Origin of the sequence: Pantoea sp. LS15 (assembly GCF_012241585.1) — a bacterium.
Classification (GTDB): Bacteria; Pseudomonadota; Gammaproteobacteria; order Enterobacterales; family Enterobacteriaceae; genus Enterobacter.
Genome location: NZ_JAAVXA010000004.1, coordinates 56,497 through 279,551, shown reverse-complemented (window position 1 = coordinate 279,551; position 223,055 = coordinate 56,497). Strand labels below are relative to the sequence as shown.

The 223,055-nt window shown below is 53.6% G+C and carries 244 protein-coding genes, 2 tRNA genes, 3 pseudogenes and 2 riboswitches (2 of these 251 only partly in view); of the genes and pseudogenes, 161 read left to right on the top strand and 88 right to left on the bottom strand.

Annotation, left to right across the window (positions count from 1 at the left end):
* The 9 genes from HED65_RS09145 to glmS all read right to left on the bottom strand — a co-directional run.
* Positions 1-273, bottom strand: the 5' end (the start) of a protein-coding gene (locus HED65_RS09145) for a class I fumarate hydratase (RefSeq protein ID WP_114978327.1). 1,380 nt of this gene lie to the left of the window's left edge; 273 of the gene's 1,653 nt are visible here — the first part of the coding sequence; the start codon lies at positions 271-273; its stop codon lies beyond the left edge, outside the window.
* A gap of 82 nt (positions 274-355) precedes the next feature.
* Entirely contained in the window at positions 356-1,357 is a 1,002-nt protein-coding gene (gene glsA, locus HED65_RS09140; protein WP_114978326.1) for a glutaminase A, read from the bottom strand.
* A 54-nt stretch (positions 1,358-1,411) separates the two neighbouring features.
* Entirely contained in the window at positions 1,412-2,704 is a 1,293-nt protein-coding gene (locus HED65_RS09135) for a dicarboxylate/amino acid:cation symporter (RefSeq protein ID WP_114978325.1), read from the bottom strand.
* Positions 2,705-2,869: 165 nt separating this feature from the next.
* Positions 2,870-3,187, bottom strand: coding sequence for a DUF4387 domain-containing protein (locus HED65_RS09130; RefSeq protein ID WP_114978324.1), 318 nt, complete (start codon positions 3,185-3,187; stop codon positions 2,870-2,872).
* Entirely contained in the window at positions 3,184-4,554 is a 1,371-nt protein-coding gene (locus HED65_RS09125; protein WP_114978323.1) for an acyclic terpene utilization AtuA family protein, read from the bottom strand. Before HED65_RS09125 ends, HED65_RS09130 begins: the two co-directional genes overlap by 4 nt.
* A 3-nt stretch (positions 4,555-4,557) precedes the next feature.
* Positions 4,558-5,799 carry a methylaspartate ammonia-lyase gene (locus HED65_RS09120; RefSeq protein WP_024907735.1) on the bottom strand — a complete coding sequence of 414 codons (1,242 nt, stop codon included), beginning with the start codon at positions 5,797-5,799 and terminating at the stop codon, positions 4,558-4,560.
* Complete coding sequence (locus tag HED65_RS09115; protein ID WP_114978322.1) at positions 5,799-7,244, bottom strand: methylaspartate mutase subunit E; 1,446 nt, start codon at positions 7,242-7,244, stop codon at positions 5,799-5,801. Before HED65_RS09115 ends, HED65_RS09120 begins: the two co-directional genes overlap by 1 nt.
* Before the next feature lie 18 nt (positions 7,245-7,262).
* Positions 7,263-8,651, bottom strand: a complete 1,389-nt coding sequence (gene glmL, locus HED65_RS09110) for a methylaspartate mutase accessory protein GlmL (RefSeq protein ID WP_114978321.1) — start codon at positions 8,649-8,651, stop codon at positions 7,263-7,265.
* Entirely contained in the window at positions 8,651-9,100 is a 450-nt protein-coding gene (gene glmS, locus HED65_RS09105) for a methylaspartate mutase subunit S (RefSeq protein WP_028019184.1), read from the bottom strand. Before glmS ends, glmL begins: the two co-directional genes overlap by 1 nt.
* A 521-nt stretch (positions 9,101-9,621) precedes the next feature.
* Here glmS and cobA point away from each other — a divergent pair.
* The 3 genes from cobA to HED65_RS09090 are packed head-to-tail and all read left to right on the top strand — an operon-like array spanning position 9,622 to position 12,152.
* Complete coding sequence (gene cobA, locus HED65_RS09100; protein WP_114978320.1) at positions 9,622-10,392, top strand: uroporphyrinogen-III C-methyltransferase; 771 nt, start codon at positions 9,622-9,624, stop codon at positions 10,390-10,392.
* A gap of 38 nt (positions 10,393-10,430) precedes the next feature.
* A complete protein-coding gene (gene cobD / locus HED65_RS09095) occupies positions 10,431-11,501 on the top strand; it encodes a threonine-phosphate decarboxylase CobD (RefSeq protein ID WP_114978319.1) in 1,071 nt (356 codons plus the stop codon).
* A gap of 3 nt (positions 11,502-11,504) precedes the next feature.
* On the top strand, positions 11,505-12,152 hold the full coding sequence (locus tag HED65_RS09090) for a precorrin-2 dehydrogenase/sirohydrochlorin ferrochelatase family protein (RefSeq protein WP_114978318.1): 648 nt from the start codon (positions 11,505-11,507) through the stop codon (positions 12,150-12,152).
* Here HED65_RS09090 and HED65_RS09085 read toward each other — a convergent pair.
* The gene (locus HED65_RS09085; RefSeq protein ID WP_114978317.1) at positions 12,144-13,010 is read right to left on the bottom strand and encodes a GHMP family kinase ATP-binding protein; all 867 of its coding nucleotides are present in this window, start codon (positions 13,008-13,010) and stop codon (positions 12,144-12,146) included. The genes HED65_RS09090 and HED65_RS09085 overlap by 9 nt on opposite strands.
* Before the next feature lie 452 nt (positions 13,011-13,462).
* Positions 13,463-13,637, top strand: a riboswitch (cobalamin riboswitch).
* A gap of 100 nt (positions 13,638-13,737) precedes the next feature.
* Here HED65_RS09085 and HED65_RS09080 point away from each other — a divergent pair.
* From HED65_RS09080 to cobT, 21 genes are read left to right on the top strand one after another with little or no spacing between them, the layout of a single operon-like run.
* Positions 13,738-15,117 carry a cobyrinic acid a,c-diamide synthase CobB gene (locus HED65_RS09080; RefSeq protein WP_114978316.1) on the top strand — a complete coding sequence of 460 codons (1,380 nt, stop codon included), beginning with the start codon at positions 13,738-13,740 and terminating at the stop codon, positions 15,115-15,117.
* On the top strand, positions 15,114-16,073 hold the full coding sequence (gene cbiB / locus HED65_RS09075; protein ID WP_114978315.1) for an adenosylcobinamide-phosphate synthase CbiB: 960 nt from the start codon (positions 15,114-15,116) through the stop codon (positions 16,071-16,073). The genes HED65_RS09080 and cbiB overlap by 4 nt, the downstream gene beginning before the upstream one ends.
* Positions 16,074-16,085: 12 nt before the next feature.
* Positions 16,086-16,718 (top strand): cobalt-precorrin-8 methylmutase, encoded by a 633-nt coding sequence (locus tag HED65_RS09070; protein ID WP_114978314.1) that lies wholly within the window; start codon positions 16,086-16,088, stop codon positions 16,716-16,718.
* Positions 16,715-17,854: a cobalt-precorrin-5B (C(1))-methyltransferase CbiD gene (cbiD, locus tag HED65_RS09065; RefSeq protein WP_114978313.1), complete on the top strand. Its 1,140-nt coding sequence runs from the start codon at positions 16,715-16,717 to the stop codon at positions 17,852-17,854. The genes HED65_RS09070 and cbiD overlap by 4 nt, the downstream gene beginning before the upstream one ends.
* The gene (locus tag HED65_RS09060) at positions 17,848-18,453 is read left to right on the top strand and encodes a cobalt-precorrin-7 (C(5))-methyltransferase (RefSeq protein WP_114978312.1); all 606 of its coding nucleotides are present in this window, start codon (positions 17,848-17,850) and stop codon (positions 18,451-18,453) included. Before cbiD ends, HED65_RS09060 begins: the two co-directional genes overlap by 7 nt.
* Positions 18,443-19,012 carry a decarboxylating cobalt-precorrin-6B (C(15))-methyltransferase gene (locus HED65_RS09055; RefSeq protein ID WP_114978311.1) on the top strand — a complete coding sequence of 190 codons (570 nt, stop codon included), beginning with the start codon at positions 18,443-18,445 and terminating at the stop codon, positions 19,010-19,012. The genes HED65_RS09060 and HED65_RS09055 overlap by 11 nt, the downstream gene beginning before the upstream one ends.
* Positions 19,005-19,778 carry a cobalt-precorrin-4 methyltransferase gene (locus tag HED65_RS09050; protein ID WP_114978310.1) on the top strand — a complete coding sequence of 258 codons (774 nt, stop codon included), beginning with the start codon at positions 19,005-19,007 and terminating at the stop codon, positions 19,776-19,778. Before HED65_RS09055 ends, HED65_RS09050 begins: the two co-directional genes overlap by 8 nt.
* On the top strand, positions 19,759-20,814 hold the full coding sequence (gene cbiG / locus HED65_RS09045; protein ID WP_114978309.1) for a cobalt-precorrin 5A hydrolase: 1,056 nt from the start codon (positions 19,759-19,761) through the stop codon (positions 20,812-20,814). The genes HED65_RS09050 and cbiG overlap by 20 nt, the downstream gene beginning before the upstream one ends.
* A complete protein-coding gene (locus tag HED65_RS09040) occupies positions 20,814-21,539 on the top strand; it encodes a precorrin-3B C(17)-methyltransferase (protein ID WP_028019172.1) in 726 nt (241 codons plus the stop codon). The genes cbiG and HED65_RS09040 overlap by 1 nt, the downstream gene beginning before the upstream one ends.
* Positions 21,536-22,321 (top strand): cobalt-precorrin-6A reductase, encoded by a 786-nt coding sequence (locus HED65_RS09035; RefSeq protein ID WP_114978308.1) that lies wholly within the window; start codon positions 21,536-21,538, stop codon positions 22,319-22,321. The genes HED65_RS09040 and HED65_RS09035 overlap by 4 nt, the downstream gene beginning before the upstream one ends.
* A gap of 10 nt (positions 22,322-22,331) precedes the next feature.
* Positions 22,332-23,126: a sirohydrochlorin cobaltochelatase gene (gene cbiK / locus HED65_RS09030; protein ID WP_114978307.1), complete on the top strand. Its 795-nt coding sequence runs from the start codon at positions 22,332-22,334 to the stop codon at positions 23,124-23,126.
* Complete coding sequence (locus HED65_RS09025; RefSeq protein WP_028019169.1) at positions 23,123-23,836, top strand: cobalt-factor II C(20)-methyltransferase; 714 nt, start codon at positions 23,123-23,125, stop codon at positions 23,834-23,836. The genes cbiK and HED65_RS09025 overlap by 4 nt, the downstream gene beginning before the upstream one ends.
* On the top strand, positions 23,833-24,570 hold the full coding sequence (gene cbiM / locus HED65_RS09020) for a cobalt ECF transporter S component CbiM (RefSeq protein WP_114978306.1): 738 nt from the start codon (positions 23,833-23,835) through the stop codon (positions 24,568-24,570). Before HED65_RS09025 ends, cbiM begins: the two co-directional genes overlap by 4 nt.
* A gap of 1 nt (position 24,571) precedes the next feature.
* Positions 24,572-24,853 (top strand): energy-coupling factor ABC transporter substrate-binding protein, encoded by a 282-nt coding sequence (locus HED65_RS09015; protein ID WP_028019167.1) that lies wholly within the window; start codon positions 24,572-24,574, stop codon positions 24,851-24,853.
* Entirely contained in the window at positions 24,840-25,517 is a 678-nt protein-coding gene (locus tag HED65_RS09010) for an energy-coupling factor ABC transporter transmembrane protein (RefSeq protein ID WP_114978305.1), read from the top strand. Before HED65_RS09015 ends, HED65_RS09010 begins: the two co-directional genes overlap by 14 nt.
* A gap of 11 nt (positions 25,518-25,528) precedes the next feature.
* Complete coding sequence (locus tag HED65_RS09005; RefSeq protein WP_114978304.1) at positions 25,529-26,347, top strand: energy-coupling factor ABC transporter ATP-binding protein; 819 nt, start codon at positions 25,529-25,531, stop codon at positions 26,345-26,347.
* Positions 26,344-27,867, top strand: coding sequence for a cobyric acid synthase (locus HED65_RS09000; protein ID WP_114978303.1), 1,524 nt, complete (start codon positions 26,344-26,346; stop codon positions 27,865-27,867). Before HED65_RS09005 ends, HED65_RS09000 begins: the two co-directional genes overlap by 4 nt.
* Entirely contained in the window at positions 27,864-28,415 is a 552-nt protein-coding gene (cobU, locus tag HED65_RS08995; RefSeq protein ID WP_114978302.1) for a bifunctional adenosylcobinamide kinase/adenosylcobinamide-phosphate guanylyltransferase, read from the top strand. Before HED65_RS09000 ends, cobU begins: the two co-directional genes overlap by 4 nt.
* The gene (cobS, locus tag HED65_RS08990; RefSeq protein ID WP_114978301.1) at positions 28,406-29,164 is read left to right on the top strand and encodes an adenosylcobinamide-GDP ribazoletransferase; all 759 of its coding nucleotides are present in this window, start codon (positions 28,406-28,408) and stop codon (positions 29,162-29,164) included. Before cobU ends, cobS begins: the two co-directional genes overlap by 10 nt.
* A gap of 3 nt (positions 29,165-29,167) precedes the next feature.
* Positions 29,168-29,776 (top strand): alpha-ribazole phosphatase, encoded by a 609-nt coding sequence (gene cobC / locus HED65_RS08985; protein WP_114978300.1) that lies wholly within the window; start codon positions 29,168-29,170, stop codon positions 29,774-29,776.
* A 10-nt stretch (positions 29,777-29,786) separates the two neighbouring features.
* Complete coding sequence (gene cobT, locus HED65_RS08980; protein WP_114978299.1) at positions 29,787-30,842, top strand: nicotinate-nucleotide--dimethylbenzimidazole phosphoribosyltransferase; 1,056 nt, start codon at positions 29,787-29,789, stop codon at positions 30,840-30,842.
* A 48-nt stretch (positions 30,843-30,890) separates the two neighbouring features.
* On the opposite strand, the gene HED65_RS08975 is transcribed toward cobT, so the two are convergent.
* The 3 genes from HED65_RS08975 to hpxO are packed head-to-tail and all read right to left on the bottom strand — an operon-like array spanning position 30,891 to position 34,044.
* Positions 30,891-31,826, bottom strand: a complete 936-nt coding sequence (locus tag HED65_RS08975) for a PDR/VanB family oxidoreductase (protein ID WP_114978298.1) — start codon at positions 31,824-31,826, stop codon at positions 30,891-30,893.
* Between the two features lie 11 nt (positions 31,827-31,837).
* The gene (gene hpxD / locus HED65_RS08970; RefSeq protein ID WP_114978297.1) at positions 31,838-32,872 is read right to left on the bottom strand and encodes a molybdenum cofactor-independent xanthine hydroxylase subunit HpxD; all 1,035 of its coding nucleotides are present in this window, start codon (positions 32,870-32,872) and stop codon (positions 31,838-31,840) included.
* A 17-nt stretch (positions 32,873-32,889) separates the two neighbouring features.
* Positions 32,890-34,044 (bottom strand): FAD-dependent urate hydroxylase HpxO, encoded by a 1,155-nt coding sequence (hpxO, locus tag HED65_RS08965; protein WP_114978296.1) that lies wholly within the window; start codon positions 34,042-34,044, stop codon positions 32,890-32,892.
* Positions 34,045-34,213: 169 nt separating this feature from the next.
* On the opposite strand from hpxO, the gene uraD reads away from it, so the two are divergent.
* Positions 34,214-34,714: a 2-oxo-4-hydroxy-4-carboxy-5-ureidoimidazoline decarboxylase gene (gene uraD, locus HED65_RS08960; protein ID WP_114978295.1), complete on the top strand. Its 501-nt coding sequence runs from the start codon at positions 34,214-34,216 to the stop codon at positions 34,712-34,714.
* Positions 34,711-35,034, top strand: coding sequence for a hydroxyisourate hydrolase (gene uraH, locus HED65_RS08955; RefSeq protein ID WP_114978294.1), 324 nt, complete (start codon positions 34,711-34,713; stop codon positions 35,032-35,034). Before uraD ends, uraH begins: the two co-directional genes overlap by 4 nt.
* On the opposite strand, the gene guaD is transcribed toward uraH, so the two are convergent.
* Positions 35,014-36,330, bottom strand: coding sequence for a guanine deaminase (gene guaD / locus HED65_RS08950; protein WP_114978293.1), 1,317 nt, complete (start codon positions 36,328-36,330; stop codon positions 35,014-35,016). The two genes, uraH and guaD, sit on opposite strands and share 21 nt — an antisense overlap.
* A gap of 102 nt (positions 36,331-36,432) precedes the next feature.
* On the bottom strand, positions 36,433-37,929 hold the full coding sequence (locus tag HED65_RS08945; protein WP_114978292.1) for an NCS1 family nucleobase:cation symporter-1: 1,497 nt from the start codon (positions 37,927-37,929) through the stop codon (positions 36,433-36,435).
* A 144-nt stretch (positions 37,930-38,073) separates the two neighbouring features.
* On the opposite strand from HED65_RS08945, the gene HED65_RS08940 reads away from it, so the two are divergent.
* The 3 genes from HED65_RS08940 to puuE are packed head-to-tail and all read left to right on the top strand — an operon-like array spanning position 38,074 to position 40,480.
* A complete protein-coding gene (locus tag HED65_RS08940) occupies positions 38,074-38,790 on the top strand; it encodes a GntR family transcriptional regulator (RefSeq protein ID WP_049008408.1) in 717 nt (238 codons plus the stop codon).
* The gene (gene hpxA, locus HED65_RS08935) at positions 38,790-39,530 is read left to right on the top strand and encodes an allantoin racemase (protein ID WP_114978291.1); all 741 of its coding nucleotides are present in this window, start codon (positions 38,790-38,792) and stop codon (positions 39,528-39,530) included. Before HED65_RS08940 ends, hpxA begins: the two co-directional genes overlap by 1 nt.
* Positions 39,531-39,547: 17 nt before the next feature.
* Complete coding sequence (puuE, locus tag HED65_RS08930; protein ID WP_114978290.1) at positions 39,548-40,480, top strand: allantoinase PuuE; 933 nt, start codon at positions 39,548-39,550, stop codon at positions 40,478-40,480.
* 25 nt (positions 40,481-40,505) lie between these two features.
* Here the strand turns inward: puuE and hpxZ are convergent, their stop codons facing one another.
* The 4 genes from hpxZ to hpxW are packed head-to-tail and all read right to left on the bottom strand — an operon-like array spanning position 40,506 to position 44,089.
* Entirely contained in the window at positions 40,506-40,916 is a 411-nt protein-coding gene (gene hpxZ / locus HED65_RS08925; protein WP_114978289.1) for an oxalurate catabolism protein HpxZ, read from the bottom strand.
* A complete protein-coding gene (locus HED65_RS08920; RefSeq protein WP_114978288.1) occupies positions 40,913-42,310 on the bottom strand; it encodes an AtzE family amidohydrolase in 1,398 nt (465 codons plus the stop codon). The genes hpxZ and HED65_RS08920 overlap by 4 nt, the downstream gene beginning before the upstream one ends.
* A complete protein-coding gene (gene hpxX, locus HED65_RS08915; protein ID WP_114978287.1) occupies positions 42,307-42,495 on the bottom strand; it encodes an oxalurate catabolism protein HpxX in 189 nt (62 codons plus the stop codon). The genes HED65_RS08920 and hpxX overlap by 4 nt, the downstream gene beginning before the upstream one ends.
* A gap of 10 nt (positions 42,496-42,505) precedes the next feature.
* On the bottom strand, positions 42,506-44,089 hold the full coding sequence (hpxW, locus tag HED65_RS08910) for an oxamate amidohydrolase (RefSeq protein ID WP_114978286.1): 1,584 nt from the start codon (positions 44,087-44,089) through the stop codon (positions 42,506-42,508).
* Positions 44,090-44,231: 142 nt separating this feature from the next.
* Between hpxW and hpxU the strand changes: the two genes are divergently transcribed.
* From hpxU to hpxK, 7 genes are all read left to right on the top strand, one after another.
* Positions 44,232-45,071, top strand: a complete 840-nt coding sequence (gene hpxU, locus HED65_RS08905) for a MurR/RpiR family transcriptional regulator HpxU (protein WP_114978285.1) — start codon at positions 44,232-44,234, stop codon at positions 45,069-45,071.
* 191 nt (positions 45,072-45,262) lie between these two features.
* The gene (locus HED65_RS08900; RefSeq protein WP_028019137.1) at positions 45,263-46,045 is read left to right on the top strand and encodes a transporter substrate-binding domain-containing protein; all 783 of its coding nucleotides are present in this window, start codon (positions 45,263-45,265) and stop codon (positions 46,043-46,045) included.
* 4 nt (positions 46,046-46,049) lie between these two features.
* The gene (locus HED65_RS08895; RefSeq protein ID WP_114978378.1) at positions 46,050-46,715 is read left to right on the top strand and encodes an amino acid ABC transporter permease; all 666 of its coding nucleotides are present in this window, start codon (positions 46,050-46,052) and stop codon (positions 46,713-46,715) included.
* A complete protein-coding gene (locus HED65_RS08890; RefSeq protein ID WP_114978284.1) occupies positions 46,712-47,371 on the top strand; it encodes an amino acid ABC transporter permease in 660 nt (219 codons plus the stop codon). Before HED65_RS08895 ends, HED65_RS08890 begins: the two co-directional genes overlap by 4 nt.
* Entirely contained in the window at positions 47,352-48,089 is a 738-nt protein-coding gene (locus tag HED65_RS08885) for an amino acid ABC transporter ATP-binding protein (protein ID WP_010429436.1), read from the top strand. Before HED65_RS08890 ends, HED65_RS08885 begins: the two co-directional genes overlap by 20 nt.
* 14 nt (positions 48,090-48,103) lie before the next feature.
* Positions 48,104-49,345 (top strand): pyridoxal-phosphate-dependent aminotransferase family protein, encoded by a 1,242-nt coding sequence (locus HED65_RS08880; protein WP_114978283.1) that lies wholly within the window; start codon positions 48,104-48,106, stop codon positions 49,343-49,345.
* Positions 49,342-50,571: an allantoate amidohydrolase gene (gene hpxK, locus HED65_RS08875; protein WP_114978282.1), complete on the top strand. Its 1,230-nt coding sequence runs from the start codon at positions 49,342-49,344 to the stop codon at positions 50,569-50,571. The genes HED65_RS08880 and hpxK overlap by 4 nt, the downstream gene beginning before the upstream one ends.
* Before the next feature lie 83 nt (positions 50,572-50,654).
* On the opposite strand, the gene HED65_RS08870 is transcribed toward hpxK, so the two are convergent.
* Positions 50,655-51,656, bottom strand: coding sequence for a magnesium transporter (locus tag HED65_RS08870; protein WP_114978281.1), 1,002 nt, complete (start codon positions 51,654-51,656; stop codon positions 50,655-50,657).
* 60 nt (positions 51,657-51,716) lie between these two features.
* Positions 51,717-51,886: riboswitch (M-box (ykoK) riboswitch) on the bottom strand.
* A 159-nt stretch (positions 51,887-52,045) separates the two neighbouring features.
* On the opposite strand from HED65_RS08870, the gene HED65_RS08865 reads away from it, so the two are divergent.
* Positions 52,046-52,549, top strand: a complete 504-nt coding sequence (locus HED65_RS08865; protein WP_114978280.1) for a DedA family protein — start codon at positions 52,046-52,048, stop codon at positions 52,547-52,549.
* A 1-nt stretch (position 52,550) separates the two neighbouring features.
* Here HED65_RS08865 and HED65_RS08860 read toward each other — a convergent pair whose 3' ends face one another.
* Complete coding sequence (locus HED65_RS08860) at positions 52,551-53,300, bottom strand: SDR family oxidoreductase (RefSeq protein ID WP_114978279.1); 750 nt, start codon at positions 53,298-53,300, stop codon at positions 52,551-52,553.
* 100 nt (positions 53,301-53,400) lie between these two features.
* Here HED65_RS08860 and HED65_RS08855 point away from each other — a divergent pair, with 100 nt between their 5' ends.
* Positions 53,401-53,760: a winged helix-turn-helix transcriptional regulator gene (locus HED65_RS08855; protein WP_114978278.1), complete on the top strand. Its 360-nt coding sequence runs from the start codon at positions 53,401-53,403 to the stop codon at positions 53,758-53,760.
* A 1-nt stretch (position 53,761) separates the two neighbouring features.
* Here HED65_RS08855 and HED65_RS08850 read toward each other — a convergent pair whose 3' ends face one another.
* Together HED65_RS08850 and HED65_RS08845 are read right to left on the bottom strand one after the other, a co-directional pair.
* Positions 53,762-54,556: an SDR family NAD(P)-dependent oxidoreductase gene (locus HED65_RS08850; RefSeq protein WP_114978277.1), complete on the bottom strand. Its 795-nt coding sequence runs from the start codon at positions 54,554-54,556 to the stop codon at positions 53,762-53,764.
* A gap of 126 nt (positions 54,557-54,682) precedes the next feature.
* Entirely contained in the window at positions 54,683-55,126 is a 444-nt protein-coding gene (locus HED65_RS08845) for a winged helix-turn-helix transcriptional regulator (RefSeq protein WP_114978276.1), read from the bottom strand.
* 151 nt (positions 55,127-55,277) lie between these two features.
* On the opposite strand from HED65_RS08845, the gene agp reads away from it, so the two are divergent.
* Positions 55,278-56,519 carry a bifunctional glucose-1-phosphatase/inositol phosphatase gene (agp, locus tag HED65_RS08840; RefSeq protein ID WP_114978275.1) on the top strand — a complete coding sequence of 414 codons (1,242 nt, stop codon included), beginning with the start codon at positions 55,278-55,280 and terminating at the stop codon, positions 56,517-56,519.
* A gap of 33 nt (positions 56,520-56,552) precedes the next feature.
* On the opposite strand, the gene HED65_RS08835 is transcribed toward agp, so the two are convergent.
* Both HED65_RS08835 and wrbA read right to left on the bottom strand, forming a co-directional pair.
* On the bottom strand, positions 56,553-56,780 hold the full coding sequence (locus HED65_RS08835) for a YccJ family protein (RefSeq protein WP_028019124.1): 228 nt from the start codon (positions 56,778-56,780) through the stop codon (positions 56,553-56,555).
* 18 nt (positions 56,781-56,798) lie between these two features.
* On the bottom strand, positions 56,799-57,395 hold the full coding sequence (wrbA, locus tag HED65_RS08830) for an NAD(P)H:quinone oxidoreductase (protein WP_114978274.1): 597 nt from the start codon (positions 57,393-57,395) through the stop codon (positions 56,799-56,801).
* Between the two features lie 391 nt (positions 57,396-57,786).
* Between wrbA and HED65_RS08825 the strand changes: the two genes are divergently transcribed.
* From HED65_RS08825 to HED65_RS08810, 4 genes are all read left to right on the top strand, one after another.
* On the top strand, positions 57,787-57,957 hold the full coding sequence (locus tag HED65_RS08825) for a con-10 family general stress protein (protein WP_001273664.1): 171 nt from the start codon (positions 57,787-57,789) through the stop codon (positions 57,955-57,957).
* Positions 57,958-58,073: 116 nt separating this feature from the next.
* A complete protein-coding gene (locus tag HED65_RS08820) occupies positions 58,074-58,979 on the top strand; it encodes a DMT family transporter (RefSeq protein ID WP_114978273.1) in 906 nt (301 codons plus the stop codon).
* A gap of 72 nt (positions 58,980-59,051) precedes the next feature.
* Entirely contained in the window at positions 59,052-59,321 is a 270-nt protein-coding gene (locus HED65_RS08815) for a type II toxin-antitoxin system TacA family antitoxin (protein ID WP_028019121.1), read from the top strand.
* Between the two features lie 6 nt (positions 59,322-59,327).
* Positions 59,328-59,849 carry a GNAT family N-acetyltransferase gene (locus tag HED65_RS08810; RefSeq protein WP_114978272.1) on the top strand — a complete coding sequence of 174 codons (522 nt, stop codon included), beginning with the start codon at positions 59,328-59,330 and terminating at the stop codon, positions 59,847-59,849.
* A gap of 73 nt (positions 59,850-59,922) precedes the next feature.
* Here HED65_RS08810 and rutG read toward each other — a convergent pair whose 3' ends face one another.
* The 7 genes from rutG to rutA are packed head-to-tail and all read right to left on the bottom strand — an operon-like array spanning position 59,923 to position 65,363.
* Positions 59,923-61,251 carry a pyrimidine utilization transport protein G gene (rutG, locus tag HED65_RS08805; RefSeq protein WP_114978271.1) on the bottom strand — a complete coding sequence of 443 codons (1,329 nt, stop codon included), beginning with the start codon at positions 61,249-61,251 and terminating at the stop codon, positions 59,923-59,925.
* Positions 61,252-61,272: 21 nt separating this feature from the next.
* Positions 61,273-61,767, bottom strand: a complete 495-nt coding sequence (gene rutF / locus HED65_RS08800) for an NADH-dependent FMN reductase RutF (RefSeq protein WP_114978270.1) — start codon at positions 61,765-61,767, stop codon at positions 61,273-61,275.
* 9 nt (positions 61,768-61,776) lie between these two features.
* A complete protein-coding gene (locus HED65_RS08795; RefSeq protein WP_114978269.1) occupies positions 61,777-62,367 on the bottom strand; it encodes a malonic semialdehyde reductase in 591 nt (196 codons plus the stop codon).
* A 9-nt stretch (positions 62,368-62,376) separates the two neighbouring features.
* A complete protein-coding gene (gene rutD, locus HED65_RS08790; RefSeq protein ID WP_114978268.1) occupies positions 62,377-63,177 on the bottom strand; it encodes a pyrimidine utilization protein D in 801 nt (266 codons plus the stop codon).
* 7 nt (positions 63,178-63,184) lie between these two features.
* Positions 63,185-63,571 carry a pyrimidine utilization protein C gene (gene rutC, locus HED65_RS08785; protein WP_114978267.1) on the bottom strand — a complete coding sequence of 129 codons (387 nt, stop codon included), beginning with the start codon at positions 63,569-63,571 and terminating at the stop codon, positions 63,185-63,187.
* 11 nt (positions 63,572-63,582) lie between these two features.
* On the bottom strand, positions 63,583-64,272 hold the full coding sequence (gene rutB, locus HED65_RS08780) for a pyrimidine utilization protein B (protein ID WP_114978266.1): 690 nt from the start codon (positions 64,270-64,272) through the stop codon (positions 63,583-63,585).
* Positions 64,272-65,363 (bottom strand): pyrimidine utilization protein A, encoded by a 1,092-nt coding sequence (rutA, locus tag HED65_RS08775; protein WP_114978265.1) that lies wholly within the window; start codon positions 65,361-65,363, stop codon positions 64,272-64,274. Before rutA ends, rutB begins: the two co-directional genes overlap by 1 nt.
* 243 nt (positions 65,364-65,606) lie before the next feature.
* On the opposite strand from rutA, the gene rutR reads away from it, so the two are divergent.
* Entirely contained in the window at positions 65,607-66,245 is a 639-nt protein-coding gene (rutR, locus tag HED65_RS08770; RefSeq protein ID WP_114978264.1) for an HTH-type transcriptional regulator RutR, read from the top strand.
* Here the strand turns inward: rutR and HED65_RS08765 are convergent.
* Entirely contained in the window at positions 66,242-66,637 is a 396-nt protein-coding gene (locus HED65_RS08765) for a lysozyme inhibitor LprI family protein (protein WP_114978263.1), read from the bottom strand. The genes rutR and HED65_RS08765 overlap by 4 nt on opposite strands.
* A gap of 51 nt (positions 66,638-66,688) precedes the next feature.
* Complete coding sequence (putA, locus tag HED65_RS08760) at positions 66,689-70,651, bottom strand: trifunctional transcriptional regulator/proline dehydrogenase/L-glutamate gamma-semialdehyde dehydrogenase (protein ID WP_114978262.1); 3,963 nt, start codon at positions 70,649-70,651, stop codon at positions 66,689-66,691.
* A gap of 422 nt (positions 70,652-71,073) precedes the next feature.
* Between putA and putP the strand changes: the two genes are divergently transcribed.
* Both putP and HED65_RS08750 read left to right on the top strand, forming a co-directional pair.
* Complete coding sequence (putP, locus tag HED65_RS08755; protein ID WP_114978261.1) at positions 71,074-72,582, top strand: sodium/proline symporter PutP; 1,509 nt, start codon at positions 71,074-71,076, stop codon at positions 72,580-72,582.
* A 117-nt stretch (positions 72,583-72,699) separates the two neighbouring features.
* A complete protein-coding gene (locus HED65_RS08750; protein ID WP_114978260.1) occupies positions 72,700-73,119 on the top strand; it encodes a DUF3574 domain-containing protein in 420 nt (139 codons plus the stop codon).
* Between the two features lie 31 nt (positions 73,120-73,150).
* Here the strand turns inward: HED65_RS08750 and HED65_RS08745 are convergent, their stop codons facing one another.
* Positions 73,151-74,335, bottom strand: coding sequence for a NupC/NupG family nucleoside CNT transporter (locus tag HED65_RS08745; RefSeq protein WP_114978259.1), 1,185 nt, complete (start codon positions 74,333-74,335; stop codon positions 73,151-73,153).
* 251 nt (positions 74,336-74,586) lie between these two features.
* Between HED65_RS08745 and efeU the strand changes: the two genes are divergently transcribed.
* From efeU to HED65_RS08720, 5 genes are all read left to right on the top strand, one after another.
* The gene (efeU, locus tag HED65_RS08740) at positions 74,587-75,420 is read left to right on the top strand and encodes an iron uptake transporter permease EfeU (RefSeq protein ID WP_114978258.1); all 834 of its coding nucleotides are present in this window, start codon (positions 74,587-74,589) and stop codon (positions 75,418-75,420) included.
* A 42-nt stretch (positions 75,421-75,462) separates the two neighbouring features.
* A complete protein-coding gene (gene efeO, locus HED65_RS08735) occupies positions 75,463-76,590 on the top strand; it encodes an iron uptake system protein EfeO (protein ID WP_114978257.1) in 1,128 nt (375 codons plus the stop codon).
* 5 nt (positions 76,591-76,595) lie between these two features.
* Positions 76,596-77,879, top strand: coding sequence for an iron uptake transporter deferrochelatase/peroxidase subunit (efeB, locus tag HED65_RS08730; RefSeq protein ID WP_114978256.1), 1,284 nt, complete (start codon positions 76,596-76,598; stop codon positions 77,877-77,879).
* A 500-nt stretch (positions 77,880-78,379) separates the two neighbouring features.
* A complete protein-coding gene (gene phoH / locus HED65_RS08725) occupies positions 78,380-79,171 on the top strand; it encodes a phosphate starvation-inducible protein PhoH (RefSeq protein ID WP_014831397.1) in 792 nt (263 codons plus the stop codon).
* A 342-nt stretch (positions 79,172-79,513) separates the two neighbouring features.
* Positions 79,514-81,019: an alanine/glycine:cation symporter family protein gene (locus HED65_RS08720; protein ID WP_114978254.1), complete on the top strand. Its 1,506-nt coding sequence runs from the start codon at positions 79,514-79,516 to the stop codon at positions 81,017-81,019.
* A gap of 294 nt (positions 81,020-81,313) precedes the next feature.
* On the opposite strand, the gene HED65_RS08715 is transcribed toward HED65_RS08720, so the two are convergent.
* The 3 genes from HED65_RS08715 to HED65_RS08705 all read right to left on the bottom strand — a co-directional run bounded on the left by HED65_RS08715 (position 81,314) and on the right by HED65_RS08705 (position 83,097).
* Positions 81,314-81,401, bottom strand: a tRNA-Ser gene (locus tag HED65_RS08715).
* Between the two features lie 137 nt (positions 81,402-81,538).
* Positions 81,539-82,216 carry an isochorismatase family protein gene (locus HED65_RS08710; protein ID WP_114978253.1) on the bottom strand — a complete coding sequence of 226 codons (678 nt, stop codon included), beginning with the start codon at positions 82,214-82,216 and terminating at the stop codon, positions 81,539-81,541.
* Positions 82,217-82,236: 20 nt separating this feature from the next.
* Positions 82,237-83,097, bottom strand: a complete 861-nt coding sequence (locus HED65_RS08705) for a pirin family protein (protein ID WP_114978252.1) — start codon at positions 83,095-83,097, stop codon at positions 82,237-82,239.
* A 109-nt stretch (positions 83,098-83,206) separates the two neighbouring features.
* Here HED65_RS08705 and HED65_RS08700 point away from each other — a divergent pair, with 109 nt between their 5' ends.
* Positions 83,207-84,112, top strand: coding sequence for a LysR family transcriptional regulator (locus tag HED65_RS08700; protein WP_114978251.1), 906 nt, complete (start codon positions 83,207-83,209; stop codon positions 84,110-84,112).
* A gap of 225 nt (positions 84,113-84,337) precedes the next feature.
* On the opposite strand, the gene HED65_RS08695 is transcribed toward HED65_RS08700, so the two are convergent.
* Positions 84,338-84,425: transfer RNA gene (locus HED65_RS08695), tRNA-Ser, on the bottom strand.
* A gap of 232 nt (positions 84,426-84,657) precedes the next feature.
* Between HED65_RS08695 and ghrA the strand changes: the two genes are divergently transcribed.
* The 4 genes from ghrA to HED65_RS08675 all read left to right on the top strand — a co-directional run bounded on the left by ghrA (position 84,658) and on the right by HED65_RS08675 (position 87,572).
* Positions 84,658-85,596, top strand: a complete 939-nt coding sequence (gene ghrA / locus HED65_RS08690) for a glyoxylate/hydroxypyruvate reductase GhrA (RefSeq protein WP_114978249.1) — start codon at positions 84,658-84,660, stop codon at positions 85,594-85,596.
* Between the two features lie 84 nt (positions 85,597-85,680).
* Entirely contained in the window at positions 85,681-86,418 is a 738-nt protein-coding gene (locus HED65_RS08685; RefSeq protein WP_114978248.1) for a phosphatase, read from the top strand.
* 20 nt (positions 86,419-86,438) lie between these two features.
* A complete protein-coding gene (locus HED65_RS08680) occupies positions 86,439-86,993 on the top strand; it encodes a TorD/DmsD family molecular chaperone (protein ID WP_114978247.1) in 555 nt (184 codons plus the stop codon).
* Positions 86,994-87,089: 96 nt separating this feature from the next.
* A complete protein-coding gene (locus HED65_RS08675; protein ID WP_147279787.1) occupies positions 87,090-87,572 on the top strand; it encodes a DUF1097 domain-containing protein in 483 nt (160 codons plus the stop codon).
* A 43-nt stretch (positions 87,573-87,615) separates the two neighbouring features.
* Here the strand turns inward: HED65_RS08675 and csgG are convergent, their stop codons facing one another.
* From csgG to csgD, 4 genes are read right to left on the bottom strand one after another with little or no spacing between them, the layout of a single operon-like run.
* Positions 87,616-88,449 carry a curli production assembly/transport protein CsgG gene (csgG, locus tag HED65_RS08670; RefSeq protein WP_025755858.1) on the bottom strand — a complete coding sequence of 278 codons (834 nt, stop codon included), beginning with the start codon at positions 88,447-88,449 and terminating at the stop codon, positions 87,616-87,618.
* A gap of 26 nt (positions 88,450-88,475) precedes the next feature.
* Positions 88,476-88,889 (bottom strand): curli production assembly/transport protein CsgF, encoded by a 414-nt coding sequence (gene csgF, locus HED65_RS08665; protein ID WP_114978245.1) that lies wholly within the window; start codon positions 88,887-88,889, stop codon positions 88,476-88,478.
* Positions 88,890-88,912: 23 nt separating this feature from the next.
* Positions 88,913-89,302 carry a curli production assembly/transport protein CsgE gene (gene csgE, locus HED65_RS08660; RefSeq protein WP_114978244.1) on the bottom strand — a complete coding sequence of 130 codons (390 nt, stop codon included), beginning with the start codon at positions 89,300-89,302 and terminating at the stop codon, positions 88,913-88,915.
* Positions 89,303-89,306: 4 nt separating this feature from the next.
* On the bottom strand, positions 89,307-89,957 hold the full coding sequence (csgD, locus tag HED65_RS08655) for a biofilm master transcriptional regulator CsgD (RefSeq protein WP_114978243.1): 651 nt from the start codon (positions 89,955-89,957) through the stop codon (positions 89,307-89,309).
* A 761-nt stretch (positions 89,958-90,718) separates the two neighbouring features.
* Here csgD and csgB point away from each other — a divergent pair.
* From csgB to ymdB, 5 genes are all read left to right on the top strand, one after another.
* On the top strand, positions 90,719-91,174 hold the full coding sequence (gene csgB / locus HED65_RS08650; protein ID WP_114978377.1) for a curli minor subunit CsgB: 456 nt from the start codon (positions 90,719-90,721) through the stop codon (positions 91,172-91,174).
* A gap of 41 nt (positions 91,175-91,215) precedes the next feature.
* Positions 91,216-91,674: a curli major subunit CsgA gene (gene csgA, locus HED65_RS08645; RefSeq protein WP_114978242.1), complete on the top strand. Its 459-nt coding sequence runs from the start codon at positions 91,216-91,218 to the stop codon at positions 91,672-91,674.
* Positions 91,675-91,735: 61 nt separating this feature from the next.
* The gene (csgC, locus tag HED65_RS08640; RefSeq protein WP_114978241.1) at positions 91,736-92,068 is read left to right on the top strand and encodes a curli assembly chaperone CsgC; all 333 of its coding nucleotides are present in this window, start codon (positions 91,736-91,738) and stop codon (positions 92,066-92,068) included.
* A 160-nt stretch (positions 92,069-92,228) separates the two neighbouring features.
* Positions 92,229-92,549, top strand: a complete 321-nt coding sequence (locus HED65_RS08635; protein WP_114978240.1) for a YmdA family protein — start codon at positions 92,229-92,231, stop codon at positions 92,547-92,549.
* A 104-nt stretch (positions 92,550-92,653) separates the two neighbouring features.
* Positions 92,654-93,196: an O-acetyl-ADP-ribose deacetylase gene (gene ymdB / locus HED65_RS08630; RefSeq protein WP_114978239.1), complete on the top strand. Its 543-nt coding sequence runs from the start codon at positions 92,654-92,656 to the stop codon at positions 93,194-93,196.
* Positions 93,197-93,212: 16 nt separating this feature from the next.
* On the opposite strand, the gene mdoC is transcribed toward ymdB, so the two are convergent.
* On the bottom strand, positions 93,213-94,370 hold the full coding sequence (gene mdoC, locus HED65_RS08625) for a glucans biosynthesis protein MdoC (protein WP_114978238.1): 1,158 nt from the start codon (positions 94,368-94,370) through the stop codon (positions 93,213-93,215).
* Between the two features lie 254 nt (positions 94,371-94,624).
* Here mdoC and mdoG point away from each other — a divergent pair, with 254 nt between their 5' ends.
* The 3 genes from mdoG to HED65_RS08610 all read left to right on the top strand — a co-directional run bounded on the left by mdoG (position 94,625) and on the right by HED65_RS08610 (position 99,007).
* Complete coding sequence (gene mdoG / locus HED65_RS08620; RefSeq protein ID WP_114978237.1) at positions 94,625-96,178, top strand: glucans biosynthesis protein MdoG; 1,554 nt, start codon at positions 94,625-94,627, stop codon at positions 96,176-96,178.
* Positions 96,171-98,699 (top strand): glucans biosynthesis glucosyltransferase MdoH, encoded by a 2,529-nt coding sequence (gene mdoH / locus HED65_RS08615; protein ID WP_114978236.1) that lies wholly within the window; start codon positions 96,171-96,173, stop codon positions 98,697-98,699. The genes mdoG and mdoH overlap by 8 nt, the downstream gene beginning before the upstream one ends.
* Before the next feature lie 80 nt (positions 98,700-98,779).
* The gene (locus tag HED65_RS08610; RefSeq protein ID WP_008500835.1) at positions 98,780-99,007 is read left to right on the top strand and encodes a YceK/YidQ family lipoprotein; all 228 of its coding nucleotides are present in this window, start codon (positions 98,780-98,782) and stop codon (positions 99,005-99,007) included.
* Between the two features lie 6 nt (positions 99,008-99,013).
* On the opposite strand, the gene HED65_RS08605 is transcribed toward HED65_RS08610, so the two are convergent.
* From HED65_RS08605 to HED65_RS08595, 3 genes are all read right to left on the bottom strand, one after another.
* The gene (locus HED65_RS08605; RefSeq protein WP_114978235.1) at positions 99,014-99,388 is read right to left on the bottom strand and encodes a MysB family protein; all 375 of its coding nucleotides are present in this window, start codon (positions 99,386-99,388) and stop codon (positions 99,014-99,016) included.
* A 97-nt stretch (positions 99,389-99,485) separates the two neighbouring features.
* Positions 99,486-100,703 carry a multidrug efflux MFS transporter MdtG gene (gene mdtG / locus HED65_RS08600; protein ID WP_114978234.1) on the bottom strand — a complete coding sequence of 406 codons (1,218 nt, stop codon included), beginning with the start codon at positions 100,701-100,703 and terminating at the stop codon, positions 99,486-99,488.
* A gap of 140 nt (positions 100,704-100,843) precedes the next feature.
* Positions 100,844-101,770, bottom strand: coding sequence for a Kdo(2)-lipid IV(A) acyltransferase (locus tag HED65_RS08595; protein ID WP_114978233.1), 927 nt, complete (start codon positions 101,768-101,770; stop codon positions 100,844-100,846).
* 221 nt (positions 101,771-101,991) lie between these two features.
* On the opposite strand from HED65_RS08595, the gene trhO reads away from it, so the two are divergent.
* Entirely contained in the window at positions 101,992-103,041 is a 1,050-nt protein-coding gene (trhO, locus tag HED65_RS08590) for an oxygen-dependent tRNA uridine(34) hydroxylase TrhO (protein ID WP_049007907.1), read from the top strand.
* 41 nt (positions 103,042-103,082) lie between these two features.
* Here the strand turns inward: trhO and HED65_RS08585 are convergent, their stop codons facing one another.
* From HED65_RS08585 to mdtH, 9 genes are all read right to left on the bottom strand, one after another.
* Positions 103,083-103,658, bottom strand: coding sequence for a YceI family protein (locus HED65_RS08585; protein WP_114978232.1), 576 nt, complete (start codon positions 103,656-103,658; stop codon positions 103,083-103,085).
* A gap of 1 nt (position 103,659) precedes the next feature.
* Complete coding sequence (locus HED65_RS08580) at positions 103,660-104,226, bottom strand: cytochrome b (RefSeq protein ID WP_114978231.1); 567 nt, start codon at positions 104,224-104,226, stop codon at positions 103,660-103,662.
* Between the two features lie 208 nt (positions 104,227-104,434).
* The gene (locus tag HED65_RS08575) at positions 104,435-104,548 is read right to left on the bottom strand and encodes a DUF2770 family protein (protein ID WP_048339068.1); all 114 of its coding nucleotides are present in this window, start codon (positions 104,546-104,548) and stop codon (positions 104,435-104,437) included.
* A 60-nt stretch (positions 104,549-104,608) separates the two neighbouring features.
* Entirely contained in the window at positions 104,609-105,727 is a 1,119-nt protein-coding gene (gene solA, locus HED65_RS08570) for an N-methyl-L-tryptophan oxidase (RefSeq protein ID WP_114978230.1), read from the bottom strand.
* 116 nt (positions 105,728-105,843) lie between these two features.
* Complete coding sequence (gene bssS / locus HED65_RS08565) at positions 105,844-106,098, bottom strand: biofilm formation regulator BssS (RefSeq protein WP_008500827.1); 255 nt, start codon at positions 106,096-106,098, stop codon at positions 105,844-105,846.
* Between the two features lie 274 nt (positions 106,099-106,372).
* Positions 106,373-106,618: a DNA damage-inducible protein I gene (gene dinI / locus HED65_RS08560; RefSeq protein WP_114978229.1), complete on the bottom strand. Its 246-nt coding sequence runs from the start codon at positions 106,616-106,618 to the stop codon at positions 106,373-106,375.
* A 74-nt stretch (positions 106,619-106,692) separates the two neighbouring features.
* Positions 106,693-107,739, bottom strand: coding sequence for a dihydroorotase (gene pyrC / locus HED65_RS08555; protein WP_114978228.1), 1,047 nt, complete (start codon positions 107,737-107,739; stop codon positions 106,693-106,695).
* A gap of 126 nt (positions 107,740-107,865) precedes the next feature.
* Complete coding sequence (locus HED65_RS08550) at positions 107,866-108,426, bottom strand: lipoprotein (RefSeq protein WP_114978227.1); 561 nt, start codon at positions 108,424-108,426, stop codon at positions 107,866-107,868.
* Positions 108,427-108,551: 125 nt separating this feature from the next.
* On the bottom strand, positions 108,552-109,760 hold the full coding sequence (mdtH, locus tag HED65_RS08545) for a multidrug efflux MFS transporter MdtH (RefSeq protein ID WP_114978226.1): 1,209 nt from the start codon (positions 109,758-109,760) through the stop codon (positions 108,552-108,554).
* A gap of 236 nt (positions 109,761-109,996) precedes the next feature.
* On the opposite strand from mdtH, the gene rimJ reads away from it, so the two are divergent.
* The 4 genes from rimJ (at position 109,997) to murJ (ending at position 113,832) form a co-directional block, all read left to right on the top strand.
* Positions 109,997-110,581 (top strand): ribosomal protein S5-alanine N-acetyltransferase, encoded by a 585-nt coding sequence (gene rimJ / locus HED65_RS08540; protein ID WP_013097146.1) that lies wholly within the window; start codon positions 109,997-109,999, stop codon positions 110,579-110,581.
* A gap of 9 nt (positions 110,582-110,590) precedes the next feature.
* Positions 110,591-111,241: a YceH family protein gene (locus HED65_RS08535; RefSeq protein WP_114978225.1), complete on the top strand. Its 651-nt coding sequence runs from the start codon at positions 110,591-110,593 to the stop codon at positions 111,239-111,241.
* A gap of 2 nt (positions 111,242-111,243) precedes the next feature.
* On the top strand, positions 111,244-112,167 hold the full coding sequence (locus HED65_RS08530) for a Gfo/Idh/MocA family protein (RefSeq protein ID WP_114978224.1): 924 nt from the start codon (positions 111,244-111,246) through the stop codon (positions 112,165-112,167).
* A gap of 129 nt (positions 112,168-112,296) precedes the next feature.
* Positions 112,297-113,832 carry a murein biosynthesis integral membrane protein MurJ gene (gene murJ, locus HED65_RS08525; RefSeq protein WP_114978223.1) on the top strand — a complete coding sequence of 512 codons (1,536 nt, stop codon included), beginning with the start codon at positions 112,297-112,299 and terminating at the stop codon, positions 113,830-113,832.
* A 59-nt stretch (positions 113,833-113,891) separates the two neighbouring features.
* On the opposite strand, the gene flgN is transcribed toward murJ, so the two are convergent.
* The 3 genes from flgN to flgA form a co-directional block, all read right to left on the bottom strand.
* On the bottom strand, positions 113,892-114,317 hold the full coding sequence (gene flgN, locus HED65_RS08520) for a flagella biosynthesis chaperone FlgN (protein WP_028019068.1): 426 nt from the start codon (positions 114,315-114,317) through the stop codon (positions 113,892-113,894).
* Positions 114,318-114,321: 4 nt separating this feature from the next.
* On the bottom strand, positions 114,322-114,615 hold the full coding sequence (gene flgM, locus HED65_RS08515; RefSeq protein ID WP_114978222.1) for a flagellar biosynthesis anti-sigma factor FlgM: 294 nt from the start codon (positions 114,613-114,615) through the stop codon (positions 114,322-114,324).
* Positions 114,616-114,708: 93 nt separating this feature from the next.
* Entirely contained in the window at positions 114,709-115,368 is a 660-nt protein-coding gene (gene flgA / locus HED65_RS08510; protein ID WP_114978221.1) for a flagellar basal body P-ring formation chaperone FlgA, read from the bottom strand.
* A gap of 157 nt (positions 115,369-115,525) precedes the next feature.
* On the opposite strand from flgA, the gene flgB reads away from it, so the two are divergent.
* From flgB to flgL, 11 genes are all read left to right on the top strand, one after another.
* On the top strand, positions 115,526-115,942 hold the full coding sequence (gene flgB, locus HED65_RS08505; RefSeq protein WP_028019065.1) for a flagellar basal body rod protein FlgB: 417 nt from the start codon (positions 115,526-115,528) through the stop codon (positions 115,940-115,942).
* A 3-nt stretch (positions 115,943-115,945) separates the two neighbouring features.
* The gene (gene flgC, locus HED65_RS08500; RefSeq protein WP_013097138.1) at positions 115,946-116,350 is read left to right on the top strand and encodes a flagellar basal body rod protein FlgC; all 405 of its coding nucleotides are present in this window, start codon (positions 115,946-115,948) and stop codon (positions 116,348-116,350) included.
* 11 nt (positions 116,351-116,361) lie between these two features.
* Positions 116,362-117,072: a flagellar hook assembly protein FlgD gene (gene flgD, locus HED65_RS08495; RefSeq protein ID WP_028019063.1), complete on the top strand. Its 711-nt coding sequence runs from the start codon at positions 116,362-116,364 to the stop codon at positions 117,070-117,072.
* Positions 117,073-117,098: 26 nt separating this feature from the next.
* Positions 117,099-118,307 (top strand): flagellar hook protein FlgE, encoded by a 1,209-nt coding sequence (gene flgE / locus HED65_RS08490; protein WP_114978220.1) that lies wholly within the window; start codon positions 117,099-117,101, stop codon positions 118,305-118,307.
* A gap of 20 nt (positions 118,308-118,327) precedes the next feature.
* On the top strand, positions 118,328-119,083 hold the full coding sequence (locus HED65_RS08485) for a flagellar basal body rod protein FlgF (RefSeq protein ID WP_114978219.1): 756 nt from the start codon (positions 118,328-118,330) through the stop codon (positions 119,081-119,083).
* A gap of 11 nt (positions 119,084-119,094) precedes the next feature.
* Positions 119,095-119,877: a flagellar basal-body rod protein FlgG gene (gene flgG, locus HED65_RS08480; RefSeq protein ID WP_008500810.1), complete on the top strand. Its 783-nt coding sequence runs from the start codon at positions 119,095-119,097 to the stop codon at positions 119,875-119,877.
* 57 nt (positions 119,878-119,934) lie between these two features.
* Complete coding sequence (gene flgH, locus HED65_RS08475) at positions 119,935-120,633, top strand: flagellar basal body L-ring protein FlgH (RefSeq protein ID WP_008500809.1); 699 nt, start codon at positions 119,935-119,937, stop codon at positions 120,631-120,633.
* 12 nt (positions 120,634-120,645) lie between these two features.
* Complete coding sequence (locus HED65_RS08470; protein ID WP_029740346.1) at positions 120,646-121,743, top strand: flagellar basal body P-ring protein FlgI; 1,098 nt, start codon at positions 120,646-120,648, stop codon at positions 121,741-121,743.
* The gene (flgJ, locus tag HED65_RS08465; RefSeq protein WP_114978218.1) at positions 121,743-122,696 is read left to right on the top strand and encodes a flagellar assembly peptidoglycan hydrolase FlgJ; all 954 of its coding nucleotides are present in this window, start codon (positions 121,743-121,745) and stop codon (positions 122,694-122,696) included. Before HED65_RS08470 ends, flgJ begins: the two co-directional genes overlap by 1 nt.
* Before the next feature lie 75 nt (positions 122,697-122,771).
* On the top strand, positions 122,772-124,412 hold the full coding sequence (flgK, locus tag HED65_RS08460; protein ID WP_114978217.1) for a flagellar hook-associated protein FlgK: 1,641 nt from the start codon (positions 122,772-122,774) through the stop codon (positions 124,410-124,412).
* A gap of 14 nt (positions 124,413-124,426) precedes the next feature.
* Complete coding sequence (gene flgL, locus HED65_RS08455) at positions 124,427-125,380, top strand: flagellar hook-associated protein FlgL (RefSeq protein WP_114978216.1); 954 nt, start codon at positions 124,427-124,429, stop codon at positions 125,378-125,380.
* Positions 125,381-125,454: 74 nt separating this feature from the next.
* On the opposite strand, the gene HED65_RS08450 is transcribed toward flgL, so the two are convergent.
* Positions 125,455-126,669 carry an MFS transporter gene (locus HED65_RS08450; RefSeq protein ID WP_114978215.1) on the bottom strand — a complete coding sequence of 405 codons (1,215 nt, stop codon included), beginning with the start codon at positions 126,667-126,669 and terminating at the stop codon, positions 125,455-125,457.
* 109 nt (positions 126,670-126,778) lie between these two features.
* Between HED65_RS08450 and HED65_RS08445 the strand changes: the two genes are divergently transcribed.
* Positions 126,779-127,714: a LysR family transcriptional regulator gene (locus HED65_RS08445; protein ID WP_189338745.1), complete on the top strand. Its 936-nt coding sequence runs from the start codon at positions 126,779-126,781 to the stop codon at positions 127,712-127,714.
* Between the two features lie 40 nt (positions 127,715-127,754).
* On the opposite strand, the gene rne is transcribed toward HED65_RS08445, so the two are convergent.
* A complete protein-coding gene (gene rne / locus HED65_RS08440) occupies positions 127,755-130,871 on the bottom strand; it encodes a ribonuclease E (protein WP_114978213.1) in 3,117 nt (1,038 codons plus the stop codon).
* 571 nt (positions 130,872-131,442) lie between these two features.
* Between rne and rluC the strand changes: the two genes are divergently transcribed.
* Complete coding sequence (gene rluC, locus HED65_RS08435; protein WP_028019053.1) at positions 131,443-132,390, top strand: 23S rRNA pseudouridine(955/2504/2580) synthase RluC; 948 nt, start codon at positions 131,443-131,445, stop codon at positions 132,388-132,390.
* Between the two features lie 79 nt (positions 132,391-132,469).
* On the opposite strand, the gene HED65_RS08430 is transcribed toward rluC, so the two are convergent.
* Positions 132,470-133,054, bottom strand: coding sequence for a Maf family protein (locus HED65_RS08430; protein ID WP_114978212.1), 585 nt, complete (start codon positions 133,052-133,054; stop codon positions 132,470-132,472).
* A 140-nt stretch (positions 133,055-133,194) separates the two neighbouring features.
* Between HED65_RS08430 and yceD the strand changes: the two genes are divergently transcribed.
* The 22 genes from yceD (at position 133,195) to HED65_RS08320 (ending at position 151,862) form a co-directional block, all read left to right on the top strand.
* Positions 133,195-133,716, top strand: a complete 522-nt coding sequence (gene yceD / locus HED65_RS08425; protein WP_014883375.1) for a 23S rRNA accumulation protein YceD — start codon at positions 133,195-133,197, stop codon at positions 133,714-133,716.
* A 16-nt stretch (positions 133,717-133,732) separates the two neighbouring features.
* The gene (rpmF, locus tag HED65_RS08420; RefSeq protein ID WP_003857964.1) at positions 133,733-133,906 is read left to right on the top strand and encodes a 50S ribosomal protein L32; all 174 of its coding nucleotides are present in this window, start codon (positions 133,733-133,735) and stop codon (positions 133,904-133,906) included.
* 80 nt (positions 133,907-133,986) lie between these two features.
* A complete protein-coding gene (gene plsX / locus HED65_RS08415; RefSeq protein ID WP_108090219.1) occupies positions 133,987-135,021 on the top strand; it encodes a phosphate acyltransferase PlsX in 1,035 nt (344 codons plus the stop codon).
* 6 nt (positions 135,022-135,027) lie between these two features.
* Positions 135,028-135,981 carry a beta-ketoacyl-ACP synthase III gene (locus tag HED65_RS08410; RefSeq protein ID WP_028019050.1) on the top strand — a complete coding sequence of 318 codons (954 nt, stop codon included), beginning with the start codon at positions 135,028-135,030 and terminating at the stop codon, positions 135,979-135,981.
* 15 nt (positions 135,982-135,996) lie between these two features.
* The gene (gene fabD, locus HED65_RS08405; protein ID WP_114978211.1) at positions 135,997-136,926 is read left to right on the top strand and encodes an ACP S-malonyltransferase; all 930 of its coding nucleotides are present in this window, start codon (positions 135,997-135,999) and stop codon (positions 136,924-136,926) included.
* Positions 136,927-136,938: 12 nt separating this feature from the next.
* Positions 136,939-137,673, top strand: a complete 735-nt coding sequence (fabG, locus tag HED65_RS08400; RefSeq protein ID WP_028019048.1) for a 3-oxoacyl-ACP reductase FabG — start codon at positions 136,939-136,941, stop codon at positions 137,671-137,673.
* Between the two features lie 154 nt (positions 137,674-137,827).
* On the top strand, positions 137,828-138,064 hold the full coding sequence (gene acpP, locus HED65_RS08395) for an acyl carrier protein (RefSeq protein WP_003857954.1): 237 nt from the start codon (positions 137,828-137,830) through the stop codon (positions 138,062-138,064).
* 89 nt (positions 138,065-138,153) lie between these two features.
* A complete protein-coding gene (fabF, locus tag HED65_RS08390; protein WP_008500794.1) occupies positions 138,154-139,395 on the top strand; it encodes a beta-ketoacyl-ACP synthase II in 1,242 nt (413 codons plus the stop codon).
* Positions 139,396-139,514: 119 nt separating this feature from the next.
* Complete coding sequence (gene pabC / locus HED65_RS08385) at positions 139,515-140,330, top strand: aminodeoxychorismate lyase (protein WP_114978210.1); 816 nt, start codon at positions 139,515-139,517, stop codon at positions 140,328-140,330.
* A complete protein-coding gene (gene yceG / locus HED65_RS08380) occupies positions 140,327-141,349 on the top strand; it encodes a cell division protein YceG (RefSeq protein ID WP_114978209.1) in 1,023 nt (340 codons plus the stop codon). The genes pabC and yceG overlap by 4 nt, the downstream gene beginning before the upstream one ends.
* Positions 141,339-141,980, top strand: coding sequence for a dTMP kinase (gene tmk / locus HED65_RS08375; protein WP_114978208.1), 642 nt, complete (start codon positions 141,339-141,341; stop codon positions 141,978-141,980). The genes yceG and tmk overlap by 11 nt, the downstream gene beginning before the upstream one ends.
* Positions 141,977-142,981 carry a DNA polymerase III subunit delta' gene (holB, locus tag HED65_RS08370; protein WP_114978207.1) on the top strand — a complete coding sequence of 335 codons (1,005 nt, stop codon included), beginning with the start codon at positions 141,977-141,979 and terminating at the stop codon, positions 142,979-142,981. Before tmk ends, holB begins: the two co-directional genes overlap by 4 nt.
* Before the next feature lie 10 nt (positions 142,982-142,991).
* Positions 142,992-143,786 (top strand): metal-dependent hydrolase, encoded by a 795-nt coding sequence (locus tag HED65_RS08365; protein ID WP_114978206.1) that lies wholly within the window; start codon positions 142,992-142,994, stop codon positions 143,784-143,786.
* A 297-nt stretch (positions 143,787-144,083) separates the two neighbouring features.
* Positions 144,084-145,517 carry a PTS glucose transporter subunit IIBC gene (ptsG, locus tag HED65_RS08360; RefSeq protein WP_108090213.1) on the top strand — a complete coding sequence of 478 codons (1,434 nt, stop codon included), beginning with the start codon at positions 144,084-144,086 and terminating at the stop codon, positions 145,515-145,517.
* 256 nt (positions 145,518-145,773) lie between these two features.
* Positions 145,774-146,133: a purine nucleoside phosphoramidase gene (gene hinT / locus HED65_RS08355; protein ID WP_114978204.1), complete on the top strand. Its 360-nt coding sequence runs from the start codon at positions 145,774-145,776 to the stop codon at positions 146,131-146,133.
* A 1-nt stretch (position 146,134) separates the two neighbouring features.
* Complete coding sequence (locus tag HED65_RS08350) at positions 146,135-146,509, top strand: YcfL family putative periplasmic lipoprotein (protein WP_028019039.1); 375 nt, start codon at positions 146,135-146,137, stop codon at positions 146,507-146,509.
* Positions 146,510-146,519: 10 nt separating this feature from the next.
* A complete protein-coding gene (gene lpoB, locus HED65_RS08345) occupies positions 146,520-147,167 on the top strand; it encodes a penicillin-binding protein activator LpoB (protein ID WP_028019038.1) in 648 nt (215 codons plus the stop codon).
* Complete coding sequence (gene thiK, locus HED65_RS08340) at positions 147,148-147,972, top strand: thiamine kinase (protein ID WP_114978203.1); 825 nt, start codon at positions 147,148-147,150, stop codon at positions 147,970-147,972. The genes lpoB and thiK overlap by 20 nt, the downstream gene beginning before the upstream one ends.
* 11 nt (positions 147,973-147,983) lie before the next feature.
* Positions 147,984-149,009 carry a beta-N-acetylhexosaminidase gene (gene nagZ, locus HED65_RS08335; RefSeq protein WP_114978202.1) on the top strand — a complete coding sequence of 342 codons (1,026 nt, stop codon included), beginning with the start codon at positions 147,984-147,986 and terminating at the stop codon, positions 149,007-149,009.
* Positions 149,010-149,043: 34 nt separating this feature from the next.
* Positions 149,044-149,586, top strand: a complete 543-nt coding sequence (ycfP, locus tag HED65_RS08330) for an alpha/beta hydrolase YcfP (protein ID WP_028019035.1) — start codon at positions 149,044-149,046, stop codon at positions 149,584-149,586.
* A gap of 238 nt (positions 149,587-149,824) precedes the next feature.
* Positions 149,825-151,129, top strand: a complete 1,305-nt coding sequence (locus HED65_RS08325) for an NAD(P)/FAD-dependent oxidoreductase (RefSeq protein ID WP_028019034.1) — start codon at positions 149,825-149,827, stop codon at positions 151,127-151,129.
* 193 nt (positions 151,130-151,322) lie between these two features.
* The gene (locus HED65_RS08320; protein WP_008500779.1) at positions 151,323-151,862 is read left to right on the top strand and encodes a glycine zipper 2TM domain-containing protein; all 540 of its coding nucleotides are present in this window, start codon (positions 151,323-151,325) and stop codon (positions 151,860-151,862) included.
* 59 nt (positions 151,863-151,921) lie between these two features.
* On the opposite strand, the gene HED65_RS08315 is transcribed toward HED65_RS08320, so the two are convergent.
* The gene (locus tag HED65_RS08315; protein ID WP_028019033.1) at positions 151,922-152,557 is read right to left on the bottom strand and encodes a TetR/AcrR family transcriptional regulator; all 636 of its coding nucleotides are present in this window, start codon (positions 152,555-152,557) and stop codon (positions 151,922-151,924) included.
* 244 nt (positions 152,558-152,801) lie between these two features.
* On the opposite strand from HED65_RS08315, the gene bhsA reads away from it, so the two are divergent.
* On the top strand, positions 152,802-153,059 hold the full coding sequence (gene bhsA / locus HED65_RS08310) for a multiple stress resistance protein BhsA (RefSeq protein WP_114978200.1): 258 nt from the start codon (positions 152,802-152,804) through the stop codon (positions 153,057-153,059).
* 77 nt (positions 153,060-153,136) lie between these two features.
* Here the strand turns inward: bhsA and ldtC are convergent, their stop codons facing one another.
* The 3 genes from ldtC to HED65_RS08295 form a co-directional block, all read right to left on the bottom strand.
* The gene (ldtC, locus tag HED65_RS08305; RefSeq protein ID WP_114978199.1) at positions 153,137-154,102 is read right to left on the bottom strand and encodes a L,D-transpeptidase LdtC; all 966 of its coding nucleotides are present in this window, start codon (positions 154,100-154,102) and stop codon (positions 153,137-153,139) included.
* A gap of 138 nt (positions 154,103-154,240) precedes the next feature.
* Complete coding sequence (mfd, locus tag HED65_RS08300; RefSeq protein ID WP_114978198.1) at positions 154,241-157,687, bottom strand: transcription-repair coupling factor; 3,447 nt, start codon at positions 157,685-157,687, stop codon at positions 154,241-154,243.
* A gap of 147 nt (positions 157,688-157,834) precedes the next feature.
* Positions 157,835-158,908 (bottom strand): acyltransferase family protein, encoded by a 1,074-nt coding sequence (locus HED65_RS08295; RefSeq protein ID WP_114978197.1) that lies wholly within the window; start codon positions 158,906-158,908, stop codon positions 157,835-157,837.
* A gap of 256 nt (positions 158,909-159,164) precedes the next feature.
* Here HED65_RS08295 and lolC point away from each other — a divergent pair, with 256 nt between their 5' ends.
* From lolC to cobB, 5 genes are read left to right on the top strand one after another with little or no spacing between them, the layout of a single operon-like run.
* Positions 159,165-160,364: a lipoprotein-releasing ABC transporter permease subunit LolC gene (lolC, locus tag HED65_RS08290; protein WP_028019029.1), complete on the top strand. Its 1,200-nt coding sequence runs from the start codon at positions 159,165-159,167 to the stop codon at positions 160,362-160,364.
* Positions 160,357-161,058, top strand: coding sequence for a lipoprotein-releasing ABC transporter ATP-binding protein LolD (gene lolD, locus HED65_RS08285; RefSeq protein ID WP_028019028.1), 702 nt, complete (start codon positions 160,357-160,359; stop codon positions 161,056-161,058). The genes lolC and lolD overlap by 8 nt, the downstream gene beginning before the upstream one ends.
* Complete coding sequence (gene lolE, locus HED65_RS08280; RefSeq protein ID WP_114978196.1) at positions 161,058-162,302, top strand: lipoprotein-releasing ABC transporter permease subunit LolE; 1,245 nt, start codon at positions 161,058-161,060, stop codon at positions 162,300-162,302. The genes lolD and lolE overlap by 1 nt, the downstream gene beginning before the upstream one ends.
* Before the next feature lie 54 nt (positions 162,303-162,356).
* Positions 162,357-163,268 (top strand): N-acetylglucosamine kinase, encoded by a 912-nt coding sequence (gene nagK / locus HED65_RS08275; protein ID WP_114978195.1) that lies wholly within the window; start codon positions 162,357-162,359, stop codon positions 163,266-163,268.
* Between the two features lie 14 nt (positions 163,269-163,282).
* On the top strand, positions 163,283-164,104 hold the full coding sequence (cobB, locus tag HED65_RS08270; protein ID WP_114978194.1) for a Sir2 family NAD+-dependent deacetylase: 822 nt from the start codon (positions 163,283-163,285) through the stop codon (positions 164,102-164,104).
* Between the two features lie 34 nt (positions 164,105-164,138).
* Here the strand turns inward: cobB and HED65_RS08265 are convergent, their stop codons facing one another.
* Complete coding sequence (locus HED65_RS08265) at positions 164,139-166,070, bottom strand: methyl-accepting chemotaxis protein (protein ID WP_114978193.1); 1,932 nt, start codon at positions 166,068-166,070, stop codon at positions 164,139-164,141.
* Between the two features lie 237 nt (positions 166,071-166,307).
* On the opposite strand from HED65_RS08265, the gene HED65_RS08260 reads away from it, so the two are divergent.
* The gene (locus HED65_RS08260; RefSeq protein WP_114978192.1) at positions 166,308-167,537 is read left to right on the top strand and encodes an EAL and HDOD domain-containing protein; all 1,230 of its coding nucleotides are present in this window, start codon (positions 166,308-166,310) and stop codon (positions 167,535-167,537) included.
* A 47-nt stretch (positions 167,538-167,584) separates the two neighbouring features.
* Here the strand turns inward: HED65_RS08260 and potD are convergent, their stop codons facing one another.
* Genes potD through potA form a run of 4 tightly spaced genes read right to left on the bottom strand, consistent with a single transcriptional unit; the run spans position 167,585 to position 171,393 of the window.
* Positions 167,585-168,619 carry a spermidine/putrescine ABC transporter substrate-binding protein PotD gene (potD, locus tag HED65_RS08255; RefSeq protein ID WP_114978191.1) on the bottom strand — a complete coding sequence of 345 codons (1,035 nt, stop codon included), beginning with the start codon at positions 168,617-168,619 and terminating at the stop codon, positions 167,585-167,587.
* Positions 168,616-169,407: a spermidine/putrescine ABC transporter permease PotC gene (potC, locus tag HED65_RS08250; RefSeq protein WP_014169603.1), complete on the bottom strand. Its 792-nt coding sequence runs from the start codon at positions 169,405-169,407 to the stop codon at positions 168,616-168,618. Before potC ends, potD begins: the two co-directional genes overlap by 4 nt.
* Complete coding sequence (gene potB, locus HED65_RS08245) at positions 169,404-170,261, bottom strand: spermidine/putrescine ABC transporter permease PotB (RefSeq protein WP_114978190.1); 858 nt, start codon at positions 170,259-170,261, stop codon at positions 169,404-169,406. Before potB ends, potC begins: the two co-directional genes overlap by 4 nt.
* Entirely contained in the window at positions 170,245-171,393 is a 1,149-nt protein-coding gene (potA, locus tag HED65_RS08240; RefSeq protein ID WP_168112385.1) for a spermidine/putrescine ABC transporter ATP-binding protein PotA, read from the bottom strand. The genes potB and potA overlap by 17 nt, the downstream gene beginning before the upstream one ends.
* 237 nt (positions 171,394-171,630) lie before the next feature.
* Between potA and pepT the strand changes: the two genes are divergently transcribed.
* Positions 171,631-172,854: a peptidase T gene (pepT, locus tag HED65_RS08235; RefSeq protein ID WP_114978188.1), complete on the top strand. Its 1,224-nt coding sequence runs from the start codon at positions 171,631-171,633 to the stop codon at positions 172,852-172,854.
* Between the two features lie 45 nt (positions 172,855-172,899).
* Here the strand turns inward: pepT and HED65_RS08230 are convergent, their stop codons facing one another.
* The 10 genes from HED65_RS08230 to HED65_RS08185 form a co-directional block, all read right to left on the bottom strand.
* Positions 172,900-174,021, bottom strand: a complete 1,122-nt coding sequence (locus tag HED65_RS08230; protein WP_114978187.1) for a ribosomal protein uL16 3-hydroxylase — start codon at positions 174,019-174,021, stop codon at positions 172,900-172,902.
* A 91-nt stretch (positions 174,022-174,112) separates the two neighbouring features.
* Positions 174,113-175,576: a two-component system sensor histidine kinase PhoQ gene (phoQ, locus tag HED65_RS08225; RefSeq protein ID WP_114978186.1), complete on the bottom strand. Its 1,464-nt coding sequence runs from the start codon at positions 175,574-175,576 to the stop codon at positions 174,113-174,115.
* Entirely contained in the window at positions 175,577-176,248 is a 672-nt protein-coding gene (phoP, locus tag HED65_RS08220; protein ID WP_114978376.1) for a two-component system response regulator PhoP, read from the bottom strand. It abuts the gene before it with no gap.
* A 73-nt stretch (positions 176,249-176,321) separates the two neighbouring features.
* Positions 176,322-177,608 (bottom strand): site-specific integrase, encoded by a 1,287-nt coding sequence (locus HED65_RS08215; RefSeq protein WP_114978185.1) that lies wholly within the window; start codon positions 177,606-177,608, stop codon positions 176,322-176,324.
* Positions 177,608-177,823 (bottom strand): excisionase family protein, encoded by a 216-nt coding sequence (gene xisR, locus HED65_RS08210; RefSeq protein WP_010429804.1) that lies wholly within the window; start codon positions 177,821-177,823, stop codon positions 177,608-177,610. The genes HED65_RS08215 and xisR overlap by 1 nt, the downstream gene beginning before the upstream one ends.
* Before the next feature lie 61 nt (positions 177,824-177,884).
* Positions 177,885-178,190 (bottom strand): DUF4060 family protein, encoded by a 306-nt coding sequence (locus HED65_RS08205; RefSeq protein ID WP_209313352.1) that lies wholly within the window; start codon positions 178,188-178,190, stop codon positions 177,885-177,887.
* Entirely contained in the window at positions 178,111-180,003 is a 1,893-nt protein-coding gene (locus HED65_RS08200; RefSeq protein WP_114978183.1) for a RecE-related exodeoxyribonuclease, read from the bottom strand. Before HED65_RS08200 ends, HED65_RS08205 begins: the two co-directional genes overlap by 80 nt.
* A gap of 222 nt (positions 180,004-180,225) precedes the next feature.
* Positions 180,226-180,498 carry a hypothetical protein gene (locus tag HED65_RS08195; RefSeq protein WP_114978182.1) on the bottom strand — a complete coding sequence of 91 codons (273 nt, stop codon included), beginning with the start codon at positions 180,496-180,498 and terminating at the stop codon, positions 180,226-180,228.
* Between the two features lie 66 nt (positions 180,499-180,564).
* Positions 180,565-180,750, bottom strand: coding sequence for a hypothetical protein (locus HED65_RS08190; protein WP_147279786.1), 186 nt, complete (start codon positions 180,748-180,750; stop codon positions 180,565-180,567).
* A 726-nt stretch (positions 180,751-181,476) separates the two neighbouring features.
* Positions 181,477-181,917, bottom strand: coding sequence for a helix-turn-helix domain-containing protein (locus HED65_RS08185; RefSeq protein WP_114978181.1), 441 nt, complete (start codon positions 181,915-181,917; stop codon positions 181,477-181,479).
* A gap of 99 nt (positions 181,918-182,016) precedes the next feature.
* Here HED65_RS08185 and HED65_RS08180 point away from each other — a divergent pair, with 99 nt between their 5' ends.
* The 23 genes and pseudogenes from HED65_RS08180 to HED65_RS08070 all read left to right on the top strand — a co-directional run bounded on the left by HED65_RS08180 (position 182,017) and on the right by HED65_RS08070 (position 193,949).
* Positions 182,017-182,271 carry a helix-turn-helix domain-containing protein gene (locus HED65_RS08180; protein WP_102752834.1) on the top strand — a complete coding sequence of 85 codons (255 nt, stop codon included), beginning with the start codon at positions 182,017-182,019 and terminating at the stop codon, positions 182,269-182,271.
* Positions 182,271-182,720: a toxin YdaT family protein gene (locus HED65_RS08175; RefSeq protein ID WP_114978180.1), complete on the top strand. Its 450-nt coding sequence runs from the start codon at positions 182,271-182,273 to the stop codon at positions 182,718-182,720. Before HED65_RS08180 ends, HED65_RS08175 begins: the two co-directional genes overlap by 1 nt.
* A gap of 14 nt (positions 182,721-182,734) precedes the next feature.
* Positions 182,735-183,706 (top strand): phage replication protein O, encoded by a 972-nt coding sequence (locus HED65_RS22915; protein ID WP_168112382.1) that lies wholly within the window; start codon positions 182,735-182,737, stop codon positions 183,704-183,706.
* Positions 183,707-183,708: 2 nt separating this feature from the next.
* Entirely contained in the window at positions 183,709-184,449 is a 741-nt protein-coding gene (locus tag HED65_RS08165) for an ATP-binding protein (protein ID WP_102752837.1), read from the top strand.
* A gap of 17 nt (positions 184,450-184,466) precedes the next feature.
* Positions 184,467-185,141, top strand: coding sequence for a DUF1627 domain-containing protein (locus HED65_RS08160; RefSeq protein WP_114978179.1), 675 nt, complete (start codon positions 184,467-184,469; stop codon positions 185,139-185,141).
* A 200-nt stretch (positions 185,142-185,341) separates the two neighbouring features.
* Positions 185,342-185,602, top strand: a complete 261-nt coding sequence (locus HED65_RS08155; RefSeq protein WP_114978178.1) for a DUF977 family protein — start codon at positions 185,342-185,344, stop codon at positions 185,600-185,602.
* Entirely contained in the window at positions 185,599-185,907 is a 309-nt protein-coding gene (locus tag HED65_RS08150) for a hypothetical protein (RefSeq protein WP_114978177.1), read from the top strand. The genes HED65_RS08155 and HED65_RS08150 overlap by 4 nt, the downstream gene beginning before the upstream one ends.
* A 127-nt stretch (positions 185,908-186,034) precedes the next feature.
* Complete coding sequence (locus HED65_RS08145) at positions 186,035-186,373, top strand: hypothetical protein (RefSeq protein ID WP_114978176.1); 339 nt, start codon at positions 186,035-186,037, stop codon at positions 186,371-186,373.
* Positions 186,366-186,838, top strand: a pseudogene (locus tag HED65_RS08140) (class I SAM-dependent methyltransferase). Before HED65_RS08145 ends, HED65_RS08140 begins: the two are co-directional and overlap by 8 nt.
* A 297-nt stretch (positions 186,839-187,135) precedes the next feature.
* Positions 187,136-187,435 (top strand): annotated as a pseudogene (locus HED65_RS22650) (DUF550 domain-containing protein); the annotation flags it as partial.
* 289 nt (positions 187,436-187,724) lie between these two features.
* On the top strand, positions 187,725-188,084 hold the full coding sequence (locus tag HED65_RS08130; protein ID WP_032663365.1) for a helix-turn-helix domain-containing protein: 360 nt from the start codon (positions 187,725-187,727) through the stop codon (positions 188,082-188,084).
* 35 nt (positions 188,085-188,119) lie between these two features.
* On the top strand, positions 188,120-188,563 hold the full coding sequence (locus HED65_RS08125) for an ImmA/IrrE family metallo-endopeptidase (RefSeq protein WP_223256814.1): 444 nt from the start codon (positions 188,120-188,122) through the stop codon (positions 188,561-188,563).
* 504 nt (positions 188,564-189,067) lie between these two features.
* A complete protein-coding gene (locus HED65_RS08120; RefSeq protein ID WP_114978175.1) occupies positions 189,068-189,346 on the top strand; it encodes a hypothetical protein in 279 nt (92 codons plus the stop codon).
* A 173-nt stretch (positions 189,347-189,519) separates the two neighbouring features.
* Entirely contained in the window at positions 189,520-189,687 is a 168-nt protein-coding gene (locus HED65_RS08115; protein WP_164881290.1) for a hypothetical protein, read from the top strand.
* Positions 189,688-189,826: 139 nt separating this feature from the next.
* The gene (locus tag HED65_RS08110; protein ID WP_114978174.1) at positions 189,827-190,120 is read left to right on the top strand and encodes a Ref family recombination enhancement nuclease; all 294 of its coding nucleotides are present in this window, start codon (positions 189,827-189,829) and stop codon (positions 190,118-190,120) included.
* Complete coding sequence (locus HED65_RS08105; RefSeq protein WP_114978173.1) at positions 190,113-190,469, top strand: RusA family crossover junction endodeoxyribonuclease; 357 nt, start codon at positions 190,113-190,115, stop codon at positions 190,467-190,469. The genes HED65_RS08110 and HED65_RS08105 overlap by 8 nt, the downstream gene beginning before the upstream one ends.
* Entirely contained in the window at positions 190,466-191,068 is a 603-nt protein-coding gene (locus HED65_RS08100; RefSeq protein ID WP_114978172.1) for a hypothetical protein, read from the top strand. Before HED65_RS08105 ends, HED65_RS08100 begins: the two co-directional genes overlap by 4 nt.
* Positions 191,069-191,412: 344 nt before the next feature.
* Positions 191,413-191,808, top strand: a complete 396-nt coding sequence (locus HED65_RS08095; protein ID WP_022648767.1) for a phage holin family protein — start codon at positions 191,413-191,415, stop codon at positions 191,806-191,808.
* Entirely contained in the window at positions 191,795-192,100 is a 306-nt protein-coding gene (locus tag HED65_RS08090) for a phage holin family protein (RefSeq protein WP_114978171.1), read from the top strand. Before HED65_RS08095 ends, HED65_RS08090 begins: the two co-directional genes overlap by 14 nt.
* The gene (locus HED65_RS08085; RefSeq protein ID WP_114978170.1) at positions 192,078-192,620 is read left to right on the top strand and encodes a glycoside hydrolase family 108 protein; all 543 of its coding nucleotides are present in this window, start codon (positions 192,078-192,080) and stop codon (positions 192,618-192,620) included. Before HED65_RS08090 ends, HED65_RS08085 begins: the two co-directional genes overlap by 23 nt.
* A complete protein-coding gene (locus HED65_RS08080; protein WP_114978169.1) occupies positions 192,617-192,886 on the top strand; it encodes a hypothetical protein in 270 nt (89 codons plus the stop codon). Before HED65_RS08085 ends, HED65_RS08080 begins: the two co-directional genes overlap by 4 nt.
* A 224-nt stretch (positions 192,887-193,110) precedes the next feature.
* The gene (locus HED65_RS08075; RefSeq protein WP_114978167.1) at positions 193,111-193,629 is read left to right on the top strand and encodes a hypothetical protein; all 519 of its coding nucleotides are present in this window, start codon (positions 193,111-193,113) and stop codon (positions 193,627-193,629) included.
* Positions 193,630-193,751: 122 nt separating this feature from the next.
* Entirely contained in the window at positions 193,752-193,949 is a 198-nt protein-coding gene (locus HED65_RS08070; protein WP_114978166.1) for a hypothetical protein, read from the top strand.
* 105 nt (positions 193,950-194,054) lie between these two features.
* Here HED65_RS08070 and HED65_RS08065 read toward each other — a convergent pair whose 3' ends face one another.
* Positions 194,055-194,612, bottom strand: coding sequence for a hypothetical protein (locus tag HED65_RS08065; RefSeq protein ID WP_114978165.1), 558 nt, complete (start codon positions 194,610-194,612; stop codon positions 194,055-194,057).
* 174 nt (positions 194,613-194,786) lie between these two features.
* Between HED65_RS08065 and HED65_RS08060 the strand changes: the two genes are divergently transcribed.
* Positions 194,787-196,244: a glycosyltransferase family 2 protein gene (locus tag HED65_RS08060; protein ID WP_114978164.1), complete on the top strand. Its 1,458-nt coding sequence runs from the start codon at positions 194,787-194,789 to the stop codon at positions 196,242-196,244.
* Positions 196,245-196,256: 12 nt separating this feature from the next.
* Positions 196,257-196,481: a hypothetical protein gene (locus HED65_RS08055; RefSeq protein WP_114978163.1), complete on the top strand. Its 225-nt coding sequence runs from the start codon at positions 196,257-196,259 to the stop codon at positions 196,479-196,481.
* 4 nt (positions 196,482-196,485) lie between these two features.
* Here HED65_RS08055 and HED65_RS08050 read toward each other — a convergent pair whose 3' ends face one another.
* Positions 196,486-196,773, bottom strand: a complete 288-nt coding sequence (locus HED65_RS08050) for a hypothetical protein (RefSeq protein ID WP_114978162.1) — start codon at positions 196,771-196,773, stop codon at positions 196,486-196,488.
* Positions 196,774-196,939: 166 nt separating this feature from the next.
* On the opposite strand from HED65_RS08050, the gene HED65_RS08045 reads away from it, so the two are divergent.
* The 22 genes and pseudogenes from HED65_RS08045 (at position 196,940) to HED65_RS07940 (ending at position 216,668) form a co-directional block, all read left to right on the top strand.
* Positions 196,940-197,530, top strand: coding sequence for a glycosyltransferase family protein (locus HED65_RS08045; RefSeq protein WP_114978161.1), 591 nt, complete (start codon positions 196,940-196,942; stop codon positions 197,528-197,530).
* Positions 197,527-197,871, top strand: coding sequence for an HNH endonuclease signature motif containing protein (locus HED65_RS08040; RefSeq protein WP_047716573.1), 345 nt, complete (start codon positions 197,527-197,529; stop codon positions 197,869-197,871). The genes HED65_RS08045 and HED65_RS08040 overlap by 4 nt, the downstream gene beginning before the upstream one ends.
* A 126-nt stretch (positions 197,872-197,997) precedes the next feature.
* Positions 197,998-198,462, top strand: a complete 465-nt coding sequence (locus HED65_RS08035; RefSeq protein ID WP_047174718.1) for a phage terminase small subunit P27 family — start codon at positions 197,998-198,000, stop codon at positions 198,460-198,462.
* Positions 198,416-200,158 (top strand): terminase large subunit, encoded by a 1,743-nt coding sequence (locus tag HED65_RS08030; RefSeq protein ID WP_114978160.1) that lies wholly within the window; start codon positions 198,416-198,418, stop codon positions 200,156-200,158. Before HED65_RS08035 ends, HED65_RS08030 begins: the two co-directional genes overlap by 47 nt.
* Positions 200,158-201,462 carry a phage portal protein gene (locus tag HED65_RS08025; protein ID WP_114978159.1) on the top strand — a complete coding sequence of 435 codons (1,305 nt, stop codon included), beginning with the start codon at positions 200,158-200,160 and terminating at the stop codon, positions 201,460-201,462. The genes HED65_RS08030 and HED65_RS08025 overlap by 1 nt, the downstream gene beginning before the upstream one ends.
* Before the next feature lie 13 nt (positions 201,463-201,475).
* Positions 201,476-202,324, top strand: coding sequence for a head maturation protease, ClpP-related (locus tag HED65_RS08020; protein WP_114978158.1), 849 nt, complete (start codon positions 201,476-201,478; stop codon positions 202,322-202,324).
* Between the two features lie 9 nt (positions 202,325-202,333).
* Positions 202,334-203,545 (top strand): phage major capsid protein, encoded by a 1,212-nt coding sequence (locus HED65_RS08015; protein ID WP_114978157.1) that lies wholly within the window; start codon positions 202,334-202,336, stop codon positions 203,543-203,545.
* Between the two features lie 42 nt (positions 203,546-203,587).
* Positions 203,588-203,914 (top strand): head-tail connector protein, encoded by a 327-nt coding sequence (locus HED65_RS08010; protein ID WP_114978156.1) that lies wholly within the window; start codon positions 203,588-203,590, stop codon positions 203,912-203,914.
* Positions 203,915-203,922: 8 nt separating this feature from the next.
* Positions 203,923-204,261 carry a phage head closure protein gene (locus HED65_RS08005; protein ID WP_114978155.1) on the top strand — a complete coding sequence of 113 codons (339 nt, stop codon included), beginning with the start codon at positions 203,923-203,925 and terminating at the stop codon, positions 204,259-204,261.
* The gene (locus HED65_RS08000) at positions 204,258-204,707 is read left to right on the top strand and encodes an HK97-gp10 family putative phage morphogenesis protein (protein WP_114978154.1); all 450 of its coding nucleotides are present in this window, start codon (positions 204,258-204,260) and stop codon (positions 204,705-204,707) included. Before HED65_RS08005 ends, HED65_RS08000 begins: the two co-directional genes overlap by 4 nt.
* Positions 204,704-205,051, top strand: coding sequence for a tail completion protein gp17 (gene gp17 / locus HED65_RS07995; RefSeq protein ID WP_114978153.1), 348 nt, complete (start codon positions 204,704-204,706; stop codon positions 205,049-205,051). The genes HED65_RS08000 and gp17 overlap by 4 nt, the downstream gene beginning before the upstream one ends.
* Before the next feature lie 55 nt (positions 205,052-205,106).
* Positions 205,107-205,526, top strand: a pseudogene (locus HED65_RS07990) (phage tail protein); the annotation flags it as partial.
* Between the two features lie 34 nt (positions 205,527-205,560).
* Positions 205,561-205,929 carry a phage tail assembly chaperone gene (locus HED65_RS07985; protein WP_060569265.1) on the top strand — a complete coding sequence of 123 codons (369 nt, stop codon included), beginning with the start codon at positions 205,561-205,563 and terminating at the stop codon, positions 205,927-205,929.
* 11 nt (positions 205,930-205,940) lie between these two features.
* Entirely contained in the window at positions 205,941-206,231 is a 291-nt protein-coding gene (locus HED65_RS07980) for a phage tail assembly protein T (protein WP_114978151.1), read from the top strand.
* A 56-nt stretch (positions 206,232-206,287) separates the two neighbouring features.
* On the top strand, positions 206,288-206,623 hold the full coding sequence (locus HED65_RS07975; RefSeq protein WP_000404385.1) for a zinc ribbon domain-containing protein: 336 nt from the start codon (positions 206,288-206,290) through the stop codon (positions 206,621-206,623).
* A gap of 46 nt (positions 206,624-206,669) precedes the next feature.
* Positions 206,670-209,966, top strand: a complete 3,297-nt coding sequence (locus tag HED65_RS07970) for a phage tail tape measure protein (protein WP_114978150.1) — start codon at positions 206,670-206,672, stop codon at positions 209,964-209,966.
* A gap of 13 nt (positions 209,967-209,979) precedes the next feature.
* On the top strand, positions 209,980-210,573 hold the full coding sequence (locus HED65_RS07965) for a hypothetical protein (protein WP_114978149.1): 594 nt from the start codon (positions 209,980-209,982) through the stop codon (positions 210,571-210,573).
* A complete protein-coding gene (locus HED65_RS07960; RefSeq protein ID WP_114978148.1) occupies positions 210,573-211,157 on the top strand; it encodes a hypothetical protein in 585 nt (194 codons plus the stop codon). The genes HED65_RS07965 and HED65_RS07960 overlap by 1 nt, the downstream gene beginning before the upstream one ends.
* Before the next feature lie 6 nt (positions 211,158-211,163).
* Positions 211,164-211,562, top strand: a complete 399-nt coding sequence (locus tag HED65_RS07955) for a DUF6950 family protein (protein ID WP_114978147.1) — start codon at positions 211,164-211,166, stop codon at positions 211,560-211,562.
* Positions 211,562-214,366, top strand: a complete 2,805-nt coding sequence (locus HED65_RS07950; RefSeq protein WP_114978146.1) for a phage tail tip fiber protein — start codon at positions 211,562-211,564, stop codon at positions 214,364-214,366. Before HED65_RS07955 ends, HED65_RS07950 begins: the two co-directional genes overlap by 1 nt.
* Before the next feature lie 2 nt (positions 214,367-214,368).
* Positions 214,369-215,322 carry a DUF6453 family protein gene (locus HED65_RS07945; RefSeq protein WP_114978145.1) on the top strand — a complete coding sequence of 318 codons (954 nt, stop codon included), beginning with the start codon at positions 214,369-214,371 and terminating at the stop codon, positions 215,320-215,322.
* A gap of 47 nt (positions 215,323-215,369) precedes the next feature.
* Complete coding sequence (locus tag HED65_RS07940; RefSeq protein ID WP_114978144.1) at positions 215,370-216,668, top strand: phage tail fiber protein; 1,299 nt, start codon at positions 215,370-215,372, stop codon at positions 216,666-216,668.
* Between the two features lie 414 nt (positions 216,669-217,082).
* Here HED65_RS07940 and purB read toward each other — a convergent pair whose 3' ends face one another.
* Genes purB through rluE form a run of 5 tightly spaced genes read right to left on the bottom strand, consistent with a single transcriptional unit; the run spans position 217,083 to position 221,419 of the window.
* Positions 217,083-218,453 carry an adenylosuccinate lyase gene (gene purB, locus HED65_RS07935; protein WP_028019014.1) on the bottom strand — a complete coding sequence of 457 codons (1,371 nt, stop codon included), beginning with the start codon at positions 218,451-218,453 and terminating at the stop codon, positions 217,083-217,085.
* A 19-nt stretch (positions 218,454-218,472) separates the two neighbouring features.
* On the bottom strand, positions 218,473-219,102 hold the full coding sequence (hflD, locus tag HED65_RS07930) for a high frequency lysogenization protein HflD (RefSeq protein WP_114978143.1): 630 nt from the start codon (positions 219,100-219,102) through the stop codon (positions 218,473-218,475).
* 27 nt (positions 219,103-219,129) lie between these two features.
* Positions 219,130-220,242, bottom strand: coding sequence for a tRNA 2-thiouridine(34) synthase MnmA (gene mnmA, locus HED65_RS07925; RefSeq protein WP_114978142.1), 1,113 nt, complete (start codon positions 220,240-220,242; stop codon positions 219,130-219,132).
* A gap of 40 nt (positions 220,243-220,282) precedes the next feature.
* Positions 220,283-220,756 carry an NUDIX hydrolase gene (locus HED65_RS07920; protein WP_114978141.1) on the bottom strand — a complete coding sequence of 158 codons (474 nt, stop codon included), beginning with the start codon at positions 220,754-220,756 and terminating at the stop codon, positions 220,283-220,285.
* Positions 220,757-220,765: 9 nt separating this feature from the next.
* On the bottom strand, positions 220,766-221,419 hold the full coding sequence (gene rluE / locus HED65_RS07915) for a 23S rRNA pseudouridine(2457) synthase RluE (protein ID WP_114978140.1): 654 nt from the start codon (positions 221,417-221,419) through the stop codon (positions 220,766-220,768).
* A gap of 117 nt (positions 221,420-221,536) precedes the next feature.
* Here rluE and icd point away from each other — a divergent pair, with 117 nt between their 5' ends.
* Positions 221,537-222,787 carry an NADP-dependent isocitrate dehydrogenase gene (gene icd, locus HED65_RS07910; RefSeq protein ID WP_028019009.1) on the top strand — a complete coding sequence of 417 codons (1,251 nt, stop codon included), beginning with the start codon at positions 221,537-221,539 and terminating at the stop codon, positions 222,785-222,787.
* A gap of 76 nt (positions 222,788-222,863) precedes the next feature.
* Positions 222,864-223,055 carry the 5' portion of a DUF1304 domain-containing protein gene (locus HED65_RS07905; protein ID WP_114978139.1) on the top strand. The gene runs 156 nt beyond the window's last position, so only the first 192 of its 348 coding nucleotides appear in the window; its start codon is at positions 222,864-222,866; its stop codon lies beyond the right edge, outside the window.

Here is a 223,055-nt window from a genome sequence, read left to right as displayed (position 1 = left end):
GCGTAGCAGTTGAAGGGCGACATATTTATCGTTACTGCTGGCCTGCGGGTCGTGCAGAATGCTGGCTATCTGCGTTAAATGTCCGGCGCGCAGGAAGAATGAGGCTTCATAAAAGGCCTGCTGGGCCAACAGGGTCAATGCCTCAGGCGCCACCTTAATGACCTCCTCGCCCTCTAACTCCGTCACCGTAACGTGTTGCGTGCTGAGGAGTTCATATTCCGTCGTATCTTTACTCTGAACAAACAGTTCCTGCCAGACAAATGGTTTAGACATGTTACTTCTCACTTTGTGGTCGTTTTTGCCGGGCACTGGCACAGCTACCGTGCCCGGCTTACAAAATCACAGCCGGTTGGGATCAATGGGCTAAAAAGAGACTGGCCTGCGTCGCCTCAGCGACATACGCAATCGTCTGCTGGGCGCGGACGCTATTCCCGGCGGCATCCAGCGGTGGCGAATAGACCGCGATGGCGTATTGCCCGGGCACGATGGCAACCATGCCGCCGCCGACGCCGCTCTTCGCCGGGATCCCAACGGTGTACAGCCATTTGCCGCTGCCGTCGTACAGCCCGGCAATTGCCATTTCCGCCAGAACCTGCGGTACGTAGCGTTCATTCAGCAATTGCTTACCGTTGAAAGGCGATTTGCCTTTGTTCGCCAGCACCGCGCCCATTTTGGCGAGCTGCTCAACGGTGATATCTACGGAACACTGGCGGGTATAGATTTCTACAGCTTCCCGGGTATCGCCATAAAAGCTGTTGTAGGACGCCATCAGCATCGCCAGCGCCTGGTTATGCTGATTGGTCTCCATTTCTGATTTGAACACCGGTTCGTTGACGGTCAGCGAGGCATCGGCCCACGCATTCAGGTTATTGAGAATTTTGTTCCAGCGGTCGGTCTTATCTTTCGCCTCAATCAGGCTTACCGTGCTCATCGCTCCCGCATTTACCAGCGGGTTTTCCGGCGCACCTTTGGTCAGCTCAATCGCTAAGCCGGAGTTGAAGGGCAGACCGGTCGCACTGGCGCCGAGTTTATCCAGCACCTCCTGCGGACCACGTTGCTCCATCGCCAGCGCCAGGGTGAAAACTTTACTCAGCGACTCCATTGGGAACGCTTTTTTCACATCACCGACCTGGTAAATGTTGCCGTCGACCGTAGCGAGGGTGATGGCGAAATTGTTGGGGCTATAGGTCGCCAGGGCGGGGATGTAGTCGGCGACTTTCCCCTCATGATTACCTTTAAATTTTTGGTGAGCCTGCTCAAGCAGCTGCGCGTAGTCCGGCGTGGGTTGCGCCAGAGTCGCGGCGCTGAACAACAGGCTCACGGATAAGAGGCTGACGCCGAAAATATTTATCTTCATGGGGCTATCCTGTAAATCGGAAGACAAAAGGCCAACGACGGTTGGCCTTTGTAATCAATACATGGCGATTTCTGTGTCTGAAGTGGTACTTTCTTTGGCCGGAACCTTGCCGCGGCAACCGATGCCGAAGTGTTCGCCTTCCCAGCGCCCGACGATAGCGGCACCCATCGCGTTACTCATCACGTTGGTGGCGGAACGGCCCATGTCGAGGAACGGATCGACGCCCATCAGCAAAATCAGACCCGCTTCCGGAATGTTGAACTGGTTGAGCGTGGCGGCAATAACCACCATTGATGCACGTGGCACGCCCGCCATCCCTTTCGAGGTCAGCATCAGGATCAGCAGCATGGTGATCTGCTCGCCAATGCTCAGTTCGATGTTGCACGCCTGGGCGATAAACACGGTAGCAAACGAGCAGTAGGCCATTGAGCCGACCAGGTTAAAGGAGTAGCCGATGGGCAGGACAAAGCTGGCAATCCTGGAGGAGACGCCGAATTTTTCCAGTTTGTTCAGCGTGCCCGGGAAAGCCGCTTCTGAGCTTGAGGTCGTAAAGGCCAGCAGTGCAGGTTCGAAGATCGCTTTTGTCAGACGACTGATGCACGGACCGACAATCATCGTGGACAGGCCAATCAGAATCGCCCACAGCAGGCCGAGCGTCATGTAGAACTCGCCCATGAAAATACCTGCGCTGACCATCACACCCAGACCGCGTTCGGCAATCAGTCCGGAGATCGCGGCAAACACGGTCAACGGTGCAAACAGCATGACGTAGCCCGTCAGCTTCAGCATCACATGCACCAGAGAGTCGAGCACCTTAATGATGGGCTCGGCTTTCTCGCCAATGGCCGCCAGGCTGCAGCCGAGGAAAATCGAGAACACCACGATTTGCAGAATCTCATTGCGGGCCATAGCATCAACGATGCTGGTCGGTACCGCGTGAGAGATAAACACTTTCAGCGTGAACGGCTCGGACTGAACAGCCGCAACGGCCCCGGCGTCATGGGCGACAAAGTTAATACCTGCGCCAGGCTGGAAGATGTTGACGATAACCAGCCCCAGCGCGATCGACAGCAGCGAGGCACAAATAAAAAGGAAAAAGGTTTTGGAGAATATACGGCCGAGAGTTTTAGCATCACCCATTTTGGCGATGCCAACCACCAGGGTTGAAATGACCAGTGGGGCGATAATCATTTTCACCATGCGTAAGAATATGGTGGTGAAAATAGAAATATCTTGTGAATACGATTTTGCTGTATCTGCTGATGCCATATTATTAATGACCACCCCGGCTATCATGCCGAGTATCAAACCTAATATGATCATTTTCGTTAAGCTTATTTTTTTCATGTTTACTCCATCGGATAAAGGTTGGTTAATGTGTAGGGTCGCGTGCGTCTGAGCCATGACGAACCGCTCAGACGCACGTTTGTTGTGACCAACCGCATGAATTATCTGGAATACAGTGATACAGCAAATATCTATATCCCAATGGACGTTGTTGTATTTGTAGTGTTACAGCTCAAACTCAATACTTAATAACGGCGCATGCTGCTGGGCACCATAAACATCATTGTCACCGACGTTGCCGGAGATAATATCGCGAGGCATGACAATTTTGACCGCATTGGCCGGGTCGAACCAGATAATGCGATGTATAAAGTCAGGCTTAACGTTATATAAACGGGCAATAAGCTGTGGCGTTAATTGCTCCGAGGCTTTTACCCGTTGATAGTCTTCATGCGTTTTAAATAAAATATCCAGAACCAGCTCATACGGCCCCGCATTTTTAGAACGAATGACCTGCGCCAGTGAGCAAATACTGTGTTTCATAACTGAACTCCTTCTGGCGTGACCTGCTCGATGTGGAAATCAAACCGTAGCGCGTCACTCGCTTCAATCAGGTGATAGATTGAGAACTCATACACCGGGCCGCTCTGAATATCGGAAGGGGAGAACGGGAACGCGAGGTTGCCCGCAGTAGCGATCCGGTTTTCATAGCCGTAGTGCAGCAGGGTAGAGCGCACCAGCGAACAGACGCTGTTGGCGATATCCTGGGTGGGGGCCACCACGTCCAGCAAAATTCCCAGCTCGTGCCCGGCAGACTGCATCGGCTCATGGTTGCCCATCACGCCATTCTTTCCGTACAGGTGGAACGTCATGCGGATGCTGTCGTCATTCAGCGAGAGGTTGCGCTTCACGCTGACCTGCACCTCTTCGAGGATGTTATCGATCCCGGCAATCATGATCGGGTCGCGCGTACCAGCAATGGTCAGACAGCGGAAGCCGACCCGGCGGGCACCTTCCAGCTTCAGCGCATACGGCGTTTCTTCGTGACGGGAACCGCTGACGTACACTTCGCCCTCGTTGACCGCTTTGAAGCTGCACCCTTTCAGGTTCAGGACGCCGCCCGGTCCCGGCAGGAAGTACGGGTCGGATTTCTCATACAGGGTATGCGCTGCAGCCGATGTTTCGGTGAATTTACGCTTCGGATTAAACGTTTTCAGCGTAAAGCCGTTATCGTCAATGATGCCCATCGCGCAGTCGGAGCCAGATCCCGGCGTAGCAGCAATTGCTGCGCACTCAAGGATCTTACCGCAATGCAGCGCCAGACCTTCATCGAAGCCCTGCATGATAGGCAGTGCGGCAAAGCAGGCCGGATCGTATGCCCGTCCGCCCAGCACCACCTGCGCCCCGGCCGCAAGAGCCCGCTGGAAAGGCTCGATACCCATCTGTGCGACAATGTAGGTACTCTCCTCGATGGCCTCGTGGGTCAACTCCGGGACGAAATCCAGGGCAGTGATTTTCCCGTTATCCAGCGCCTGATGCACAGTGGCTTTATCGACATCCGACGGGATCAGCGCCATAGAGAATGAAAGCTTCTCTTCCTGAGCAATCTCGAGGATTATCTGCCGGCACCACTCCAGATGTGGCGCGGCGCCGGAGCCACCGGCGGTACCGATCACCACCGGAATATTGTGCTTAACGCCAGCCACGATCATATAGCGTAGATCGCGTTTTACCCCCGCCCGGTCGGTGAAAGGCTTACCTGCCCCCAGATAGTGGGGGCCAGGGTCGGAAGAGCCCGCGTCAACAGCAATAAGATCCGGCGACTCTTCCATAGCTTTACGAAAACTCTCTTCCGGGAAGCCATAGCCCAGGATTGCCGTTGGCGATAAGATCTTAAATGTACGTGCCATCTTTTAATCCTTAGTTTGCAACAGTGCGATGGTGCGGTTCATTTCGTTAAACACGATGTTAAGACCTTCATCGAAGCCCATGCCCGGTTTGATCAGCATGCGCATCGGGCGAGCGGCGAGGGCCACGTGCACGCAGGTGCGGGCGCTGATTTCCGTTTCGTTACAGGTACCGCCCTGATAGGCTTCCATGCCGTGCTTGTTGCAATACAGCACCGCATCAACGATGTTGTGAATACCGCCCAGGTCCGGGGTTTTTATCTGCACCATATGGCAGCTGCCAGCATCGGTGAAATCCACAATGTCCTGATAGGTGTTACACCACTCATCCGCAACGATTTTCACGCCGGAACCCAGGCGCATCAGTTCGTGGGTGATGGCGGTCAGCAGGCGGATTTGGTCCGGCTTATTACCCGCATCCACCGGCCCCTCAATGTACAGCGGCAGGCCCTGGGCCTCTTTTTCGAGGCTGGCGATATACGCGGCGCAACGAACCGGGTCCATATCGAAAATCAGGCCGATGGTGCCGTACACGTCGATGTGCAGCGTCGGGCGATAGCGCGGGCTGGTGCGCAGGCTTAAGATGCGGTCGGATAACCAGCGTACATACTCACGCAGTTTTTCCCCTTTCAGGCCCAGCTTCTCTTCCACGTTGTTAATAAGCGCATGCGGCAGTACATCAACACCTTTGAGGATCATCTTGTCGACGGCGATATAGCGGTCGTCACCGCTCTGACCAAATAATGGGATGGCTTCCGGGACGCACGGCAGTTGCCACTCGTCACAAACGACTTCCGTTTTCAGACGACCGGTCGCCAGGGCTGCCGCGTCGAGCAATGCCTGCGACAAGCCATACCGTACGGCGGTATGCAGCAGATGGCCATCTATACGCAGTTCGTCAAAGAAACGGGCATTCGTCAGGAATCGGTCAACGTCACGGCCTTCCAGCAGCGGTTTGATGTGATCATTAAGGAACGGAATGAAGTGTTCAGCCAGGAACAGCGGGTCACGGCCGCCTGCACCTGAATATTGCACCGCTGCACAATCGCCCACCGCCACTGCGCCGTTTTCCAGAATCAGCTGTACGGATACGCATTCACCCGCCTGACGAACAGACGTAAATCCAGGCGTTACCGGATTGCCGGTATAGATAAATCCGTCATGCCCGGCACCGTTTTTGATGGCCTGCTGATCGTCGAAATAGAATGAGGAGTAGCCTGCGGTGAAAAGGGCCTGTTTAATTTTCATTATGGTCTTCCTATTAATTTACTGTGGGATACCGCGTTGATGTCATCAACAACCATCTGGAATGAGGGCTTACGTCCTTCAAAACGCGCGCGCTCGGCGACGTAATCGTGATGCAGGGCGAGAATATCTTTCGGCAGCGGAACCGCGCCGGCTTCCAGGACGCGAATCGCCCCGGCGTTATCACGCACCGGCAGGATTTTGCCCGCGTTGCAGGAGGCGGGAGCAAAGGGTACGTCCAGCACGCCAGCTTCAAACGCCAGCACTGTTCCGCGCGCAACATCACCGTTGCCCAGCTCGAAGACTTTTTTCAGCACGGCGCGGACTTCGCTCTTAATGAGCTCGACTTCCTGCTCGACGGCGGCGCACGGTGGGAATTTCTGATCGCTGACCATATTGAGCATCTGACGTGAGGCCTTCAGACCCTGGGCGTTTGCGGCGGCGGTCGGAATACCGAACGCTTCGTGCGGGCTCTTGGTGATCACTTTGGTCGCTCCGGACATACCGGCAACCGCTGCACCCCAGGAGATAATGGCAAATGCTTTCGACTCATCTTCCGGGAAGCCGCCCATCCACTGGTGGAAGACGGTACTCAGCTCGTAATCGTCAAAGCCGTGGTTATGGAAATATTCGTGGGAGAGTTCGCGCAGAGCCTGAATGGCGGCGATATCCTGCGTCAGGCTACCGACCTGGCCGTAGCCGACGGTGATTGACTTCACGCCCTGTTCCAGCGCCAGCAGACCTTCGATAATTGCCACAGAGTGGGACACAAATGGCGGGATCAGGGTACCGGTCAGCGGGCCAAACGGTTCACGGTTGATACGGATGCCGTTCTCTTCGTACAGGCCCATCAGTCGGTCGCAGTACTGCCAGTCGCGGATGGATTTTTCCAGAGTGACGCGCTTAGCGTACGGGATGTTGTAGGAGATACCGCCGCCTTCGTAGCTGGTAAAGCCGCTGGCCATTGCGATCTCCGCCAGCAGGCGCGCATCCGGCGTGCCGTGACGTACCTGAATCGGTTTCTCCAGCGCTTCAGTCATGCGACGGCAGGCGGCGACGCCGTGGTTGACGACCGGTAAGCCGTTAAGTTTGGAGGTGCCCGCTTCGATGGATTTTTGGATCCCTATCGCTGCCTCTTCATAGCGATTCAGACGGGTGTAGGCATCAATGGTGCTGGGCAGCAAATCGCAATCTTCCTGCAGCGTTTTGAGCAGGGCGATATGTTCATCCATGAGCGCTACGCCAGCGCGCGGCTGGCTCAGGGTTTTACCTTCCTGGTCCGCCTTCAGTAAAGCGTGAGAAAAGCGTTTTTGCTCAGGAATGGTTTGCTGGTACTTCACGCCATCTTCGAAGTTCTCAACGTCCTTGCCGGTATGCCAGGTTTGTAAGACCTGTTGCCGCTCAGTCATGAATTCGTCATGGGTTAGCTTTTTATTTCGAAGTTCCATTCGTTGCTGCCTTAGGTTTTATAGGGTTAAACAATGAATACTGGTGCGAGCCGCCGCCTGCGGGTCCAGCCTGGCGACATTCGCCAGCAGAGGAAGCAGACCTTTTGCATCGCGGTAATAGTCAAACTGCCCGGGTAAAAGCACACGTCTGCTGCTGTCGTCCAGCTCGCGGTACTTCAGCCAGCGGTGAACATCAAACTGGCTGGCGCGGGAGAGCCATCCCCCGGAGCCCACCACTTTGCGCACGGTGGTCAGATCGCGCCCCACCTGCAAATCGACGTTACCTACGCAGGTACAGACCTGTTTTTTGGTGCCAGCATGGCGCTCACTGGCGTACCCAACGCACAGCCCGGCCAGCAGCGTGTCGAAATGTTTTTCTTCTTCGGTGACCGGCAGATAATCCGGGTGCGCGACCAGATGGCGCAGATAGCGATAAAACGCTTCCTTGCGCTGAGGCTGATGGGCGAACACCGCGTTCACCAGTTCCTGGGTACTTTCGCCGACCACCACCGCCGAGACGCGCATACCGAGGTCTCCCTCTACGGTGCGTTTAACAAATGGCTCAGGCACACCGTGCAGAACGGTATCCGGGGAGAGCATGTTGGCGCTGGCGGAATAGACGTCGGTGGTGGCACCGCCCATGTCGATCAGCATGAATTCTTTCCACGCGCTGTCGACGTCGCTGATCGCTTTCACCAGTTCGTAGACGGTCCACGGTGTTGGCATCGGCTCCTCGCCGGTTTCCCCGACGATAACGTCCAGTCCTTTCCCCTTCACAATGCGGGACAGAAAGACATCGCAGATGGCTTTGCGGGCGGCATACGGATTCGGGTGATCGAGGTCAGGCAAAACGTTGTCGACCGTAATCAGATCTTTGTGGCCAAGAATAGCCTGCACGTCGTCCTGAATATCGCGGTTTCCAGCGTAGATAATGGCGCAATCCAGCTTTGACGCTGCCAGCGCGCGAGCATTGGCAAGACCGTAGCTCTCTTCTCCGCCATCCGTACCGCCTGTGAACAGCAGAATGTCCGGTGGAGAATCCTCCAGCGCCCGAATATCGTGGCGGTTCAGTTTGTAGGAGTAGTACTGGGCGATTTTGGCACCTGCCGAATGAGCGGTGACTTTGGCCGATTCCAGGGTTATCGACGGCACCAGACCCATTGCGGCAACGGCGAGCCCACCTTTTGCCGACGAGGAGTATTTCAGCGTAACGTCCCCGCTGTTCAGCAAAGGTCGCGCATCGGCAACGTTTAGCACCTGATTCAGGCTGGTAAAGAACCCCTCCGCCAGGTGATGGGTCGTCGTCGGGGTCAGAACGTGGTTGACCAACGTTAGCGCATCACCCTCCGGTGTGAAGAGCGCTGCTTTGGTCCACGTCGAACCTATGTCGACTGAGACGATTTGCATCAGAAACCCTCTTCAAGACAAAGCTCTTCAACGCGCTGACGCTGCTGTATATCGTTCGCCATCAGCTGACAGACGTCTTCCAGGTCGTGGCTTGGGGCGAAAACGCGGTTGAAACCCATCTCTTTGAATTTGGCTTCGACATCGGCAAAATCGTGCTTACCCACGACCAGATTACCGCCAACAAAAAGCAGGATGTCGCCAATACCGCGTTCGATGCAGCGCTCACGCAGCCCCAGGCAGTCGATGTCGCCATGGCCGTAGATGGATGAAACGACAATAGCATCAGCCCCGGTTTCGATGGCCGCATCAATATATTCATCCTGGCTCACCATCACACCAAGATTGATGACGTGAAAATTATGAGAAGTAAAAACACGGTCCAGAACTTTATTGCCTACCGCATGGCAGTCAGCACCAATGACGCCAATAACAAGTGTTGATTTCTTCATGGGTAATCCTCTGTAGGGCTGATAGTAAAAATATTATGGGTATTAAAAATAGTTAATGGATATTCGGTCTGTTAATGGTGTTGGAGTGTCTTTTGAAGACGAAAAGGAAGCAATTGATCTATTTTCAAAAAATCCTTCCAAAAATGATGATGGTAATGGTGTGTCATATAAAATCATTGAAATTCAATCTGTTGAATGAGATTGGTTTTGGGTTTGATATTTATCTGTAAACGTTGATGACAAAAGCATTGTGATATTTGTGATCGAGCGCCTGTTTTATTGTTGAGAGTAGAAAATATATTTTTTTTTTTTGACTTTTATAAGTGGGGGCTATTGCCATGCAGACATTGGTGAGAGGGTGTTTACTGTTTTATTGATATTGGTCATAAACGCCATTCGTACAATTAAGGGAGAGTGATAAATACATCAAACTTTTGGCATGTAGAGGTGGGTATAATTCAGCGCTAATTTTAATTATCCGTTTTCTTGCATCTTTGAATATTTAATCTGAGGATATAACGATGAGTAAAGGGAAGGTTTGGCTTGTAGGGGCAGGGCCTGGTGATGCGTCTCTGATAACGGTAAAAGGTCTGCACTGTATCCGCCATGCGGAGGTGATTGTCCATGATCGCCTGGTTAACCCTGAGCTTCTGGCCCAGGCTCCGGCAAGCTGTCTGATTATTGATGTTGGTAAAACCCCAAGTCATCATCCGGTACCTCAGGAACAAATCAATGCCTTGCTGGTTAAGCATGCCGGGGAAGGGCGGCAGGTGGTGCGTCTGAAAGGCGGTGACCCCTACGTTTTTGGCCGCGGGGGTGAAGAGGCCGAGCAACTGGCGAAAGACGGCCTGGCGTTTGAAGTCGTGCCGGGGATCAGCTCCTCGATTGGCGGATTGGCCTATGCCGGGATACCGGTCACGCACCGTCATTACGCCTCCAGTTTTCATATTGTGACCGGTCATATGTGCCAGGGGAACGATCCGCAAAACTGGCATGCGCTGGCGAAAATCAACGGAACGCTGATCATTCTGATGGGAATGACCCGGCTGACGGAAATCTGCCAGCAGCTCATCGAGGGAGGCATGTCCGCTGAGACGCCGGTGGCGGTAGTGATGTATGCCAGCCAGTCTCGTCAGCAGATTGCCAAAGGTACGCTGACCGATATCCACCTCGAGGTTGAGCGTCAACAACTGCATGCTCCTGCGCTGATTGTCGTCGGTGAGGTGGTCAACCTGCAGGAGATACTGGCGTTTTCTGCATCGCATATCGCGCTGAATCAGGTTGTTGTCTGATGTTATCCTGACATTTTCAAAATGGCCGAGTGAAACGAATGAGTGAGCATGGTGGTAATGTCCTGGAAACGGGGCTGCAGTTGGGGATCGCTCCCGAGTTGTTGTTAGACTTTAGCGCGAACATCAATCCGTTAGGGCTACCCGAGCGCGTCAGGTCGCTCATTGTGTCCCATCTGGATATCATCACGCAGTACCCGGACGTTGAATACCGCCATCTTCATCAGGCGCTGGCCAGCGCCAGTCAGTGTGACTACGACCAGACAATTGCCGGGAATGGCGAAACGGAGTTGATCTATGGCCTGGTGCGAACGCTTGCCCCTCGCCGGGCGATGCTGCTGGTGCCAGGGTTTGCCGAATATCGCCGGGCATTACAGCAGCAGGGTTGCCAGATAATCGACTACGCGCTGAGTGAGCAGAACGGGTTCCAGGTGGATTTCTCCATACTGGACGCCGTTCGCGCGCACAGGCCCGATTGCCTGTTTATCGCAACGCCGAATAACCCTACCGGACTCATGCCTGATGCCGGTCTTCTCGATCAACTGGCCTCGCTGTGCGAAACGCTGGAGATTTCGCTGATTGTTGATGAAGCTTTTATTGATTTTCTGCCGCAGGGATCCATGCTGGCGCCGCGACTGGCTGAGTCACGTTATCTTTACCTGCTGCGTTCTCTGACCAAGTTTTTTGCTATTCCCGGACTGCGCCTTGGGTATCTGCTCAGCGGAAATACGCAGACTATTCGCCAGCTTAAACGCACCCGTGAGCCCTGGTCCGTGAATGCCTTTTCGGCACTTGTGGGGCAACATTTGTTGCTGGATGAGGACTATATTTCTCGCAGCCATGCCTTTATCGCCCGGGAGCGGGATTTCCTGTGGCAGGCGATGACGCGTTTTTCATCGCTGGTGGTCTGGGAGCCGCAGGCCAATTTTATTTTCTTCCGCTGCGTGCGTCAGGGGTTCGACCTGAAAGCGGCACTGCTTGGTCACCATATCCTTATTCGCCACTGCGAAAACTATCCAGGGCTCGATCGCGACTACTATCGGATTGCCGTGCGTACTGAAGCGGAGAACCGTCGGTTTATTGCCGCGCTAACTGACGTTTTACAAGGCTAGGCGATGGACTATTTCCCGATTTTTTGCAATCTGAAGGGTAAACGCTGCCTGATCGTAGGTGGTGGGCAGGTGGCGACGCATAAGGCAAAGGGGCTGCTGGCTGCCGGGGCTGAGTTGTGTCTGGTTGCGCCCTCCCTGACGCCGGAACTCGCCAGCCTGCACGCGTGCGGTGACATCGAGTGGGTCCCGGCGACGTTTGCGCCGCAGTATCTGCAATCATGCTGGCTGGTTATTGCCGCAACCAGCGATCCGCAGGTGAACCGTCAGGTCGCCAGGGCCGCCAGCGCGGAGCGTCTGTTTTGCAATGTCGCAGACGACCCTTCTGCTGCCACCTTTATCTCACCGGCCATTATTGACCATTCGCCGGTCATTATTGCACTTAGTTGCGGAGGCAACGCGCCGGTCTACAGTAAGATCCTCAAAGCACATGTCGCAGCCCATCTTCCTCCGGACATGCGAGAAAGCGTGCGGCTGGCGGGGGCGCTGCGTGAAAGGGTGAACGGCGCATGCGTTGACCGGGATCGCAAGCGCGCATTTTGGGCCGCATTCTTCCGGCATGTTCCGCTGCAACAGGCTTTAGCGCAGAATCACGAGCAAGAGGTTAAGCAGCAGGTCGAGTGGCTCATCCAGCACAAGTTGCTGTCAGAGTAGCGTCACGCCGCCTTTTACCATCCGCAGCAGGTGCTGTTCAGGCCAGTGACGGGTGAGCTGTTTTTTTGCTAACAGCCATTTCACATAATCGACATCGTCTTTATTTCTGTCCAGCATCAACCCCACGACGCTGCCGCTGTGCGCCACGTTCACCCCGTAGATGCCGCACTCCTCCACCAGTGAGAGCAGTGCGTCAAAATCCGGTTTAGGTAACAGTGTCTGGCTGGCGATGGCGCTGAGGGTTGCCGCTTCTCCCATCCGGTAAGGGTTTTGCGTCATACAGGATTCCTGTACTTTTTCCCATGCACGCTTCAGCGCTGGCGCACCGGCATGTAACCCAGCCTGACGTGGGATGCGGTGATAATCGGCCGTGCGCAGCGTTTGCGGACTTTCAAGAACAAGCAGATCGAGATTGGGCTGGGTGTCACATGAAATCTGCGTGGAAGCGTCGTTATGATCGAAAAGGGTCAACTGGTGAAACACGGTACTGTCGGTAGGTTCGAGTGAAACGCAAAGCGTTGCCAGTGTGCTTTCGTCAAGCTGATGCCCCAGATGGTGGGCGGTGGCGATGGCGGTGGCGGCGATATCTGCGGTGCTGCTGGCCATCCCTTTGGCAATCGGGATGGTCGAATGCACATCAATGCGGATATCCTGGCTCAACTGCGCCGGGTAGTGCCAGTGCTGCAATAACCGCTCGACCATCGCGCGCGACAGTGGGCGTTCATCCGCCAGGGCTGAGCCGTGGCTCACCTCAACCATGCTGTACCATTCGACAGGGCAGGAGACCAGTTTCTCACTGCCCAAAATCCAGCCCTGGATAAGCTCACCGCACGACGCGGGGCATTGCGCAACAGCCACGTTTCCACCTTTCTGGTCTGCAAATTCTGAAGCATAGTGTCATGAGGATATCCCTCGTACCTTGATATACCGCAAATTCTCCCCTGGATAACCTACATATTATTCTGCAATTCTGCTGAATACGTTACGCATCAATAAAGCCACACGAACTTACGTTGAATAGCAATATTATGTGCTAGCCAGGTTTTAATACCTTAATGAATTTTGATCACGATAAAATGAAAAAATATCAAGTGGTGCAATAACTTGTCGTAGCGCAATAAATATTGAGATTTTAAGCGTAATTATCTTTGCTTTTAATTTTTTGTGATAAAACGTTGAGTTATTGAGGAAGGTGTCAATTATTCTGGCGCCACGTTTTACACAGCATGTATTTCATTACGGTTAAGTATTTGCCTAAGGTGAAGTGAAACGCCGTAAATAGCATTGCTGTTTTATAACGCGCTATTTTCTCATTATGTAAGCCGACCGGTTTGCCACATTTGTGGTAGGGAAGGGGGTGATAATCCCCCGCAGCCCCCGCTGCTGTGATGCTGACGACCCCGTAATGACCACTGATCGTGAGATTGGGAAGGACGGGCGAGGAGGACGCTAAGCCAGAAGACCTGCCTGTCGGGAACGTTCAACAACTTCGGTGGGAAGTGGGTTGTACTGATACATCATACAGTCGAAAGACTGGGGTTACGTGTATCTATACCTCCCGACCACCCTGGACAGGATCAGGGCCATGGCGGCAAAGCAGTACGCGTTTGTTCTTGCAGGTACCGGAAGCGGTTGTGGTAAAACCACGGTGACGCTAGGCCTGTTGAGTCTGTTAAAACAGCGTGGGTTACGCGTCCAGCCATATAAAGTGGGCCCTGACTATCTTGATACCGGCTGGCATACCAAAGTCAGCGGTACGTCCTCCCGCAACCTCGACAGCTTCATGCTCCCTGAACCGATACTCAACGCGCTGTTCTGCGAGCATATGCAGCAGGCGGATATCGCAGTGATTGAAGGTGTGATGGGGCTGTATGACGGCTACGGCACGGATCCGAATTATTGCAGCACCGCCGCGATGGCAAAACAGTTGGGCTGCCCGGTGATACTGCTGGTGGATGGCAAGGCGGTCTCGACTTCAATTGCTGCCACGGTAATGGGCTTTCAGCGATTTGATCCCACCCTCAATATTGCCGGGGTGATTGTCAATCGCGTCAACAGCGAATCACATTATCAGTTGCTCAAAACGGCAATTGAACACTACTGCACGGTACCCGTCCTGGGTTATGTGCCGCGCGTTGAAGGCGTCGGTTTGCCCGAGCGCCATCTGGGACTGGTCACCGCCCGGGAGTCGGTCGCGGACCTGCAGACCTGGCAAAATTTTGCCGCCATTCTCGAACGTACGCTGGACATCGGACAACTTCTCTCGCTCAGCCAGATGGTGTCACTGCCGCAGGGCTCCTGGGCTGCGCTCCCTGATGGGGACGCCGGGCGCGGGTTGACGCTCGCGATGGCCGATGACGAGGCCTTCAACTTCTATTATGCGGATAACATCACGCTACTCGAACGTACCGGGGTCGACATTATCCGCTTCAGCCCGCTGCGCGACACCCATTTACCTGACTGCCAGATGGTCTGGCTCGGGGGCGGTTACCCGGAGCTGTACGCGGCACGGCTTGCGGAAAACACCACGATGCTTGCCAGCCTGCGGGAGGCGCATCGGCGAGGCGTGGCGATCTACGCCGAGTGTGGTGGGCTGATGTATCTCGGCAGCACGCTGGAAGATAGCGCGGGGATCACCCACCGGATGGCCAATGTTATCCCCGGCCGCAGCAGGATGGGTAAACGGCTGACCCGTTTTGGCTATTGTGAGGCGCAGGCGCGCCAGTCCACGCTGCTGGCCGATAGCGGAGAGGTGCTGCGTGGGCATGAATTTCACTATTCCGACTTCTCTCCCCAAACCCCCGCGGTACTGGCGTGTCGCAAAGTACGCGATGGCGTAACGATGCAGGAGTGGGCGGGCGGCTGGCAGGTTGGCAACACGTTCGCAAGCTATCTGCACCTCCACTTTGCCCAACGCCCCATGATGCTCAACCGCTGGCTGACGGCGGCGAGGGGGGCGCTATGACCCTGCTGGCGTGGTGCGTCGCGTGGTTGCTTGATGTCATCATCGGCGACCCGCAAAACTGGCCGCATCCGGTGCGCTGGATAGGCAACCTGATCAATGCGATGCAGCGGAGTATTCGCCGCTGCTGTCATAGCGACACGGCGCTACGCATTGGTGGCGGCGTCATGTGGCTGGTCGTGGTGGGGCTGACCTGGGGCATAGCCTGGGGCGTACTGGCGCTCGGACGGATGGTTCATCCCTGGCTGGGCTGGGCGATTGAGGTGTGGATGATGTTTACCGTGCTGGCCGGGCGCTGTCTGGCAAACGCTGCACGGGACGTTGAACGTCCTCTGCGAGCGGGCGACCTTGATGAAAGCCGCGAAAAACTCTCCTGGATAGTGGGACGCGATACGTCTCAACTTCAGCCGGAACAGATCAACCGGGCGGTGGTGGAGACTGTCGCGGAGAACACGGTCGATGGCGTTATCGCCCCACTGTTTTTCCTCATGCTGGGCGGTGCGCCTCTGGCGATGGCCTATAAGGCAGTGAATACCCTCGATTCAATGGTGGGCTACAAGCACGAAAAATACCGTGCGATCGGCATGGTCAGCGCCCGTATGGATGACCTGGCGAACTATATCCCCGCTCGTCTGAGCTGGTTTCTGTTGAGCATCGCGGCGTGGCTATGCCGTGACGATTTCTCCCGCGCGCTGCGCCTCGGCTGGCGCGACCGCTACAACCACAGCAGTCCCAACTGCGCGTGGGCAGAAGCGACGGTCGCTGGCGCGCTGGGCATCCGGCTTGGCGGACCCAACGACTATTTTGGTCAGCGCGTAGAAAAGCCGTGGATTGGCGAGGCGCTGCGCCCGATTGCGGTAGACGACATTTCCCGAACGATTCGACTGATGTGGGTTTCCTCCACCCTGGCGCTGGCGCTGTTTATCGCAGCACGCTGGTTGATGGTTGGCGTGGCCTGAGGACAAGAGACAATGCAATACATCCAGCAACCCCAGGCGATTGAAGCCAAAAGTTTCGACATCATTGGCGAGATCATTCGCGAAACGCGGCCGGAATACCGGTTTGCCAGCCCACTGCATGAGGCGATCATCAAGCGGGTGATCCATACCACCGCAGATTTTGACTGGCTGGATATTCTCTGGTTTTCAGATGATGCACTGGAACAGCTTTGCGCGGCGCTCCGTCGCCCGTCAGTTATCTATACCGATACCACGATGGCGCTCTCCGGGATCAACAAAACGCTGCTGGCGACATTCGGGGGTGAATGTCGCTGCTATATCAGCGACCCGCGGGTGGTGGCGCAGGCAAAAGCACAGGGAATAACCCGCTCGATGGCGGCGGTGGATATCGCAGTGACGGAAGAGAGCGAGAAGGTCTTCGTCTTTGGTAACGCGCCAACGGCGCTGTTTCGCCTGCTTGAGCATGATGTTGCTGTCAGCGGCGTGGTGGGTGTTCCGGTGGGTTTTGTGGGGGCGGCGGAATCGAAAGAGGCGCTGACGCACAGCAATTTGCCCGCGATTGCGGCTCTTGGGCGCAAAGGCGGCAGCAATGTGGCGGCGGCGATTGTGAACGCCATGCTCTATTACCTGCAGGGGGCGCGATGAGCGATTCAACCTTCGATGCCCCGGTATGGCATAACGGGAAGGCGTTACGTAAAGGCTACACCACCGGTTCCTGCGCAACCGCGGCAGCGAAAGTCGCCGCACTGATGGTGCTGCGCCAGCATCTTATTCATCAGATCTCCATTGTGACCCCCTCCGGTGTCACGCTATGTCTGAACGTGGAGTCGCCGCACATTGAAGGTCAGCAGGCGATTGCGGCCATCCGCAAAGACGGGGGTGATGATGTCGATGCCACGCACGGTATGCTGATTTTCGCCCGCGTGACGCTCAATGACAGTGGCGAGATTACGCTTTCGGGTGGCGAAGGCGTGGGGACCGTCACGCGCAAAGGAATAGGCCTGCCCATCGGCAGTGCGGCGATCAACCGCACGCCACGTCACACCATTGAATCCGCAGTGCGCGAGGCGATTGGCCCGACGCGCGGGGCTGACGTTGAAATCTTTGCGCCTGAAGGTGAAGCGCGGGCGCAGAAAACCTACAACTCACGCCTCGGGATCCTGGGCGGGATTTCGATTATCGGCACCACCGGCATTGTCACACCGATGTCAGAAGAGAGCTGGAAACGCTCGCTCTCTCTGGAGCTGGAGATTAAACGCGCGGCGGGGCTGGAGCGGGTCGTGCTGGTGCCGGGCAATCATGGGGAGCGATTTGTGCGCGAGCAGATGGGCATTGATGAAGATGTCGTGGTCACCATGAGCAACTTTGTCGGCTACATGGTCGAAGAGGCGGTGCGGCTGGGGTTTCGCCAGATAGTGCTGGTCGGCCATCCCGGCAAACTCATCAAAATTGCCGCCGGGATTTTTCACACCCACAGCCATATCGCCGACGCGCGCATGGAAACGCTGGTGGCACATCTGGCACTGCTCGGCGCACCGCTGGAGTTACTGACCCTCGTCAGCGATTGCGATACCACCGAGGCGGCGATGGAGCATATCGAAACCTGGGGTTTTCAGGCTATTTACAACCACCTCGCCAAACGTATCTGCCTGCGCGTGATGCAGATGTTGCGCTTTACCAAAACTCCGCCGACCTGTGACGCCATTATGTTTTCCTTTGATAACCAGGTGCTGGGTAGCAACCGCCCGGTCGAGGCGATCGCCCGGGAGCTGCAATGTTAACGGTTGTGGGAATGGGACCTGCGGGATTGCATCTGATGACGCCCGCTGCGCGCGAAGCCATTGAACATGCCGATGCGCTGGTCGGCGGAAAACGTCATCTGCTGCAGTTCCCGGCGTTTTGCGGCGAGACATTTGTCCTGGGCGCTAACATTCCGGAGCTGCTGACCTGGATTGAGGCGCGTCAGGCGAAAAAGGTGGTGATTGTCGCCTCCGGCGATCCGCTGTTTTACGGCATCGGATCGCGAATGGTGGCGCATTTCGGTATTGCGCGCGTGCACATTATTCCCGGCATTAGCGCGGTGCAGTACCTGTGTGCGCAGGCGGGCATTGATATGAATGAGATGTGGCTGACCAGTAGCCATGGTCGCAGCGTGAATGTTGATGAGCTGGCACGGCATCGCAAAGTGGCGATGGTCACCGATAACCAGTGCGGGCCGAAAGCGATTGCCGCGCAGCTGGTGGCACGTGGTAAGGGCCATCGCTGGATGGTCATTGGTGAAAACCTGGCGATGGAAAACGAACGGATCTACTGGCTGCCGGTCAGTGAGGTCAGTGCCGACTATGAAATGAATGCAGTGGTGATCCTCGATGAAAGATGAACTGTTTTTGCGCGGCGAAACGGTGCCGATGACCAAAGAGGCGGTACGCGCCCTGGCCATCTCGAAGCTTGCGCTGCATCGCGCCAGCCACCTGATTGATGTCGGCGCGGGGACCGGGAGTGTGTCGATAGAGGCGGCGCTGCAGTTTCCCTCGCTGCGAGTGACGGCCATTGAACGTAACCCTGCGGCTCTGCAACTGCTTGCGGAAAATCGCCAGCATTTTACCTGTCACAATATCGCTATTTTGCCGGGCGTTGCGCCATTACCGGTGGCAGATAAGGCCGATGCCGTATTTATGGGCGGCAGCGGTGGCCATCTGACATCGCTTATTGACTGGTCCATGCGCCAGTTACATCCGGGCGGACGTCTGGTCATGACGTTTATCCTGATGGAAAACCTCACAACCGCGCTGGCCCATCTGCAGCAGATCGGCGCGCAGGACATTGATTGCCTGCAAATGCAGGTCTCCGCACTGGCGCCGCTTGGCAGCGGCCACTATTTCAAACCGAACAATCCCGTTTTTGTTATCGCCTGTCAGAAGGAAGAACACCATGTCTGAGACGTTTGATTCCCGTTGCGTGTGGTTTGTCGGTGCTGGTCCCGGCGATCGAGAGCTCATTACGCTCAAGGGATACCGGTTGCTGCAGCAGGCGCAGGTGGTCATCTATGCCGGTTCGCTTATCAATACCGAACTGTTGGCATATTGCCCACAGGGGGCCGAATGCCACGACAGCGCGGAACTCCATTTAGAACAGATCATTGGCCTGATGGCGGCGGGCGTGAAGGCCGGAAAAACGGTGGTACGTTTACAGACCGGTGATGTCTCGCTCTACGGCTCCGTCCGGGAACAGGGTGAAGAGTTGACCAAACTCGGCATTGCCTGGCAGGTGGTACCTGGCGTCAGCGCCTTCCTCGGTGCTGCGGCGGAGCTTGGGGTGGAATACACCGTGCCTGAAGTCTCACAGAGCCTGATTATTACCCGCCTCGAAGGCCGTACGCCGGTGCCCGAGCGTGAACAGCTGGAGTCATTTGCCAGCCATCAGACCTCAATGGCGATTTATCTTTCGGTCCAGCGTATTCATCGGGTGGCGGAACGTCTGATTGAAGGCGGTTATCCAGACACCACGCCCGTTGCCGTCATTTATAAAGCGACCTGGCCGGAAAGCCACACCGTACGCGGCACGCTGGCAGATATCGCCGACAAAGTACGCGAGGCGGGGATCCGGAAAACGGCGCTCATTCTGGTCGGGAAGTTCCTGGGCGAGGAGTATCACTACTCAAAACTCTATGCCGCGGATTTTAGCCATGAATACCGTAAAGCCTGAGGCTATTGCGCTGTTTTGCCTGACCCCGGGCGGCGTGCGGCTGGCAAAGCGCCTGGCGGCAATGCTGCCGGTAACCTGTTTTACCAGCGAGCGTTTGCAGGAAGAGGGTTTTGTTCCCTTCGACGGCGGCTTTGCCCCGGCGGTTCGCGAGGCGTTCACGCACTACCCGTCGCTGATTTTTATCGGCGCAACCGGAATTGTGGTGCGCGTCCTGGCACCACTCATCCACGACAAACTGAGCGACCCGGCGGTGGTGGTCATCGATGAACGTGGGCAGCACGTGATTAGCCTGCTTTCCGGCCATGCTGGCGGGGCGAATGCACTGACCCGCTATCTGGCGGGAATACTGGGGGCTGACCCGGTGATTACCACCGCCACGGACGTCAACGAGATGGCCGCGCTGGATACCCTGGCCATCCAGATGAACGCCCGAATGAGCGATTTCCGAACGGCAGTAAAAATCGTCAACCAGATGCTGGTGAGCCACCAGCGGGTAGGGCTGTGGTGGGATGCGGAACTCGATGACGACGTCAGTCAGTGTGATCGGCGCGGGTTTATCACCGTGAGTGACCTGCAGCACCTCCCGGAACTGGATGCGCTGGTGTGTATTACGCTGCGGAACACGCTGCCGGAACTGCCATTGCCGCACTGGAAGCTGGTCCCTCAGCGGGTCGTGGCGGGTATCGGCTGTCGACGCGACACACCGTTTCCGCTGCTGGCAACCCTGCTGGCGCGTCAGTTCGAGGCGCAACGGCTCGACCCACTGGCCCTAAAAGCGATTGGCAGCGTCTCCCTTAAAAAAGACGAAGCGGGCCTGCTCCAGCTTGCCGCCTGCTGGGGTGTGCCGTTTGAAACCTTTACCGCTGACGCGCTGCGTGAGCACGAACATCGCTTTCCGGCCTCACCGTTTGTGCGCCAGACGGTAGGCGTGGGAAGCGTCTCGGGTCCGGCAGCGTGGCTGCTGAGCCATGGGCAACTACGAGGAGAAACCCTGCGCGAACAGGGCGTCACTATCACTTTGGGAGTTTCACACTGATGTTAACCGTAATTGGAATCGGCCCTGGCTCGCAGGCCATGATGACCATGGAAGCTGTAGACGCGCTGCAGGCGGCAGAAATCATCGTTGGCTACAAAACCTATACCCATCTGGTGAAGGCCTTCACCGGCGACAAACAGGTGATCAAAACCGGTATGTGCAAAGAGATTGAACGCTGTCAGGCGGCGATCGAGCTGGCGCAGGCCGGGCATAACGTCGCGCTTATCAGCAGCGGCGACGCCGGTATTTATGGGATGGCGGGGCTGGTGCTGGAGTTGGTCAGCAAACAGAAACTGGACGTTGAGGTTCGCCTTATCCCCGGAATGACAGCCAGTATTGCCGCCGCATCTCTGCTTGGCGCACCGCTGATGCACGATTTTTGCCACATCAGCTTAAGCGATCTGCTGACGCCGTGGCCGGTCATCGAAAAACGTATTGTCGCCGCGGGAGAGGCGGACTTTGTCATCTGTTTCTATAACCCGCGCAGCCGGGGTCGCGAGGGCCATCTGGCACGGGCGTTTGAGCTGCTGTCCGCCAGCAAAAGCCCGCAAACGCCGGTAGGGGTAGTGAAGTCTGCCGGGCGTAAAAAGCAGGAGAAGTGGTTAACCACGCTGGGCGACATGGACTTTGAACCGGTCGATATGACAAGCCTGGTGATCGTCGGAAATAAAGCCACCTTCGTTCAGGAGGGGCTGATGATCACACCCCGGGGTTATGTACTGTGAACTATGGCGGCGTGCTGGTCATGGGCGGCACCAGCGATGCCCGCGCGATCTGCCAGCAACTGGATGCGGCGGGCGTGGCCTACACCCTGTCGGTGGCGACGCCAACCGGGCAGCGGCTGGCGGGCGACATTAACGGTCGGGTGCGCTGTGGCCGCCTGGAGACGCAGCAGATGGTTGACTGGCTGGCGGAAAACAGAACCCGCTGGGTGATTGACGCTTCGCATCCCTACGCTGAGGTGGTCAGCCGCAACATCCTGACGGCCTGTGAAACGGTGGGGGTGTTGCTTAGCCGCTATCAACGCCCCGAACAACTCTGCGATCTGACGCATCCATTGCTTTACAGCGTGCCGGGAATTGAAGAGGCCTGCGACATCGCGCGGCGGTTTGGCGAACGCGTGCTGTTGACCACCGGCAGTAAAGATCTGGCGCGCTGGCGCGCAGGTCTGCCGGAGAAAACGCTATTGGCCCGGGTTTTGCCGGTGCCCGAGGTCATTGAGCAATGCGCCGGACTTGGCTTTGGCGTCACCGAGATCTTCGCTATGTGCGGGCCCTTCAGCGCTGAATTTAACGCGGCGTTTTATCGTCATTGCCGGGCTGATGTGATGATTACCAAAGCCTCCGGCGCAGAAGGTGGCTATCAGGAGAAGGTTCAACCCTGTCTGGATGCGGGCATCCCCTGCATCGTGATTACACGCCCGGCACCGCTGGTGACGGGAGAGGAATTACTGGAAAGTCAGGCCGCATTCGCCGGGCGTTTAGCGCGCTGGCTGGCCGCTGATTAAGGAGTTAGAGATGAAAAAGGCGCTTCTGGTGGTCAGCTTTGGTACCAGCTACCACGATACCTGCGAGAAGAACATTGTGGCGTGCGAGCGTGCGCTGGCGGAAAGCTGCCCTGACCGCGAGCTGTTTCGGGCTTTCACCTCCGGGATGATCATTCGCAAGCTCAAACAGCGTGATGGCATTGAAATCGATACGCCGCTGCAGGCGCTGAAAAAGCTTGCGGCTCAGGGATATCAGGATGTGGCGATTCAGTCTCTGCACATCATCAACGGCGATGAGTACGAGAAAATCGTCCGTGAAGTGCAGAGCCTGCGTCCGCTGTTTACCCGCCTGACGCTGGGGGTACCGCTACTGAGCAGCCACGACGATTACGCGCAGCTGATGCGCGCATTGCAACAGCAGATGCCGACGCTTGGGGCCACGGAAAAAGTGGTGTTTATGGGCCACGGTGCCAGCCATCACGCCTTTGCGGCCTATGCCTGCCTCGACCACATGATGATGGCCCAGAGCTTCCCGGCCCGCGTCGGCGCGGTGGAGAGCTATCCGGAAGTCGACATCCTGATTGAGAGTCTCGGCAAAGAAGGCGTCACCGCCGTGCATCTGATGCCGCTGATGCTGGTGGCCGGCGATCACGCCATCAACGATATGGCCTCTGACGACGAGGACTCCTGGAAGACGTTGTTTAACGCCGCCGGGATCACGGCGACGCCGTGGCTGAGCGGGCTGGGTGAAAACCCGGCGGTACGCGCAATGTTCGTCGCCCATTTACAGCAGGCGCTAAGTATGGCGCTGGAGGAGGCGGCATGAGCGGCAAACTGTACGCCCTGAGTACCGGACCGGGAGCGCCGGATCTTATCACCGTGCGTGCCTCACGGATCCTTGGTTCGCTGGATATTCTCTACGCCCCGGCGGGCCGCAAAGGCGGCGATAGCCTGGCGCTTTCTATCGTCCGGGCGTTTATCGGCGAACAGACCGAAATCCGCTGCTGCCACTTTCCCATGAGCGCCGACAGTGCTGAAAAGGAGGCGGTGTGGGATGAGGTGGCCGATGCGTTAGTGCGTGAGGTGAACGACGGGAAACAGGTTGGTTTTATCACCCTTGGCGATGCCATGCTGTTCAGCACGTGGGTGTTCTTACTTCAGCGCATTGGCAGCCCGGACTGGCTGGAGATTGTGCCCGGCGTGACGTCGTTTGCCGCGATTGCCGCGCGTTCAAAAATGCCGCTGGCGATGGAACAGCAGTCTCTGGCGGTGATTTCCTGTACCGCGCCGGAAGCGGAGATTGCGCACGCGCTGCAGCAACACGACAGCCTGGTGCTGATGAAGGTCTATGGCCGGTTTGCGCGCATCAAAGCGCTGCTGACGCAGGCCGGACTGCTGGACTGTGCACTGATGATGTCAGAGGCCACGCTCCCCGGCGAGCAGTGCTGGCGGCATCTGGATGAGGTTGCTGATGACCAACCGTTACCCTATTTCTCGACCATTCTGGTCAACAAACAGTGGGAGTATGCGCAATGAAACTCGAACAACAGCTTAAACAGCTGTCATTAAGTGGCCTGGCGGTGGCGCTATTGCTGATGGTGGTGCCGGAGCAGGCGTTCGCGATGCATATCATGGAAGGGTTTTTACCGCCGATGTGGGCGCTGGCGTGGTGGCTGCTCTTCTTACCGTGTCTATGGTACGGGCTGGTGCGCCTGCGTCGTATCGTGCAGGAGGATAATCACCAGAAAGTTCTGCTAGCGCTGTGCGGGGCGTTTATTTTCGTGCTGTCGGCGCTGAAGATCCCATCGGTAACCGGCAGTTGCTCGCATCCGACCGGTGTTGGGCTCGCCGTTATTCTGTTCGGGCCAGGTGTCGTCGCCATCCTCGGCGCCATCGTGCTGCTGTTTCAGGCGCTGCTACTGGCGCACGGCGGTTTAACCACGCTTGGCGCGAACGGCATGTCGATGGCGGTGATTGGACCGGTTGTCGGGTACATGGTGTGGAAGATGGCCTGCCGTGCCGGGCTTCGTCGTGATGTCGGGGTCTTTTTGTGCGCCATGCTGGCGGATCTGGTGACCTATTTTGTTACCTCGGTCCAGCTTGGTGCGGCGTTCCCGGACCCGGCAACGGGTGCCGCGGGCTCGATGGTGAAATTCATGGGCATTTTCTGCCTGACGCAAATCCCCATCGCCGTTGCGGAGGGCTTGTTAACCGTAATGATTTATGACCAGTTGACCAAACGTCGGCTGATTACCGCGCAAGGATACTGAGATGAAAAAGACACTGATGCTGTTGGCGATGGTGCTTGCCCTGATCGTAATGCCATTTTTTATCGATCACGGTGGCGAATTTGGGGGCTCGGATGGTGAAGCCGAAAATCAAATCCAGGTTGTGGCGCCTCATTACACACCATGGTTCACACCGCTCTATGAACCCGCCAGCGGCGAAATTGAAAGTCTGCTGTTTACGCTCCAGGGATCCATTGGCGCAGCGGTGATTTTCTATATTTTGGGCTACACCAAAGGCAGACAGCGCCGTGATGACCGGGCTTGACAGGCTGAGCTACCAGAGCCGTTGGGCTCACGTTGCCCCGGAACGCAAGTTTCTGCTCTGGCTGGTGCTGATGACTCTGGCGTTTGCGCTGCCGCCGCTGGGGCAGGGGATCGTACTGGCGCTGACGGCGGGATTGACCTGCTGGCTGCTGCGTATGACCTTCTGGCGCTGGTGTCGCTGGATGTCGCTGCCGTTTGGCTTTCTGCTGGTTGGGGTGCTGACGATCCTCTTTAGTGTCACCCGTGACCCGCATACGCTGGCGGTGAGCGTTCCGGTGGGGCACTACTGGCTGGGGATAACCGCTTCCGGGCTGACCGCCGCGAATGAAACCTTCTGGCGCAGCCTTACCGCGCTGGCGGCAACCTTCTGGCTGGTGCTGAACTTGCCGTTTCCGCAGCTGATTGTGCTGCTTAAGCGGGCGCGTGTGCCGCGCCTGCTTACCGAGCAGATTCTGCTGACCTGGCGCTTTATTTTTATTCTGCTGGACGAAGCGCTGGCGATTCATCGCGCGCAGACGCTGCGTTTTGGCTATCGTAGCCTGCCAAAAAGTTATCGCTCGCTGGCGATGCTGGTCGGTTTGCTGTTTACCCGGGTGCTGATTCGCTATCAGCAGATGGCGACCACGCTGGATATTAAACTCTACCAGGGTGATTTTCCCCTGTAAGGAATCGCACCATGCTTACCACCGCCGATCTCTGGTTTCGCTATCAGGAGACGTATGTACTCAAAGGGCTGACGCTGGATTTTTCGACACATGCCGTCACCGGGCTTGTGGGGGCCAATGGCTGCGGAAAGTCGACGTTATTTATGAACCTGAGCGGTCTGCTGAAGCCGCAACAGGGGGCGGTGCTGTGGCAGGGAAAGCCGCTGGACTACAGCAAGCGCGGACTGCTGGCGCTCCGTCAGCAGGTCGCAACGGTGTTTCAGGACCCCGATCAGCAGATCTTCTATACCGATATCGATAGCGACATCGCCTTCAGCCTGCGTAACCTCGGCGTAGCGGAACCGGAGATTGCGCGGCGCGTCGACGATGCGCTGACGCTGGTCGACGCGCAGCGTTTTCGCCAGCAGCCGATCCAGTGCCTGAGCCATGGGCAAAAGAAGCGGGTCGCCATTGCCGGGGCGCTGGTGCTGGGAGCGCGCTATCTTCTGCTGGACGAGCCCACGGCCGGGCTTGATCCTTCAGGACGCTCGCAGATGATCGAGATCATCAGACGTATCGTGGCGCAAGGGAACCACGTGGTGATCTCCAGTCATGATATTGACCTGATTTATGAAGTCAGCGATGCCGTTTACGTGCTGCGCCAGGGAGAAGTGCTGGCGCACGGCGCGCCGGGTGAGGTCTTTGCCCGCGATGAACTGATGGAACGGGCCGGATTAACGCAGCCCTGGCTCGTCAAACTGCACGCGCAGCTTGGCCTGCCGTTGTGTAAAACCGAAGATGAATTTTTCAGCCGTATGCGACAAAAAAACGTAATGAAGGAGGCCTCATGACGCAGGCAATTATGTTGCAGGGCACCGCTTCTGACGTCGGCAAAAGCGTCCTGGTGGCGGGGCTGTGCCGGATTTTTTATCAGGATGGCCTGCGTACCGCGCCGTTTAAATCGCAGAATATGGCGCTCAACTCCGGTATCACGCCGGAGGGAAAAGAGATGGGTCGCGCGCAGATCCTTCAGGCGCAGGCGGCGGGGATTACGCCGGACGTACGGATGAATCCGGTATTGTTAAAACCAACCAGCGACCGTAAAGCGCAGGTGGTGCTGATGGGACAGGTGGCAACCGATATGGACGCGGTCAGCTACCACGAGTACAAACCGCGCCTGCGGGAGCAGATCCGCGATGTCTATAACAGCCTGGCCGGGGAGTATGACGTGCTGGTGCTGGAGGGCGCGGGCAGCCCGGCGGAGATTAACCTGCGTGATCGCGATATCGTCAACATGGGCATGGCCGAAATGGCGCAGTGCCCGGTGATCCTCGTGGCGGATATTGACAGAGGCGGTGTATTTGCCGCCATCTACGGTACGCTGGCGCTTCTGCACGACCACGAGCGGGTGCGCGTGAAAGGGGTCATCATCAATAAATTTCGTGGCGATGTTGCGCTGCTTTACTCGGGTATTGAGCAGATAGAAAACCTGACCGGTGTGCCGGTACTGGGCGTAATGCCGTGGCTGGATGTCGATCTGGAAGACGAAGACGGTGTGGCGCTGCAAAAGGGAAAATACTTGCGAACCGCGCAGCGTGATATCGACATCGCCGTAGTGCAGGTACCGCATATCTCCAATTTCACCGATTTTAACGCCCTGGCGGCACAGCCCGATGTTCGCGTGCGCTATGTCCGTTATCCCCATGAGCTGGCGGGGGCGGATCTCGTGATTCTACCCGGCAGTAAAAATACGCTGGGGGATCTGGCCTGGCTGCGGGAAAGCGGTATGGCGCACGCTGTGCTGCAGTCCCACCAACAGAACGTACCCATCATGGGCATTTGTGGCGGCTACCAGATGCTTGGCGACACCATCATCGATGAGGTTGAGTCGGGGATGGGAACCCAGCCAGGGCTGGGTCTACTCCATACCGTGACCCGCTTCGCGCAACGAAAAACCACGACGCAGGTTTCGGCGCAGATGGCGTCGGCGCTCCCGGCGTGGCTGACGTTGGCATCGGGCATTAAGGTGCAGGGCTATGAAATTCATATGGGAGAGACCCGTCTGACATCCGACGATTATCCGGCACTGTTTCTGGAAAAAGAGGGCGAGCGCATAGCAGACGGTGCCATCAGTGCTGACGGGCAGGTAATAGGGACGTATCTCCATGGATTATTCGATAACGATGCCTTCACGCGCGCGATGGTGGATGGCTTACGCCAGCGCAAAGGACTGGCGCCATTAGACGTTGCGGTAGATTACGCCGCCTGGAAAGCGCAACAGTTTGATCTCCTTGCCAGCGCGATGAGAGAACATATTGATATTAAAAAGATTTATCAAATAATGCGGGAGCATCAGGAGGTGGGCGCATGATTTTAGTCACCGGAGGCGCGCGCAGCGGGAAAAGTGCGCACGTCGAACAACTGGCGGCGGCGCATTGCGAGCGCGTGCTGTATATCGCGACATCAGTGATTACCGATGAAGAGATGGCGCTGCGTGTTGACAAGCACCGCGCTCAGCGTCCTGCGCACTGGCGAACCTGGGAAGGGTATCGCGATCTGGGCGACGTGATTCGCCATCAGGTGCAGCCGGGTGAAGGTGTTGTCCTGGAATGCGTCACCACCCTGTTGTCGAACCTGCTCTATGATGCCAGCGGCGGTGCTTCGCCGGAGACTCTCGATTTTTCCGCGCTTGAGGCGGTGTTGCAACAGCAGGTGGATGACCTGATTGCGGCCTGCCAGCAGTCAGCGGTGCCAGTTTATATTGTGACCAATGAACTGGGCATGAGCATCACGCCAGAGAATCGGCTGGCGCGTCATTTTGTTGATATTGCCGGGCGTGCGAACCAAAAGCTGGCGCAGGCGGCGCAGGAAGTGTGGCTGGTTGTCTCGGGAATTGGAGTAAAGATTAAATGCCGTTAAAAATGTTGTGGGCGACGCTGGGATTTATTACCCGCATTCCGGTGCCGCAAAAATGGAGCGACGGTGTTGATTTCTCGCAATACGGCCGTGGCGTCCCCTGGTTCCCCGTGGTGGGGTTGATCGTTGGGGTCCTGGCCGCCTTAGGCTATCTGGCGGTGAGCCAGAGCGGCGGGGGGATTTATATCGGTGCCGTCGCCTGGGTACTGGCGCTGGTACTGCTGACCGGTGGGTTTCATCTGGACGGTCTGGCGGACACTTGTGATGGCGTGTTTTCTGCCCGCACCCGTGAACGGATGCTGGAGATTATGCGCGATAGTCGGTTGGGGACCTACGGTGGTCTGGCCATCGTATTCTGCATCCTTATCAAAGTCGCTACGGTGATCTCCCTGGCTCACCTTCCGGTTTATACCCTGTTTGCGCTGCTGGTGTGCGCGCCAATCGTTGGGCGAACGGGAATGGTATTGGCCATGTACCGGCAGCACTATGCGCGCGAAGGTGCAGGGATGGCAATCGCCTATCTCGGCCATATCAGCGGCAAAGAGACGATCATTACCCTCTGCACCGGCGTGATGCTCGTGGTGGTGATGGCGGGAATGCGCGGGCTTGTCGCCAGTGTCATCACCTGGATGGTCGTCAACGCGGTAAAGATCTTTTTAAGCCGCCGACTGAATGGGCTGACGGGGGATACCCTGGGCGCGATGGAGGAGATCGGCGAAATGGCCTTCCTTCTGGCGCTTCTGTGGGTTTGATGCATGCGTATTTTTCTGGTTCGGCACGGTCAAACAACCGCCAACATCAGCGGCGTGTTTTACGGGAGCACCGATCTGTCACTCTCACCGCAGGGTATTGCGCAAAGCCAGCGTGTTGCCGGGTACCTGTCCGGAGTCGCGTTCGGACAAACGCGCGTCAGCACGCTGCAACGTTCACAGCAAACGGCGCGGCTTATCGTGCCGACAGCCCATGATGTCCATGTGGATGCGCGTCTTAATGAGCTGGATTTTGGTGAATGGGAGATGCGGCACTTCAGCGACATCGAAAAAGAAAATCCCGCGTCGTGGCAGCGCTGGATGGATGACTGGCAAAACGCCACGCCGGACGGTGGCGAGGCGTTCCCGCATTTCGCCGCGCGCGTCAGGGCGGCGGCAGATGAGATGAGTCAACTGCAGCAGCGCGAAGACACGCTTATTGTGGCGCATCAGGGTGTGCTTAGCCTGCTGCTGGCAACCTGGTTAGGGATGCCCGTGGCGGCAATGTGGCATTTCCCGTTCAGTCACGATGCCTACACGGTTGTTGAAAATCGGGCCGGGTATTGGGTGTTACGCGTATTTAATGGCAGAAACGTTTGGCAAACTGAGGAGTGAGGGTGTGAGGATGGAGACAGTGAAGGACCTGGCAGCGGCCATCAGACCGCTTGATAAACAGAAGATTCAGGCGGCCTCGCGGCATGTTGATGGCTTAATAAAGCCGACAAACAGCCTCGGTCGGCTGGAGAGCCTGGCTATACAGCTTTCGGGAATGTGGGGAATCGACAGGCTCGATAATCTGCAAAAAGAGATTATCGTCATGTGCGCCGACCATGGCGTATTTGATGAAGGTGTGGCCGTGACGCCGAAAGTGGTGACCTGGCTTCAGGCCGTCAATATGCAAAAGGGGTTGACTGGCGTATGCGTGCTGGCCCGCAATAGTCAGACGTCAGTGCTGCCCGTTGACATCGGTATTGACGGCGAGCCTATCGACAATATGCTCAGTCTTAAACTCTCTCGTGGCTGCGGTAATATCGCACAGGGGCCGGCGATGAGCCGTCAGGATGCTGAACACCTGCTGCTGGCGAGCGCCAGCCTCGTTAAACAACGCGCTCAGGAGGGGATCTCCATCTTTGGCGTTGGCGAGCTTGGTATTGCCAACACGACACCGGCTTCGGCAATCATCAGCGTACTGACCGACAGCGATCCGCATGATGTGGTGGGGATTGGGGCTAATTTGCCGCAGGATCGGGTCCAACATAAGGAAACCATTGTCCGTCAGGCGATACGCATTAACCAGCCGGATGCGCGCGATGCGGTTGATGTTCTGGCCAAAGTCGGTGGCTATGACCTGGTGGGCATGACCGGAGTGATATTGGGCGCTGGCGCATGCGGGCTGCCCGTGGTGTTAGACGGTTTTCTCTCGTATGCCGCGGCCATCGCCGCCTGTCAGATTGCACCAGAAGTTAAGAACTACTGTATTCCCTCTCATTTTTCCGCCGAAAAAGGTGCCAGACGTGCGCTGGAGCATCTTGGGCTGGCGCCGTTTATCCATCTTGATATGCGTCTTGGTGAAGGGAGCGGTGCCGCGCTGGCAATGTCTATCGTCAGTGCGGCCTGTGCAATGTACTGCGAGATGGGGCAACTGGCGCAAAGCGGCATTGAGTTGCCCGTTCCGGCGTGACGGCGAATCAAAAACCCTGGGATAGTAGTATCGCAGGGTTTTTTCACTTTACAGCCCGATCACCAGCTCCCCGGAATGACTCCGCGAACAGCACAGTGCCACCTGCTGTTCCGTTGCGCTTTTTTCCGTCTCCGACTGCACGCTATCCCGGTGATCCACCACGCCGTCAATTACTGGCGTCAGGCACGCTCCGCAGATCCCCATCTCACAGGAAAGCGGGACCGCCACGCCATTTTCCTGCAGCACCTGGGCGATGGTCTTATCCGCAGGCACCGGCCAGCGTTCGCCGGTGGAGGCCAGTTTGACCGTAAAGATCTCGCCCGCTTCGCCGCTTGCGACAGGGGCAGCGGGATGAAACGCCTCGCTGTGAAGTTGGGCATCCTCCCATCCTTTCGCCGTCGCGACCTCCCGCACTTTTTCCATGAATCCTGCCGGACCGCAGATCCAGGCGTGAAGCCCCGACTCAGCCACCGGGAGATGCTCAGCCAGCGCTGAGCGCGGGCTGCTGGTATGAATGATGCACTCAGCAAACGGTGAGAGTTCGCGGGTAAACGCCGCGCTTTCCCGCTGTCGGACGTAATAGTGCAGCGTAAACGGTGTTCCGGCCGCCTTCAGTTGCAGAGCCATCGCATACAGCGGCGTAATGCCAATCCCTGCCGCCAGCAGCAAAACCCGTTCTGCCGGAAGAAGCGGAAACAGATTGCGCGGGGCAGAGATCAATAATTTCTGACCGGGACGCAGTGTATCGTGCACATAGCGGGACCCGCCGCGCGAGGCGGCTTCCCGTCCCACACAGATTAGATAGCTCGCGCTTTGGTGCGCTCCGGTCAGGGAATACTGACGGACCAATCCACAGGGCAGGTGTACGTCAATATGCGCCCCGGGCTGCCATGCCGGCAGCGCTTCGCCGTTTTCAGTCACCAGCCTGACGGCGAGGCTTTTGTCGCCCTCACGCCAAATCCCGTCAACAATCACGCTCAACATATCGGCCTCCGTCATACCAGGAAAAATTCGCCAAAGCCCATTTTTTTCAGTCCACGGCGGTAGGCAATTGAGCTTTTATCTGCGGGAATATGGGCTTCCAGCTTCAGGTCCAGCGGCAGGCTTTCCGGGCGCTGGGTTTCGACCATCAGACGATCCTCTTCAAAAATGCGCAGATTGAAGGCATGCACATCTTCCACCGGAATATGCAGGTCAAAATTACGCGCGATAGGGGCGAACATGCGGGTGACGCGTGATGACACGGGCGACGCGGCATTCATGATCACCAGTCTCGATTCGCCCGGAAAATGAATCGTCAGGGTGGCGGTAAATGGCAGATGCATTTCAAAATGGCGCAACCACTGGAACCCTTCCGGCGCCTGCACGTCCGAGCTGGCGGGATAGTTGCTGACTGAACTCCAGTAATCCGCCACGAAGCCGAACGGCGTCTCCTGCGGCTGATAGGTAGGTACGATTTGGTTATTCGGGTCAGCAAAGGTATCAGTGTGGATCCAGGCAAAGTGCGCCACATCCAGAAAACCCTCCACCTGGCGACCGGCGAAACCGTTCACCTCAAATGCCGGGCAGTTAATCTGTTGAAATCCGTCGTCATCCCAGTGCGGCATGCTGGGCAGCGGCACTGGATTGTCCGGGTCAAACGCCAGGCAGGTCCAGATCAACCCAAAGCGTTCCTCCACGGCGTAGTTAATCAGGTTCAGCTTCGCCGGAACGGGTTGGTCGGGGCTGGACGGAATGCGGTTACAGCGTCCATCTTCCCCAAAGCGTAAACCGTGGTAAGGGCAGATAATCCCGTGCTCATCATGAAAGCCCAGCGTCAGCGGCACGCCCCGGTGAGGACAAACATCCCGGGCGACCACAACCTGATCGTTAATCCTGTAAATCACCAGTTGTTCATCGAGCAGGGTCGCTTTGACCGGCGCCGGGCCGATGTCACAGGCACGGGCGACGGGGTGCCAGCATTTTGCCAGACGCAGCCAGTCCTCTGGCTCAAAGGTACAATGGGCGGGTGGAGTCGGTTCTCTTTTCATCGTTATCCCTCTTGTCTTCAGCCTAATGGTCCGCCCTGAATGGTGTCGCACAGACCCTTGATGATGCGCTCTCCGGTCTCCTCTTTGAGTTCCTGGTACCAGGCCTGTGTCAGCGTCATGTCTTTCCCGTGGGTGACGTCGCAGCGTTTGCGGGCTTTTAGTACCAGGTCACGAACCCGGTCGCAGCGCAGCGCTTCATACTGTCGCAGTGCCAGCATGATGTTATGGTTGTCACGCAGACAGTCCCCGAGCACCACCGCATCCTCCATGGCGGCGCAACCGCCCTGGCCGATATCCGGTGTGGTGCTGTGTCCGGCATCGCCGAGAAGTGCCACCTTGCCGCGCACCAGGCTGTCGAACGGTTCGATATCGTGAATTTCGATGCGGTTGGTGGTCTCGGGATCCAGCGCCGCGATGAGCTTCTGCACAGGCGGTGCCCAGCCGCGGAAGTAGCCGGTGAGATCGGCCCGCACTGTCGTGCGGTCTTCCGCCAGCCCGAGAGGAAGCGGAACATCAAAAAAGAAATAGAAGCGACCGCCTGAGACGGGCATCAACGACACGCGTTTGCCTTCCCCTACGAAGGTTGTCCACTGGTGAGCGGGAGCAATCTCTTCATCAATCTTCACCAGCCCGTTCCAGTTAACGTAGCCTGCGTAGCGGCGCTCGGGTGTATACCCCAGCACGTAGGGGCGCACCGCAGAGTGACTCCCGTCGGCGGCAATCAGGAAATCCCCGGTTGCGGTAGTGCCATCGGTGAAGGTCACTGTGACGCCAGCGTCATCTTCACTGACATGTTCGACGCGCTTGCCAAACTGTACCTTGTCGCGCCCCCAGAAGGTCAGCATCTCGCGTTGAAGTTCCGTACGCGAGACGGGGCAGGGGCGTCCACCGGTGCGCTCGACCAGCGGGGCAAGGCTAAAGCGGGTCAGGGTATCGCCGCGTCGGTAATCTTTGTAGGCCATGAAACGCATAGGGCCACCATAGGTTTCAACGATGTCACCCATACCCAGGTGCTGCATACATTTCACCCCATTAGGCCAGATGGAGATGGCCGCGCCGACGGGCTTGATCTCTTTTACGGCTTCATACACGGTACAGTCGATGCCCGCTTTTCTGAGCGCGACAGCGGCGCTCAGACCGCCGATACCCGCGCCAATGACGATTGCTCTCATGCTTCTCTCCTTTTGCAGGGTGTAAAGACATTCAGCAATTTGCGTACCAGGCTGCAGAGCGGCGAAAAGGGCATTGTGAGAGGTGACGTTGCACTGCTAAGGTGCGCTGGTGCGGTAAAAGTGGCGCGATTTGTGCAACAGCCAGAAGGATTGTGATAAAGGAGCCACTATGATCGCACTGCACGACTTTAATCATCTTCCTGACGCAGATGCGCTTGCGCTGTTACACCCCTGCGTAGCCATTCCTGGCTGGGCCGACGCGTTGGTTCGCGGGCGGCCTTACCCGAGCCGGGGGGCATTGTTCAACGCGGCCACGGCACAGGCGCAAACCTGGGATGAGACGGCGCTAGCGCAAGCCCTGAGCGCGCATCCGCGCATTGGAGAAAAACCTACAGGTTCACAGGTCGAGGCGGCGCTATCCCGTCAGGAGCAGGGAGCGGTAAATGACCGCGACGCAGCCCTTGCGCAGGCCTTGCGCGAAGGTAATGCCCGTTATGAAGCCCTTTTCGGACGCGTATTTCTGATCCGCGCTAAAGGCCGCAGCGGAGAGGAGATTTTACAGGCGCTGCATGTGCGGCTGGAGAACAGTGAGGCGCAGGAAGTGCAGGTCGCGCTGGAACAGTTGCGGGAAATTACGCTGCTACGACTGGAAGGAGTCATAAACGAATGAGCACCTTAAGTACGCATATTCTGGATATTTCGACGGGAAAACCGGCACAGGGGGTGACGGTTCATCTGCAACAGGAAGGAAAAACGCTGGCTACGGACGTGACCAACGCGCAGGGGCGCATTACGACGTTCGTTCCCTTTCTGCCCGCAGGCCGTTATCGGCTGGTGGCGGAGATCGGTGAATGGTTTCGCGAAACTGGCCGAGACACCCTCTATCCCTGCGCGCAAATTGATTTTGTAACGGGAGGAACGGCAGAGGAGCACTTCCATCTGCCGTTTGTGATTGCACCTGGTGGGTGGTCAACCTACAGGGGCAGTTGACCAGACCTGCTCGCCGTTGACCCAGGTCTCGCTGATATTGCGCTCGTCGCCCAGAGTCATCAGTACGAAAAGCTGCTCGTAGATATCTTTGCAGCGACGATTGCGCAGGTGTTGTAGCGGTGTCACGTCAGGGTCAATCACGATGAAATCGGCTTCTTTACCCGGTGTGAAGTTACCAATCTTGTCGTCCAGCCTGAGCGCGTGCGCGCCACCCAGCGTGGCGTGATAAAACGCTTCACTGGCGCGCAGGCGGTAGCTCTGTAATTGACCCACTTTATAGGCTTCCCCCAGGGTACGTAGCATGCTGAAGGTCGTGCCCGCGCCGACGTCAGTGCCGATGCCCATGCGCACCTTGTGCTGCCAGCAGGTGGGCAAACGAAACAGCCCGCTACCGAGAAACAGATTGGAGGTGGGGCAAAATGCGACAGCAGAGCCGGTATCATGCAGGCAGCGCCATTCGCTCTCATGCAGATGGATCCCGTGAGCGAACACGCTGCGCTCGCCGGTCAGACCGTAGTGGTGATACACATCCAGATAACGTTCGTGCTCTGGCCAGAGATCGCCCACCCAGGCCACTTCATTCGGGTTTTCGCTCAGATGGGTCTGCATCCAGGTATCCGGAAACTCCTCTCTGAGTAAACTCACCGCCGCGAGCAGCTCGGGTGAAGACGTCGGTGCAAAACGCGGGGTAATGGCATACCCCAACCGTCCCCGGTGGTGCCAGCGCTGGATCAGCTCGCGCGTCTGCCGGTAGCTCTGTTTCGCGTCTTCGCTGAGATAGTCCGGCGTGTGCCTGTCCATCATCACCTTACCGGCGATAAGGCGCATGTTGAGGCGCAGGGCTTCGGTAAACAGCGCCTCGACCGATTCGGGATGCAGCGTACAAAACACCAGCGCGGTAGTGGTGCCATGGCTTACCAGTTGGCTAATGAAAAATTCGGCAATCTCTTTTGCATACACCTCATCGGAAAACTGGCTCTCCACCGGGAACGTATAGGTGGTCAGCCACTCCAGTAGCTGCTCGCCAAACGCACCGATCATCTCGGTTTGCGGATAATGGACGTGGGTATCGACAAAACCGGGCATCAGCAGTTTGCCGCGCAGGTCGGTGTAGCCTTTGCGAGGATCAAGATACTGCTCGCCATCCTGCCATGCCATTTGCGCCTGAATTTTACCGTTCTGTATGAACAGCAGTCCGTCCTCAAGATAGCGTGCGTGTTGGGCGATAGCGTCTGCACTGTCGCAGACCTGGGCAATATCAAAAAATGCACCGCGGATCGCTGTCTGGTATTCCATGATGGTTCCTGCCTTTATGTTTGCGTAGCGGAGTCATGAGAATGAGCAAAAAGGGTGCCAGCTTGAGGAAGGCCGCAGGAAAACTGCGGCCAGAAGGAAGGGTTACTCTTTTTGCGTCGCCACGCGGGAGTTAAATTGCGGGGCAGCAGCTACTTCGCGCTCTTCTCGCGCCAGCCAGCGGTAGGTCACGCCGCCGAGGAAGACGCCGATGAACCAGCTAAAGTTCGCCACTTCGTGCAGGGCCGGGATGAAGCTTATCACCAGCCCTATGCCAACGGACGGAATCAGCGCAGCGATGGCTTTCGGGTTAAAGCCGTTGCGATACCAGTATTTGCCTTTTGGCGTGTCGTCGAACAGATCGTCCACAGAGACTTTCCCGCGCTTAATCAGGTAGAAGTCCGCAATCAGAATACCGAACAGCGGGCCGATAAACGCCCCGAGCACGTCCAGGGTGTAGTGGATAAGCTCCGGAGAGTTGAACAGGTTCCACGGGGTGAGCAGGATCGAGCCAACGGCGGCAATCATCCCTCCGGTGCGGAAGCTGATTTTCTGCGGCGAGCAGTTAGAGAAATCAAACGCCGGGGAGACAAAGTTCGCCACGATGTTGATCCCGATGGTGGCGGTGATCATCGTCAGCAGACCGATGGCCACGGCCAGATCGTTGCCCACGCGGCTGACGGTTTCGATTGGGTCGGTGATCATGCGGCCAAACAGTGACTGGGTACCGGAGACAATCACCACGGTAACGATGGAGAACAGCAGGAAGTTAAACGGCAGGCCCCAGCGGTTTCCACGGCGAATTTCACCCATGCTTTTACCGTAACGCGAGAAATCACCAAAGTTGAGTAACGGGCCGGAGAAGTAAGAGACCACCAGCGCGGTCGCTGTGATCATCTGCCAGGTCTGCTCACCCGCGCTCAGGGATTTGCTGGCAAGGGTAAAGGAGATCCCGTCGAACCCGGTATTGTATACAATCCAGCCTGCCAGCGCCAGCATCACCGCGTACACCGCCGGACCGGCGATATCAATAAAGCGCTTGATGGCGCTCATGCCGTGCCAGAAGACCATCGCCTGCAATACCCACATGATGGCAAAGCAGATCCAGCCCAGGTGCGACAACCCGAGGAACGCGCCGGTGGTGAGCGAAGAGAGCGATGGCCAGAACTTCAGCGCCACCAGCATCAGGGCGTTGGCAGCCAGATAGGTTTGAATGCCGTACCACGCGAAGGCGATAAGTCCGCGGATCACCGCCGGAATGTTCGCCCCGAAGACACCAAATGCCTGACGGCTGATCACCGCATAGGGCACACCCGCCATCTGGCTCGGTTTGGCCACCAGGTTGGCGCACAACTGTACAATGCAAATCCCCACCAGCAGGCAGAGCAACACCTGCCAGCTTGCCAGCCCGAGCGTAAAGAAGCTCGCGGCGACAACATAACCCCCCATGCTGTGAACGTCCGACATCCAGAAAGAAAAGATGTTGTACCAGCTCCAGTTCTGGTCACGCGTCGGTGCCAGATCCTCATTGCAAAGCCGTGGGCTGTAAACCGCACCGGAATCAGCGGCCGTACCTTGCTGCGTATTTTGTCTGTTTGGCATGAAACCTGCTCCTGTGAATGAAAACCCGTTAAGTGGGAGTGCAACGGGTGTTGCAGGATTCAGGCCAAAATAATAAATCTTGTATGCAATATTTTATTTTTATGTATACGATTCGATATCGGAAAGTAAAAAGTGGAGTGGGTAATGAACAACGTAAACAGTCTGCACGCCGCGCCAGACCTGCAAGACAAAGACGAATCCATCTTTCAGGCGTTGATGACTGCGATTGTCGAACATCAGTTGCTGCCGGGGAGTAAGTTGCCGGAAGAAGCGCTGGCCGAGGTCTTCGGCGTGAGCCGCACGGGCATCCGCAAGGTGCTGCAACGACTCGCGGCTGTGCAAATGGTCACGTTAACGCCCAAACGTGGTGCACATGTCGCCAGCCCGACTGTAGAAGAGGCGCAACACATCTTTCGCACACGTGCTCTGCTGGAGGTCGCCAACCTGCCGGATGTGCTGGCCCACTGCCAGCCGCCACATCTGGCAGCACTGGAAGCCATTATTCGTCAGGAACAGCAGGCGCACGAGGCGTACGACGGACCAGCGGCCATCCGCCATTCCGCCAATTTTCACATTCAGCTACAGGCCATCTCCGGCAACCAGGTGCTGACGGAGATGGTGACCAGCCTGAGCCAGCGCTCCTCGCTGGTGATTGCCACCTGGGGAGCACCGTGGCGTCAGGGTTGCCGCTGCAACGATCACGAACAGCTTGTGGAGTTGCTGCGTCAGAAAGCGCTCCAGCCGCTAAGCGATGCCCTGATGCACCATTTTGAACATATCGTCGCCAGCCTCTGTTTCGAGCGGGCGGGCGAGTGCCTGCCTGATTTTGCCCGGCTGTTTGCCGGCCACAAGGAGTCGTAATGTCTGTCTGTATACAAGTGATCAACCCCAATACCAGCCTCGCGATGACGGAAACCATCGGCGCGGCGGCCCGGGCGGTGGCTTCGCCGGGTACGGAGATCCTCGCGGTCTGTCCAACTGCTGGCGTGCCGTCGATAGAAGGCCATTTTGATGAAGCCATTGCCGCCGTTGGTGTTCTTGAGCAGATCAAAAAAGGCCGAGAGCAGGGCGTATCGGGCCACGTGATTGCTTGTTTTGGCGATCCGGGTTTACTGGCGGCGCGCGAGCTGGCGCAGGGGCCGGTTGTTGGCATTGCCGAAGCCGCCATGCATATGGCCACGCTGGTGGCGACACGCTTTTCTATTGTCACCACGCTACCGCGCACGCTGATCATCGCCCGTCACCTGCTGCACCAGTATGGCTTTCAGGATCATTGTGCAGCCCTGCACGCCATCGATCTCCCGGTGCTGGCGCTGGAAGACGGTAGCGGTCTGGCGCAGGAAAAAGTGCGCACGCGTTGTATACAGGCACTGAAAGAAGATGGCTGCGGGGCCATTGTGCTGGGTTGCGGAGGTATGGCGACACTGGCGCAGGAGTTGACGCGCGAGTTGCGTGTGCCTGTCATCGACGGCGTCAGCGCGGCGGTGAAAATGGTGGAGTCGCTGGTGGCTCTGGGGTTGTCGACCAGTAAGCATGGGGACCTGGCGTTCCCGGAGAAAAAAGCGTTAAGCGGACAGTTTCAGGCACTGAATCCATTTTGAAGATGAGGGGAGACGTAATGGCGCTTTTTGAACAGGATTACCCGCGGGATCTGCGTGGCTACGCAGGTAACCCGCCGCACGCGCAGTGGCCGAATCAGGCGCGCATCGCCGTGCAGTTTGTGCTCAATTATGAAGAAGGGGCGGAAAACCACGTTCTGCACGGGGATGCCGGTTCAGAGCAATTCCTGTCGGATATCATCGGTGCTGCCAGCTACCCCGACAAACATATGTCCATGGACTCCCTCTACGAATACGGCAGCCGCGCCGGGTTCTGGCGGATCCACAATGAATTTCAAAAGCGTGGTCTGCCGTTGACGGTTTTTGGCGTGGCGATGGCGCTGGCGCGTCACCCGGATATTGTTGAGGCGATCAAAGCGGCGGATTACGACGTGGTTAGCCACGGCTGGCGCTGGATCCATTATCAGAATATGGACATCAGCCAGGAGCGCGAGCATCTGCAGAAAGCGGTGCATGTACTGACCGATCTGTTTGGCAAGCCACCGACCGGCTGGTACACCGGGCGCGACAGCCCTAACACGCGGCAGCTGGTGGTGGAGCACGGTGGCTTTGACTACGACAGCGACTACTATGGCGATGACTTACCCTTCTGGACGGAAGTGGCGTGCAGCGACGGCACCCGTAAACCACACCTGATTGTGCCGTACACGCTGGATGCTAACGACATGCGCTTCGCGACCGCGCAGGGGTTTAATACGGCCGAACAGTTTTATACCTATCTGAAGGACAGCTTTGATGTGCTGTATGAAGAGGGGGAAAACGCACCGAAGATGATGTCCATCGGCATGCACTGCCGCCTGTTGGGGCGTCCGGGGCGTTTTCGCGCGTTGCAGCGCTTTCTTGATTATGTGCAGCAGCATGAGCGGGTGTGGGTCTGTACCCGCCAGCAGATTGCCGACCACTGGCGGGAAGTGCATCCGATTCAGAAGTAATATGTCGTGTTTAGCCGGGTGGCGGTTACGCCTTATCCGGCCAGCTATCCGATGACATCACACTCACCTGTGCCGCCACGATCCGCCATCCACAGGCAAACCGCACCCACGTCTGCTGCTGGCGTCCAATGCGTTCTGTGCCCTCGCGGGTAAACTCGGTGCTGCACACGGCGTAATCTTCACCGAAGGTGGTGATCACCGTGTGACGCAACGTCCGCTGCAACCCGGCGGACGGACGTGCCGCACGAAAGGCGCGGATTTCCTCAATGCCATACAGGTTTTCACCCGCACCCAGCCGTACCGTATTTTTGTCATGCCAGAACAGCTCATCCAGCACCGCGATATTGTTGCTCACCAGCGCGTCTTCATAGCGGTAAAACGCGGCTGTCACCTCTGTAACCACCCACGGGAGGTTAATGTCATCGTGATTCATCATGCTGCACTCTCCGCCGGACGGGCATCGGTTATTCCACTCTCTTCCAGCACGCGCGCGACGCGCAGGCAGGCCTGCTCGTTAAACGGCGCGGCAATCAACTGCAGGCCAATCGGCGCACCCTGGGCGGTGCGTAGCGGAACGGTGGTGACGGGTAAACCCAGAAACGAAATCGGCTGCGTCAGCATCCCCATGCTGGCGCGAACGGGTAGCTGCTGACCGTTGATTTCCATGAATTGCTCGCCAATCAGCGTGGCACTGCGTGGTGTTGCCGGAGCGATAAGCACATCAGCCTGGGCGAATAAGGTTTTGAAGGCCTGCCGGGCGTGCGCGCGAAAACGCTGGGCCTGGATGTACCAGGCGGAGGGGATCATCGCCCCGGCCAGCAGCCGTTCACGCGAGTGTGGCTCGAATCGTTCAGGCTCGTGGCGAAGCGTGGGCAGGTACTGATTTCCCCCTTCGGAAGCGCTGATGAGAAACGCCGCGGAACGCGCCAGTTCGGCGTCCGGGAATTGCAGTTCATCCTGCACGTCGAGCGCTTTTGCCACCCGTGCTACGGCGTTGCGGGCGTCCGCGTCGCACCAGGTGGTGAAATAGCCGCCAAGCACGGCGCAGTGCAGACCATCAAGCCCGCGACCGAGCAAGGGGCGCGTCTGTTCACGCGAGCTTTCTGCCTGAAAACCGTCGCTGGTATCCCGCCCTTGCAGCGCGTCGTATACCGACGCCAGATCGCTCACGCGGCGGGCAAAGGGGCCGATATGGTCCAGACTTGCCACAAAAGGATGGCTACCGGAGCGCGATAAGCGGCCAAAAGTGGGCTTCAGGCCATATATCCCGCACAGGGAAGCCGGAACGCGAATGGAGCCGTTGGTGTCGCTTCCGAGCGAAAAGTGTACCAGACCGGCGGAAACGGCGGCGGCAGATCCGCCGGACGATCCCCCCGCAATGCGCGCCAGATCGTGCGGGTTATGCGTCGCGCCGTAGTGGCTGTTTTCAGTGGTAAAGCCGTAGGCGTAGGCATCCATATTGACCATCCCGGTCAGCAACCCGCCAGCACTGCGCAACTGACGCACCGCAAAGCTGTCGGCGGTAGCGGCAGGGCGCTGGCTGAACAGTTCCGCCCCAGCAAGCGTGGTGTGCCCGGCAACGTCAAACAGGTTTTTCACCGCGTAGGGCACGCCTGCCAGCGGTGGCAACGGGCGTTTTTCCCGGCGCAGGGTGTCAATATTTTCGGCCTCGGCCAGCATGCGTTCTTCCGTTACGGCGGTCCAGGCGTTGATCTGCGGGTTAACGCGGGCAATCGCCTCCAGCGTCTGGCGGGCAATCTCGCTCGCACTCAGCTCGCCCGCGCTTAGGGCCTGCTGGATCGCGCTGATACTCATTTCGTGTAGCGTCATGCTTTATACACTCCTGCAATCTCCAGACGGTCGTCGAGCGGTAACGCCATGAGTGGGGCGGCCATGGCGGCAATGCGGCTGAACTGCAATTGCAGCTCGGCGCGACGGGTGTCGTCCAGCGTCACGCCGAGCACGGTTTCCATTTGCGCCAGATACGCATGCCAGTCGGGTTGTTGTGTCGTCATTGTTTTCTCCTCAGAATCCGGCGGCCGCGCCGTTGCTGCGCGGGTCAAATGCGCCTTCGAACAGGCCGTTCGGGTGGCGGACAATCGCGCCCGCGTGCCCCATGGCTTCACTGAAGTCAGGGAATATTTCCACCTCATGACCCAGCGCCCGGAGCTGAGAGACCGTCTCAGCAGTAAAGCGGCCTTCCAGTTTTAACGTGTCCGAGGTTTGTCCCCAGGTGCGTCCCAACAGCCAGCGCGGGCGGGAGATGCTCTCCTGTAGCGGAATGCCCTGAACGACGTAGCGGGTAAAGAGCGTGGCCTGGGTTTGTGGTTGCCCGTCTCCGCCCATCGAACCGTAGACCATCACACGCCCGTCGTTCAGCCGTGCCGCCGCCGGGTTTAGGGTATGGAAGGGCTGTTTGCCGGGGGCAAGCGCCAGAAGATGATCCGGGTCGAGGCTGAAAGAGGCGCCCCGGTTCTGCCAGACGATGCCGGTATCGGGCAGCACCACGCCGCTGCCGAACTCGTGATAAATACTCTGGATAAACGACACGGCAAGCCCGCTGTTATCCATCACGCCCATCCACACCGTATCGCCGGGGCCTTTTCCGGTTCCCCACGGCGCGGCGCGATTGTCGTCAATGTGTCCGGCAAGCGTCTGAAGAGTTGCGGGTTCCAACAAGCTCTGGATATCGGTTTTCAGATCGCGCGGGTCGGTGATGTGGGTATCGCGCAGACCAAAGGCCAGCTTGGTGGCTTCAACGATGCGATGAATCGTCCCGGCATCGTCGGCTTCCGCCATCTTCAGATGGTCGGTAATGCCCAGGATCGCCAGTGAAACCAGCCCCTGCGTCGGTGGGGCGAGGTTAAAGACTTCCCCCAGTTGATGCTGCAAGCGCAGCGGCGTGGTGCGCCGGGCGACATGTGCGTTTAAATCGGCCAGCGTAACGGGCAAACCCAGTTTCGCCATTCCCTGCGCCAGGCACTTTGCCAGCGGACCGCGATAAAAACTGTCCAGACCGTCTTCCACCAGGCGTTTGAGCGTTGAGGCCATCGCGGGCTGGTAAAAACGGCTTCCGACTCGTGGCGGTTTCCCCTCCACCAGCCAGGTTTCCGCGAATCCGGGGATCTCTTTCAGTTCCTCGTATTTACTGGCTGTGGCGCTGGCCTGCGAGGCGGTGACCGGCGTGCCATTCTGCGCGTAATCAATGGCGTCAGCGAGCAGGCGGGACAGCGGTAACGCCTTGCCGGTCATCTCGCGCGAGACCTTAAGTGCCTCGTCCCAGCCGCTGACCGTACCGGCGACGGTCAGCGCCGCCTGAGGTCCGCGATGGGGAATATGCGTCAGCCCGTCGTAGGCGGCGAGTGTTGCCAGCGAACCCGCCGCGCCACTGGCGTCAATGGCGATCGGATCACCTTCCGGCGGCACGATAAGCCAGAAGCCATCACCACCCAGCCCGTTCATATGTGGGTAAACCACGGCAACGGTGGCCGCCGCTGCGACCATCGCTTCTATCGCGCTGCCACCTTCGCGCAGTACTGCCAGCGCGCTCTGGCTGGCAAGATGGTGGGGCGCAACGGCCATGCCGTGCGTGGAGACATTACTTTGCATGAAGCGTCCTCGTAACTCTGAAAGTCACAAGGTGCTGCAAAAGCTGTTCCAGTTCTGAAAGAAAAGTTTCAGTAAACTGGCACGTATAATGAAAGGTAGAATGAAAGGCAAAATGTGATGAAACAAAAGTTACAGAGGCGCTATGGAACAACTGGATGAACGTCTGAAAGCACAATACCCGTCACTGTCGCCGCAGGAGCAGCGGGTGGCGGATTTTATTTTCGATCACTTTGACGATCTGATCAGCTACAACAGCGCCGAGCTGGCACAGCTTAGCGGGGTGTCGAAAGCCACGGTGAGCCGTCTGTTTAAGCGTCTGGGCTATGAAAAGTATAAAGAGATGCGTGATGAGCTGCGCACGCTGCGCCAGAGCGGGATGCCGCTTACCGATAACCGTGACGCGGTGCAGGGTAATACGCTGCTGGCACGTCACTATAAACAGGAGATGGCGAACCTGACCCAGTGGGTCAATGCCCTCGACGCGCAGCAGTTTGCCGAGGCCATGGCCTGCATGGTGAAGGCGCGGCGCATTATCATTATTGGTATGCGTAACGCCTATCCGGCAGCCTTGCATCTCCGCCAGCAGTTGTTGCAGGCGCGCGGACAGGTGCTGGTGCTGCCGCAGCCCGGGCAGAGCCTGAGCGAAGAGCTGGTAGATTTAACCGCTGACGACCTGGTTATCATGATGGCTTTTCGCCGTCGCCCGCGCATTATCCGCCCGCTGATGCAGCAGCTTCAGCAAAGCGGAATCCCGGTGCTGCTGATGTGTGAGCCACAGGCCCACAGCCTGTTTCCGCTGGCGAGCTGGCATCTTTGCGCCCCACTGGACAGCGTTTCGGCCTATGACAGCTATTCCTCGGTCAACAGTCTGATCAACCTGCTGGCGAATGCCTTTCTGCATGAGATTCTCGATAAAGGCCGTCCGCGCATTCACGAGATTGCCTCCCTCTACCAGCAACTGGACGAACTCGAACAACGATAATGGGGCATCAGGCTGGTGCTTTGCATCTAAATGGTGCATCTGGCGGGTCGGGAAAACACGCGTTTTTTCGACCCACCTGCGTTTTATAAGGCTTTACAAGAATATTTCCCGCTTCGCTTGATCTGGCACATTAGTTGCAAAATCACATTCAAAGAATCTTTTGTTTCATGTTAACGTTACGGGGAAGCACCATGAAAAAACTGTTGATTGCACTGACCGGGGCCGTATGTCTCTTCACACAACTGCCCGCAAAGGCGGACCAGCTTCAGGATATTGAGAAACGCGGCACCATCCGCATCGCCGTTCCGCAGGACTTCCCGCCGTTTGGCTCGGTGGGGACCGATCTACAGCCGCAGGGGTATGACATCGACATGGCGCGTTATCTGGCTAAACAGATGAAGCTCAAGCTGCAACTGGTACCCGTGACCAGCGCCAACCGTGTGCCGTACCTGCAAACCGATAAGGTGGATCTGGTCATTTCAAGCCTCGGTAAAAACCCGGAGCGCGAGAAGGTGATCGATTTTAGCCGCGCCTACGCACCGTTCTTCCTCGGCGTGTTTGGCCCGAAAGGGGCAGAGCTGAAAGATGCCGCCGCACTGAGCGGAAAAACCATCGGCGTGACGCGCGGGGCGGTGGAGGACATGGTGCTGACCAGCCTGGCACCGAAAGACGCTGACGTGAAACGCTATGAAGACAACAACACCACGCTGTCTGCCTACCTTTCCGGCCAGGTGCAGTATGTGGCCACTGGCAACCTGGTGGTGGCGGCCATTTCCCGCCAGAACGCGGCTAAAGCCCCGGTACCGAGCTTTATGCTGAAGGACTCGCCGTGCTTTATTGGGCTGAAAAAGAATGAACCGGCGTTGAAAGCAAAAGTGGATGCGCTGATTGAGCAAGGCATTAAAGACGGCACGCTGAACGGCCTGTCTGAGCAATGGCTGAAAGCTCCGCTGCCGGCAAACCTTGGCGCCTGAGCCGATGACAGAGCAACTTCATTTCTCCGAACTCTGGCCACACTGGCCGGAGTTGCTGGCGGGGTTGTGGGTCACCATTCAATTGACCGTTATGGCAACTTTGGGCGGCCTGGCAATCGGTATTTTTGGGGCGGCCATTCGCAGCGGGCGGGCGACGTGGTTCAGCCGGATCTGGGGTGGTTACGTAGAGATTATTCGTAACACGCCGTTTGTGGTGCAGCTGTTTTTTATCGTTTTCGGCCTGCCTAATCTGGGGCTGAAAATGACCGCCGGGGAAGCGGCGTTACTGGCGATGGTGGTGAATCTGGGGGCGTACAGCACCGAGATTATCCGGGCAGGCATTCAGGTTACCCCAAAAGGGCAATGGGAAGCCGGGCGCGTGCTGGGGTTAACGCGTTTGCAGACCTTTATCCGGGTGGTGTTACCACCCTCGCTGCAACGTATTTATCCGGCGCTGGTGAGCCAGTGCATTATCGTGATGCTTGGTTCATCGGTGGTGTCGCAGGTCTCGTATGAAGAGCTGACGTTTGCCGCCAACCTGATCCAGTCCCGAACCTTTCTGAGCTTTGAGGTTTACCTGGTGACAACCGGAATTTACTTAGTGCTGTCGATTACCCTGCGCCAGCTGATGATGGCGGCAGGACGGAAATGGCTGGGGGTGCAGGCATGACGACCACCTTTACCGACTGGGACATTATTCGCAACCTGCTGCTCGCCGGGCGCTGGACGGTGCTGCTGTCGCTGGTCGCCTTCGTTGGCGGGGCGGTGGTGACGCTGCCGCTCCTGCTGCTCCGCCTCACGGGGGGACGCACGGTGAAACGCATCATCCGCGGCTATATTGAGCTGTTTCAGGGCACGCCGCTGCTGATGCAGCTGTTCCTGGCCTTTTTCGGCGTGGCGCTGTTTGGCATTGATGTGTCGCCGTGGACCGCCGCCTCGCTGGCGCTGACGTTCTACACCAGTGCCTTTTTACTCGATATCTGGTTTGGCAGCATTCGTGCCCTGCCAAAAGGACAGTGGGAAGCATCGCGCTGTCTCGGGCTGACGTTTGGCCAGACGTTGTTTCGCGTGGTCGCCCCGCAGGCGCTACGCATCGGCATCGCCCCGACGGTCGGTTTTGCCGTGCAGGTGATCAAAGGCACTGCGCTGGCGTCGATTATCGGCTTTATCGAGCTGACCAAGGCCGGGACGATGCTGACTAACGTCACGTACCAGCCGTTTAAGGTCTTTGCGCTGGTGGCGCTGGGCTACTTTATTCTGTGTTATCCGCTGTCCCGCTACAGCCGCTATCTGGAGACGAAATTCAATGCCTCTCATCACCATTAATCAGGTGCAGAAGTACTACGGCGAAAACCACGTGCTCAAGGGGGTCGATCTGGATATCGACATGGGCCAGGTCATTTCGATTATCGGGCGCAGCGGGTCGGGGAAAAGTACGTTGCTGCGCTGTATCAACGGTCTGGAAGGTTATCAGGACGGCAGCATCAAACTCGGCGGCATGACCATTACCGACCGGGATTCCCAGGCGCGTGAAATCAGCCGCTCGGTCGGGATGGTATTCCAGAGCTTCAACCTGTTCCCGCACATGACCGCGCTGGAAAACGTGATGCTCGCTCCGCGTCGGGTGCTGAAGAAAAGCGCCGCCGAATGTCGGGAGCTGGCGCAGCGCATGCTGGAGAAAGTCGGGTTGGGTGACCGTCTGGATTACTACCCGTCGAGCCTCTCCGGGGGCCAACAGCAGCGCGTGGCGATTGCCCGCGCCCTGGCGATGTCGCCTAAAGTTTTACTCTGTGACGAGATCACTTCCGCGCTTGACCCGGAGCTGGTGGGCGAAGTGCTCAAAGTGCTGGAGCAACTGGCAGCCGAAGGGATGACGCTGATCCTTGTCACGCATGAAATGAATTTTGCCCGCGAAGTGGGCGACCGCGTGGTGTTTATGCATCAGGGAAAAGTGTGGGAGCAGGGAGACAGCAAAACGCTGTTTGCCAACCCGCAGACCACAGAACTGAAGCAATTTATCTCCTCCGTACGCGGCCTCAACTAATTAAGGACACCAATATGGACATCGCACATTTTCCGCAAATCAATCCGCCGCAGCGTCTGCTGATGGGGCCGGGGCCGATCAACGCCGACCCGCGCGTGCTGCGCGCCATGTCGAGCCAGCTGATCGGCCAGTACGATCCGGCCATGACTCACTATATGAATGAGGTGATGGCGCTCTACCGTGGGGTGTTCCGTACCGAAAACCGCTGGACGATGCTGGTGGATGGCACTTCCCGCGCGGGGATTGAAGCGATTCTGGTGTCGGCCATTCGTCCGGGAGACAAAGTGCTGGTGCCGGTGTTTGGTCGCTTTGGCCATCTGCTGTGCGAAATTGCCCGTCGCTGTCGCGCCGAAGTGCATACCATCGAGGTACCGTGGGGCGAGGTGTTCACCCCGGATCAGGTTGAAGATGCCATCAAACGCGTGCGCCCGCGCCTGCTGCTGACCGTGCAGGGCGATACCTCCACCACCATGCTGCAACCGCTCGCGGAGCTGGGTGCCATCTGCCGCCGTTACGACGTGCTGTTTTACACCGATGCCACCGCATCGCTTGGTGGTAACGCGCTGGAGAGTGACGCCTGGGGGCTGGACGCGGTCTCGGCCGGGATGCAGAAGTGCCTCGGCGGTCCGTCAGGGACATCGCCCATAACCCTTAGCACGCGGATGGAAGAGGCCATCCGCCGTCGTAAATGCGTGGAAGAGGGCATCCGTACGGATGCCCACCGCGACGGCGATGAGGAGATGATCTACTCCAACTACTTCGATCTCGGTATGGTCATGGACTACTGGGGGCCAGAGCGTCTCAACCACCACACCGAAGCGACCACCGCGCTGTTTGGCGCCCGCGAATGTGCGCGGCTGATCCTGCAGGAAGGGCTGGATAACGGCATTGCCCGCCATAAGTTGCACGGCGATGCGCTACTGAAAGGTATTCAGGCGATGGGGCTGGAAACCTTCGGTGACCTGAAGCACAAGATGAACAACGTGCTGGGTGTGGTGATCCCTCAGGGCGTGAATGGCGATCAGGTGCGCAAGCTGATGCTGGAGGATTTCGGGATTGAAATCGGCACGTCGTTTGGTCCGCTGCACGGCAAGGTATGGCGCATTGGCACCATGGGCTACAACGCGCGTAAAGACTGCGTGATGACGACCCTGAGCGCGCTGGAGTCGGTACTCAACTACCTGAAATTTACCACCACGCAGGGTGCGGCGATGCAGGCCGCGTGGGATCACTACCGCAGTGAGACGCCAGAATGAGCCCGGCGGCAGAACGGGTGATGGCGCGTGCCGACGCGCTGGCCGCCATCAGCGAAAACCCGGATGCGCTGACACGGGTGTATCTCTCCACGCAGCATTTACAGGCCAACCAGCTTGTCGGGCAGTGGATGAGTCAGGCGGGGATGACCGTCTGGCAGGACAGCGTGGGTAATATTTGCGGACGTTACGAAGGCGAGCGAGAGGGCGCCCGGGCGGTGTTGCTGGGTTCGCACCTGGACACGGTGCGCAATGCCGGGCGCTACGACGGCATGCTGGGTGTGCTCACCGCAATCGAAGTGGTGGACAGTCTGCATCAGCAGGGTATTCGCCTGGCACAGGCCATCGAGATTGTCGGCTTTGGTGATGAAGAAGGCACCCGCTTTGGCATCACGCTATTAGGTAGCCGTGGTCTGACGGGAACCTGGCCGCAGGGCTGGCTGGAGACGAGTGATGCCGGTGGCATCAGCGTGGCGCAGGCGATGGTGCAGGCAGGACTCGATCCTTCACGCGTGGCACTGGCGGCACGCCATCAGGACGATTTCAGCGCCTGTCTGGAACTGCATATCGAACAGGGACCGTGTCTTGAGCAGGAAAGTCTGGCGTTGGGGGTGGTGGAAGCCATCAACGGTGCTCGCCGCCTGAACTGTCGCTTTACCGGTGAGGCCGGGCATGCCGGGACCGTACCCATGAATCATCGCAAAGACGCACTGGCGGCGGCCGCTGAATGGATGGTGCAGATTGAAAACACCACTCTGCAACACGGCGGCAATCTGGTCGCGACGGTCGGTGAGCTACGCTGTTTGCCCGGTGCGGTCAACGTGATCCCCGGTGAGGTTGCGCTTTCGCTGGATATTCGTGGCCCGCAGGACGCTCCGCTTGACGCGCTACTTACTGAACTGCTGGCACAGGCACAGACGATAGCGGCCCGGCGCGGGATGCATTTTGCTGCCGAAGAGTTTTACCGCATCGCCGCCACGCCATGCGATACGCGTTTGCAACGTCTACTGGGGCAGGCCGTTGAGTCGGTACAAGAACGATCGTTATCCCTGCCCAGCGGTGCCGGGCATGACACCATCGCTCTGGCGGAGCGATGGCCAGTCGGGATGCTGTTCGTGCGTTGCAAGGGGGGCATCAGCCACCATCCGGCGGAGTCGGTGATGGCTGAAGATGTCGCGCTGGCGATTGAGGCGTTTGGGCTGGCGGTGAGAACGCTTGGCGCGAACTGAGTTTTGCCTGGTGCGCTGCGCTTACCCGTCCTGCCATTCCCGTAGGCCCGTGCAAGCGTAGCGCCGCCGGGCAAGGAACTACGTTACTCCAGCCCCAGCGTATATTGCGCGATCTTGAAGTAGATAATCAGCCCGGTACCGTCGATCAGCGTGGCGATAAACGGCGCGGAGACGACGGCCGGATCAATGCCACAGCGCTTAAGCACCATCGGAATGACGGATGAGACAATCGCACTCCACAGCGTAATGCAGACCAGGGTCAAACTGACGATGAGCGTGATTTCCATCCCTATTCCCATCATCCAGGCGCGGATGCACCCGGCAAGACCCAGCGTGGCGGCAATCATCAGCGAGGTGCTCATCTCTTTACGCAGCACGCGGCCAACATCACGCAGATGCACTTCCCCCAGTGCCATGGCGCGCACCAGTGTGGAGGTGATCTGCGTTCCGCTGTTACCACCGGTACCAATCAGCAGCGGGATAAAGAACGCCAGCGCGATGGCGGATTCCAGAGCGTCTTCGAAATGTTGAATCACTGAACTGGTGTAGGCTTCTGCGACAAACAACAGCAGCAACCAGACGGAGCGTTTCTTCCACAGACTGAAGGCGCTGGTTTCCAGATAGGGTTTTTCCAGCGGCAACGTGGCCCCCTGCAACTGGGCATCTTCCGTAACGTCATCTTCCAGCAGATGTGCAATTTCGCGCTCGGTGAGGCAGCCAACCAGCTTTCCATGGGTGACCACAGGCACGACATCCGCACCACCGTGTGCCAGCAGGCCTGCGACATCGGCGCGTTCATCCTCCGGTTTGACCTGCAGAAACTGCGAAATCATCAGCGCCCTCACCGGTTGTACCGTATCGGTGGTCTGCAGTAATTTGCGCACCGCAATCATGCCCGCCAGGCGACCATTATCTTCAATAAAAATATGTGACGGGATATCATCATCTTTTAATTTCTCGAAGAATTGCTCGCGTGCCAGCGCCACGCATAATGAAATATCGAGGACAATAAAATCGGTATTCATATATTGCGCGATGGCGCTGTCATTGAATGCCAGGTTTTGGTTGTGAATAGCGTAAGACATAGTGAATTCCCTTTGAATAATAAAATCTCTCAGGGGCGAGCAAGACAGGGCATGTCGAAGAGGAGATCCCCACGTCCTGGTTTCAGCACTGTACACCGTATCCCGCGAGGGAAGTTATACTGACAAAGCCTTGATTCGACAGTGCCTGTTTTACCCTGTGCCGGTTCTCTCGAACCCACCAGAGCGATAACGTGTATTTGTACAGGAGCCTCGCCATAACGAGATCGTTGTAAAACGAAAGAAATAATACGCTTATTTTATTTTGCCGCTCAGAATTTTAAATAATGTTTAAGAATGGTTTAGGAGAATCTTATTAATGGAATGTTGAAGGTTTATTTAAGGTTGTTCATTTTAAATGGAGAGTGAAAAGAAAAATGGAGGAGGGGAAAATGACGTGGCTCGACAATCTGCTGAATCATTTTGCGCTTTATCCGGCACACCTTTTTGCGGTGTTGTTTATCATGGCACTGAGTAAATCGACGGTGCTGATCTCTTCCGTACTGCCGCCTGCCTCGGTGATGCTATTGGCGGGCATTACCTTCAGCCAGGCTAGCATGCATCCTGCGCTGGCATGGCTGGCCGTGGTAATAGGTGCAACGACGGGTTCGATCCTGAATTACCATATCGGGCAGTTGATGGGGAACACGCGGTGGGTGGCACGCTTCACCGCAAAACATGCCGACAAATTTTTACGGGTGCAACATCAGCTACAGAAAAACGGCGTGCTGGTGCTGTTCACTGCACGTTTTCTGGCGGTGCTGCGCTATATCGTGCCGCTGGCAGCGGGTATGCTCAGGCTTAACGTGGCGAAGGTATACGTCGTCAGTCTGTTCTCTGCGGCCGTATGGGCGGCGCTGTACGTCGGCATTGTTACCGGCATCAGCGCCTTTTGAATTACAGGTTTCCTGTTCCGCCGTCGACCAGCAGTTCCGTACCTACCGTGTAGCTCGATTCGTCGGAGGCCAGATAGAGCGCGGCTTTCGCCAGCTCTTTCGGCGTCCCCATTCTTCCCAGCGGTACCAGGTTTGCAATATCCCCCTGTAAGGCTTTCTGCGCTTCGTCGCTTAACCCCAGCTTATTGAGCGCCGGGGTTTCTACCGGACCCGGGCTTAAACCGTTGACGCGAATACCGCGCGACAGCAGCTCTGCTGATAGCGTGCGGGCCAGCGACAGTAACCCCGCCTTGCTTGCCGCATAAACGCTGCTGGCGGGCAGACCGATACGCGCGCTCACGGACCCACAGAGGATTACTGAGGAAGGATTATTGAGCAGCGGTAACAGGGCCTGAATCAAAAAAAACGGCCCTTTCAGGTTGATGCGCATCAGACGATCCCAGGCATCTTCCTGCCACTCTTCCAGCAGACCGTGCGTCACGTCTCCGGCGTTGATAAAGACGGCATCCAGCCGCGGCCAGCGGGAGGCGAGCATCTCCGTCAGCGCTTTTTGTGCGGCGATATCTCCCGCATCAGAGGGGATCACCCAAGCTTTGTCGCCCAGAATGCGTTGCGCTTCGGCAAGGGTTTCGGGATGACGTCCGGTGACGGCCACGTATGCCCCTTCGGCGATAAACTCCTGCGCGGTGGCAAGACCTATGCCGCTGGTCCCGCCGGTAATCAGCGTATATTTACCTGCTAAACGACCCATGTTCTTCTCCTGAAATGACTCTGGAGAAAGCACTATAGAAACGTTAGTATCGAAAAGAAACCAGGTACCGTTTGGATACTAATGAGGCAAGAGGTGTGCGATGGCGGAATTACTCGATGTTCCCGGCGAAAAAAAATCTGACGTTTATCTGTGTCCGATGACCCAGTTTGTGAACCTGATTTCGGGTAAATGGGCGCTCCCGATCCTCTATCGCCTGATTGTGTTGAATACACCGGTTCGCTTTGGCGATCTGTTGCGCGCCGCCGCTCCCATTACGCAAAAAGAGCTAACGAAACAATTGCGTTTGTTCGAGCAGCGCGGGCTGGTGTCGCGCACGATTTACCCGGAGATCCCGCCGCGTGTGGAGTATCAGATAACTGAACTGGGGTTAACCCTACAGGGCGCGCTCTCGCCGCTGGCCGCCTGGATGCGTGAATACGGCGACCAGCTCAAACGATAGACTACTGTTTGACATAGCGCGGTGCCGGAATACCGGTGCGCGCGCTGTTAAACAGCTCAAGACGTGCGACTTCGTAGCGATCCCACAGGCTGACATCATGCATCGGTGGAATGGTGATCAGTTCGCCCTGATCCAGACCCGCCAGTGAGGCATCAACCATATCGTCGGTCGTCATCACTGAGCCTTCCGGCAGATCGTTAACCGTCACACCAGAATGACTCCAGATCTCTGTAGCCGTGGCGGCAGGTAAAACAGCCTGAATACGCACATTGCTGTCGGCAAACTCTTCCTGTAGCCCGCGTGTAAAGCTAAGCACCCACGCCTTGGTGGCACTGTACAGCGCGCTACCCGCCCGCACATGCAGGGACAATACCGAGGCGATATTGATCAGCGTACCGCGATTGTTCTGCGCCAGACGCGGCAGGATCGCATACGTCAAACGCATCAATGCCGTGGTGTTAAGGGTATTAATCGCCTGATGCTGCGCCACATCGCCCGCGAGGAAGGGCGCCATCTGCGCCGTGCCCGCGTTGTTAATCAGCGTGTCGATAGCGGTATTGCTGCGTAGTTCCTCTTCCACGGCGCGGATCCCGGTTTCCTCGGTCAGATCGGCGACCAGAATGTCGACTGATACGCCATAGCGCTTACGAAGATCCGCGGCCAGCGTTTGCAGACGCGCTTCACGTCGGGCAACCAGCACCAGGTTGGCACCGCGCGCAGCAAGACGATCGGCATAAACAGCACCAATTCCGGAAGAGGCACCCGTAATCAGGGCGGTAGTGAGTTGCGTAGTCATCGTGTGTTACCTCTGAGCAAAGTGGGTTATTTGGTTTCAATATGAAACTGAATCCACTCTCTGCCATTTGGTTTTATAATGCAACCATTTTACTGGCAATTTTTTGTTTTTGCCTGGCGAGGCGGGTCAGGAGGGGAGTTTGGGCACGATCTCTTCAGGTGTCAGTTCGCGGCCATCGTCGGCGATAAGTGCCAGTTTACGCAGAGGTTTACGCTGTTCGGTATCGACCAGCACGGTGCCGAATTCGTCTTCAGCAAACAAAAATTCATTGCCCCACTGCGACAGAGCAACCAGTACCGTCTGCAGGGCGCGCCCTTTATCGGTCAGGACATACTCCTGCCAGGCGCTGCCGTCGGATGCCGGCTGGAGTGTGAGGATACCTTCGTCGACCAGCAGTTTCAGACGCGTGGTCAGCATGTTTTTCGCAATACCGAGGCTTTTCTGGAACTCACCGAAGCGCGTGATACCCCGCAACGCATCGCGAACAATCAGCAATGACCACCAGTCGCCAATGATATCCAGCGAACGGGCTACAGGGCAGGTGCTCTCTTCAAGACGGGTACGTTTCACAGTCAATTCTCCGGCGGGGTATGGTTTTATTATAAAACTAATCTGTCTGCCGGGTAAGTCTGTTATTCATCAGTTTGAGAAATGCTTCCCGGAAAAGTGTCACGAATCTGTCACACTAAACGCGACATTTAAAACGAGTGAGGAATTAGGGATGAGAAAAGCACTACTCGCGCTGGCAATCGCCGGTTCCATTTCAGCGACATTTGGCGTGCAGGCGCAAGAGACGCCGGAAGGGTATCAGCTGGAGCAAGTTTTAATTATGAGTCGGCATAACCTGCGCGCGCCACTCGCCAATAACGGCAGCGTACTGGAACAATCGACGCCGAAGGAGTGGCCGGAATGGGAGGTGCCAGGCGGTCAGCTCACCACCAAAGGTGGCGTGCTTGAAGTCTACATGGGCCATTACATGCGGGAATGGCTGGCTGAGCAGGGGATGGTGAAGACGGGAGAATGTCCGCCAGCGGATAGCGTCTACGCCTATGCCAACAGCCTGCAACGTACCGTTGCCACCGCGCAGTTCTTCATCACGGGGGCGTTCCCTGGGTGCGATATCCCTGTGCATCACCAGGAAAAAATGGGCACCATGGATCCGACCTTTAATCCGGTGATTACCGATAACTCGCCGGAGTTCCGTGAAAAAGCGCTGAAGGCGATGGAAGCGGAACGGCAGAAGATGCAGCTCGGGGAAAGCTATAAGCTGCTGGAGCAGATGACCAATTACGCCGATTCGCCGTCCTGCAAAGAGAAGAAAATATGCTCGCTGGCAGACGCGAAAGATACCTTCAGCGCAGACTATGAAAAAGAGCCCGGCGTATCCGGACCGTTGAAAGTGGGTAACTCGCTGGTCGATGCGTTTACGTTGCAGTATTACGAAGGTTTCCCGGCCGATAAGGTGGCCTGGGGCGAAATTAAAACCGACCAGCAGTGGCGCGTGTTGTCGAAGCTGAAAAACGGTTATCAGGATTCGCTATTTACCTCTACCGAAGTGGCGCAAAACGTGGCGAAGCCTCTGGTGAAGTACATTGATAAAACGCTGGTCACCGAACAGGCAAAAGCGCCCAAAATCACCGTGCTGGTAGGGCATGATTCCAACATTGCTTCGCTGCTCACTGCGCTGGATTTCAAACCGTATCAGCTGCACGACCAGCAGGAACGTACCCCGATTGGCGGTAAGATTGTCTTCCAGCGCTGGCATGACAAAAATGCCAATCAGGAGCTGATGAAAATTGAGTATGTCTATCAGAGTTCGGAGCAACTGCGAAACGCCAGCGTGCTGTCGCTGCAATCCCCGGCGCAGCGCGTGACGCTGGAACTGAAGGGATGTCCGGTTGATGCCAACGGTTTCTGTCCGGTCGATAAATTCAATGCGGTAATCAACAACGCGGCGAAATAGAAGATACCCCCCGCACTGGCGGGGGGGATTGTTTCAGACGTTTTTACGTTCGATGGTTTGCTCGCCCCAGAAGAGCGCGTCTTTGTCCGTTTTTTCGAAGGCGCGCATTAGCACTTCATCGCTGCCTTCTTCCCAAATCTGCTCTGCCAGCTTCTCGTCATATTTTGCGACTTCAAAAATGGCTTCGGCAATCTCCGGCGAGGTATTGCGTAAACTTGCCCATTCACCCACGCGGTGGGCTTTTGATTCTTGAGTAGGCATACTTGTCCTCCTGTTGGGTTAGCCGTTCAGTTTTTTTGCGAGGCCTGCGACATATTCACCCTGATAGCGGGCGATAGTGAGCTCTTCATTGCTCGGCTGTCGGGAGCCATCGCCACCGGCAATGGTGGTTGCACCGTACGGTGTCCCGCCACGTACCTGAGAAACATCAAATAACTCCTGTGCGCCGTAGCCAATCGGCACGATCACCATTCCGTGATGAGCAAGGGTCGTCCAGGTTGAGGTGATTGTTTGTTCCTGGCCGCCACCGGTTCCGGTGGAGCTGAAAACGCTGGCAAGCTTGCCGTACAATGCGCCTGAGGCCCATAACCCGCCGGTTTGATCGAGGAAGGTGCGCATCTGGCCGGACATATTGCCAAAGCGGGTAGGTGTCCCGAAGATAATGGCATCGTAATCTGCCAGCTCCTGAGGTGTGGCGACCGGGGCATTCTGTGTTTTTCCCCCGGCTTTGGCGAAGGCTTCCGCATGCATGGTTTCCGGTACGCGTTTCACCACAACCTCAACGCCATCCACCCTGTTTGCACCTTCTGCTACCGCGTGAGCCATGGTTTCGATGTGTCCATACATGGAATAATAGAGCACCAGAACTTTTGCCATTTTGCATCACTCCTCGTTTGTTTTTTCTGGCAGCGGATCGCTGCGTTCATTTAAAGATATGTCATCACAGCCAGACTGCAAAAATGAACGGCATTTCTTTGATTTATAACAAAATGGGCAAGAAAACGCTTTGTAGCAAAATGAAACAACTTTTTGTCGGTCGATTTTTGAAACGATAAGAAAGGCTTATTAATGGCCGTTACGCAATCTCATACGAAAGACTGAGATCATGTTGCAGGATATTACCTGTGACTTGCCTGATCGCCTCACTCCACTAAGCTTAGTCTCACGTGACACAGATAAAGGTAATCACCTTGTGTCGCGAGGTGAAAGAATCCTCTTTTACTGAATGCAATATGATGTCTAATGTTTCACATCCTGGAGGTTAGAGATGGCAAACCATCGTGGTGGTTCAGGTAATTTCGCTGAAGACCGTGAAAGAGCATCAGAAGCAGGTCGTAAAGGTGGCCAGTCCAGCGGGGGTAACTTCAAAAATGACCCTCAGCGTGCATCAGAGGCTGGCAAAAAAGGGGGTAAAAACAGCCATGGCAGTAACAAGTAATACGCCGGGTTGAACCCCTGCCGCCGGGATTTCCCGGCGGTTTTTTATTTCTGCAACATTGAACTGTAACCAAAGGCAACGCACACTACAGAATTGATGTTAATTTCTGGTGCCGCATGTCTGTCTCACGCTTCAAATTCTCCGTTAAACCGCAGGAAGCCATCCTCATTCTTATCACCATGTTCTGGGGCGGGACCTTTCTGGCCGTCCAGTACGCGGTGACCCTCAGCGATCCATTCTTTTTTGTTGGTCTGCGCTTTGCGACGGCAGCGATTGCCGTGGGGCTGATATCGCTTAAAACGCTGCGTGGACTGACGCTTAAAGAGCTTAAGGCGGGCATCGCCATCGGGGTGGCAATTGCGATGGGCTACAGCCTGCAGACGTGGGGGTTACAGACGATATCCAGCAGTAAATCGGCGTTTATCACCGCCATGTATGTACCGCTCGTGCCGTTACTGCAGTGGCTGTGTCTTGGGCGATTACCGGGGCTGATGTCCTGTATTGGCATCGTACTGGCGTTTATTGGTCTGATTTTACTTGCCGGGCCGGAAAACAACCTGCTGGCACTGGGGCCGGGGGAGATCATCACCCTGGTGGGAGCCATTGCCATTGCGGCGGAAATTATTCTGATCAGCGCCTGGGCGGGCAAGGTTGACGTTAAGCGGGTGACGGTGGTACAGCTCGCTACGGCATCGCTGGTGGCGTTTGCGACGATGGTTCCGGCAGGGGAGTCTGTGCCACCGATGTCCACCGGGTTGATTGTGGTCGCGCTGGGGCTGGGCATTTTTAGCGCCATTATTCAGGTCACCATGAACTGGGCGCAGCGCAGCGTATCCCCGACGCGGGCGACGGTGATCTACACAGGAGAACCCGTCTGGGCCGGGATTTTCGGACGACTCGCTGGGGAACGTTTACCGCTGCTGGCGCTGGTTGGTGCGGCGTTCATCGTCGTTGGGGTGCTGGTGAGTGAGCTAAAGCTGAGGAAGCGCCAGAGAGAGGTGAGTGATTTGACCGTTGAATAAGGTTTTGATTGAAAAAATGCACAGATTTCTCCAGGATATGTACGGACAAATACCGTACATAGAAAGTAAATCATGCCAGCACTTAAAAAACAGCGTATCGATCTTCGCTTAACGGACGAAGACAAAACAATGATTGAAGAAGCGGCGGCGATGACGAATCAAACGATCACTCAGTTTATGGTGAACAGTGCTTCGGAACGTGCTGCAGAAGTCATCGATCAGCATCGACGTCTCGTATTAAACGAAGCATCGTGGAATGCCGTAATGGATGCCATCGACAATCCACCCGAGCCGAATGAACGCCTGAAGCGAGCCGCGAAGCGTCTTAAAAACATGGAGTGAAGCGTCGTGGAAAATCTCACGATCGAAATGTTTTCAGAGGGAACCGAATACGCTTTCGAAGATTTCGATTGTGGTGAGCCCTCGCTAAATGCCTTCCTGAGAGAGCATCTGGTGCGCCAGCACAATGGGCGCATTTTGCGCGGCTATCTGCTAAAAGATCGTGACCATCCACACGTGCTGGGCTACTACACGTTGTCTGGAAGTTGCTTTGAAAAAGTGATGCTCCCTTCTAAGACGCAGCAGCGCAGGATCCCCTATACCAACGTACCCAGTGTGACTTTGGGACGTTTAGCTGTTCATAAAACACTACAGGGAAATGAATGGGGGACAACACTCGTCACGCATGCTATGCGGGTTGTTTACCTGGCTTCACAGGCTGTGGGTGTGCATGGCCTTTTTGTTGATGCGCTTAATGAGCAGGCAAAAAGGTTCTATCTGAAGCAAGGTTTTATTCCGCTGCAAGGGGATAACAGCAATTCTCTGTTCTTCCCTACAAAATCTATCGAACGATTGTTTGAGCAAGAGTGATTACGCAACATCCTGTTGTTCTTACTGAACATGCAGGTCGGGTAAGGCGTAGCCATTACCCGACATACAGGTTTCACGACTCCTGATGCACGACCTCGCCCTGCGGTGCAGCCGCTTTCCGGCGGCTCAGCAGGGCGTTAAGCAGAATCGCGCCAAAGGTTGCCGTACCAATTCCGCCGATCGTAAACCCGCCCAGCGTCAGGGCAAAATCGCCCGCACCCAGTACCAGCGTGACCGCCACCATAATCAGGTTACTGTTCTGGCTGAGATCGACGCGATGCTGTACCCAGATACGCGCGCCGGCCACGGCAATCAACCCAAACACCACAATGGATGCCCCGCCAATAACCGGCGACGGAATGGTGTGGATCAAAGCCCCGAATTTCGGTGAGAAACCGAGCAGCATGGCCATCACCGCTGCCGCCACAAAGACCAGTGTCGAATAGACTTTAGTCACCGCCATCACGCCGATATTCTCAGCATAGGTGGTCACGCCACTGCCGCCCACCGAGCCGGAGAGCATAGTTGCCAGCCCGTCACCGACAAATGCGCGGCCCATATACGGGTCCATACTGCGCCCGGTCATCCCCGCCACTGCTTTCAGGTGGCCTAAGTTCTCTGCCACCAGGATCACCGCCACAGGCGCGATGAGCATCATCGCCTGGGTGTTAAAGGTGGGAGAGGTGATCTGCGGCATGCCAAACCAGGCAGCCTGATGAAGCAGGGTAAAATCGACCGGTTTGCCAAAACCAAAAACACTGGTCAGCAGGGCATAGACCAGACAGGCGACAATCAGCCCGACCAGAATCAGCAGCCGCTGGATCATACCCCGGGTGAACACTGCCACCAGACCGATACAGAGCACGGTGATCACCGCCATCCAGCTTTCAAACGGCGAGCCGGAAACACTTCTGACCGCAATTGGCGCGAGGTTCAGGCCAATCGCCATCACCACGGCCCCGGTCACGACGGGCGGCATCATTCGCTCGATCCAGCGTGTTCCGATCTTCATCACCACCAGACCGATCAGGGTGTAGACCAGACCGCAGGCGATGATGCCGCCGAGGGCCACGCTCAGGTTAGGGTTGATCCCCTGGCCGTTAAACCCGGTGGTGGCGATGACCACCCCCACAAAAGCGGCGCTGGAGCCCAGATAGCTGGGGACGCGCCCGCCGGTGACAAAAAAGAACAACAGCGTACCGATACCTGACATCAAAATTGAGAGATTGGGGTCAAGCCCCATTAGCATCGGCATCAGCACCGTGGCGCCAAACATCGCGACCGCGTGCTGGACGCCCATCACCAGGGTTTGCCCGAGAGGGAGCCTTTCATCCGGCGCGACCACGCCAGGTTCTGTGGAGGTCGATTTCAACTGCCAGTGGGGAAATCCGAACATTGCCATGAGCTGTCTCCTTAAGGAGGGTTAACAGGCGGGTCGCATAAGCGCGTGGTAGCCGCGGTCGAACCACACCAGCCCTTGCGGCGCGGGGTGGCGAATAATCGAAACAATGTCGCAAAACAGGATGTCGTGGGTACCCACGCTGACCACCTGGCTGATCCGGCAGTCAAACGAGGCCAGCGCCGATTCCAGACGCGGACAACCCGTATCGCCCGTCTGCCAGCGTGCGGCGGCAAAGCGTTCCTCCATGGGGGTTTTACCACCAAACAGGTTGGATAGCGGCTCTTGCCCGGCGCTCAGGGTATTCACGCAAAGCGTGCGGTTCTCGCGAAAGGTCGGCCAGACCGATGCGCCACGGTTCAGGCACACTAGCAGGGTGGGCGGTGAATCCGTGACGCTGCACACTGCGCTGGCAGTGAAGCCGGCCATCCCTGCCGGGCCGTCGGTAGTAATGATATTGACTGCTGCCCCGACGCAGGCCATGGCGTCACGAAAGGTTTGTTTATCCGGTACTGTCATCATCGCTCCTTACGCCAGCCCGCAGGCATCGTCGAAGTCCAGACGCGGCAGGCGTCCGTAAAGTTTGTTCGTATCACCGTAGCCAATGTTGATGAGCAGATTGCTTTTAAGCGTTGTGCCGGTGAAAAAGACCTCGTCGACCTTTTGTCGGTCAAAGCCGGACATCGGGCCGGTATCCAGTCCCAGGGCACGACAGGCAAAGATAAGGTATGCGGCCTGCATTGAACTGTTGCGAAAGGCGGTCTCTTCGGCAAGTGCCGGGCTTGAGGTAAACCAGCTTCTGGCATCGCCATGCGGGAAGAGTTCTGGCAGGCGTTCGTAGAATTCCCCGTCCCAGGCCACAATGGCCGTAACCGGGGCGGTAAGGGTTTTCTCCAGGTTGCCGCTGGAGAGGGCCGGGCGCAGCTTCTCTTTTCCCTCTGCACTTCGTACAAACACAATCCGCGCCGGAGAGCAGTTGGCAGAGGTGGGGCCCCATTTCATCAGGTTGTAGATCTCGCGCAGCGTCTCGTCGCTGACCGGAATGTCCTGCCAGCCGTTGTGAGTGCGCGCGGCAGTAAACAACGTCTCCAGCGCGGTGGGGTTAATGGCTTCGCTCATCAAAACTCCTTATAAAGCGGGTTCAGGGCTGTGCAGCAGGCTGGCAAGCCCGTTCAGCAGCAGGGTGTTAAAGATGTCAGGTTCGGTGACGTTGCAGGCATGTCCGCCCTGGCGCATCACCGCCTTGTGGCTGTGTGGGATCGCCACCTGCAGTTCCGTGGAGCACACCGAAGGCACCAGCATGTCGTCAACAGAACAGATGATGTGTACCGGGCAGCGAATACGTGCGGCGTGGCGGCTGAAGTCGGCCTTTTTCAGTGCGTCCAGCCTGCGCAACAGATTGGCTTTACCCTGAAAGTGGGCCAGCGCCAGGGCGTCTTCTGCCTCAAGACGCGGTGCGCGGGCGGCCATCCAGTCAGCCGGGTAGAGGAACAGCGGCTGTGCCTCAACCCACGCTTGCGCACCACCCGCATGCAGCAGACGCTCGCGGATCTGAAAGCAGCGGCGGGTATGGGCGTTAAGGGTCAGCCAGCCGTTGACGCACACCAGCGCAGTCAACGATTCTGGTTTATCGAGCGCCAGTTGCAGACCCACCAGCGCTCCCAGCGCATGGCCCACCACGCAGTAGCGCGTGATCCCGGCATCATTCAGTGCCTGCGCCAGCTCGTCAGCCATCTCAGCGAGGCTATAACCTTCCGGCAGGGTGGCGGGATTATTGCCCGTACCGCGCTGGTCATAGCACACCACCTGATACTCCTTCTCCAGTGTGGCCAACTGCGGCAGCCAGTAGCTGCCGCTGCCGCCGAGTCCGGCAATTAGCACCACCACGGGTGCCCCTTCGTAAGGGGGTGATGAGACAGAGAGTTTCATGGCGGCCTCACTTCGCAATGTGCGCAACGGACGCAATCTCAACGAGCGCCTCTGGCTTCACCAGTCCGCACTGAATGCAGAACCGGGCTGGTTTATCACCGGGGAAGAACTCCGCGTAGATTTCGTTAATCGCGGCGTAGTTTTTCCAGTCGGTGATAAAGATGCTGTTGAAGGTCACATCCTCCATGGTGCCACCCGCTGTTTCGATCACGTTTTTGATCGTCTCCAGCACGTGGCGCGTTTGCGCCTTTGGGTCGTTGATAAACACCACATTATTGTCTTTATCAAATGGCAGCGTGCCGGAGACATACACCACGCCATCGGCAAGCGTGCCGGGAACAAACGGGGCAATTGGCGTACTGGTGCCAGAGGGAATGATCACGGATTTCGGCATCATGTTTCTCCTCAGGCAATACGGGCGAGTGGGGGATTCAGGGCGTCGCAGAAATCAGCCACATTACTCACCCAGCCAAAAAAGGTTTCGATATTAAACAGAGCCGCTTTCTGGGCGAATTCCGGCCCGGCCTGATGCGTCGCGTCTTCCAGCACGACACCGAAATACTCAAGGAAAAAGCCGTCACGCAGCGTGGATTCCACACAGACGTTGGTGGCAATGCCGGTGAAGACCAGGTGGCGAATACCCCGGCTGCGCAGCAGGCTGTCGAGTGGGGTGTTGAAAAAGCCGCTGTAGCGTGGTTTGGGCAGCACGATATCGCCTGGCTCAGGAACCAGTTCATCCACCAGCTGGTAATCCCATCCGCCTTTTGCCAGCAGCTTGCCCTGTAACTCGGGTCGTTTGCGCATGGTTTTCAGGGCGTTCGATTTGTGGAAGTTGGGCGAGCCAGGCCCTCCAGCCTCCACGTATTGATCGTCCCAGCCGTTCTGGAACCAGATAATGAGCATCCCAGCGGCGCGGGCGGCAGCAACGGCGGTTTTAATGTTCTCAATCACCGGTTTGGTGGCGGAGACGTCGAACCCCGCCAGATCCAGATATCCGCCCTGGCTGGCGTAAGCGTTTTGCATATCCACCACAATCAGGGCGCTTTGCTGTGCATCAAACGTGATGGTTTCCGGACGTGCAGCAAGTGTCGTCATTACGCGACCTCCTTTGTGATAGCGGGAATATGGGCGCGGCACTGCATCAGCGGCTGGATGCGCTCGCCGAAGGTTTCAACGCCGGTGAGGAAATCATCGAAGGTGAGCAGGACGCCTTCAGCGCCTGGCACTGCGGCCACTTCATCCAGCATTCTGGCGACGCTGGCATACGAGCCGACCAGCGTGCCCATATTGATATTGACAGCGGAAGTCGGGTCGGCCATCTGGCGCACGTTGGTATCTGAGCCGGATCGGGTATCTTTCTGGCTCTGTTCGGTGAGCCAGCTCAGCGCTTCTTCATCGGCCCCGGCTTTATACCGTTCCCATTTGGCGCGTGCGGCGTCGTCGGTTTCGTCGGCAATCACCATGAACAGCACGTAGGAACCTACGTCGCGCCCGGTTTTGTCGGCGGCCTCTTTCATCCGCGCGGCGGTCGGGGCGAAGGCGGCAGGCGTGTTTACGCCTTTCCCGAAGCAGAAGTTGAAGTCAGCGTATTTAGCAGAGAATTCCATCCCCGCGTCGCTCTGCCCGGCGCAGATCACTTTCATTGGCACAGAAGGCTGCGGGCTGACGCGGCAGTCATTCATGGTGAAGAAGTCACCTTTGAAATCGCTTTTACCGGTGCCCCACAGATCGCGCAGGACCTGCACGTATTCGGTGAGGTAGTCGTAGCGACGTGAGAAGTAATCGTCACCCGGCCAGAGTCCCATCTGTTCATACTCCGGTTTTTGCCAGCCGGTCACCAGATTGACGCCAAAGCGCCCGCCGGAGATGGAGTCGATGGTGGAGGCCATCCGTGCAACAATCGCCGGGGGCAGGGTGAGGGTGGCGGCAGTAGCGTAGATCTGAATACGCGAGGTCACAGCAGCCAGTCCGGCCATCAGGGTGAAGGATTCCAGGTTGTGATCCCAGAATTCGGTTTTGCCGCCAAAGCCGCGCAGTTTGATCATCGAAAGCGCAAAATCGAAATGGTAGTGCTCCGCTTTCTGCACGATGGCTTTATTCAGCTCAAAGGTCGGCATGTATTGCGGTGCGGTGGTCGAGATAAGCCAGCCGTTGTTGCCGATGGGTACAAATACGCCAATTTTCATCACGAACCTCTCTTCACTACATTGCAGGTGATTACGGTTTTGCAAAGGGAGTGCCAGTTTTTAAAATGACTTTGTTATTAATGTGTTAACTGATGGTTGGTGATTTGGTGATGTAAAATGTGGACTAAATGGTCAAAAACATTGCACAGAAAACAGGCACTCATGCGCGATCGGAGTGCAGAATGTCGTGGCGAGACAGGGGTTTTGCTATGCTGAGGGCAATGCAGAATAAGGAGAGCAGGAATGACACAAGGCGCAGTGAAAACACCCGGTAAACGTTCGCAGGCCGTGAGCGCCAAGAAGCAGGCCATCCTCAGCGCGGCGCTGGAGACTTTTTCACAGTTTGGTATTCACGGTACGCGCCTGGAGCAGGTGGCGGAGCAGTCCGGAGTGTCCAAAACCAATCTGCTCTACTACTACCCGTCGAAAGAGGCGCTCTATGTGGCGGTGATGCAGCAGATCCTTGATATCTGGCTGGCACCCCTCAAAGCATTCCGTCAAGAGCTGGCACCGCTGGTGGCGATCAAAGAGTACATTCGCCTGAAGCTGGAGGTGTCGCGTGATTACCCGCAGGCATCAAGGCTGTTCTGTCTGGAGATGCTGCAGGGCGCGCCGCTGTTGCAGGCGGAATTGACAGGGGATTTAAAGCAGTTGGTTGATGATAAATCAGCCATTATTGCCGGATGGGTAGCCAGCGGGAAACTGGCACCGGTCGACCCGCATCATCTGATCTTTATGATTTGGGCCTCCACTCAGCATTATGCTGACTTTGCGGCCCAGGTTAAGGCGGTGACCGGAAAAACGCTCCAGGATGAGGCGTTTTTCCAGAGCACGCTGGAAAACGTACAGCAGATGATCATTGAAGGGATCCGCGTGCGTTAGTTCCCCGGCGGGAGAGGGCAGCTTAAGTCGCCCTCTTCACACTGCATCAGCGAGGCCAGAAACGCTTCGCGCTCAACGGTTTTTTCCGCCAGACACTGATTAATGATCATTGGCTGAACGCTGCCACCTTCGGTTCCTGACCCCATAAATGCGCAGTCCGCATCACGCAGGGTGATCCACGCCTGTTGTGCTTTTTTTAGTAGCTCCCGCTGGGGGGGGGCCGCGCGCTTGATGGCGGCCTGATACGTCTGGTTGAGCTTTTTATCGGCAGCCTGATACTGCTGCGCGCTACAGGTGTTCAGTTCAAGCTGGGTAGTCGCTTTGCCGCACTCGTCGGCCAATGCGCTGGCGCTCAGCAGCAGTGCTGCACCTGCAATAAGAATTCGTTTCATACACTCCCCAATAAAATAAGGCTCCGTCTCCGGAGCCTTATTAGCACAGCGTTAGCCGATTGTCATCAGGCTGGCGTTACCCCCTGCGGCGGCGGTGTTGACGCTGAGTGATCGCTCCACGTACAGACGCTCCAGCAACAGGTTGGTTTCACCGCGGGCGAAGCCCTGCACCGAAACAATCGCCCCGCTGCGGGCCGCGACCTGTTCGCACAGTTCGCGCAGCTGGTCAGAATCACCGTGGTAGATAACGGCGTCAAACGGCTGTGCCAGCAATGCATCCGCTTTCGCGAAGTGAATGCGGGACGAGACTGCTTTCGGCAGCTGTTTAGCCAGGTCGCGATGCAGCGCATCTTCCGGCCACAGCACTTCACAACCGGTCGCAGCAGCAGCAGCCAGTTGCACCAGCGCATCCTGCTCGTTATCCGCCACACACAGTACACGCTCACGCGGCATTAGCGTCCAGGTGTTGCGCTCGCCGGTTGGGCCCGGCAGCAGACGCTGCGTACCCGCCTGCGCCAGCTCGCCATATTGCTGAGCCAGCGCGCGCAGTTCAGGACGTTTTTCCGCCCACGTGATAAGCGCTTCCAGCGGCTGCGTCAGCACGGTTTTCAGCTGTGCATCCACTGGATAGTCCGCGTCCTGACGAGCCAGGGTGACACCCAGCGCGTTCTCCGGACGGTTCGCCAGCAGACGGTACAGATAGAGCGGACCACCCGCTTTCGGACCCGTACCGGACAAGCCTTCGCCGCCGAACGGTTGCACACCCACAACGGCACCCACCATGTTACGGTTCACGTACAGGTTGCCTACTTTGGCGCTGCCGGTGACCTGGGCGATGGTTTCGTCAATACGGGTATGCACACCCAGCGTCAGGCCATAGCCGGAAGCGTTGATCTGCTCAATCAGCGCGTTCAGGTTGTTACGGTTGTAACGCACCACGTGGAGTACCGGACCGAAGACCTCTTTTTTCAGTTCGTCGAAGCTCGCCAGTTCAATCAGCGTTGGTGGCACAAAGGTACCGGTCTGCCACTCACGGGCATCTTCACTGGTTTCACGTACGGCCTGGAACACCGGACGGCCTTTGGCACGCATGGTCTGAATGTGGTTTTCGATGTTGGCTTTGGCTTCCGCGTCGATCACCGGCCCGATATCGGTGGTGAGACGACCCGGATTGCCCATACGGCATTCGGACATTGCGCCGCGCAGCATCTTCAGCGTGTGGTCGGCCACGTCATCCTGCAGACACAGCACGCGCAGGGCAGAGCAGCGCTGGCCGGCGCTGTCGAAAGCGGAAGCCAGAACGTCAACCACCACCTGCTCGGTGAGCGCGGAGGAGTCAACGATCATGGCGTTCATGCCACCGGTTTCCGCGATGAGCGGCGTCGGACGACCTTGCGCATCAAGACGGGTGGCGATGTTGCGTTGCAGCAGGGAGGCCACTTCGGTCGAGCCGGTGAACATCACGCCACGCACGCGGTTATCAGCGGTGAGCTTCGCACCAACGGTTTCCCCCCGGCCAGGCAGCAGTTGCACCACGCCTGCCGGAACACCGGCTTCCAGAAGGATGTTAATGCCCTGGGCGGCAATCAGCGGGGTCTGTTCCGCCGGTTTCGCCAGCACGCTGTTGCCCGCCGCAAGCGCAGCGGCAATCTGGCCGGTGAAGATCGCCAGCGGGAAGTTCCACGGACTGATACAGACGACCGGGCCAAGCGGACGGTGGGTTTCGTTATCGAAATCATCACGCACCTGGCCGGCATAGTAATGCAGGAAGTCGACGGCCTCGCGCACTTCGGCGATGGCGTTGCTGAAGGTTTTACCCGCTTCGCGCACCAGAATGCCGATGAGCTGTTGCATCTGATCTTCCATCAGCACCGCAGCGCGTTCCAGAATGGCGGCACGTTCCTCAGGAGGGGTGGCGAACCAGATAGGGGCGTTATTCACCGCGCTGTCCAGCGCCTGATCCACTTCCGCGTCAGTCGCTTCACGCACGTAGCCGACGATATCTTTTGGCTCCGCCGGGTTAATCACTGGCTGCATTTCACCGTCAGCGACAGGTTGTTCCAGCATTGGTTTGGCATGCCATTTCTGCAGCGCGCTGTTGAGCAGGGCAGAGGAGAGGGACGCCAGACGGTGTTCGTTGGCGAGATCCAGACCCGCTGAGTTCACGCGGCCTTTGCCATACAACTCGCGCGGCAGGGCAATTTTCGGATGTGGCAGACCAATCTGCCCTTCCTGCGCCGCCATCTTCTCAACGGCCTGCACCGGATCGGCAACCAGCTCATCAAGCGGCAGCGTGGTATCGGCAATGCGGTTAACGAAGGAGGTGTTCGCACCGTTTTCCAGCAGACGGCGCACCAGGTACGCCAGCAGGGTTTCGTGGGTACCCACCGGGGCATAGATACGGCATGGGCGGTTCAGCTTGCCGTCCGCCACTTTACCGGTGACCTGCTCATACAGCGGTTCACCCATGCCGTGCAGGCACTGGAATTCATACTGGCCCGGGTAGTAGTTCTGTCCGGCCAGGCTGTAGATCGCTGCCAGCGTATGGGCGTTATGGGTAGCAAACTGCGGATAAATCAGGTTCGGTACGCCGAGCAGTTTTTTTGCGCAGGCGAGGTAAGAGACGTCGGTGTATACCTTGCGGGTATAGACCGGATAGCCTTCCAGACCGTCCATCTGGGCGCGTTTGATTTCGCTATCCCAGTAGGCGCCTTTCACCAGGCGGATCATCAGGCGGCGACGGCTGCGGCTTGCCAGGTCAATCAGATAATCAATGACGAACGGACAGCGCTTCTGGTACGCCTGAATAACGAAACCAATCCCGTTCCAGCCTGCCAGCTCTGGCTCGAAGCACAGTTTTTCCAGCAGATCGAGGGAGATCTCCAGACGGTCGGCCTCTTCGGCATCGATGTTGATACCAATATCATACTGGCGCGCCAGCAGGGTCAGGGATTTCAGACGTGGGTAAAGTTCTTCCATCACCCGGTCGTACTGCGCACGGCTGTAGCGCGGGTGCAGTGCGGACAGTTTAATCGAGATGCCCGGGCCTTCATAAATACCGCGACCGTTAGACGCTTTACCAATGGCGTGGATCGCCTGCTGGTAAGAGACCATATAGGCTTGCGCGTCGGCGGCGGTCAGCGCCGCTTCACCCAACATGTCATACGAGTAGCGGAAACCTTTATCTTCCAGCTTGCGGGCGTTTGCCAGCGCTTCGGCAATGGTTTCACCCGTGACAAACTGCTCGCCCATCAGACGCATCGCCATATCCACGCCTTTGCGGATCAGCGGTTCGCCGCTCTTGCCGATGATGCGGTTTAAAGAACGGGAGAGGTTGGCTTCGTTATGGGTCGAGACCAGCTTGCCGGTAAACAGCAGACCCCAGGTAGCGGCGTTAACGAACAGCGACGGGCTGCGGCCAATGTGTGACTGCCAGTTACCGTTGCTGATCTTGTCGCGGATCAGCGCGTCACGGGTGGCTTTATCCGGAATACGCAGCAGTGCTTCTGCCAGACACATCAGTGCCACGCCTTCCTGTGACGAGAGGGAGAACTCCTGCAGCAGGCCCTGAACCATCCCGGCGCGGCCAGTGGCGGTTTTCTGGTTACGCAGCTTGTCGGCTAATTGATAGGCCAGGCTGTGCGCCTGGGCGGCAATCGCTTCTGGCAGGCGAGCCTGCTCCAGCAGCATCGGCACGGCATCGGTTTCGGCACGACGCCAGGCGCCAGTGATGGCGGCACGGCTGACGGATTGCGGCAGGATCTGCTCGGCGAATTCGAGGAAGGGTTGATGGCTTTCATCGCCTGCGGTCAGCGCTTCCTCGCTTTCATTCGCCGCGCCAGCCAGCAGGGCAGGCAGCTCTGGCAGACCGTCTTCACTCTCCAGTCTTTCCAGATAGTTAAAAATTGCCTGCTTGATTAGCCAGTGCGGTGTGCGGTCAATGCGGGTGGCTGCGGACTTAATCCGTTCGCGCGTTGCGTCATCCAGCTTAACCCCCATGGTGGTCATACCCATGCCAAAGCTCCTGTTGTTCTTTAATAGTGTTCTGTCGTTAGCGTGAAATATCCACCATGTTGCAACTTTGTGCAACCGTGTTAAATGTGACCTGGTTTGCAACCCGGAAAATGAATGGATTGTTAATGAATGGTTAGCTGGAAAAAAGAGCTGGCTTCTGTATCCAAAGCCTGTTTTTATGCGGTGCTTAACATTTTTAAAAGGTGCAACCCGTATAAGTGTGAGCGAGTGCAACCTATAGGAAAGTTGTATCAAACCAGGGATGAATTTGATGTAAATGCAGTGTTAAATCGTTTGTCAGCGGGGTGCGCATACGGCAGGATAGCGCGCCCAACAGAAACACAAGATACATTCACCACGTTCCGGTGATCATATAACAAGGCAACCCGGACGGTTGTCGCTCGACTTTTTGGAGAATTTGAATGGCTATTAGCACACCGATGCTGGTGACATTTCTCGTTTATATTTTTGGCATGATCCTGATAGGGTTTTTGGCATGGCGTTCAACAAAGAACTTTGACGACTACATTCTGGGCGGGCGCAGTTTAGGCCCGATGGTTACCGCGTTGTCTGCGGGGGCATCGGACATGAGCGGCTGGCTGCTGATGGGGTTACCAGGCGCGATTTTCATTTCCGGTATTTCAGAAAGCTGGATTGCCATCGGCCTGACTGTCGGGGCATGGATCAACTGGAAACTGGTGGCAGGCCGTCTGCGCGTGCATACCGAGGCCAATAATAACGCCCTGACGCTGCCGGATTACTTCACCGGACGCTTTGAAGATAACAGCCGCATTCTGCGCATTATCTCTGCCGTGGTTATCCTGCTGTTCTTCACCATCTACTGTGCCTCCGGCATTGTGGCGGGCGCGCGACTGTTCGAAAGCACCTTCGGTATGAGCTATGAAACCGCGCTGTGGGCGGGTGCTGCGGCGACCATCCTGTATACCTTCGTGGGTGGTTTCCTGGCCGTAAGCTGGACCGACACCGTGCAGGCGAGCCTGATGATCTTCGCCCTGATCCTGACCCCGGTGATTGTGATTTTCACCGTCGGCGGTCTTGGTGATTCGCTGGAAGTGATTAAGCAGAAGAGCATCGAAAACGTCGACATGCTGAAAGGGCTGAACTTCGTTGCCATCGTGTCGCTGATGGGCTGGGGTCTGGGTTACTTTGGTCAGCCGCATATTCTGGCGCGCTTTATGGCTGCGGATTCTCACCACACCATCGTGCATGCACGTCGCATCAGTATGACGTGGATGATCCTGTGTCTGGCGGGGGCGTGTGCGGTAGGCTTCTTTGGTATCGCGTACTTCAACAATAACCCGGCACAGGCGGGCGCGGTGAACCAGAACGCCGAACGTGTGTTCATTGAACTGGCGCAGATTCTGTTTAACCCGTGGATTGCCGGTATTCTGCTCTCTGCGATTCTGGCGGCAGTGATGTCTACTCTGAGCTGCCAGCTGCTGGTCTGCTCCAGTGCAATCACCGAAGATCTGTACAAAGCTTTCCTGCGCAAAGGTGCAAGCCAGAAAGAGCTGGTGTGGGTAGGGCGCTTTATGGTTCTGCTGGTGGCGCTGGTGGCCATCGCACTGGCGGCCAACCCGGAAAACCGCGTATTGGGCCTGGTGAGCTACGCGTGGGCGGGCTTTGGTGCGGCATTTGGTCCGGTAGTGCTCTTCTCCGTGTTGTGGTCACGCATGACCCGTAACGGCGCGCTGGCGGGGATGATTATCGGTGCGGTTACCGTGATCGTCTGGAAACAGTTCGCGTGGCTGGGCCTGTATGAAATCATTCCGGGCTTCATTTTCGGTAGCATTGGTATTGTGGTCTTCAGCCTGCTGGGTAAAGCGCCGTCAGCATCCATGCAGAAACGCTTTGCTGAAGCAGATGCGCATTACCACTCTGCACCGCCGACTAAGCTGCAGCCGGAATAATTTTTTCCCCTGAACACTGAAAGCCGGGCAAGCGTTAGCGCTGCCCGGCTTTTTTCTTGCCAAAATCCGTAATTTCCTGTGATATCCATGTGCTTATAACAATGAGGATAGCGAAGCATGACAATCAAAACAGGGGTAATGGCTGCGGCATTTTTGATGCTGGCTGGCTGCACTGCGCCATCGCAACACGCGGCGGTAGAGACCTGCAAAGCGGATAACCAGATGCAGCAAACCACGCTCTATTTCGGCCTGAACCGTCCGGCCGGGGCGCAGATCACAAATAACGAGTGGCAGCAGTTTGTTGATCAGGACGTCACACCGCGTTTTCGTGATGGTCTGACGGTATTTGATGCGCGTGGACAGTGGTTGGGTAACGACGGGAAGGTAGCGCGTGAACCGAGTAAAGCGCTGATGCTGATCCACGGTAAAGATGCGCAGAGTGAAAAGAACATCGAAGCGTTACGCGGGATTTATAAGTCCCGCTTCGCGCAGGAGTCGGTGATGCGTGTCGACCAGCCAGTTTGCGTGCAGTTCTGATAAAAACGGCGGGATATCCCCCCGTTCTGACTTACAACACTAAACCCGCAAAACTCGCTGACAGCAGGCTCACCAGCGTCGCGCCATAAACCAGACGCAAACCAAACCGCGATACCACGTTCCCCTGCTGCTCGTTCAGGCCTTTAATCGCCCCGGCCACAATGCCGATGGATGCAAAGTTCGCGAACGACACAAGGAAAACAGACAAAATTCCCAACCCACGAGGTGACATCGAATGAGCGATTTTTTGCAGCTCAATCATCGCTACAAATTCATTCGCCACCAGTTTGGTCGCCATAATACTGCCCGCATTTAAGGCATCGCTCAGAGGAATGCCCACCAGCCATGCCAGGGGATAAAATACATAACCCAGGATTTGCTGGAAGCTCATGCCAAACAGGCTGGAGAAGAGGGCGTTAACGGCGCTAATAAGGGCAATAAAGCCAATCAGCATCGCCAGAATAATCATCGCCACTTTAAAACCAGCCAGAATATACTCGCCGAGCATTTCGAAGAAGCTCTGGGATTCATGCAGTTTTTCAAGTTTGATATCCGGCTCCGCTTCCGGGCGCGCCGGGTTGATAACGGAGAGAATAATAAAGGTGCTGAACATGTTCAGAATCAGCGCCGCCACCACAAATTTGGCATCGAGCATGGTCATATAGGCGCCAACAATCGACAGAGAGACCGTCGACATAGCTGTAGCCGCCATCGTGAAGAGACGACGTGAGGAGAGATCGCCCAGCACGCCTTTGTAGGCAATGAAGTTTTCAGACTGGCCGAGGATCAATGAACTCACCGCATTAAAGGATTCCAGTTTGCCCATACCATTCAGTTTTGACAGCAGCGTGCCGATCACCCGAATAAATATCGGCAGAATTCGCCAGTGTTGCAGAATACCGATCAGCGCGGAAATAAAAATAATCGGACAAAGTACACCGAGGAAAATGAACGCCAGTCCTTTTTCACCCATCCCACCAAAGACAAAATTGGTGCCTTCGGCAGCAAATTTCAGCAGTGATTCAAAGAACCCTGAGACGTATTTAATCAGGAATAACCCGCTTTCGGCGTGCAGGAAAAAGAACGCCAGAGCAATCTCAATGACAATCAGCTGTAAAACAAAACGAATGCGAATTTTTCGGCGGTCGAAACTCACCAGCCAGGCCAGCGCAAGAATAATCACCAGCGCGAGCAGGAAATGGACAATCTTAAACATAATTAATTTTCACCAGGTGTTTGAGGCAGATATTTAGCCACAGCCCTGGTTAACCGTAAATGGGCATTTTGGTTATAACTTATAAACTTAACGATAACGACAGCAACTATTACCAGACTTTGCGTTTACAACTCGTCATCAAAACAACACACATTTCGCTTGTTTTTCTTCCCGTCGTAATGATAATCACTATCACAAGAATTTACCTTTCTTTGCATCAGTTGACCGCGATAAACATTTAAGGTGTCGGCATGTTTGTTCCATTTCTCATTATGTTACGTGAAGGGCTCGAAGCTGCCCTCATTGTCAGTCTCATCGCCAGTTATCTGAAGCGAACCCAGCGCGGACGCTGGATTGGCGTCATGTGGGTGGGGGTGTTCCTTGCCGCGGCGCTGTGTCTGGGCCTGGGTATCCTGATCAATGAAACCACCGGTGAATTCCCGCAGAAAGAACAGGAACTGTTTGAAGGCATCGTTGCGGTGATCGCGGTGGTGATCCTCACCTGGATGGTGTTCTGGATGCGTAAAGTCTCCCGTAACGTAAAGGTGCAACTGGAGCAGGCGGTGGATAACGCCCTGCAAAAGAGCAATAACCACGGCTGGGCACTGATCATGATGGTCTTTTTCGCCGTCGCGCGTGAAGGCCTGGAGTCAGTTTTCTTCCTGCTGGCGGCATTTCAGCAGGATGTCGGCATCTGGCCGCCGTTAGGTGCGATGCTGGGTCTTGCTACGGCTGTGGTGCTGGGTTTCCTGCTTTACTGGGGCGGCATTCGCCTTAACCTGGGGGCCTTCTTCAAGTGGACGAGTCTGTTTATTTTGTTGGTGGCTGCTGGGCTGGCGGCAGGGGCGATTCGCGCCTTCCATGAAGCGGGCCTGTGGAACCATTTCCAGGATGTGGCGTTCGACCTCAGCAACGTTCTTTCCACCCATTCACTGACCGGCACCCTGCTCGAAGGCATCTTCGGCTATCAGGAAACGCCGAGCGTCAGCGAAGTGGCGATGTACTTTATCTATCTCATTCCGGCGCTGGCGCTGTTCTTTATGCCATCGCGCCCCAGCGCTCAGCCGTCGCGTACTGCGCCCTGATGTGCTTACTGTAGTTACAACATACTTTTAAAGGGAAGGGTCATGGCAATTCAATTTCGTCGTAGTGCGTTACAGGTTGGTGTGGCAGCGCTTGTTGCTTCTGCCTTTGCCGCTCAGGCTGCTGATATTCCACAGGTCAAGGTGACGGTGAATGATAAGCAATGCGAGCCGATGACCATTACGGTCAACAGCGGCAAGACACAATTTATTATTCAGAACCACAGCCAGAAAGCGCTGGAGTGGGAAATTCTCAAAGGTGTGATGGTTGTGGAAGAGCGCGAAAATATCGCGCCTGGCTTTAGCCAGAAAATGACGGCTAACCTGCAGCCGGGTGAATATGACATGACCTGCGGTCTGCTGACCAACCCGAAGGGTAAGCTCATTGTTAAAGGGAATGCCACGGCGGATGCCGCGAAAGGTACGGCCCTGCTGAGCCTGGGCGATGCCATCACCGCTTATAAAGCGTATGTCTCCAAAGAGACGGCTGACCTGGTCGCGGGTACCAAAGCCTTTACCGATGCGGTGAAAGCAGGTGATATCGAAAAAGCGAAATCCCTGTATGCGCCGACTCGTCAGCACTACGAGCGTATTGAGCCGATTGCTGAGTTGTTCTCTGACCTTGATGGCAGCATTGATGCCCGCGAAGACGATTTCGAGCAAAAAGCGGCTGATCCGAAATTCACCGGCTTCCACCGTCTGGAGAAAGCCCTGTTTGGTGAGAACTCCACGAAAGGGATGGAGAAATACGCTGAGCAGCTGAACGGTGACGTGCTGGAGCTGCAAAAGCGCATCAGCGAGCTGGCTTTCCCGCCTTCAAAAGTGGTGGGCGGTGCCGCAGCGCTGATTGAAGAAGTAGCCGCCAGCAAAATCAGCGGTGAAGAAGATCGCTACAGCCATACCGACCTGTGGGATTTCCAGGCCAACGTCGATGGTTCACAAAAAATTGTCGATCTGCTGCGTCCTCAGTTGCAGAAAGAGAACAGCGAACTGCTGGCTAAAGTGGATGCTAACTTCAAAAAAGTCGACACCATTCTGGCGAAGTACCGTACTAAAGATGGGTTTGAAACCTACGATAAACTGACTGATGCCGACCGTAATGCGCTGAAAGGCCCGATTACCGCCCTGGCGGAAGATCTCTCTCTGTTACGTGGCGTACTGGGTCTGGACTAAGCACGATGAATAAGCATAACGAGAACGACGTGGCAGAACCTTCACGTCGTCGGTTGTTGAAAGGCGTGGGGGCGCTGGGGGGCGCTTTGGCTCTGGCCGGAGGGTGCCCGGTGGCGCATGCAGCAAAGGCGCAAAGTGCACCTGGCACGCTGTCCCCTAATGCTCGCATGGAGACGCAGCCGTTTTACGGTGAACATCAGTCGGGCATTCTGACACCGCAGCAGGCGTCGATGATGCTGGTGGCGTTTGACTCACTGGCGAGTGATAAAGCTGATCTGGAGCGTCTGTTCCGTCTGCTGACGACACGTATCGCGTTTCTCACCGCAGGCGGGCCGGCACCGGAAACGCCAAATCCGCGTCTTCCGCCAATGGATTCCGGTATCCTGGGGCCATTTATCGCCCCGGATAACCTGACGATGACCGTTTCGCTCGGTGAATCGCTGTTTGATGCGCGCTACGGACTGGCAAAACAGAAGCCAAAAGCGCTGCAGAAAATGACGCGTTTCCCGAATGACTCGCTGGATGCGGCTCTCTGTCACGGTGACCTGCTTCTGCAGATTTGCGCCAATACCCAGGACACGGTGATCCACGCCCTGCGGGACATCATCAAGCACACGCCGGATCTGTTGAGCGTGCGCTGGAAGCGGGAAGGGTTTATCTCAGATCATGCTGCCCGCAGCAAAGGGAAAGAGACGCCGGTTAACCTGCTGGGCTTTAAGGACGGTACGGCCAACCCGGACAGCCACGATGGTGCGCTGATGAAGGAGGTGGTGTGGGTTACTTCCGATCAGGGCGAACCAGCATGGGCAGTCGGGGGAAGTTATCAGGCCGTGCGGATTATTCAGTTCCACGTGGAGTTTTGGGATCGCACACCACTCAAAGAGCAGCAGACGATTTTTGGTCGTGATAAGCAGAGTGGGGCGCCGCTCGGCATGAAGAACGAACATGATGTGCCCGACTACGCCAGCGATCCCAATGGCGATGTGATTGCGCTGGACAGCCATATTCGTCTGGCCAATCCGCGCACCAAAGAGACGCAATCCAGCCTGATGATGCGCCGTGGCTACAGTTACTCTCTGGGCGTAACCAACTCCGGTCAACTCGATATGGGCTTGCTGTTTGTCTGTTATCAGCATGATCTGGAGAAAGGGTTCCTGACCGTACAGAAGCGGTTAAACGGCGAAGCGCTGGAAGAGTACATTAAACCTATCGGCGGCGGCTATTTCTTCGCCCTGCCAGGTGTACGCGATCAACACGCGTATCTCGCTCAAGGGCTGATTGAAGCCTGATCACTGTCCCTGCGCCACGTCGCAGGGACATTATTTTTTCATATGACGATTCTGTTGTTATATTTCTGTAATATTTCTGTATGAGACTGATTTCAACTGTAGGGACAGTCTTAAAGGTTGCAATCAGGTAAAATAAATGTTGCATTTATGCTAACACCTGATGTAATTAAGATAAGACAGCGGTAGTTCCCGGCAGTGATGCTGAATCACTATGGAGATCGCGAATGGTTGCGTCCTGTACTGGACAAGGTAAACACAACAACCGCAGCACCCGGCGCGGAGGCTCAGACTCCGGCAGCGATTTCCTCACCACTAAATTCTCCCCCCTTCCTCAAGAATCTGATTCGACCGACGTGCAGAACGGTGCGCGTAGCTGTTCCGTATCGTCATCCGATAAAGCAAGCAATGGCTTACAAGGAAGCCAACCCTCTGATGTTCGTGCGCATAATCGTGCTGAAACTGGCGCGTGTGATGAATACCAACAACTCAAGGTGCTATCCATGGGAAGACAAAAAGCAGTGATCAAAGCTCGTCGCGAAGCAAAACGTGTGCTGAGACGGGATTCACGTAGCCATAAACAGCGTGAAGAAGAATCGGTCACCTCGCTTGTGCAGATGAGTGGCGTAGAAGCAATTGGCATGGCGCGGGACAGCCGTGATAATTCTCCAATTGTGGCGCGCAATGAGGCTCAGGCGCACTACCTGAATGCTATCGAGAGTAAACAGCTCATCTTTGCAACCGGTGAAGCCGGATGCGGGAAAACCTGGATCAGTGCGGCCAAAGCGGCGGAAGCGCTGATCCATAAGGACGTGGAGAGGATTATTGTTACCCGTCCGGTACTGCAAGCTGATGAAGATCTCGGCTTCTTGCCCGGAGACATTTCGGAGAAGTTTGCCCCATACTTCAGGCCCGTCTACGACGTGCTGGTGAAACGACTGGGGGCTTCCTTTATGCAGTACTGCCTGCGGCCAGAGATTGGCAAGGTGGAAATCGCGCCGTTCGCCTATATGCGCGGACGTACATTTGAAAATGCGGTCGTCATTCTTGACGAGGCTCAGAACGTGACCGCTGCGCAAATGAAGATGTTTTTGACGCGCCTCGGGGAGAACGTGACGGTTATCGTCAACGGCGATATTACCCAGTGTGACCTGCCATCCGGCGTGAAATCCGGACTGAGCGACGCTATGTCACGTTTTGAGGAAGATGAGATGATTGGGGTGGTCCGCTTCACCAAAGATGACTGCGTGCGGTCGGCGCTGTGTCAGCGCACGCTGCAAGTCTATTCCGACTAAAGGTAAAACATCACCGTTTTACCTCTCTTCTGCAATCCCTTCCCGGCGTAATGCCGGGAAGTTTCGTTTATTCCTTAGCAATACTCTCGCTTGGTTTTTATCACTCTCACCGAAATGTGATGTCTATTTGTGATATCCACAAAATACCTATGAATATCATGATCTCGCTAACTTTTTGCTCAATTTTAAACGTGAATGCTGTCACATAATGTTACTAAGATGTAAAAATTAAGTTGGTGTCTTGTGAGCGATTATCTATGTTTCGTACTGATTCAAACAACATTCTAAAAAGAAAATCCCCTGGGGAACCGTTTCCCTGGAACATCACGTTGAGGGTCGTACATGAACGAACTGGTTGGTGCAATTAACGGTGTTATCTGGAGCCCGGCGTTAATATTCTTATGTCTGGGTGTCGGTCTCTATTTCTCATTGCGTAGTCGTTTTTTACAATTACGTCATATAAAACATATGATTACTTTGATGTTCCAGGGGCGTCCTACTGATGCAGGCGTATCGTCTTTCCAGGCTTTGACGATGACACTGGCAGGGCGTGTAGGGACCGGGAACATTGCTGGTGTAGCCACCGCAATCACCTTTGGCGGACCAGGCGCACTTTTCTGGATGTGGATCGTGGCTTTTTTGGGGGCCAGTTCTGCTTTTGTCGAATCGACATTAGGCCAGGTTTATAAAGAAAAAATTAACGGTGAATACCGTGGCGGTCCTGCCTTTTATATTGAAAAAGGATTAGGGGTAAAATGGTATGCATGGTTATTTGCAGTAGTCACGATTTTCTCCTGCGGCTTATTACTGCCGGGAGTGCAGGCAAACTCGATTGGTGCCAGTCTGGATATTGCTTTTGGGCTTGATACAAATGTCACGGCGGCATTACTTGCTGTACTGTTAAGTTTTATTATTTTCGGTGGCGTGAAAAGGATCGCCAGTTTTAGCAGTATGGTCGTTCCTTTTATGGCGCTTGGTTATATTATTGTGGCTTGCGTGATTATCGCCATTAATATTACCCAGCTCCCTGCTGTTATTCTGTTGATTTGGAAAAGTGCTTTTGGTCTTGAAGCAGGCTTTGGCGCCATTCTGGGTCAGGCTATCATGTGGGGGGTTAAGCGCGGAGTCTATTCCAACGAGGCGGCGCAAGGTACCGGGCCGCATGCATCATCTGCGGCGGCAGTGAGCCATCCGGTGAAACAGGGGCTGGTTCAGGCATTCTCGGTCTATATCGACACGCTGTTTGTCTGCTCCGCGACCGGTTTTATGCTGTTGATCACCGGTCTGTATAATGTTCAGGGCGTTGATGGCGCAGCCCTCTACACCGGTATTTCAGGTGTGGCGGCAGGGCCTGGCTATGTGCAGACGGCGATGGAAAGTATGATGCCAGGCTTTGGTAATTACTTTGTTGCTATTGCGCTGTTCTTCTTCGCCTTCACCACGATTATTGCCTACTACTATATTGCTGAAACCAATATCGCCTACATCAACCGTAAAATTCACCGTCCGTGGCTGACCTTCTTGCTCAAACTATGTCTGATGGCTTCCACGGTGTATGGCACAGTCCGCACGGCGGATCTGGCATGGGGGCTGGGGGATATTGGAGTAGGGCTGATGGCATGGCTCAACATTATTGCCATCGTGCTGTTGCATAAAAAAGCGTTTGCCAGTCTTAAGGATTATGAAATTCAGAATGCGCAAGGTCTTGATCCGCAATTTGATCCGATTCGCCTGGGGATTAAAAATGCCGATTACTGGCTGGAAGAGCGTAACAATGAACCGGTTGCGAATCCGGGTCAGACGTCTTCTCTCGTGAGTGAGCAGAGCGCAGGGAAACTGAACAGTTAATCGTGGTAGCCCGTATTGCTATACGGGCTCTTTGTGCTCGCCCTGCGGGCAGCCTGTTCGCTGCGCTCTCAGTCTGTCCAACTGGCTGTCGCCAGTTGTCGAACCCCGGTCGGGGATTCTCATCCCCCCGCAGAGTGCAACATGCGAAAAAAAAGCCCGTACTTTCGTACGAGCTCTTCTTTAAATATGGCGGTGAGGGGGGGATTCGAACCCCGGTCGGGGATTCTCATCCCCCCGCAGAGTGCAACATGCGAAAAAAAAGCCCGTACTTTCGTACGAGCTCTTCTTTAAATATGGCGGTGAGGGGGGGATTCGAACCCCCGATACGTTGCCGTATACACACTTTCCAGGCGTGCTCCTTCAGCCACTCGGACACCTCACCATATTGTTTTGCTGCCTGACCGCTTGGGGGGCAACGGGGCGCTACTATAGGGAGTTGCGCTATAACGGTCAAGCAGATTTTCTGCTTTAGTGCCTGTTCGGTTAAGCCTTAATCAGCTCATGTCGCTTAGAGCCGGATTAACGCTGTGAATCGAGCACTTCGCTGTTTTTAACCACCTCCTGTGCTTTGCCATAGCTTTCGATCAACAGCTGATAGGCCGGGAAGATATGGGTATACACTTCAGCCCATGCGGCGGCATCTTCACGGTTCCAGGTCCGCTGGATTTCTGAGGCAACTGCCGCTGTATCCATTGGCACCACGCCAGCCTGGACTACACGAGCCAGTGTGATCTCCTGAGCCATTTTGCTGTAGGTACCGGACGCATCGATCACTGCAAAGACTTTATAGCCATCCGCAACCGCGCTGATCGACGGAAAAGCCATGCAAACGCTGGTGATGGTGCCCGCGATAATCAGCGTGCTGCGCCCGGTGGCTTTTACTGCCGCCACAAATTCCGGGTTATCCCAGGCGTTAATCTCTCCTTTACGTGGCACGTATTGCGCATGCGGCGCGTTGGCGTGGATTTCCGGGATTAACGGTCCATTCGGCCCCTGTGGTACGGAAGCAGTGGTAATGACCGGGATCTTCGCCAGGGTTGCGATCTTAGCCAGCGCTGCCGCTCGGGCTCGTAACTCTGGCATTGGCATATCCCCAACGGTCTGGAACAGACCGCTCTGGTGATCGATAAGCAACATCACCGCATCGTTAACATCAATGACCGGGCGTGCTCCTTTAAAATTTGCAGGTGTAGACATTTTCTTCTCCTCAATGTTGATCAGATCTGGCCGAAATGACCGGAGTTGAAATCACGAATGGCTTCCGCGATTTCCGTTTTCGTGTTCATGACAAACGGGCCATAGCCCACAATAGGTTCGTTCAGCGGCTCACCCGCCATCAGCAGCACTTTTGCATCGCTACTGGCTTCCAGATGCACTTTGTCGCCTTGCTGGCTTAAGACGACCAGTTGCGCTTCACCCGCTTCAGCCGTGCCGTTTACCGTGACGTTGCCTTCCAGTACCACCAGTGCGGTGCTCCAGCCTTCCGGCTGATTGAACGTGAGATGACTGCCCTGATTCAGCGTGATATCCCAGACGTTTAACGGTGAAAAGGTGTGCGCCGGGCCTGTCACATCCTGGTAGCGACCGGCAATAACCCTCAGCGTGCCGCTGTTATCCGGCAGCGTAACAACCGGGATCGTGTCTTTCGTGATGCTCTGATAGCCCGGCGTCGCCATCTTGTCTTTCGCAGGCAGGTTGACCCACAACTGCATCATTTTCAGTTCTCCGCCTTTCCGGGAGAACGCACTGGAATGAAACTCCTCGTGCAGAATGCCTGCACCTGCGGTCATCCACTGCACATCGCCAGGGCCGATCACGCCGCCTTTGCCCGTAGAGTCGCGATGCTCCACTTCACCGGAATAGACGATGGTGACCGTTTCAAAACCTCTGTGAGGGTGTTGGCCTACGCCGCGTTTCGCACCATCTGTCGGGAAGGTGTACGGGCCTGCGTAGTCCAGCAGAAGGAACGGGCTGAGAGGCTCGCCGTGCGTCTGGTAAGAAAACATCGAACGTACCGGGAAACCATCGCCAACCCAGTGCTGACGGGGAGCGGTATAAACACCTGTTACGTTTTTCATGATTAACTCCTGCTGTTCTGTTGATGTAATTAGCTTATATTCAGGGTTAATATCCCGGTAGATAGTGGAAATGACATTCACTGTTCTGAAAATGGAACAATGGAGGCGTATGCAGGATCTCAATGATTTTGTGTGGTTTGTGAAGGTGGTGGATTACGGTGGGTTTGCGGCGGCAGGAAGGGCGCTTGATCTGCCAAAATCCAGGTTAAGCCGCCGGATAGCGCAACTGGAAGAGCGACTTGGCGTGCGGCTCATCCATCGAACCACCCGACAGTTTACGGTGACCGAGGTTGGGCAGACCTTCTATCAGCACTGTAAAGCGATGATGGTGGAGGCGGAGGCTGCGGAGGAAGCCGTTGCGGCGTTGCAGGCTGAACCGCGCGGTATTGTCAGGATCACCTGTCCGGTGACATTGCTGCATGTTCACGTGGGACCCATGCTTGCGCGATTTATGGTTCGTTACCCGGGCATCAATCTTCAACTCGAAGCGACCAATCGGCGGGTCGATCTGGTCGGGGAGGGCATTGATGTGGCGATCCGTGTTCGTCCGCGTCCGTTTGATGACAGCGATCTGGTATTACGTGTCCTGGCGGACAGGGGACATTGCCTGGTAGCTGGCCCCCAGTTGATTGAACGCAGGGGTAACCCAGTGATGCCTTCTGAACTCAGCGAATGGCCAGGGTTAAGTATGGGAGCCGGAAAGCAGGTGCATAAATGGGAACTCACCGGGCCGGAAGGGGCAAAAGCCGAGATCCATTACACTCCGCGCTTTATTACCACTGATATGCTGGCGCTACGGGAAGCGGCGATGGCGGGTGTGGGGGTGGTACAGCTACCGATTTTGATGGTTAAGGATCAGTTGGCTTCAGGTGAACTGATTCGGGTGCTTGAAGCATGGGAACCCAGACGGGAAGTGATTCACGCTGTTTATCCCTCCAGACGAGGTTTGCTGCCGTCTGTCAGGACGCTGGTGGATTTTCTCACCGAAGAGTATGCGAAGATGGTTGAAGAGTAGTTTTTCCATCTCCCTTGGGGAGGGGGTCAGACCGCACCGAGTTGCCTTTGGCACCGGGGGGGATTGACTCGCTTTGCTCGCCCTGCGGGCAGCCTGTTCGCTGCGCTCTCAGTCTGTCCAACTGGCTGTCGCCAGTTGTCGAACCCCGGTCGGGGATTCTCATCCCCCGCAGCGTGCAACATGCAAAAAAAAGCCCGCATTTTCATGCGAGCTCTTCTTTAAATATGGCGGTGAGGGGGGGATTCGAACCCCCGATACGTTGCCGTATACACACTTTCCAGGCGTGCTCCTTCAGCCACTCGGACACCTCACCATATTGTCATCCCGTTGTTGTCGGGACGGGCGCTAATGTAAGGAAAACCCGAACCGCCGTCAACCCACTTTTTCAGTAATTTAGCGCGTTTAGACAAACTTCAGACAACCTGATTCCTAAATGTGCTGAAAGCGCCTCTTTTATCAGCAACGCGGTTCCCCCATAAATTTGTTATGCTGGCAATCCACTTGAAAACGAAAACAAAACAGCGCAATAAAAGGCAGGAATGACCATGGATATACTCTTCTATCACCCTACGTTTGATACCGCTTACTGGATTAAGGCACTTTCGGCGGCGTTGCCTGGTGCACGCGTTCGCGAATGGAAGCGGGGTGATAACGAACATGCTGACTACGCGCTGGTCTGGCATCCGCCGTTAGAAATGCTGCTGGGCCGTAAACTGAAGGCTGTCTTTGCCCTGGGGGCCGGTGTGGACTCCATTCTGAGCAAACTGAAAGCACACCCTGAAATGCTGCCGGAAGATATTCCTCTTTTTCGCCTCGAAGACACCGGTATGGGCCAGCAAATGCAGGAGTATGCCGTGAGCCAGGTACTGCACTGGTTCCGTCGCTTTGATGACTATCAGGCATTAAAACAGCAATCCCACTGGGAGCCGCTGCCAGAGTATCAACGTGAAGATTTTACTATCGGTATTCTCGGGGCAGGTGTGCTCGGCTCAAAAGTGGCTGAAGCGCTGGCGCCGTGGGGCTTCCCGCTGCGTTGCTGGAGTCGCAGCCGTAAGAACTATCCTGGCGTTGAGAGTTTTGCCGGAACAGATGAACTCCCGGCGTTTTTGAAGGGCACGCGTGTGCTGGTCAACCTGCTGCCAAATACGGCGGAAACGGTCGGCATTATTAATAGTGCGCTTCTCAATCAGTTGGCAGATCACAGTTACGTGATGAACCTGGCGCGCGGGGTCCATCTGGTGGAGGCCGATCTGCTCAAAGCCCTCGATAGTGGCAAGGTGAAAGGCGCGATGCTGGATGTGTACAGCCGTGAGCCGTTACCAACAGAAAGCCCTCTGTGGGCACATCCGCGCGTGGCGATGACACCGCACATCGCCGCTGTGACTCGTCCGGCAGAAGCGGTGGCCTATATTACGCACACCATCAGTGAGATAGAGCAGGGCAACGCGGTGACCGGACAGGTTGACAGGCAGCGCGGTTACTGAGAGAAACCCGGCGATAGCCGGGTTTTTGCTAATATTCGCAGCAGATAACTGCTATCCTTTGGAAAAACCGCAGAGGAGAAAGAGATGTATCCCGTTGACCTGCATATGCACACCGTCGCCAGTACCCACGCGTATAGCAACCTCCATGATTATATCGCGCAAGCAAAGCTTAAGGGCATCAAGCTTTTTGCGATCACCGATCATGGCCCGGATATGGCAGATGCGCCGCACTACTGGCATTTTGTGAATATGCGGATTTGGCCGCGTCTGGTTGACGGCATTGGGATACTGCGTGGCATTGAGGCGAACATCAAAAATACCGACGGTGAGATCGACTGCACCGGCCCGATGCTGACTTCCCTTGACCTTATCCTCGCCGGTTTCCATGAGCCGGTTTTCCCTCCCCAGGATAAAGAGACGAACACCACGGCGATGATTGCCACTATTGCCAGCGGTAATGTGCATATTATCAGCCACCCGGGTAACCCGAAGTACCCGATTGATATTCAGGCTGTCGCTCAGGCGGCAGCGAAACACCGCGTAGCGCTGGAGATTAATAACTCCTCCTTTGTTCACTCGCGTAAGGGCAGTGAAGCAAACTGCCGTGAAGTGGCCGCTGCTGTGCGTGATGCCGGAGGCATGCTGGCACTGGGCTCTGATTCCCATACCGCGTTTACGCTGGGGGATTTTAGTGAGTGCCTGAAAGTGCTTAATGACGTTAATTTCCCGGAAGACAGGATCCTGAACGTGACACCACGCCGTATGCTTGATTTCCTGGTGTCGCGCGGAATGGAAGCGATTGCCGAATTTGCCGATCTTTAATTGAGTAATGGAATAAAAAAATGAATGAGTTTTCCATCCTTTGCCGCGTGCTGGGTACGCTTTATTATCGCCAGCCGCAAGACCCGCTGTTGGTTCCCCTCTTTACGTTAATTCGTGAAGGTAAACTGGCGCAGAACTGGCCACTGGAACAGGATGAGTTACTGGAACGTCTGCAAAAAAGCTGCGATATGCAGCAGATCTCAACGGATTACAACGCGCTGTTCGTCGGTGAAGAGTGTCGTGTTTCACCCTACCGTTCTGCCTGGCAGGAAGGGGCGACAGAAGCGGAAGTCCGTGCTTTCCTCTCTACGCGCGGTATGCCGTTGAGCGATACCCCAGCCGACCATATTGGTACGCTTCTCCTGGCCGCATCCTGGATCGAAGATAACGCAGGTGATGATGAGAATGAAGCCATCGAAACCTTGTTCGAAACGTATCTGTTGCCATGGGTCGGAACGTTCCTTGGCAAAGTCGAAGCACATGCGACTTCGCCATTCTGGAGAACGCTGGCTCCGCTGACCCGAGACGCCATCGCGGCAATGTGGGATGAGCTGGAAGAAGAAAACGAAGAGTGATTTAGATCACATTAATTATGCAACTCTACATTTTTACTTGCACGTAATGTGCTTGTGATCTCATTTCTATGGTGCGCTTCTGCTAAGATGCGCACCATGAACATATTACTTTGTATCGCATTAACCACTGGCATTCTCTCCGGACTTTGGGGATGGGTTGCTGTGTCTCTCGGGCTGCTCAGTTGGGCTGGGTTTCTTGGCTGCACGGCCTATTTCGCCTGCCCACAGGGTGGTGTCAAAGGACTCTTTATTTCAGGCTCTACGCTAATGAGCGGTGTGATCTGGGCGCTGGTGATTATGAAAGGCAGCGCACTGGCCCCGCATCTGGAGATGCTGGGGTATGTCATGACGGGCGTGGTTGCATTTTTGATGTGCATTCAGGCAAAGCATCTGCTGCTTTCGTTTGTGCCAGGAACCTTTATGGGGGCGTGTGCGACCTTTGCAGGGCAGGGTGACTGGAAGGTAGTTGTGCCCTCGCTGGCGCTGGGGTTGCTGTTTGGTTATGCCATGAAGAACAGCGGTCTTTGGCTGGCGTCGCGGCGGGAAAAAGCGCAAAACATCACTGCGGTGAGTGAATAAAAAAAGGCGAGATGATTATCTCGCCTTTTTTATGTGCTTTCTGTCAGGATTCCGGAGGAACCGACATATCACGGTATTTAACCAGTATTGGGTTCTGCACGTCTGCTTTATTTTGCAGATCCCACAACCCGCGATCGATACCATCGTTGATTAAGAAGATAACGCCGGTTTCAATGGCTGACATCAGACACATCATGACCGGTTCGTTAGAGGTATAACCAATTTCACCCTCCAGCAAACGCTGGTAGTCGATGAAGCGGAATACCCCAGCCTGCACTTCATAAGACAGTATGGTTTTGCTGGTGTTTACTGAAGAGAGTACTTCACCGGTACTGACGTTGACGACACGCAGGTTAACGGCGATTTGGTCGAGCTGGTACTGGGTGTCCGCGCCGATACCAAAGTAACGCGCTCCTGCACCACCTGATTTCACGTTACTTTCGTAACCAATAATCGAACCTTCAATCATGACATTCGCGGCTGCCAGAGATTGCAGAGGCATCCGGTTATTGTCCGCGACGGTGCCATTTTCCTGTGCGGCACGAATAATTTTCCGCTCATTCAACAGGTTCTGTAGCCCCTGGCGTTCCAGAGGAATAAACCAGTGTGAATCCTTGAGCGCGGTAACCAGCATGGCGGTGGCGCTTTGCGGTACAGCCGTAGAGAAATTACTTGCCGGGTAAGGTTTAAATTGCCCGGTTTCATCCTGAATGTTGTAAACAGAGACAAATATCTTACCGGTTGGTGACGGTAAATGTGTTAAATCGCGATAACTTTGGGCCCGAGGCATTAATGTTGGTTTTGCAGCTTCTTTAGGTGGAGCAGTTAAACAACCGCTCAATAAGCACACTGCAACAAATATCAGGAAGCGCTGCATGATCATTGTCCTTATTCTGCTGTTGTTTAGAAGTCAGTTGAGTTAGTTTGTAGACCGGAAACCTGAATCGTTGAGGTTTTTCCGGTTTTACGGTCGGTAACGTTCAACTGGAGCTGTCCGTCCCTGTTGGCGATGTCGACAATAAAGTCGTTCGTCACCATTCGACCGGGTTTGCCGGTATTAATATTGGTGAGTAAACCACCTAAAATCTGCGACTGGATAGCCTGGGTGAAGTTGTCCAGTGCAGACGGGGTATCGACGCTAAAATCCTTAAAGCTTGGATCTTTATAAGAATTTTGTGCCTGAGCTTCATTCAACATGAAGGCACCGTTATTAGGGTTTCCCCCAAAATTAGGGTTCCGGAACTGAAACGTCATATTTCCGGCCCAGCTTATGGGCGTTATTAGCATTATCGAAACAACTGCATATGCAATACGCATGACAGCCTCCGCATATCGGTTCGCTAGAACTCGTCTTTTGCTAAATCGCTGGTGCTTAATAGGGCTTTATCTATTTGCAGGCGATTAATAGCGTCTTCTGATTGAGCCAGTGCAATGGCGACGTTTTTATCGAAGTCCATTTTTGTGGGGAATAAAAACGTTTGGAAAATAACGTCCTGATTAGCCGTTATTGTGATCCAACTTCCCCATCGTGCACTGGGCCGCTCGTTGATTGTTATGTTTCCGGTATAAGTACTGTCCCATTTATCGCTGAAGGCACGGTAAAAACTGTGCCCGATAGAGGAGACTGTATGGTCCGTTAACAACCCGGGAACTTCGACCTCGACGGCCTTCAGGTTCCCGGCAGCGAGCAAGAAACTCGCTGCGGCGATCCAACTTAACGTGCGCTTCATGTGATTAACGCCTGAGGTTATCGTTTGCCCATGAAACCGCCTGAGTTCGGTTTTTTACAGCTATCTTCTTGAAAAGATTATAAAGGTGCGTCTTAACCGTATTTTCGCTGATAAATAACGAACGGGCGATTTCAATATTTGAAGCACCAATGCGTAACTTGTTCAGGATCTCTTTCTCACGGTGCGTTAGCAGTGCTGATTCTGAACTGTTGTAGCGATAATTTCCGGAGTGTGTGATGAGATAGCTGGCAAGTTTTTGCGAGAAATAACACTCCCCGCGCAATATACCCTGCAGGCCTTCCACCACCCGATCTTCTTCTTCAGTGACGTAGAAAACGCCATTGATATGCGGCCAGCTTTCAATATCTCTGAAAGGATACTCATCAGGCGTATTCAACAATAGCACGCGGATATTATTGTTTTTCCTGCTTAAAATATCCTGCCAGTAATGGATAAGCTTTTTATCAGCTTCCATCATATCGAGAAGAATAATGCTGCCAGGTGCAATATCATCAAAAGAACGTTGAATATTATGCAATTTCCCGTTCAGTGATAAAGTTTGCTTTAAATGTTGTAATAAAGCTGTCGCTTGCAAAGAAGGTTTTGTGATCAACAGTAATGTATGACCATGTAAACTATGGACTTCATTATACATGATGAAACCCCACTTTTTTTAGGCACCTGACAGTTGTCCTCCTGCGAAAAGAGGACAACAGAAGTACTGACAGATGTTGCACTGCTGTGTGTAGAATCAGACCATAACCTCCACAGGGAGGTAAATATAAAACCAATTTCGTACATCTAATTTCAATCTAGCTTTTACGAAGTTTAAAGCAAGTGTTAAACATGTAACATAATGTAAAAATCAATATTAATTTGTGAAATTTGACGTTTTGGAACATCGATATTTGATAGGAAAGTTGTACACATAAATATGTATGCACAGATTTTAAAAATCATACAAATATTTATATGAAATTGATTTTATTATATATTAATTATTTTTATTTGATTGCGATTAGGTATGAGTTACCGGTTTTTTCTAAGCCATGGAATGAGCGAGTTTCTGTCTTAAGAAAACACGCTTCGTGTCACGCGATGAAAAAAATGACATCCTGCCGTTACGTTTAAACAAAGCGGAATGAAGCGTGGACAGCCTTTTCCATGTTGTACAACCTGACAGAAAGAATCCTTCAATAAAAAAGTAAACGCTCCTGTTTAAAGCGAATTTTTACGTAAATTACTACTTTGTGGTGACCCGATAAATAAAAATAATCCGCGTGGGTGAGATATTTAAAATGTTTCAGCGGACATACTCTTCACCGTAACGACGCGTTAACGTATCACGAGTCGTTTTAACAACATATTTGTTACATGGTTATGGAGTACTTAAATAGCCAGGTCCAGGGTGACAACATGAAAAACACATCGTTATTTATGATGTTTACATTACTGGGTGCGCCTGGATTTGTAACCGCGGCTAATTCAGATTTAGCGAGAGCTGAATATAATTTCGCGGTTAACGAATTAAGTCTTTCATCTTTAAATCAGGCAGCCATTATTGGTCAACGAGGCATTTTTAATGACGCTCAGGTTAACCAGGACGGTTCAAAACTATTATCCATAGTTTCCCAGGATGGGGCAGGTAACAGAGCGAGAGTTGATCAATCAGGGAGTTACAATATGGCCTGGATCGATCAAAGCGGCAACGGGAACGATGCAGGTATTACGCAAGATGGATACGGTAATAGTGCGAAAATTATCCAGAAAGGGTCGGGTAATAGAGCAAATATTACGCAGTACGGTACACAGAAAACCGCAGTTGTAGTGCAGAAACAGTCGCAAATGGCAATTCGCGTCATCCAGCGCTAACTATTTCGCGACGACTTTAATCAATCCGATGGGGGTTTACCATGAAATTTTTCAAAGTGGCAGCACTCGCAGCAATCGTTGTTTCTGGTAGTGCAATGGCTGGCCTGATTGATCAGGGCGGATGGGGTCATGGACATGGTCATGGACATGGCGGATACAGCGGTCCAAATTCAACCCTGAATATTTACCAGAACGGTGGCGGTAACTCTGCTGTGGCTTTGCAGACAGATGCCAGAAATTCAGTTCTGAATATTAGCCAGACCGGTGGCGGTAACGGTGCTGATGTAGGTCAGGGTTCCGATGACAGTACAATTAACCTGACCCAGAACGGTTTCGGCAACAGTGCAACACTTGATCAGTGGAACAGTAAAAAATCGACTATGAATGTTAGCCAGTACGGTGGCCTTAACGGCGCATTGGTCGACCAGACTGCTTCTAACTCTACTGTCAACGTTACCCAGATTGGTTTTGGTAACCACGCGACAGCTCATCAGTACTGATACTGAAATCTGTGCTACAAAAAAACAGGGCATTTGCCCTGTTTTTTTTCGGGAGTTCATCATGAATACCTTAATTCTCCTCGCTGCGCTTTCCAGCCAAATCACGTTTAAAACGTCACAACAGGAAAATATGACCACTATTATTCCGCAGGTCACTCTGACGGAGTCGTGCGATTGCCAGGTTCAGATTGTCTCTGAGCGAGAAGGGCAGGGCGGGCAAAGTTCTTCGCGGCAGCAAAATACACTTTTTATACCCGCTAATCAGACGATTGATTTAATGCGGTTGAGTTTAAATATTGACGCGGGGGATACGGTAAAAATCGTTGTCACCATTACTGATGGAAAGTCGCTTCATTTATCACAACAATGGTCTCCGGCGGAGAAGATCTTATAATCATTCATTAAATCAATATGTTATGAATGTGGCGGGCCTGTGGCGTTGAGCTATGCTGATATCAGGAACTGAGTAGTGATGTTCCGTAACGCGAGCCTTCGTTTGCCTTAATGAAGCGCGTTTACCCCTCAAGGACGATTTTCATTGAGGAGTGTATATAATGACCAAATATTTTGCTCAGCTTGCTACAGGCTTGGGTTTGATCGCTTCTGCTTTCATTCTCCCCGCTTATTCAGCCACCATTGCAAATGGTGGGGTAATTCATTTTCGTGGTGCCATTGTTGCAGACCCTTGTGAAGTCACGCCGCAACAGCGACAGTTTGCAATGTCATGTCCGGAAAAAAATCGTATGCAAACGCGGATGGTCAGTTATGAAGAGGCGCTTAATGGCACGGTAACCGATTCCAGCCTCGCCACTCTCAGCATGAAATACCTTAATCCTGAAAAAACACGCGCGGTTGTTCAGATTCAGTATCGCTAATTCACTCTTTCGCTCTCCGGCAGAAGAGGATGTTGTCTGATAGTTTTTTCTCCCTGGCTCCTCTGCGATACACTTAAGAAAAAGGCGGGTTGCAGAGGGGTTTTATGAAACCGCAAATTGAAATCATTCATGGCGATATTACGACCATGCACGTCGACGTCATCGTCAATGCGGCTAATCCATCCCTGATGGGAGGCGGTGGGGTGGACGGTGCTATTCACCGGGCTGCGGGGCCACAGTTACTGGAGGCCTGCAAAGTCGTGCGTCAACAGCAGGGCGAATGCCCGCCGGGTCATGCGGTGATCACGCTTGCGGGTAATCTTCCTGCCAAAGCGGTTATTCATGCTGTAGGTCCCGTCTGGCATGGTGGTGACCAGCATGAAGCCAGTCTTCTGGAAGAGGCGTATCGAAACTGTCTGCGCCTGGCCGCCGACAATGGCTATAAAACGATGGCGTTCCCGGCCATCAGCACTGGCGTTTATGGCTATCCGAAAGCGGCTGCAGCGACTATCGCTGTAGAAACCGTTTACCGATATCTGTCGCTCAAACCGATGCCGGAAAAGGTTATCTTTGTCTGTTTTGATGAAGAAACCACACATCTTTATCAACGGCTTCTGACTCAGCGTGGGCAGGAATCAGAAACCTGAAACAAGGGTGGCGCACTCAGTGCGCCGCCGTTGTTAATGACGCTTTCGCGGGTGGCTTTCCTGAAAACAGGAAACGCAGGAGCGGGATCCGCAGATGGATCTCATAGAGTATGATGGCAACCCCTACCACAAACACCAGTCCAGTAAAGAAACCCAGTGTGTTGGATGCAATATGCGGTGTGATGTAAGCCCCGAAGAACAGCGTCAGGGGATGGTGCACAAGATAGATAAACAGCGATGCATTAACGAAGTAGGTCACGCGGCTGGACTTAAAGTTCAGCAAGCGGTGGCCCAGAGCGAATACTACATTGACCATCCACAAGCCCAGCAGCATGGTGATCACGCTCTCCGTTTCATACATCCAGGCGTCGCCGCTACCGTAGCGTTGATTCAGCAGATAAGCCGCAAACGCGAGGGTGGCCCCCAATGCGCACCACGGTGACGGGGCGATAAACAGCGATTTAAGCTTCGGATAAATAAATGCCAGTGCACCGATTAAAAAGAATGGAATGTAGAACAGCGATTGCATCACCACGAAATTAAATAACCCATCACTTAAAATCGGCGGATAGACGATAAACAAGGTACGTCTCAAGGCGGCATAGGCGATCCCCAGCAGCAAAAAGAGAACGGACAGTTTACCCAGCGTAATGTCGGCGAAGAAGGTATCGGCTCTGTTGCTCAAATGGTGTCGCAGACGGCTGAAAATCAACACACTGACCGTTGTGAGCACCACCAGAACCAGCAGGAACCAAAGGTGGGACACCAGCTCCCAAACCAGCGTGTTGTACTTTTCATACAGAGATAGATTCGGCCAGTTCTCCGCCTTGCCTTTGACGTATTGCAACATAATGAACTGCGGTAGCGTCAGCAGCGGAATGGCGGTCAACATGGGGATACCCACGCGCTCCACGCGCACTTTCCACCAGCGTTTGAGCGGGTAGCGCAGAAACAGCATATAAGAGAAGTAACCTGAAATGACAAAAAACACCTGCATACGGAAGGCGTGAATAAAGTCATTAAACAGTGTCAGCCACCATGAAGGCGTCAGGCTGTTCACATGCCAGGTATGACTGGAGTAAATCAGCGAAATGTGAAAGGGGATCCCCAATAGCATCAGCCATGCCCGGATCGAGTCGAGGAAATATTCACGTTCTATCGGTGTTGTGCTCATATAACTTTGTGCATTCTCAGACTTTTCGCCTTATCCCTAAGACTCATAATGGTTACATTCGAAGCCAACCCTACACCAAGACCGACACCCTGTCTCCAGGATAAGCACGCAAAGTGAATAGCGGGTTCTTTCATTTGCTTAATCCATGAGCCAGCAGCTGAACAAAGCAGTGATAATGTTGTCGGATTGCCTGAGTTTCCATTAAAATGGATCGGATCGATATAAGCACACAAAGGGGGAAGTGCTTACTTATTATGAAACATAAACCACAGATGATGAAAATGCGTTGGTTAGGTGCTGCAGTCGTGTTATCACTGTATACCTCATCGGCACTGGCCTTTAACATCGATGATGTCGCAAAACAGGCAAAATCGATGGCAGGCAAGAGCTACGAAGCGCCAAAAAGCAACTTGCCCTCCGTTTTCCGCGACATGAAGTATGCGGACTATCAGCAGATCCAGTTCAATCACGACAAAGCGTACTGGAACAATATTAAGACCCCGTTCAAGCTCGAGTTTTATCATCAGGGTATGTACTTCGACACGCCTGTTGCCATCAATGAAGTGACGGCAACAGCTGTACGTAAGATCAAGTACAGCCCGGATTATTTTAATTTCGGCGATGTGCAACACGACAAAGATACGGTTAAAGACCTGGGCTTCGCAGGCTTCAAGGTGCTTTACCCGATCAACAGCAAAGATAAAAACGACGAAATCGTCAGCATGCTTGGGGCCAGCTACTTCCGCGTGATTGGCGCGGGGCAGGTTTACGGGCTTTCTGCGCGTGGTCTGGCTATTGATACCGCGCTGCCATCAGGTGAAGAGTTCCCACGTTTTCGCGAGTTCTGGATTGAACGTCCAAAACCAACGGACAAACGTCTGACTATTTATGCTCTGCTGGATTCCCCACGTGCGACAGGTGCGTATCGCTTTGTGATTATGCCTGGACGTGACACGGTCATTGACGTGCAGTCGAAAGTTTACCTGCGTGATAAAGTGGGTAAACTGGGCGTTGCGCCACTGACCAGTATGTTCCTGTTTGGGCCAAACCAGCCGTCACCGGCGACTAACTTCCGCCCGGAACTGCACGATTCCAATGGCCTGTCTATTCATGCCGGTAACGGCGAGTGGATCTGGCGCCCGCTGAATAACCCGAAACATCTGGCGGTAAGCAGTTTTGCGATGGAAAACCCGCAAGGTTTTGGTCTCCTGCAACGTGGCCGTCAGTTCTCCCGCTTTGAAGATCTGGATGATCGCTATGACCTGCGTCCAAGTGCCTGGGTCACACCGAAAGGTGACTGGGGTAAAGGGAAGGTGGAGCTGGTTGAAATTCCAACCAACGATGAAACCAACGATAACATCGTCGCTTACTGGACACCGGATCAACTGCCGGAAGCCGGTAAAGAGATGAACTTCAAGTACGCCATTACCTTCAGCCGCGATGAAGATAAGCTGCATGCGCCGGATAACGCGTATGTCATGCAGACTCGTCGCTCAACGGGTGATGTGAAACAGTCTAATCTTATTCGTCAACCTGACGGCACAGTGGCCTTCGTCGTGGACTTCACAGGTCAGGACATGAAGAAACTGTCACCAGATACCGCCGTTGCCGCTCAGGCCAGCATCGGTGATAACGGTGAAATCGTTGAGAATACCGTGCGTTACAACCCGGTAACGAAAGGCTGGCGTCTGACTCTGCGTGTGAAAGTGAAAGATCCGAAGCAGACCACTGAAATGCGTGCTGCGCTGGTCAGTGACGATCAGCCGCTGAGTGAAACCTGGAGCTATCAGCTACCTGCCAATGAATAATACATCTGAATATATTGATGCCATGCCGCTGACGGATATCGAAAAAGCGGCACTGCCTAAGAGCGACATCCGCGCGGTTCATACCGCGCTGGATGGCGAACATCATCAGTTTTCCCGGGATGATGATTCGCCGCTGGGGTCAGTTAAGGCTCGTCTGGAGCAGGCATGGCCAGACTCGCTGGCAGAAGGGCAGTTGATTAAAGACGATGAAGGACGCGATCAGCTTCAGGCGATGCCGAAGGCTACGCGTTCATCAATGTTCCCCGATCCGTGGCGCACCAACCCGGTTGGCCGCTTCTGGGATCGCCTGCGCGGACGTGATGTGACACCGCGCTATCTGTCGCGCCTGACGAAAGAAGAGCAGGCCTCCGAACAGAAATGGCGTACCGTGGGGACAATCCGTCGTTACATTCTGCTGCTTCTGACGCTGGCACAGACGGTTGTCGCGACCTGGTATATGAAAACCATTCTGCCTTACCAGGGCTGGGCGTTCATCAACCCGACTGACATGATGGGACAGGATCTCTGGGTCTCCTTTATGCAGTTGCTGCCGTATATCCTTCAGAGTGGCATTCTTCTGCTGTTCGCTGTCCTGTTCTGCTGGGTATCGGCCGGTTTCTGGACCGCACTGATGGGCTTCCTGCAATTACTGATGGGGCGTGACAAATACAGCATTTCGGCGTCAACGGTCGGGGATGAACCCCTTAATCCTGAGCACCGTACTGCGCTGATTATGCCTATCTGTAACGAAGACGTTGACCGTGTATTTGCGGGGCTGCGTGCGACCTGGGAGTCCGTTAAGGCGACCGGAAACGCGGAGCATTTCGACGTTTACATCCTGAGCGACAGTTACAACCCGGATATCTGCGTTGCAGAGCAAAAAGCCTGGATGGAGCTGATTGCGGAAGTGCAGGGCGAAGGTCAGATCTTCTACCGCCGTCGTCGTCGTCGTGTTAAGCGTAAAAGCGGTAATATTGATGACTTCTGCCGTCGCTGGGGTAATCAGTACAGCTATATGGTGGTGCTGGATGCTGACTCCGTCATGAGCGGTGACTGTCTGAGCGGTCTGGTTCGCCTGATGGAAGCCAACCCGAACGCCGGTATTATTCAGTCGTCGCCAAAAGCATCTGGTATGGATACGCTCTATGCGCGCTGTCAGCAGTTCGCCACCCGTGTTTACGGGCCGCTGTTTACCGCGGGCCTGCACTTCTGGCAGTTGGGTGAATCGCACTACTGGGGTCACAACGCCATTATCCGCGTGAAACCGTTCATCGAACATTGTGCGCTGGCACCGCTGCCGGGTGAGGGTTCGTTTGCTGGTTCTATTCTGTCGCATGACTTCGTTGAAGCAGCGCTGATGCGTCGTGCTGGCTGGGGCGTCTGGATTGCCTACGACCTGCCGGGTTCATATGAAGAGTTGCCGCCAAACCTGCTGGATGAGCTCAAACGTGACCGCCGCTGGTGTCATGGTAACCTGATGAACTTCCGCCTGTTCCTTGTCAAAGGGATGCACCCGGTTCACCGTGCGGTGTTCCTGACAGGCGTCATGTCTTATCTCTCCGCACCGCTGTGGTTTATGTTCCTTGCGCTCTCTACAGCCCTGCAGGTAGTGCATGCCCTGACGGAGCCGCAATACTTCCTGCAACCGCGCCAGCTGTTCCCGGTGTGGCCGCAGTGGCGTCCGGAGCTGGCTATTGCGCTGTTTGCCTCCACTATGGTGCTGCTGTTCCTGCCTAAACTGCTCAGTATCATCCTGATCTGGTGCAAAGGTTCGAAAGAGTACGGCGGTTTCTGCCGCGTGACCCTTTCACTCCTGCTGGAAGTGCTGTTCTCCGTACTGCTGGCGCCGGTGCGTATGCTGTTCCATACCGTGTTTGTGGTCAGTGCGTTCCTGGGCTGGGAAGTGGTCTGGAATTCACCGCAGCGTGATGACGACTCGACGCCGTGGAGTGAAGCCTTTATGCGTCATGGCTCGCAACTTCTGCTGGGCCTGGTGTGGGCTGCCGGGATGGCGTGGCTGGATCTGCGCTTCCTGTTCTGGCTGGCACCGATTGTATTCTCCTTGATACTGTCTCCGTTTGTATCGGTCATCTCCAGCCGCTCAACGGTTGGCCTGCGTACCAAATGCTGGAAGCTGTTCCTGATCCCGGAAGAGTATTCCCCGCCGCAGGTACTCGTCGATACCGACAAATATCTGGAGCAGAACCGCAATCGCACGCTGGATGATGGTTTTATGCACGCCGTGTTTAACCCGTCATTCAACGCCCTGGCAACAGCGATGGCGACTGCACGTCACCGCGCCAGCCAGGTGCTGGAGATTGCTCGCGATCGTCACGTTGAGCAGGCGCTGAACGAGACACCGGAAAAACTCAACCGTGACCGCCGTCTGGTACTGTTGAGCGACCCGGTCACGATGGCGCGCCTTCACTACCGTGTGTGGTCCGCTCCGGAGAAATACTCTTCGTGGGTCAACTACTATAAAGGGATTACGCTTAATCCTCTGGCGTTGAAGGCGAAGTAAGTGTTAAGTAGGGCGGGCAGAGGCTCCGCCCGCCAAATAAAATACCGGCTGCGAAGCCGGTATTTTTTTAGAGGTCAGAGATGAGAATTATCATCGTCGTCTTGATGGCATGCCTGCTCAGTGGCTGCGGCAGTATTATCAGTCGCACCATTCCAGGGCAAGGCCACGGAAATCAGTATTACCCGGGCGTGAAATGGGATCTCCGTGATTCCGCATGGCGCTACCTGACCGTGCTTGATCTGCCATTCTCACTGATTTTCGACACGTTGTTGTTGCCCATCGATGCCAGCCACGGCCCTTACGAATAGCGGAAATTAACGTTCGTCCCACTCATCGGCTGCGGTTTGACCCTCTTCCGTATCCAGTGGTGGTTCGAGCTGAAATTCGCCCTCGTCCCACTCATGAAGGGTATTTTCTTCCAGCCATTCCTGCCGTAGCTCGATTTCGTCATAGTCGCCGTCAAAGACGGCCTGCGCACCTTCACCGCTCAGGATCGGCAAACATTCCCCTTCTTCACCCTCTTCAGCAAAGAATTCGGCCTGCCACATAATATCTCCATCCTGCAGAACATATTTTTGGATATTTAGTTGCTGCACGTCAGCATCTTCTTCCTCAATGTCAGGGTTATCGGCGAGGAATTCTTCACGAGCGGCATCAATAGCTTCTTCCAGCGTGGCGTACATGGTCATTGGTGTCTCCCTGTTTTCCAGAAGGTTTCAGGGAAAGAATAGCTGAATATCGTATTCTGCAAGTATGAATGCAAAAATAAGCTGTCAGGCGTTCGTGTTATTCCGTCACTGGCCGCAACGCGCGGAATAAACTGAACCACGAATAAATCGCGTTGAACAGCACTACACCAGCTGTCACGATAAAGACCGCGCGAAAACCGAAGCTTGCGGAAATCCCGGCCCCGATAAGCGGCCCGGTGACGTTACCGATGTCACGAAATGACTGGTTATAGCTAAAGATTCGCCCGGCTATCTGATTCGTGGAGTTGTAGACCAGCAGGGTCTGGACGGCGGGGAGTAACGCCCCATCGGCAGCGCCCAGCAAAAAGCGCAGCACGCCCAGTTGCCATGGGGATTGCACCATCGACATGGGGATAAGCAACAGGACGGAAATCACCAGCGCACAGATCAGGACCTTTTCCGGGCCCACACGGTCTCCCAGCTTACCCAACCTTGGGGCACTAAGCAGCGCCGCCACGCCAGGTACGGAAGCAATAAGTCCACTGATAAACGCAATATTGCTGACATTACCCGCCAGATCGCGAACGTACAGCGTCAGAATTGGGGCAATCGAACCGGTAGCCACCTGAATGATCAGGGTCGTCACGAACAGGCTTAGCACCAGTCTGGGGTTTTTCAGTGAGGTAAGAACATCCCTTGCATGAAGCATCTCTTTTTTGGCGACAGGCGTGAAGTTTTCCCGAATACAGATCAACGTGACGACAAAGCACAGGAAAAGCACGCTGGCGGTGATGAAAAAGACGGGCCGTAAACCGTAATTATCCGCCAGCAATCCACCGGCCAGTGGCCCCAGTAAGGCACCGCTCACGCCACCCGTTGAAAGCGTCCCCAGTGCCCAGCCACTCTTGTGACGCGGAATTTGGGTGGCGATCAGGGCATTCGCATTGGGAATAAATCCGCCGAGCAAGCCCAGTAACGCGCGTAAGATCAGGAACTGCCAGACATTCTGCGCAATACCCATCAATGCCATGATAATGGCCATCCCCAGCGCCGAGCGTAGCAGCATAATTTTACGCCCCTTACGATCAGCAAGGCCGCCCCAGAAGGGAGAGGCAATAGCGGAAAAGAGAAACGTGATGCTGAACACCAGGCCAGACCACATATTGAGTGCGCTATGGCCCGATACGCCCAGTTGCTCGACGTAGAGAGGCAGGAAAGGCATGACCAGGCTAAACGCCGCGCCGGTAAGAAAACAACCAAACCATGCAACTGCGAGGTTACGTTTCCAGTTTATGGGGGCATCTGAGGGTGACATAACAATCCGCGTAATGAGGTGCAGAGCACCTGAAGCTTGAAGTAATAAGCCTGCTAATTATGCGCCTGGGTTATGGTTGCTGCAATGAGGAGGAGCTTTAAATGCTAAAACAGCATGCGGCCATGAAGACCGCATGTGAATTAATAGCGGGAAGGTGTGCCTTGTGGCCGCGTTTTAAAGCGACGGTGCAACCACATATACTGCTCCGGCGCGAGCATAATGCACTTCTCCACTACGCTGTTCATCCAGCGAGCGGTGGTCTCTGCATCATCCAGCGGTGGCGTGAGTTCAGGTTCCAGCATAATCAGCTCGTAACCAGACCCATCCGGTTTACGCCGGGGAACAAAAGGCACGATGGCGGCTTTGGACATCCTCGCCAGCATCCAGGTACCGGTTGTTGTCGCGGCTTCTTCAACGGCAAAGAAGGGGACAAATACGCTGGATTGCGGACCATAGTCGTGGTCAGGGGCGTACCAGACCACTTCACCTGATTTAAGCGCGCGGATCATGCCCTTCAGATCTTTACGATCGATCATGCTTTTGTTGGAACGCATACGGCCGTTGGTCTGGATTAAATCAATGACCGGGTTGTCATTTGGGCGATAAACGCCAATGCCTGGAGCCTGCATACCAAACATTCGCGCCCCGATTTCCAGCGTCAGAAAGTGTACGCCAATCAGCAGGACACCTGTCTGATTCGCCTGCAGCGTATGCACTGGCTCCATGCCGGTTCCTGTCACTTCGCTCCAGCGCGCCATACGTTTGTCCGGCCAAAACCACGCCATACCGGTTTCCATGAGCCCCATACCGACGGATTCGAAATTTTTCGAGACCATGTCATGACGTTCTGACTCGCTCATCTGCGGAAAGCACAACTCAAGGTTGCGGTACGCTATGTTGGCACGACGCTTCATCAGCTTTTGCGCAATACGGCCCAGAGATTTACCCAACCAGAAAATAACAGGGTAGGGAAGTTGCACCAGAAGCCATAAAAAGCCAATGCCAAGCCAGGTCAACCAATAGCGGGGATGCAAAAGGGCGACAGTAAATTTGGGTAACTGGGTCATGTCTTTCCTGTGTTCTAACGTCCTGTTTCGCTATTGTCTCATTTTTTGAGACATAGCCAAAATATCTGCGTTCGAAACGTGCACGAATACAGCAATTGTTAAGCCTGATTAACCAGAGAGAGTGAAATGTAGCGTAAATTGTGTGGATGTAAATTAGCTTTGATTGCTATATCATGCCGACCGATTTTTCATTCTCTCTAACGATCCAGGACTTGTACACCATGCCAGTGTTACACAACCGCGTTTCGAATGAGATGTTAAAAGCGCGTATGTTGGCTGAAACCGAACCGCGCACAACAATCTCATTCTACAAATATTTCACGATCAATGATCCGCAAGCGACCCGTGATGAACTTTACCAGGCATTCACCACGCTGAATGTCTTTGGACGTGTCTATCTCGCTCACGAAGGGATCAACGCGCAGATTAGCGTACCGGAAAGTAAAGTGAATGCTTTCCGTGATTTCCTTTACCGCTTCGATCCGGCACTTGATGGCTTACGCCTGAATATTGCTCTGGATGATGACGGAAAATCGTTTTGGGTGCTGCGCATGAAAGTGCGTGAACGCATCGTGGCGGATGGCATTGACGATCCTGAGTTTAACCCGGCGGATGTCGGTGATTACCTCAAGGCTGCAGAAGTGAATGCGATGCTGGACGATCCGGATGCTGTGTTCATTGATATGCGTAACCACTATGAGTATGAAGTGGGGCATTTCGAAAATGCGATGGAAATCCCGGCGGATACTTTCCGCGAGCAACTGCCCAAAGCGGTTGAGATGATGCAGGAACATAAAGATAAGAAGATCGTTATGTACTGCACCGGTGGCATCCGCTGCGAGAAGGCTAGCGCATGGATGAAACACAACGGGTTTAATAAGGTCTGGCACATCGAAGGGGGTATTATCGAGTACGCCCGCCGTGCCCGTGAGCAGGGGTTGCCGGTGCGCTTTATCGGTAAAAACTTTGTCTTTGACGAGCGAATGGGTGAGCGTATTTCTGAAGACGTGATTGCTCAATGCCATCAGTGTGGCGCACCTTGCGATACCCATACCAACTGCAAAAATGACGGTTGTCACCTGCTGTTCATTCAGTGTCCGACCTGTGCTGAGAAGTTTAATGGTTGCTGTAGCGAACTGTGCAGTGAAGAGAGCATTCTGCCGGAAGAAGAGCAGCGTCGCCGTCGGGCTGGACGGGAAAATGGCAATAAGATTTTCAATAAATCTCGCGGCCGCCTGAATACCAAACTGGGTATCCCCGACCCGGAATAATGGTAACGCCCGGCAAGGTGAAAACCTGCCGGGCGAATTTATTATTTCTGTTGAACCCCTTCCACAGAAATAACCAGCTCGACATCCTGAGATGCCGGGCCTAAATCTGTTGTGATATTGAAATCTTTCAGATGAATTTTTCCTGTTGCTTCAAAACCTGCACGTTTACCACCCCATGGATCATCTCCCTGACCGATTAATTTCGCATCCAGGGTGACGGGTTTTGTTACGCCGTTAAGCGTCAGGTTTCCGGTAATATCCAGCTTATCACCCGCTTTTTTCACGTCCGTAGAGGTGAAGGTGGCTTGTGGGTATTTAGTGACATTCAGGAACTCTGCACTGCGCAAGTGTTTATCTCGTTCAGCATGGTTTGTGTCGACGCTGTTGGTATTAATGGTCACATTGACTTTATCGGCCGCAGGGTTTTTCTCATCGAAGCTAAATGTGCCGTCAAAATCTTTAAAGGTACCGTATAGCCAGCTATATCCAAGATGCTGAATACGGAAATTGACGAAAGCATGTTGGCCCTCTTTATCAATTTTATAATCAGCCGCCACGGCGGAACCGGTAGTGAATAACAGAGAACCCAGTGCGATACCCAGCAGGTGTTTTTTCATTTTATACTCCAGAGTCAACTGACGAGCGGCCAAGCATGCGCTTTAGCGTATCGTCTTTATCAATAAAGTGGTGTTTGAGGGCGGCAAGCCCGTGCAGTACAGACAGGATCACGACGCTCCATGCCAGCCAGAGGTGCACGACCCCAGCAGTGTCAGCCTGAAAACCCGCATCGCTAAGCGTCGCCGGGACGTCAAAAATGCCAAAGACGCTAATTGGTTTGCCGTCTGCCGTCGAGATGAGATAGCCGCTAATGAGGATGGCAAAGAGCAGGGCATAGAGCGCAATGTGCGCGGCAACGGCACTAATGCGAGTCAATTTACTGTGGGTCTTCGGTGCGCCAGGCGGTGGAGAAATATGTCGCCAAATCACGCGAATAACCAACCCCAGCATCAACAGGACGCCAATGCTTTTATGTAACTCCGGTGCCTGATGATACCAGCCATCATAATAGCTGAGTGTTACCATCCAGAGTCCCAGTCCGAACATAGCATAGACGGCAATAGCAAATATCCAGTGCAAACTTATGGATATTACTCCATAGCGGCGGGAGGAATTACGTAATTGCATCAGAATGTCCATTTTCAAATTAACCGAAGAATAAAAATGAACGTGAAGATGTGATATTGCAACTGAAATAAATGTATATTGATTTTTATTTTATTTATTTCAGCGATTTTGAAAAGGATCGATAAAGGTAATTCAATCTCTTCGTGCAAGATGAAATTGGGAGTTTCAATAAAGCTAAATTAATGTCAATTATTGTCAATCTGGCTTTTCAATAAAATACAATGTAAACAAAATCAATAATGGCCAACAGTGCCCACAATAAGAGATAGAGCATAAAATGCTCGCGAATATTATTCATAAGAAAGTTAACAATCCTGCGCATAACGCTCCGCAATGCAGTGTGAATGAAACGGGCTCCAGGACGTCCGGAACCCGTTGGGGATTATCCGTTAAAACGCGAGAGTGAGAAGGGCCTCAGATCAAACTGCGGTGTGATTCCCTGAGCAAACTGCGCGGCGATTTCGCCCAGCACGGAAGCAAACTTAAAGCCATGGCCGCTCAGGCCTGTAATAAGCAGGGTGTTGTCATGTCCTGGCAGCGTATCAATAATAAAGTCCTCATCCGGCGTGTTGTCGTAGGTACAGGCTGCGCCATACAGCAAGCCGCCGATGCCTGGAAGGATATTGCGCAGGAACGAAAAGGCTTCTGAACCATCCTGCGGGTATGCGCCAAACGGTTTACGCTCTTCAGGTGAGGAGATGACTTGTCCGCCATTGTGTTTACCGATTTTCAGTGCGTCTTTCTCGGATGGGAAGCCGTAGAACTGATTGCCATCAGGTAATTCACCGGTGAAGGCCGGGAATTTATTCTGCGCGCTGTAGCGACCATCTGACTGGAACCAGGAGAAGACTTTACGCACAGGCTGGACAGGCAGGTCTGGCAGCAGACGGGTTACCCAGGTTCCGGCGCTGATGAGCAAACGGGAACCTGAATATTCCCCGTCAATGGTACTCACGGTGACGCCATTCGCGTCATGGGTGATGGCATCGACCGGACAATTAAACAACTGTGCGCAACCAGCTTTGGCGGCCAGATCGATCCAGATTTTAATTGCCGTTTCTGAATGCAACACTCCTGAGTTGGCTTCAAAGAGGCCGATATAATCGTCCGGAACAGTGATTTCAGGCCAGCGTGCCGAGATGGCCATCGCATCCAGCTTCTCAACTTCAAGGTTGAACGCTTTTGCGCTGCGTTCGACATTGGCGAGAAAATCAGAACTGGCCGGGCCGAGGTTGATCACCCCTGTGCGCTCGAAAATGCGATCTTCAGTCTGTTTCGCCAGGTCATCCCACAGCGCCTGTGCGCGAAGCACCAGCGGAACATAGCGCTCTCCTTCACCATACGCATGGCGTATGAGTCGGGTATCGCCATGATGGCTACCCTCTGCATGTGGAGGGCGGTGGGCATCAATCATCAGGACCTTCAGCCCTGCCTGTGTCGCATAATATCCGGCAGCGGAACCTACGGAGCCGCTACCAATAATGATTAAGTCGTATCTCATATGCATCTCGTAAACTCACGTTATGTGAGCAGAGTAATTAACAACGTGGGCTTAGACAAGGATGAAATAAATAAGGCACCGCAAGGGTGCCTGTTGAGTGAAAGGTTGGCATACAGTTAGTGCCGCTTATACTCATTTTCCTGATAGTCGCCAGATTCTATTTTTGCAATACCTGCCTCTAAAATAGAAATAAACTGACGAGCGACGTCTGTTGTTAGCCACAGCGTCTGTCCAACTTCCGCTTCTTCACGGTTGAGTTGATTCGGGGTTTGGTAGTGCAAACGCAGCATCAGTGCATCGTAGCTATCTACGGTACTGATATCCCAGCCAACAAGCGGGTGGGTCTGGATGACTTCACTATTCTTTTCCATTATAACCCCCTTAATGCGTGTTAGAAGACAACGGCTCTGAGGTTCAATGCATGTTTTTCTGAAGCTTTTTCAGTATACCAAGTAATAAGGGTTTCGACGGGAAAAATAAACAGGTAGCAACACATTTTTCTGCTTTTTAGGATTGATCGAACAATAAAACACCATCTTGTTCACGATTTTTAAAGAAGATATCGGAATAATTTGAACTTTCAGAATATTCAGGTGAAAAAAAAGCCGGGGCGACCCGGCAAAAAAACACAATGAGGGAGCAGTATTAATCTGTGATGAACCAGTCGTCAGCGCTTTCCCATGTTTCTTGCAGAATTTCACTGATGCGATCTTTATCTTCTTTCGCACCGCCAATGACGGAGAGGTTGTTTGCTGCCGCGTAACGAACCGTTACGGCACCTGTATTGTCGGGAAAGGTGTTGTTAATACGACGGGATAATTCTCCTGCCAGCGCATCCAGTGCGCCAACAGGCAGGACGGTAGTTTTGGCTATGGTGACTTCAATACGCATAAATGCCCCCTGTGTAATATACTGTTTATTTATACAGGTATATTATCGATTTGACAACAAGGGGCACTGAATATTTAGCGTTTTACTGTCCAGTGAACGGTTTCGCCCGCCAGGAATGGGACCAGAGTGTCATCCGTCAGGGCAATGGACTCCTCAACCTGGCTCGCTTTACGCTCCAGTTCGATGAAGGTGTCATTGACCGGCAGACCATAGAAGCGCGGGCCGTTGAGGGAGCAGAACGCTTCAAAATGCTGCAGTGCGTTCATCTCTTCAAACACGGTCGCGTAGCTTGCGAGGGCGGTTGGGGCGTTGAAACAGCCCGCGCACCCGCAACTTGCTTCCTTACGATACCGCGCATGAGGCGCGGAATCAGTGCCCAGAAACGCGCGAGAAAAACCGCTGGCAACCAGCTCACGCAGAGCCTGCTGGTGGATGTTGCGCTTGAGGATCGGCAGACAGTACAGGTGCGGACGAACCCCGCCCACCAGCATGTGGTTACGGTTAAACATCAGGTGCTGAGGGGTGATGGTGGCGGCAATGAGATCGTTGCCGTCACGCACATACTCTGCCGCGTCTTTGGTGGTGATGTGTTCGAACACGACTTTAAGCGCAGGCAGTCGCTGGCGCAGTGGTTCCATCACGGTCTCAATAAAGCGGGCTTCACGGTCAAAGATGTCGATCTCGGCGTGGGTGACTTCACCATGTACCAGCAGCGGCATACCCAGTTTCTGCATGCGTTCCAGAACCGGCATGATGGCATCAATGCTGGTGACGCCGTGGCTGGAGTTAGTGGTGGCATTCGCCGGGTAGAGTTTTGCCGCGGTGAATACACCTTCGTTAAAACCGCGCTCCACTTCGTTCGGATCCAGTGAGTCGGTCAGGTAACAGGTCATCAACGGGGTGAAATCATGTCCTGCGGGAACGGCATCAAGGATGCGCTGGCGATATGCGATTGCGGCATCGACGGTGGTGACTGGTGGAACCAGGTTAGGCATGACAATCGCGCGGCCATAAATTTCGCTGGTATAGGGCACGACGGTTTTCAACATATCGCCATCACGCAGATGGATATGCCAGTCGTCTGGGCGGCGGATTTTAAGAACCTGGGGTTGTGCAGTCATGGAAGCTCCGGCTTGTCAGGAATCAGTCATTAGGATGGCTGTTTTTGCCGGACACAAATCATAAGCGGAAACGTTTTCGTTTGCACACTTTTCCGTAAAAAAAAGGGCGCCTCAGCGCCCTTCAGGTTAATCGGTGAAAGGAATGACAATTTCTCCCGGTTTCACCTCTATCCCTTTTGCATATTTTTTCGCAAGGGCTTCACCTTTGCTCTTGTCTTCACTTAAGACATACGCAGGTTGCTGATTAAAATAATTACGCAGCGACTGGTTCAGATAGGGCATCAGGGTTTGCAGAACCGGAGCCATCTTCTCCGGGGAAACCTGCGCATCGACTACTTCCATCTCTTGCAGGAAAATCGCCCCTTTTTCTTTGTTGAAAACGGGCAGGGCCTTCAGTTTGAGCTTAATGTTGGCTTTCTGGTTGCCAAAGAGAGAGGACATATCAAGATCTGCATCTCCTGCCAGAGTGACTTTGTTTGGCTCTTCACGCCCAATCTGGCTGGTGAGGTTGGAAAGGACGATATGTGCATCGGCCAGCCCTGGCACGCCAATGTCTTTGGAGAAATTGTTATGTTTTTCCAGCGCCTGATTAATTTCCTGTTCACTGACGGTGTATTGCGTTAGCTGGTTACAGCCCACCAGCAGACCGCTAACAATCAATGCTGCGGCGAAAAAAATTTTCTTCATAGTGTTCCTCAACGAAAAATCGGCGCTTCTGTCCTGTGACGTCAGTATGTCAGTGTGAAATTGCAGAAACCAGCAGAAAAAGCTGAGAAATGGGAGCGGGAGTGTACTCCCGCTCAAGGGAAGTGCTACGCGCCAGGCTCGAGCATGCCGCTCGCGCTGCGTTTCTGGCTGAACTGCCACCACAGGGCCAGCAGTGTGATAAAACCCACCACGCCGAGCATCATCCAGGGCAGTTCGGGTTGATTCAGGGCTTTACCTGCATCAAATAACCAACCACCGCCGGTGTATCCTAATGCGCCGCCAAGCGCCAGTCCCAGCCGGCTGAACCCCATATAGCTGCCACGTGCACGCGCATCCGCAAGCGAAGCACTGAGTGTTTCACGGGCGGGTTCGGCAATGACAGAACCAATGTAGAACGTGCAAATCAGCGTAAACAGTTGCTGAAGAGAGTTCACCAGACCGATCGGCATCATGCTCAGCGTCATCAGGAATAGCCCGGCCATCAGGCGATGTTCCAGACGAAAACGTCGTTCGCTCCAGCGGGCAATTGGATACAGCAGCGTCAACGAAAGGCAGGCTTCGATGGCATACATCCATTTAACGGCAGCAGGTGTTCCTGCAATGTCGTTAACCATGATCGGCAGCATCAGCATCACCTGCACGGCGAGCATGTAATAGCCCGTCAGGGTTAACACGTACGTGACAAAACGCTTGTCGCGCAGCACACGACCGAGGCCTTCCCGGACGGGCGCTTTGACCGTCGACAGCTTCCAGGCTGGCAGGAACAGGCCATTAAACAGTGCGCACAGAATAAAGAGCAGCGCGCCAGCGGCGCACACCAGACGGAAGTCATACTGCAGCAGCCAGCTTCCCAGCAGTGCGCCAATAACCGCACCCGCACTGTCCTGCATCATCAGAATCGAGAAGAAACGCCCTCTGTGCTGTGGGCGAATGAGTTTCACCACCAGCGCAGTACGTGGCGGATCAAATAGCGTGCCTCCGATACCGGAAAGGAAGCAGGAGAACCACAGCAGCCACGGCTCCTGAGCGACCGCCATCGTGGCAAAACCTGCCGCGCGCAGCAGCATACCGGTAACGATCATCGGTTTCGCGCCAAAGCGGTCAGCGATGGCGCCGCCAAAGACACCGAGACCCTGCTGGACAAACTGGCGTAACCCCAGCGCAATGCCAACCATCAATGCCGCCCAGCCCATTTGATCGACAAAACGAATCGAGATAAGGGGGAATACGACAAAAAAGCCGAGCACGACCAGCATGTTATCGACGAGCAGGAAATATTTACCCAGGTTCCTGGCCTGTGATACGCGGGACATTTTCCCTCCGGGGAAAATAAGAAGGTGAGCACGCTAACATTCTGCGGTGTCATTCCGCTTTTTCCCACCCCTGCACGTGACAATATTTTTTTATCAAAAAGGTGCTTTGATAGAGAGTTCTCATCGAAAATGGTGAAAAGAGGGCAAAATGGTATGTCACTGTTTTCACAGACGGCGCAGGCGCAGGTATAGTAAAGCTAATGGGTAAGCAGAAGTGACGGGAAGGAGTGGTATCGATGTTTGGCTATCGCAGTAATGTGCCAAAAGTGCGTCTGACAACGGACAGGCTGGTCGTTCGTCTGGTGCATGAGCGTGATGCCTGGCGTCTGGCGGACTATTACGCCGAGAATCGCCAGTTTTTAAAACCCTGGGAACCCGTTCGGGATGAGAGCCATTGTTACCCTTCTGGCTGGCAGGCGCGCCTCAGCATGATTGCGGAATTTCACAAGCAGGGAAGTGCGTTCTATTTTGCGCTGCTGGATCCCGAAGAGAAAGAGATCATCGGGATCGCCAATTTTTCCAATGTGGTACGGGGATCGTTTCACGCCTGCTACCTGGGCTACTCCATCGGCCAGAAATGGCAGGGGCAGGGGCTGATGTACGAGGCGTTAACGGTGGCAATCCGCTATATGCAGCGCACACAACATATCCATCGCATTATGGCGAACTATATGCCGCATAATCAGCGTAGCGGTAATTTGCTGGCGCGATTAGGGTTCGAGAAAGAGGGCTACGCCAAAGATTATCTGTTGATAGACGGAGAGTGGCGTGACCACGTTTTGACAGCATTAACCACCCGGGACTGGACTGCAGGTCGTTAAGGAGAAAAGATGAAATATCAGCTAAGCGGTACCGAAGCGCGCGTGATTGGGTGCTTACTCGAAAAACAGGTCACCACGCCAGAGCAGTACCCGCTCTCTGTCAATGCCGTGACGATGGCCTGCAATCAGAAAACCAACCGTGAGCCAGTGATGAATCTGAGTGAGCATGAGGTTCAGGACGTGCTGGATGAGTTGGTTAAACGTCATTACCTGCGTACCGTTAGCGGCTTCGGTAATCGTGTGACCAAATATGAGCAGCGTTTCTGTAACTCCGAATTTGGCAATCTGAAGTTGAGCGACGCAGAAGTCGCGGTGATCACCACTCTGTTGCTGCGCGGGGCGCAAACGCCGGGTGAACTGCGTACACGCGCTTCCCGCATGCATGAGTTTGCGGATATGCAGGAAGTTGAGCAGGTTCTGGAAGAACTGGCCTCGCGGGAAGAGGGGCCTTATGTGGTGCGTCTGGCGCGCGAGCCAGGTAAACGAGAAAGCCGCTATATGCATCTGTTCAGCGGCGAAGTCGATATTTCAGTAAAGTCTCTGGCAACCGATGTAACTGTTGAACAAGATGATTTGGTTACGCGTGTGGCAGCGCTGGAAGACGAGGTCGCAGGACTGAAACAGCGTCTGGATGCGTTACTGGCACACCTGGGAGACTAAGGATGAATAAATTACGTGTAGGCGTGGTAGGGCTGGGCGGCATCGCGCAAAAAGCCTGGCTACCTGTATTGGGTGCGGCGACGGACTGGACGCTTCAGGGGGCGTGGTCACCCACTCGCGAGAAAGCAGAGCGGATCTGTGAAACGTGGCGAATCCCTTATGCCAGCTCTCTTCAGGATTTATCCCGTGAGTGCGATGCGGTCTTTGTTCATACCTCAACGGCAACCCACTATCAGGTGGTGAGCGAGCTACTCCATGCAGGGGTTCATGTTTGTGTGGATAAACCGCTGGCTGAAAATGTCCAGGATGCTGAACGGTTGATTGAGCTGGCGGCACGTAAGAAACTGACGCTGATGGTGGGTTTCAACCGCCGCTTCGCACCACTTTACCAACAGCTGAAAGCGCAGTCCGGTAGTCTGGCCTCGCTCCGTATGGATAAACACCGTACCGACAGTATCGGACCAAACGATTTACGTTTCACGCTGCTGGATGACTATCTGCACGTCGTGGACACGGCGCTATGGCTCAGTAACGGCAATGCGCAACTGCAAAGCGGGACGCTCCTGACGAATGAGCAGGGCGAGATGGTCTATGCCGAACATCACTTCGCGATTGACCATCTCCAGGTAACGACCAGCATGCATCGTCGTGCGGGCAGTCAGCGTGAGTCCGTTCAGGCGGTGACTGACGGTGCGCTTTACGACATTACGGACATGCGTGAGTGGCGGGAAGAGAAGGGCAACGGTGTGGTGACGCTCCCGGCGCCCGGCTGGCAGAGTACCCTTGAGCAGCGCGGGTTCGCAGGATGTGCCCGCCACTTTATCACCTGTGTGCAAAATCAGACGGTTCCTGAAACGTCCGGCGAGCAGGCCATTATGGCGCAACGCATTGTGGAACGGCTCTGGCGAGAGGCGATGAGTGAATAATTCGCTGTAACATCTGCGGATAGTAATTCGTTGAAATCCGGGTAGACTAAGCGCCGGTTGTTGGTTTCGCCGGGTGACGCTTACGCTTACCCGGCTTACAAATCCGTAGGGTTGTGGAAATTCACATTAATGAACTTATTAAAATCGCTGGCAGCCGTCAGCTCGATGACCATGTTTTCCCGCGTACTCGGTTTTGCGCGCGATGCAATTGTGGCAAGGGTCTTTGGTGCAGGGATGGCGACGGACGCCTTTTTCGTCGCGTTCAAATTGCCAAACCTGTTGCGTCGTATTTTTGCAGAAGGGGCATTTTCTCAGGCTTTTGTTCCGATCCTGGCGGAATATAAAAGTAAGCAGGGTGAGGACGCGACGCGCGTATTTGTCTCTTATGTTTCCGGGTTGCTGACGCTGGCCCTGGCCGTGGTGACTGTCATCGGGATGCTGGCAGCACCCTGGGTGATTATGGTGACCGCACCTGGTTTTGCCGATACGGCAGATAAATTTGCTCTGACCTCACAGCTTCTGCGCATTACCTTCCCTTATATTCTGTTGATCTCGCTGGCCTCACTGGTGGGGGCAATACTGAACACCTGGAACCGTTTCTCCGTTCCGGCATTTGCCCCGACATTTCTTAACGTCAGCATGATCGGCTTTGCTCTGTTCGCCGCACCGCATTTCAACCCGCCGGTCCTGGCGCTGGCATGGGCGGTGACCGTGGGAGGCGTGCTGCAACTGGCTTATCAGCTACCACATCTGAAAAAAATTGGCATGCTGGTACTGCCACGCATCAATCTAAAAGATGCCGGTGCAATGCGTGTCATTAAGCAGATGGGACCGGCGATCCTTGGCGTCTCCGTCAGCCAGATCTCACTTATTATCAATACCATCTTTGCTTCTTTCCTGGTGTCCGGCTCGGTCTCCTGGATGTACTACGCAGACCGTCTGATGGAGTTTCCGTCAGGGGTACTGGGTGTGGCGCTGGGGACGATCCTGCTGCCGTCGCTGTCGAAGAGTTTTGCCAGTGGTAATCACGATGAGTACTGCCGCTTGATGGACTGGGGGCTACGTCTCTGCTTCCTGCTGGCGCTGCCAAGTGCAGTGGCACTGGGTATTCTGGCCAAACCGCTGACGGTGTCGCTCTTCCAGTATGGGAAATTCACCGCGTTTGATGCCGCCATGACGCAGCGCGCCCTGATAGCCTACTCAGTCGGTTTGATGGGGCTGATTGTCGTCAAGGTGCTGGCGCCAGGTTTCTACTCGCGTCAGGACATCAAAACGCCGGTGAAAATTGCGATTGTGACGCTGATTATGACCCAACTGATGAACCTGGCGTTTATTGGTCCGCTGAAGCATGCAGGCTTGTCATTGTCTATCGGTCTGGCCGCTTGTCTGAATGCCGGGCTGTTGTACTGGCAACTGCGCAAGCAGGATATCTTCACGCCGCAGCCGGGTTGGTCTCGTTTCCTTGTGCGTCTGATCATCGCGGTGCTGGTGATGTCAGCGGCGTTACTTGGCATGATGTATGTCATGCCAGAGTGGTCTCTGGGAACCATGCCATACCGGCTGATGCGGCTGATGGCCGTGGTGCTGGTCGGTGTAGTGGCTTACTTTGCCACGCTCGCGGTGTTGGGATTCAAGGTGAAAGAATTCACCCGTCGTACGGCATAAACGCCAAAAGGGGAGTTCACCTTATGGTGCTCCCCACTGCATGATTTGTCGCTGCTGCTTCAAATCGAAATCTTTTTAACACCCGCAATACGTGCAGTAGCAGTCTGACCATCCGCACCGTACAGTCCGGTTTCTTTATGCGGTTTCAACACCTCAAGCGCTTGCTGATTACGCTCTATCTGCCCTTCAAGCAGCCAGCCATTATGCTGGTTGAGATCGCGCAGGTGCCGGGTTTTTTCAGTAATAGTCTGCCAGCGCTCAACAATATCGTCATTTGCACTGCGCTTAGGATCTTGCTCAGCGCGGCGTTGTTGCTCCAGATAATCCAGTGTCGCCAGAAGCGAACTTTTATCTTCAGTAATACGCTGCAACGCGCTACCGTTAATGTGACCGGAAGAGAGATGCTGTTGCTCTGCGTCCATTACCGTTTTCAGGTCGTTCAGGACAACCGTCATTTGATCCAGTATTTCTGACAGTCGACTCATACGGTTAGTTACTCTGTAAGAAACTCTGTGCTTCCTGAATCAGGGCATCAGCAATTTTGCTGGTATCCATTTTCAGCTCACCGTTACGAATAGCCGTTTTCAGCGCTTCAACACGTTCCATATTGATATCGTTGCTGCCTGGCTGCATCAGTTTTGCCTGCGCGTCGCTCAGGGTCACGCTGGTGCTGTTGGACGTTGACGGTTTTTCCAGACGCGTTTTCTGCGCTGGCGTGTCATTCGTTTCGCGAGGTTGTACAGCGCTTACCGGCTTCAGGGCTGATGTACGATCAATGCTCATAGTGTTGTCCTCATCGAGGGTTCGCGGCGTTTGCGCCTGACATCATCATTAGTTGAATATTTATCGGCAAGCGTCGCGAAATCTTTAAAAAGATTATAGGTTAATCAGAATATTCCCATCAGAATCGACGGTTCCGCTAACCACCTGGCCTGAGGTCATTCTGACGCGGGCGTTTTGCGCCACCGCGGCATTGTTTAACGCTTTCCCTTCACTGTTGATACTAAAGCCATCTCCGTTGGCAACAACCATCACCTGTTGACCCGCTTTTACCCGCCATGCCTGGCGCAGCATTGAGAGCTGTATCGGCTGGCCGGGTGCGACATCGCGCAGGCTGACGGCGTCCTGTGCCTGGTTGATTTCCAGCATGGTTCGTGGCGGTAACTGATCCAGACGGCCGCGTTTTAACGTCACGCTGTTTGTCTGAAGTACGCTACCACGAGCAATGGGCACGGCGGCGACAACATAATTGCCCGTTGCCTGAACTGCAACCTGTAAATAGCGTTTTTCGTTAGCGCAACGTGCCAGCACATTCACATTCCCCCACAGCTTCGTGGTCCCCGTGACGCTGAATGACGGCTGTTCACATGTGGGGTAGAGATTCGGAGGTGTGCGTACGGTAACGGTAACGTCATCGCTAAAGCCCGTCAGCTTTTCAGCGAAAAAAGCCGTCAGCTGATCCTGTAAGCCTTCGGCCTGCACCAGAGGGCTAAACAGCAAGAAAGTTGCCACCAGGCCACGTTTTAACGTTTGCATCGCAAGTTCCACCGTTTCCAGAATTGAGTGAATTCTACCTGCAGTGGTTTTGCATCAACGGAATAAATAGCGACGCATTTTGCGCTTATTCCGTCGATAGGGGAGACCGGGTGAGATTTAAGCTGTGAACTGAAATTTTGCCATCAGCGGAGGAGACATGCTCGATAAACTCGACGCCGCGTTACGTTTTCAGCAGGAAGCGCTCAATTTACGCGCCCAGCGGCAGGAGATTTTAGCCGCCAACATCGCCAACGCCGATACACCGGGGTATCAGGCGCGCGATATTGATTTTTCCAGTGAACTCAAAAAGGTGATGGAGCGTGGACGTGCCGAAGGAACGGGTGTTGCACTCGCCATGACATCCTCTCGCCATATTCCTGCTCAGGCGATGACCGCGCCAACGACCGATTTACTTTATCGCATTCCCGATCAGCCCTCACTCGACGGTAACACCGTGGATATGGACCGGGAGCGTACACAGTTTGCCGATAACAGTCTGAAATATCAGACAGGCCTGACCCTACTCGGCGGACAAATCAAAGGCATGATGAACGTCCTGCAGGGGGGCAACTGATAGATGGCCTTGCTGAATATTTTTGATATCGCCGGTTCGGCGTTAACCGCGCAGTCCAAACGTCTGAACGTGGCTGCCAGTAACCTGGCGAACGCCGACAGCGTGACTGGGCCAGACGGCCAGCCTTATCGCGCTAAACAGGTTGTCTTTCAGGTTGATGCGGCGCCAGGCGCGGCAACGGGCGGCGTGAAAGTGTCTGATGTGGTAGAGAGCCAGGCACCCGACAAGCTGGTGTATGAGCCCGGCAACCCACTCGCGGATGCTAACGGATACGTGAAAATGCCTAACGTGGATGTGGTGGGTGAGATGGTGAACTCCATGTCGGCTTCTCGAAGCTACCAGGCCAACGTCGAAGTGCTTAATACCGTGAAGAGCATGATGCTCAAAACACTCACTCTCGGCCAGTAAAGGAGACATGCATGTCCATCGCCGTAAATGTGAATGATCCTACGAACTCGGGTGTTAACAACACAAAGAGTACGACGGGTTCTAACTCCCTCACCGGGAGTAATGCCGCCGATCTTCAGGGCAGCTTTCTGACGCTGCTGGTGGCGCAGCTTAAGAACCAGGATCCCACGAACCCAATGCAGAACAACGAACTGACCACGCAGCTTGCGCAGATCAGCACCGTTAGCGGCATTGAGAAACTGAACACCACCCTCGGTTCCGTATCTGGTCAGATTGGTAGCAGCCAGTCTCTGCAGGCCGCGAGCCTGATTGGTCATGGGGTAATGATCCCGGGCACCACCATTCTGGCGGGCTCCAGCACCACCGAAGGCAACACCACAACGACCACCACACCGTTTGGTGTTGAGCTCCAGCAGGCGGCTGAGAAGGTCACCGCCACGATCACGGATTCCACTGGCGCGGTTGTCCGTACCATTGATATTGGCGAGCTGAAGGCGGGCGTTCACACCTTTACCTGGGATGGCACCCTGACCGACGGCACCAAAGCACCAAACGGTTCCTATAAAGTGGCGATTAGCGCCAGCAACGGGACAACCCAGCTGGTGGCGCAGCCGCTGCAGTTCGCGCTGGTCCAGGGCGTGATTAAAGGAAGCGACGGCAACAAACTGGATTTGGGTACCTCTGGTACCACCACACTCGACGAAGTTCGGCAGATTATCTAAGCCTTAACACTTATCAGGAGTAAGTCATGGCCTTTTCTCAAGCGGTCAGCGGCCTGAATGCTGCGGCCACCAACCTGGATGTCATTGGCAACAACATCGCCAACTCCGCGACCTATGGTTTTAAATCCGGTTCTGCCTCATTTGCAGACATGTTTGCCGGTTCCAAAGTCGGCCTGGGCGTAAAAGTTGCGGGCATCACTCAGGACTTTACCGACGGCACCACCACCAACACTGGTCGTGGTCTGGACGTTGCGATCAGCCAGAATGGTTTCTTCCGTATGGTCGATTCCAACGGTTCTGTGTTCTACAGCCGTAACGGTCAATTCAAGCTCGACGAAAACCGCACGCTGGTCAACATGCAGGGTATGCAGCTGACGGGTTATCCGGTAGCCGGCACACCATCAAAAGTCCAAACTGGTGCCAACCCACAGGCGATCACTATCCCAACCACGCTGATGGCAGCTAAGTCGACGAGCACGGCTTCCCAGCAGATCAACCTTAACTCCACCGATACCGCGCCAACGGTGGCATTCGACCCGACTAACCCGGATACCTATAACAAAAAAGGGACTGTGACCGTCTTTGATAGCCAGGGTAATGCGCACAACATGAACCTGTTTTACGTAAAAGATGCTGCGCCCGCTAACTCCTGGAAAGTGTATTCCCAGGACGGTAGCGTAGCAGGCAGCGCGGCGACACTGGCGACCACGCTGACCTTCGATAACAACGGTTCGCTGACCGGTGGTGGTAACGTCAACTTAACTACCGCGACCATACCCGGTGCGACCCCAGCGACCTTCGCGATGAGTTTTGCGAACTCCATGCAGCAGAATACCGGTGCGAACAATATTGTGGCGACCAGCCAGAACGGCTTCAAGCCGGGCGACCTGGTGAGCTATCAGATTAACGATGATGGCACCGTTGTGGGGAACTACTCCAACGAACAGACTCAGGTTCTAGGGCAGATCGTACTGGCTAACTTCGCTAACAACGAAGGTCTGAAATCGGAAGGCGATAACGTCTGGTCTGCCAGCCAGTCCTCTGGTGTGGCGCTGCTGGGTACCGCGGGTACCGGTAACTTCGGCAAGCTGACCAACGGCGCGCTGGAAGCCTCCAACGTGGATATGAGTAAAGAACTGGTGAACATGATCGTCGCACAGCGTAACTATCAGTCGAACGCGCAGACCATCAAAACCCAGGACCAGATCCTCAACACGCTGGTTAACCTGCGTTAAGCGGCTAACAGGAAAGCGCAATGGATCACGCAATATATACCGCGATGGGCGCGGCAAGTCAGACGCTCAATCAGCAAGCCGTTACGGCCAGCAACCTGGCAAACGCCTCGACACCGGGTTTTCGTGCCCAGCTTAATGCACTGCGCGCGGTGCCGGTAGAAGGGCTGTCGCTGCCAACGCGTACGCTGGTCACGGCATCTACCCCTGGCGCAGATATGACGCCAGGGCAGATGGATTACACGTCACGCCCGCTGGATGTTGCTCTGCAGCAGGACGGGTGGCTGGCGGTGCAAACCGCTGACGGTGGCGAAGGTTATACCCGTAACGGGAATATCCAGGTGAGCGCGACGGGCCAGTTAACGATTCAGGGTCACCCGGTAATGGGTGAAGCGGGTCCGCTGACCGTGCCAGAAGGCTCGGAGCTGACTATCGCTGCTGACGGCACCATTTCGGCGCTGAACCCGGGCGATCCGGCTAATACCGTTGCGCCAGTCGGTCGTCTGAAACTGGTCAAAGCGGAAGGCAAAGAAGTGCAGCGTGGTGACGACGGCATGTTCCGTCTGACCCAGGCAGCCCAGGCCACACGTGGTGCCACATTACAGGCCGATCCGAGCATCCGTGTGATGTCAGGCGTTCTGGAAGGCAGTAACGTCAAGCCGGTCGAAGCGATGACCGACATGATCGCCAGCTCCCGTCGTTTTGAAATGCAGATGAAAATCATCAGCAGTGTGGACGAAAACGCGGGTAAGGCTAACCAACTTCTGGCTATGAGTTAACAGGACTCCTTATGATCAGTTCTTTATGGATCGCGAAAACTGGCCTGGACGCGCAGCAAACCAACATGGATGTGATTGCCAACAACCTGGCAAACGTAAGCACCAATGGTTTCAAGCGCCAGCGCGCCGTTTTCGAAGACTTGCTTTATCAAACCATCCGTCAGCCGGGTGCGCAGTCTTCTGAGCAGACGACGCTGCCATCGGGTCTGCAGATCGGTACCGGTGTTCGTCCGGTGGCCACCGAACGTCTGCACAGTCAGGGCAACCTTTCTCAGACCAACAACAGTAAAGACGTGGCGATCAAAGGCCAGGGCTTCTTCCAGGTGCAGTTGCCTGACGGGACCTCTGCCTATACCCGCGACGGTTCATTCCAGGTTGATCAGAATGGTCAGTTGGTCACGGCAGGTGGTTTCCAGGTTCAGCCTGCGATTACCATCCCGGCGAACGCCCTGAGCATTACCATCGGGCGTGACGGCGTCGTCAGTGTGACCCAACAAGGCCAGGCTGCGCCTGTTCAGGTAGGCCAGCTCAACCTGACCACCTTCATGAACGATACTGGTCTGGAAAGCATTGGTGAGAACCTCTACACCGAAACACAATCCTCCGGTACGCCAAATGAGAGCACCCCAGGTCTGAACGGGGCGGGTCTGTTGTACCAGGGTTATGTTGAAACCTCCAACGTGAACGTGGCGGAAGAACTGGTGAATATGATCCAGGTCCAGCGCGCGTATGAAATTAACAGTAAAGCAGTATCGACGACCGATCAGATGCTGCAGAAACTGACGCAACTCTAAGGTGTAGTCCGGTGCGGTAAATACCGCACCGGCTCCCTGTTTTCGAAGATGAAGGCAATGCAAAAAAACGCGGCGTTTCGTTATCCGATACTGACTGTTCTGGCTGTCACTCTCAGCGGGTGTGCCTGGATCCCGTCCAAACCATTGGTCCAGGGTGCGACGACTGCCCAACCCGTTCCTGGCCCGGCGCCAGTAGTAAACGGCTCCATTTTCCAGACCGCGCAGCCGATTAACTACGGTTATCAGCCGCTGTTTGAAGATCGTCGTCCACGTAATGTCGGCGATACATTGACCATTGTGCTGCAGGAAAACGTCAGTGCGAGTAAAAGCTCGTCGGCGAACGCCAGCCGCGATGGCAAAACGAATTTTGGCTTCGACACCGTTCCACGTTATCTGCAAGGCCTGTTCGGCAATGCGCGTGCGGATGTGGATGCCTCTGGTGGCAATACCTTTAACGGTAAAGGTGGCGCGAACGCCAGCAATACCTTCAGCGGCACGCTGACGGTAACGGTTGACCAGGTTCTGGTTAACGGCAACTTACATGTTGTGGGTGAAAAACAGATTGCTATCAATCAGGGCACTGAATTCATCCGCTTCTCGGGCGTGGTAAACCCTCGCACCATCAGCGGCACCAACACCGTTCCGTCCACCCAGGTGGCGGATGCGCGCATTGAGTACGTCGGTAACGGCTACATCAACGAAGCGCAAAATATGGGTTGGCTGCAACGCTTCTTCCTTAATTTATCGCCGATGTAAGCGAGGTGACCCATGTTTAAATCGATCTTCGCCGTGGCGCTGGCGCTGGTGGCAACGTTTGCCCAGGCTGACCGTATTCGCGATCTCACCAGTGTTCAGGGCGTACGCGAAAACTCACTGATTGGCTATGGTCTGGTGGTTGGTCTGGATGGCACGGGTGACCAGACCACCCAGACGCCTTTCACCACCCAAAGCCTGAACAACATGCTTTCCCAGCTCGGTATTACGGTCCCGGCGGGAACCAACATGCAGCTGAAAAACGTGGCCGCCGTTATGGTCACCGCCTCCTACCCGGCGTTTGCGCGTCAGGGGCAGACCATTGACGTGGTGGTTTCCTCCATGGGTAACGCCAAAAGTCTGCGTGGCGGTACGCTGTTAATGACGCCACTAAAAGGCGTCGACAGCCAGGTGTATGCCCTGGCGCAGGGGAACATTCTTGTCGGCGGAGCGGGTGCTTCTGCTGGCGGGAGCAGTGTGCAGGTGAACCAGTTGAACGGTGGACGTATCACTAACGGTGCCATCATTGAGCGTGAGTTGCCGACTCAGTTTGGCGCGGGCAACACCATCAACCTGCAGCTGAATAATGAAGACTTCACCATGGCGCAGCAAATTGCCGATACCATCAACCGCAGCCGCGGTTACGGTAATGCAACGGCACTGGATGCGCGCACCGTGCAGATCCGTACCTCCACCGGTAGCAGCAACCAGGTACGCATGCTGGCCGATATCCAGAATATGGAAGTGAATGTCCCGGTACAGGATGCGAAGGTGATTATTAACTCCCGTACGGGCTCGGTAGTGATGAACCGGGAAGTCTCCCTGGATAGCTGTGCTGTGGCACAGGGTAACCTCTCTGTGACGGTGAACCGCTCCGCGAACGTGAGTCAACCGAATACGCCATTTGGTGGTGGTCAGACGGTGGTGACACCGCAAACGCAGATTGATATGCGTCAGAGCGGTGGGTCGTTGCAGAGCGTTCGCTCCAGCGCCAACCTGAACAGCGTGGTGCGTGCCCTGAACGCTCTGGGTGCAACGCCGATGGATCTGATGTCCATCCTGCAATCCATGCAAAGTGCGGGCTGTCTGCGTGCCAAACTGGAAATCATCTAATGCTGACCGATAGCAAACTGTTGACCAGTGCCGCCTGGGACGCCCAGTCGCTCAACGAACTGAAAACCAAAGCAGGTAAAGACCCGGCGGCGAATATCCGCCCGGTTGCCCGCCAGGTGGAAGGGATGTTTGTACAGATGATGTTGAAAAGCATGCGTGAAACCCTGCCGAAAGACGGGATGTTCAGCAGTGATTCAACGCGTCTGTACACCAGCATGTATGACCAGCAGATTGCGCAGCAAATGACTGCCGGTAAAGGTCTCGGTCTGGCTGACATGATTGTGAAACAGACCGAAGCCGCGCAAGGTATTCAGCCGCAAGAGCAGACGCAGCAAGTGCCGATGAAGTTCGACCTGGAAACGGTGACCAGTTATCAGAACCAGGCGCTGACGCAGATGGTGCGTAAGGCGATCCCGAAAACAACGGGTGGTGGTGATGAACCCCTCTCCGGTGACAGCAAAGACTTCCTGGCGCAGCTTTCACTGCCTGCGCGACTTGCCAGTGAACAGAGCGGTGTTCCACATCACCTGATTCTTGCGCAGGCCGCGCTGGAGTCGGGCTGGGGTCAGCGGCAGATCCGCAAGGAAAATGGCGAGCCGAGCTTTAACATCTTCGGCGTGAAGGCGACTTCCGGCTGGAAGGGGCCAACAACGGAGATCACGACCACCGAATACGAGAACGGTGCGGCGGTGAAGGTCAAAGCAAAATTCCGCGTGTACAACTCTTATCTGGAAGCGTTGTCCGATTATGTGGGGCTGTTGAGCCGAAATCCGCGTTATACCGCTGTTACCCAGGCGGCGACGGCGGAGCAGGGTGCTCAGGCCCTGCAAAATGCAGGTTACGCGACCGACCCGAACTATGCGCGTAAGCTCACCAGTATGATCCAGCAGCTGAAATCCATGGGCGAGAAGGTCAGCAAAGCCTATAGCACAGATATCGAAAATCTGTTCTGAAAGTTCTCAAGTCCCGGTGGAGGTTGCCGATAACCTTCATCAGGACTCGTGTCTGAACGTATAAAAGGAACCCCCATGTCCAGTTTGATTAACAGCGCCATGAGTGGCCTCAGTGCTGCGCAGTCGGCACTCAATACCGTCAGTAATAATATTTCAAGCTATAACGTGGCAGGTTACACCCGCCAGACCACGGTGCTGGGCGCCTCTAACAGCACGCTGGCCGGCGGTGGCTGGGTGGGTAACGGGGTTTATGTCTCCGGTGTCCAGCGTGAGTATGACGCATTCATCACCAACCAGTTGCGTGCCGCGCAGACGCAGAGCAGCGGTCTGACGACGCGTTATCAGCAGATGTCAAAAATCGACGATGTGCTGTCCGATACGACCAACTCGCTCTCTACGACATTGCAGGACTTCTTCAAGAGCCTGCAAACGCTGGTAAGCAACGCGGAAGATCCAGCTGCACGCCAGACGGTGCTGGGAAAAGCGGGTGGTCTGGTCAATCAGTTTAAAACCAACGATCAATATCTCCGTGATCAGGATACGCAGGTAAATACCGCGATTTCGACCAGCGTTTCTCAGATCAACAACTACGCCAAACAGATTGCGAATCTGAATGACCAGATTTCCCGTCTGACTGGTGTCGGTGCGGGCGCTTCCCCTAACGATCTGCTCGACCAGCGCGATCAGTTAGTCAGCGAGCTGAACAAAATCGTAGGTGTGGAAGTTTCTGTTCAGGATAGTGGTACGTTTAACATCTCTTTCGGCAACGGTTACAGCCTGGTGCAGGGCAGTAAAGCCAACCAACTGGCGGCCGTTAAGTCGAGCGCAGATCCGGCTCGTACGACCGTCGCCTATGTCGACGATGTTGCGGGTAATATTGAGATCCCGGAAAAGATGATCACCACCGGCTCTTTAGGCGGTTTGCTGACATTCCGTAATGAAGATCTGGATAAAGCCCGTAACACCCTGAACCAAATGGCACTGGCCTTTGCCGATGCAATGAACACGCAGCATGAAGCCGGTTTTGATGCAAACGGTGATGCAGGCGGTAAGCTGTTCGACTTCGGTTCTCCGGCGGTTCTGTCCAATAGTAAGAATGGCGGTTCGGCCGTTGTCACGGCTTCTGTAACGGACAGCAAACAAGTCCAGGCAACAGACTACAAACTGCAATTTAATGGCACCGACTGGACGGTCACCCGTACCTCCGATAAAACCAGCTTTACGATGAGCCCGGATGCAAGCGGCAATCTGTCGTTTGACGGTCTTAACGTCAATGTGAGCGGCACAGCAAACACCAAAGACAGTTTCACCGTGAAGCCTGTTTCCAATGTCATCATGAACATGGATCTGGCAATCAGTGACGAGTCTAAACTGGCGATGGCATCGGTGCAGAACGGCGGTGAGAGTGACAACCGTAACGGTCAAAAACTGCTTGATCTGCAAAACGCCAAAGTGGTGGGTGGAAACAAAACCTTCAACGATGCGTATGCTTCTCTCGTCAGTACTGTCGGTAGCTCAACGGCGTCACTGAAAGTGAGCAGCCAGACGAAAGCGAATGTGGAAACACAGTTAACCAAGCAGCAGCAGACCATCTCTGGGGTAAACCTCGACGAAGAGTATGGCAATTTGCAGCGTTATCAGCAGTATTACCTGGCTAATGCGCAGGTTCTCCAGACTGCCAGTACGCTCTTCGATGCAATTATCAACATTCGATAAGGTTGAGGTGAACAATGCGTGTTAGTACCCAGATGATGTATGAGCAGAACATGCGTGGGATCACTGATTCCCAGAGCAGGTGGTTGAACTACGGTGAGCAAATGTCCACCGGTAAGCGCGTCAATCGTCCGTCGGATGATCCTATCGCGGCTTCTCAGTCCATTGTTCTGTCACAATCGCAGTCACAAAATAGCCAGTTCGCGTTAGCGCGCACCTTTGCCACGCAAAAGGTTTCGCTGGAAGATAATGTGTTAACCCAGGTAAATACCGCGATATCCAGCGTGCGCGAGAAATTAGTTTACGCGTCGAACGGCACATTAAGCGATGATGACCGTCTTTCTCTGGCGACCGATATTCAGGGGATCCGCGATCAGCTCATGAACCTGGCCAACACGACTGATGGCAATGGTCGCTTTATCTTCGCGGGATACAAAACCGAAAGTGCGCCGTTTGATGCCGCGACCGGGAATTACAACGGTGGTGCTGAAGCGATCACTCAGCAGGTCGATACGGCGCGAAACATGGCCATCAGCCATACGGGTCAGCAGATTTTTGAAAGCATTACCAGTAATGCGGAACAGTTGCCGGGTGGTGGATATGGTGAAACAAACATGTTCAAGATCCTCGATTCTGCTATTGCATCGCTGAAGACACCGATTGAAAACGATCCGGCTGCTGCAACTGCGCAAAGCCAGGTGATTGCCAATGCGCAAATCGGTATCAAAAACTCCCAGAACAATATCCTTACTGTTGTTGCGGATGTGGGCACCAAGATGAACGAGCTGGAAAAACTCGATACGCTGGGTGACGATCGTGCGCTTGGGCAGACTAAGCAGATGAGTGACCTGGTTGATGTAGACTGGAACGAAGCGATTTCCTCTTACACCATGCAGCAGGCGGCCTTGCAGGCGTCTTATAAAGCGTTCAGCGATATGCAGGGCATGTCTCTGTTCCAGCTGAACAAATAAAATCTTGACCTCCTGGAACATGTCCTTAGCCAGGGTATGTTCCGTTGCCCAATCCGTCTGGATTGGGCATTTTTTTATGCAACTTCTGCCTGTATGGAGGCGACACGTGCGCTTTCTATCAGACGGATCCCCAGCGCAATGACGCCACAGACGGTTGCCAGAGCGACCACGCCCGTCCAGCCTGCCAGCGAGTAGATATTACTGCCTAAGGCAGAACCCAGTGCCATGCCGATAAAGATAACGGTAAAGAGCAGAGCATTAAGGCGTCCCCGGGCCTGTGGTTCAAGGCTGTAGACCAGATTCTGATGGGCCACTAGACTGGACTGCAGACCCAGATCGAACCCAACGGCAGAGACGGCAATCAGAATCAGTTGCCCATGAGTTCCCAAAGTAGGCATCAGGAACATCAGGGCAAACGAGACAGTCACAAGTAATGCGCCAAGCTGTGTGACTTTTCCGGCTCCCAGTTTATCCGCCAGTCCACCCGCCAGCGGTGCGGCTAATGCACCTGCTGCACCCGCAATACCAAAACCACCGGCTACGGCACTGCCAAGGTGATAGCGTTCCAGCAGCATGACCGCCAGCGTTGACCAGAAGGCACTAAAGGCAATCGACAGAAAACCCTGTGCCAGCGCTGCACGGCGCAATGCCGGATAACGACGCCACAGATGTTCCATAGAACGCATCAGAGCGGGGTAGCTCAGCGTGGAGTGAATGGCGAAACGGGGAAGTACAATCCACATCATCACCCCGATGAACGCAATGCTCACCGCAGCCAGTTGGTACATGACGCGCCAGCCAAAGGCTTCTCCCACAACACCGCTAACAGTTCTCGACAATAAGATGCCCATCAGCAGCCCCGTCATCACCGTACCCACGGTTTTACCCAGCTTCCCTTCGGGCGCGAGAATAGCCGCCGCCGGAACGATATCTTGTGCCATGGTGGCGGCCATACCGATAAGCAAACTTGCCAGCAACAGGGAATGGAGTTGCCCGGTCAGGCTACAGCCCAGCAGGAACAGCGCCAGCGCCGCGCTTTTAATCAGGATTAATGTCCTGCGGTCATGACGATCGCCCAGTGGAAGCAGAAACAGAATGCCGAGCGCATAACCTGCCTGAGTTAAGGTTGGTACTAACCCCATGCCTTCAATGCTCAGATGAAGATCGGCACCCATTAGCGGAAGAAGGGGCTGTGCGTAATAGATGGATGCCACGCTAAAGCCAGCGCCCAGCGCTAGCATGAAAATTACCCAGCGGCTGGCTGCGTGGGGAGAAGTCGTTGTGTTCATAAGATGTTCCTCATTCGTCGTGTGGGGCTATTTTTTATCAGTCTGCCTTGCGAGAGTAGCCAGCCCGGTGGTAAAACGCTTATACGTTAAACGTATGTCAGGGAGGTGTATGAAACGAGTTGAGCGTTTAGACAGAGTGGAATTGATGCGCACGTTTGTTCGTATCGTTGAAACCGGATCGTTATCTGCAGCGGCAAGGCAGCTTTCAACCACTCAGGCCACGGTTAGCCGACGTTTGCAGTCTCTGGAGACCCTGCTGGGGGCTCGCTTGCTGCTGCGTACAACCCATGCGACCCGGCTTACTGACGATGGTGAGCGCTGCTATCAACACGCCCGGCGCGTGATTGACAGCTGGCTGGCACTTGAAGATGAAGTCGGACAGGCTGAGGATGAACCGGTGGGGGTATTACGGGTGCGTGCACCGCACGCCTTTGGGCAGGACCAGTTTCTGAAGCCATTAACCGAATTTTTGCATCGTTATCCACAGTTGTCCGTTGAGTGGATGTTGCATGACAGGTCGGTAGATTTCCTGAGTGACAACATTGACTGCGCGATCCGCGTGGGTGCTGAGGTCGATCCGGCGACCGTATCTGTGCAACTGGCAGAGGTACCGCGCTCCGTCGTGGCATCCCCGGCACTGCTGGCGCGTTTTCCGGAGGTCAAAAAGCCAGAGGATTTGCAGGCACTCCCCTGGATCGCCATCAGTACCTTTTATCAGCGTCATATAGAGTTATTTGACGGCTCGGCACAGCAAACACGTATCGCCATTACACCGCGTCTCAGTACTGACAGTTTGTACGTGGCACGCAATACGGTACTGACCGGGCTGGGTGTCGCGATGGTCTCCAGCTGGACGGTGAAAGAGGATATTGAGAAAGGACACCTGGTTCATCTTCTTCCGGAGTGGCAACCTGCGGCTCTGCCCGTTCATCTGGTTTACCCCTGGTCGCGATACTATCCGGCGCGTTTACGTCGTTTTCTTGAGATGATGAAGCAGGTGATGCCGGACATTGCCGGAATGAGAAAGCCTGTAAACAAGCAATAAAAAAGCCGACCCGGAGGTCGGCTTTTTACTTTCGATGCCGTTATTCGACAGAGCGCGGGCGAGTCGCCGGTGCAGTCGCCTGATGCGTTGCACTGTGACCACCTGCTGAGCCTTTGCCTTCGAAGTTGAAAGCAGGGCGTACCCAGTCACTGTGACGCGGAGTTTCAGGCACGTACTCAGGTGCCGGAGCACGCGTCATAGGAGCTGTCGCAACATGAGCAGAGGCTGGCGCAGAAACAACCGGCTCTGGTTTCACCTCAGGTACTTTCACTTCTTCGGCTGCACGAACAGGTTCAGCTACAATCTCAACATCCTGAACCACATTTTCAGTGACGGTATCGGCCATGATTTCTGCGGTATCTTCTACAGCAGCTGCAGGCTGTACTTCTTCCGCAACCTCTTCTGCCACTACGGTATCTTCTTCAGCGATCAGCTGCGGTGCAGCATCAACCGGGGTGGCAATCACTTCCGGATGCGTGGTTTCTACCGTCACGGCATGCGTGGTTTCAACCTCAATAACTTGCGGTTCAACCACGATGGCTGCTTCAGCTACGGTTTCTTCCACTGCTGCGACTGGCGCAATCAACTCTTCTGTCACCAGCTGTTGTTCCACAACCTGCTCCGGACGAGCGACCGGATAGCGGATCCAGACTTTACCGGATGCCATTTCAGGTGATGCGCATGCCACGGCTAATGGCATTGGCGACTGGGCAGGGTAACGCTCGTCACGATAACGACGGCGACGCTGACCACTGACGCGCAGATGGCGTGGAGAACGACGTGAACGACGCGGCATACCGGCATTATCGCGGTTTTCACCGTTTTCATCCTGCTCAACCGTGTTTTCTACCACAGCCGGCAGATCAACTTTTGCCAGTTGGGTACCGGTTGTGTTCTCGCTTGTTTCAGCGGCGACAATGGTTGACTCTTCGGTAGCTTCGGAGGTGAAGCGTACTTTCTGCGCAAGCTGACGCTGCTTACGACGCGGCATAACCTGAGTCCGTTCTTCCTGCTCGCCGTCCTGCTGTTCAACAGGCTCTTCGCGGTTCAGGTTTTTGACTTCCTGCTGTGCCTGACGTTTCTCGTCGTTACGACGACGATTACGTTCGCGGCGCGGCTGCTGGTCGTCACGCTGTTTGCTCTTCTCAGACTCATCGCCCGCCTGCTGGCGAATTTCACGATCTTCAACATTTTGCTGTTGTTTCTCGCGACGGTTGCGACGGTTGTCTTCGCGTTGTTCACGGCCTTCACCGTTGTCTGAACGGTTGTCACGACGCTCGCTGCGGTCATTACGGTCGTTGCGATCATTACGATCACGGCGATTGTTCTGACGCTTGCGACGGTCCTGCTGACGCTCAGGCTTGGTCGCTTTTGGCTCTTCTTTCGGTTGCTCTGGTTGAGCTTCCTCGCCGGCAAACATTTTCTTCAACGCGCCAAAGAAGCGGCTCAGAAGACCAAGTTGATCCGGTTGGGTTTTTTCCACTGTAGCTGCTGGTTTCTGTGCCGCAGGTTTTGCAGCAGGTTTTTCCAGCGCCGTTTCAGGTGGGGCTTCAGGCATGATAAAGGTGGCTAACGCAGGTTGCTCAGGCAATTTGCGCTCGGCAGGCTCTTCATCGGAAGGCAGAGCCATCTCTTCTTCATGCAGCTTCGGCAGCAGGTAGCTGAGTGTGGTTGTCTCTTCGCCTTTACGGACACGCAGCACGTGATAGTGCGGGGTTTCCATCTGATCGTTTGGCACGATAATGCAGCGAACGCCACCCTGACGTGCTTCGATGGCACTTACCGCTGCACGTTTTTCGTTCAGCAGGTAGGACGCAATTGGCACAGGAACAATGGCGTGAACCTCTTTGGTGTTCTCTTTCAGTGCTTCTTCTTCGATCAGACGCAGGATGGAGAGGGACAGAGATTCGTTATCACGCACGGTACCGGTGCCGGAGCAACGCGGGCAGACGTGATGGCTGGATTCACCCAGAGATGGGCTCAGACGCTGACGGGACATCTCCAGCAAGCCGAAACGCGAGATATGGCTAATCTGGATGCGCGCACGGTCCTGGCGCACCGCTTCACGCAGACGGTTTTCAACCGCGCGCTGGTGACGAACCGGGGTCATGTCGATGAAGTCGATAACAATCAGACCACCCAGGTCGCGCAGGCGGAGCTGGCGGGCGATTTCATCAGCGGCTTCAAGGTTGGTATTGAAGGCCGTCTCTTCGATGTCGCCGCCGCGTGTTGCACGCGCGGAGTTGATATCGATAGCGGTCAGCGCTTCAGTGGTATCAATAACGATAGAACCACCGGATGGCAGACGCACTTCACGCTGGAAGGCTGATTCAATCTGGGATTCAATCTGATAGTGGCTGAACAGCGGGATTTCACCGGTGTACAGTTTAATTTTGCTGGTGAAATCCGGACGACCCAATGCGGCAATGTGCTGGCGCGCCAGTTCAAGCACTTTCGGGTTATCGATCAGAATCTCACCGATATCCTGACGCAGGTAATCACGGAAGGCACGCACGATAACGTTGCTTTCCTGGTGGATCAGGAATGGAGCAGGGCGGCTTTCCGCTGCTTTCTGGATGGCTTCCCAGTGCTTCAGACGGAAGCTCAGGTCCCACTGCAATGCTTCGGCAGATTTGCCTACGCCTGCGGTACGCACGATAAGCCCCATGCCATCAGGCAATTCGAGGCTTGCCAGCGCTTCTTTCAGCTCGGTACGATCATCACCTTCGATACGGCGAGAGATACCACCCGCGCGCGGGTTGTTTGGCATCAGAACCAGATAGCTCCCAGCCAGGCTGATAAAGGTAGTCAGTGCGGCGCCTTTATTGCCACGCTCTTCTTTATCAATCTGAACGATAACTTCCTGACCTTCACGCAGAACATCTTTGATGTTTGGACGGCCATGAGAGTTGTAGTTTGCAGGGAAATATTCGCGGGCGATTTCTTTCAGAGGGAGGAAACCGTGACGCTCAGCACCGTAATCGACAAATGCAGCTTCAAGGCTTGGTTCAATGCGGGTGATTTTACCTTTGTAAATGTTCGCTTTTTTCTGTTCGTGTCCAGGACTTTCGATATCCAGATCGTACAGGCGCTGCCCATCCACAAGGGCGACACGCAACTCTTCTTGCTGAGTTGCGTTGATTAACATTCTTTTCATCGTAACTTACTCGTTATTCTTACATTGACGACAAAGCTGCGGGCAAGGTGACGCTTTCCGGGGTATGAACCGATGGCCTCGTGTCTATTCACGTCGCCAACCTCACGGTTGTCGCTCGCTTAAGAGGCGCAAAGTGTCGGTTGCCTGTATTTCATACGGAAACACAGCGCAATTATCAGGGGAATTGCCTGGGTAGAACTCTCCAGAGAACAATCCTTATACCGGGAAGTACTGCAACCCGCAGCCCGCTAACTGCCTGAAAGATCAATACGTCTTACGCCATTGCTGCGTGGATGATCGGTCAGACAAAATTGGTCATTCCGTCAACATCCTTACTTAACCAGGATTTAACACGGAAAACAGCCTCATTATTCCACTGCTCGCCGGGTTATAGCAAGATGACTTTTACCAATTATCACCCGGTTACTCACAGTTTCTTCACTTCAGAATGGTGATTGGTTTAATAACCACCAAATCGGTTGTGCGAAACGGGGACAGGCCGGATAAAAGTAAATATAAGCATAGAAAAATGAGTGGCGCTAATGGCTGACGATATTTAGAATCGCCAACCATGAAAACAGAGACTCCAGCCGTAAAAATGGTTGCCATCGCCGAAGATGAAGCGGGGCAACGTATCGACAACTTTTTGCGCACTCAACTGAAAGGTGTGCCAAAGAGTATGATCTACCGTATCTTGCGTAAGGGTGAGGTGCGGGTTAATAAAAAGCGCGTGAAACCTGAGTATAAGCTCGAAGCAGGCGATGAAGTGCGTATTCCGCCAGTGCGCGTTGCAGAACGTGAAGAAGAGGTCGTTTCACCTAAGCTGCAAAAAGTCGCGGCCCTGAGCGATGTGATCCTTTATGAGGATGACTACATTCTGGTGCTAAATAAACCGTCAGGTACAGCTGTTCATGGTGGTAGCGGTCTGAGCTTCGGCGTGATTGAGGGTTTGCGAGCCCTGCGCCCGGAGGCGCGTTTCCTCGAACTGGTGCACCGTCTTGACCGTGACACGTCCGGCGTACTGCTGGTGGCGAAGAAACGCTCTGCACTGCGTTCTTTACATGAGCAATTACGTGAAAAAGGGATGCAGAAAGATTATCTGGCGCTGGTTCGCGGTCAGTGGCAGTCCCATGTGAAAGTGGTGCAGGCGCCATTGCTGAAGAACATTCTGCAAAGCGGCGAGCGTATTGTCCGCGTGAGCCAGGAAGGGAAACCATCAGAGACGCGTTTTAAAGTTGAAGAGCGCTACGAGTTTGCCACACTGGTACGTTGCAGCCCGGTCACCGGTCGTACCCACCAGATCCGCGTGCATACCCAGTTTGCAGGCCATCCTATCGCGTTTGACGATCGCTATGGCGATCGGGAGTTCGATAAGCAACTGGCGGGCACGGGGCTATCACGTCTGTTCCTGCATGCGGCAGCGCTGAAGTTTACCCATCCAAATACGGGTGAAACCATTCGTATTGAAGCACCGCTGGATGACCAGTTAAAGCGCTGTCTGAAGGTTCTGCGCGGCTGATTCTGTGCCGGGTGGCGCTGCGCTTACACGGCTTACGAAGCCCGTAGGCCCATGCAAGCGAAGCGCCGCTGGGCAAAAATCACATCGTCAGCGGGTTGCAGGCCTCACGCCGTAACATCTGGCACAGCGCAATCAGCGGTAAACCGACCAGAGTATTTGGGTCGCGGCCTTCCAGCCTTTCGAACAGAGCAATCCCCAATCCTTCACTTTTAAAACTGCCTGCACAGTTCAGCGGTCGCTCACGACGCACATAATCCATGATCTCTTGCTCGCTGAGATGGCGGAAGTGCACATCGAAAGGCTCGCACTCCGTTTGCAGATGGCCAGAGGCCGAGTTGTACAGCGCCAGGCCAGTATAAAAGGTGACGATATTGCCGCGTGCGCTCAGCAACTGCTGGATGGCATTCTCTTCGGTATGGGGTTTTCCGGTGATAACGCCATCAAGCACGCAAACCTGATCGGAGCCTATAATCAAATGCGAAGGATAATGTGCAGCGAGCGATTGTGCTTTCTCCCTGGCAAGACGCGTCACCAGATGACGCGGTGACTCACCAGGCTGTGGCGTCTCATCAACGTCTGGTACAGCACATTCAAACGGGATCCCGAGCTTTTCCAGCAGCATTCGGCGGTAGGGAGAAGTGGAAGCAAGTACGAGATTTGGCATATTTTTATCACCAGATATAGCGTATCGATGCCAGCCATTTTAAACTACAGGCCGCAATGTGTGCGAATAATTGGCAAAAGGCAGCCCAGGTTGCCTTTTTCTTTGACTATATGACGTTACAAAGTTAATATGCGCGCCCTATGCAAAAGGTAAAATTACCCCTGACTCTTGATCCGGTTCGTACGGCTCAAAAACGCCTTGATTACGAAGGTATCTATACTTCCGATCAGGCTGAGCGTATTGCCGAATCCGTAGTCAGTGTGGACAGTGATGTAGAATGCTCCATGTCGTTCGCTATCGATAACCAGCGTCTCGCCGTTTTAACCGGTGATGCAAAGGTAACGGTAACGCTCGAGTGTCAGCGTTGCGGGAAACCGTTTGTACAGCATGTTCACACAACGTATTGTTTCAGTCCGGTTCGTTCTGACGAACAGGCTGAAGCACTCCCGGAAGCGTATGAGCCGATTGAGGTTAACGAATTCGGTGAAATCGATCTTCTGGCTCTGGTTGAAGATGAAATCATCCTCACCTTGCCAGTGGTTCCGGTGCATGATTCTGAACACTGTGAAGTGTCCGAGGCGGACATGGTCTTTGGGGAACTGCCTGATGAAGCGCAAAAACCAAACCCATTTGCCGTATTAGCCAGCTTAAAGCGTAAGTAATTGAGGAGTAAGGTCCATGGCCGTACAACAGAATAAACCAACCCGTTCCAAACGTGGCATGCGTCGTTCCCATGACGCGCTGACTGCAGTTACCAGCCTGTCTGTAGACAAGACTTCTGGTGAGAAACACCTGCGTCACCACATCACCGCTGACGGTTTCTACCGCGGCCGCAAGGTTATCACTAAGTAATCACGCGTCAGCGTGATTAGGCTTAGTGAGGATTTCCCCGTGTAAACGGGGAATTTACCGAACCAGGCTGCGACGATACCTTGACACGTCTAACCCTGGCGTTAGATGTCATGGGGGGAGATTTTGGCCCTTCTGTGACAGTGCCTGCAGCATTGCAGGCACTGAATTCTAATTCGCAACTCACACTTCTTTTAGTCGGCAATCCCGACACAATCACGCCATTACTTGCAAAAGCTGACTTTGAACAACGTTCGCGTCTGCAGATTATTCCTGCGCAGTCAGTTATTGCCAGTGATGCCCGGCCCTCGCAGGCGATTCGCAATAGCCGTGGTAGCTCAATGCGGATGGCGCTTGAGCTGGTGAAAGAAGGGCGAGCGCAGGCTTGCGTCAGTGCGGGAAATACCGGTGCGCTGATGGGGCTGTCGAAATTGTTGCTCAAGCCTATTGAGGGTATTGAGCGCCCGGCGCTGGTGACGGTATTACCGCATCAACAGAAGGGCAAGACAGTGGTGCTCGATTTGGGCGCTAATGTCGACTGTGATAGTACAATGCTGGCTCAGTTTGCCGTGATGGGTTCGGTGCTGGCAGAAGAAGTGGTCGGGATCAACAATCCCCGTGTTGCGTTACTGAACATTGGTGAAGAAGAGACCAAAGGCCTGGACAGCATTCGCGAAGCTGCAGAATTGCTCAAACAGGTTCCTTCCATCAACTATATTGGTTATCTCGAAGCCAATGAGTTGCTGACGGGTAAAACGGATGTTCTGGTGTGCGATGGCTTCACCGGAAACGTAACGTTAAAGACCATGGAAGGGGTCGTGCGCATGTTTCTTTCTCTGCTGAAATCTCAGGGAGAAGGCAAAAAAAGCGCCTGGTGGTTGATTTTATTGAAGCGTTGGTTACAAAAAAGCCTGACGCGGCGATTCAGTCACCTCAACCCCGACCAGTATAATGGCGCCTGTCTGTTAGGATTGCGCGGCATCGTGATTAAGAGTCATGGCGCCGCCAATCAGCGAGCATTTTCTGTCGCCATTGAACAGGCAGTGCAGGCGGTGCAGCGACAAGTCCCTCAGCGGATTGCCGCTCGCCTGGAATCTGTATTAGCTAAAAGTGACTGAGCGTACATGTATACGAAGATTTTAGGTACCGGCAGCTACCTGCCAAAACAAGTGCGTACCAACGCCGATCTGGAAAAAATGGTAGATACGTCTGACGAGTGGATTGTCACGCGCACAGGTATCCGTGAACGTCGTATCGCCGCGCCAGACGAAACCGTGTCCACCATGGGTTACGAAGCCGCACAGCGTGCTATCGAAATGGCAGGCATCGATAAAGAAGAGATTGGCCTGATCGTGGTCGCCACGACGTCTGCCACGCATGCTTTCCCAAGCGCGGCGTGCCAGGTGCAAAACATGCTCGGCATTAAGGGCTGTCCGGCGTTTGACGTCGCAGCTGCGTGTGCAGGTTTCACCTATGCCCTGAGCGTTGCCGATCAGTATGTTAAATCCGGTGCCGTGAAATATGCGCTGGTCATTGGCGCTGACGTGCTGGCGCGTACCTGCGATCCAACCGATCGCGGTACGATCATTATTTTTGGTGATGGTGCGGGTGCGGTACTGCTGGGTCAGTCCGAAGAGCCGGGCATCATCTCCACGCATCTGCATGCCGATGGAAGCTACGGTGAATTGCTGACGCTGCCTAACGCCGATCGCGTTAATCCGGATAACTCCATTTACCTGACAATGGCGGGTAATGAAGTCTTCAAGGTAGCGGTAACTGAGCTCGCGCACATTGTCGACGAGACGCTGGAAGCCAATAACCTTGAACGCACCGCACTTGACTGGCTGGTGCCGCATCAGGCGAACCTGCGAATCATCAGCGCGACCGCTAAAAAGCTGGGCATGTCGATGGATAACGTTGTGGTGACGCTGGATCGTCATGGCAACACCTCTGCGGCGTCGGTACCGTGCGCATTTGATGAAGCGGTACGTGATGGACGAATTAAACGGGGCCAACTGGTCTTGCTTGAAGCCTTTGGTGGTGGGTTCACCTGGGGTTCCGCGCTGGTTCGTTTCTAGGATAAGGAATAAAAAATGACGCAATTTGCTTTTGTGTTCCCGGGCCAGGGCTCTCAAATCGTTGGGATGTTGTCTGAAATGGCAGCAAACTACCCGGTAATTGAAGAGACTTTCCGTGAAGCTTCAGATGCACTGGGTTATGATCTGTGGGCACTGACGCAACAGGGGCCGGCAGAAGAACTGAACAAAACCTGGCAGACTCAGCCAGCGCTGTTGACTGCATCCGTTGCGCTGTGGCGTGTCTGGCAGCAGCAGGGCGGCAAAGCGCCAGCGCTGCTTGCGGGCCATAGCCTGGGTGAGTACTCTGCGCTGGTGTGTGCCGGTGTGATCGCGTTTGCTGACGCGGTACGTCTGGTGGAACTGCGCGGTAAATTCATGCAGGAAGCAGTACCTGAAGGCACGGGGGGCATGTCTGCCATCATCGGTCTTGACGATGCCGCCATTGCGAAAGCCTGTGAAGAATCAGCCGAAGGTCAGGTCGTTTCTCCGGTTAACTTCAACTCTCCGGGCCAGGTGGTTATTGCTGGTCATAAAGAAGCGGTTGAACGTGCAGGTGCTGCCTGTAAAGCTGCGGGCGCCAAGCGTGCGCTGCCACTGCCAGTGAGCGTGCCGTCACACTGTGCGCTGATGAAACCAGCTGCCGAGAAACTGGCGGTTGAGCTGGAAAAAATTACGTTTAACACACCGACAATTTCCGTTGTAAACAACGTCGATGTGAAATGCGAAACAGCGCCGGACGCTATCCGTGACGCGTTGATTCGCCAGCTCTACAGCCCGGTACAGTGGACCAAAACCGTTGAGTTTATGGCGTCACAGGGCGTTGAGCATCTGTATGAAGTCGGTCCTGGTAAGGTCCTCACCGGTCTGACAAAACGAATTGTTGACACCCTGACAGCTTCGGCGATTAACGAGCCGGAAGCGATGTCAGCGGCACTCTCGCAATAAAAGAGGAATACCATGAGTTTTGAAGGAAAAATCGCGCTGGTGACGGGCGCAAGCCGCGGTATCGGGCGCGCAATTGCTGAGACACTGGTTGCGCGCGGCGCGAAAGTGATTGGTACCGCAACCAGCGAGAATGGCGCTCAGGCCATTAGCGAGTATCTGGGTGCAAACGGTAAAGGTCTGGTACTGAATGTGACCGAACCTGCATCTATCGAATCTGTTCTGGAAAATATTCGCGCTGAGTTTGGCGAAGTGGATATTCTGGTAAACAATGCCGGGATCACTCGTGATAACCTGTTAATGCGAATGAAAGACGACGAGTGGAACGATATTATCGAAACCAACCTGTCATCTGTATTCCGTCTGTCAAAAGCGGTAATGCGCGCTATGATGAAAAAGCGTCATGGTCGTATTATCACTGTCGGTTCTGTGGTTGGTACCATGGGAAATGCTGGTCAGGCTAACTACGCTGCGGCGAAAGCAGGTCTGATTGGTTTCAGTAAGTCGCTGGCGCGCGAAGTCGCGTCTCGCGGTATTACTGTGAACGTTGTTGCTCCGGGCTTTATTGAAACGGACATGACGCGTGCGCTGACTGAAGAACAGCGTGCGGGTACACTGGCAGCAGTTCCTGCAGGTCGCTTAGGTGACCCTAAAGAAATTGCCAGTGCGGTTGCATTTTTAGCCTCTGACGAAGCGGGTTACATCACTGGTGAGACCCTCCACGTCAATGGCGGGATGTACATGGTTTAATCACGATGAAAAATATTTGCGTTATTGTAGGGATTGGCCTCAAAATAACGTAAAATCGTGGTAAGAACTGCCGGGATTTAGTTGCAAATTTTTCAACATTTTATACACTACGAAAACCATCGCGAAAGCGAGTTTTGATAGGAAATTTAAGAGTATGAGCACTATCGAAGAACGCGTTAAGAAAATTATCGGCGAACAGCTGGGCGTTAAGCAGGAAGAAGTTGTGAACTCCGCTTCCTTCGTTGAAGACCTGGGCGCAGATTCTCTTGACACCGTTGAGCTGGTAATGGCTCTGGAAGAAGAGTTTGATACTGAGATTCCGGACGAAGAAGCTGAGAAAATCACCACCGTTCAGGCTGCCATTGATTACATCAACGGTCACCAGGCGTAAGTGAACATCTCCAGGCGGTCATTCGACCGCCTGAGTTTTATCTTTTTTGTCCCACGAATCCCTTTTTTATCCCTCCCTGGAGGACAAACGTGTCTAAGCGTCGTGTAGTTGTGACCGGACTTGGCATGTTGTCTCCTGTCGGCAATACCGTAGAGTCCACCTGGAAAGCTCTCCTTGCCGGTCAGAGCGGCATCAGCCTAATCGACCATTTCGATACTAGCGCCTATGCAACGAAATTTGCTGGCTTAGTAAAGGATTTTAACTGTGAAGAGATCATCTCGCGCAAAGAACAGCGCAAGATGGATGCCTTCATTCAATATGGAATTGTCGCTGGCGTTCAGGCCATGCAGGATTCTGGTCTTGAAATTACGGAAGAGAACGCAACCCGTATCGGTGCCGCTATTGGCTCCGGAATTGGCGGTCTTGGCCTGATCGAGGAAAACCATACATCTCTGATGAATGGCGGCCCGCGTAAAATCAGTCCGTTCTTTGTTCCGTCCACAATTGTTAACATGGTGGCGGGTCACCTGACCATCATGTTTGGCCTGCGTGGGCCAAGCATTTCTATCGCGACCGCATGTACGTCCGGCGTGCATAACATCGGCCAGGCCGCGCGTATCATTGCGTACGGCGATGCAGATGCTATGGTTGCGGGTGGTGCTGAAAAAGCCAGTACCCCGCTGGGTGTTGGTGGTTTCGGTGCCGCGCGTGCGCTGTCTACCCGCAACGACAATCCTCAGGCGGCAAGCCGTCCGTGGGATAAAGACCGTGATGGTTTTGTACTGGGTGATGGTGCGGGTATGCTCGTGCTGGAAGAGTACGAACATGCTAAAAAACGTGGCGCAAAAATTTATGCTGAAGTTGTTGGCTTTGGTATGAGTAGCGATGCTTACCACATGACGTCGCCTCCAGAGAACGGTGCAGGTGCTGCGCTGGCCATGGAGAACGCGATTCGTGACGCGGGTATTACCCCAGCACAAATCGGCTACGTTAACGCGCACGGCACTTCTACGCCAGCAGGCGATAAAGCGGAAGCTCAGGCTGTTAAGTCTATCTTCGGCGAGTCTGCCAGCCGCGTACTGGTGAGCTCCACGAAATCCATGACCGGCCACCTGTTGGGCGCGGCGGGTGCAGTAGAGTCTATTTACTCCATTCTTGCCCTGCGTGATCAGGCTGTTCCGCCAACCATCAACCTGGATAACCCGGATGAAGGTTGTGATCTGGACTTCGTTCCTCACGAAGCGCGCCAGGTCAGTGGTATGGAGTACACCCTGTGTAACTCCTTCGGCTTCGGTGGTACGAATGGTTCACTGATCTTTAAAAAGGTCTGAGCCTGGCTGCCTGATGGCGATAAAAAGGTCCGCTTGTCGGACCTTTTTTATTCGGTTTTATCCCCTTGTCCGATGATATTCACCTTGCCAGACTGTACGACCACGCATAAGGAGCCAGTATGTTTCTAATCAATGGCCTTGAGCAGGACACGCTTCCTGCAAGCGACAGGGCGACTCAGTTTGGTGACGGCTGCTTCACCACGGCGCGTATTCGTCATGGCGATGTCTGTTTACTTGCAGAACATATCCGACGATTGCAAGGTGCCTGTGAAAAACTGCTGATACCTTTCAAGGACTGGGACACACTTGCCGGCGAGATGGCTCAACGGGCAAAAGGGCATTCCAGCGGCGTACTGAAAGTGATCATCAGCCGTGGCAGTGGTGGCCGGGGCTACAGTGGCGCGAACTGCCAGCATCCGGTGCGGATCCTCTCCGTTTCTGCATATCCTTCACATTATGAACGTTGGCGTCAGGACGGTATCACGCTTGAATTAAGCCCAATACGTCTTGGGCGAAACCCAGCGCTTGCCGGAATAAAACACCTTAACCGTCTTGAGCAGGTCTTGATCCGCGCTCATCTTGAGCAGTCAGACGCAGACGAGGCACTGGTCCTTGACAGCGAAGGGTTCATTACTGAATGCTGTGCGGCTAATTTATTCTGGCGGCAGGGCAGCGATGTCTTTACGCCGAAGCTTGATCAGGCTGGCGTAAATGGCATCATGCGCCAGTTTTGTCTACAGCAACTGGCACACTCTGGTTTTCGCGTTGTCGAAGTTAACGCAACTGAGAATGCGCTGATAACAGCAGAAGAGGTTGTTGTCTGTAATGCGTTAATGCCAGTTGTACCTGTTCGTGCCTGTGGCCAACAACGTTGGCCATCGCGCGAGCTGTATCATTTTTTAGCCCCGTTATGTGAGCAAACCAGAACGTCATGAAGAAAATGTTGCGCTTTATCCTGCTCCTGGTTGTTGTGCTGGCGATTGCTGGCGGAGTCGGAGTGTGGAAGGTTCGTCAGATGGCGGACAGCAAGCTTCTGATCAAAGAAGAGACAATATTTACCCTTAAAGCAGGAACCGGACGTCTGGCGCTGGGAGAACAGCTTTACGGCGATAAAATCATTAACCGTCCGCGTGTCTTCCAGTGGCTATTGCGTATCGAACCTGAGCTGTCACATTTCAAAGCCGGTACCTATCGTTTTACACCTGACATGACCGTCAGAGACATGTTGCAATTGTTGGAAAGCGGTAAAGAGGCTCAATTCCCGCTGCGTTTTGTGGAAGGGATGCGCCTGAGCGATTATCTCAAACAGCTGCGTGATGCGCCGTATATCAAACATACCCTGAAAGATGATCGCTACCAGACAGTTGCTGAAGTGTTGAAATTCGAACACCCGGAATGGGTTGAAGGCTGGTTTTGGCCTGATACCTGGATGTACACGGCGGGCACCACCGATGTGGCGATTTTGAAGCGGGCACATAAAAAAATGGTCGCCGCAGTGGATTCCGCCTGGGAAGGGCGAATGGAAGGGCTGCCATATAAAGATCAAAACCAGTTTGTCACGATGGCCTCAATTATAGAGAAAGAGACGGCCGTCGCGGCCGAGCGCGAACAGGTTGCATCGGTGTTTATCAACCGTCTGCGCATCGGTATGCGTCTGCAAACCGACCCTACTGTCATCTACGGTATGGGCGAGAGTTATGCGGGTAAGATCTCGAGAAAAGATCTTGAGACGCCAACTGCGTATAATACTTACGTGATTAGCGGTTTACCGCCAGGCCCGATTGCCACGCCAGGTGAAGCTTCTCTGCGTGCGGCTGCACATCCGGCTAAAACACCGTATCTCTATTTTGTGGCTGATGGAAAAGGGGGACATACCTTTAACACCAACCTTGCCAGCCATAATCGCTCTGTTCAGGACTATCTGAAGGCACTTAAGGAAAAAAATGCGCAGTAAATATATTGTCATTGAGGGACTCGAAGGGGCGGGTAAAACCACCGCTCGCAACGTGGTGGTTGACACACTCAACGCGCTCGGCGTTGCGGACATGGTCTTTACCCGCGAGCCGGGCGGTACGCAACTGGCTGAGAAGTTGCGTAGCCTGGTGCTGGATATTAAATCCGTTGGCGACGAAGTTATCACTGACAAAGCTGAAGTGTTGATGTTTTACGCGGCGCGCGTACAACTGGTTGAAATGGTAATCAAACCTGCGCTGGCCGCTGGCAAGTGGGTAATCGGCGACCGTCACGATCTGTCTACTCAGGCGTATCAGGGTGGTGGACGTGGTATTGACCAGACGATGCTGGCAACACTGCGTAATGCCGTGCTCGGTGATTTTCGTCCCGATTTGACGCTCTATCTGGATGTGACCCCGGAAGTGGGTCTGAAACGTGCCCGTGCGCGCGGTGAACTGGACCGTATTGAGCAGGAATCTCTCGACTTCTTTAACCGCACTCGTGCGCGTTATCTGGAGCTGGCAGCGCAGGATAGCTCTATTCGCACCATTGATGCGACCCAATCGCTGGAAGTGGTTACCCGTTCTATTCAGCAAACCGTGACGCAGTGGCTTCGGGAGCAGCAGGCATGAAATGGTATCCATGGTTGCGCCCACACTTTGAACAGCTGATCAATAGCTATCAGGCGGGTCGGGGGCATCATGCGTTACTGATTCAGGCGTTGCCAGGGATGGGGGATGATGCGTTGATTTATGCCATCACCCGTTTTCTGATGTGCCAGCAACCGGAAGGGCACAAGAGTTGTGGTAAATGCCGTGGCTGTCAGCTGATGCAGGCGGGCACGCATCCTGACTACTATACGCTTGAGCCTGAGAAGGGCAAAAACACGCTGGGTATTGATGCCGTACGTGAAGTCAGTGAAAAATTGTACGAACATGCGCGACTGGGCGGTGCAAAGGTGGTCTGGCTTAAAGACGCCACACTGCTTACAGAGGCGGCAGCGAACGCGCTGTTGAAAACCCTGGAAGAGCCGCCGGAAAAAACGTGGTTCTTCCTCTCTTGCCGTGACCCGGGACGATTGCTGGCGACGCTGCGCAGTCGTTGTCGGCTTCATCACCTTGCAGTGCCTCAGGAATCGTGGGCGCTAAGCTGGCTGGAACGAGAGGTGACAACGTCACAAAATAGTGCACTGGCCGCATTGCGTCTGAGCAGCGGTGCACCTGCTGCTGCGTTGGCACTATTGCAACCTGATGTCTGGTCACAGCGAGAGACGCTCTGTAAGGCCGTTGACTCTTCACTCAACAGCCATGACTGGCTAAGTTTACTGCCTGCACTGAATAGCGATCAGGCCGTTGAACGTCTGCACTGGTTGGCTTCCTTACTTCTGGATGCACTCAAGATCCAGCAAGGCGCAACACTGCTGACCAACCTGGATGTGTGGCCGCTGGTGAACACACTGGCAAACCGCCTCTCAGGTAGGGTTCTGCACGCTATCCTTCATGAGGTTTGCCAGAGCCGTGAACAGCTTTTGACAGTCACTGGTCTTAATCGCGAGCTGTTACTGACCGACCAGTTACTGCGTATCGAACATTACCTGCAACCAGGCATCACACCGCCTGTTTCCCATCTCTGAGAGAGACATTATGTTTTTAGTCGACTCACACTGCCATCTTGATGGCCTGGATTATCAATCTCTGCATAAAAACGTGGATGACGTGCTGGCGAAAGCTGCCGCCCGCGATGTGAAATTCTGTCTGGCTGTCGCAACCACGTTGCCGGGCTATCGCACCATGCGCGAGCTGGTGGGCGTTCGCGATAACGTCGTATTTTCCTGTGGCGTACATCCGTTGAATCAGGATGAAGCATATGACGTAGAGGACTTACGTCGCCTGGCGGCGGAAGAGGGTGTTGTCGCGATGGGTGAGACAGGGCTGGACTATTTCTACACACCTGAAACTAAATCTCGCCAGCAGGAGTCCTTCCGTCATCATATCCGCATTGGCCGCGAACTTAACAAGCCGGTCATTGTTCATACCCGCGATGCGCGTGCGGATACGCTGGCGATCCTCCGGGAAGAAAACGTGACGGATTGTGGTGGCGTACTACACTGTTTCACAGAAGACAGAGAAACAGCGGGTAAACTGCTTGATTTGGGGTTTTATATTTCGTTTTCTGGGATCGTGACGTTTCGTAATGCAGAGCAGCTCCGTGATGCTGCGCGTTATGTTCCGCTCGATCGCATTCTGGTGGAAACAGACTCTCCTTATCTGGCACCGGTACCGCATCGCGGTAAAGAGAACCAGCCAGCCATGACGAGAGATGTAGCTGAGTACATGGCCGTGCTTAAAGGTGTCAGTATTGAAGAACTGGCCCGCGTCACGACCGAAAACTTCTCTACGCTGTTCCATATCGACCCCGCCCGCCTGCAATCTGTTTGATACACCTGTTTTTTTTAGGCTCGTAATTAATAAATAAAACGAGTAAAGTTCACCGCCTCATTTGGGGCGGTGAGGGTGTTTTTAGACACATCCGGACATGCTTTTTGTAAATAACTGAAAGTTTTTCGACCGCCTTAAGCTGAAACGTGATAGCCGTCAAACAAACCCAGAGGGAATTATTTTACTCTGTGTAATAAATAAAGGGCGCTTAGATGTCCCGTCCACGGCACGGTACTCCCCCCGGGCCAATGCGTGAAAGCGTAAAAAAAGCACAAATACTCAGGAGCACTCTCAATTATGTTTAAGAATGCATTTGCTAACCTGCAAAAGGTCGGTAAATCGCTGATGCTGCCAGTATCCGTACTGCCTATCGCAGGTATCCTGCTGGGTGTCGGTTCTGCAAACTTCAGCTGGCTGCCAGCCGTAGTATCCCATGTGATGGCCGAAGCAGGCGGTTCTGTCTTTGCTAACATGCCTCTGATCTTCGCGATCGGTGTGGCTCTGGGCTTCACCAATAACGACGGCGTTTCTGCGCTGGCTGCAGTTGTTGCCTACGGCATCATGGTGAAAACCATGGCTGTGGTTGCACCGCTGGTTCTGCACTTACCTGCAGAAGAGATCGCTGCGAAACACCTGGCAGATACCGGTGTTCTGGGCGGTATCATCTCCGGTGCGATTGCGGCCTATATGTTTAACCGCTTCTATCGCATCAAGCTGCCTGAGTATCTGGGCTTCTTCGCGGGCAAGCGTTTCGTTCCGATCATCTCTGGTCTGGCAGCGATTTTCACTGGCGTGATCTTGTCCTTCATCTGGCCACCAATTGGTTCCGCGATTCAGGCATTCTCTCAGTGGGCAGCCTACCAGAACCCAGTTGTTGCGTTCGGTATCTACGGCTTCGTTGAGCGCTGCCTGGTACCATTCGGTCTGCACCACATCTGGAACGTACCTTTCCAGATGCAGATTGGTGAATATACCAACGCGGCAGGCCAGGTATTCCACGGTGATATCCCACGCTACATGGCGGGTGACCCAACTGCAGGTAAACTGTCAGGTGGCTTCCTGTTCAAAATGTACGGTCTGCCAGCTGCAGCGATTGCTATCTGGCACTCTGCTAAACCAGAGAACCGTGCAAAAGTGGGCGGTATCATGATCTCCGCAGCGTTGACCTCGTTCCTGACCGGTATCACCGAGCCGATCGAGTTCTCCTTCATGTTCGTTGCGCCGATCCTGTACGTTATCCACGCGATTCTGGCGGGTCTGGCGTTCCCAATCTGTATCCTGCTGGGTATGCGTGACGGTACGTCCTTCTCTCACGGCCTGATCGACTTCATCGTACTGTCCGGTAACAGCAGCAAACTGTGGCTGTTCCCAATTGTTGGTGCGTGCTATGCCGTTGTTTACTACACCATCTTCCGTGTGCTGATCAAAGCACTGGACCTGAAAACTCCAGGTCGTGAAGATGCAACAGAAGACAGCAAAGCAGGCGCAACCAGCGAAATGGCTCCGGCACTGGTTGCCGCATTCGGCGGTAAAGAGAACATCACTAACCTGGACGCGTGCATCACTCGTCTGCGTGTGAGCGTTGCCGATGTTGCGAAAGTAGACCAGCCTGGCCTGAAAAAACTGGGTGCAGCAGGTGTTGTTGTGGCTGGTTCTGGTGTTCAGGCAATCTTCGGTACTAAATCCGATAACCTGAAAACCGAAATGGATGAGTACATCCGCGGCCACTAAGTTGTGACCAGGGGAGACTAAGGCAGCCGAATGGCTGCCTTTTTTATTGGTGCGGAATATGTCTTAAAAAACGTCACTAAGGCGCTCGAGCGGTCACTCTTCATACAGCAGATGAACATTCGGGAAAGAAATCGGGGGAGAAGGTTGAAAGGACAGGAGAAACTCGCTCATACTCTTGCGTTATGTCACACGATCGTTCGGAGAGTGTGTTAACAGCGGACGCACCACGTCAGATTAAACAAAAAAGGAAAAGGTCATGGCTGAAGAAACGATTTTCAGTAAAATTATCCGTCGCGAAATTCCTTCGGATATCGTCTATCAGGATGAACTGGTGACGGCTTTCCGGGACATTTCCCCTCAGGCACCGACTCATATCCTCATCATTCCTAATATTCTGATTCCAACTGTAAACGACGTAAAAGCCGAGCACGAAGTGGCATTAGGTCGTATGCTGACGGTGGCCGCGAAAATTGCTGAACAGGAAGGGATTGCTGAAGACGGCTACCGTCTGATCATGAACTGTAATCGTCATGGTGGCCAGGAAGTTTATCATATTCACATGCATCTGCTGGGCGGACGTCCTCTGGGGCCAATGCTGGCACATAAAGGTCTTTGACATGCTTAAAGGGCGTATTGCAGCGCTGATACTGATGGTGATGATTGCGGGGTGCAGCTCGCGTCCGGCGATCCCCGTGAGTGATGAACAGACGCTGGTGATGGAATCCTCTGTGCTTGCTGCGGGCATCACAGCGCAACAACCTGCGTTGACTATCAGTGAAATCAACTCTTCTGCTTCCTCTACGCTCTTTAATGAAAGACATGAACCCGTGACGGTTCATTACCGTTTTTTCTGGTATGACGTAAGAGGTCTTGAAATGCACCCGCTGGAGGCGCCACGGAGCGTCACCATTCCGGCAAGGTCGTCGGTAACGCTCTATGGCAGCGCCAACTATCTGGGTGCACATAAGGTGAGACTTTATCTTTATCTGTAAGGGGTGAACCTTGATTAAAAATATGAGCCGTTATGCGCTCGTGACAGCTTTTGCTTTATTCCTCGCAGGGTGTGTGACCCGTACTGAGCAGCCTGCGCCTGTGGAAGAAGCTAAACCCGGTACTGAGCAGCCGACACAACCCACGCAGCCGGAGCCAACCGTGCCGTCGGTTCCGTCAATTCCGTCGCAGCCGGGCCCGATTGAACATCCGGACCAGACATCACAGCCAGCGCCACGCGTGCGTCATTATGACTGGAACGGTGCGATGCAGCCGATGGTCGGTAAAATGTTGCAGGCTCAAGGCGTGACGGCAGGTAGCGTGTTGCTGGTTGATAGCGTGAACAACCGTACCAACGGTTCACTGAACGCGGGTGAAGCGACAGAGACGCTGCGCAATGCTCTGGCTAACAACGGTAAGTTTACTCTGGTCTCGGCTCAGCAGCTCGCGGTCGCCAAACAGCAACTGGGCCTGTCACCACAGGATAGTCTCGGTACCCGTAGCAAGGCGATCGGTATTGCCCGTAACGTAGGTGCACAGTACGTGTTGTACTCTAACGCCACCGGTAATGTGAATACGCCAGCTCTGCAGATGCAATTGATGCTGGTTCAGACAGGTGAAATTATCTGGTCAGGTAAAGGTGCCGTTACGCAACAGTGAATTTACGCGTGAAGAGATCCTGACGCGTTATTTTCCCCTGTATCGCCTTATCGCGCCGCAGGCCCATTCCGGGCTTGGCGGCGCGAGTTGCATTATAGAGCATGGCGAACAACGGCTGGTGCTGCGGCAGAATCATGATCCTTGCGCTCCAGCTTCCCATTTTCGTCGTCAGTTTCGCGCCCTGAAGCGTCTTCCGTCGGATCTTGTGCCTGAACCCTGTTTTTTCGGGCAGGGCTGGATGGCTGTTGCGTATCTGGCGGGTGAGATCAAAAGCGAGCTCCCGGACACCCCTGTGCTTGCGGCTATGTTGTATCATTTGCATCAGCAGCCGCGTCTGGGGTGGCGAATCGCGCTGCTTCCGTTGCTTGAGCACTACTGGCAGCAAGCCCTGCCAGACAGACGTACCCCAATGTGGCTTGCACATCTCAAACGACTGCGTAAAGCGGGTGAGCCACAGCCGATTCGGCTCTCACCGTTGCACATGGATGTTCATGTCGGAAACATTGTTCATACGTCAGTGGGGGCCAGGCTTATCGACTGGGAATATGCCGGAGACGGCGATATAGCGCTTGAACTGGCGGCAGTCTGGACAGAGAGTGAAGCCGCGCGGCAAAACCTCATCAGAGACTACGCCAGGGTGGCACATTTTGATGAAGAAGCGCTGGCGCGTCAGGTCAGGCGGTGGCGGCCATGGGTCGTGATGCTGATGGCTGGCTGGTTTGAAATGCGCTTTCAGCAGTCCAGAGACAAACAATTTATTGCGCTGGCAGACGATGCCTGGCGTCAGTTACAAACTAAAGGATAAGAGAGGTTGGTGTGGGTCCAGTCATGTTGGATGTAGAAGGGTTTGAACTGGATGCGGAGGAGCGTGAGATTCTGGCGCATCCGCTGGTGGGTGGCCTGATCCTGTTTACCCGCAACTATCACGATCCGGCACAGCTGCGTGAACTGGTGCGTCAGATCCGCGACGCATCGCGTAATCATCTGGTGGTGGCCGTAGATCAGGAAGGCGGACGCGTACAACGTTTTCGTGAAGGTTTTACCCGCCTGCCAGCAGCCCAGTCTTTTGCTGCGCTGTTAGGCACGGATGAGGGGGGAAAACTGGCGCAGGAGGCAGGCTGGCTGATGGCCAGTGAAATGATTGCCATGGATATCGACATTAGTTTTGCCCCGGTTCTGGACGTGGGACATATCAGCGCTGCCATTGGTGAACGCTCATATCATGAAGATCCGCGTATTGCGCTGGCGATGGCGACCCGGTTTATTGACGGCATGCACGATGCGGGAATGAAAACCACCGGGAAACACTTCCCGGGCCACGGTGCAGTGACCGCGGACTCGCACAAAGAAACCCCACGCGATCCGCGCCCGGAAGCGGAAATTCGTGCCAAAGATATGTCGGTGTTCCGCTCGCTTATCACCGATAACAAGCTGGAGGCCATCATGCCCGCGCACGTGATTTACAGCGACGTCGACCCACGTCCTGCCAGCGGCTCTCCGCATTGGCTGAAAACTGTTCTGCGTCAGGAGTTGGGTTTCAATGGCGTGATTTTCTCAGACGACTTGTCGATGGAAGGGGCCGCGATTATGGGCAGCTATGCGGAACGCGGCCAGGCGTCGCTGGATGCAGGTTGCGATATGATCCTGGTCTGCAATAATCGTAAAGGTGCCGTTAGCGTGCTGGATAACCTGTCGCCGATCAATGCAGAGCGTGTTACACAATTGTATCATAAAGGTTCATTTAGCCGTCAGGAGTTGATGGATTCGGCGCGCTGGAAGGCGGTCAACGCCCGGCTTGAAGACCTGAATGAGCGCTGGCAGGCACATAAAGCCAGTCTGTAAACCCTCCCGGAAGGCGTAGCGTGGTGAGAAGACAATGATCATCTATTTACACGGTTTTGACTCAAACAGTCCTGGTAATCATGAGAAGGTGTTGCAACTGCAGTTTATCGATCCGGATGTTCGGCTGATCAGTTACAGTACGCGCCATCCAAAGCATGATATGCAACATCTTCTCAAAGAAGTGGACAAGATGTTGCAGCTCAACGTCGATGATCGTCCGTTGATTTGCGGAGTGGGGCTGGGCGGTTACTGGGCGGAGCGCATTGGTTTCCTGTGTGACATCCGCCAGGTGGTTTTCAATCCTAACCTTTTCCCGAACGAGAACATGGAAGGCAAAATTGACCGCCCGGAAGAGTACGTCGATATTGCGACCAAGTGCGTCAGCAATTTTCGTGAGAAAAACCGCGACCGCTGTCTGGTGATCCTTTCACGTAAAGATGAGGCACTCAACAGCCATCGGGCTGCTGAACTGCTGCATCATTACTATGAGATTGTCTGGGACGAAGAACAGACGCACAAATTCAAAAACATCTCACCGCACCTGCAGCGTATCAAAGCGTTTAAAACGCTGGGTTAACCACTTATCCGCAGGCGCCAAAGCCCGGCCGCGAAAGCGTTCCGGGCTTTCTTTTTGACCAGAATTGTCTACTTTTAAGCCATCAAAACTTGATGCATATCAATTTTGGTATGACCAATGCGCCTGACGTGGTATTCTCAATGCACCTGAATGGTTTCAGTGATGTAACCTGTTGTTAATTAAGGGTTATTTTTATAACTTTTAATTAACAATTGGTTAATAATTTGAGGGGGTCACGTTGACTACGCCATTGAAAAAGATAGTGATTGTAGGCGGTGGTGCTGGCGGGCTGGAGCTGGCTACACAGTTGGGCAAGAAGCTGGGTCGCGGTAAAAAAGCCAAAATTACGCTGGTAGATCGTAACCACAGCCACCTGTGGAAACCGTTGTTGCACGAAGTGGCAACCGGTTCTCTGGATGAAGGTGTGGATGCGCTCAGCTATCTGGCGCACGCGCGCAACCATCATTTCCAGTTCCAGCTGGGCTCGGTGGTGGATATCAACCGTGAAAGCAAAACCATTACCCTGGCAGAGCTGCGCGACGAGAAAGGGGAACTGCTGGTTCCTGAGCGTAAACTGGCGTATGACACGCTGGTCATGGCGCTGGGTAGTACCTCCAACGACTTCAACACGCCGGGCGTGAAAGAGCACTGTATTTTCCTCGATAACCCGCACCAGGCGCGTCGTTTCCATCAGGAAATGCTGAACCTGTTCCTGAAGTACACCAGCAATTTGGGTGCGAACGGTAAGGTTAATATCGCCATTGTCGGCGGTGGTGCGACGGGTGTTGAGCTGTCTGCGGAGCTGCACAATGCGGTGAAACAGCTGCACAGCTACGGTTACAAAGGGCTAACCAACGAAGCGCTGAACGTCACGCTGGTTGAAGCCGGTGAGCGCATTTTGCCTGCGCTGCCGCCACGTATTTCCGGTGCGGCACACAATGAGCTCACCAAACTCGGCGTGCGGGTGCTGACGCAAACCATGGTGACCAGCGCCGACGAAGGCGGTCTGCACACCAAAGACGGCGAATACATCAAAGCGGATCTGATGGTCTGGGCTGCGGGTATCAAAGCACCTGACTTTATGAAAGATATCGGTGGCCTGGAAACGAACCGCATTAACCAGCTGGTGACGGAGCCGACGCTGCAAACCACACGTGATCCTGAAATCTTTGCTATCGGTGACTGTGCTTCATGCGCGCGTCCTGAAGGCGGATTCGTACCACCGCGCGCTCAGGCCGCACACCAGATGGCAAGCCTGGTGCTGCACAACATTCTGGCGCAGTACAAAGGCAAGCCATTGAAAGGTTATGTCTATAAAGACCACGGTTCTCTGGTTTCACTGTCAAACTTCTCTACCGTCGGCAGCCTGATGGGCAACCTGATGCGTGGCTCAATGATGGTAGAAGGTCGCATTGCACGCTTCGTGTATATCTCCCTGTACCGTATGCACCAGATTGCGCTGCACGGCTACTTCAAAACCGGGCTGATGATGCTGGTGGGCAGAATCAACCGTGTGATCCGTCCGCGTCTGAAGCTGCACTAATCTTTCACTCCCTCCGGGCTCTCCGGAGGGAGTTTTTAGCATATCATGCTGCTCATCACAGATTGAGTGCTTAAGAGTTCTCCTAAATACGTTTTATCTCCTCTCAACGTCCTTTTTTTGATCCTTTATCTTATTGGCGAAGCCTTGTCTCCATTGCAAAATTGTTACCAATAGCAACAAAGGAGGAAGTCCCGTGAATAAATCAATGTTGGCGGGTATAGGGATTGGTGTTGCGGCTGCGTTAGGTGTGGCTGCCGTTGCCAGTCTCAACGTATTAGACCGCGGCCCGCAATATGCACAGGTGGTTTCTGCTACACCGATTAAAGAAACCGTAAAAACCCCTCGTCAGGAGTGCCGCAACGTCTCCGTGACTCACCGTCGTCCGGTACAGGATGAAAACCGCATTGCCGGTTCTGTTCTGGGTGCGGTAGCAGGTGGCGTGATTGGTCATCAGTTTGGCGGTGGTCGGGGTAAAGATGTGGCGACCGTGGTCGGCGCGCTGGGCGGCGGCTATGCCGGTAACCAGGTGCAGGGCGCGATGCAGGATAATGACACCTACACCACGACTCAGCAACGTTGCAAAACCGTCTATGACAAATCGGAAAAAATGCTGGGTTATGACGTGACGTACAAAATTGGCGATCAGCAGGGCAAAATCCGCATGGATAAAGATCCTGGCACACAAATTCCACTGGATGGAAATGGCCAGCTGGTTCTGAATAACAAAGTGTAAAAAAGATGTTCTCTGAATTTAGCTCCTCATGCGCTCAGGCTGAGGAGCTTTTTTTTGCTTCAGATTTTGAGTAGTTCAGGCCACAGTCGTAGGGTGGTGTCAGTAATACTCTGCAATTTTTCCAGCGTGGCGCCTTCACGTGCGCTTATCGACATCCCCTGCAAAATACAGCTCAGATATTGCGCCAGTATCTGAGGATTGCAATGCGCGGGAATTTCACCACGCTGCTGACGCTGTGCCAGGAACGCACTTAGCGTCTCCTCTTGCATGGCATGACGCGACTTCACCGTTTTAGCGATCTCTTTAGAGGACGCCGCAAGGGTGGCAGAGGTGTTAATCATAAAGCAGCCAGCTGGCGTATCTTTACTGGTGAAGCAGGTGGCGACGGTAGTGAAAAAGTCCCGTAGCGCCTGTTCAACACTTTTCTCTTCACAAAAAAGTTGGGCTTCGTGTTTCGCTGCAAAGCGCGAAATGTATCTGTCCAGCACTGCCCTGAACAGCCCCTCTTTATTGGTAAATTCGGCATACAGCGTCGGCGCTTTGGCTCCGGTAGCTTCTACCAGATCAGAAAGCGAAGTTGCTTCATACCCATGTTGCCAGAAGAGAGTCATGGCCTTATCAAGCGCTGCATCCCTGTCAAACACTTTTGGTCGGCCACGGCTTTTCTTCGCACAACTCGTGACATCGGTTGTCATTTGCCGTTGGTCCTCTGTTGGTTTGGTGAGTGACCATTATAAAAATAAACGCAACCCACCACCAGTGCAGAATGCTTAAAAATAAATTAATCATATATGTATGAAAAATAACAACTTTAAAAATAACTTAATGCTCATTATAAAATTATGTTGACGCGTGATGTGGATCACATTTATGATTTACCTATCGATCGTTAAGTAATTAACTGACGACCTCCAAATTCATCTGCTAAAGGTAAACATCATGAAAAACGTAAAAACCCTCATCGCTGCCACAATTCTGAGCTCACTCTCTTTCGCAAGCTTTGCTGCTGTACAGGTGCAATCCACCCCTGCTGATCAGCATAAAGTTGGTACTATCTCTGCTTCTGCAGGTACTAACCTGGGTTCCCTGGAAGATCAACTGGCACAAAAAGCGGAAGAGATGGGGGCGAAATCTTTCCGTATTACCTCAGTGACCGGTCCTAACACACTGCACGGTACTGCTGTTATCTACAAATAAGCCCGGCTGAACCCTCATTTATGCCACTGCAATAAAAAACGCCCTGCATGAGCAGGGCGTTTTTCTTATCTGTGCGTTTACATCGCCTGTGTAGCGACGTCGTGATGTCGGGTAACATCGGTTGGCATTCCCGACCGGGCCTCCATTGCGCGCTCCATGACTACGCCATCGGTGCTGGTATTCGTTTTAAAACTTACCATTGCAGTATTCAGGTTAATGGGTAATGTCTGCGGATCATCGCCGATGTTTTTCGATAATGGCTGGTGAATTTCAACCAGTCGCACGCCACCTGGCTCCTCCGAGACTTTAATCGGCGTATTGATAATATTCACTTTAGTCCCCGGTGTGATGACGTTGAAAAGCGTCTTGATATCGTCATCACGCAGACGAATACAGCCGGAGCTGACGCGCATGCCGATGCCAAAGTCTGCATTCGTTCCATGCAACAGATAGACACCACCGTAAGCCGCAAGGCGGATCGCGTGGTGGCCCATTGGGTTGTCTGGCCCCGCAGGAACAACGACCGGAAGGTCGATTCCTTGTGCTTTATAACGGGCACGAATATTAGCCGTTGGTGTCCAGGTTGGGTTAGCGCGCTTATCTGATACGGTGGTAACCATCGTTGGTGTCAGGGTATCACCGCCCAACTGACCAATACCGATAGGGTAGACCGTAACTTCATTCTTACCCGGTGGGTAATAGTAGAGACGTAACTCTGCCAGATTTATCACGATCCCCTCGCGCGGGGCATCCGGCAGGATTGTTTGTAACGGAATGGTCAATACGCTGCCCGCACGCGGTACGTAGGGGTCTACACCGGGGTTCGCCTGCAGCAGGGCCAGAAAACCGACATTATATTTTTTAGCAATCGCTTCCAGTGAGCCTCCATTGTTTTCAACTACATGAAAGCGGTTTTCCCCCACGATCTTGCTGCCCGGTGGTGGAAGTGGCCAGGTATTTGCACGAGCAGGAAGCGCAACCGCGACGGTGGCTGCCAGCGCAAACAATGTTATCCAGCGAGTAAAACGCGAAGAGGTCATCATTACCATAATCCATATAAATGATAAGGTTATTGTTTTATAAGGCGTTAATGATAATTATGACGAATGGGTGTGTCGGGAAGATCGGGTGAAGTGCAAAGTGTTTGTAAATTGTCCCCCCGCTAGCGGGGGGAGAGTGGGTTAAGCGATCGCGTTCTCTTCCAGTTGACGCATAAAGTGGCGCACCCAGTCCATGCGGGTTTTGCGTTCCGTCAGTTCCTGGGTGAATTTCAGGCGTGTCGGACCATCCAGACGGAAATGCTGCGGCTGTTTTTGTAACAGGCCGATCAGCCACATCGGGTTAACGTGGTTCTTCTCGGCGAATTCAATCACGCCACCTTTTTCATTCCCTTCGAGCTTACGAATTCCCAGCTTCTGTGCCTGCTGACGCAGGCGCGCGATATCCAGCAGATTTCTCGCCGCGTCTGGCAGCAGACCAAAGCGATCGATCAGCTCCACCTTAATCTCTTCCAGTTCATTCTCACTCTTCGCACTGGCGATGCGTTTATAGAACGACAGACGGGTATTTACGTCCGGAATGAAATCATCCGGCAGCAGGGAAGGCATACGCAATTCAACCTCGGTCTGCTGGCTGGTGAGATCTTCCAGCGACGGCTCGCGTCCGGCCTTCAGGGCATCGACTGCGTTTTCCAGCAATTCCATATACAGGGAGAAGCCGATGGTCTCCATGGAGCCGCTCTGGTCTTCACCCAGCAGTTCACCGGCACCACGGATTTCCAGATCGTGTGTTGCCAGCGCAAAGCCGGCGCCAAGGTCCTCCAGGGAGGCGATCGCTTCCAGACGCTTTTGGGCATCGGTGGTCATCGCTTTCGGATGCGGCGTTAACAACCAGGCGTAGGCCTGATGGTGTGAACGCCCGACGCGGCCACGCAACTGGTGGAGTTGCGCCAGACCAAAGTGATCGGCTCGTTCGATAATGATGGTATTCGCCGTCGGAATATCGATCCCGGTCTCAATGATGGTGGTACACACCAGGACGTTAAAGCGCTGGTGGTGGAAGTCATTCATTACCCGTTCCAGTTCGCGCTCGCGCATCTGCCCGTGACCGATAGCAATGCGTGCTTCCGGTACCAGTTCCGCCAGCCTGTCCGCAGCTTTCTGGATATTTTCCACATCATTGTATAAATAATAGACCTGACCTCCGCGCAGCACTTCACGCAGAATCGCCTCACGTACCACCAGATTATCGTACTCGCGGACAAAGGTTTTCACCGCCAGACGACGCGCCGGTGGGGTGGCAATAATCGACAGGTCGCGCATGCCGCTCATCGCCATATTCAGGGTTCGCGGGATTGGCGTTGCGGTCAGAGTCAGGATATCGACATCGGCACGCATCGCTTTGATACGCTCTTTATGACGCACCCCAAAGCGGTGCTCTTCGTCGACGATCAACAACCCCAGATCTTTCCATTTCACATCACTTTGCAGCAGTTTGTGGGTACCGATCAGAATATCGATCTTACCTTCGCTTGCCTGCTCCAGAATCTGCGTCTGCTCTTTGGTACTGCGAAAACGTGACAGCATCTCTATGCGCACCGGCCAGTTGGCGAAACGGTCGCGGAAGTTGTCGAAATGCTGCTGAGCGAGAAGGGTCGTGGGTACCAGCACTGCCACCTGCTTGTTGTTTTCCACCGCAAGGAAGGCTGCGCGCATCGCCACTTCGGTTTTACCGAAGCCGACGTCGCCGCAGACCAGTCTGTCCATCGCCAGCGGCTGACACATGTCGCTTAACACGGCGTTAATGGCCTGGGCCTGATCTGGCGTGGTTTCAAACGGGAAGCTGTCGCAGAACAGTTGATACTGTTCTTTATCATGTTTAAAGGCGAAACCCTCTTTGGCCGCGCGTTGTGCATAGATATCCAGCAGCTCAGCCGCCACGTCGCGCACTTTTTCCGCTGCTTTCTGGCGCGCGCGTGCCCAGGCATCGCCACCCAGTTTATGCAATGGCGCATTCTCTTCTGCGCCACCCGCGTAGCGGCTGATCAGATGCAGGGAAGAGACCGGAACATACAGTTTGGCGTCGTTCGCGTAGGTCAGCATCAGGTATTCACCTTTGATACCGCCCGCTTCTAGCGTGGTCATTCCCTGGTAACGCCCGACGCCATGCTCCAGGTGAACAATCGGCTGGCCCGGGTGTAACTCGGCCAGGTTGCGGATCAGCGTGTCCGGGTTGATGGTACGACGGCTGTCCTGACGGCGACGCGCGACGCGCTCACCCAGCAGGTCGCTTTCACAAATCAGCGCAAGGTTATTGAGCGTATCAATAAACCCATGTTCGGCGGCGCCAATCATCAGATAACGACCGTTTCCGATGGCTTCGCTCAGGCGCAGGATACGCTTCGGCGCCACTTTAATACGCCCCAGCAGCTCTCCGAGTGCTTCGCGACGGCCTTCACTCTCAACTGAGAACACCACCGGGCCGGTAAAGGATTCGAGGAACTTACGCAGATTATCCAGCGGTGATTTCTGCTGTGCCTGAACGGCCAGATCTGGCAACGTCTGAAACGCGAGATTGGTATTGGCGGCTTTAGCGGCAAGCGAATCGGTTTTAAGCTGCATACGCGGCCAGCGCTTCAACTCCGCATTGAGTTCATCGGTACGTAGCCACAGCGCTTCCGGGGGCAACAGCGGACGCATCGGATCAACGCCCCGGTTTTCAAAACGGGCGCGGGTTTCACTTTCAAAGCGGCTGGCGCTGGCGTCGATATCTCCGGTGTTAACAATCAGCGTATTCGCCGGGAAGTAGCTAAACAGCGGAGGCAGGGGTTCATTGAAGAACAACGGTTGCCAGTATTCAATACCTGCGGGCAACGTCCCTTTGCTGACCTGCTGATAAATATGTTCGGCATCGCGTTTGACGTCGAATTTATCGCGCCACTGGCTGCGGAACAGTTCGATGGCGGTTTTATCCGTCGGGAACTCGTGCGCGGGCAGTAAATTGATGGATTCCACTTCTTCCAGCGTACGCTGCGTGTCAGCGTCAAACACGCGCAGGCTGTCGATTTCATCATCGAAAAAGTCCAGGCGATACGGTTGGTCACTCCCCATTGGATAGAGATCGAGTAATGCACCGCGGGTGGCGTATTCTCCGTGTTCCATCACCTGATCAACATGGCGATATCCGGCGCTGTCCAGTTGCACGCGCAGGGTATCGCGGGACAAGCGCTGACCTTTTTTCATCACCAGCGCATGCCCATGCAGATAGCTGTGCGGACAGACGCGCTGCATCAGGGTATTCACCGGTACAATCAGCACGCCACGCTGCATGGTCGGGAGTTGATAAAGCGTCGACAGGCGAGAGGAGATGATCTCCTGATGCGGAGAGAAGCTGTCATAGGGCAGCGTTTCCCAGTCGGCCAGGCTGAACACCAGGCTATCGGTGAACTGGCGAATTTCGTCGTGCAGACGCAGGGCGTTTTGCATGTCCGGGGCAACCAGGATTACCGGGCCAGGATGACGCTCAGCGATTTCCGCTACCAGCGTGGCGCACGCCGCGCCCGTGAGTTCACCCAGCTGGCGCTGGTCACCCGCTTTGACAGGCAAGGAATAACGATAGTGTTCAGGCATGGCTATGTCAGAGTCTCTTATGGATATACCAACAGTATTGGGGCATATCACTGATACGCAATGTCTTTATTATCCTCGATCGTTTTGTATAAGCAAACCAGAACCGCACAGGGGGAAAATTCGCCCCGGCAGGGGCGAAGAGAGCCATCAACGGGAGGATGGCGACAGGGTCAGCGTTGACGGAGGGGAGAAGAAAACGTCCCCGAACAGCGTGGTAGAGAGTTTACGCACCCCGAGCCCGGCAAGGGTACAGATAAGCAGGCTGGCAAACGGGTAGATCAGAATTAAGCCCAACTCCGCCCAGACCGGCCACAAGGCACTATTCATCTCGCCAATCAGGAACAGGCTAAAGGCTTCGATTAAGATGCGGTGGGTGGTATAAATCGCGATCGTGTTTGAGCCAATCACGTTCAACAGATTGTTAGGATGCACGGCATAGCGCTGCTCAAGGTTATAAAAAAGCTTCATGATCAACACAATCGACAACAGAGAGAGCAGTAGCGGGACGTTAGCAAACCACAGCACCACGGAGACGGCCGCGAAAGCGCCGGTTGCCAGCCAGATGCGGCGAAGGTTGACGCTTTTCATCCACGCCATCAGCTCTGCGCCATACCATGCCCCGAGACTGTAGTAGATCATGTTGCGCACCACGCTGTTCATCCCCCACCACGGTAGCGGCAGGAAGTTGATTGCGATGCTTGCCAGCGCCAGCAGCCCCAGTACCGGCAGCTTCCATCGGCTCAGCAGTTTACACAGCGTGAAGCACACCACCAGAGCATACAGATACCAGAGGCTGGTGCTGGCGGTGAGCATCCCCAGCACAAATCCTGAGAGCGAGTCGGCGTAGGCCGCATTCGATGATGTGGCGAGTTCACGCTCGGGCGCCAGCCAGGCATTCAGGTGGGTCAGCGCCTGCCATTGCAGGATGCCCCACAGCGCCAGGACCCAGACAATGCTCCAGATCCGTTTGTCGAGACTGGTTCGCCAGTCCACCTCAGCAATATAACGACGGATCAGATAGCCGGAGATAAAGAAGAAGACCGGCATACGGAACGGAGCGAGATAAAGATTAAAATAGACCCAACATTTGGCGAGAAGACCGGACAGCGGGTGCTGCAGCCCCGTAAGGTGAGGATAAAACGTGATGACCGAATGGTAAATAACCACCAGGCAGATACACAGCCCTTTTATCTGGTTAATCCATAATGCTTTTTGCTTCATTGTTCGCAACTACCTTATTGCCATAAACGAACGAGCAATTGTTGTGAAACGACACCTGGATGTAACGGGTAACAGTCTGTATCAGGAGCTTTTTCGGAAAAGGTGGAGGTTGCAAGGCGAGTATTCAGACAATAGCACTCTGATTTATCTGAATTTTTCGGGAAAATGATTACCAAAGCTTACTGTTTCAGTCATTTACGCTTAACGGATTCGCTTATATACTCGTGGGTCTGCTATCAGCAAACAGACGGATTTCATGTACCAACCTGTCGCACTCTTCATAGGCTTACGTTACATGCGTGGGCGCGCCGCGGACCGCTTCGGTCGCTTTGTCTCCTGGCTTTCGACTATTGGCATTACGCTTGGCGTGATGGCTCTGGTGACGGTACTGTCCGTCATGAATGGCTTTGAGCGCGAGCTGCAAAACAACATCCTGGGGCTGATGCCTCAGGCCGTTCTCTCATCAACCAACGGTTCGGTTAACCCGCAACAGCTGCCGGAAAGCGCGGCGAAGTTACAGGGTGTCACGCGCGTTGCGCCGTTAACTACAGGCGATGTGGTACTGCAAAGCGCCCGCAGCGTGGCGGTTGGCGTGATGCTCGGGATTGACCCGGCGCAAAACGATCCGCTGACGCCGTATCTGGTTAACGTAAAACAGACCGATCTGGAAGCGGGTAAATACAACGTGATTCTGGGCGAACAGCTTGCCGGGCAGCTTGGCGTCAACCGTGGCGATCAGCTGCGTGTGATGGTGCCGTCTGCCAGCCAGTTCACGCCAATGGGGCGCTTGCCAAGCCAGCGTCTGTTCAACGTGATTGGTACCTTTGCCGCCAACAGCGAAGTCGATGGTTACCAGATGCTGGTTAACATCCAGGACGCTTCGCGCCTGATGCGCTACCCGGCAGGGAATATTACCGGCTGGCGCCTGTGGCTCGACGCACCGCTCAAGGTTGATACTCTCAGTCAGCAAAAACTGCCGGAAGGGACCAAATGGCAGGACTGGCGTGAGCGCAAAGGCGAACTGTTCCAGGCCGTACGCATGGAAAAAAACATGATGGGACTGCTGTTGAGCCTGATCGTAGCCGTTGCCGCGTTTAACATCATTACCTCACTGGGACTGATGGTGATGGAAAAGCAGGGCGAGGTCGCTATTCTGCAAACCCAGGGACTCACGCCGCGCCAGATCATGGCGGTCTTTATGGTACAGGGTGCTAGCGCCGGGATTATCGGCGCGCTGCTTGGGGCAGTGCTGGGTGCACTGCTTGCCAGCCAGCTTAACAACTTAATGCCGATCATCGGTGCGTTGCTCGATGGTGCGGCGCTGCCTGTGGCGATTGAGCCGCTACAGGTGATCGGAATTGCGCTGGCCGCGATGGCAATTGCGCTGCTTTCTACGCTTTATCCTTCCTGGCGCGCTGCCGCCACTCAACCCGCTGAGGCTTTACGTTATGAATAAGATCCTGTTGCAATGCGACAACCTGTCCAAACGCTATCAGGAAGGCACTGTGCAGACCGACGTGCTGCACAATGTGAGCTTCAGCGTGGGTGAAGGCGAGATGATGGCGATTGTCGGCAGCTCCGGCTCGGGGAAAAGTACGCTGCTGCATCTGCTGGGCGGGCTGGATACCCCAACCAGCGGTGACGTGATTTTCTCAGGCAAGCCGATGAGCAAAATGTCCTCTGCGGCGAAGGCCGAGCTGCGTAACCGCGAGCTCGGTTTTATCTACCAGTTCCATCACCTGCTGCCGGACTTCACGGCGCTGGAAAACGTGGCGATGCCGCTGCTGATTGGCAAAAAGAAACCGGCAGAAATTAACGCCCGCGCCAGCGACATGCTGAAAGCGGTAGGGCTGGGGCATCGTGGTAATCACCGTCCTTCAGAGTTGTCAGGTGGGGAACGTCAACGTGTGGCGATTGCCCGCGCACTGGTGAATAACCCTCGTCTGGTGCTGGCAGATGAACCGACCGGGAACCTGGACGCGCGCAATGCGGACAGTATTTTCCAGCTTCTGGGCGAGCTGAATGCCTCACAGGGCACCGCGTTTCTGGTGGTGACCCACGACCTGCAACTGGCAAAACGTATGGGACGCCAGCTTGAGATGCGCGACGGTCATCTGAACGCCGAACTGACCCTGATGGGAGCAGAGTAATGGCTTCACCGTTATCGTTACTCATTGGGCTACGCTTTAGCCGCGGTCGCCGTCGCGGCGGCATGGTATCGCTCATCTCGGTGATTTCCACCGTGGGGATTGCACTGGGTGTCGCTGTGCTGATTGTGGGGCTGAGCGCCATGAACGGTTTTGAGCGCGAGCTCAACAACCGCATTCTGGCGGTGGTACCGCACGGGGAGATCGAGCCGGTTAACCAGCCGTGGAACAACTGGAGCGATGCCCTGGCCAAAGTGGAAAAAGTGCCGGGTATTGCCGCCGCCGCTCCCTACATTAACTTTACCGGGCTGGTGGAGAGCGGGGTAAACCTGCGCGCCATTCAGGTAAAAGGGGTGAACCCGGCGCAGGAGGAGCGCCTGAGCGCGCTTCCGAAGTATGTACAGAACGGCGCATGGGCGAACTTTAAGGCCGGTGAGCAGCAGATCATCATGGGTAAAGGCGTTGCCGATGCCCTGAAAGTGAAGCAGGGCGACTGGGTGTCAATCATGATCCCGAACGCCAGTGCCGACCACAAACTGCAGCAGCCTAAACGTGTGCGTCTTCATGTCACCGGTATTCTTCAGTTGAGCGGCCAGCTTGACCACAGCTTTGCGATGGTGCCGATGGAAGATGCGCGTCAGTATCTCGATATGGGCGACAGCGTGACGGGCATTGCCATTAAGGTTAACGACGTCTTTAACGCCAACAAACTGGTACGTGATGCAGGCGGTGTGACCAATAACTATGTCTACATCAAAAGCTGGATCGGTACTTACGGGTATATGTACCGTGATATCCAGATGATCCGCGCCATTATGTACCTGGCGATGGTGCTGGTGATTGGTGTCGCGTGCTTTAACATCGTCTCGACGCTGGTGATGGCGGTCAAAGACAAGAGTGGTGATATTGCCGTGCTGCGCACCTTAGGCGCAAAAGACGGTCTTATCCGTGCCATCTTTGTCTGGTACGGTTTGCTGGCGGGACTGTTTGGCAGCCTGTGTGGCGTGGTGATTGGTGTGGTGGTTTCTCTGCAACTTACACCGATTATCAATGGCATAGAGAAGCTGATTGGCCACCAGTTCCTGTCGGGTGATATCTATTTTATTGACTTCCTGCCGTCTGAACTGCACTGGCTGGACGTTTTTTATGTGCTGGCGACAGCACTTTTACTGAGTCTGCTGGCAAGCTGGTATCCGGCGCGTCGCGCAAGCCGAATTGATCCGGCGAGGGTATTAAGTGGCCAGTAATTACGTCATGGTATAGCGGTTTTGAGGCCGCTATGTCAGAAAGAGGAATGCATTATGTATTATGGATTTGATATTGGCGGCACCAAAATTGCGCTCGGGGTGTTTGATAAAAACCTCAAACTACAGTGGGAAACCCGCGTTCCCACCCCGCGCGAAAGCTACGACGAATTTTTAACGGCGATTGCAGCACTGGTCGCGCAAGCCGATAAACGTTTTGGCGTGAAAGGCAGTGTCGGCATTGGTATTCCGGGGATGCCCGAAACCGACGACGGTACGCTGTATGCCGCCAACGTTCCTGCTGCCAGCGGCAAACCGCTGCGCGCCGATCTCTCTGCTCTCCTTGAACGCGATGTGCGTTTAGACAACGATGCCAACTGCTTTGCGCTCTCAGAAGCCTGGGACGAAGAATTTACACAGTACCCACTGGTGATGGGGCTGATACTCGGCACCGGTGTTGGTGGTGGGATCATTTTCAACGGTAAGCCCATCACCGGGCGCAGTTATATCACAGGCGAGTTCGGCCATATCCGTCTGCCGGTGGATGCGCTGGAGGTGGTTGGACGTGATTTCCCGCTGACCCGCTGCGGCTGTGGTCAGCATGGTTGTATTGAAAACACCCTGTCAGGCCGTGGGTTTGCATGGCTTTACGAACACTTCTATCATCAGAAACTTGAGGCCCCTCAAATCATTACCTTGTGGGAGCAAGGGGATGCACAGGCGCGTGAGCACGTCGAACGCTATCTGGATCTGCTGGCGGTGTGTCTGGGCAATATTCTCACCATCGTTGACCCTGATTTGCTGGTGATAGGAGGAGGGCTTTCAAACTTTAGCGCAATAACGGAACAGCTGTCCGGGCGTTTGCCCCGACATTTATTACCGGTTGCCCGCGTGCCACGTATTGAACGTGCGCGACACGGGGATGCAGGAGGCATGCGCGGAGCCGCATTCCTTCATCTCACCGATTAGTTTACGAGGTTTCTATGCTGTCGCGTCGCCAGGGTCGACTCAGCCGTTTTCGCAAAAACAAGCGCCGCTTACGTGAGCGCTTGCGTCAGCGGATCTTTTTCAGAGACAGAATGATGCCAGAAGCGATGGATAAACCCAGAGTGGTGGTGCTGACTGGCGCGGGGATCTCCGCCGAGTCAGGAATTCGTACCTTCCGTGCGGCGGATGGGTTGTGGGAAGAACACCGTGTGGAGGATGTGGCTACACCGGAAGGTTTTGCCCGCGATCCGGATCTCGTGCAGGCCTTTTACAATGCCCGCCGTCGCCAGCTTCAGCAGCCTGAGATTGCCCCGAATCCGGCGCATCTGGCGCTGGCGAAGCTGGAAGAGGTGCTGGGTGATCGCTTTCTGCTGATTACGCAGAATATCGACAACCTGCATGAGCGGGCCGGTAACCACAACATCATCCATATGCACGGTGAGCTGCTGAAAGTTCGCTGTGCCTGGAGCGGTCAGGTGTTGGACTGGAAAGAGGACGTGCTGCCAGAGGATAAGTGCCACTGCTGTCAGTTCCCCGCGCGGCTGCGTCCGCATGTGGTCTGGTTTGGTGAGATGCCACTGGGGATGGATGAGATCTACAGTGCGCTGGCGATGGCGGATGTGTTTATCGCTATTGGCACGTCAGGCCATGTCTACCCGGCGGCCGGGTTTGTTCACGAGGCGCGGCTGCATGGCGCACATACGGTCGAACTGAACCTGGAGCCAAGCCAGGTGGGAAGTGAGTTTGAAGAGAAACACTATGGCCTGGCAAGTACGGTTGTACCGGAATTTGTCGACAAGCTGCTGAAAGGGCTGTAATCCCAAAAGGCACCCGTTCCCGGGTGCCTTTTGGTTATGAATTAAAGAACGCCAGCGTTTTCTCCAGCGACTTAGCCTGTTCGTCCAGCGAGAGGGCAGCCGCAGAGATTTGCTGAACCAGAGAAGCATTCTGCTGGGTCGTACTGTCCATCTGATTGACGGCGGTGCTCACCTGGCTAATTCCCCGATTCTGCTCGTCCAGGGCCTGAACCATATCGTTGATCACCAGATGGACATGCGATACGGCCTCGATGACCTGTTTCATCATGACCCCCGTCTCATTGACCAGCTCAACACCTTTGCTGACGCGACCGGACGACTCGGCAATCAACTGGGAGATCTCTTTTGCCGCGTTAGCGCTGCGCTGGGCAAGATTGCGGACTTCACCTGCCACTACCGCAAAACCGCGTCCCTGTTCGCCAGCCCGGGCCGCTTCAACGGCAGCATTGAGCGCCAGGATATTGGTCTGGAAAGCAATGCCATCGACGATGCTGTTAATCTCGCCGATCTTACGTGCGCTCTCATCAATCTCTCCAATCACAACGACCACGTCGTTCACCAGTGTTTCCCCGTGCCCGGCGAGCGTGGCGGCGCGGTCGGTCAACGTTGTCGCCTTATGCGCATTATCGGCATTGTTCTTCACCGTGACCGAAATCTCTTCCATGCTGGCGGCTGTTTCTACAATCGCAGCCGCCTGTTCTTCGGTACGTGAAGCGAGATCAAGATTACCCGCCGAAATTTCGCTGGTGCCGCCGTGCACGGAATGGCTGGCTTCGCTGATATTGTCGACAATGCGCTTGAGTTGCATCTGCATGGTGTGCAGCGCATAAAAAATACTGCTGGTATCCCCGGAACGAACCGGGATGATGTTGTTCAGATCTCCTCGGGCAACAGCCAGGGCGATCCCTGCGGCATCCGATGGTTCGCCTCCAACCGGACGGTCAACTTTACGGGTAAATATCTGCGCCATCACCAGACTGACAGCAACGATGCTTAACACCATCAGGATGATAGCTTTCAGTAAAAATGCCCTGGCTTCGGCCATCACTTCGCTGACCGGTGTGACAATAGCCAGTTTCCACGGTGTCTGACTGTTGCCGATAACAATGTCCTGCCAGGTGATAAACACCTCTTCCTTCAGTAGTGGATCGTCCGCCCGGATGACGTCTTTACCGGCAATCTTGCCCGCGTAAGGCTTACCTGTGGCACGCTTGTCCGGGCTGGAAACCACGTTATTACCTGCGGAGAGGAGCAGGGCATAACCAGTGCCATTCCATGGTTTAATCGCCCCGATCATCGATTGCAGCGTGGCAAGCGAGAAGTCAGAGGTGACTGATCCCAGGAACTGACCATCACGCATGATGGGTGCGGCAATCGAGGTAAGCATCACGTCCACACCGTTGTAGGGATAAATATAGGGTTCGATGATGACATCTTTATGCCGCTGCTTCGGCAGCAAATAATAATCGCCGCTGCCCGGCGATTCGAAATCCGTCAGCAAGTGCAATGCGGGTTTGCCGGTAGCGTCGCGGTCGACGTAGCGGGCGTAACGTCCGGCAGGGTCTTCACCGCTTTGCCCGGCAAAAGTGGCGTCTTTATCGTCGAAAGCGTTGGGTTCAAAGGCCATCGACATGGAGAGAAACTGCGGATGAGACGAGAGATAATGGGTGAGCAACTGGTTGAGGCTCTGACGATCAGTTACGCCCGCATCGTGCAGCGCCAGGGCGCTGTTGCCCATATCCCGGGCGGCTGACAGGGCGGAATCCAGCTGTTTGCTCACCTGCAAAGACTGCACTTCGGCAATTTGCCGGATATGCTTTTTGGCGAGAATGTCTTGCTGTGCCATCCACTGCCACATCATAAAGCCGATCGTTGCGGTAAAGCCCACCGTCACGGTGAGGAAAATGGACAACAACATCAACGTCTTGACTCTCATTTTTTGTCTTCGGACCATGGTGTCTTTCATTCTCATCTCCCGTAATGTTGTGCATGTCGGGCAGGCACACATTACTTATCGGATATATCGCCTCCTTTCTGTAGAGTACCAGGTCTATTTAATTTAAATTTCAGAATTTCAAATCCTGTTAGTTAGTGTGGATGCTTTTATTTTGTGCATTCAATCAAAATAGTACTCGATAATGCTCGTTATCGTCGTGTAGAAAGAGGATGCTAATAAATATAAAGTTGTAGAGGAGGATGGGATATGTACGGATTTATCGCGCGACAACCCATTTTTAATCCTGATATGAATACGGTAGCTTATGAGCTGCTTTTCAGAGATGGGATGACAAACCGTTTTCCGGATGTGTCGGCGGAATATGCCACATCCAGAATGATATCAGACCAGTTTTTATGTGTGCCCTCTCAGCGCATCGCCGGGTCACATGTGTCGTTTATTAATTTTCCCTCCAGGATGGTCATTGACCGTAGTGGAGAGGCGCTTGATAAAGAGAAAGTGGTTATCGAGATCCTGGAAGATGCTGTTCCGGGGGAAGAGTTATTGTTGGCAGTCAGGGAAATGCATGCGCACGGATACCGCTTCGCGCTCGATGATTTCACCCTTGCTCCGGAGTGGGATGCTTTTTTACCCTATATTTCAATACTGAAATTCGATGTCAGAAATTATTCCTTAGCGCAAATTAAACAGTATCTGAATGAACGTAATCACCTGACCGGACATATTAAATATCTCGCTGAAAAAATTGAGACTAAAGAGGAATTCAAACTATACCGGGATGAAGGTTTTTCTCTTTTTCAGGGATATTTTTTCTGCCGTCCGGAGGTGATTAAATATAAACGATTGTCGCAAAATCAGCTGGCTATTTTCCGTCTGCAAATGGAAGTTGGACGCAATAAACCTGATTTTCGAATCATCGAGTCGTTGATAAAAACCGATCTCACTTTGTCGTATAAAATCATGCGCTACATGAAGCACACGGCATTTAAACATGTCGGCGCCTGTAATTTCAGTAAGTTAACGCTGAGCGAAGTGCTCAGGTATCTCGGGGAAAACCAGCTCAGACGGTTTGTTGCCGTCGTGGTCCTGGCGAGTGCGGGGAATGATACCGTCAGCGAGCTCTACCCGTTGAGCATGATGCGCGGTAAGTTCTGTGAATTGATTGCAGAGAAGATGAACGAACCGACGCTGGCTGAAAATGCCTTCATGTGCGGTCTGTTTTCACTGCTTGATACCCTCCTTGAACTGCCAATGGCTGAGCTGATGAAGCAAATCGCGGTGCCACAGAGTGTGAGCAATGCGCTGTGCCATCATGAAGGACAGTTATCCGATATGGTTACGCTTTGCCGTTATTATGAGCAGCAACGGTGGGATGATGCGACCAGAGTTCGTCAGGCGCTCGGTCTTTCAGATGAGGATGTGGTCGAGGCAATGCGAAGGGCGACACTCTGGGCGGGGGAGAATGCTGTGAGTTAAACGCTTCCTCACGCCGTGCAGACGGCGTGAGGAAGTACGCGGTGTATTTATCTGCCCGCTTTCAATCTCTGATAGTACTCCTCGTAAAGGCGGCTGGCGTCACCGACATCGTTTTGCCATTCACCTTTGCTGATGGTCTGGGCATCCGGATAAAGCGATTTATCGTTCGCCACAGCCGGGCTGAGCAGTTTGCGCGCAGCCAGGTTTGGTGTCGGATAGCCAATCGTCTCAGCAACCTGTTTAGCCACGTCCGGGCGCAGCAGGAAGTTAATCAGCTTCAGAGCACCATCCACGTTTTTCGCATTGGCAGGAATTGCGAGACTATCCATCCAGAAGATACCGCCTTCTTTCGGCCAGACCACCTCAAGCGGTGTACCGGCCTGGCGGGCGACATATGCTGAGCCGTTCCAGACCATGCCCAGGTTCACTTCACCTTCCATATACGGGTTTGCCGGGTTATCAGAGTTGAAGGCCGCCACGTTAGGCATCAGCTTTTTGAGCTCGTTATACGCCGCTTCAATCTCTTTTGGATCCGTTGTGTTACCTGAGTAACCCAGCTTGCGTAGCGCCACCTGGAACACTTCGCGTGCGTCATCGGTTAACAACAGGCTACTTTTGTATTCCGGTTTCCACAGATCGGCCCAGCTGGTGACGGTTTTAGGATCGATCGCATCGCTGTTAATACCGATGGCTGTTGCACCCCAGATATACGGAATGGAGTAGTCGTTATTGGGGTCGAACGGCTTGTTGAGCATCTCAGGATCGAGGTTTGAAAAATGGGTTAACTTCGTTTTATCGATCTTCTGGATCATGCCCTCTTTGCGCATTTTATCGACAAAGTAGGTTGAGGGAACGACCAGATCGTACGCGCCTTCTTTGTACGTTTTCAGCTTGGCATACATGGTTTCATTCGACTCATAGGTGGAATAGATAACCTTGATGCCTGTCTCTTTCGTGAACTGTTCCAGCAGGCCTGGCGGCACATATTCGGTCCAGTTGTAGAAGTAGAGTGTTTTGCTGTCATCGGCATGTGCGGCACCCATTCCAAGCACCAGTGCCGCAGCGGCAAGTATTTTTTTCATTTCATTGTCCCCTGAGATTTTGTTTTATCACGAGCAATAACCTGGCTGGCAATCACCAGCACCAGCGAGAACACCAACAGAATGGTCGCCAGCGCGTTCACCTCAGGTGAGACGCCGACTTTTACCATTGAATAGATCTTCAGTGGCAGAATTTCGTAGCTCGGCCCTGTCACAAAGGAGGAGACGACAACGTCATCCATTGACAGGGTAAAGCTAAGTAGCCATCCAGCTGCCACGGCGGGCATCGCCAGCGGCAGGATGATTTTGCGCAGGATGGTCATCTCACTGGCACCCAGATCTTTCGCCGCTTCCAGCATGCGCACGTCGAACCCTTTCAGGCGCGCAAAAACAGTCACGACCACAAACGGCAGGCAGAAGGTGATATGGGAAAACAGCAGTGACCAGAAGCCAAGCTGAACGCCCAGCAGCATAAACAGCACCAGCAGCGAAATTGCCATGACGATATCGGGTGACATCATCACCACAAACAGCATGCCGCTGACAAACGGTTTGCCACGAAAACGATAGCGGTAGAGTGCTACAGCGGTGAGGGAGCCAATCAGCGTCGCGAAGGTGGCCGAGAATATCGCCATCGTCAGGGAATGCTGAGCGGCCTGCAGCAGGCTGTCGTTGTTCATCAGCAGGCTGTACCAGTTGGTGGTAAATCCCTGCCAGTTAATTCCGAAGCGTGAGCTGTTAAACGAGTTCACGATCAAAATGATAATCGGGATATAAAGGTAAGCGTAAATGGCGGTCATAAAACCGCCGCGAAGCAGTCGACCGATCATTCAAGCTCCACCTTTTTGTTCAGTAAACGTGAGGCACGCCAGTAAACCAGCAGCATCAGGCCCATTACCACCGTCAGGGTAATGCTGGTGGCCGAACCGAACGGCCAGTCACGAATGTTGAGGAACTGGCTCTTAATGACATTACCAATCAGCAGGTTTTTCGCCCCACCCATCAGGTCAGAAACGTAAAATAGCCCCATCGCCGGCAACATCACCAGCAGACAACCCGCGATAATACCGGGCATGGTCAGCGGGATGATAATACGGGTAAAGGTCTGCAGTTTACTTGCCCCCAAATCTTTAGCCGCTTCCAGCAGGGGTTTATCCAGCTTTTCAATGCTGGAGTAGAGCGGCATTACCATAAACGGCAACAGGATATAGACCAGTCCAACGATCACTGCGCCCGGCGTAAACATGATGCGCATTGGCGTTTCAATCACCCCCAGCCACAGCAGAAACTCATTGAGATAACCCTTCGTGCTGAGGAAGAGCTTCAGGCCATAAATTCGGATGAGCGAGTTCGTCCAGAAGGGAACAATCAGTAAAAACAGCAGTACCGGGCGGACCTTTTGCGGCAGATGCGCCAGAAACCACGCGAATGGATAACCGAGCACCAGACAGGCAACAGTGGCGAACAGCGCCATATTGAGTGAATGAAGAAGCACGTCAAAATAGAGCGGATCGAGCAGGCGCGCGTAGTTATCCAGCGTAAAAACCAGCGAAACGAAGTTTGTATCGTCCCGGGTAAGGAAGCTGGTGGCAATGATCATCAGGTTGGGTAGAAAGACAAATAACACAAGCCAACCGACGATAGTGGCAATCACCACATTCTGGAATTTACTTGTGTTCTTCATCAGTCAGTACAACCTCCCAGCTTTCTACCCAGTTAATAACCATTTTCTGGTCGAGTGAGTGGTCGAAGTCAGGGTCGTCCTCATTAAAGAACTCGCTGACCATCACCATTTTGCCGTTCTCCAGTTCGACAACAGATTCCAGCGTCATCCCTTTATAGTTCCGTTCGCGGATATAGCCAATAAGCCCCTCGGCCTCTGTATTGCCGTGAATTTCATCGACACGCAGATCTTCCGGACGCAGCAGAACGTTGAGTTTTTGTCCCTTTTCGACGGGGAAATTCACCGTGATATTGCACTCGCGTCCTTCAACACTGGCGCGCACGCGCTGGTCGTCCAGACGTTCAATCACCGTGGCATTGAAGATATTGATCTCACCAATGAAGCTGGCCACGAACAGGTTTTTCGGCTCTTCGTAGATTTCGCGCGGGGTACCGTCCTGTTCGATTTTGCCGTCGCGCATGACCACGATACGATCCGACATGGTCAGCGCCTCTTCCTGGTCGTGGGTCACGAACACAAAGGTAATGCCAAGCTTGCGCTGCAGGGCTTTAAGCTCGTTCTGCATCTGCTTGCGTAATTTGTAATCCAGCGCTGAAAGAGACTCATCCAGCAGGAGTAGACGCGGTTTATTCACCACGGCGCGGGCGATGGCCACACGCTGTTGCTGACCGCCGGAAAGCTGATGAGGCTTACGCTGAGCAAACTCTTCCAGTTGCACCATACGCAGCGCTTCAGTGACACGTGGTGGGATTTCGCTGGCCGGCGTTTTTTGCATGCGCAAACCAAATGCCACGTTTTCGAACACGGTCATATGCGGGAAAAGCGCATAGCTCTGAAAGACGGTGTTAACGTGACGATATTCAGCGGGGACCTGGGTAATATCCAGGTTTTCAAGATGGATAATGCCGTTATCGACATTTTCCAGCCCGGCGATAAGGCGCAGTACGGTTGTTTTGCCGCAGCCAGAGGGGCCAAGTAGCGTGAGGAACTCACCGTCATTGATGGTCAGGTTGAGCTCTGAAATAACCTCTTTACCATCAAAACTCTTACGAATTCGTTCCAGTTGCACCAGCGGTGAACGTGAACGGGATTGTGTATTCAATTTTTGCGCTGTCCCATATAGACGCCTCAGGCAGCAGACTGAAGCGGGGTTTGTGTGTAACCACCTTGGTGACTCGTAATGAGGGCGGACATTCTACGGTAAACCACTGGAATCGCCAATCCTTGTCACTGATTCATAAGCTACATTTACTAGCGTATAACGATATAAACGGAAAATATTCTCGTTTGCGGGATAAAAGTGACCTGACGCAATATTTGCGTTTTGATGCTTATTGATAATGTTGTCACAAAAAGTGAGGGTGACTGCATGGATAAATTACTTGAGCGTTTTTTACAGTACGTTTCGCTGGATACCCAATCTAAACCGGGTGTCCGCCAGGTGCCGAGCACCGAAGGCCAGTGGAAGTTATTAAATCTGCTTAAAGAGCAGCTTGACGCCATGGGGCTGGTGAACGTCACGTTAAGCGATAAAGGCACTGTGATGGGAACGCTGCCTGCAAATGTCCCGGGCGATATTCCGGCGATTGGCTTTATCTCCCATGTCGACACCTCTCCGGACTTTAGCGGCAAGCATGTGAACCCGCAGATTGTTGAAAACTACCGAGGCGGTGATATTGCGCTGGGCATTGGTGACGAGGTGCTCTCTCCGGTGATGTTCCCGGTACTGCACCAGTTACTCGGCCAGACGCTGATCACCACCGACGGGAAAACATTGCTGGGGGCAGATGACAAGGCGGGTATCGCGGAAATCATGACCGCGCTGGCGGTACTGAAGGGCAAAAATATCCCACATGGTGATATTCGTGTGGCATTCACGCCTGATGAAGAGGTCGGAAAGGGGGCGAAACATTTTGATGTGGAAGCCTTTAACGCGAAGTGGGCTTATACCGTCGATGGTGGTGGTGTAGGTGAGCTGGAGTATGAAAACTTCAATGCCGCATCGGTGACGATCAAGATTGTCGGGAACAATGTTCATCCGGGCTCCGCCAAAGGAGTGATGGTGAATGCGTTGTCGCTGGCATCACGTATTCATGCGGAAGTACCGGTTGAAGAAAGTCCGGAGCAGACTGAAGGCTATGAAGGTTTCTATCATCTGACCAGCATTAAGGGCACTGTAGACAACGCGCAGATGCACTACATCATCCGCGATTTTGACCGCAAAGCGTTTGAAGCGCGCAAGCGCAAGATGATGGAGATCGCGAAGAAGGTCGGGAAGGGTTTGCACCCTGACTGCTATATAGAGCTGATCATCGAAGACAGCTATTACAATATGCGCGAGAAGGTGATGGCGCATCCGCATATTATTGATATCGCCCAGCAGGCGATGCGCGATTGCGACATTGAACCGATCTTAAAACCAATTCGTGGCGGCACTGATGGATCACAGCTGTCATTTATGGGGCTGCCTTGTCCGAACCTGTTCACTGGCGGGTATAACTACCACGGTAAGCATGAGTTCGTGACGCTGGAAGGGATGGAAAAAGCAGTGAAAGTGATTGTGCGGATAGCGGAGTTAACCGCGAAGCGGTAAGACATTGCCCGGTAAGCGTAGCAACACCGGGCAAATGCTTATGACTCAGTCCTCAAAAAACCAGTACCCGCTGTTTACAAGTGCAGAGAGCATCGCGAGGAAAGAGGGATCTTCCAGTGCATCGCCGAAGGTATCAGCCGTTAGCACCAGATGGCTGGCGATGGCGTCCAGCGCCGGACGGTGTGGAGAATCCAGCTTCTCGCCATTGACGAACACATCTTCGCCAATCCGCAGAACGCGCAACCCGCCCAGACGAACCAGCTTATCGCCCTGTTGCAACGCATCATAAATTTCATCGGCCTGATACGGTGGCTCTGGCGGCGCAACATCCAGTTCGTGGCGGGACTGACTGACAAACTCACCAAACCACTGTTTGAAATGTTCGGGCTCGTTGATCAAATCCAGCATCATACCGCGCAGTTTATCCAGCTCTTCTGGCAGGATATCTGCCGGGTGCTCGCGCGCAGGGACATCGGGATCGCTGTAACGATAGCTGCCCAGTTCGCGTTGCAGAACATAGTCGGCAAAGCCGCTAATCATCTCGCGACCGCTTGGTGCACGGAACCCGACAGAGTAGTTCAGTGAGTTTTCCAGCGAATAGCCTTCGTGCGGGAATCCTGGCGGAATATAGAGAATATCACCCGGCTCCAGTTCTTCGTCGATGATCCCTTCAAAGGGATCGACCTGCAGCAGGTCCGGATGAGGGCAGTGCTGTTTCATTGGCACTTTTTCACCCACGCGCCAGCGGCGGCGGCCAGTCCCCTGAATGATAAACACGTCGTACTGATCCAGATGCGGACCCACACCGCCCCCAGGTACGGAGAAGGAGATCATCAGATCGTCCATTCGCCAGTCGGGCAAAGCACGGAACGGACGCATTAATGCGGCAGTAGGCTGGTGCCAGTGGTTGACCGCCTGCACCAGCAGTGACCAGTTGTTTTCACCCAGGTGATCATAGCTTTCGAATGGACCGTGGCTGACCTGCCATTTCCCGTCCTGATGGCTGACCAGGCGGCTGTCGACTTCGTTTTCCATGGCCAGACCGGCCAGCTCGTCAGGCGAGATGGGATCGATAAAATTGCTGAACCCGCGTTTCAGAACCACCGGGCGTTTTTGCCAGTAACGTTCAATAAACTCGGGCCAGTTAAGTGTTAAGTGATAGTCCATATTTTTTTATTCCGCAGGCTCTTATTGACTCGGATTATAACGGAAGCTCAGGAGCCTGGGTGCGAGATCCTCGCATTTTTCACATAACGGGTTAACTATCGTTCGATATGGGCTGCTGACGACCAAAAATCACTTCCATTCTGGCGCCGCCAAGTAAGCTTTCACCGGTTTCGATGTTGCCATCGTACTGGTCGACAATCTCACGTGCGACAGATAATCCCACGCCCTGGCCGGGACGCAGTGTGTCGGCACGCTGGCCACGGTCGAACACCATTTCACGTTTATTGCGTGGAATGCCCGGGCCGTCATCTTCAACAATAATGTGCAGTTCGTCCTCTGTCTGACGCGCCGACACTTCAACAAACTCCAGGCAATACTTGCAGGCGTTGTCGAGCAGGTTCCCCATCACTTCCATGAAATCATTTTTCTCGCCGACGAAGCTGATCTCCGGCGAGATATCAAGGCTGATATTTACCCCTTTTCGCTGGTAAACCTTGTTCAGCGCAGACGTGAGATTATCCAGCAGTGGCGCTACAGGATGCAATTCGCGGCTTAATAACGCGCTACCCGAGCGCATGCTGGCGCGATGCAGATAGTAACCAATTTGCTGAGAGATACGGCTGATTTGCTCTAGCATCACTGGCTCGGCATCATCGACGCTGAGTTTTGAACTGCGCATTGAACGCAATGTACTTTGCATTACCGCCAGCGGCGTCTTGAGGCTGTGTGTCAGGTCGGTAAGTGTGGTGCGGTATTTGTCATAGCGCTCGCGCTCGCTTTTCAGCAGGCGGTTGAGGTTCCGCACAAGGCTTGTCAGTTCACGTGTGGTTTCCGGGTTGAGCTTTTCACGGTGATGCTCTTCCAGTTCGCGAACCTCTTTCGCCAGTGATTCGATGGGGCGCAAGCTCCACCATGCCGCCACCCACAGTAGCGGGATCACCAGCAGTAGATTCGCGGCCAGAACATAGATGAACCAACTCCAGACCATATAAGAACGTTTCAGTTCGACCGGAATGGTGTCGATTACCACGATGGTCAACTGCGGCATGTTCATCGTCGCCGGATAGATATTGATTGCAACGGAGTGGGTCATTTCCGTTTCGGCATCATCGGCGCGGATCTCATTCAGTTTCTTTTGCAGGGAGCGATCTTCACGTATCAGCGAACTGGTGATATTAAGATCGGCCTCAATTTCATGAAACCCGTTGGTTTTAAGCCACTCAGGGCGAATACTGTCGACCAGCCAGGGAATATCACGCTGTGCCCATAGCAACTTTCCCTTTTCGTTATAAATCAGGGCCAGCGTTGGGCTTTGCTGGTTGAGGTTTTCCGGCATTTCTACGGTGATTTTGTTGTTTTCCCACTTCGCCAGGGTATAAAACAGATTGCTTTCACCGCGCAACAGCCGAAAGGTCGTTTTATCAAAGCTGACGCTGTAACCCACCAGCGCCACCATACCGTACGAAAGCGATAACACCAGGACAACGGCGGCCGTTGCCAGTAAAAAACGAACCCGTAGCGAGAGGGGCAGTATGTGGCGCAAAATCCGTCTCATTTAGCGTAATTCGAACAGGTAGCCCTGACCACGGACGGTGGTGATCACGTCCTGTGGGTACTGCATCTGAATTTTCTTACGCAAACGACCCATCAACACATCAATGGTGTGGCTCTCACGCAACTCGGCATCGGGGTAGAGCTGGAGCATCAGGGAATCCTTGCTCACTACTTTACCGCTGTTACGGATCAGCGTTTCCATGATGGTGTATTCGAAAGCGGTCAGCTTAATCACTTCATCGTTGATGGCTAATTCCCGTCGGGAGAGATCAACCTGGAACGGAGGGATGGAGATAACCTGCGAAGCCAGCCCGCTGTTGCGGCGTAACAGTGCCTGCATGCGCGCCGCCACCTCTTCAATATGAAACGGTTTGGTGACGTAATCATCTGCACCCGCACTGAGCACTTCAACTTTGTCCTGCCAGCCTTCACGGGCGGTCAGAACCAGAACCGGGAGAGAAACATCATGGCTGCGCCAGCGACGAATTAACGACAAACCGTCTTCATCAGGTAGCCCTAAATCGACAATGGCGATATCCGGCAGGTGTTCATTGAGATAATAATCGGCTTCTTTTGCATCTTCGGCATCGTCCACCTGATGTCCCATCTCCTGAAGTTGTACTTTCAGGTGATGGCGTAGCAATGCATTATCCTCAACAACCAATACGCGCATCATCTCTTCTCCCTAAATTAATGGTATGAATAGTTTAACGCTGATTATGGAGTTTGAAACCAGCGTCATGAAATTAAATGACTTTTTTAATGTTCCCAATACCTTGGGGGCGTCCTGGGGGCAAAGCTGTCGGCATATGATTGTTCAGCATGTTGACCTGGTCCTGGTTCATATCGCCGATCCACTTCGAATAAACCTCATACACCATGCGCGCATCCTCATGGCCCATCTGGCTGGCGATAAAGGAAGGGTTAGCACCAGCCATAAGCGTCCAGCACGCGAATGTGTGTCGGGACTGATAAGGATTTCTCTCACGTATTCCCGAAAGTTTAGTGCCCCTTTTCCATCCATACGAAATCGAGTTTTTGGAAAAAAAGTTCTCATTCACTGATGATTTCTTTTCCGGGGAAAACACAAACCGCAGATTTTGTGGCTCTGTTTTGCCGATTTCCCGGTGATGGAAAATGATCTGCTGTCTTGGGTTATTGCCTGTGGTTTCGAACTGCTCCAGCAACGCATCATGTGCAGGCTTAAGCAGGGTGATCGTTCGTATACCTGCATCTGTTTTCGGCGGCACAAACACCCGCTTGTTCGTCAGGCTTCTTGATACGTGAACTTCACCTTTTCTCAGATCGATATCCTCCCACGCCAGAGCACAAATCTCGCCGGGCCTCATTCCCGTGTGGACGGCTACAATGATGATCAAAGCCAGCTTTCGGGGAAGGGCGGAAATCAGTGCCTGGTACTCATGAAGTAGAAGCGGATCGGGGTCTGCCTTAGATAGCTTGAGCCGGGATACGCCCTCATAAGGAGCGTGTAATATAAACTGACTTCGATTCGCAAGCTTCAGCATTTCTGATAAAACCGCCATCTGTTTATTGACTGTTGAGGGCGCGCGTCCCTTTTTAACCAGGTTTGGCATTGAAGGGTTTAACACGCTGCCGGTCAGCAGCTCTTTGCGGTAATTAAGGATATCGGCGTGCTGAATATCAGCCAGGGGGGTATTTTCTCCTACAACGCGTTTCAGTGTGTTAACTGCAGACGTGAGTGAATGCAGCGTAGCCCCAGACACCTCCAGTGCTTTTGTATCAATGAAAAACTCGCTCAGCTCTTTAAAGGTCGTGATCCGCTTAGTTGATGAGAATTTTTTAAGAGCCTTTGATTCAGGGAAGCGCGCCGCATAGTCGAACTGGCCGAACTGGATCTCACTCACGATGACGGCGCGAAGGTTTCCCGCTTTCTTGATGTTGCTGCTGTTAACCACCCATCCCCGGAGAACTTCGCGGCAGCGAATGCCGCGATAGGTAAACGTGATCCTGATTTTTCCGTTATGAAGTTCAACGCCGGTTGGAAAGTTCATCATGCTTCCTGAATAAATCTATTAATCAGCGGAAAGTTGTACCAGACCAAAGCGCGTTTGCTTTCTCCACCGGGTACCGCGGGTACTCGCTTAAAATGAACCCCTTCAATCCAGCATCCGAGGCGATAAGCTTTTATTTGCCTGTCATCCAGCCCCGTTTTCTCAGTGAGCTTTCCCGCCACCATCCACTCTTCATCAAAAATGATTTGCGCCATGCTTAACTCCATGACGCCGCCACGATACCGCAGCGGCAGATAGTAATTTGATTGTCAAAAATCACCGACCAAGCCCGGGCAGACATTGGAGGTTCCTGGCGCGGGTCATTGCCGTGGCCACGTAGCTACGTGGGCGGTTTACAACCTCAACCGTAATTTTTCTCCCCTGGATCCTGATGGTGTAAAACGTCTGTTTGTCGCTGCGGCCATGCTCGCCATATTTCTCAAAATGGCATTTGAGCGCGGCGGCGCATGCTGGCCCGCCGATGCTGTCTCGTTTGCTTCGGTTAATCAGACGCACAGGAACCTTCCTGATGGCTGATAACACAGTGGGCAAGCCCGGAAGCCATAGCCGGTAATTCCTCATACTGATTGCAATATGCCGGGTTGGAACATAAGCCCTGCAGTGCTGCAATGGTCAGCTGTTGCAGGTAGGTAACAGACGTAAACGGCGCGGATGTTTCAGGCGCTGGTTCGGACACGGTTTTCTGTTTTGCAGTAACGGCTGGCGGATCTAGCACGACAGATTCTGGTGGTTCCGGACGGCGGTATTCCACGATCGCATCAAGAGCGATTTCCTGGCGGACACTGATATCGTCAGACCACTTTTCAAGGATCGTAGTAGCAACGTCCTGTACTTCTTCATCACTGAAATCGGGCGACAGATTAAATTCTGTCGTTGTGATATCTGCAATCAGTAGCGGGTAAAGGTGCTCGATATCTTTACCCGTGGTGGTGATGAGATATTCGATATCGTCCTTATCAACGATGTTTGTGCGCCCGGACATCAGCTCGTTTAATGCATGGGCGATTTCAATCTCACGATCATTTAGCGCTGGTGGTACTTCTTGTTTTTCGACTTCATTTGAGGGGGAATTATTAATCAGTGCATCAATAGAGAAGACTCCTCCGCCCAGGTTTTCCACCCGTGGCTGATCATCGGCTTGCTTTTCTGATGCTGGGCTCTTAGCGAATGCCTCTTTAAGTTCTTTGTCGAGTTGCGCAGCTTTGACCGGACAAATTGCTGGTGGCAGAGTTTCGCCCGATACAGTCGATTCGGTTTCATCATTTTCATTTTTCTCAGCATTAGTGCGAGGTTTAGGGCGGCAGGCCATATCAACCGTTTTCCGGTCAGGTTTAGCATGGTCACATTCAACCAGCTCGCGATTGATGTACTCACGCAAGGCGACAGGATCCATCCAGAGGTCTTCCGGAGCGGATTTAATCAGTGCGATGATGGCCGCGCGTGAATAGTCCAGAATTCCTGGGGTAGCCCGAAGCTTTTTCCACCATGCATTAAAGCGGGTGTCCTGTTCTGATTCAGCCATTGCTTTGGCAGGGATGAAGAATTTATTTGGGATAGAGTAGATGTCGATCTCGTCGTACATGCTCAGAATGGCAACAGCCACTTCGATACGCAGCGTAGAAAGGTTATGAACCAGATCCGGGCTGCGGTCTGTCTTGTTGTCACCGCCCAGCGTGGAGCCGGTGTCTGTACGGTTATCTTCTAAGTTAGTGCTATCAGCCTGAGGCCGCTTATCAACTGGGGTATCCAGCCACTTCTCCATAACCTTTACGCGTTCTGGCCATTTGGATGTGGGCTTCAGCTTCTGACCCACGTAAGCCATTAACTCAATTTGTTTTTCCGGGTGAAGAGACAGAATGCGTGGCAGATGGTGAATTGCTTCCATGTTCTCACGTTCCGGCGTGCATTCTGTATCAACAGAAAGGTCAACGATTTGATTGTATTGTGCTGCGTCAACTTCAAGTATCGGGCCAAAAAGAGCCAGTGCCGCAGCCTGAAAGCAGGTGGAGAAGCCGCTGACGGACAGTAATTTTACCTCCTGAGAGGCATCACTTTCTTCAGGTTCTGGCTGGGTTGCAGAAGCAGGTTCACCGGCATTCACATTCCAGATAGCCACGGTATCGAAAAATTCAGGCGAGAAAACATCAAGCTCAGGGCAGGGTAAACCTTCACGGTGCTCCCAGATTTTCACCTTAAAGTAATCATCAATATGTTCAGGGTGTTCAGCAGCCAGCTTGCCGAAAATAACAGCTTCAGCGATAGCTTTTGTGGCCGCATTAACTGCTGTGGCAAGCGGTTTTAAATCGGGGTGTTTTTTTAATGCTTTATCTTTTGGGAAGTAAGCACCACCAAATACTTTTAACTCAACAGACATAATAACCTCGTTTAATATTTGAAAAATGATGTTGAATGAAATGGCTTGCGGATGCCGCGTTTTACCTTTCTTAAAGCGTCACGCTTTTCTCTTTTTTCATTGCATTGCTCACATAAATAAATCGTGCGCTTAAAGGGATATATGTCTGTTTTCCTTTCGTGCATTTCCGATTTTTTATATTCATGGCAGCAAACAGCGCAATGACAAATGATGTCATCCATATCAGTTAAGTTGTTGTCGTTTGTAATCGTAATAAGACACGCCACAAGCGTTCTGTGCTTCTGAGAAATTTACAGACAGCAAGCTAATGCGCTCAACAGCGCAAACCGGGCAATGAAACTCACCGAGCACGTAGCCACCGTCAAGCACAACGGTTACAGGGCCTGAGGATGGCAAATGAACCACGCCTGAAATGGCACCGTTAATATTAAAGGTGGTAATTTCTTTATTTACGATAACAAGATTCAGCTCAACAGTTGTAACGCTGACTTTCATTTTTAACTCCTAGTTTAGGGTGTGAAAACCCCTGCCGTTTAAGGCATGGTTTTTATGATGGTAAAATTAAATTACTTTTAAATTATTTCGCCATTCCTGATAAGGCTGGCGATGCACAATAAAATTTCTGTATTTCCGTAATACCTTCCATGCTGCATGGCATCCGGCAATATCACGAAGAAACACTGAAGTGACTAGTTTTCCCTGTGCCCAGGCAATTTGTTGTTCCGGTGTTAATTGTGTCTTATCCATATATGAACACTCCACTATGAAACCAGCTTTAAAAAGGGTGGTATATGCCTAGACCACGGGAACGCATATACCACCAATATTAAACACAGCTACAAGTTGCGATTGCCCACAACTGGAAGCGCACTCCGCCAGTTAACAAACCGATCCCCATCAGTGAAAAGAGGAATGCGCTTACATGTTGTGGACGATTCATCTGCCCTGGTCCGGCGGCGCCACCTCGCCAGAGCAGATGTAAAGGGCAGTTACGCTACCAGTCGGCTTATTGGTCTGTGCAGGTATTTCAAGTCCTGCATCGCGGGGTTTGCTCTCCGCCCCAGGTTCTCCCCGCTAAGCTTTAGCGCGCAACCTGAGAAAACCGCCTTCAAGCCTTTGGCTTACGCCACATTCATGAAACTGCCTGGACGAACTCGGAAAAGCTCAGTGCTTCTTCACCTTCCGCCAGACTGTTGAAATACTCTTCATATGCTTTTTCCATCTCGAACCCCTGTTGCTGCTTTGCTTGGCTAATCACCCTTATCGCCGGGTAGGCGGAACGTTTACCTGTCGCACCTGTTGTGCTTCGATGCTTGTAAGGCTACAAGTTCAATTTGATAATTACAAATAAAAAAGATGATAAAAATGGAGAATGTAAAGGATGTTATTGAAAAATATCGTATTAAAGTTTTTTGGAGGGGATTGGAAACAACAAAGCCCGGCCAATGGCCAGGCTATATGGGGTAGGCGTGGTTATTTTTTGGGCTGGTTGGCGTACTTCATGAAGAATTCATAGAGCTGCTTGTAACGCATTTCGAAGGCGAGAAGCATGTTTTTTGCTTCAACGCTTGGGAACTGTCGATATACCGTAATCAGCCTAATCTCTTCTTCAGTCAGTGGCAAAAGTTCATTTCCGGCGCTGGCTCCCAAGACCGGATCCACAAACCTTACGCTTTCTTGCGGCAGTTCTTCCTCAGAAAAAAACCAAGCTTCCGGCTTACCTGTTGCTTCAGATAACCGTGTCAGATTAGGTCCGTTTGGCCGTGATGCGCCCTTTGCCCAAAGCTGAACCGCCTGGGCTGAAACGCCAATCTCTTTAGCCAATTGGCTTTGGTTCCAGCCAAGTTCATACAGGACCTGTTTGATCCTTTTGGCTGATGTCTCGTATTGAGCAGTTTCGGGTTTCTCTTTCATGCCTCTAGTTTACAAGTAAAGCTTGTTGTCGTCATACAAAATAAAACTTGTCAATTACAAATTCATTTTGTATTTTGTGAGTGTGTAACGGAGGTTTTTATGCAACCACAAACAAAAAACAAGTTATTTGGCATTACCAATCAGGCAGAAATCGCTCGCCAATTAGAGACGAGTCAGCAAAACGTTAGTTTATGGGTCACATCAGGCAAGTTTCCGCCGCGTAGGATCTTGCCATTTTGTCGGGCCGTTGGATTTGCGGTGACACCACACCAGCTCGATCCAGCCCTCTACCCAAACCCTACTGATGCGCTGCCTGTACAGGCTACCACCCATGAGCAAAAGGAGTCTGACTGATGGAAATCAAAAAGCTGGCATGCGAGCTGGAGTCCTGGGCGCAGGAAAAGGGCTGGAAGACGGTGACGCAGCTGATAACCCCGCATCACTTTGGTGATCTGCTTCAGTCACTGGATAACGTGACGGACCCTGACGAGTACGCGCGGCGGCTGCACAACAACAAGCAGATTATTCAGCGTGCGTTCCGCAACGATACACCGAACTACCTGAAACAGGCTGAAGCCCTGAGCTATGCCATCCGTACCGCCATTGATAACGAACTGGCGCAGAAGGACTGCAAGCACTACCAGGCAGCCAGGGTTAACAAAGAGTGTATCGAAGCCACCAATGCGGTCTTCACCGGCAAACCACAACCGGTAATCCGCCGCGAGACCCTGGAGGCGATCGACGCGCTGGCGCAGATGGCTGGCGTGAAGGTTCATATCTTGCACTGCCATCGAGCGGCATAAGGGTCAGTGAAGCCATGAATCCATCTGACATCATTCGCGGGTTCGGTCGTCCAGTTGCCTATTACCCGGCACTGGCCGAATACCTCGGCGGCGTTAGCGCCACAGTTCTTTTTTGCCAGATGACCTACTGGATGGACAAGCTCACCTCTGATCTGGGTGTGCATAAAACATCAGAGGAAATTCAGGATGAAACCGGGCTGAGTTACGAAGAGCAGCTAACCGCCCGGAAAAAGCTTAAACGTCTGGGGGTTTTGGTAGAGACACATAAGCGACTGGAGCATCGGATTTACTTCAAAGTTAACTTTGAGCGCGTGGATCAGGTTCTCACGCAAGTAATTGATAAATCACCAAATGGGCAAAACCCATTTCGGGGAATGGGCAAAGCCCAGGTCGGTAACGAGGGAATCCCTTGTTCGGGAACAGGGGAAAGCCCAGCCCGCGGGGAAGGCAAAACCCATTTCGATCCTACAGAGATTACTACAGAGACTACTACAGAGAATAAAAACACTTCTTGTCCGGGCGCTTCGCTGCCGGACGAGAAACTGTCCAAAGATGCGTTTTTAAATCGTCACCCAGAGGCTGTGGTAGCCCATGCAGGAAAACGACAGTGGGGAAGCAAGGAAGATCTGACCTGCGCCCAGTGGATGTGGAACCGCATCGTCAAGCTTTATGAAAAAGCCGCTGAGACAGACGGGGAACTGGTGCGCCCCAAAGAGCCTAACTGGGCTGCATGGTCCAACGAAATTCGTCTGATGTGTGCCGTTGACGGCAGAACACATAAGCAAATTTGCGAAATGTTTTCGCGTGTACAGCGAGATCCGTTCTGGTGCCGGAACGTGATGTCACCGACAAAACTGCGCGAAAAATGGGATGACTTAATTCTTCGACTGCCATCGCCAGGAGCGGCTCAGAATCAGGCTGGTGCCCGGGATATCAATCGGATCTCCCGTCCTGACAGCTCTGTTCCGCCAGGATTCAGGGGGTAAGCATGCAAAACGCAGGTTCCATTCTCGATCGCCTTCGCCGCGTAATTCCGCAGGGCGTAGAACCCAAATTCAAGAGCGCCGCAGAGCTGATGGCCTGGCAGCGCGAGGAAGGGCTAAAGCGTGCCGCTGAGGTGGACAAACTCAACCAGCAGGCTCGTGCAGAGAAAATTTTCGGGCGATCCGGGATCCAGAACCTGCACCGCAGCTGCAGCTTCGCGAATTACACGGTGAACGGCGATGGCCAGCGCCACGCCCTGAGTATGGCAAAGAGCTATGCGCAAAATTTTGGAACCGGCTTTGCGAGTTTCGTTTTCACCGGAAAGCCGGGCACTGGCAAAAACCACCTCTCAGCAGCCATTGGAAATTATCTGCTGAAACAGGGGCGAACGGTCCTGATTGTGACGGTTCCGGATCTGACCCTTCGCGCCAGGGCCTGTTATGACGAAGGGCGTTCTGAAGCCGCGCTGCTGGACGACCTCTGCAAAGTTGATCTGCTGGTGCTCGACGAAGTCGGCATTCAGCGTGACAGCCGCGGAGAAAAAGTTTTGTTGAACCAGATTATCGATCGTCGCCTGGCCGCTATGCGCCCGGTTGGCGTTCTGACCAACCTGAATTACGACGCGCTGGTAGAAACCCTGGGTGAAAGGGTTGTTGACCGTCTGCGTATGGATAACGGCATTTGGGTGAACTTTGACTGGGAGAGCTATCGCGGAAACGTTAGCCACCTGAGACCTGTTAAGTGAATTTTGAGGAGAAAATTATGGAAACCGTACTTGATGCACTGAAAGCCATGAAAAAAGCGACATATCGCGAGGTTGCTGCCCGTCTGGATATCGAACCCGTGGAAGCGCTGAACATGTTGCGCGAGCAGAAAGAGCAGGGGTTATGTGATTTTTACGATGGCGCATGGTCAATCGGTACAGCTAAAGAGCAGGCCAGAAAGCCGATCAAACCTCAGGCAGCGGCGCCAGCGCATCAGGCTCCGCGCCTGAAAGGTGATGAACCAGCACCGGTTGATGCTGAGGCCATCCGCCAGCTTCTTGGCAAGAACGGAGCTATGACAACCGCTGCGCTGGCTGCAGCTGTCGAACGTAATGCCCGCGGCATGGTCTCTGTAATGCTGTCTTTTGAGCACCAGGGTGTGGTTATCAAAAACGGAAGTGGGAAGGGCGTGACATGGTCTCTTCCTGAAACCGGCCAGGCCTCAGCCGATACAGCCGAATCTACCAAGCCAGAAAAAACAACGGCAGAAATCATTGAGACTATCCCAGCATTCGCTTCCCGCCCTGACGACCTGATTATTCCGTCGTCACGTTACATCTCCAGCGAAATTCGCCGCACGAAAGCGAAGCTGTCTAACCTGCAGCGTCTTCAGAGTGCCGTTCGCGAGCTGCGCCGCCATAAGCATCTGCTGGAGGGGCTGGGGAATGACTGATTTACCGAAATGCCCTGTATGCGGCATGTCTCCTGCACTTAGGGTCCGCAGCCGCGGGATGAACTGGGGTTCGGCAGAGGTTCGCTGTTCGAACGGTTGCCCTGGCGTCCGGGCGGGATTTTCGTTCCCACCTGATGGAGAGGTAGCGGCCCGGCAGTTGCTTCAGGAAAAATGGCAAAAGCTGGTGGGAGGGTTTAACGATGCCAAGACCAAAAACGCATGAAGAGCGCACCAGGATTATCAACCGAATTATCGAGCTGGTGAAAGAACATGGGCGTATCACGACGAAAGACGTCGTTGCGATGTTCAACCTGCATCGAACAACCGCTGAGAAATATCTCCGGGCCGCTGTAGAGCAGGGTGGTCTGGTTCGTCATGGTCGCTGCGGTATTTTTCGCAACCAGCGCGCAACCATCGATTTTGACCTGAAACGTTTTTCACACGACAAGGGGGCAGTATGACCCCGCGCATGATGACTGACACCCAGCTTGTGGCGCTGATGCAGAACTCCTCCCAACGGATTGACGTGCAGGTGCATGACAATGGTCCGGATTTACCACCGACGCATTCATGGTCTGTTGATGGCGTGCCGATGCACCACCTTGCTGTCGAGGTCATAGCTCTGGTCGAGCAGAAGACAGAGCTGCTGAAGGCGCTGGAAGACCTGAGCTACCAAGTCTGCGAAGCAACTTCCCGTCGTCCATTGAATGAGGCGAGAGAAACCGCTGATGCAGTCATTGCCCGAATCAAAGGCGGTACAGCATGAGCAACATCATCAACCACTTCATTAAGCGTTACACGCTGCCGGCGCGTGTTTTTCTGGCGGTGATCCTGATTACCAATATCTGCATTTTCGGGACGTTAATTTTCTGGATTGGGAGGGAGATTTTTCGATGAGCAAATCACTTTATGCACGTTGCATCCGTCGCTGGGAAGTTGAATTTAAACCACATTGTGATTCGAAGAAAAACCCGCACTGGCGGAAATACCATTTGCGCAGCTATATCCGCACAGCAGCATTAGTTACTGCGGATAGCATGGTTGAAGAAATGGCAGAAGAAAATGCCCGATTCGATTTTGGCATTAAAGGCTGGTCTCCGGAATTTAGCGCCTGGTATCAGGAACGCCGCGGGAAATACCTTAAGGAGGCGCGCGATCATCTGAACGAAGAGGCCACCATTGCTGAAATTGACGATGAGATTCAGAGCGAGCTGGAGGCCTGGTATGACTGAGCATGTTGTATTGGACTTGTGCTGCGGTTCCCGCATGTTCTGGTTCAACAAACGCGATACGCGCGCGCTTTTCACAGATATCCGTAGCGAAGAGCATGAGCTGTGCGATGGCCGCCGCCTGATAATTCGACCAGATCTCATTGCTGATTTCCGCGACCTGCCATTTGCTGATGCCTCGTTCCCGGTGGTGGTATTCGATCCTCCTCACCTTGAGCGTGTCGGTCAAACGGCGTGGATGGGTAAAAAATACGGGCGATTGAAAAAAAAACTTGGCGTTCTGACTTGCGCGCAGGTTTCAAAGAGGCGTTCCGTGTATTGCGGCCACACGGTGTACTCATTTTCAAATGGAATGAAACTCAGATCCCGGTGAGCCAGATATTGGCGCTGACAGACGAGAAGCCAGCCATTGGCCAGCGTACCGGGAAGAATGATAAAACCCACTGGATCATCTTTGTGAAGGACTAACCCATGAGCATTATTACCACAGAACGTCTGACAAAAATCCTCTCTGAAACCCAGGCGGTAATTAGCGAATGTAACTCGCGTTGTGTTCATGGATCCGTGGAGGTGAACGCCAGGTTGTTTGAAAATGTATTGATGGAGTTATTGAGGCATCGTGCCACCATCCTTCAGGGGGCCGATAGTCCAGGTTACCGCGCTATCGTTGAGCGCATATCAGAAATTGTTCACGGCAAAGTCACTGATATCGATCTACTTACGGTAACCGTGAAGAGCATGAAGGATATCTTACAGGGTAAAAATTCATCACGTAATGAAGTTCGCACTGAGCACGCTGAATGGTCTGATGCAACCTTCGGGAATGTCGGCCCGATTGGACCACTAAAACACCTCAGCAAAGAAGCGCTGGAAGCAGCAGCAGAACCCGGTGACCTCAGCGAGTGGGCTGATATACAGTTCCTCATGTGGGACGCGCAGCGCCGCGCTGGCATAAGTGACGAGCAGATTACTCAGGCCATGGTTGATAAGTTGGCTGTGAACAAGGCTCGTAAATGGCCGGAACCGAAGGAAGGTGAACCACGTTTGCACGTCAAATCCACGCCGCTTTAGGAGGGGAAAGCATGTACCTGATGGAGCTGTTATCAGGGGCACTCTGGCTGGTGGTTTTAATCCTACTGGAGGTGCTTGCCGTGAGAAGAATTGATTGCTGGTTAAGCACTTACCCGCTTTGGTGGGTTTTTTATCGATGAGATTCCTAATGCGAGTGTATTTTTTTTACCAAAAAGGTTTATTTTATTTTTTGGTGTGGTAAAGTTAAGACATTAGATTATAAGCGCCCCATCAGACCCGCACTGAGCGAGTCTGTTAAAACCAACCAATCGAGGATTAAATCATGGCACTCACTGAATTCGGTAAGGCCGTCAGAAAAGCGAGGATAGATACTGGCAGCACACTTTTAACTATGTCCCAGGAACTGGATACAACACCTGCGTTTCTCAGTGGTTTAGAAACTGGTAGCAAAAAAATACCTCAAAAGTGGATTAAGAAGATTGATTCTTACTTCAAATCTAAGGGTATAGAACTTAAAGGGCTGCAGGAGCTTGCTGCGGTTGCGAACGATTCTGTTCCGGTAAATGGATTATCTCAGCAGCAGAAAATGCTGGTGGCGGGCTTTGCTAAGTCGCAATTCACACCAGAACAGTTAAAGAGCTTTGCAGATTTACTGCAAAAGATTAATAACAATGAGGGTTGATTATGTACCAGATGAGAGGAAACAGGGTGTCGCCAATGCAAGAAGAAGAAATAGCCTACAGAGCTATTAACTTCTGTAATGCTATTGGACTAACAACCTCAAAGCGCAGAAGAAAGCGTTATGACATGTTTTTCGAAAGCCTGTCAATTTATGGGGTTACTCTCGATGTTATGGAGGATAAAGATTGGGAGGCCCTGACGTACGATCTTACAATCGGACATTGTGACCCCGCCTCTCTAACCATTACTGTGCCCAATAAGATTTATGTAAATGCCTGCCTCGGGGAAGAGCACGCTCTCGCTGTTATTTTCCATGAATTAGGGCATTTGCTTCTTGGGCACAAGCCGGTCTTACACTTCTCAGCTAAAGAACCAACCCGTGTTGAGGATGCTGAATGGCAAGCAGATACATTTGCAGATATCGCGCTGGAAGCGATTGGCGTAAGAACACAGCAGATGTCATTCGACTTTTATATGTAAAAAGCCCTGCGCTAACAGGGCTTTCAGGTGCGGAAAGTGCGCTAACACGTTCCGTTGAGTATGGAGGCAATCCAGCCGCGACACTCTTCTTAGACAGCAGAAGTGTAGTGGTTCTCCTAACAAAGTGCAACCTGTGTGGATTTACAGGTAAGCAGGGAAACCGAAGCTATGGCTATGGGCACCTGTCGCAAATGTGGTTGTCCGTGTGAGATCATTTTCCGCTACTCTGTTTGTGTAGACGGCGTGATGCGTCATGCGAAAAAAGGGAGACCTTTCCCGATTCCACTTTGCAGCTGCAGCGGAAAGCATGCAGCTTGAAATTAAGTACAAACAAACCCGCTTCGGCGGGTTTTTTTATGTCTAATGCCAAAAAACCTTTAACGTTTCGTGCTCTTAATCCATTGATCATTTTCCTGTATGGGGTTACTGTATAAATATACAGTCAATTCTTCGGGAGGCATTATGTCGTATACATCTCCAGCGCTCGCTAACACAGAAATCCCTATGACGCTTGCCAGTCTTTGCCGCTTAGATGGCCAATACCGCGCAATCGAAATCTCGCCGGGCTTTGCTGTCGTAGACATAACCCGCGCCCCCCAGCCGGGAGATACTGTTGCGATCTCGTTCTGCGGCGGCATGCAGTTTGCGAGAGTGCAGGGCAAGTCATTAATTACCCCTGATGGCGATGTGATAGAAGGTGATGCACTGGACGATGTGCGGGTGGTCGGAGTGGTTATCTTTTTGATTAAAGAAATCAACAACGACGAACTGCCAACAATTTAGCCCCCGGAATTTCCCTCACGCAGTTGAAGCTACTACCGATCGGTGACATAGATGATCTATGCAACCTATTAGACATCAGGCTAAGCGGAACCGTTAATGAGGTGAGTGTGAAGGGAGAAAAGGGACGGCCCCGATTCCTCGGGGGATAGCTGAATTGAATAGGATTTTTCGTTATGAATGAGCAAGAATTAATTGCTGCCGTTCGCCCTGTAGGACGTTATGAAGTGGTGAGCCAGGAGGATGGCTCCTTTGTTGTTATCCCTGTGCCTGCTGAAGCAATGCTGATTACCCGGGAAGCACTGCGACAATGGCTTGAGCGCTTCCGCAACCCTGACAACTGATTTATAATAATCAAGCTGGCCTGAACAACCAGCACCTGTCGCACCATCACCGGAGAAAAGTGATGGCGCAAAGAACTACACAGAATTCCCCTCACCGCACGATCACGCGCGGTATTTCTGTTTATGCTGGTGGTCCAGCATGAAGAAAGCAGATAGCCTCCATCTTTCACGTGTGGCCGCACTGGGCTGCATCGTGTGCAGAAATCAGAATCTGGGCGAAACGCCTGCGGAAATTCACCATATCCGAACCGGACATGGAACGAGCCAACGCGCTGACCATCGAAAATCAATTCCCCTGTGCCATATGCACCATCGCAACGGCGGCTATGGTGTGGCCATTCATGCTGGCCGTAAGCAATGGGAGAACAACTTCGGTACCGAGCTGCAGCTGCTGGAACAGGTCCTGCTCGAACTAGGGATGTTCTATGCCTAAATACATCATCACCCCAGTAGGAAAACCCCGCATGACTCGCCGTGATAAATGGAAACAGCGTCCGCCGGTGATGCGTTATCGCCTGTTTTGCGATGAAGCCCGTCTTCATGGAATCCAGGTACCGGAGAGCGGGGCCCATATCACTTTCGTTTTGCCGATGCCGAAGAGCTGGAGCAAGAAAAAACGCGCAGCTATGGACGGTCAGCCCCATCAGCAAAAGCCCGATCTGGACAACTTAAAAAAATCTCTGTTGGACGCCTTGTTTGAGGATGATTCCCACATTTGGGACGCCCGGACATCAAAAGTATGGGGCGAGAGCGGAATGATAATTATAGAGGACATAAAATGACGCCACGCCAGAAACGCCAGTATTTTGAAGGGCTGGGAAAAACAGCAATGGCACCACGTAAGAGCTGGCTGGGGAAAAGTATTCTCCTGAATGATGTCCAGTCCGGGTGGATTAAATCTCTACTTACCGTGTGGGGCGAATGTGTTCGCGGCGGAACTGCCCCGGCGAAACCGTGTGGGCACTCGTGCTGGAATGTCATTAAGGGGAAGAACTGGTCAGATAAAGCACTGGAGCGTTTTACTGCGGCTCTGAACCAGGCGAGAGAAGAGGGGTTTCGCGGAGATCTGGCCATGAAACGCGCTCGTTCTATACTCTGGCCGGAGCCATCGGCCAGCGTAATTGACGAGGCTATGAGTAATGATGATGCTGAGTTCATGGAAGACGTAGTGCTGCAGGCGTTTGATTTGAAGGATCCGGTTTATATCGTCGGTCGCCAGTATTACACCACCCGAAAAAAAATATCGGACATCACCAGAGATCTGCAGAACCTGGCACCATGGCTTACGGATAACGAGGCCAGAAAGCGGGTGCGCTGGTGCCTGGAAATATTCAGGGCGAAGGTGTTTCTGTCAGCGAGGAAGGGCCTGAAAGAAAATTAATGATCATGTGTGAATTAGCAAAAAGTGCTATTTATTCGGAATGATGTTGAAAACGGGCCAGAAAATAAGATAATTCATTCATGCTTGGCAGAGCTGCGCCACGATGGCAGCGATGTAAAGCGACAATTTGAAAAAACTCTAAACCCCGCCAGCCGGGGTTTTTTGTTATCCGGCGATACGACAGGGGTATTCGCGAAGGTGCATTGCACCAGTACCCCTGTCATATCGTCGATCTCACCTGATTTATTCAATCCAAACATCTTCCTTAATGGCTGCCATCTGGCGGCCTTTTTTATTTCCCCTCAATTTTTCTGAGAGGATCCACAGCAATAAGAGGGGGCTAAATGTCCGATCCTGTTTCTGGCACTACGGTAGCGGCTGGTGGTCTGATGGGGGCCAGCATGTTCGGCCTGGCAACCGGCATAGATTACGGTGTGGTGTTTGGCGCATTCGCTGGTGCGGTGTTCTACGTCGCTACGGCAGTTAATATCAGCCGCCTTAAGCTGGTGGGCTACTTCATCACCTCATTCATCTTCGGCGTTATCGGCGCTCCACTGCTTGGCTCTTACTTCTCTAAATGGACGGGGTATAGCGACAGGCCACTTGATGCGCTGGGCGCGGTAATCGTAGCCGCTATTGCTATTAAGCTGCTGACGTTCGTCAACAGTCAGGATTTGGGTAGCCTGTTTGGAATTCTCTCGCGTTTACGTGGTGGAGGGGCCAGCAATGGTAACAAGTGATCCGAGTGCTATGGTGAATGCACTAATCTGTGGGGTGATCGTCCTTGCTCTGATGTTCTACCAGCGCGGTGGGGCGAGACATCGCCCTCTGATATCGCTGATGGCTTATTTCACGGTGCTGGTATACGCCAGCGTTCCTTTCCGTTACCTGTTCGGCCTGTACCATGAATCGCACTGGTTCGTGGTGGTGGTGAACGTACTGATATGCGCCGCCGTTCTCTGGGCTCGGGGAAACGTAGCACGCATCATTGACGTCCTGAGGCATTCGCATGACCAAAGACGAAATTTTTAATGCCATCCTCGGTAAAGAGGGCGGCTACGTTAATCACCCTGACGATAAGGGCGGTCCAACTAACTGGGGGATCACACAAGCGGTAGCTCGCGCCCACGGATTCACCGGGGATATGCGAAACCTGACCCGCCAACAGGCGCTGGATATCCTGACCGCCGACTACTGGACAGGGCCACGCTTTGATCTTGTTTCTGAGGTGTCTCCAGCCATTGCCGCCGAACTATGCGATACAGGTGTAAACATGGGCCCATCGGTTCAGACCAAATGGTTCCAGCGCTGGCTGAACGTTTTCAACATTCAGGGCACGCTATATCCCGATCTGATTGCAGATGGTTTTATTGGTCCGCGAACTATCAGCGCGTTAAAAAGCTATCTTTCCCGGCGCGGAAAAGAGGGTGAGCTGGTTATGCTTCGGGCCCTGAATTGTAGCCAGGGTCAGCGTTATCTCGAACTGGCAGAACAGCGAAGCGCGAACGAGACGTTTGTTTACGGATGGGTAAGGGAACGGGTGGCCATATGAATATGGAAATGATTATTGGGCTGGCTGTTGCTGTTCTCGGTGCTATAGCTGCTGCTTTCGGTTTTGGTCATGCTTCAGGAACCACAAAAACGGAAGCGAAGTTTCAGAAGCAAAATACCGAAGAAAAAGCCGCAGCCACTGAAGCAGTAGCCGAACGCCGGGTAGAAGCAACGAAAGAGGCCAGCAATGTACAGCAGACTGTTAATCACATGCCTGATGACGATGTTGATCGCGAGCTGCGCGCAAACTGGACCCGCAAGGGTTGAGGTAGTGGACACTGCTTGCGATTGGGTTAAACCCATATACGGGACGGAACACGACTGGGATGTACTGGACCGCCAGACGAAGAAAGACATCCTTGTACATAACAAAGCATGGGCAAGAAATTGTTCACAACATCAATAATTCAAAATTCTATTAATTAAATGAATCTTTAAGAAAAAAATTTATCAGGTATACTTATAGCTTTTCTAGATTTTAAGGCTACACCATGTCTTATACACAAGTCATACTCGCTTTAATACAAATATTAGGTGGTACTTTAGCTGGAGCATTCATCTCTTATAAACTTTCACTATCAAGCTGGACGAAACAAAAAGAAAAAGAATGGGAGAATGCACAGAAATTAAAAAGAAAAGAAAATATAGAAACTCTCTATTTATTGCTCGTTGAATGGGACAAGCTTCTGATGGATGTGCTCTATCAAATGCATATTACTGCCTTGGATAGGCGCCACAAGGAAAAGCTCAATCAGAAAATGAATCAGGCGAAGGATGATTTGCATGTTAAAATTGAAATGCTATGTAGACTACAGTTTAATGAGTTAGAAACTGAGATGTCGCTAATTGATGATCATTTTAATTTGGCGATTAATAATTATCAACGTTTGGATGACAATAATTATATTGATGAAGAAATTGCAGAGGATATCAAGAAGTCAGGGATAGCGATACAGGAAGCAATAAAAGAAATGCGTAAAAAATTACATGCAATGTATCATAGTAAGTGATTTATCTCTTGATGGTTATTTTTTGACTTTGCTCAATTTATAAACCCATGAGTAATTTAAAAATCCTTATTATGCCAAAAGCCCTCGCAATAGCGGGGCTTTTTAATAACTGAGGAATGAGCATGACTGTAGTTCTCACCGCCAAACAAATCGAAGACCTGGATAATTTCGCAAAAGAAGACGGTGCGCCTCAATACACCATTACCACCTGGACAATCCCGGAGTTCGAAGCGGATAGTGGCGAAATTATTCCAGCATACACTGGGCTGATCGCATACTCAGATTCGCTTGAACATGGTGTATTGCAACTGGACGATTGAGTAGCCATAACAAAGCTCACATGCTGGTGAGCTTTTTGATTTAGATGATGTAGATTCCGTTTAACATCGCTTTAGTGAAATTGGCTCTTCAATGTTTTAAATCTTCTAGCCAATCACTTTAATAATTTGCACAAACATAACATAATAAGCAATTGCAAAATACTTAATTCTTATAGGTGTTTTATCATCGTTAACTTTAAATATCTGTTCATTTCTACCATCATTTGAAGAAATACCAATTTCAAAGTTTGGATCGGATAAAGGGATGTCTCCAGCAGGAGTAAATGATGAACATTTTTTTATTAGTGCATTTATTTTATCTTTGCTAGGTCCGTCATGATCCACCTTATGGGCGAAATCGTTCCTGATTCCATTTAGTCCATCAATAACGTCATAGACATCTAATGCGATACCGAGTCTTTGTGCTAATTTGGCTTTGGAGTCAAAACTCATCCTAAAATTAATTTTACCGTTTCCTTTTTCTTGTTTTTTAAATAAATACTCAACCCCCAAGTGACTGCATATCCAATCCTCTAAAAAATTTTCAAGTAAGAGGTGTGATGTAAGAACTGTTGCAAGATTATTTTCGTTATTTATTAGTTTTGAAATTCGTACAGCTTGATATTTGTCAGCAATCAGTCTACTAAACATTTCACGGTTCATGTGATTATTCCTAATATAAGCTATGGGAGTGGATAGTTTCAGCTATGGAAACCGTCAAACCTAACAACATTCATTAAGCTAAACGAGTGATTATAACAGATATTTAAACAATTTTTTATAATCCTTATCCAATCAAGCGGATAAGCTCATAAATTTACATACGGTAGGATAAATATGCAGGTCACAATTGATGGTGTCCCGTATGTGCCAGCCTGCACTTCAGCATCTCGGATTGGCATTGCCATCAGTACGCACAACCGCGCCGACGTTCTGAAGCGTGCACTCGAACAGCACATGAAGCACCTGCCAGCTGGTGCGCTGGTGGTGGTTGTGGATGATGGTTCAAAACCTGCAACGGTAGTTCCCCACGGCGTGCAGCTGCTTCGCCATGAAACATCACTCGGCATTGTTGCTTCGAAGAACGCCAGCCTGTCAGCCCTGATGGATGCCGGGTGCGAGCATCTTTTTCTGTGGGATGATGATGCCTGGCCTATCGCCGATAACTGGCATCTTCCCTACATCGAATCACCCGAGCCACACCTGGCTTACCAGTTCCTCGATCTTGCTGGCCAGAATAAGCTCAATGACCTTTCGGTGCTTTACCGTGACGATCAGCATGTGGCGTATACCGGGCAGCGTGGCGTGATGCTTTATTACCACCGCAGCGCCATCGAGAAGGTGGGCGGATTCGATCCGGTTTATGGTCGCGGCATGTACGAACACAGTGACCTTGCCCTGCGGATTCATAACGCCGGAATGACTACGTGGGCTTACGCTGATGTCGTCGGTTCAGAAAAGCTGATTCATTCTCTTGATGAGCATGAGGCCGTAGAGCGTTCGGTACCGAAACCAGACCGACAGGCACTGGTGGAACGTAACGTTAAAATCCACAACGAACGGCGTGATGCTGGGTTTACCGGTTATGTGGAGTACCGGCGACAGCGCGACGTGGTTATCACTACGTTACTGACCAGCCAGCCTGACCCGCAGCGCGGTACGAAAATGAGCGCCTCTCCTGACATGCTGACTAAATGGGCCTCTTCGCTTCGGAATTGTGGACGTGTCGCGCTGGTGGATGAGCTGCAGACTGCCCCGGCTGACGTTGAGATGTACCGCGTTCCTGACGTGAAGATGAATGTCTACTTCCGGCGCTGGTTGCACATCTGGCAGCACCTGCGTGATCACCCTGAATACCGGTTCGTCTGGTGTACCGATGGAGCCGATGTCGAAATGCTGCGCGCGCCATGGGATGAAATGCAGCCCGGGAATGTTTACGTTGGTTCTGAACCGAAGACCTACGCCGACACATGGGCAAAGCAGAATCATCCGGAGCGTATCTATCAGGATTTCATTGAAGAGCACCGCAATAATGTGATGCTTAACGCTGGTCTGCTGGGTGGCAGCCGCGCTGATGTAATGGCGTTCGCTCATGGCATCATCCGTCTTTACTACCGGGTCGAGAGTTATCGCTTCTGGAAGAAAGAGCAGGCTGGCGCTGCGGTGGGTGACATGCTGGCGTTCGGTATTGTCGCGCAGTCATTCGCTGACAGGCTGGTCACCGGCCCCCTGGTGCATACCGTTTTCAAAACTGATGGCATCGGCAAAGAGAATGCTTGGTGGAAACATAAATGAGATTAGAAAAAAATGAAAAAATTCAGTATGAAAGTAAAATCGATTCATTTGGAGAATGAGTTGGTAATTGCAGCTATAACCGTGTATCAAATAAATTCGCAATCAATTCCGGTACTTAAATTCGATGTTGATATTAAGCCAGAAAAAAACGCTAATTATTCTCTTTATGAATCATTAGCCCTCAAGAAAGCCGCCTCGCTTATTCAACAAGTTGCTGAAGATGTGGCGGCGGCTTAAATAGTTATTTCAAGAAAGGTTCGGGCTGTGAATTGCCAAACATAGTCTTGACTGGTGGTTGCATCAGCTCATTGATCGCATGCTTAGCTTGTGATGTACCCCCCATGGTGATTTTGCCAAGCTCATGGTTTAGCTGAGCTTTGAGTGCTTCGCTAAACTTTGCATCACCACTTTGTTCATCAAGAACTTTCACTATGCTGTGTAGCAAAAAGTTTGCTGCAGCCTTCGTCTTCTGGTTCTCACGCTGAAGATCGTTAATTTGGCGATTAAGATCTTGGATAAATCTTTCCATTAATAATCCTTATATAAGATGATCAGCCACATCTCCCTCTGAGCGAAGGAGCAGTGTCCCACCACTGATTGGCTGAATCCTCTTACTTTAACCAGGGTTAAAGCGAAGCAACACCCTGATATTCAGACAGTAGCCGCCATCGTGCGGCTTTTTTATTGGAGATTCTCTGGTGGCTGAAGACATAAAATTTGTGGTGGTCGGCCATCACACCCGCTTAGGACAAGCGCAACGGCTAGCTGAGCTTCTGGATGCTCACCTGCTGATTGATGACGGTGACCACGGCGCTAACTGGAATCACCGACGCGCGCTTGAGTGGGCAGCAGAACAAACCTGCCGGGTAGTGGTGCTGGAGGACGACGCATTGCCGGTACCCAGATTCACCGAAAAGGTAACCGACTGGTTAGCGCGCTGCCCAGATGACCTTCTGAGCTTTTACCTCGGAACTGGTCGGCCTCCTCAGTACCAGATGCAAATAGCCGAACGGCTAATCATTGCTGATAAAGCTCGATATGAATTCATTTCGTTTCCTCGCCTGATTCATGGTGTTTGCTACAGCGTGCCGCCTCACCGTATAAGCCGTGTGCTATCTCGATGGGACAGTGATAAGCCTGCCGATTTTGCAGTGGGTGATGCTTGGGGTGGCTCAGTGATCTATCCGTGTTATTCGCTGGTGGACCATGCTGACGGCGAACCGGTTGAGCGTCATCCTGACTCAGCGCCACGAACAGAGCGACGCAGGGCATGGAGGCTGGCGTGAATAAAGAACCGCGTATCTACGGCAGCAAATGGGACAGAGAGCGTCTTGTTTTCCTTCGTGCCCATCCACTCTGTGTGATGTGTCAGGAACAGGGAAGGGTGGCAGCAGCAACGGTAGTTGACCACATCACCCCTCACAAACTGAAAGAGGCGCTCCGTTCTGGTGATGCGGCTGCCATAAGCAAAGCCCAGAAGCTCTTCTGGAGCCGTAGTAACTGGCAGGGACTGTGCAAGCAGCACCATGATTCAACTAAGCAGAGGATGGAGAAGAGAGGCTCTATCATCGGTTGCGACGAGAGTGGCATACCCCTCGACCCGACGTCGCACTGGTTCAAACGATAATGATTCTCATCTGATGGGGCCGGGGGAAGGGCGGGTCAAAAGTTCATAACCTTGCCCCTGAATGACCGCCGCCAGTCCTTTTTGTGCACAACCGCGAAATGAAAAGTTTTTTTCCGGGAGGTTCCGATGGCAGGACGACGCCCGAAACCGACCCACCTGAAAGTGGTAACCGGCAACCCGGGCAAACGCAAACTCAACGACAAAGAGCCCACTCCGGCGCGAGAAATCCCAAGCCCACCTGAGCACCTCACTGACTGGGGGAAAGTTGCATGGGGAAAACTAACCGTGCTGCTCGACGGTATGGGTATTTTGACCATTGCCGATACGCTGGCGCTCGAACGTCTCTGTGATATTTACGCCGACATACTTCAGCTGCGCCTGACAATTGCCGATGAGGGGCGAACGTACACCGTGCAGACAGAAGGCGGATTTTTGATCAAAGCGAATCCGGCTGTCGCCATGCTGGCAGATGCCGATCGCCGTTTTAAAAGCTACCTGGTTGAATTCGGTCTCACCCCGGCCGCCAGAACGAAGGTGAAAGTTGATGGTGGAGAAAAAGAAGAAGACCCGCTCAACCAGTTCTTCGGTTGATCCCGCAACGCGATATGCGATGGATGTGGATTCCGGTAAGGAAATTGCCGGGCCAGATATCCGAAATTCCTGTAAACGACACCTGAAAGATTTGGAATCCTGTCACGCCCGCGGGCTGGTGTGGGATCCTGCAGCTGCTCAGCGCGCCATCGACTTTTTCGCCAAAGTGCTGAAGCTGAATGGCGGTGAGCATGAGGGAAAGCCCTTCAATCTGCTGCCGTGGCAATGCTTTATCGTGGGTTCGATATTTGGCTGGAAAAACTCGGATAACTATCGCCGATTTAGAATGGTGTACGTCGAATCCGGGAAAGGTTCCGGAAAGTCACCGCTGGCAGCGGGAATAGCGCTTTACTGCCTGGTAGCAGACAAAGAACCCCGCGCTGAAGTGTATGCTGCGGCCACGAAAAAAGACCAGGCCATGATCCTGTTTCGTGATGCGGTGGCGATGGTGGACCAGTCGCCGGCGCTGGCGCAGCGGATCAATAAATCTGGTGGTGCCGGTAAAGAGTGGAACCTGGCTTTTCTTCAGACGGGGTCTTTCTTCAGACCCATCAGCTCTGACGATGGGCAGTCTGGACCGCGCCCGCATTGTGCCCTGATTGACGAAATCCACGAGCACAAAAACAATCAGGTCGTAGAAATGATGCGCGCTGGCACGAAAGGCCGTCGCCAGGCGTTGATTTTCATGATCACCAACAGCGGCCACGACAAAACCAGCGTCTGTTACGACTATCACGAATATGGGCGAAAAGTTGCTGAGGGCTCTATCGAGGATGACAGCTTCTTTTCATTCATCTGCTCGCTTGATGAAGGTGAGGACCCGTTTAAGGACGAATCCTGCTGGAAGAAAGCTAACCCGTCTCTCGGCCATACTTTTACAGAAAGGTATCTGCGAGAGCAGGTTACGCAGGCGAGGGGCATGCCGTCGAAAGAGAGTATTGTCCGCCGCCTCAACTTCTGCCAGTGGGTTGATGCTGATAACCCATGGATAAGCAGCGATGTGTGGATGGGGTGCGAAGAGGATTTCGATCTCCATGAACTGCAGGGTGAAGAATGCTACGGAGGCCTCGACCTTTCAGGAAGCAGGGACCTTACCGCCCTGGCGCTGTTTTTCCCGAAAAAAAGAAAGCTGCTGGTGGAATTCTGGACCCCGAAAGAAACACTTTTAGACCGCTCAAAAACGGATCGGGTGCCTTATGACGCCTGGGAACGTGACGGCTACATTCACACCACGCCAGGAAAAGCGGTTAAGTACGGATTCGTTGCTGAACGAATAGCCGATCTATCCCAGATGTTTTTTATCAAAGCGATCGCATTTGACCAGTACCGAATTAAATACCTTGAACCAGAACTGGAAGAGGCCAGTGTATCGGTCCCTTTAATCCCCCACGGTCAGGGATATTACAAAGCCCAGGAGTCAGGATTATGGATGCCGCACTCTATCGAGCTTTTCGAACAACGGCTTGACGACGGCGACATCATCATAAAAACCAACCCCTGTCTGCGCTGGAATGCGGCATCCGCTGTGACTGAGGCTGACCAGAAAGAAAACCGCATCTTTGCCAAGAAGAAAAGCACAGGCCGTATCGATGGCGTGGTGGCTTCAGCTATGGCGATCGGTGCATCTGAAGGGGAAGTGGAGGAAGAGGGAGATGTCGATGGATTTTTTGACGAACCGATCATAGTGGGTATCTGATGGCTAAGAACAAGCAACCCGGGCGCGTAAAAAGCGCCCTGTTAAACTGGCTGGGCGTGCCAATCAGTCTTACGACAGATGAATTCTGGCGCGAATGGTTTGGCACCAGCAGCAGTGGCAAGGTGGTAACCGCTGATAAAGCGATAAAACTCTCTGCTGTCTGGGCGTGTGTCAGGCTGTTAAGCGAGTCGATTTCAACACTTCCATTGAAAATTTACGTGCGACAGCCTGATGGCTCGCGAAAGGCAGCGACAGACCATCCTGCCTATTCGGTGCTGTGCCGTCGTCCTAATTCCGAAATGACGCCATCCCGATTTATGTTGATGGTTGTCGCCAGTATTTGTCTACGCGGGAACGCCTTCATTGAGAAGAAGTTCATCGCAAACCGCCTGATATCACTGGTGCCCTTGCTGCCACAAAATATGGTGGTGAAGCGACTCCCCAGTGGTGTACTGCAGTACAAGTACACCGAAGACGGAACGGAACGCATTATTCCCGTCAAAAATATGATGCACATCCGCGGATTTGGTCTGGACGGTGTATGCGGCATGATGCCGACGATGGCAGGTGTTGATGTATTTGGTGCGGCTATGTCGGTGGATGAAGCGGCGGCGAAAATCTTTGAGAATGGACTCCAGAGCACCGGATTTTTGTCCTCTGAGAATGCGCTAACGAAAGAACAGCGTGACCGTCTGCGTCAGAACCTTCAGTCATTTATCGGCTCAAAAAACGCCGGAAAACTGATGGTGCTGGAAAACAAACTGACGTACCAGAATGTCACCATGAATCCAGAGGCAGCGCAACTGCTTGAAAGTCGATCTTTCAGCATTGAAGAGATTTGCCGCTGGTTCAGGGTGCCGCCTTATATGGTTGGACATACAACAAAGCAGAGTAGCTGGGCATCCAGCCTGGAAGGAATGAACCTCCTTTTTCTGACCCACACACTTCGACCGCTGCTGGTGAATATTGAGCAGGAAATTGGCCGGTGCTTACTCGACAGCGATGATGACGTGTTCGCGGAATTCTCCGTGGAAGGACTGCTGCGCGCCGACAGCGCGGGTCGTGCTGCATACTATACCAGCGCGCTTCAGAATGGCTGGATGTCCCGAAATGATGTTCGCCGTCTGGAGAACATGCCGCCGATTGAAGGGGGCGACATTTACACCGTTCAGCTCAACCTGACACAACTGAAGAACCTTGAGAACAGTAATCCTGCCGTTCAGGCACTGGCGATCAGGGAGCTTCACAATCACGTATTCCCCGACATTCCATATGAGCAATCGCCTCTAAAGCAGGCCGCTTAGGAGCATAACCCACATGACAAAAAAACAACTTCCGGCTGCACCGGCGGGTCGTCCCTGCGCGCGTGTCACCTGTGAAACTTTACCGTCTGCACTGGATCGCTGGGACGGTGGGATCAAAGCTGCGGCCACCGACGATAACAGCATTTCAGTTTTCGATGTTATCGGGCAGGACTACTGGGGCGAAGGGGTAACAGCTAAACGTATTGCCGGTGCGCTTCGGGCGATGAACGGTGCCGACGTTACGGTGAATATCAACTCACCGGGCGGCGACATGTTCGAAGGTCTGGCTATTTATAACCTGCTCCGCGAATACGAAGGCCGTGTAACGGTGAAGGTGCTGGGCATTGCCGCCAGCGCCGCCTCGATAATTGCGATGGCCGGGGATGATATTCAGATTGGTCGCGGTGCCTTTCTGATGATCCACAACTGCTGGGTATACGCGATGGGAAATCGCCATGACTTTGCTGAACTGGCACAGTCACTGGAGCCCTTCGATACCGCTATGGCTGATATCTACGCGGCGCGCTCCGGCCTTGATATGGCCGCCGTTCAGAAGCTGATGGACGCCGAAAGCTATATCGGTGGCAGTGATGCTGTGGCGAAGGGACTGGCAGACAGCCTGCTTTCTGCTGATGCAGTCAGCGACGGCGACGAATCACCTTCCGCAGCGCTTCGCAAACTTGATGCATTGCTGGCCAAGACCAACACCCCGCGCTCTGAGCGCAGAAAACTCATTAAAGCCTTATCCGGTGGCATGCCTGGCGCTGTCACCACCAACGACGGTACGCCGGGCGCTGCCGAAGACATCAAACCTGAAACCATCAATTCACTTGAAAACGCCCTGGCGGCGCTAGTCAAATAAGGACCCTTTATGTCTGAAGTAAACGATATTCTTAAAAAAGTCACTGCCAGCATTGAAGAAGCAACCAGTAAGTTCAACGCGAAAGCAGAAGAAGCCGTCAAAGAAGCGCAGAAATCCGGCAAGCTGTCAGAAGAAACAAAGGCAGCCGTTGATAAAATGGCTACTGAGTTCAACGCCCTGCGTGAAGCAGAAAAAACGTTGAAGGCCGCAATGGGTGAACTCGAACAGCATGTAGCTCAGATGCCGCTGGCAAATGCGAAGCAGGTTGTGGAGTCGATCGGCCAGCAGGTGATCTCTGCTGAGGCGCTGAAAACCTTTGCTGCCAGTGTTGAAGGTGGCAAACGTATCAGCATCCCTGTGAAGGCTGCTTTGACTTCTGCGGATGTTCCTGATGGTGTTGTGGAGCCTCAGCGCCTGCCGGGTATTGATACGGCGCCGAAGCAGCGCCTGTTCATCCGCGATCTGATTGCACCAGGTCGCACTTCCTCCCCGGCTATTTTCTGGGTGCAGCAAACAGGCTTTACCAACAACGCGAAAGTGGTTCCTGAAAATACGCAGAAACCATACAGCGAAATTGAGTTTACGCCGAAAATCACTGGCGTAAGCACCATCGCCCACCTGTTCAAAGCCTCAAAGCAGATCCTGGATGACTTCGCACAGCTGCAGTCAACCGTTGATGCAGAAATGCGCTACGGGCTGAAGTACGCAGAAGAGCAGGAAATTCTCTTCGGTGATGGTACCGGCGTTCATCTGCATGGCATCGTTCCTCAGGCGTCGGCGTTTAATCCAGCGTTCACTGTGGAACAGCAGAGCGGGATTGACGATCTGCGTCTGGCAATGTTGCAGGCGCAGCTGGCGCGCTTCCCTGCATCCGGTCACGTTCTTCACTTCATTGACTGGGCGCGGATCGAGCTGACAAAAGACAGCCTGGGTCGTTACATCCTGGCTAACCCGGCGGCACTGACTGGCCCGACTCTGTGGGGGCTTCCGGTTGTTGCAACGGAAGCGGCGGCCTTCCAGGGTAAATTCCTGACCGGTGCATTCAACGCTGGCGCGCAAATCTTCGACCGCGAAGATGCGAACGTCGTTATCTCCACGGAGAACGCCGACGACTTCGAGAAAAACATGATAACCATCCGTTGCGAAGAACGTCTGGCGCTGGCTGTGAAACGCCCTGAAGCGTTCGTGTACGGTTCATTCAGCACCGGCGCGGGTAGCTGATAACTATTGCGGCCTACGGGCCGCTTTTTTCGGGGCAAACAAATGCTTGATCAGAATGTGGTGAAACAGCATTGCCGGATTGATACCGACTTTACGGGTGATGATGCTCTGCTTGAGATTTACACAGGTGCGGCGGCCAGTTACATCCAGACATGGACACGGCGAACGCTCTATGAAAAGGAAAGCAGCCCTGGCTACGCTGACGACCCAGACCCGATACTGCTTAATGATGATGTTAAGGCGGCAATGTTGTTACTCATTGGCCATTGGTATGCAAACAGGGAAGCGGTAAACATCGGGAACATAACTTCAGCCATTCCTTTTGCTGTGGAAGCGCTATTGCAGCCATACCGCATTTATGGATTGTAGGGGGGGGTATGCAGGCCGGAAGACTGAGAGACAGGGTGGTAATTCAGAACATCACAACATCCAGAGATCATTCTGGTCAGCCTGTTGAAACGTGGCATGAGGGCGCGACTATATGGGCAGAAGTTAAAGGTATCAGCGGGCGTGAGCTTGTAGCGGCAGGTGCTGAAACGGCCGTAGCCACTATCAGGGTATGGACTCGATTTCGTAACGATATAACTGCTGCGTCAAGACTCATGGTTGTGACTGGCCCGTTCAAGGGTGTCATTTTAAATATCATTGGTCCGCCGATACCTGATTCTCGCGGCATTCAGCTCGAAATTTTATGCAAGCAGGGGGCCGAAAAATGATTGAAACGAGCCTCGATTTCTCCGGGTTGAATGACATAGCAAAAGACCTGGAGTTACTTAGCCGCGCTGAAAACAACAAGGTTTTGCGTGATGCCACGCGCGCCGGGGCAGAAGTGCTAAAGGAAGAAGTGATCGCACGCGCTCCTGAGAGAACTGGAAAGCTGAAGAAAAACGTGGTCGTTTTGACTCAGCGCTCACGCCGCCGTGGCGAAATTACATCCGGCGTACATATCCGTGGCCGCAACATGCGAACCGGTAATAGCGACAACACCATGAAAGCCAGCGATCCGCGAAATGCGTTTTACTGGCGGTTTGTTGAGATAGGGACAGTAAATATGCCGCCTCATCCGTTTGTGCGACCCGCGTTCGATGTTCGCCAGGAGCTGGCAACGGAGGTCGCGATCAGGCGAATGAACCAGGCGATAGATGAGGCATTAAGCAAATGACGGAAGACGATCTCTATCCTCTGCTGGCACCGCTGGCCGGAGGGCAGGTTTATCCCTACGTTGCACCGCTTGGCAGTGACGGGAAACCTTCAATTTCACCGCCGTGGGTAATCTTCTCGATCATAACTGATGTGGCCGCTGACGTTCTCTGCGGCCAGGCAGAGTCTTCTGTTTCGGTGCAGGTCGATGTCTATTCCAGCACCATCACTGAAGCGCGCACGATCAGGAATATGGCGCTTGATGCTCTGCAGGTGCTGAAGCCGGAAAGCATTGTGAAAACGCCGGGCTATGAGCCTGATCTGCGCTATCACCGGGCCACGCTCGAATTTCAGGTCACCGTCTGACCAGACCTAAACCATACCACCCGCTCCGGCGGGTTTTTTATTTCAGGAGACAGTTATGTCCTCACTTTATGAAAAATCACAGGGCACGAAGATTCAGATCACTTCTGCCCCGGCAACGCCCGAAACGGTCGGTTCTGCAACCTATCTGGATTTGCAGTGCACCATTAAAGAGGTGCAGTTCACTGGCGGTCAGAAACAGGATATCGACGTCACGACCCTGTGTTCTACAGAACAGGAAAACATTAACGGCCTGGGCGCTCAGTCAGAAATATCTCTGTCAGGTAACTTTTACTCAAACCCTGCACAGGATGCCCTGCGTGATGCGTATGACAATGACACCACATACGGTTTCAAAATCATTTTCCCTTCTGGGATCGGCTTCCAGTTCCTGGCTGAAGTTCGCCAGCACACCTGGTCATCAGGTACAAACAGCGTTGTGGCCGCCACATTCTCGCTGCGTCTGAAGGGCAAGCCCCAGAAAATTGATCCGGGTTCATAAGGAGTAACCGATGAAATCTATTAAAGAGCTCGCGCTGTCGCGTCAGTCCGCATTCCGCCACGTTACTGTTGAAGTGCCGGAATGGGATGGAGTAAAGATTATGCTCAGGGAACCATCAGCAGAAGCATGGTTGCACTGGCAGGACGTGATTAAACCGGGTGATACGGATGGTGAGTTGTCCGTGTCAGAACGTGCGCACCGCAATCTTCGCGCCGATGTCACACTGTTTATTGACGTTTTGTTTGACGAACAGGGTGAGCCGGTATTCAGCAAAAATGATTTTGCCGATGTTGAAGCGGTGTATGGCCCTGTTCATGCGCGGTTGCTGCGCCAGGCTCTTAATCTGACTACTGACCCGAAGGAAGCTGAGGGAAAGTAGCACAGCCCGGCATGAGGTTTCTGATGTCGCTTGCGCTCCGCATGGGGCGCACGCTATCAGAGCTTCGGGATATCATGTCTGCCAGTGAGCTCAGGCTCTGGGCTGAATTTGATAAACATAGCCCAATAGGTGATATCCGGGGCGACATTCAGGCGGCACAAATTGCAACGGCTGTGTTTAATTCTCAGGGTGCAAAAGCCACGATGAGTGACATGCTGCTGCGCTGGCAGCGTGATCCTGATGAAGAAGGTGCAGACCCGTTTGCCGGGCTTGAGGCGGCGCTTACAGCTGCGACGCAGTGACATTTAGCCCAGAAAATATTAGGATTTGTTCGACTAATTATTCTGGGACCAAAAATATGGAAATTTTACTTGTTTCAATTGTCATCGGCTTAATTCCGGCCTTAATTGCTCATAGCAAAGGCCGCTCTTTCTTTGCCTGGTGGGTGTATGGTGCGCTGTTGTTTATTATTGCTTTCGTGCATTCTCTTGTAATAAAGAAGGATGTTGCTGCTGAAGAAAAAGACTTAATTGAAAACGAGGGTATGAAGAAATGTCCGTTCTGTGCGGAGATAATCAAAAGCGAAGCCATTAAATGTAAACACTGCGGCAGTGATTTGGCAGCTGGATCACCTCCACCTAAAACTGATGAAGAATACCTTGAAGAGGCCAGGCAAAAGGTCTGGAAACAATAAAAATAAAACCGCTTCGGCGGTTTTTTTACGTCTGGAGCTTGGATAAATGGCAACCTTACGCGAATTAATAATCAAAATTTCCGCCAATTCTCAATCTTTCCAGACGGAGATATCACGCGCCTCTCGAATGGGGCAGGACTATTATCGGTCTATGCAAAATGGTGGACGACAGGCTGCTGCTGCGTCGCGTGAAACACAGCGAGCTCTGGCGGAGGTTACCAATCAGATTAACACAGCAAAGGCATCTGCTCTTGGGCTGGCAGGCGCATTTGCAGGAGCGTTTGCAACAGGTCACCTTATTTCACTTGCGGACGAATGGAGTTCCGTGAACGCCAGACTGAAGCAGGCATCCCAGTCTAACGATGATTTTATTGCTTCTCAGCGTGCACTGATGGAGATCAGCCAGCGCACAGGTACGACTTTTTCAGACAATGCCAGTTTGTTTGCGCGTTCCGCTGCCTCAATGCGTGAATACGGTTATTCATCCGAAGATGTTTTAAAGGTTACCGAAGCGATTTCTACAGGATTAAAAGTTTCAGGAGCCAGCACTGCAGAGGCAAGTTCAGTTATCACCCAGTTCAGCCAGGCTCTTGCTCAAGGTGTTTTGCGTGGCGAAGAATTTAACTCCGTAAACGAGAATGGGGATCGTGTTATTCGTGCGCTCGCAACTGGAATGGGCGTCGCGCGAAAAGACCTTAAAGCAATGGCTGATCAAGGCCAGCTTACTTCTGACAAGGTGGTCCCGGCATTAATTAGCCAGCTTGGGACGCTGAGAGATGAGTTCAGCTCCATGCCTCAGACAGTTTCTGCCGCCTCTACGAAGATAGAAAATGCTTTCATGGCATGGGTAGGCGGGGCTAACGAAGCTACAGGTACAACGAAGGTATTAACCGGTGCGTTTAATAGTGTTGCTGACAATATTGATACTGTAGCAATGGCTGCTGGTGCGCTAGTGGCTGTCGGTACAGCTCGCTGGCTTGGTGGAATGGTCACTAGTGCAGCATCTGCGACGGCTGAGTTGTTAAATGCTGCAAAAAGCGAGGTTTCATTGGCTGAAGCCCAGCTCAGGGGAACCCAGATTTCTACAGCAAGAGCCAGGGCAGCTGTATATCGTGCCCAACAAGCACTGATTGCAGCTCGTGGTACAGATGCCCAGGCAGCTGCCGAGAAAAGATTATCCGCAGCTCAGGCATCATTAACAAGAAATATTCAAGCCAGAACAGCAGCACAAACAACGCTCAATAATGTGACCGCTGCTGGGTCAAGATTGATCAGTGGTGCACTTGGATTGGTGGGCGGAATCCCCGGTTTGGTCCTGCTTGGAGCTGGCGCATGGTACACCATGTATCAGAATCAAGAACAAGCCAGACGCTCAGCACAGGAATATGCAAACACTCTCGAAGAAGTGCGCGCTAAGACTAAATCCATGTCTCTGCCTGAGGTTTCGGATAATGAAACAAAGACCCGGCAGGCTCTGGATGAACAAAACAGGCTCGTTGATGAGCAAGCCCAAAAAGTAAGGCAACTAAAGGAAGAGATTGCCGGTTATCAGCATATGCTGGCAAATCCTGGAGTAACTGTAGGTGGTTATATGATTAACCATCTGAAAAGTATTGATGACGCCACACGTGAACTTTCAAACGCAACGAGCTCTTTAGTTGTTGAGCAGGAACGTTTGGCTCAGATGCAGGCAAAATCTGAGTCTATACAGGAGGTTCTTGAAGGTATTGAGCATCGACGGATCGCCTTGATTCGACAGCAAGCGGCAGAGCAAAACAGCGCATATCAATCATTATTGGTGATGAATGGGCAGCATACTGAATTTAACCGCTTGTTGAGTCTAGGTAATAGCCTGCTCATGGCTAGGCAGGGCCTTGTAAACGCCCCGATGCGTCTTCCTCAGGCTGAGCTTAATACCAGTCAAAGCGATGCATTAAATAAAAGTCGCCGCGATCTTGAATTATCTAAATTAAAAGGAGAAGCAAAAGAGCGTGCACGTTTAGCTTACGCGGCTGACGATTTAGGGTTTGTTGCGGATGATCCGCGTTATCAAACTAGCCGTAACGAATTTATTAATAATGGTTTGGCTGAGTGGCGTAATAATGAAGCCAGTAAACCTCAGAAGAAAGGCCCTAAATCCGAAGCCGAAAAAACTGTTGATACGTATGACAAGCTCATCAAGCAGCAGAAAGAGCAGATCGCTCTGGCTGGTCAAAATACCGAACTGGCAAAACTGAAATACCAGGTTAGCCAGGGCGAACTGGCGACGCTGACAGAGTCCGAGAAACAGACCCTTTTGCAGAATGCCGCGCTTATTGATCAGCAGAAAATTCGTGAGCAACTGGCAGCGTATGAGGCAAACCTTGCCGATGCCAACGCCAGCGCGCGTGCATCAAACCAGGCTGAGCTCACTGGATACGGGCAGGGGAGCCGTATGCGTGAGCGTATGCAGGAAATGCTGCGTATCAGGGAGGAATTTCAGCAGAAAAACGTTGACCTTCAGCGCCAGTATCAGTCCGGTGATATCTCTGAGGAATTGTATCGCCAGGAGTTGGCACTGAATAAACGTTATCTCGATGAACGCTTACGCGATCAGGAGAGTTTCTACGCTGCGTCTGATGCCCAAAGAAGTGACTGGGCTGCTGGGATGCGGGAGGGCTTTGCTAACTGGGTAGATACTGCTTCCGATTATGCATCGCAGTCAGCAGACCTGGTGAACAATACCATGTCTGGGCTGGTGGGAAATATTTCTGAAGCATTGGCCGGTAACAAGGTTGACTGGGAGGACTGGTCAAAATCGGTACTGGCATCTATGCAGAAAATTATCCTGAACGCGATGATCGTCAATTCGCTGCAATCTTCTATGGGCGGTGGTGGATTTCTGGGCGGATTGTTTGGTGGCTCTGCTGGCGGGTCCACACCGTCTGGTTCTTACAACTCGGCTGCATCAGGTCTTCAGCTCAACGCTAAGGGAGGGGCTTACGCTTCCGCCAGCCTCAGTGCTTACAGTAACAGCATTGTCAGATCACCGACATACTTTGCTTTTGCGAAAGGCACTGGGCTGATGGGGGAGGCTGGCCCGGAAGCCATCATGCCACTCACACGCTCTGCGGATGGTTCGCTCGGTGTTCGGGTAACCGGGGCGCAAACCTCACCAGCGGGAAGTGGTGAAATCCATATTACCCAGCATTTCACCATTTCCGGTAATGGCGACGCCGCGCTTAAACAGGCAATGGAAGAAGCGGCAGCACGGGGGGCAAGAGACGGTGCGAAGCTGGCGAGGCAGGAAACGTTAAAGGATTTCCAGACGAATGGACCGGCCAGGAGAATGCTAAACGTTTAAGTAAGGAGTAACTATGGCTGCGCTTGAATGGCCTGCAGATGTATGTCCGGCGTCGCTGACGTGGCGGCCGGAAAGTAATACCAAAACCTTTCGTTCCCCCTTTAACGGCGCTTCTCAGACCGTTCGCTTTCCCGGTACCCGCTGGATTTGCTCCCTGACGTTTAACAATCTCACCGATGAAAAATCCCGGCGTATAGATGCGCTGGTGGCCTCGCTCGATGGTGAATATGGAAGGGTAAAAATTCGTGACTGGGGCCGGGATGGCAGAACGCCTGCCGGGAATCCGGTTGTTCAGGACGCTAACCAGACAGGCACGCAGCTGAGCAGCAAGGATTGGACGCCAGGCAAGCTTGTGCTGCGCACCGGGGATTACATCACCGTTCACGATGAGTTGAAAATGGTTACAGCTGATGTGACCAGCACTTCAACTGGTACCGCAATCATTCCGATTGCACCTATGCTGCGTACTTCACCGCCGGTTAACAGCAAAATTGAAGTGGCTAACCCCTACGGCATTTTTAAGCTGAAGGATAACCAGCAGGGAGCGGGGAACCGTATTCCAGGCGTCTTTACCAGCTACACGCTGGAGTTTGAGGAGGCATTTTAATGCTGTATTCCCCTTTTTCAGATTCGATGATCACCTGGCTCTCCCGCGACAGGGTGACTGCGGTGCTGGCGGCAAATGTCCAGTTTGAGTCCGGCACGGCTTACGTTCACTCCGGCACCGGTACACTGGTGCTGGGTGGATTTGTCTATTACGGCATGGGAACGCTGGGCGCTATTGATGACGTGAGCGAAACCAACACGACAAGCCCGACGCAACTGAAAATGACTTTGTCCGGCCTGGACATGTCCCTGTTTGCTAAAACACTTAACGAGCGTTGCGTGGGCAAGCCTGCTGAGCTGTATCTTGTGGCAATGGACGACAATGGCGTAGTTCAGGTGGCGGACCTGATTTTTAAGGGCCGGGTATCCGGTACCGGAGCGACATCGGGAGATACCAACGCCCTGCAGTACACCGTCAGTAATATTTTTGAGGACTGGCAGCGACCTTTCCCGGATCGCTATACCGATGAATCCCACCAGACAGCCCAGCCGGGCGACCGTATATTTCGCTACGTCGCTCAAATGGCAGAACGTTCAATTTACTGGGGCAGCAAAAAAGATGCGCCAGGATTTACCTATTCGTGAGGAAGCATGAAGCATCCAGACTGGCATAACAGATTAATCGCCGTGATAAGGGCCGCTGAAAAGCGGCCTTTTTTATGGGGCGAACATGACTGCTGCCTGTTTGCAGCTGACTGCGCAGAAGCGATGACCGGGGAGAATTTTGCTGACGGCTGGCGCGGGACGTATGACAGCGAAACAGGGGCGAAAATAGCGCTGCTGCGCGGTGGCGGTTCGCTTGAAAAGGTTCTGGCTAAATATCTTGATGAAGTACCTGTGAAGATGGCTCAGCGCGGCGATATCGCGGTTGTAGAAAACGCCGGAACCCGATGCGCCGGAGTGATTTACGGCGGCGCTGTATGGGTGCCGGGTGAGGCAGGTCTGGTTTGCCTGCGCGTCAAACCGATGAGTACATGGAGGGTTCGCTGATGCCTGCCGCTATTCCTATCATTGCGACTGTCGCCGCTGGCGCTGCAGCTGCAAATGGTGCCTACGCAATAGCAATGGCCATCACCATCGCTGCGCAGGTGGCCACGCAGATGATGACCAAAAAGCCCTCCCTTGGCTCTTATCGGGACTCATCCGAAAGGAAGCAGGTTTTGCGCGCTGCGGCCAGTCCAAAAACGGTGGTTTATGGAAGGACTGTGTCTGCTGGCACCCTGTTTTTCTCTGAAGAACAGCCCGGCAACCAGACTGATGGTGAATGGCTTCACCTGGCTATCACTCTGGCGGGTCATCCGCTGTCTGGTGTGGGTACCATCTATCTCGGTGATGATGACATCGGTTCGTACTCTGGCAACGCGACTTATGAGGTTCATAACGATCGTCAGACGGCAGACCCTTTTATGCTGAAAAATTGCCCATCGTGGAAAAATGACATGATCGGCAAGGGGATTTCCTGGCTTCGTGTGTCGCTGAAGTTTAACGCTGAAAAATTTCCTTCCGGCATTCCCAATATCAAAGTGGAGAAGACAGGGCGCAAGGTCTATGACCCGCGCACCGGCCGCACGGAATACAGCAATAACCTGGCACTTTGCGTGCTGGATTACTACCGCAATTATTTGAAAGTTCCTGATGCGGATATCAGCTGGGATCAGTTTCAGGAAGCCGCCAATATTTGCGACGAAATGGTAACAAACGGCGACGGTGCATCAGAAAAACGTTACACCCTCAACGGGGAATTTGATCTCAGTGAAAACAAGGCCAGCATCCTTGAAGCGATGCTGGCAGCGGGTGCAGCTGAGCCAACATACATCGCTGGTAAGCACGGAATTCTGGTTGGCGCGTATTACGGCCCGGCGACTGAAGTGATCACTGAAAGCCAGCTGGCTGGTGACATCGAAATCATGCCGGAGGTGTCCCAGTCTGAGCGCGTTAACACCATTAACGGAACGTTTATCGACCCGAAACAGACCTATGCTGAGGCTGATTTTCCGGCTGTTTCAGTCAGTGAGTGGGTTGCAGAAGATGGCGTTGAAATATCGCAGGATATGAAACTTCGGTTTGTGACCAGTGAGTTTCAGGCCCAGCGACTGGCGGATATTAAGCTGAAGCGCACCCGAATTTCGCGCACTATGAATCTCACGCTGAACCTGAGTGGCTACCGCTACCGTCCAGGTATGTACGTGAAAGTAAACTTTCCGTCGCTCGGTATAGTTAATGTCGAAATGCGTGTCACTGACTGGAAATTTGGTATACAGAATGGCGTGCAGATCACCCTGAAACAAGAGACTGCTGATGTCTGGGGTGATGCGATTGGGAAACCGATTGAGCGCCCACCGTTTACACAGCTACCTCCGGGAGGCGTGGCGCAACCGCAGAACCTGAAATATACCGTAGAGGAAATTGGACAGGTGGTGCAGGGCGTGCTGTCCTGGCAGAATATTGGGCAGTTTGTTTATAACAAGGTCGTGATCCGCAAAGCAGGTCAGATGGTGCTGTCTGCACAGGTTCCGGGTTCATTCACCAGGCTGACAGGGCTTGTTCAGGCAACCTACACAGCTCATGTCACTGCGGTCAATCAGATGGGCGCAGAGTCGCCGGAGGCATATCTCGAATTCAGCATTCAGGCACCGCCTCCGCCATCCAAAGTGGATATAGAGCAGAGTTATTTTGCCATAACGCTTTACCCGCGCCTGGCAGCAGTGACGAACGTCTCAACGCAGTTTGATTTCTGGACGTCCGGAGAAACCAGACTACCGAATACCAGCACGCCCACAGTTGAAGGTGGAGCAACGCGCGCCGGTGTCGGTACCACCTGGAGCAGCCACGGTCTGAAGAACGGGCACACCTATTACTGGTATATCCGCACCATTAACGCTTTCGGAACATCTGCATTCGTGGAAGTCGCCGCGTTGTGCCAGACCGATACAGCTGACCTGATAGATATCATTGACGAAGCTGTCAGGGATTCTGATGCATTCAAAAATGTTTCTGAAGGGGTGAATACAAACCTCGAAGGTATTCTGCAAAACGCGCTGGCGAACAAAGGTACTGTGGATCGCCAGTTCCAACAGTTGGGGCAGGTAAGCGCCGAAATCCTGACTGTGAAAACAACGATCGCCACAGTAGACCAGGCTCTTGCGCAGCTCACAACGAGCGTTAAGGCTCAGTTTGGTGAGGTCAATTCTCAAATTCTTCAGCAGCAGACAGCCATCAGTGACAACGCAAAAGCTATCTCGTCTCTCGATACATACGTGCAGTCACAGGTTGGCAGTTTGACGGCGGCCGTCAATCAGAAGATGAACGCAGAGGTGACCAGCGATGGCACAGCCAAAGCGTCATACACACTGAATCTGGGCATTGTCCGAAACGGAGTGAAGTACAACACCGGCTTTGGAATGTCCATCGAACCATCAGGAGGATCATACAAATCGACAGTAGTATTTGCTGCTGATCAGTTCGGTATTTACTCAGGAAGTAACCCGGGAAATTATCAGCCCGCATTTTTTGTCTATAACGGCCAAGTGTTCATTCGTGATGCCATGATTCAGGACGGAAGTATAACTAATGCGAAGATCGGTAATTACATAAGGTCATCAAACTATGTTGCCGGTCCCGCCGGTGCTGGCTGGAACATTGATAAAGACGGGAACTGTGAGATGCATGGGGCGCTATATGCTTCCAGTGGTAACTTCGCATTCACGGGTAATGGTAATGGCGTCACCATTGACGGTAAGGGGGTAAAAATTGATCTTGGCGGCGGAAATCTTATTGTTCTCGGGGAGTGGTAACAATGCCAAAGGGATTACGTATTACCTATGATGACGGCGGTCCGGCAATGGAAATTACTGCCGGGCTGCGTTGCCCTTCATTCTGTCAGAACGTGAACGAAGCATGGGATATTAACCAGTACACAATTAATCAGCGGGTGGAAGGCAGTCAGATCGTTCTAATTCCCCGCAATACCGTTTATCAACTGTACAGGGGGACAAACCTTGTTCCCACTATCGGCATGCTGGACGGTTTTACGGTATCTGGTAATACGATCACCATGAACACATGGTGGAGTGACAACTGGACACGAGTAAGAACTTTCGGTGCGTCAATATGGCAAATTCTGCCAGCCTCCTCAGGAAAGGGGCTTTTAATTAAGGACAGCACTGATTTTTTATCCATAACTGATGCCTCGATGTCAGGTTATTGCGTATGGCGTGGGACAATAACATTTACCGGGCGCTGGGCTACACCGACGACAAATATTTCACGGGACCGCTATATGGTGTTTGCAAAATGGAGCGCTGAAAACGTCACTATTGAATTTGACGGATCAAACATCATTGCGACAAAAGACCATTCTGGGCTCGATCAGGATGCGACCGTAACCATGCAGATTGCCATTTTTGCCAGTGGTGTCTCTCCTTCACCAGGGAGGGGGTTGAATATTATAAAAGGTGGGGTCTGTGTGTTCTCCACCACACGAAGGCCATTTGTGTACCGGAACCAGACCTATACACCCACATGGTCAAACACTGATATTGGGGATGGCATGGTTTTACTTGGCCGCTACGGATATAACAGTGAAGTATATGGTGGCTGGGACTATATAAAATGGGCCGGACTCATCCGTAACGGTAACCTTGTGCGAGCCGGGAGGGGGAGAAATGTTACCTCATGGACATCTCAGTACAGCGTGGTAGGACGAAGGCTGACAAAACTTTCCATTCCTGTCATTGATGCAATCTACTAATAACCCGCTTCGGCGGGTTTTTTATTACATGAATTAAGGAATTCTTTATGTCCGCAGGAACATTGACTCTGACGAATAATTCAGCAGCAGTCACCGGCAGTAGCACTGCCTTTACCACCGAACTGGTCGCCGGAGATTTTATTGTTGTGACCGTCGGCGGTATTCCCTACACGCTGGCGACCAAAACAGTGAACAGTAATACCTCACTTACGCTGGTCAGCAGCTATACAGGACCCACTCAGGCAGTGGCGGCATGGTATGCCGTACCGCGAGTGGCAATGAACCTGGTCACTGCGGCGCTGGTCGCCCAGAGCGCAGAAGCCCTGCGTGGTCTCAATTACGACAAACAGAACTGGCAGAGCATTTTCAGCGGTACAGGAAACGTTACGGTTACCCTGCCAGATGGCAGCAGCTTTACCGGACCTGCATGGAATAGCTTCACCACAGCATTGAACGGCAAAGCCGACAAGGTAAGCGGGGCAGTACCAGTTAACCAGGGTGGGACCGGGGCGACGGCTGCAGCTGACGCTCGTACAAACCTCGGTTTGGGAAACGTAGCCACTCTTAATGCTGGCGAGTCTCGTGAAAACGTTGTTACGGTAGGTTCTTCTGGTATTGGAGGCAACAGTATCGGAACTGGGTCTGAAAACATCAATACGTTTGCCGGGAAAACATGTTTCTGGACTGGGCAAGGTAGCGGACCTATTACCGGTGTTGTTTTTGGTTTTACAGTAACCCACTCCACACAGTCATCCGCTTATAACACACAGGTTGCATTCAGAGGCGGGCGTTCTTACCTTCGCGCACTGGAAGGTGGAACCTACACAGGCTGGTATGAAAATTACTCAACGGCCAACACCACTAAAGCCAGCGACGGTACTCTTAAAGCGGCATCGCCGGTGGCACGTATCGTTAAGTCTCAGGAAGAGAGTCAGCGTACTGACGTAGCCGATGATGGTTTCTCCTGGTACGGCTGTGGAACGGCGAACGCCGAGGCTGAAGGTGTCACAATCTCTCGGCTCGATATCGGCGTTTACGTCTTGACGGGCTCCGCTGGTCTTGCGTCGGAAGGCTGGCAGCTCCTGCCGCCGATGGACCCAGGCGGCATGGGAGAACTGGGTGTGGTTGAAGCAGAGCAAACCGACAACGGCGAGCTGACAATCCGCCTGTTTAAGCGAAAATACATACTGAGTGATGAGGGTGAGATCGTTAAAACAAAAGGTCTACCGATGGACGTACCAGCCAACAGCTGGATAGACGTTCGCTTGGATATGCCCGAGAGCAGCATCTGGAATCAGCGCCAGAAAGAAGCAAGTGAGGCGGATTTACAGGAGTCAGCTCCGTAAAGGAATCCGCCGCCTGTTCTTACATACGACAGGCGGCGGCTGGTTGCTCAGTGTTCATGCCCGAGCAATTGAAGGGGATATTACCCGAGAGATAGTTAAAGACCGACCCGGCGAACAGTCTGAAACTCTGAAACCAAACACATACGGGGTTAATTAATGGTAATTTTGGGGGCAAATTTGGGGGCAAAATCGTGCTGGGGGCATGATTGGGGGCGATAAAATGACCATTATTGTCCGATAATGTCCGCACGGTAATTGTTATAAGTTACTGATTAATAAGTAAGTTATTGTTTTGATGCTGATTGTGTTTTTCGCTAAACAGTCTAACGCTGATTATGTTGTTGTGGGGATAAACATTTAGTAAACCGGGGAAAAGCAACCCTCTTTCCGGGCGGAAAGAGGGCAGAGGGAAGATTACTTCAGTTCATCAACCATGGTGATGGCGCGACCAATGTAATTCGCCGGGGTCATCGCTTTCAGGCGAGTTTTCTCTTCTTCTGGCAGCGCCAGACTGTCGATAAACTGTTTCATGCCTTCAGCGTCAACGCGTTTACCGCGAGTCAACTCTTTCAGTTTCTCGTACGGTTTTTCGATACCGTAACGGCGCATCACGGTCTGGATCGGCTCAGCCAGAACTTCCCAGTTGTGATCCAGTTCGTCCAGCAGACGGTCACGGTTCACTTCCAGTTTGCTCACGCCTTTCAGGGTGGATTGGTAAGCAATCAGCGCGTAGCCAATGCCCACACCCAGGTTACGCAGAACGGTGGAGTCTGTCAGGTCACGCTGCCAGCGGGAAACCGGCAGTTTGCTTGCCATATGTTGCAACACGGCATTTGCCAGACCCAGGTTGCCTTCGGAGTTTTCGAAGTCGATTGGGTTCACTTTGTGCGGCATGGTAGAAGAACCAATTTCACCGGCGATGGTTTTCTGTTTGAAGTGGTTCAGCGCGATGTAACCCCACACGTCACGATCAAAGTCGATCAGGATGGTGTTGAAGCGTGCGATGCAGTCAAACAGCTCAGCGATGTAGTCATGCGGCTCAATCTGGGTCGTGTACGGGTTCCACTGAATACCCAGAGAGGTCACGAACTCTTCGCTGAACTGGTGCCAGTCCACTTCCGGGTACGCGGCGATGTGGGCGTTATAGTTGCCGACCGCACCGTTGATTTTGCCGAGGATCTCAACCTGCTCCAGCTGACGATACTGGCGTTCCATACGGTACGCTACGTTCGCCATCTCTTTACCCATCGTGGATGGGGTGGCTGGCTGGCCGTGGGTACGGGAGAGCAGCGGAATGTCGCGGTATTCCACGGACAGCGCTTTTACCGCGTCGATGATTTTACGCCAGTAAGGCAGTACCACATCTTTGCGCGCGGTAGAAAGCATCAGCGCGTGAGACAGGTTGTTGATATCTTCTGATGTGCAGGCGAAATGAATGAATTCAGATACAGCATGCAGAGCAGGCACAGCGGCCACTTTCTCTTTCAGGAAATACTCAACCGCTTTCACGTCATGGTTGGTGGTGCGCTCGATGGTTTTGATACGCGCGGCATCTTCTTCGTTGAAGTCAGCAACGATTTTATCAAGGTAATCGTTTGCCTGGGCGTCAAAAGCAGGAACTTCCTTGATTGCTGCCTGGGCGGCCAGCTTTTGCAGCCAGCGTACTTCAACCTGAACACGGAACTTCAGCAAACCATATTCGCTGAAGATCCCGCGCAGCGCGCTGACTTTATCGCCATAGCGTCCATCGACAGGGGATACGGCGGTCAGTGAGGATAATTCCATAATTCGCAACTCCGGGAGGTTAACAATGAGCAAGAATTTGTTTTGCCTGAGTAGTCAGGCGATTACGAGAAAACATTAACTGCAGTCGGCCACCGCCAACCTGATGCCACAGCACAGCGGCGCGGATCCCGGCCAGCAGGGAGGCACGCACTTTTGCCTGGACCTGAGGGCTTTGCAGAACAGCAGGGGAACCGGTGACCTGAATACGTGGGCCAAGTGGGCTAATGACGTCAACATAAATGGCAGCCATGGCACTCAGCAGTGTTTCGGACTGCAGATCAAAATGGTCGAGCTGACGTTGCAACCCGGCAATACGGTCACCGAGCGTATTGAGCGCACCTTTCGCTGCGCTCAGTTTACGCTCAAGCACCATCAGACTTAACGTGTAGCGTGTTAACTCTGCGTTTAATCCCTGACGGTTACTGGCGTTAAGCACGCCAAGCAGGGTTTCAAGACCGAGACGAAGATTAGTTTCACTCCCACCGAAGACACCCAGGGTTGAGCCAGGGTTGAGATCGATAACGCTGTTGAGTGAAACGTGCAGCGCGTCAGCGTCGCAATGACCCTGATGCGCCAGCTGTTGCACCAGACGGGCAGACTGGCAAATTCCCGCCAGTGCCAGGGTGATGTCATAATAGTTCTTCGCCACACGGTCTCCTTTATGTGTGCAATCGTGTTAAACAGCGGTCAGCGGCAGGCGCTGTTCAATGATCCCGCCACCCAGGCAGACTTCGCCGCTATAGAAGACAGCAGATTGACCCGGGGTGACAGCAGCAACAGGCTCGTCGAAACGCACTTCGATGCGATCGTCATCCAGTGCGGTTACGGTGCAAGGAATATCGGTCTGGCGGTAGCGCGTTTTCACCGTGCAGCGCAGGGTGCCTTTGAGCGGCTCGCGATCGACCCAGTGCAATTGCTGCGCGATCAGTCCAACGGACATCAGACGCGGGTGGTCATGACCCTGAGCGACAACCAGAATATTGTTTTCGACATCTTTGTCGACAACGTACCACGGATCCTCGCTACCCTCTTTGGTTCCACCGATACCCAGGCCTTTACGCTGACCCAGAGTGTGGTACATCAGCCCCTGGTGCTGGCCAATCTCTTCGCCGTCAACGGTAACAATTTTACCCGGCTGCGCTGGCAGGTAACGCCCCAGGAAATCGCGGAATTTGCGCTCTCCGATAAAGCAGATACCGGTAGAGTCTTTTTTCTTCGCGGTGATCAGGTCCAGCTCTTCGGCAATTTTACGTACCTGTGGCTTTTCCAGCTCGCCGACCGGGAACAGGCTCTGGGCGATTTGCTCGTGACTCAGCGTATAGAGGAAGTAGCTCTGATCTTTGTTGCCGTCCAGACCACGCAGCAACTGGCTTTTGCCATTCACATCGGCACGACGCACGTAGTGACCGGTCGCAATGTAGTCTGCGCCCAGATCTTCCGCCGCGAATTCCAGGAAGGCTTTAAATTTGATCTCTTTGTTGCACAGAATATCCGGGTTTGGCGTACGGCCGGCTTTGTACTCTTCCAGGAACAGTTCAAAAACGTTGTCCCAGTATTCTGCGGCAAAGTTAACGGTGTGCAGTTCAATGCCGAGCTTGTCGCATACGGCCTGCGCATCGGCGAGATCCGCAGCGGCGGTGCAGTATTCCTCGCCATCATCTTCCTCCCAGTTCTTCATGAACAGGCCCTCCACCTTATAGCCCTGTTGTTGTAACAGGTAGGCGGAAACGGAGGAATCGACACCGCCGGACATGCCGACGATTACTTTTTTCTGGCTGTTATCTGACATGGAATACTCACGACATTGAACTTCAAGGCGGCGTATTCTATCACGCCCCCCCACCATTGACACCCTCTGTAAAGGGCCAGTTAAATTCTCCAATGACATCCAGCGGTAAGCGGCCAGCAGACTGCCAGCAGCGAATGCTTTCTGCAACCAGCGGCGAGCGCAGGTTTGGCGCATTCAGGATCTCATCAGCGGTGACCCACAGGCAGCGGTCGATATCATCATCCTGCGGCTCTGTGGCGCACATTTCGCTAAGCTCAACGGCGAATAAAAAGCGCAGGAATGGCGTGTGGTCAGGCGCTATCCACTGATGCAGGCGGATGAAGTGCTGAGGTTCGGCATGGATCCCCGTCTCTTCCCACAGCTCGCGTTTTGCGGCCTGCAGCAGCGTTTCGTTTTCTTCGAGGTGCCCTGCGGGCTGGTTCCATAAGGCTTTGCCACCAATAGTCTCCTCGACGACCAGGAATTTACCCAGCGCATGAACCACACAGGCGACAGTGACATGAGGTTTGAACATAGTGACTCCTTAGGAGGTAACGTCCCGCCATTCACCGTTAGCCAGGCTCTCCAGCGTGTAGTTGCCCATGGCGTAGCGAATCAGGCGCAGGGTAGGGAAGCCAACGTGTGCGGTCATACGCCGAACCTGACGGTTTCGGCCTTCATAAAGGGTGATTTTGAGCCAGCTTGTCGGAATGGATTTGCGTTCGCGGATGGGCGGGTTACGCGGCCACAGCCACTCCGGTTCATTCACGCGTTCAATACCTGCCGGCAGAGTTGGACCGTCGTTCAGCGTGACGCCGTTGCGTAATGTTGCCAGCGTCTCTTCATCCGGTTCACCTTCTACCTGCACGAAGTAAATTTTACCCGTGCGCTTCCCTGGCTGCGTGAGCTTCGCCTGTAAGGCTCCGTCGTTAGTTAAGACCAGCAGGCCTTCGCTGTCGCGGTCCAGTCGCCCGGCGGCGTAGACGCCCTGGACGGGAATGTAGTCCTTCAGCGTGCTGCGCCCGGCCTCGTCGGTGAACTGCGGCAAAACATCGTAGGGTTTATTGAACAAAATTACCCGCTTCGGCTGGCTTTCTTGCGGTCTTCTGGCGGCTTGTCGCGAGCTGAATCGCTCAACCCGGTGTTTTGTAAAAGAAGTTTTCTTCATGGTATTTTCAGGCTCTATCAATTGCCGCATTATAGCCTAATAACGAAGACCTTTCATGGCGTCGGACAATCAGGTACTATCGAAGGGCTCATTACAATTTATTAACATAAGATCAGTAACAACCAGAAGCGCTCGAAGGAGAGGTTAATGGAAAGCAAAGTAGTTGTTCCGGCGGAAGGTAAAAAGATCACCCTGCAAAACGGCAAGATTAACGTTCCTCACAATCCGATTATCCCGTTCATCGAAGGTGACGGTATCGGTGTAGACGTTACCCCGGCAATGCTGAAAGTGGTTGATGCCGCTGTTGAGAAAGCCTACAAAGGCGAGCGTAAAATTTCCTGGATGGAAATTTACACCGGTGAAAAATCTACTCAAGTTTATGGCCAGGACGTCTGGCTGCCAGCGGAAACGCTGGACCTGATCCGCGACTACCGCGTTGCTATTAAAGGCCCACTGACCACACCTGTCGGTGGCGGTATCCGTTCTCTGAACGTTGCACTGCGTCAGGAGCTGGACCTGTACGTGTGTCTGCGTCCGGTTCGTTACTACCAGGGCACCCCAAGCCCGGTTAAGCACCCTGAACTGACCGACATGGTTATCTTCCGTGAAAACGCAGAAGACATCTACGCAGGTATCGAATGGAAAGCTGACTCTGCAGACGCAGAAAAAGTGATTAAATTCCTGCGCGATGAGATGGGCGTGAAGAAAATTCGCTTCCCTGAGCATTGCGGTATCGGCATCAAGCCGTGCTCCGAAGAAGGCACCAAGCGTCTGGTACGTGCGGCCATCGAGTACGCCATCACCAACGACCGTGACTCTGTGACCCTGGTTCACAAAGGCAACATCATGAAGTTCACCGAAGGCGCGTTCAAAGACTGGGGTTACCAGTTGGCGAAAGAAGAGTTCGGTGGTGAGCTGATCGACGGCGGTCCGTGGCAGAAAATCAAGAACCCTAACACCGGCAAAGAGATCATCATTAAAGATGTGATCGCCGATGCGTTCCTGCAGCAGATCCTGCTGCGTCCAGCTGAATACGACGTGATCGCCTGTATGAACCTGAACGGTGACTACATTTCTGACGCCCTGGCGGCACAGGTTGGCGGTATTGGTATTGCCCCGGGTGCGAACATCGGTGATGAGTGCGCCCTGTTCGAAGCGACCCACGGTACTGCACCAAAATATGCAGGCCAGGATAAAGTGAACCCAGGTTCTATCATCCTGTCCGCAGAAATGATGCTGCGCCATATGGAGTGGTTCGAAGCTGCAGACCTGATTGTTAAAGGCATGGAAGGCGCTATCGCTGCCAAGACCGTGACCTATGACTTCGAACGTCTGATGGATGGCGCTAAGCTGCTGAAATGCTCAGAGTTTGGCGACGCGATTATCGCGAACATGTAATCCAGATTCTGGGTTAAATACTAACGGGGGCCGTAGGGTTCCCGTTTTTTTTGTCTCTGCTTACAGGAGAAGCATGATGTTAGCCACCATCCTAGTTGCTGTTGTTGCGTTCATCCATCTTTACATCCTGGTGCTGGAAATGTTCCTGTGGAACACAAAAACCGGGCATAAAGCGTTTAATCTCCGTCCTGAATTTGCCCGTGAAACCCGTGTGCTGGCCGCGAATCAGGGGCTGTACAACGGTTTTCTGGCGGCAGGTTTACTCTGG

Bases quoted from the DNA above. Each gene is read 5' to 3' on its own strand.
- HED65_RS08095 (WP_022648767.1), top strand. From the start codon at position 191,413: ATGTCCGATCCTGTTTCTGGCACTACGGTAGCGGCTGGTGGTCTGATG.
- hinT (WP_114978204.1), top strand. From the start codon at position 145,774: ATGGCTGAAGAAACGATTTTCAGTAAAATTATCCGTCGCGAAATTCCT.
- HED65_RS08055 (WP_114978163.1), top strand. From the start codon at position 196,257: ATGAAAAAATTCAGTATGAAAGTAAAATCGATTCATTTGGAGAATGAG.
- csgB (WP_114978377.1), top strand. From the start codon at position 90,719: ATGAAAAACACATCGTTATTTATGATGTTTACATTACTGGGTGCGCCT.
- HED65_RS08920 (WP_114978288.1), bottom strand. From the start codon at position 42,310: ATGACGCTACACGAAATGAGTATCAGCGCGATCCAGCAGGCCCTAAGC.
- HED65_RS07965 (WP_114978149.1), top strand. From the start codon at position 209,980: ATGGCTGCGCTTGAATGGCCTGCAGATGTATGTCCGGCGTCGCTGACG.
- tmk (WP_114978208.1), top strand. From the start codon at position 141,339: ATGCGCAGTAAATATATTGTCATTGAGGGACTCGAAGGGGCGGGTAAA.
- rutD (WP_114978268.1), bottom strand. From the start codon at position 63,177: ATGAAACTCTCTGTCTCATCACCCCCTTACGAAGGGGCACCCGTGGTG.
- hpxK (WP_114978282.1), top strand. From the start codon at position 49,342: ATGAGCCCGGCGGCAGAACGGGTGATGGCGCGTGCCGACGCGCTGGCC.
- HED65_RS08595 (WP_114978233.1), bottom strand. From the start codon at position 101,770: ATGACCCAGTTACCCAAATTTACTGTCGCCCTTTTGCATCCCCGCTAT.
- rutG (WP_114978271.1), bottom strand. From the start codon at position 61,251: ATGGCAATGTTCGGATTTCCCCACTGGCAGTTGAAATCGACCTCCACA.
- HED65_RS08085 (WP_114978170.1), top strand. From the start codon at position 192,078: ATGACCAAAGACGAAATTTTTAATGCCATCCTCGGTAAAGAGGGCGGC.
- mnmA (WP_114978142.1), bottom strand. From the start codon at position 220,242: ATGTCAGATAACAGCCAGAAAAAAGTAATCGTCGGCATGTCCGGCGGT.
- glmL (WP_114978321.1), bottom strand. From the start codon at position 8,651: ATGCAAATCGTCTCAGTCGACATAGGTTCGACGTGGACCAAAGCAGCG.
- rutF (WP_114978270.1), bottom strand. From the start codon at position 61,767: ATGACAGTACCGGATAAACAAACCTTTCGTGACGCCATGGCCTGCGTC.
- efeB (WP_114978256.1), top strand. From the start codon at position 76,596: ATGAATAAGCATAACGAGAACGACGTGGCAGAACCTTCACGTCGTCGG.
- efeO (WP_114978257.1), top strand. From the start codon at position 75,463: ATGGCAATTCAATTTCGTCGTAGTGCGTTACAGGTTGGTGTGGCAGCG.
- flgB (WP_028019065.1), top strand. From the start codon at position 115,526: ATGCTCGATAAACTCGACGCCGCGTTACGTTTTCAGCAGGAAGCGCTC.
- HED65_RS09130 (WP_114978324.1), bottom strand. From the start codon at position 3,187: ATGAAACACAGTATTTGCTCACTGGCGCAGGTCATTCGTTCTAAAAAT.
- rne (WP_114978213.1), bottom strand. From the start codon at position 130,871: ATGAAAAGAATGTTAATCAACGCAACTCAGCAAGAAGAGTTGCGTGTC.
- pepT (WP_114978188.1), top strand. From the start codon at position 171,631: ATGGATAAATTACTTGAGCGTTTTTTACAGTACGTTTCGCTGGATACC.
- HED65_RS08110 (WP_114978174.1), top strand. From the start codon at position 189,827: ATGAAGAAAGCAGATAGCCTCCATCTTTCACGTGTGGCCGCACTGGGC.
- HED65_RS08195 (WP_114978182.1), bottom strand. From the start codon at position 180,498: ATGAAAGTCAGCGTTACAACTGTTGAGCTGAATCTTGTTATCGTAAAT.
- rutR (WP_114978264.1), top strand. From the start codon at position 65,607: ATGACACAAGGCGCAGTGAAAACACCCGGTAAACGTTCGCAGGCCGTG.
- csgE (WP_114978244.1), bottom strand. From the start codon at position 89,302: ATGAAGCGCACGTTAAGTTGGATCGCCGCAGCGAGTTTCTTGCTCGCT.
- potC (WP_014169603.1), bottom strand. From the start codon at position 169,407: ATGATCGGTCGACTGCTTCGCGGCGGTTTTATGACCGCCATTTACGCT.
- uraD (WP_114978295.1), top strand. From the start codon at position 34,214: ATGATCGCACTGCACGACTTTAATCATCTTCCTGACGCAGATGCGCTT.
- HED65_RS08450 (WP_114978215.1), bottom strand. From the start codon at position 126,669: ATGAACACAACGACTTCTCCCCACGCAGCCAGCCGCTGGGTAATTTTC.
- hpxD (WP_114978297.1), bottom strand. From the start codon at position 32,872: ATGAAAAGAGAACCGACTCCACCCGCCCATTGTACCTTTGAGCCAGAG.
- solA (WP_114978230.1), bottom strand. From the start codon at position 105,727: ATGAGATACGACTTAATCATTATTGGTAGCGGCTCCGTAGGTTCCGCT.
- cobS (WP_114978301.1), top strand. From the start codon at position 28,406: ATGCCGTTAAAAATGTTGTGGGCGACGCTGGGATTTATTACCCGCATT.
- HED65_RS08115 (WP_164881290.1), top strand. From the start codon at position 189,520: ATGAATGAGCAAGAATTAATTGCTGCCGTTCGCCCTGTAGGACGTTAT.
- holB (WP_114978207.1), top strand. From the start codon at position 141,977: ATGAAATGGTATCCATGGTTGCGCCCACACTTTGAACAGCTGATCAAT.
- HED65_RS08160 (WP_114978179.1), top strand. From the start codon at position 184,467: ATGGAAACCGTACTTGATGCACTGAAAGCCATGAAAAAAGCGACATAT.
- phoH (WP_014831397.1), top strand. From the start codon at position 78,380: ATGGGAAGACAAAAAGCAGTGATCAAAGCTCGTCGCGAAGCAAAACGT.
- rpmF (WP_003857964.1), top strand. From the start codon at position 133,733: ATGGCCGTACAACAGAATAAACCAACCCGTTCCAAACGTGGCATGCGT.
- wrbA (WP_114978274.1), bottom strand. From the start codon at position 57,395: ATGGCAAAAGTTCTGGTGCTCTATTATTCCATGTATGGACACATCGAA.
- HED65_RS08720 (WP_114978254.1), top strand. From the start codon at position 79,514: ATGAACGAACTGGTTGGTGCAATTAACGGTGTTATCTGGAGCCCGGCG.
- HED65_RS07985 (WP_060569265.1), top strand. From the start codon at position 205,561: ATGAAATCTATTAAAGAGCTCGCGCTGTCGCGTCAGTCCGCATTCCGC.
- HED65_RS08265 (WP_114978193.1), bottom strand. From the start codon at position 166,070: ATGAAAGACACCATGGTCCGAAGACAAAAAATGAGAGTCAAGACGTTG.
- cobA (WP_114978320.1), top strand. From the start codon at position 9,622: ATGAGTAAAGGGAAGGTTTGGCTTGTAGGGGCAGGGCCTGGTGATGCG.
- HED65_RS07940 (WP_114978144.1), top strand. From the start codon at position 215,370: ATGTCCGCAGGAACATTGACTCTGACGAATAATTCAGCAGCAGTCACC.
- cbiD (WP_114978313.1), top strand. From the start codon at position 16,715: ATGAGCGATTCAACCTTCGATGCCCCGGTATGGCATAACGGGAAGGCG.
- csgG (WP_025755858.1), bottom strand. From the start codon at position 88,449: ATGCAGCGCTTCCTGATATTTGTTGCAGTGTGCTTATTGAGCGGTTGT.
- HED65_RS07960 (WP_114978148.1), top strand. From the start codon at position 210,573: ATGCTGTATTCCCCTTTTTCAGATTCGATGATCACCTGGCTCTCCCGC.
- csgF (WP_114978245.1), bottom strand. From the start codon at position 88,889: ATGCGTATTGCATATGCAGTTGTTTCGATAATGCTAATAACGCCCATA.
- pabC (WP_114978210.1), top strand. From the start codon at position 139,515: ATGTTTCTAATCAATGGCCTTGAGCAGGACACGCTTCCTGCAAGCGAC.
- HED65_RS08485 (WP_114978219.1), top strand. From the start codon at position 118,328: ATGGATCACGCAATATATACCGCGATGGGCGCGGCAAGTCAGACGCTC.
- phoQ (WP_114978186.1), bottom strand. From the start codon at position 175,576: ATGAGACGGATTTTGCGCCACATACTGCCCCTCTCGCTACGGGTTCGT.
- HED65_RS08050 (WP_114978162.1), bottom strand. From the start codon at position 196,773: ATGGAAAGATTTATCCAAGATCTTAATCGCCAAATTAACGATCTTCAG.
- glsA (WP_114978326.1), bottom strand. From the start codon at position 1,357: ATGAAGATAAATATTTTCGGCGTCAGCCTCTTATCCGTGAGCCTGTTG.
- hpxA (WP_114978291.1), top strand. From the start codon at position 38,790: ATGTCTGTCTGTATACAAGTGATCAACCCCAATACCAGCCTCGCGATG.
- flgG (WP_008500810.1), top strand. From the start codon at position 119,095: ATGATCAGTTCTTTATGGATCGCGAAAACTGGCCTGGACGCGCAGCAA.
- icd (WP_028019009.1), top strand. From the start codon at position 221,537: ATGGAAAGCAAAGTAGTTGTTCCGGCGGAAGGTAAAAAGATCACCCTG.
- HED65_RS08550 (WP_114978227.1), bottom strand. From the start codon at position 108,426: ATGAAGAAAATTTTTTTCGCCGCAGCATTGATTGTTAGCGGTCTGCTG.
- pyrC (WP_114978228.1), bottom strand. From the start codon at position 107,739: ATGACTGCACAACCCCAGGTTCTTAAAATCCGCCGCCCAGACGACTGG.
- csgA (WP_114978242.1), top strand. From the start codon at position 91,216: ATGAAATTTTTCAAAGTGGCAGCACTCGCAGCAATCGTTGTTTCTGGT.
- HED65_RS08145 (WP_114978176.1), top strand. From the start codon at position 186,035: ATGAGCAAATCACTTTATGCACGTTGCATCCGTCGCTGGGAAGTTGAA.
- HED65_RS08295 (WP_114978197.1), bottom strand. From the start codon at position 158,908: ATGAAGCAAAAAGCATTATGGATTAACCAGATAAAAGGGCTGTGTATC.
- HED65_RS08745 (WP_114978259.1), bottom strand. From the start codon at position 74,335: ATGTTTAAGATTGTCCATTTCCTGCTCGCGCTGGTGATTATTCTTGCG.
- rutA (WP_114978265.1), bottom strand. From the start codon at position 65,363: ATGAAAATTGGCGTATTTGTACCCATCGGCAACAACGGCTGGCTTATC.
- cobT (WP_114978299.1), top strand. From the start codon at position 29,787: ATGGAGACAGTGAAGGACCTGGCAGCGGCCATCAGACCGCTTGATAAA.
- HED65_RS08530 (WP_114978224.1), top strand. From the start codon at position 111,244: ATGAATAAATTACGTGTAGGCGTGGTAGGGCTGGGCGGCATCGCGCAA.
- cbiB (WP_114978315.1), top strand. From the start codon at position 15,114: ATGACCCTGCTGGCGTGGTGCGTCGCGTGGTTGCTTGATGTCATCATC.
- HED65_RS09125 (WP_114978323.1), bottom strand. From the start codon at position 4,554: ATGGCACGTACATTTAAGATCTTATCGCCAACGGCAATCCTGGGCTAT.
- cobC (WP_114978300.1), top strand. From the start codon at position 29,168: ATGCGTATTTTTCTGGTTCGGCACGGTCAAACAACCGCCAACATCAGC.
- HED65_RS09005 (WP_114978304.1), top strand. From the start codon at position 25,529: ATGCTTACCACCGCCGATCTCTGGTTTCGCTATCAGGAGACGTATGTA.
- flgH (WP_008500809.1), top strand. From the start codon at position 119,935: ATGCAAAAAAACGCGGCGTTTCGTTATCCGATACTGACTGTTCTGGCT.
- HED65_RS08795 (WP_114978269.1), bottom strand. From the start codon at position 62,367: ATGAGCGAAGCCATTAACCCCACCGCGCTGGAGACGTTGTTTACTGCC.
- hpxU (WP_114978285.1), top strand. From the start codon at position 44,232: ATGGAACAACTGGATGAACGTCTGAAAGCACAATACCCGTCACTGTCG.
- HED65_RS08815 (WP_028019121.1), top strand. From the start codon at position 59,052: ATGCCAGCACTTAAAAAACAGCGTATCGATCTTCGCTTAACGGACGAA.
- HED65_RS08900 (WP_028019137.1), top strand. From the start codon at position 45,263: ATGAAAAAACTGTTGATTGCACTGACCGGGGCCGTATGTCTCTTCACA.
- lolD (WP_028019028.1), top strand. From the start codon at position 160,357: ATGAATAAGATCCTGTTGCAATGCGACAACCTGTCCAAACGCTATCAG.
- HED65_RS08975 (WP_114978298.1), bottom strand. From the start codon at position 31,826: ATGTTGAGCGTGATTGTTGACGGGATTTGGCGTGAGGGCGACAAAAGC.
- flgM (WP_114978222.1), bottom strand. From the start codon at position 114,615: ATGAGCATTGATCGTACATCAGCCCTGAAGCCGGTAAGCGCTGTACAA.
- HED65_RS08575 (WP_048339068.1), bottom strand. From the start codon at position 104,548: ATGCGCAGGATTGTTAACTTTCTTATGAATAATATTCGCGAGCATTTT.
- HED65_RS09040 (WP_028019172.1), top strand. From the start codon at position 20,814: ATGTTAACCGTAATTGGAATCGGCCCTGGCTCGCAGGCCATGATGACC.
- HED65_RS08610 (WP_008500835.1), top strand. From the start codon at position 98,780: ATGAGAATTATCATCGTCGTCTTGATGGCATGCCTGCTCAGTGGCTGC.
- HED65_RS09000 (WP_114978303.1), top strand. From the start codon at position 26,344: ATGACGCAGGCAATTATGTTGCAGGGCACCGCTTCTGACGTCGGCAAA.
- mdtG (WP_114978234.1), bottom strand. From the start codon at position 100,703: ATGTCACCCTCAGATGCCCCCATAAACTGGAAACGTAACCTCGCAGTT.
- HED65_RS08180 (WP_102752834.1), top strand. From the start codon at position 182,017: ATGCAACCACAAACAAAAAACAAGTTATTTGGCATTACCAATCAGGCA.
- HED65_RS09070 (WP_114978314.1), top strand. From the start codon at position 16,086: ATGCAATACATCCAGCAACCCCAGGCGATTGAAGCCAAAAGTTTCGAC.
- HED65_RS08605 (WP_114978235.1), bottom strand. From the start codon at position 99,388: ATGACCATGTACGCCACGCTGGAAGAAGCTATTGATGCCGCTCGTGAA.
- fabD (WP_114978211.1), top strand. From the start codon at position 135,997: ATGACGCAATTTGCTTTTGTGTTCCCGGGCCAGGGCTCTCAAATCGTT.
- HED65_RS08010 (WP_114978156.1), top strand. From the start codon at position 203,588: ATGCTTGATCAGAATGTGGTGAAACAGCATTGCCGGATTGATACCGAC.
- gp17 (WP_114978153.1), top strand. From the start codon at position 204,704: ATGACGGAAGACGATCTCTATCCTCTGCTGGCACCGCTGGCCGGAGGG.
- HED65_RS08000 (WP_114978154.1), top strand. From the start codon at position 204,258: ATGATTGAAACGAGCCTCGATTTCTCCGGGTTGAATGACATAGCAAAA.
- yceG (WP_114978209.1), top strand. From the start codon at position 140,327: ATGAAGAAAATGTTGCGCTTTATCCTGCTCCTGGTTGTTGTGCTGGCG.
- HED65_RS08685 (WP_114978248.1), top strand. From the start codon at position 85,681: ATGTATCCCGTTGACCTGCATATGCACACCGTCGCCAGTACCCACGCG.
- HED65_RS08150 (WP_114978177.1), top strand. From the start codon at position 185,599: ATGACCCCGCGCATGATGACTGACACCCAGCTTGTGGCGCTGATGCAG.
- HED65_RS08105 (WP_114978173.1), top strand. From the start codon at position 190,113: ATGCCTAAATACATCATCACCCCAGTAGGAAAACCCCGCATGACTCGC.
- HED65_RS08470 (WP_029740346.1), top strand. From the start codon at position 120,646: ATGTTTAAATCGATCTTCGCCGTGGCGCTGGCGCTGGTGGCAACGTTT.
- HED65_RS08750 (WP_114978260.1), top strand. From the start codon at position 72,700: ATGACAATCAAAACAGGGGTAATGGCTGCGGCATTTTTGATGCTGGCT.
- flgC (WP_013097138.1), top strand. From the start codon at position 115,946: ATGGCCTTGCTGAATATTTTTGATATCGCCGGTTCGGCGTTAACCGCG.
- HED65_RS08850 (WP_114978277.1), bottom strand. From the start codon at position 54,556: ATGACTACGCAACTCACTACCGCCCTGATTACGGGTGCCTCTTCCGGA.
- dinI (WP_114978229.1), bottom strand. From the start codon at position 106,618: ATGCGTATTGAAGTCACCATAGCCAAAACTACCGTCCTGCCTGTTGGC.
- murJ (WP_114978223.1), top strand. From the start codon at position 112,297: ATGAACTTATTAAAATCGCTGGCAGCCGTCAGCTCGATGACCATGTTT.
- cobD (WP_114978319.1), top strand. From the start codon at position 10,431: ATGAGTGAGCATGGTGGTAATGTCCTGGAAACGGGGCTGCAGTTGGGG.
- flgA (WP_114978221.1), bottom strand. From the start codon at position 115,368: ATGCAAACGTTAAAACGTGGCCTGGTGGCAACTTTCTTGCTGTTTAGC.
- HED65_RS07955 (WP_114978147.1), top strand. From the start codon at position 211,164: ATGAAGCATCCAGACTGGCATAACAGATTAATCGCCGTGATAAGGGCC.
- mdoG (WP_114978237.1), top strand. From the start codon at position 94,625: ATGAAACATAAACCACAGATGATGAAAATGCGTTGGTTAGGTGCTGCA.
- HED65_RS09115 (WP_114978322.1), bottom strand. From the start codon at position 7,244: ATGGAACTTCGAAATAAAAAGCTAACCCATGACGAATTCATGACTGAG.
- HED65_RS08700 (WP_114978251.1), top strand. From the start codon at position 83,207: ATGCAGGATCTCAATGATTTTGTGTGGTTTGTGAAGGTGGTGGATTAC.
- ymdB (WP_114978239.1), top strand. From the start codon at position 92,654: ATGAAACCGCAAATTGAAATCATTCATGGCGATATTACGACCATGCAC.
- HED65_RS09080 (WP_114978316.1), top strand. From the start codon at position 13,738: ATGGCGGCAAAGCAGTACGCGTTTGTTCTTGCAGGTACCGGAAGCGGT.
- HED65_RS08080 (WP_114978169.1), top strand. From the start codon at position 192,617: ATGAATATGGAAATGATTATTGGGCTGGCTGTTGCTGTTCTCGGTGCT.
- HED65_RS08410 (WP_028019050.1), top strand. From the start codon at position 135,028: ATGTATACGAAGATTTTAGGTACCGGCAGCTACCTGCCAAAACAAGTG.
- HED65_RS08215 (WP_114978185.1), bottom strand. From the start codon at position 177,608: ATGAACTTTCCAACCGGCGTTGAACTTCATAACGGAAAAATCAGGATC.
- rutC (WP_114978267.1), bottom strand. From the start codon at position 63,571: ATGCCGAAATCCGTGATCATTCCCTCTGGCACCAGTACGCCAATTGCC.
- HED65_RS08165 (WP_102752837.1), top strand. From the start codon at position 183,709: ATGCAAAACGCAGGTTCCATTCTCGATCGCCTTCGCCGCGTAATTCCG.
- hpxW (WP_114978286.1), bottom strand. From the start codon at position 44,089: ATGCAAAGTAATGTCTCCACGCACGGCATGGCCGTTGCGCCCCACCAT.
- phoP (WP_114978376.1), bottom strand. From the start codon at position 176,248: ATGCGCGTATTGGTTGTTGAGGATAATGCATTGCTACGCCATCACCTG.
- purB (WP_028019014.1), bottom strand. From the start codon at position 218,453: ATGGAATTATCCTCACTGACCGCCGTATCCCCTGTCGATGGACGCTAT.
- flgD (WP_028019063.1), top strand. From the start codon at position 116,362: ATGTCCATCGCCGTAAATGTGAATGATCCTACGAACTCGGGTGTTAAC.
- mfd (WP_114978198.1), bottom strand. From the start codon at position 157,687: ATGCCTGAACACTATCGTTATTCCTTGCCTGTCAAAGCGGGTGACCAG.
- HED65_RS09010 (WP_114978305.1), top strand. From the start codon at position 24,840: ATGACCGGGCTTGACAGGCTGAGCTACCAGAGCCGTTGGGCTCACGTT.
- rimJ (WP_013097146.1), top strand. From the start codon at position 109,997: ATGTTTGGCTATCGCAGTAATGTGCCAAAAGTGCGTCTGACAACGGAC.
- csgC (WP_114978241.1), top strand. From the start codon at position 91,736: ATGAATACCTTAATTCTCCTCGCTGCGCTTTCCAGCCAAATCACGTTT.
- HED65_RS08705 (WP_114978252.1), bottom strand. From the start codon at position 83,097: ATGAAAAACGTAACAGGTGTTTATACCGCTCCCCGTCAGCACTGGGTT.
- HED65_RS08260 (WP_114978192.1), top strand. From the start codon at position 166,308: ATGTACGGATTTATCGCGCGACAACCCATTTTTAATCCTGATATGAAT.
- HED65_RS08155 (WP_114978178.1), top strand. From the start codon at position 185,342: ATGCCAAGACCAAAAACGCATGAAGAGCGCACCAGGATTATCAACCGA.
- HED65_RS09050 (WP_114978310.1), top strand. From the start codon at position 19,005: ATGTCTGAGACGTTTGATTCCCGTTGCGTGTGGTTTGTCGGTGCTGGT.
- HED65_RS08070 (WP_114978166.1), top strand. From the start codon at position 193,752: ATGACTGTAGTTCTCACCGCCAAACAAATCGAAGACCTGGATAATTTC.
- HED65_RS08870 (WP_114978281.1), bottom strand. From the start codon at position 51,656: ATGTCTTACGCTATTCACAACCAAAACCTGGCATTCAATGACAGCGCC.
- HED65_RS08090 (WP_114978171.1), top strand. From the start codon at position 191,795: ATGGTAACAAGTGATCCGAGTGCTATGGTGAATGCACTAATCTGTGGG.
- HED65_RS08365 (WP_114978206.1), top strand. From the start codon at position 142,992: ATGTTTTTAGTCGACTCACACTGCCATCTTGATGGCCTGGATTATCAA.
- HED65_RS08835 (WP_028019124.1), bottom strand. From the start codon at position 56,780: ATGCCTACTCAAGAATCAAAAGCCCACCGCGTGGGTGAATGGGCAAGT.
- HED65_RS08940 (WP_049008408.1), top strand. From the start codon at position 38,074: ATGAACAACGTAAACAGTCTGCACGCCGCGCCAGACCTGCAAGACAAA.
- HED65_RS09090 (WP_114978318.1), top strand. From the start codon at position 11,505: ATGGACTATTTCCCGATTTTTTGCAATCTGAAGGGTAAACGCTGCCTG.
- putA (WP_114978262.1), bottom strand. From the start codon at position 70,651: ATGGGTATGACCACCATGGGGGTTAAGCTGGATGACGCAACGCGCGAA.
- uraH (WP_114978294.1), top strand. From the start codon at position 34,711: ATGAGCACCTTAAGTACGCATATTCTGGATATTTCGACGGGAAAACCG.
- HED65_RS08035 (WP_047174718.1), top strand. From the start codon at position 197,998: ATGGCAGGACGACGCCCGAAACCGACCCACCTGAAAGTGGTAACCGGC.
- ghrA (WP_114978249.1), top strand. From the start codon at position 84,658: ATGGATATACTCTTCTATCACCCTACGTTTGATACCGCTTACTGGATT.
- HED65_RS08190 (WP_147279786.1), bottom strand. From the start codon at position 180,750: ATGGATAAGACACAATTAACACCGGAACAACAAATTGCCTGGGCACAG.
- xisR (WP_010429804.1), bottom strand. From the start codon at position 177,823: ATGGCGCAAATCATTTTTGATGAAGAGTGGATGGTGGCGGGAAAGCTC.
- flgK (WP_114978217.1), top strand. From the start codon at position 122,772: ATGTCCAGTTTGATTAACAGCGCCATGAGTGGCCTCAGTGCTGCGCAG.
- HED65_RS08765 (WP_114978263.1), bottom strand. From the start codon at position 66,637: ATGAAACGAATTCTTATTGCAGGTGCAGCACTGCTGCTGAGCGCCAGC.
- csgD (WP_114978243.1), bottom strand. From the start codon at position 89,957: ATGTATAATGAAGTCCATAGTTTACATGGTCATACATTACTGTTGATC.
- HED65_RS08005 (WP_114978155.1), top strand. From the start codon at position 203,923: ATGCAGGCCGGAAGACTGAGAGACAGGGTGGTAATTCAGAACATCACA.
- cbiG (WP_114978309.1), top strand. From the start codon at position 19,759: ATGAATACCGTAAAGCCTGAGGCTATTGCGCTGTTTTGCCTGACCCCG.
- HED65_RS08635 (WP_114978240.1), top strand. From the start codon at position 92,229: ATGACCAAATATTTTGCTCAGCTTGCTACAGGCTTGGGTTTGATCGCT.
- HED65_RS07950 (WP_114978146.1), top strand. From the start codon at position 211,562: ATGCCTGCCGCTATTCCTATCATTGCGACTGTCGCCGCTGGCGCTGCA.
- putP (WP_114978261.1), top strand. From the start codon at position 71,074: ATGGCTATTAGCACACCGATGCTGGTGACATTTCTCGTTTATATTTTT.
- HED65_RS08680 (WP_114978247.1), top strand. From the start codon at position 86,439: ATGAATGAGTTTTCCATCCTTTGCCGCGTGCTGGGTACGCTTTATTAT.
- HED65_RS22915 (WP_168112382.1), top strand. From the start codon at position 182,735: ATGAATCCATCTGACATCATTCGCGGGTTCGGTCGTCCAGTTGCCTAT.
- potD (WP_114978191.1), bottom strand. From the start codon at position 168,619: ATGAAAAAAATACTTGCCGCTGCGGCACTGGTGCTTGGAATGGGTGCC.
- rutB (WP_114978266.1), bottom strand. From the start codon at position 64,272: ATGACGACACTTGCTGCACGTCCGGAAACCATCACGTTTGATGCACAG.
- HED65_RS08890 (WP_114978284.1), top strand. From the start codon at position 46,712: ATGACGACCACCTTTACCGACTGGGACATTATTCGCAACCTGCTGCTC.
- HED65_RS08710 (WP_114978253.1), bottom strand. From the start codon at position 82,216: ATGTCTACACCTGCAAATTTTAAAGGAGCACGCCCGGTCATTGATGTT.
- HED65_RS09015 (WP_028019167.1), top strand. From the start codon at position 24,572: ATGAAAAAGACACTGATGCTGTTGGCGATGGTGCTTGCCCTGATCGTA.
- HED65_RS09025 (WP_028019169.1), top strand. From the start codon at position 23,123: ATGAGCGGCAAACTGTACGCCCTGAGTACCGGACCGGGAGCGCCGGAT.
- flgL (WP_114978216.1), top strand. From the start codon at position 124,427: ATGCGTGTTAGTACCCAGATGATGTATGAGCAGAACATGCGTGGGATC.
- cobB (WP_114978194.1), top strand. From the start codon at position 163,283: ATGCTGTCGCGTCGCCAGGGTCGACTCAGCCGTTTTCGCAAAAACAAG.
- HED65_RS08675 (WP_147279787.1), top strand. From the start codon at position 87,090: ATGAACATATTACTTTGTATCGCATTAACCACTGGCATTCTCTCCGGA.
- HED65_RS08205 (WP_209313352.1), bottom strand. From the start codon at position 178,190: ATGAGGAATTACCGGCTATGGCTTCCGGGCTTGCCCACTGTGTTATCA.
- HED65_RS08065 (WP_114978165.1), bottom strand. From the start codon at position 194,612: ATGAACCGTGAAATGTTTAGTAGACTGATTGCTGACAAATATCAAGCT.
- HED65_RS09060 (WP_114978312.1), top strand. From the start codon at position 17,848: ATGTTAACGGTTGTGGGAATGGGACCTGCGGGATTGCATCTGATGACG.
- HED65_RS08200 (WP_114978183.1), bottom strand. From the start codon at position 180,003: ATGTCTGTTGAGTTAAAAGTATTTGGTGGTGCTTACTTCCCAAAAGAT.
- bssS (WP_008500827.1), bottom strand. From the start codon at position 106,098: ATGGAAAAGAATAGTGAAGTCATCCAGACCCACCCGCTTGTTGGCTGG.
- hpxZ (WP_114978289.1), bottom strand. From the start codon at position 40,916: ATGATGAATCACGATGACATTAACCTCCCGTGGGTGGTTACAGAGGTG.
- HED65_RS08175 (WP_114978180.1), top strand. From the start codon at position 182,271: ATGGAAATCAAAAAGCTGGCATGCGAGCTGGAGTCCTGGGCGCAGGAA.
- HED65_RS08895 (WP_114978378.1), top strand. From the start codon at position 46,050: ATGACAGAGCAACTTCATTTCTCCGAACTCTGGCCACACTGGCCGGAG.
- HED65_RS08430 (WP_114978212.1), bottom strand. From the start codon at position 133,054: ATGCCAAATCTCGTACTTGCTTCCACTTCTCCCTACCGCCGAATGCTG.
- nagK (WP_114978195.1), top strand. From the start codon at position 162,357: ATGTATTATGGATTTGATATTGGCGGCACCAAAATTGCGCTCGGGGTG.
- HED65_RS08130 (WP_032663365.1), top strand. From the start codon at position 187,725: ATGGCACTCACTGAATTCGGTAAGGCCGTCAGAAAAGCGAGGATAGAT.
- HED65_RS08015 (WP_114978157.1), top strand. From the start codon at position 202,334: ATGTCTGAAGTAAACGATATTCTTAAAAAAGTCACTGCCAGCATTGAA.
- HED65_RS08445 (WP_189338745.1), top strand. From the start codon at position 126,779: ATGAAACGAGTTGAGCGTTTAGACAGAGTGGAATTGATGCGCACGTTT.
- HED65_RS08580 (WP_114978231.1), bottom strand. From the start codon at position 104,226: ATGCAATTACGTAATTCCTCCCGCCGCTATGGAGTAATATCCATAAGT.
- HED65_RS09055 (WP_114978311.1), top strand. From the start codon at position 18,443: ATGAAAGATGAACTGTTTTTGCGCGGCGAAACGGTGCCGATGACCAAA.
- lolC (WP_028019029.1), top strand. From the start codon at position 159,165: ATGTACCAACCTGTCGCACTCTTCATAGGCTTACGTTACATGCGTGGG.
- flgJ (WP_114978218.1), top strand. From the start codon at position 121,743: ATGCTGACCGATAGCAAACTGTTGACCAGTGCCGCCTGGGACGCCCAG.
- HED65_RS08075 (WP_114978167.1), top strand. From the start codon at position 193,111: ATGTCTTATACACAAGTCATACTCGCTTTAATACAAATATTAGGTGGT.
- acpP (WP_003857954.1), top strand. From the start codon at position 137,828: ATGAGCACTATCGAAGAACGCGTTAAGAAAATTATCGGCGAACAGCTG.
- ptsG (WP_108090213.1), top strand. From the start codon at position 144,084: ATGTTTAAGAATGCATTTGCTAACCTGCAAAAGGTCGGTAAATCGCTG.
- HED65_RS08825 (WP_001273664.1), top strand. From the start codon at position 57,787: ATGGCAAACCATCGTGGTGGTTCAGGTAATTTCGCTGAAGACCGTGAA.
- HED65_RS08315 (WP_028019033.1), bottom strand. From the start codon at position 152,557: ATGACAACCGATGTCACGAGTTGTGCGAAGAAAAGCCGTGGCCGACCA.
- HED65_RS08860 (WP_114978279.1), bottom strand. From the start codon at position 53,300: ATGGGTCGTTTAGCAGGTAAATATACGCTGATTACCGGCGGGACCAGC.
- mdoH (WP_114978236.1), top strand. From the start codon at position 96,171: ATGAATAATACATCTGAATATATTGATGCCATGCCGCTGACGGATATC.
- HED65_RS08025 (WP_114978159.1), top strand. From the start codon at position 200,158: ATGGCTAAGAACAAGCAACCCGGGCGCGTAAAAAGCGCCCTGTTAAAC.
- trhO (WP_049007907.1), top strand. From the start codon at position 101,992: ATGCCAGTGTTACACAACCGCGTTTCGAATGAGATGTTAAAAGCGCGT.
- HED65_RS08030 (WP_114978160.1), top strand. From the start codon at position 198,416: ATGGTGGAGAAAAAGAAGAAGACCCGCTCAACCAGTTCTTCGGTTGAT.
- fabG (WP_028019048.1), top strand. From the start codon at position 136,939: ATGAGTTTTGAAGGAAAAATCGCGCTGGTGACGGGCGCAAGCCGCGGT.
- HED65_RS08100 (WP_114978172.1), top strand. From the start codon at position 190,466: ATGACGCCACGCCAGAAACGCCAGTATTTTGAAGGGCTGGGAAAAACA.
- ycfP (WP_028019035.1), top strand. From the start codon at position 149,044: ATGATCATCTATTTACACGGTTTTGACTCAAACAGTCCTGGTAATCAT.
- HED65_RS09120 (WP_024907735.1), bottom strand. From the start codon at position 5,799: ATGAAAATTAAACAGGCCCTTTTCACCGCAGGCTACTCCTCATTCTAT.
- HED65_RS08885 (WP_010429436.1), top strand. From the start codon at position 47,352: ATGCCTCTCATCACCATTAATCAGGTGCAGAAGTACTACGGCGAAAAC.
- HED65_RS08185 (WP_114978181.1), bottom strand. From the start codon at position 181,917: ATGAAAGAGAAACCCGAAACTGCTCAATACGAGACATCAGCCAAAAGG.
- puuE (WP_114978290.1), top strand. From the start codon at position 39,548: ATGGCGCTTTTTGAACAGGATTACCCGCGGGATCTGCGTGGCTACGCA.
- mdoC (WP_114978238.1), bottom strand. From the start codon at position 94,370: ATGAGCACAACACCGATAGAACGTGAATATTTCCTCGACTCGATCCGG.
- hpxO (WP_114978296.1), bottom strand. From the start codon at position 34,044: ATGAGAGCAATCGTCATTGGCGCGGGTATCGGCGGTCTGAGCGCCGCT.
- cobU (WP_114978302.1), top strand. From the start codon at position 27,864: ATGATTTTAGTCACCGGAGGCGCGCGCAGCGGGAAAAGTGCGCACGTC.
- mdtH (WP_114978226.1), bottom strand. From the start codon at position 109,760: ATGTCCCGCGTATCACAGGCCAGGAACCTGGGTAAATATTTCCTGCTC.
- HED65_RS08125 (WP_223256814.1), top strand. From the start codon at position 188,120: ATGCAAGAAGAAGAAATAGCCTACAGAGCTATTAACTTCTGTAATGCT.
- flgE (WP_114978220.1), top strand. From the start codon at position 117,099: ATGGCCTTTTCTCAAGCGGTCAGCGGCCTGAATGCTGCGGCCACCAAC.
- rluE (WP_114978140.1), bottom strand. From the start codon at position 221,419: ATGCGGCAATTGATAGAGCCTGAAAATACCATGAAGAAAACTTCTTTT.
- hpxX (WP_114978287.1), bottom strand. From the start codon at position 42,495: ATGACGACACAACAACCCGACTGGCATGCGTATCTGGCGCAAATGGAA.
- HED65_RS09135 (WP_114978325.1), bottom strand. From the start codon at position 2,704: ATGAAAAAAATAAGCTTAACGAAAATGATCATATTAGGTTTGATACTC.
- HED65_RS08060 (WP_114978164.1), top strand. From the start codon at position 194,787: ATGCAGGTCACAATTGATGGTGTCCCGTATGTGCCAGCCTGCACTTCA.
- HED65_RS08585 (WP_114978232.1), bottom strand. From the start codon at position 103,658: ATGAAAAAACACCTGCTGGGTATCGCACTGGGTTCTCTGTTATTCACT.
- cbiM (WP_114978306.1), top strand. From the start codon at position 23,833: ATGAAACTCGAACAACAGCTTAAACAGCTGTCATTAAGTGGCCTGGCG.
- lolE (WP_114978196.1), top strand. From the start codon at position 161,058: ATGGCTTCACCGTTATCGTTACTCATTGGGCTACGCTTTAGCCGCGGT.
- guaD (WP_114978293.1), bottom strand. From the start codon at position 36,330: ATGGAATACCAGACAGCGATCCGCGGTGCATTTTTTGATATTGCCCAG.
- flgN (WP_028019068.1), bottom strand. From the start codon at position 114,317: ATGAGTCGACTGTCAGAAATACTGGATCAAATGACGGTTGTCCTGAAC.
- HED65_RS08230 (WP_114978187.1), bottom strand. From the start codon at position 174,021: ATGGACTATCACTTAACACTTAACTGGCCCGAGTTTATTGAACGTTAC.
- HED65_RS08020 (WP_114978158.1), top strand. From the start codon at position 201,476: ATGACAAAAAAACAACTTCCGGCTGCACCGGCGGGTCGTCCCTGCGCG.
- cbiK (WP_114978307.1), top strand. From the start codon at position 22,332: ATGAAAAAGGCGCTTCTGGTGGTCAGCTTTGGTACCAGCTACCACGAT.
- HED65_RS07975 (WP_000404385.1), top strand. From the start codon at position 206,288: ATGGAAATTTTACTTGTTTCAATTGTCATCGGCTTAATTCCGGCCTTA.
- HED65_RS08880 (WP_114978283.1), top strand. From the start codon at position 48,104: ATGGACATCGCACATTTTCCGCAAATCAATCCGCCGCAGCGTCTGCTG.
- HED65_RS08855 (WP_114978278.1), top strand. From the start codon at position 53,401: ATGGCGGAATTACTCGATGTTCCCGGCGAAAAAAAATCTGACGTTTAT.
- HED65_RS07945 (WP_114978145.1), top strand. From the start codon at position 214,369: ATGCCAAAGGGATTACGTATTACCTATGATGACGGCGGTCCGGCAATG.
- HED65_RS07920 (WP_114978141.1), bottom strand. From the start codon at position 220,756: ATGTTCAAACCTCATGTCACTGTCGCCTGTGTGGTTCATGCGCTGGGT.
- yceD (WP_014883375.1), top strand. From the start codon at position 133,195: ATGCAAAAGGTAAAATTACCCCTGACTCTTGATCCGGTTCGTACGGCT.
- HED65_RS08535 (WP_114978225.1), top strand. From the start codon at position 110,591: ATGAAATATCAGCTAAGCGGTACCGAAGCGCGCGTGATTGGGTGCTTA.
- HED65_RS08120 (WP_114978175.1), top strand. From the start codon at position 189,068: ATGACGCTTGCCAGTCTTTGCCGCTTAGATGGCCAATACCGCGCAATC.
- HED65_RS08865 (WP_114978280.1), top strand. From the start codon at position 52,046: ATGACGTGGCTCGACAATCTGCTGAATCATTTTGCGCTTTATCCGGCA.
- rluC (WP_028019053.1), top strand. From the start codon at position 131,443: ATGAAAACAGAGACTCCAGCCGTAAAAATGGTTGCCATCGCCGAAGAT.
- agp (WP_114978275.1), top strand. From the start codon at position 55,278: ATGAGAAAAGCACTACTCGCGCTGGCAATCGCCGGTTCCATTTCAGCG.
- HED65_RS08820 (WP_114978273.1), top strand. From the start codon at position 58,074: ATGTCTGTCTCACGCTTCAAATTCTCCGTTAAACCGCAGGAAGCCATC.
- glmS (WP_028019184.1), bottom strand. From the start codon at position 9,100: ATGAAGAAATCAACACTTGTTATTGGCGTCATTGGTGCTGACTGCCAT.
- HED65_RS08945 (WP_114978292.1), bottom strand. From the start codon at position 37,929: ATGCCAAACAGACAAAATACGCAGCAAGGTACGGCCGCTGATTCCGGT.
- ldtC (WP_114978199.1), bottom strand. From the start codon at position 154,102: ATGATGACCTCTTCGCGTTTTACTCGCTGGATAACATTGTTTGCGCTG.
- HED65_RS08350 (WP_028019039.1), top strand. From the start codon at position 146,135: ATGCTTAAAGGGCGTATTGCAGCGCTGATACTGATGGTGATGATTGCG.
- potB (WP_114978190.1), bottom strand. From the start codon at position 170,261: ATGAAGAACACAAGTAAATTCCAGAATGTGGTGATTGCCACTATCGTC.
- HED65_RS07970 (WP_114978150.1), top strand. From the start codon at position 206,670: ATGGCAACCTTACGCGAATTAATAATCAAAATTTCCGCCAATTCTCAA.
- HED65_RS07980 (WP_114978151.1), top strand. From the start codon at position 205,941: ATGAGGTTTCTGATGTCGCTTGCGCTCCGCATGGGGCGCACGCTATCA.
- bhsA (WP_114978200.1), top strand. From the start codon at position 152,802: ATGAAAAACGTAAAAACCCTCATCGCTGCCACAATTCTGAGCTCACTC.
- efeU (WP_114978258.1), top strand. From the start codon at position 74,587: ATGTTTGTTCCATTTCTCATTATGTTACGTGAAGGGCTCGAAGCTGCC.